This window comes from Glycomyces rhizosphaerae, assembly GCF_042647865.1.
GTDB lineage: Bacteria > Actinomycetota > Actinomycetes > Mycobacteriales > Micromonosporaceae > Glycomyces > Glycomyces rhizosphaerae.
Genome location: NZ_JBHRWO010000004.1, coordinates 1 through 224,362 on the forward strand (window position 1 = coordinate 1; position 224,362 = coordinate 224,362).

Consider the following 224,362-nt stretch of genomic DNA (forward strand, 5'->3'; position numbering starts at 1 on the left):
TTACGGCTTCCAGCGCCGATGGTACTGCACTCGAGAGGGTGTGGGAGAGCAGGACACCGCCAAACATTTAACTTGAGAAAAGGCTCGGCGCTTATGCGTCGGGCCTTTTCTGTTTCTATGCTTTAGGGCTTCACCGAATGGTGGAGCCTTTTTGCATGCCCTGGATATGGAGGAGCGCGATAGGATTCGGCTGTGCTTGACCTGCCAGTCCGTCGTATCGGCGTCTTCGGGGGGACCTTCGATCCTCCGCATCTGGGGCACCTCGTGGCCGCCAGCGAGGCGGCGTTTCGATGCATGCTGGACGAGGTGGTCTTCGTGCCCACCGGGGATCCGTGGCAGAAGCAGCATCTCAATGTCACCGAAGCCGCTGTGCGGCTTGGGATGACGCGACTCGCGGTTGCATCTGACCCGCTGTTTCGCGTGAGTACCTGCGACATCGATCGAGAGGGGCCCACGTACGCGGTGGACACGGTCGCCGACGTTCGGGCGGAGTACGACGGGGAAGTGGACCTGTACTTCATCATCGGCGCCGACTCGTTGGCGAACCTTCACACCTGGCATCGGGTCGAGGAGCTGTGCAAGGCGGTGAGGTTCATCGCGTTGAACCGTCCTGGGCACTCGCGCAGCGAGGTCGACACCTCGTTCGGCGTCGAGGTCGAGTTCATCGACATGCCCGCGGTCGACGTCTCATCGACCGAATGCCGGCAGCGCGTACGCAACGGACAGCCGATCCGGTACCTCGTCACCGATTCGGTCGGGTCGTACATTCGCGAGCATGGTCTTTACCGCGGTTGACCTTTGGGACTCTTCGCACAGCGACGGGCACGAATCAGGGAAGGCGTCGTCGTACCCAGCGTGTAAGACTAGAGCTGGACCGGTGGAGTGCCGGTGGGAATCTCATCGTCAGGAGCGTTCGTGACCGCAAGTGAAACCGCCAAGACCCTGGCTTTTTCTGCAGCCCAGGCGGCGGCTGACAAGAAGGCCTTTGCTTTCAACCTTCGGGACGTCACTTCGAAGATCGCACTCACCGATGTCTTCGTGATCGTTTCGGCCTCGAACGAGCGGCAGGTCCACGCGGTCGTCGACGCGGTCGAAGAGCGCCTCATCAAGGAACACGACGCCCGTCCGCTCCGCCGTGAGGGCAAGGGCGGCGAGCAGTGGGTGCTGTTGGACTACAACGACATCGTGGTTCACGTCTTCCACAAGGAGGCCCGCGACTACTTCGGTCTCGACGGCCTCTGGAAGGACTGCCCCGAGATCGAGTTCGTCGACCAGGCTGACGTGGAGCGGGAGCGCCGCGCCGAAGTCGCCGAGGGCGATGGCGAGGACGAGGAGTGAACCGGCTGCTAGTCGTCCGCCACGGGCAGACCGAGTGGAACATCGCAGGCCGCATTCAAGGCTCCAGTGACATCGACCTCGACGCGACCGGGCGGGACCAGGCGGCCGAGGCTGCCCCCGAGTTGGCCGCATACGAGCCGACTCGGATCATCTCTTCGGACCTGCGGCGGGCGGTGGACACGGCTCGGCCGGTCGCCGAGCTGGCCGGCGTCGAGATCGAGCTGGACAAGCGCCTGCGTGAGCGTGCGTACGGCCCCTGGGAGGGCCTGACGCACCATGAGATCGCCGACCGGTTCCCGGAGGACCACCGGCGTTGGCGCGCTCAGGAGCCCCTGCAGCACCCCGATATCGAGACGTGGGGCGAACTGCACCGCCGGACGGGCGAGGCCGTGCGCGACATCGTCGAATCCGAGGTCGAGGGGACCGCGATCGTGGTCTGCCACGGCGGTTCGGCGCGGCAGATCGTCGGCGGCATCCTCGGTTTCAACGAGGCGGCGTCCAGCAGCCTTTCCGGCATGGACAACGCGCACTGGGCCGAGCTGCGGCGGATGCGCTCGGGCAAGTGGCGCATGTACGGGTACAACCTCGGTGTTCCCGCCCCGCACACGATCGGGCAGAGCCCCCTCGCGAAAGGCCAGCAGGCCGGCCGTTAGCCCCCGCTTCTGAGCCCGGAACGCTGGACCCGCCTCGCCTGGGAGTCGTAGGCTTCGATTGAGGTGCAACCGCGCCGGGCTCGGAGGCGTCAAACCGGCATGACCACGCAGACTTCCCGCATCAGACGATTCGCCGGCCTGACCGGCCCGCTCATCGGAGCGTTCATGCTCGCCGCGCTCACCGCTTGCGGTGCGGGCGGCGGCGGTTCCGACGACGAGACGTCGACGCCATCGATCTCGGCCGAGCCGACCAGCGCACCCGAATCGACCGAGGAGAGCCCCGTGCCCGAAGAGTCCACCCCGTACCTGGACCCGTCGCTCGGCGACACGACCAAGCCCGGTTCGATGACCATCAGCGGAACGGTCGAGGAGGGCGTGGAATCCGGCTGCCTGGTGCTCGAGCACGAGGGGACGGTGTACGGGATCTTCGGGGACTTCGACGCGTCGGTCGTGTACGCGGGCGCGACGGTCACGCTGCAGGGCAACGTCGATGACGGCATGATGTCGACCTGCCAGCAGGGGACGCCGTTCGTGGTGGAGGATGCCCAAACCTTGGATTAGGTACTGTGGCGGCGTGACCGTCGTCGTTGTAACCGATTCCACCTCGGCCCTGCCCGAGCCGGTGCGCGCTGCGCACGGCCGCTTGAGCGTGCTCGGAATCCCGGTGCTGATCGACGGTGTCGAGCACCGCGAGGGCGAGGACATCGGCGGCGAGGCGATCCTGCGAGCGATCCGTGACGGGCACGAGGTCACGACCTCGGGATTGCCGCCGGAGGAGCTGCGGGCCACGTACACGCGACTGCTGGACGAGGGCGCGAGCGGGATCGTCTCGGTGCATCTGTCCGGGAGGCTCTCGGGGACGGTGGCCGCGGCCGAAGCCGCGGCTGCGGGGTTCGGCGGCAGGGTCGCGGTGGTCGACTCGCTCGGCGCCGGCATGGGCGTCGGGTATCCGGCGCTCGCGGCCGTGGAGGCGGCCGAGAAGGGCTCGGAACTGCTGGTGGTCGCCGCGGCCGCGCAGGCGACGATCGGGCGGACCTCGACCTATTTCTACTTGGACACCTTGGAGTACCTGCGGCGCGGCGGGCGGATCAGCGCGGCGCGGGCGATCGTGGGGACCGCGCTGTCGGTGAAGCCGATCCTGGGGGTCGAGGACGGGCGCATCGACGTGGTGGAGAAGGTGCGCACGCCGACGCGCGGCCTGCAGCGCTTGGCGGCTTTGGCGGTGGCCGACGCCGGTGATGCTGAGGTCGAGATGACGGTGCACCACTTGGGAGCGGAACGACGGGCCGAGGCTTTGGCGGGCTGGCTCGAGGAGCGGTTCGAGGGCCGGCTGCGGCGCATGGACGTGACCGAGGTCGGAGCGGCAGTGGGGGCCCACTGCGGTCCGGGCTTGGTGGGAGTGATCACGCGCCGCTTGGCGTGAGCGTCGAGCTCAACTGGCAGAGCAGCTGACTCTTCATCAGCGGGTTCGGGGTTCGAGTTGGCTCTCGTATGGGGGTCCGGCCCCCTGGGTCGGGTGTGTCGGTGCCGAAGGTCCCCCGGTTCAAGGATGGCGCGGGGGTACGACAGTCCGTCGGCGCGTATTCGGTTGCGCATTATGGCTTCTCGGATGGGCCTCGTCCACTCTTCTTGCGGTTATCCACAGGGTTGACTCGGTTGTCCACAGGCCGAAAAGATCGCAGTCACGGCCGTGTCCTTTGCTCGTTGAGCCCGGTATGGAACGCGAACTGCCACCCGATTCCGCAGCCATGGCCGCGAGGCTCCGGCTGCGACTCGACGAGTCCTCCGATGAACCCGGCGTCTGCAAGGAGACCGTCGACGCCGATTCCGGTGAGGCCGCACCGGAACCAGTCCTGAAGTCACCGCCTGCGCGGCGCTTCGACGAGCGCCTGGAACGCCTTCAGCACCGCTTCGGCCTCTCGCATCTCAACCGGTGGGTGCTGGTGATCGTCGCGCTTGTGGTCGCCGCCGTCGGTCTGTCGGTGACCCTCTTGTCCTGGCCCGACAGTGAACCCGCCGCCACCGCGCCCGCAACACCGGTCGAAGCGACTGAGGCCGAACCGAAGACGATCGTCGTCTCGGTCGCCGGTGCGGTGAAGGAACCGGGGATCGTGGAGCTGGAGGCCGGATCACGGGTCGCCGACGCCATCGAGGCCGCGGGCGGTCTGACCGACGGCGCCGATCCCGGATTCCTCAACCTCGCCCGCGTCGTGGCCGACGGCGACTTGGTGGCGGTGCCCGACGCCGCGGCTTCGGGAGCGGCGGCCCCGGCGCCTGGCGGCGACTCGGACGGGGCCGGTACAGGCGGCCTCGTGAACATCAACGTGGCCGGCGCTGCGGAACTGGACGCGCTCAAGGGCATCGGCCCGGTTCTCGCCGAGCGGATCATCGAGTACCGCGAGGCCAACGGCAGCTTCCAATCGCTCGACGAACTGTCCGAGGTCTCCGGCATCGGCTCGGCCCTGCTGGAGCAGCTCCGCGAACAGGTGACGCTGTGAGCTATGAATTCGCCCTGCGGCCGGCACCGTCCGAGGTGGTCCGGCGGGATTGGCGGCTGCCGCTCGTCGCCGCGGGGGTGTGGGCGGCGGCGCTGGCGGGCCTGTACGGCACTGTGGTCAGCGGTCTTCTGACCGCGGTCGGTTGCCTGGTCTTGGTGGGCTTGGGGCTCAAGCGGAGCCGTGGATTCGCCGCGGCCGTGACAACGGTCGCGTTCGGCGGGCTCCTCAGTGCGGGCGTCACAACGGTGCACGTCGCGGTCAGGGACCATGCCGGGCTCGCGGCGCTGACCGCCGCTGAAGCGCACGGGGAAGCCGAACTCGTCCTGCACACCGCGCCGAAACCGACGACCCGCCGACCGGAACTCGTCACCGCCACCGCGCGACTGCACTCCTTCGACACCGATGGCGCTGCCCTCGAAGGGCATTGGCAGGTGCTCCTGGTCGCCAGCGGCGAAGAGTGGAGCGAGGTGAACGCCGGGCAGCGCCTGACCGTTCCCGCCGTGCTCCGGGAGGCCGACGCGGGCCGACTCACGGCCGCGGTCGTCAGCGCTCGCGGACCGCCTGAACCCGTTGGGACGCTGTCGTTCCCGCACCGGATCGCCGCGCATGTGCGCGAACGGCTGGCGACCGCCGTCGAGGCGGTGCCGCAGCCGGAGGCGGGCCTGATCCCCGCGCTCGCGGTCGGCGACACCTCGATGATGGACCCGGAACTGGCCGCCGACTTCAGGACGACCGGCCTGGTCCACCTCGTGGTGGTCTCCGGATACCACCTGAGCCTCGTGGTCGGGGCCGTCCTGGGGGTGGCGGTGGCGTGCAGGGCCGGTCCACGAGGCCGGGTGGCGGCTGGGGCGGTCGCGATCGCGGCGATCGTGGTGGTGGCCGGACCGCAGCCGAGCGTCCTCAGGGCCGCGGTCATGGCGGGGATGACGTTGCTGGCGTTGGCCGCCGGGCGTCCCCGGGCGGCGATGCCCGGCTTGGCGACAGCCGTCCTCGTGGTGGTCCTGGCCGACCCCGACATGGCTGCGCAGGCGGGGTTCGCTCTGTCGGTGGCGGCGTGCGTCGGGTTGCTGTTCCTGGCGTTCCGTTGGGCGCGACCGTTGGAACACCGGGGATGGCCGCAGCCGGTCGCGCTCGCGCTCACCATCCCGCTCGCGACGCAGGTGGCGGTCACGCCGCTGCTGGTCGGCCTCGGCAGCGGGGTGAGCCTGGTGTCGGTCCCGGTGAACGTGCTGGCGGCCTTGGTGGCCGCGCCGGTGGTGGTGCTGGCGGTCGGTGCGGCTGCGGTGGCCGCCGTCTGGATCCCGGCCGGGGAGCTCGCGGCGCAGTTGGCGGCCATTCCGGCTCGCTGGTTGATCTGGTTGGCGCGCAACGGGTCCGAGATTCCTGGGGCGCTGGTGCCGGTTCCCGGCGGTGTGTGGTGGGGCCTTGGCGCCGCCGCGGCGCTGGCGGCACTGGTCGCTCTGCTGCAGATACGCCGATCGCGCGTCGTGGTGCTGGCGGTGCTCGCGGCGGCGGGACTGGGGACGGTGCCGGCGTGCTTGATGACCGGTGGCCCGCCCTCGGGATGGGTGGTCACGATGTGCGATGTGGGCCAGGGAGATGCGATTGTCCTGCCCGCTGGGGACGCGGCGGTGGTGGTCGATGTCGGGCCGGATCCGGCGGCGGTGGACGCGTGCCTGGACGAGTTGGGGGTGGAGCGGATCGCGCTGCTGGTGTTGTCGCACTTCCACATCGATCACACGGCCGGGATCGCCGGGGCGATGGAGGGCCGGGAGGTGGACGCGATCTTGGCGCCGCCGCCGGGGGAGGCCCGGTACGGGTACGAGCTCGTGGAGGAGCGGGCCGGCGCGGTGTCGGTGCTGGAGGCGGTGCCGGGGGAGGTGTACGAGTTCGGGGCGACGCGGTTGGAGGTGCTGGGGCCTCCCGTTGAGCTGCTGAGCGGAACGCGGTCGGACCCGAACAACAACTCGGTCGCCGTGCGGGCGGACGTGGGCGGGACGAGTGTGCTGCTGACAGGTGACGTTGAGCTGGAAGGTCAGCGCGCGCTGCTCGGGAGCGGGGCGGCGCTCGGGGTGGACGTGTTGAAGGTGCCGCATCACGGTTCGTCGTTCCAAGTGCGGGAGTTCCTGGAGGCGGCCGATCCTGCGGTCGCTTTGGTCGGAGTGGGGCAGGGCAACGAGTACGGCCATCCGGATCCGGGCCCTTTGGGGTTGTTGGAGGAGGACGGGGCCCTGGTGTTCCGCACTGATGAGTCGGGTCGGATCACGGTGGTGCGCAGCGCGAGCGAGTTCGAGGTGACGACGGCGAAGTGAGGCTGTGGTGGAGGCGGGTGCGTGGGTTCGTCAGTGCTTCCGTCGGGGTTCGGGTCGCCTTTCGGGTGATTGGGCTGCGGACGTTGCAGTGGGGGCCGACATGTTCGGGCAGGGCATGGGGGTTGTGCGGTAGACGATGGCCCGGTCGAAACCCGGGGCTTCGTCGGCGGCATGGGAGAATGGTGCCGTGGCTGCACTCGAACCCATCCGCCTGATCCTGGGCGACGACGAATTCCTCGCCGAGCGGGCCGCCGCCGACTTCGTGAAGGCGGTGCGCGCCGACCTCTCCGAAGGAGAGCCCGCGCCCGCCGTCAACCGCATCAGCGGTGGCGACCTCACCGCGGGCGCCTTCGCCGAGCTGACCAGTCCGACGCTGTTCGGCGGCGCGGTCGTCGGCGTCATCGAGTCCGGCCAGGACGTCGACAAGGACCTCGCCGGCGCCGTCCTCGCGTACGCGAAGCAGCCCGCCCCCGGCATCTTCCTCGCCGTGTGTCACAACGGCGGCAACAAGGGCAAGGGCCTCTCGGAGGGCTTGAAGAAGCTCGACGTCGAGGTCGTGCGCGTCTCCAAGATCAAGCGCCAGCCCGACCGGGTCGCCTTCGTGCGCGGCGAACTGCGCGACGCCGGGGCCTCCCCGCGGTCGGCTTCGGCCGAGATCGCGGACACCATCATTCAGGCCGTCGGCTCCGACCTGCGCGAGCTCGCCTCCGCGTGCGCGCAGCTCGTCGCCGACACCGACGGCAAGATCACGCAGGAGAGCGTGGCCCAGTACTACTCCGGCCGGGCCGAGGTCTCGGGTTTCGCCGTCGCCGACGCGACGATCGCCGGGGACGCCGCCGAGGCGCTCGGTGCGCTGCGGTGGGCGATGCAGGTCGGTGTCGATGCGGTGCCGATCGCCGACGCGCTGGCGATGGCCGTGCGCAACCTCTCCCGCGTGGCCGCCGAGCGCGGCGGCGCGGCGCAGCTCGCCGGGCAGCTCGGCATGGCGCCGTGGCAGATCGAGAAGGCCCGCAAGCAGTCCCGCAACTGGACCGCGGACGCCCTCGCGGAGGCGATGCGGGTGTGCGCGCGTCTCAACGGCGAGGTCAAGGGCGGCGCCGACGACCGGGGTTGGGCCCTCGAGCACGCGATCCTCGAGATCACCCGTCTGAGCGCCGCAGGGAAGGGCAGCCGTGTCTGAGTACCGTCACGGACGAGTTTCCAGGCCCCGCAGGCCTTGGTACGCGCGGGTCCTGCATCTGAAGCACCTGTATCTGTCGAACGTGTGGTGCGTGGTGCTGTTCGAGGGTTCGATCGCGCTGGCGGTGCTGATGGCGCTGACCGAGTTCGTGTCGTGGTGGGTGGTGCTCGTGCTGCCGCTGGCGGTGGCGGGCATGGTGAAGCTCAACGACTTCATCGCCGGGACCTTCGATCGTCACGGCTGAGCGGTGCGTCCGGCCCCCGAGGTCGGGTGTGTCGGTGCGCAGCCGCCCCCGGTTCGAGGATGCCGCAGGGGTGCGACAGTTCGCGGTGACGGGCTTTCGCGGTGACGGGTTTCGGCGGGCACGCCGACCGTGTTCGGGACCGGGTGGGTTGGGCCCCCGGTTTTCAATGGTGCCCGAGGGGTGTGACAGCGTTCGGGAACGCCGAAGGCCCAGGGGTTCGCACCCCTGGGCCTTCTGAAGCTTTTTCGCTCTTCGCGTGCTCGCGTTTAGGCGGCAGCGGACAGCTTGTTGTAGGCCGCGGCAAGCTTGGACTTGCGCTGGGCGGCCTGGTTCTTGTGGATGACACCCTTGGTGGCAGCCTTGTCCAGCTCGCGGCTGGCGGCGCGCAGGTGGGTCTCAGCGGCGGTGACGTCGCCAGTGGCAGACGCCTCACGGAACTTCCGGACGGACGTCTTCAGCGACGACTTCACAGCCTTGTTGCGCATCCGTCGCTTCTCGTTCGTCAGAATGCGCTTTTCCTTGGACTTAATGTTCGCCACGCGTGAAGCCTCAGTTTCGTGATTGCTTGGTTCCTTAATTGATCGCGTCGGAGGCAGTGGGCACTCCGAGCGCCTGTCAACGTTACCAGGAGCCGAGCATCGCACACGCCCTGGGAGCATGACCGCCAACCAGATTACACCAGGTCGAAGGCACCGCTCGAATCCCGGTGCCCCGCTGTTACCCGCGATACTCGACGGCGGTGCGGGCGGCCTCCGCGAGGGCGGAATCCACGGCTCGGCCGGCGCGGTCGCGAGGCTCAGACCGAGGCGCCGCGGGCCCGGAGCGCGGGCAGGACCACCTGGTCCATCATCTCCTCGATGCGTTCCCTCGTGACGTTGCCGAAGAGGATGAACTCGTTGCGCAACAAGTCGACCGGTAGCCGACGCAGCGGTTCGGTGAGGTGCTCCTCGGCGAGTTCGCCGCGCTTGATCGCACGCGCGTAGACCGTCTCGCCGAGGGTTCTGGCGATCTCGTTGACGAGGCCCGCGATGAGGACGTGACGGGCCTCGGGGTCCCTGCTGACTTCGGCGAGCATGGCGAGCAAGGCGGTCTGCCCGACTATCCGCATGCGCTCGTGGGCGAGTGTGAGCAACGCGATGGTGTCGCCGCGCAGGGTGCCGCTGTCCGGCACCGAATCCGCCCTGGGCACCCGGCTCGCCGCGCAGGCGATCATCAACTCCACCGGGCTCGACCAGCGCCGATACAGCACGGGCTTGCTCGTGCCGGCCCGTTTCGCGACGCCCTCCATGGTGAGTTTCGTGAAGCCGACTTCGCGGAACTCATCCCAGACGGCATCGAGAATCGCCTGCTCAAGCGCCTCGCCGCGACGCCTGGACGTCATTTTGCGCTCCACTTCGACCCCCTCTAGATACTGTCCGTTTCTTATGTTAGCTTGAGGCTATCAAGATACGGACCGTATCTTGCGGATGATTGGAAACCATCATGGAAGCCACCCCCAAACACACGCCGATCGGACGGGTGATCGCGCTCAGTGCCGGCCTCGCGCTCATCGTCGGCGTGCTCACCCTCGCCTTCGCCTGGCCCTCGGCCGGCATGGGCCCCAACGAGATCCCGATCGCCGTCATCGGCCCCGACGAGGCCGCCGACCAGGTCCAGTCGCAGCTGGACGAGGCCGAGCCCGACGGCTTCGACGTCACCTCCGTCGCCGACCCGGCCGAGGCCGAGACCCTCATCAAGGAACGCGAGGTCTACGCGGCCCTCGCGATCACCCCCGAATCGGTGGATCTCTACACCGCCTCGGCCGCCTCGCCCACGGTGACTCGGCTCGTGACCGGCATCGCCGACCAGGTCGCGGCGCAGATGGGCCAGGCCGCCGGGCAGCCCGGCAGCATCCAAGTCGCCGTCCACGACCTGGTGCCGCTGCCCGCCGATGACCCGAACGGCGCCGGGCTGGCCGCCTCGGCCTTCCCGATGGCGATGGGCGGCATCGTGATCGCCGCGCTCATCGCGTTCAACGTGCGCGGCTCGGGCCGCCAGGCCGCGACCGCGATCCTCGCGCCGCTGGCCGTGGGCGCGGGCGTCGCCGCGATCCTGATGTACGTGCTCGAGGCGATCGACGGCGACTACGTGGCCATCGCCGGGGCGCTGGCGCTCACGATGGCGGCGACCGCGTGGGGGATCCTCGGCCTGGCGAAACTCCTGGGCCGACCCGGGTTCGTGCTGGGCGCGGTCATCGTGATGCTCGTGGGCAACCCGCTTTCAGGCATGACGGGCGCACCGGAACTGCTGCCCGCGCCGTGGGGCGCATACGGCCAGTTCCTGTCACCGGGCGCGGGTGGAACGCTGCTGCGCTCGACGGCCTACTTCGACGGCCACGGCGCCGAGACGGCGGTGTGGGCGCTCGCCGGATGGGTCGTCGTCGGTGTGGTCCTGTTCACGATCGGCGCCGTCCGCGCCAAGGTCAAGGGCGTGAACGCGGACGAGCCGCAGGAGATCCCGGCCGCCGCCTGAACGATCGGAGCCCGACGGCCCCGGCCCGCGATCGCGCGGGTCGGGGCAGTTCGCTGCCGCAGGCAGGTGAGCGGGAGCCTTTTCTCGCTGGGTGGCCGGGGGTTCTCGGGCGGGTAAGGCAGAATTGGCAAGCCACCTCATCCGATCAAGGAAGGTCATCGTGACCAACGCGCCAGGCTCGACCGCTCCGGAGTCGATCCGGAACTTCTGCATCATCGCGCACATCGACCACGGCAAGTCCACGCTGGCCGACCGCATGCTGCAGATCACCGAGGTCGTCGACGCCCGCCAGATGCGCGCGCAGTACCTCGACCGGATGGACATCGAGCGGGAACGCGGCATCACCGTCAAGTCCCAGGCCGTCCGCATGCCGTGGACGGCGCGCTCGGGCGACGCCGAGGGCCAGGGCTTCGTGCTCAACATGATCGACACGCCCGGCCACGTCGACTTCACCTACGAGGTCTCCCGCTCGCTCGCCGCCTGCGAAGGCGCGATCCTCCTCGTGGACGCCGCCCAGGGCATCGAGGCGCAGACCCTCGCGAACCTCTACCTCGCGATGAGCAACGACCTCACGATCATCCCGGTGCTCAACAAGATCGACCTCCCCTCGGCCGACCCCGACCGCTACGCCGAAGAGCTCGCCCACCTCATCGGCTGCGAGCCCGAGGACGTCTTCCGCGTCTCCGGCAAGACCGGCGCCGGCGTGGCCGAGCTGCTGGACGAGGTCGTGAAGCAGATCCCGGCCCCCACCGGCGACGCCGACGCGCCTCCCCGCGCGATGATCTTCGACTCCGTCTACGACGTCTACCGCGGCGTGATCACCTACATCCGCGTCATCGACGGCAAGCTCAGCGCCCGCGACAAGATCCGCATGATGTCGACCCGGGCCGACCACGAGCTCCTGGAGATCGGCGTCATCAGCCCCGAACCGGTGGTCGCCAAGGCCCTCGGCGTCGGCGAGGTCGGCTACCTCATCACCGGCGTGAAGGACGTGCGCCAATCCAAAGTCGGCGACACCGTCACGCTCGACAAGCGCCCGGCCACCGAAGCGCTGGCCGGCTACACCGAGGCCAAGCCCATGGTCTACTCCGGCCTGTACCCGATCGACGGCTCCGACTACGGCAACCTCCGCGAAGCCCTCGACAAGCTCCAGCTCAACGACGCCGCGCTCCAGTACGAGCCCGAGACCTCAGCAGCGCTCGGCTTCGGCTTCCGCGTCGGCTTCCTCGGCCTGCTGCACCTGGAGATCATCCAGGAGCGCCTCGAACGCGAGTTCAACCTCGACCTGATCTCGACCGCACCGAACGTGGTCTACCAGGTCGTCAGGGAGGACGGCGAAGAGGTCGAGGTCACCAACCCCTCCGAGTTCCCCGAGGGCAAGATCCACTCGATCACCGAGCCGATCGCCAAGGCCACCATCCTGGCTCCGAAGGAGTACATCGGGACGGTCATGGAGCTGTGCCAGACCAAGCGCGGCGTCCAGACCGGCATGGACTACCTCTCGACCGACCGGGTCGAGATCCGGTACACGCTGCCGCTGGCCGAGATCGTCTTCGACTTCTTCGACCAGCTCAAGTCCCGCACCAAGGGCTACGCCTCGCTCGACTACGACATCGAGGGCGAGCAGGAGTCCGAGCTGGTGAAGGTCGACATCCTGCTCCAGGGCGAGCGCGTGGACGCCTTCGCCGCGATCGTCCACAAGGACCAGGCCTACGCGTACGGGGTGCGGCTCTCCGAGCGCCTCAAGAAGCTCATCCCGCGCCAGCAGTTCGAGGTCCCGATCCAGGCCGCGATCGGCTCCCGGATCATCGCCCGCGAGACCATCCGCGCGCTGCGGAAGGACGTGCTCGCCAAGTGCTACGGCGGCGACATCTCCCGCAAGCGCAAGCTGCTCGAGAAGCAGAAGGAAGGCAAGAAGCGGATGAAGAACATCGGCCGCGTCGAGGTCCCGCAGGAGGCGTTCATCGCCGCGCTGCGGACCGACGAGGACTAAGCAGCAAGAGCAAGGGGCGGAGCCATGATGGCTCCGCCCCTTGGCTCGTTGTGCTGCTTTACATCTCCGGCGGGTAGCCGTTCGGGTGCGTGTGCGTCTGCGACGGCGGCGGGGGCTGATGCGGGTAGCCGTGCGGCGGCGGCTGGTGCGGCGGCTTCGGCTGGTTGCCCGGCCGCGATTTCAGGTACTGCTCGACCTCGGGCTGGAACAGCAGGTAGAACCCCGCGCCGACCGCGCCGAGCTTCGCCAGGGCCAGCAGCGACCCCAGCGCGGCGAACCAGCCCAGGCCCCAACCGCCGATGAAGCCGCCGAACGAGAAGAAGCCGAGGATGCCGAGCCCGATGTACAGCGGCACACGCGGGTCCGCCGCACCGAACGTGCCGAGCTTGTCCTTCGTGACGAACCAGACGATCACGACCGCCATGGCGCCGAAGATGAGACCGAAGACGGCGCCGCCGACGATGAACCCCGTGCCGTACCACCACGGCGCGGTGGCCGACGCGATGAGCGAGAACAAGAAGACCAGGACCGTCGCCGCGGCATAGACCCACAGCAATTGTGTGAACTGGTTGACCTTCTTGGGGCGGCCGGGGTTTTCCTTGATGCCCCATTCGGAGGCGAAGTCGCCTTGTCCCTGGGGCGCCCCGCCGTACTGCGGCGGCGGTCCGGCAGGGCCGCCACCTGGGGCGGCGCCGTACGGATTCGATTCGGGCGGTTGCGGCGGATACGTCATATTCACTGCTCCGGGCAAAGAGAAGGGTGAGCTTTCACTGCTCACTGTAGCCTTTCCCGACCCGTTCCGGGTACCGGAGTTTTCACGCAATTCAGTGGCGGATATGGCAATCCGTGCCAATATCGAACACCATTGTCAAGCGGCCGAATGGTTTCGCGAATACACGGTTTCGCGCCCGCGTGGTTCTGGTGGGAGACAGCGGCGGCACCGGGACACCGGTGCCGCCGCTGCCTTGCGGGACAGGCTAGTTCAGGTAGTCGTCGGCGTTCTCGTCCGAGCCGGCGAACGGGCTCGTGTTCGTCGTCATCGTCGAGGTGTCGACCGGCCGGTCGTACGTCTGGTGGAGCGCCCGCTCCCGGTCGGCGATCGTGTAGGACCGGCGCGTGTACACCGGCGCGTCCTGCACGGTCACCTGCGGCACCACCTGGAAGTTCACGTCCATCTGGTCCGGCGTGATCACGGTCTCCACGTAACCGCGCTGCGCGTTGCGGAACTTGATGTGCGGGTTGATCTTCAGCGCCGCGTTGTCCTCCGGCACCGAGTCCACGCCGTTGCCGCCCGAGGTGATCGAGGTCGCCACCAGCTCCACGCCCACCGACTCGCCGTCGATGCCCGGGAACCCGGTCTTGATCTCGCCCGCCCAGTGCGTGTGCACGTCACCGGTGAGCACCACCGGGTTGCGCACCCCGGCCTCGACCCAGCCGTCGATGAGGCGCTGCCGCGAGGCCGCGTAGCCGTCCCACCCGTCCATGCTCGTGCGCAGGATCGTGTCGTCGGCGCTGTTGTCGCGCTGCGTGAAGAACACCTGCTGGCCCAGGATGTCCCACCGCGCCTGCGACGAGTGGAAGCCTTCGATCAACCACTCCTCCTGCGCCTCACCGGTGATGGTGCGCGACTCGTCCCACGCGTCGGCGCAGTTGCTCTGCGTCCCGTCGCCGCAGGCCTGGTCGTCGCGGTACTGTCGCGTGTCCATCATGTGGAAGTTCGCCAGTCGCCCCCACTGGACGCGCCGGTACAGCTGCATGTCGATGCCCTCGGGCACCGAGGAGCGGCGCAGCGGCATGTTCTCCCAGTACGCCTGGAACGCCGCGGCCCGCCGGACCAGGAAGTCGGCGGGGTCCGGGGTGTCCGAACCGGACTCGGGGATCTCGTCGGCCCAGTTGTTCTCGGTCTCGTGGTCGTCCCAGACCACGAGCCACGGCGCGACCGCGTGCGCGAGCTGCAGGTCCGGGTCGGACTTGTACTGGGCGTGGCGCTGGCGGTACGTCGCGAGCGAGACCGTCTCCGGCCCTTCGTGGTCGCGCACGTTCCCGTCGGGGGAGTTGTAGACCTTCGCCTTGTACTCGTACTGGTAGTCGCCCAGATGCAGGATCAGGTCGGGGTTCGACTCGGCCATGTGACGGTACGCGGTGAAGTACCCGTGCTCGAACTGCGAGCAGGACGCGAAGGCCATCCGCAGCTCTTCGGGCGTGGACCGCGGGTTCGGGGCGGTCACGGTGCGGCCCACCGGGGAGGTCCACGTGCCGGTCTTGAACCGGTAGTAGTACTCGCGGCCGGCGCGCAGGCCGTCGACCTCGATGTGGACGCTGTAGCCGATCTCGGCGGCGGTCTGGACCTCGCCGCGGGCGACGCGGTTGCGGAAGCGCTCGTCGGTGGCGACCTCCCACTTCACGTCGAACGCGGCGTTCGGCATGCCGCCCATGCCGTCTTCGGCGAGCGGGTCCACCGCCAGGCGCGTCCACAGGACCACGCCGTCGGGCTCCGGGTCGCCCGAGGCGACGCCGAGTGTGAAGGGGTCCTTGTCGATGGGGGTCGTGTTCGATTGTGCCCAACCGGAAGCCGGGACCGCAATGGCGGCACCGGCGGCGGAGGAGGCGAGCAGGATTCGGCGCGACAGGCGCATATGGACCTCGCTTCGGGGGGAGTTGCGCGGGTTTGTGACCCGTACAGCCCAACAAGCGAGCGTGGATTGCCCGGAACCGTTAAGGGTCGCTCCGGTGAACCGGTGCCGAACAAAGTATGTCCGAACAGGACTATTCGGGCACGGAGAACGTAATAATCACGGCCGTGGAATCCGCGACCTCCACGATCTGCGCCTCGCCCTCGGCGTCAGCCCCCGGCTCGGACCAGGCCTCTTCCCCTGGGGTCCATACCATCCCGTTGTACGACACCGACGCGATCCGATGGTCGAACGCCCGCGCGACCGCCCACGCCGCCCCGTTCCAGCCCTCGGCCGCGCCGCCGGCCTCGATCACGACCCGCGAATCGTCCACATCGGCGACCTCAGTGCCCCACTGGTACTCGTACGCCTCCGCGAGGGCCGCCGCCTCGGTCGCGACCTCGGCGGCGTTCCCCGAGATGCACGCCAGCCCGGTCTCCTCACCGCCGGCGAACGCGTCCGCGATCACCTCGGCGTCGGTCTCCCACTGCTCGTACAGCTCCGGGTAGGCGCTCACCTGGACGGCCTGGGCCGCCTCCGCGAGCCGCATGTCCTCCCAGCCGTCGGTGCGCTGCAACTTCTCGTAGAACTTGAACGAGGAGTACACCGGGTCCATGAGCTCCTCCTCCGAGCCCCAGCCCATGCTCGGGCGCTGCTGGAACAGCCCCAGCGAGTCGTCATGCCCGTAGTCGACGTTCACCAGCTCGGACTCCTGCATCGCCGTGGTGATCGCCACCGCGACGGCGCGCTCGTCCAGGCCGTCGCGGATCCCCACCGCCGCGATCGTGGCCGCGTTCGAGGCCTGCTCGGCACTCAGGTGCACCTCCCCGGCACCGCCCACATAGCAGCCGGTCTTGCTGGGACGCAGCGCTTCCCGAGCGTCATCGGTGCAAGCCGCGAGGCTCGCGAGAAGCAACAGCGAGGTCAAAGCCGGGAGTGCGCGCAACTGTGACTCCGATCAGGTCGGTCGGCGGCAGATCAGCCTACCCAAGAAGGGGGACGCTTCTCAATGAACGAACGGATGCCTTCCCGGCCCTCTTCGGAGAAAAAGTACTCAGCCGTCACGGCAGCCGCCCTGCGCAACTCGCCGCGCAGATCCGGTGTGGCCGTGAGCACCTTGATCCCGGTCTGCGCCGACGGGCCGCCCTCGATCAGCTCGGCGACGGTCTCCTCGACCGCGTCGTCCAGCTCATACGGCGCGAAGTCCACCAGACCCCACTCCTCGGCGTCCTCGCCCGTGAACTTGAAACCGGTGAGGAACAGCTGCCGCATCCGGGCCGGGCCGATCCTGCGGGCCACGACCGGCCCGATCACCGCAGGGACCACGCCCAAGCGCACCTCGCTGAACGCCATCTCGGCCTCATCCGAGCAGATCGCCACGTCAGCCGCCGCGATCAACCCCAGGCCGCCGCCGCGCGCGGCCCCGCGCGCCACGACCACCACGGGCTTGGGCGCCTCGGCGATGTCCGCCAGCGCCTCGGCGAGATGCGCGGCCGGGAGGTCGGCGAGGCCGCTCGCGGCCGCGGACTCCTTGAGGTCGGCGCCGGCCGAGAACACCGGCCCGGCGTGGTCGATCACGATCACCCGGGTCTCGGGGTCGGCGACCGCTTTCGCGAGGGCTGCACGGAGTTCGGCGATGAGCCGGGTCGAGAGGGCGTTGCGCCGCTCGGGGTCGTTGAGGGTAATGGTCGCCACTGCCTCTTGGGCTCGGTAGGCGATCGGTGCGTCATTGCGTTCCACGCCAGTACCGTAGTGGGCGTGTCCACCGTCTCGCCAGTAGCCGACCCGAATTCACCCGCCGCGTCAGTCGACGCGGCCGCCGCCGACCCCGCGGTCGGCGAGGCCGGGTTCGGGTTCTACGTGCACGTGCCCTTCTGCGTCTCCCGCTGCGGCTACTGCGACTTCAACACCTACACGGCCTCTGAGCTCGGGGCCGGGGTCTCGCGGGACACGTACGCCTCGATCGCGCGCGCCGAGATCCGCGACGCTGCCGCTCGGTTCAGCAAGCGCCCCAAGGTCGACACCGTGTTCTTCGGCGGCGGCACCCCCACCCTCCTGTCCGCGGCCGACCTCTCCTCGATCCTCGGCGAGATCGACGACGCGTTCGGCCTCGCCGACGGCTACGAGGCCACGACCGAGGCCAACCCCGAGTCCGTCGACGCCGACTACCTCGCCGAGCTCCACGACGGCGGCTTCACCCGCCTCTCCGTCGGCATGCAGTCCACGGCCTCCCACGTGCTCAAGATCCTCGACCGCGAGCACTCGCCGCAGAAGGCGCTCAACGCCGTCGAGTACGCCCACAAGGCCGGGTTCGCGCACGTGAGCCTCGACCTCATCTACGGCACGCCGGGCGAGACCGCCGCCGACTTCGAGGCGAGTCTCAACGCCGCCGTCGACGCCGGTGTCGACCACGTCTCGGCGTACGCGCTCATCGTCGAGGACGGGACCGCGCTGGCCCGCCGGATCCGCTCCGGTCAGGTGCCGCAGCCCTCCGACGATGTGGCGGCCGACCGCTACCTCGCCGCCGAAGCCGTGCTCTCGGCGGCCGGATTCGCGTGGTACGAGGTCTCCAACTGGGCCAGAAGTGAAGCGGCGCAATGCCGTCACAACCTCCTGTACTGGGAGGGCGGTCACTGGTGGGGCGCCGGGCCTGGCGCGCATTCGCACCTGCCGGACGTGCGCTGGTGGAACCACAAGCACCCCTCGACCTACGGCGCCGCGCTCGCGGAGGGCCTGCCCGCGGCCGGGCACGAGGTCCTCACGGATGACGACCGCTACCTCGAGCGCATCCTGCTGCGGACTCGTCTCGCGAGCGGGCTGCCGCTATCGTTGCTGCGTGCGAACGGCCAGGCTGCTGCGGAACAGGCGGCCGCCGACGGACTCGCCGTCATCGAGGACGGCCGCCTCAAGCTCACGCTGCGGGGTCGCCTCCTCGCGGACGCGGTCGTGAGAGACCTCACCTCCTGACGGCGTTCTGGCCGGTCACCGTTAGATTCGTACCTGCGAACCTCATTCGCGAACCGTGCATCCCAGCGGGCCGACTCGCGCGCCTTCCCAGAGGCCGCGGCACCATCCCAGGTGGCGCCCCCACACGGACCCCCATACCGATCCACCCGGAGCCCACCACCCATGCGCACCATCACGCCTACTCTCGGCCGTCGAGGCCTGCTCGTTGCCTCCGCCGCGGGACTCGCGGCCGTCGCCGCCTGCAGTGAGGAAGAGCCGCCCCCGGCCGAGGACGAAGGCGGCCAGGCCGCCGAGGAGCCCGCCTCCGAGTCCCCCTCGCCCGAGCCGCGCGAGATCACCATCACGCACGTGGGCGACACGATGCCCGGCTCGTATCCGGACCAGATGGCCTCCGACGACGGCGCGAGCTTCTTCGAGGGCGTCAAGTCCGCCCTCACCGGCGACGTGGTCATCGCCAACCTCGAAGGCGCCCTCGCGACCCACGATTTCGACAAGTGCGGCGGCGGCGAGTGCACTTACTTCCGCCTCCCCGGCGAATACGCGCAGGTCTTCGCCGACGCCGGCTTCCACGTCCTCAACCAGGCCAACAACCACGGCTGGGACGCCGGACCCGACGGCGCCGCCGATACCCAGGAGGCCATCCGCGAAGCAGGCATGGAGGTCTGCGGCATCAAGGACGAGGTGTGCCTGGTCGAGACCGAGAGCGGCCTCACCGTCGGTCTCGTCGGCTTCGCGCCGTACACGTTCTACACCGACAACCGCGACCTCGACGCGGTCGCCGCGCTCGTCGCCTCCGCGAAGGAGCAGGCCGACATCGTCATCGCCACCGCCCACCTCGGCGCTGAAGGCACCGACCACCGGCACGTGCCCGAAGGGGTCGAGAACTACCTCGGCGAGGACCGCGGCGACACGCGCGGCTTCGCCCACACTTGCATCGACAACGGCGCGGACCTCGTCGTCGGCCACGGCCCCCACGTGTTGCGCGGCATGGAGGTCTACAACGGCAAGCTCATCTGCTACTCGCTCGGGAACTTCGGGGGCGGCCAGAACCTGTTCTCCACCGACGGCCCGCTCGGTCGTTCCGCGGTGCTCTCCGTCACCATCCGCGAGGACGGCACCGTCGTCGCCGGGAAGATGACCGCCACCCGCATGGACGGCGACGGCTACCCCCAGCTCGACGAGGACAACGGCGCCTTCGAGGACCTCAACGAACTCGCCGAGGACTTCGGGGACGCCGCGGCCACGGTCGGAGACGATGGCGCGCTCGTCCTCCCGGCTGCCTGACGGCACACGTAGACTGGCACTCCCGGACCGGGAGTGCCAAACTTGAGTCCGGCCGACTGAACCCGTGTTCGGTCGACGGCTTCACCGAGCGGTTTCGAGACTGAGGGGACGTGGCGGCGATGGACGATCGCAAACTCGAAGTGCTGCGCGCCATCGTCGAGGACTACGTGGCGACCCAGGAACCCGTGGGCTCCAAGGCCGTCGCCCAGCGCCACGCCCTCGGCGTCTCCGCCGCCACCGTCCGCAATGACATGGCCTACCTCGAAGACGCCGGTTACATCCAGCAGCCGCACACCTCCGCCGGGCGCATCCCCACGCCGAAGGGCTACCGCCTCTTCGTCGACCGCCTCGGCAAGATCAAGCCGCTCTCGGCCGCCGAACGCCGCGCCGTGCACCGCTTCCTCTCCGAGGCCATCGACCTCGACGACGTCGTCACCCGCACCGTGCGCCTGCTCGCCCAGCTCACCCACCAGGTGGCGGTCGTCCAGTACCCGAGCCTCAACCGCTCCTCCGTGCGCCACCTCGAACTCGTCTCGCTCACCCCGACCCGGCTCATGATCGTCATGATCACCGACACCGGCCGCGTCGAGCAGCGCTACGTCGAGATGCCCGCCGAACTCAGCGAGGACGACGTCCTCGACCTGCGCCGCCTCGTCAACGAGCAGCTCCAGGGCAAGCCGCTGGCCGACGCCCCGCGCGTCATCGCGAGCCTCGCCGACCTGGTCCGCCCCGAACTCCAAACCACCGCCGCGGCACTCACCCGCGTGCTCCTGGAGACCGTCGTCGCGCGCACCGAGGAACGCGTCGCCGTCGCCGGGGCGGCGAACCTCACCCGCCCCGGGAACTTCTTCGCCGGGTCCCTGCGGCCCATCCTCGAAGCCCTCGAGGAGGAGGTCGTGCTCATGCAGCTGCTGGGCCGCGCCGACTCCAACGCGCTCCTGACGGTGCGCATCGGCGACGAGAACAACCTCGACGACTTCCGCGAGACCACCGTGGTCACCGCCGGATACGGACCGGGATCGGTGGTCGGCCACATGGGCGTCCTCGGCCCCACCCGCATGGACTACCCGGGCACGATCGCGGCCGTCCGCGCCGTCGCCCGGTACGTGTCCGAAATTTTGGAACAGAACCGCTGACAGGACAGAGCGCACGTGGCTAAGGACTACTACGGCATTCTCGGCGTCGACCGGAACGCCACCGACGACGAACTCAAGAAGGCGTACCGGAAGCTGGCGCGCAAGTACCACCCCGACGTCAGCGACGAACCCGACGCGCAAGAGCGCCTCCAGGAGATCAACGCCGCCTTCGAGGTCCTCATGGACCCGCAGAAGCGCGCGATCGTCGACGCCGGCGGCGACCCGTTCTCCCGCACCTCCGCGGGCGGCAGCGGCGCCCCCTTCATGGGCTTCGAAGACATCATGGACGCCTTCTTCGGCGGCTCCATGGGCGGCTTCGGCCGCCGCGGCCCGCGCTCGCGCACCCGCCCCGGAAACGACGCGCTGCTGCGCCTCGACCTCGACCTCGAAGAGGTCGCGTTCGGCACCGAGTCGACGCTGACCGTCGACACCGCGGTCCTGTGCGACTCCTGCGACGGTTCCTGTACCGAAGGCGACGCCGAACCCCAGACCTGCACCACCTGTGGCGGCTCCGGCGAAGTCCAAGTCGTACAACGTACGATTCTGGGCCAGGTCCGCACCGCGCGCCCCTGCTCGGCCTGCTCCGGCTACGGCACCATCATCACCGACCCGTGCCGCAAATGCGGCGGCGAAGGCCGCGTGCGCTCGCGCCGGCGCATCACCGTCAAGGTCCCCGCGGGCGTCGAGGACGGCATGCGCATCCGCCTCTCCGGCGAAGGCGAAGTCGGCCCCGGCGGCGGCCCGGCCGGCGACCTCTACGTCGAAGTCCACGAGAAGCCCCACGAGGTCTTCACCCGCGAGGGCTCCGACCTGCGCTGCCGCGTCCGCGTCCCCATGACCCAAGCCGCCCTTGGCACCAAGCTCAACATCCACACCCTTGACGACCAGGTCGAAGTCGAAGTCGCCTCCGGCACGCAGCCCGGCACGGTCAAGAAGGTCCGAGGACACGGCGTCCCTAGGCTCCGCGGCGCCGGCGCCCGAGGCGACCTCTTCGTCGAACTCGACGTCCGCACCCCCACCAAGATCGACGCCGAGCAGGAAGAACTCCTGAAGAAGCTCGCCAGCCTCCGCGACGAGGAGATCAAAGAGGTCAAGGGCGGCAGCGGTTTTTTTAGCCGCATGCGGGACGCGTTCAACGGACACGCGTAGCGGGGAAGTTGCACGAGTAGCCCAGTACGGACACGCGTAGGGGATAGGGGAGCGGGGCTCCGCTACACTCCGGGGCCGTGATCAGCGTCGACCCCGCAACCCTCTGGCTCCTCCTCATCCTGCTCGTCGCGGGCCTCGTCGCCCTCGTCGTCTACCTGCGCCGCCGCTCGGCCACGGGCCTCGCCCCGAGCCGCCCCCGCCTCGACGCGACCCCGCCGCCCGGCGGGCCGCAGATCGGCGAGCGCTGGAAGGCCGACGTGCCCTTCGAGGACGAACCGCGCCGCTCCAAGCAGCGCCCCTGCCTCGTCATCGGCTACTCCGGCAAGGGCTACTGGGTTCTGAAATGCACCACCCAGGAGCCCCGCGAAGCCGAATGGCGCGTCGCCACGCCGGCCGCCAGCTGGAACCCGCCCGCCGACCGGGACGGCTGGGTCGACCTCGTCCCCCACCACCTCCCGAAAGCCCGCTTCGCGCACTCCTTCGGCCGCATCGCGAACCCGACCCTCTACCGGAAGATCACCGGCCGCCTCCGCTGGGAACGCGCCGTCGACTTCATCGGCTGACCGCCGACTAGGCTGTTCCGGTCAGACTCCCGCAACGGAACAGGACCCAGGTGAGCGATCCGGTCTTCCTCGTCGACGCCGTCCCGGCGGTCGGCGGCTTCGTCCTCGACGGCCCTGAAGGGCACCACGCCGCCGACGTGCAGCGCCTCCAACCCGGCGAGACGCTGCTGCTCACCGACGGCTCCGGCACCGTCGCCTCCGCCCGCGTGACGCACGCCGAACGCGGCTCGCTGCGCCTCGACATCCTCCAGCAGCGCACCGTCCCGGCCCCCGACCCGAAGCTCACCGTCGTCCAGGCCCTCCCCAAAGGCGACCGCGGCGAACGCGCAGTGCAGATGCTCACCGAGATCGGTGTCGACGAAGTGATCCCGTGGGCCGCTTCGCGATCCATCGTCCAGTGGAAGGGCCCGCGCGGCGACAAGGCCCGCGCCAAATGGACCGCCACCGCCCGCGAAGCCTCCAAACAGGCCCGCCGCGCCCGCCTCGCGCACGTCGCCGAACTCCACACCACCAAGCAGCTCGTCGCCCGCCTGCGCAGCGCCACCCGCGTCCTCGTCCTCCACGAGGAGGCCGACGCGCCGCTCTCCCAGGTCGACCTGCCCGACTCCGGCGAGATCGCCCTGGTGATCGGCCCCGAAGGCTCCATCAGCCCCGACGAACTCGCCGCGCTCCAGGAATTCGGCGAACCGATCCGCCTCGGCGACACCGTCCTGCGCACCTCGACGGCCGGACCCGCCGCGCTGGCGGTGCTTCAAGCCCGCTTGGGCCGTTGGTGACTAGGATTCCCAGCATGATCGACGCCGACTGCATCTTCTGCAAGATCGTTGCCGGGGACATCCCGTCCACGAAGGTCCTCGAGACCGAACGGGTGTTCGCGTTCCGCGACCTCCACCCCAAGGCCCCGACGCACGTGCTGGTGATCCCCAAGGACCACTACGCGAACACCGCCGAGCTGGCCGACGCCGACCCGGCGCTCGCCGGCGAGGTCCTGAACGCGGCCGCCCAGGTCGCCGCCGCCGAAGGCGTCGCCCATGACGGCTGGCGCCTCCTCGCCAACACGGGCGCGAACGGCGGCCAGGAGGTCTTCCACGTGCACTTCCACGTCTTCGGCGGAAAACGGCTCGGACCGATGCTTTCGGCCTGAAATCACACCGCCTCTGTGATTACTCGTTGTCTCTTGTCGCAGGCGGCAACTACCATTGAGGCATGTAGAACAGCGGCCCGAAGGCCGCTGGCAGTCTCACTTTGGGAAGCAGGTGGCGAACAGCCCTAGCGGGCGAAGCCTATGACCGACCGCTCTGACAACGGCCAGCACACAGCGACGATCACGTCCACGATCACCGTCGGTGACCAGAGCTCGCTCATGGCTCTGCTGGGCCGCGCCGACGAAAACCTCCGCTACATCGAACGCCGCAATCCCGGCGTCGACCTTCACGTACGCGGAGACACCATCACTCTCACCGGACTCAACGGTGCGCTGCACACCGCCGAACGACTCGTGAAGGAGCTGCTCGCGTTGGTCGAAAGCGGCGAGAGCATTGACCCGGACATGATCCGGCGCACCGAGAACATGCTGAAGTCCGCTCCCGGCGAGCGGCCCGTCGATGTCCTGTCGCAGAACATCGTCTCCAAGCGCGGCAAGGCGATCCGCCCCAAGACGCTCGGCCAGAAGCACTACGTCGAGGCGATCGACAACAACACGATCGTCTTCGGCATCGGCCCCGCCGGCACCGGCAAGACCTACCTCGCCATGGCCAAGGCCGTGCAGGCGCTGCAGGCCAAGGAGATCAACCGGATCATCCTCACCCGCCCCGCCGTCGAGGCCGGCGAGAAGCTCGGCTTCCTACCCGGCACGCTCTTCGAGAAGATCGACCCGTACCTGCGCCCGCTCTACGACGCCCTTCACGACATGATCGACCCCACGTCGATCCCCAAGCTCATGGAAGCGGGCACGATCGAGGTCGCCCCCCTCGCATTCATGAGGGGCCGGACGCTTAATGATTCGTTCATCATTCTCGATGAGGCGCAGAACACCACGCCCGAGCAGATGAAGATGTTCCTCACCCGGCTCGGGTTCGGGTCGAAGATCGTCGTCACCGGCGACATCACCCAGGTCGACCTGCCGAACAACGCCACCTCGGGGCTGCGCGTCGTCCGCGACATCCTCGAAGGCGTCGAGGACGTGCACTTCGCCACCCTCCGGGCCGAAGATGTCGTCAGGCACCAGCTGGTCAGCGATATCGTGAACGCCTACGAGAAATGGGACGCCAGAATCGGCGACCTCAAGAAGGGGCAACGAGGAAACCGTGGGCATCGAGATCATCAATGAGTCCGGCCGGGAAGTCGACGAGTCGGGCATCCGTGCCGTCTCCGACTTCGCGCTGCTGGAAATGGGCGTGAACCCGCTCGCCGAACTCTCGATCCTCGTCGTCGACATCGACCACATGACCGAGCTCAACAAGCGCTGGATGGGCGGCACCGGGCCCACCGACGTGCTCTCGTTCCCGATGGACGACGCGATGCCCGGCCGCCCTGACTCCTCCGAGCCGGGCACGCCGATCCTCGGCGACCTCGTCCTCTCACCCGAGGTGGCCGAGGCCCAGGCCAAGGAGGCCGGGCACTCCACGGCCGACGAGATGCACATGCTCACCGTGCACGGAGTGCTCCACATCCTCGGTTACGACCACGCCGAACCCGAGCAGGCCAAAGAGATGTTCGGCCTGCAGAACCGGCTGCTCGACGCCTGGCGTGCCAAACGCGCCGCCGCAGCGGAGAGTTAGGCCCGGATGATCCCGTATTCACTCCTGGCCGCGGCGGTCGCCTTGACCGTCGTGGCCGGGGCTGCGGCCATGATCGACTCGGCCCTCGGCGCCGTCTCGCCCGCCCGCGCCGCCGAGCTCGCCGAGCAGCGCCAGAGCGGCGCCGAGTCCCTCGTGAAGATCACCGAGGACCTGCCGCGCCACCTCAACCTCCTCATCCTGCTGCGCCTGGCCTGCGAGGCCGCCGCGATAGCGATAGTCGCCGTGGTGGCGTTCGATTCCTGGAACGATTCGTGGCTCGCCGTCGGTTTCTCCGCCGCGATCATGACCGTCGTGTCCTTCGTCGCCATCGGCGTCGGCCCGCGCACGCTCGGGCGCCAGCACGCCTACCCGATCGCGCTCGCCGTCGCCGGGCCCGTGGCCCTGCTCGGCACCGCCCTCGGCCCGCTGGCGAAGGTGCTCATCCTGCTCGGCAACGCCGTCACGCCCGGCAAGGGCTTCCGCGAGGGACCGTTCGCGACCTCCGAGATCGAGATTCGCGAGATGGTCGACGCCGCCGAGGCGCAGGGCACCGTGGACCACGAGGAGCGCGACATGATCGCCTCCGTGTTCGCCTTGGGCGACACCGTGGCCCGCGAGGTCATGGTTCCGCGCACCGCGATGGTGTGGGTTCCGGCCGACATGCCGGCCAATGAGGCCGAGCAAGTGGCGCTCCGGTCCGGCTTCTCGCGCATCCCGGTCGTGGGGGAGGACCTCGACGACGTGCGCGGCGTGGTCTACCTGAAGGACCTTGTGCGCCTGGACGACCGTGTGAACCCTGCCGTGGCCGAGGTCATGCGCGCGGTCTCGTTCGTGCCCGATTCGAAGCCGGTCGACGACCTGCTGCGGGAGATGCAGACCGCCCGCATCCACATCGCCACGGTCGTCGACGAGTACGGCGGGACCGCCGGGCTCATCACGATCGAGGACATCCTCGAGGAGATCGTCGGCGAGATCACCGACGAGTACGACAACGAGCTGCCGCCGGTCGCCTGGCTCGACGACCGCACCGCCCGCGTCACCGCCCGCCTCTCCGTGCAGGACCTGGAGGAGCTGTTCGACGTGGATCTGCCCGAACTCGACGTCGACACCGTCGCCGGTCTGCTCGCCGCCGAACTCGGGAAGGTCCCGCTCGCGGGCGACCGGGCGCGGTTGGCCGGGCTCGAACTGACCGCCGAGGGTACCGTTGGCCGCCGCAACCGCATCGAGACGGTGCGCGTCGCGCGGCTGCCCGAAGCCGGCGAATCCAATGGCACCGGCTCGCAGGCCGCAGCGAACGATGAGAGGCACAAGATCAATGTCTGACCTGACCGTTGAGGCGCTCGACGCCGAGGACGCGAAACTGGCCACGCTGGCCCGCGGGGCCGCAGGCCGGGTGCAGCAGCTCACCGGCGCGGCCGTGCGCGACGGCATCGGCCGCACGTACGCGTCGGCGGCCGTGGACCTCCCGTCTCTGAAGCTCACCGCCCTTCAGGCGGCGGTGGCGCAGGCCTTCGCGGCCGGGGCCGACAAGCTTGAGGCCGCAGTGCTCTTCGGTGCCGCGTCCGACGAGGACGGCATCAAGGCCGCCAAAGACATCAGCGCCGACCTCACCGTTTGGTCGGTCATTCGCAAAGAGGTGACCCGTCTTGCCTAGCAACGACTTCCACGCAGGCTTCGCCTGCTTCGTGGGCCGCCCGAACGCGGGCAAGTCCACTTTGACCAACGCGATCATGGGCCAGAAGATCGCGATCACCTCGAAGCGGCCGCAGACCACCCGTCACGTGGTGCGCGCGATCCTGCACCGCCCGGACTCGCAGCTCATCCTGGTCGACACGCCCGGTCTGCACCGTCCGCGCACGCTCCTCGGCGAACGTCTGAACGACCTCGTGCGCCAGACCTGGTCTGAAGTGGACGTCATCGGTCTGTGCCTGCCCGCCAATGAGAAGCCCGGTCCCGGTGACAAGTTCATCGCCGGCGAGATCGCCAACCTCAACGCCAAAGTGGTCGCGGTCGTGACGAAGATCGACCTCGTGAGCAAGGACGCCCTCGTGCGGCACCTCACGAACGTCGCCGCGCTCGCGGACTTCGCCGACATCGTGCCCGTCTCGGCCAAGACCGGCGAGAACCTCGACGAGCTCGTCAGCGTGCTCTCGGAGAAACTGCCCAAATCCCCCCAGTTGTACCCGGACGGGATGATCACCGAGGAGCCCGAGCGGGTCATGATGGCCGAGCTCATCCGCGAGGCGGCCCTCGAGGGCGTCCGCGACGAGCTGCCGCACTCCCTCGCCGTCGTCATCGAGGACATCGAGGACGAGGACTCGGACGGCGGGCCGCGCAAGAAGGTCTGGGCCGAGATCTACGTCGAGCGCGACAGCCAGAAGGGCATCATCATCGGCAAGGGCGGCGAGCGCCTCAAGCGCGTCGGCACGAAGGCCCGCAAGGGCATCGCCCAACTGATCGACAGCCGCGTCTATCTCGACCTCCACGTGCGAGTGGCCAAGGACTGGCAGAAGGACCCGAAGATGCTCGAGCGTCTCGGCTTCTGATTCGAACGCCACGGCCCGGCCGCCCTTTGGGGAAGCCGGGCCGTTTTCATCGCCGAATTCGATCCTTTTGCAAGAAACGCCAGGTGAACACGCGGTGACTGCGCTCACGGACCCCGCTGTGGCAGTAGCTGAACGGGGTCATGTACTCTTTAACTACCGACGCGGGATAGAGCAGCTCGGTAGCTCGCCAGGCTCATAACCTGGAGGTCGGTGGTTCAAATCCGCCTCCCGCTACGATAGAAATACCAGGTGAAACCCGGTTTCCTCGAAAGAGGGAGCCGGGTTTTTCTGTGTTTGTTGCTCATTCGTTGCTCAGGTGAACCTGATTCCCGGCAACCCGGGAATGCCAGCGATGATCCTAGTGTTTCAAGCCACATTTGTAGGTTGCCTGACAATCGCCATCGCCCGGGGCTCATGGCCCACTTCGGCTCGAAGGGCATGATCGTCACCGGCCTGATGCTCCTCGCCGACGGTCTGTTCTGGCTCTCGTTCATCCGTCCTGACGGGAGCTTCGCGGTCGACGTCCTGCCCGCCTCACGCTTCGCGGCGCTCGGTATGGCGCTGGCGTTCGTCCCCTCGCTCCAGACGGCGTAGGGATGCACCGCTTCGCATCCTGATCCGGTGTATCAGCCGAACGCTTCCACGTTGGTCATGTCCGGCGGCGCAGGAGGTGCTCCGTGGAGTCACTTGCCGGGAAGCGGCTCCAAGTCTGCTCGTGCTCTCGTCTCGTTCGGCTGCGTTCCGCGGTGGCTTGCCCTACCCTCCACGGGAGAAACCGTCGAGAAGGGACGAATATGAGGAAGCTCATCATCACTACAGGAGTCACGGCCGCGGCACTGCTGGCCGCTGGCCCCGCGCAGGCAGCGCCGCTGCCGGGAGCCGATCTGCCGACCGCCGGGGCTGGGGACCTGTTCAAAGCCCACGCCGCGATCGTCGCCGAGGACGGGGTCATCGAGATCGACGGCACGAAGCACCAGCTCGGGGAGCTGACCGGTGCACTCGACATGCTCGCCGTCCCCTGCACCGCGCCGCTCGCGGCCGACAAGGCGCTCGGCCTGGACTCCTCGGACTGCGGCGAGGGCGCCGACGGGGCCCTCGCCTGGGGCCAGGTCGACCTGCACTTGTCCACCCCGCCTGCCGCCGAGAAGGCCGGCGACTTCGGGCACGTCCGCGTTCACCTCCACCAGGGCGAGGACGGGACCTTCGACATCCGCGTCGAGACCGAGACCTCACCGTCGGGCGAGGCCCAGACCCTGGTCAACCACGACCCGGTCACTCTGACCGCCGACGAGGAAACATTTGGAATGCTCAGCGGCGGCAATCACGTGGAATCCAGTGCGCCGCTGTACGACGAGGGCAGCACCGAGGAGGTCGACCCGTACGGGGACTACTCCGCCAAGTTCAAGTGGGGGATGCAGGTCTTCTCAACGTACTCCGGGAGGAGCCACTCGTGATCGGCAAGGACCAGGGGTGCGCACAGGTACGTTGAAGCGCCGTGTCTTCCCTGTTCAAGAACTAGTTTTAGGTTGACTTCCTGCTCGCCCAGGGTCTTCGCAACTACGACAGGACCGGGTTCATAACCTGGAGGTCGGTGGTTCAAATCCGCCTCCCGCTACGATGAAAGACCAGCTTAGGGCCGGTTTCCTCGGAAGAGGGAACCGGCCCTTTCTGGTTCTCGCCTGTCATTCGCCCGTGGGCTGGTGAGCGCGGAAATCGACCACGAGTCGGTGATTATCGACAAGCGTGACGGCCGGATCGGTTCCTAAGGTCGGCGTATGGCAACCCGCGAGAAGACGACCCTGGCGACCAGCCGACTTGAACACCGTTACGTGGAGGATCTCGGCCCGGGGAGCGGGCGGTCCGCGCCGCGTGCGGCGCCGCGTTCGGATGCCGCGGTGCTCGGCCTCGACGGGGAGTGGCGGTTCCGCCTCGCGGCCGGTCTGCACGACACCGCTGAGGGCTTCGAGGACCCTGCGTTCGAGGCGGGGGCCTGGGACCTGATCGCGGTCCCGTCGATGTGGCAGATGCACGACCTCGACGGCGAAGCGCCCTATGGGAAGCCGCAGTACACGAACATCCACTACCCGTTCCCGGTCGACCCGCCGCGGGTGCCCGACGCGAACCCGACGGGGGAGTACCGGCGTTCGTTCACGCTGCCGGACGAGTGGCCCGAAGGGGGTCGGACCCTGCTTCGCTTCGAAGGGGTCGACTCCTGTTTCGCGGTGTGGCTCAACGGGGTCCGTCTCGGCGACGGCAAGGGTTCGCGCCTGCCCACCGAGTTCGACGCCACCGTGCACCTGAGGCCCGGCGAGAACACCGTGGCGGTGCGGGTGCATCAGTGGTCCGCCGGGTCCTATCTGGAGGATCAGGACACGTGGTGGCTCTCGGGGATCTTCCGGCCCGTGTCGCTGCTGCACCGCCCTGAGGGCGGACTCGACGATGTGTTCGCCCATGCCGGATACGACCACGCCGCCGGTCTCGGCACGCTCATGGTCGAAGCCACTGCCGCGGGTCGCGTGAGCGTGCCCGAGTTGGGGATCGACATCGCCACGGGCGAGTCTGCGACCGTGCCGGTCGAGCCGTGGACGGCCGAGACCCCGCGCCTGTACGACGCCGTCGTCGCGACCGCGACCGAGCGTGTCAGCCTGCGTGTCGGCTTCCGCACCGTCGCGGTCGAGGACGGCGTCCTCAAGGTCAACGGGAGGCCGATCCTGCTGCGGGGCGTCAACCGCCACGAGTGGGACCCGGACACTGGTCGGACGCTTTCGGTCGAGACCATGCGGCGTGATATCGAGATCATGAAGCGGCACAACGTCAATGCCGTCCGCACCAGCCACTACGCGCCGGATCGCCGCTTCCTGGAGCTGTGCGACGAACTGGGGATGTGGGTCATCGACGAATGCGACCTCGAGACCCACGGCTTCGGCCACTACGGATGGCGCGAGAATCCCGCGAACGATCCGAAGTGGCGGGAGGCGTGCCTGGACCGCATGGCCCGCATGGTCGAACGCGACAAGAACCACCCGTCGGTGATCATGTGGTCCTTGGGCAACGAATGCAACGAGGGTGAGAACCTCGAGGCCATGGCCGCGTGGGCCAAGCAACGTGACGCGAGCCGCCTGGTCCACTACGAGGGCGACTACGACTCCCCTTACGTCGACGTCTACTCCCGCATGTACGTCCCGCACGATGAGCTCGACGGCATCGGCAGGCGCGAGGAAGAGCCGACGCGCGACCCCGCGCACGACGCGCACCGCCGGAGTCTGCCGTTCATCCTGTGCGAGTACGCCCACGCCATGGGCAACGGCCCCGGCGGGCTCGCCGACTACCAGCGCCTGTTCGAACGCCACGAGCGCTGCGCGGGCGGATTCGTGTGGGAGTGGATCGATCAGGGCGTGCGCCGCCGTACCGAGGACGGCCGCGAATGGTTCGCCTACGGCGGCGATTTCGGCGAGATCCTCCACGACGGGAACTTCATCACCGACGGCCTGGTCTTCTCCGACCGCTCCCCGTCCCCGGGCCTGGTCGAGTACAAGAAGGTCATCGAGCCGGTGAGGATCGTGATCGACTCGGGCGAGCGGACGATCGCGGTCGCCAATGGACATGACTTCGCCGACACTAGTCATCTGCGTTTCACGTGGCGGTTCGAGGACGGCGGCGAGGAGATCGCAAGCGGCGGCCTGGAAGTGCCGGTCGTGGCCGCGGGCGGCTCGGTGCGGGTCGTTTGGCCCGAGGAGCTTCGCAAGGCCGCTGCCACGGCGGCAGGCGAGGGCTGGGTGACCGTGCGCGCTCTCCTCGACGGTGAAATGGCTTGGGCCGAGGCGGGCCACGAGATCGCTTGGGGGCAGGCGCCGCTGCCGCATCCGCAGGCGCCGCCGGTGATCGGCGCGGGCGTGGCGCCGGCGGCCGTCGCCGCCGGGTATCGCCTCGGCGGAGCCGAGTTCGACGCGCTCGGTCGCTTGACCTCGTTCGGCGGCATCGAGATCGAGGGCCCGCGGCTGGACCTGTGGCGGGCTCCCGCCGACAACGACCGCGTCGCCTGGGGCGGCCTTTCGACGGCCGCCCACTGGCGGGAGCGGGACATGGCGCTCGATCGGTTGGAGCACAAGGTCCTCGACGTCGAGGCCGGCGGGGGCGGGCTCACGGTGTCCACGCGGGTCGGTGCCGGGGGAGCCCGGATCGGCATGAGCGCGCAGTACGCATGGTCCTATGATCCGGAGGCGGCGAAGCTGTGGCTGACCGTCTCGGTCGCACCCGAAGGGGAGTGGGCACACCCGTTGCCGCGCTTGGGGGTGCGTCTGGCCGTGCCGAAGGACCTCGACGCCGTGACGTGGTTCGGCGGCGGGCCGGGCGAGGCGTACACCGACACTCGCGCCGCTGCGCGCATCGGCCGCTACGAGGCCACTGTCGGCGAGATGCAGACCCCGTACGCGTTCCCGCAGGAGAACGGCTCCCGCATCGACGTGCGCTGGGCCCGCCTGGCGGGCACGAACGGCACCGCGTTGACCTGCTTCGGTGCTCCCCACTTCGCGTTCACGGTGCGGCCGTGGACGAGTGAGGACCTCGAGGCGGCGATGCACCCACACGAACTGGTCGAGCGCGACCGGCTCTACGTCAACCTCGACGCCGCACTCCACGGCATGGGCTCGGCCTCCTGCGGCCCCGGCGTGCTCCCCGAGTACCGGCTGCCGGCGGAGCCGGCCGGTTTCACGATCGGATTCGGCACCGAGCGAAGCTGATCGGCGCCTCACGCGCGGTGTGACCGGGCTCCTCGACTGAGGTGCCCGGTCGCCGTTGCGGCATGGAACGTTGAGGTCGCATACCTGCCAGCATTCGGTGCGGCCCCCTGCTGAGGTTGAGCGCGGAACCGCCCGCCGCTTCAGGACAGGACACCCGCCCATGCGCACCGCCGAAGAGGCCGACCGCGCCGCCCCCGCACCAGCGAACCGTCCCCAGAGCTCCTGGCCCGCCGTGGTGGCCGTGACGTCGGGGATCTTCGTCATCGTCACCACCGAGATCCTGCCGATCGGGCTGCTGACCGCGATCGGTTCGAGCTTCGCCGTCTCGGACGGCATGGCCGGACTCATGATGACCATGCCCGGATTCCTCGCCGCCGTCGCCGCCCCACTGGTGACCGTCGCGACGGCGCGATTCGACCGCCGGGCCATGCTGTGCGCCTGCATTCTGGTCCTGGTGGTCGCCAATTTCCTTGCGGCGGCTGCGGAAAGCTACTGGCTGCTGCTCGTCTCCCGCGTCCTCGTCGGCATCGTCATCGGCGGCTTCTGGTCGATCGGCGCCGGACTCGCCGACCGCCTCGTGCCCGCGCGTGCAACGGGCCGAGCGACGGCGGTGATCTTCTCCGCGGTCCCGCTGGGGTCCGTGCTCGGCGTCCCGGCCGGGACGCTCATCGGGGACCTCGCCGGGTGGCGCACCGCGTTCGTCGTGCTCGGCGTGCTCAGCGCCGCCGTACTCGCGGCGCTGGCCCTCACACTGCCCCGGCTGCCCGCCGAGCGCGCGACCGGGCCGGCCGTGCTCGTAGGGCTGCTGTGCGGTGCCGACACGCGCTTCGCACTGGCGGCGACGTTCCTCATCGTGCTGGCCCATTTCGGCGCCTACACCTACATCACGCCGTTCCTGGAGCAGGTCACCGAGGTCGGCCCTGCCACGATCACCGTGGCGCTCTTGATCTTCGGCGCGGCCGGGATCCTCGGCAACCTCGTTCTCGGCGCCGTCGTGCCGCGCCGCCCGCGGGCCGCGTTCGCCGCCGCCGCGACGGCCATCGCCGCGGCCACGCTGCTCCTGCCGGTGCTCGGCCACGGCCTGATCGGAGCGTTCGCGCTACTCGCTGTCTGGGGAGCGGCCTACGGCGGCGTCCCGGTGTGCTCTCAGACCTGGTTCGCGAACGCCGCGCCCGGTGCCCGGGAGGCCGCATCGGTGCTGTTCACCGCTTCATTCCAAGCGACGATCGGCCTGGGGTCACTGCTCGGCGGCACCGTCGTCGACCGGTCCTCGGTCTCGGCGGTCATGGCGGCGGCGGGTGTCACCGCCATGCTCATGGCACTGCTCGTTGGGGTCCGTAAGGCCGTTGCCGCGCTTGGGGGTGCGTCTGGCCGTGCCGAAGGTTCTTAACGCCGTGACGTGGTTCGGCGGCGGGCCGGGCGAGGCGTACGCCGATGCGCGTCAACCTCGACGCCGCACTCCACGGGATGGGCTCGGCGTCCTGCGGCCCCGGTGTGCTCCCCGAGTCGGCCCTGAGCTCGACACCGGCGAGACGGGCGCCGAGTTGTCGCGGGCACTGGATAACGAGCCCGATTCCGAACCCGGTTTTCTCGAAAGAGGGGGCCGGGTTTTTCATGCCCGTCTGTCCGGCTGTTTGGTCGCGGGCGGATCCGGGAACCATACCGGGGTGCGCATTTCGTCGGGTGTTGTCGGTGTGGCGGTGGTTCTCTGCGGAGCCGCCGCCGGATGCCGCCCGCTGGGGGATCGCTCTTATCAGGGTGGGGTGAGCGGCTTATGAGGCGAGCACTGTTCACGGTGTACCTGGTCGTCATCCTTGTGGGGATCGCGTACTTCATCGCGATCGGCCTGCTGCGGCTCTAGGAGGGGACATGAAGCGCTTCCTGCGGGACAACGGCTTGAGCCTGGGGTTCGGCGCGATGTTCCTGGCCTCCCTGGTCGGCCAGATGTTCGCCGGCCGGTCGGCGTACAACGACGAGCAGCTCGCGGAGGGCGGCGAGCAGGTTTCGCTGCTCCAATACGTGACGTCGAGCGAGTTCGCGGTCGACGTCTCGGAGAACTGGCAGTCGGAGTACCTGCAGTTCTTCCTTTTCATCTTCGCCACGGTCTGGCTCGTTCAACGGGGTTCGCCCGAGTCGAAACCGGTGGGGAAGATCGGCGTCGAGTCGGACGAGGAGCAGAAGGTCGGACCGTACGCGGACGAGGACTCGCCCGAGTGGGTGCGCGCCGGAGGGTGGCGCACGGCCGTCTATTCCAGGTCGCTCGGCCTGCTGATGGGCATGCTGTTCCTCTTGTCCTGGCTCGCCCAGTCGATCAGCGGGCTCAGCGCGTACAACATCGAGCAACGCGCCGCACTGCAGGAGCCGGTGACGTGGCTCGGCTACGTGGGCAGCGCCGAGTTCTGGAACCGGACGCTGCAGAACTGGCAGTCCGAGCTGCTGGCGGTCGGCTCGTTCGTCGTGTTCGCCGTCTACCTGCGCCAGCGCGGTTCCCCCGAGTCGAAACCGGTGGGCGACTCGCACACTCGGACGCAGGACACGGGCTGACCCGGCTCAGCGGGGCGGGGCCGTCGTCGCGCGGATGACGAGCTTGGCGTCGCAGACGGTCTCCCTGGCGGGGAGGGCCCCGTTCTCCAGGCGTTCCACGGCGTTGCGCACGGCGTGCTCGGCGATGCCCGTGGCGTCTTGGCGCACGGTGGTGAGGTTGATGTGCGACAGGTGCGAGAGGTGGCTGTCGTCGTAGCCGACGATCGAGACCTCGCCCGGGACGTCGACGTCGCCGCTGCGCAGGGCGTGCATGAGGCCGATCGCGCAGCGGTCGTTCGCAGCCAGGACCGCGGTCGGGAGCGATTCCTCGCTGAGGAGGAGCGCTCCGGCGGCGATGCCGGCGTCCTCGTCCTGGGCGCCCGGGATCACACGGATCTCGTCGGCGAGGCGGTGGCGGCGCATGGCCGCGCGGTAGGCGGTGCGGCGCTCGGCCGAGCCGGGGCCCTTGCCGCCGTCGATGTGCACGATGCGGCGGTGGCCGAGTTCCACGAGGTGGTCGACGGCCTGCCGGATGCCTTTGGCCTCGGCGGTGTGGACGCTGTCGACCTTCGGGGTGGTGGCCTTGCGGCCGACGACGACCGTGGGGACGGTGCCGCCGAGCTGCTCGGTGTCGTGCGATTCGGGGTCGGAGACGAGGAGCACGAGCGCCTCGCAGCGGTGGCCCAGTAGCGCTCCCGTGGCCTTGTGCTCGTCGCGTCCGGGTGCGACGGCCGAGAGGAGTACGTCGTAGCCGAGCTGCTCGGCGGCCGGGTAGATGGCCTTCACGAGCTCGGCGTGAAAGGGCTGTTCGAGGTTCATGAGGACCCCGAGGGTGCGGCTGCGGCCGCGGGCGAGCATCTGCGCGGCGCTGTCGGGCCGGTAGCCGAGCTCGTCGGCGGCCTTGAGGACCCGTTCGCGGGTCGCCGCGCCCGCGCCGGGACGGTCGCGGAGGACGAGGGAGACGAGCGTGCGGGAGACGCCCGCCCTGGCGGCGACGTCGGCCATGGTCGCGCGCTGGTGGGAACCCTGGTTTCGGCCTGCGTTCTGCTGCGGCTCAAGCGCTTCGTCCAACGCCCCTCCCTCTCCTGGTCTGGTGTGGCAATCGGGCGGTAACCCGAGTTTATTTCTGCCTGGCCCGGCGGCTTGACGCGCGGGCCTGGATGTGAGTATATTCCAGATCACTGTCGCGCGACAGTAACGCGCGACAGTGAAGCGCTTCATATCAATCTCACAAGGGGGTGTGCTCGTGGCCGCAGCAGCGGACGGCGAGATGTACGACGTCATCACGATGGGCCGGGTGGGCGTCGACATCTACCCGCAGCAGATCGGCGTCGGCCTCGAGGACGTCGAGTCCTTCGGGAAGTTCCTGGGCGGCAGCCCCACGAACGTCGCCGTCGCGGCGGCCAGGTACGGGCGCCGCGCAGCGGTGATCACCAAGACCGGCGCCGACCCCTTCGGCCGCTTCGTCCGCAAGGCCCTCCGCGGCTACCGCGTCGATGACCGGTTCGTCGCCACCTCCGCCGACCTGCCGACCCCCGTGACGTTCTGCGAGATCTTCCCGCCGGACGACTTCCCGCTCTACTTCTACCGGTTGCCGAAGGCCCCTGACCTCGACATCGCCCCCGACGAACTCGACTTCGACGCCATCCGCGCCGCGAAGGTCTTCTGGGTCACGGTCACCGGCCTGTGCCAGGAGCCGTCCCGCTCGGCGACTCTCGCCGCGCTCGAAGCCAGGGGCAAGAACGGGATCACCGTGCTCGACCTCGACTACCGGCCGATGTTCTGGGACTCGCCCCAGACCGCCCGCGACTGGGTGAAACTGGCGTTGCCGCACGTCACCGTCGCGGTGGGCAACCGCGAGGAGTGCGAGGTCGCCATCGGCACCCACGACAGACCCGCTGAGGCCGCCCAAGCGCTGCGCGCCGCGGGCGTCTCGCTCGCCGTCGTCAAGCAGGGCCCGAAGGGCGGGCTGGCCCTCGACGACAGCGGCCAGGTGGAAGTGCCGCCGGCACCGGTGAAGGTCGTCAACGGCCTGGGTGCGGGCGACGCCTTCGGCGGCGCGCTCGTCCACGGTCTGCTCGCCGACTGGGACACCGAGCGCATCATGCGCTTCGCCAACGCCGCCGGCGCCCATGTCGCCGGCGAACTCGCCTGTTCCGACGCCATGCCGACCGAAGCCGAAGTGGAGCGCAAGTTGACGGAGGCTGCGAATGCGAACTGAACAGCGCGCCGTTCTGGCCCGGGCCCGGTTGGAGAACCCGGCCGCCATCCGCGAGGCCGCCGACGCCCGCAAGCGCGCCGCGAGTCCCGTCGGACCGTCCGGCAAGTGCTTCGTCATCGCCGCCGACCACCCGGCGCGCGGCGCCCTCGGCACCGGCGGCGACCCGATGGCCATGGCCGACCGGGGGGACCTGCTCGACCGCCTGCAGATCGCGCTGAAGAACCCCGGCTGCAACGGGGTGCTCGGCACCGCCGACATCCTCGAAGACCTACTGCTTCTCGGGGCCCTTGACGGCAAGGTCGTGTTCGGTTCGATGAACCGCGGCGGCCTCGCCGGGGCCGCGTTCGAGATCGACGACCGGTTCACCGGGATGAGCGCCGACGCCATCGCCCGCATGGGCTTCGACGGCGGCAAGACGCTCACCCGCATCGACTACGACGACGACCGGACCGCGTCCACCCTCGAGACGACGGCGCAGGCGATCGACGCGCTCGCCGACCGCGGCTTGATCGCGATGATCGAGCCCTTCATCTCCCGCCGCGAAGGCGGGAAGGTCGTGAACGACTTGACGACGGAAGGGGTCGTCAAGTCGGTCGCGATCGCCTCCGGCCTCGGCTCCACCTCGGCCTACACCTGGCTGAAGGTCCCGACCGCCCCCGACATGGAGCGCGTCGCGGCCGCCGCGACACTGCCGATGGTCATCCTCGGCGGCGAGATCACCGACCTTGACGCGCAACGCAAGAGCTGGGGCGCATCCCTCGCATTGCCCAATGTGGTCGGCTTGACGGTCGGCCGCTCCCTGCTCTACCCCGCCGACGGCGACGTCGCCGGGGCCGTCGACGCGGTGGTGAGCCTCCTGTGAGCACCTATTACCTGCCCGCACGATCCACCGCGGACGGCCGGTACGACACGGTCGTCACGCCCGAGTCCGCCGGCTGGGGCTACTCCGGGCTCAAAGTGCTCGAGCTGAGCCCTTCGGGCACAGCGACCTTCGCGACCGGCGACGCCGAAACCCTCGTCCTGCCGCTCTCCGGCAGCTGCACCGTCACCTGCGACGGCGAGCGGTTCGAAGTCCAGGGCCGCCGGAACGTCTTCAGCCGCGTGACCGACTTCGTCTACGTCCCAAGGGATGCCGAAGTCACCGTCACCAGCGCGAGCGGCGGCCGGTTCGCCCTGCCCTCCGCCAAGTGCGGGCGGCGACTTCCCGCCCGCTACGGCCCGGCCGAGAACGTCCCGGTCGAGCTGCGCGGTTCGGGCCAGGCCTCGCGCCAGGTCAACAACTTCTGCACGCCCGAGACCTTCGAGGCGGACAAGCTCATCGCCTGCGAGGTCATCACCCCGGGCGGCAACTGGTCCTCCTTCCCGCCGCACAAGCACGACGAGGCGGGCGAGCACGAGGCCGAGCTCGAGGAGATCTACTACTTCGAGGTCGCCGACGGTCCGCACGGTCCCGGTTTCGCCTGGCAGCGCGTCTACGGCACCCCCGAGCGCCCGATCGAGGTCAGCGAAGAGGTTCGCAGCGGCGACGTGGTCGTCATCCCGCACGGCTGGCACGGCCCGAGCGCCGCAGCCCCCGGCTACGACCTCTACTACCTCAACGTGATGGCCGGTCCCGGAGCGGACCGCGCCTGGCTCATCAGCGACGACCCGGCCCACGGCTGGGTCCGGTCGACCTGGGCCCCTGAGGATCTCGATCCTCGCCTGCCGCTGTCCTCTGCTGTGGAGAAGGAGGGCGACGATGCCCGCTGAGACCGTACGACTCACGACCTCCCAAGCGCTGGTCCGCTTCCTCGCGGCGCAGTACTCGGAGCGGGACGGCACTGAACAGCGCCTGATCCCGGGCGTGTGGGGGATCTTCGGGCACGGGAACGTGGCCGGGCTCGGACAGGCGCTCCTCCAAGCCGCCCAAACCGGCGAGGCCGACCTGCCTTACTACCTGGCGCGGAACGAGCAAGCCATGGTCCACGCTTCGGCCGCGTTCGCGAAAATGCGCGACCGCCTCCAGACGTTCGCGTGCACGGCCTCGACCGGCCCGGGTTCGACCAACATGATCACCGGCGCGGCCCTCGCCACCACGAACCGGCTCCCCGTGCTGCTCTTGCCCTCCGACATGTTCGCCTCCCGGGTCCCCGACCCGGTGCTGCAGCAGCTCGAGGACACCCGCGCCGGGGACGTGACCGTGAACGACGCGTTCCGGCCCGTCTCCAAGTACTTCGACAGGGTGAGCCGCCCGGAGCAATTGATCCCGGCCGCCTTGGCGGCCATGCGGGTGCTCACCGACCCGGTCGAGACCGGCGCGGTCACCCTCTGCCTGCCGCAAGACGTCCAAGCCGAGGCCTTCGACTGGCCGGTCGAGTTCTTCCGCAAGCGCACCTGGCGCATCGGCCGACCAGTACCGGAGCCGGACGCAGTCGATCGCGTCGCCGCGCTCCTGCGAAACGCGGAGCGGCCCTTGATCGTCGCGGGCGGCGGCGTGGTCTACAGCGGCGCGATGGCCGAACTGCGGGCCTTCGCCGAAGCCACCGGCATCCCGGTTGCGGACACGCACGCGGGGAAGGGTGCGGTCCCGTGGGACCACCCGTGCGCGGTCGGCGGTCTCGGCTCCACCGGCACCGCCGCCGCGAACATGCTTGCGGCCGAAGCGGACGTGGTGCTCGGCATCGGCACCCGCTACTCCGACTTCACGACCGCCTCGCACACCGTGTTCGGCGACCCGGACGTCACCTTCGCGAACCTCAACGTCGCCCGCCTGGACGCCGCGAAGCACTCGGCCGAAATGCTCCTGGCCGACGCCAAGACCGGACTGACCGCGCTGGCCGAAGCGTTGCAAGGCTGGAGCGTCGACGGCGAATACCGGGCCGAGGCCCTGCGGCTCGCCGACCTGTGGCGCACGACGACCGACCAGTGCTTCGACCTGGGCCACGGCCCGCTGCCCGCGCAGACCGAGATCCTCGGCGCCCTCAACGAGGCGCTCGACGACTCGGACGTGGTCATCAACGCGGCCGGATCGATGCCCGGCGACCTCCAGATGCTCTGGCGCGCACGCGATCCCAAGGCCTACAACGTCGAATACGCCTACTCGTGCATGGGCTACGAGATCGCCGCCGGCGTCGGCACGAAGATGGCCGCACCCGACCGCGAGGTCGTGGTCCTGGTCGGCGACGGCTCGTACCTCATGCTCTCCTCCGAGATCGCGACCATGATCTCCGAAGGCCTGAAAGTCATCATCGTGGTCGTCCAGAACCACGGTTTCGCCTCGATCGGAGCGCTCTCCGAATCCCTCGGCTCCCAGCGCTTCGGCACGAAATACCGCTACCGGGACGACGAGTCCGGCCTCCTCGACGGCGAAGTGCTCCCGGTCGACCTGGCCGCGAACGCCGCCAGCTTCGGGGCCGAGGTCATCACCGCCGACAACCTCGCGGACTTCCGCCAGGCGATCGCCAAGGCCAAGGCCAACACCAGGACCACGGTCGTCCACGTCGAGACCGACCTGACCGGCCCGAACCCGCCCGGCTCCGCGTGGTGGGACGTGCCCGTCAGCGAAGTGTCCGAACTCGACTCCACCCGCGCGGCCCGCGCTACCTACGCCGACCACAAGCGCGAGCAGCGCCACTACCTCTAAGGGGACCACCGAATGACCATCATCGAGCACTGGATCGACGGCAAGTCGACCGCCGGGGAATCGGACCGCCTCGCGCCCGTCTGGAACCCCGCGACCGGGCAGGAGCAGGCGCAGGTCCGCCTCGCCTCGCAGGCCGATGTGGACGCCGCCGTGCGATCGGCCAAGGCCGCGTTCGCCACCTGGGGGCAGCAGTCGCTGTCCAACCGCTCCCGCGTGATGTTCCGCCTCCGCGACCTCGTGGAGCGCCACGAACTCGAACTCGCCAAGATCATCGCCGCCGAGCACGGCAAGGTCATCGACGACGCGCGCGGCGAGATCGTGCGCGGCCGCGAGGTCATCGAGTTCGCCTGCGGCATCACCTCCGCGCTCAAGGGCGGCTTCTCGAACGACATCTCGCGCGGCGTCGACTCCTACGACTTCCGCCAGCCCATCGGCGTCTGCGCCGGCATCACACCGTTCAACTTCCCGATCATGGTCCCGATGTGGATGCACCCCATCGCGATCGCCACCGGCAACACCTTCGTCCTCAAGCCGAGCGAACGCGACCCCTCGGCCAGCCTGTTCATCGCGCAGCTCTACGCCGACGCCGGGCTCCCCGACGGCGTGTTCAACGTCGTCAACGGCGACAAGACCGCCGTCGACGCCCTGCTCGACCACGAGGACGTCGCCGCGATCTCCTTCGTCGGCTCGACCCCGATCGCCAAGTACATCCACGAGCGCGCCCAGCAGAGCGGCAAGCGCGTCCAGGCCCTCGGCGGCGCGAAGAACCACGCCGTCGTCATGCCCGACGCCAACATGGACTGGGCCGCGAACCAGCTCACCGCCGCCGCCTTCGGCTCCGCCGGACAGCGATGCATGGCCATCTCCGTCGCGGTCGCCGTGGGCGACGCCGCCGACGAACTCGTCGGCCTCCTCAAAGAGAAGGCCGAAGCGGTCGTCGTCGGCGCCGGGGACGACCCCGAGGCCGAGATGGGCCCGGTCGTCACCCAGGCCTCCTGCGACCGCGTCAAGGGCTACATCGAATCCGGTGTGGCCCAAGGCGCCGAGCCCGTGGTCGACGGCCGCGGCCTCCGCATCGAAGGCCACCTCGACGGCTTCTTCGTCGGCCCCACCGTCCTCGACCGCGTCACGCCCGACATGGACGTCTACAAGGACGAGGTCTTCGGGCCCCTGCTCGCCGTCGTCCGCGCCGAGACCCTCGAAGCGGCGATCGACCTCATCAACGCCAACCCGTACGGCAACGGCACCGCCGTCTTCACCTTCGACGGCGGCGCGGTCCGCACCTTCGAACGCGAGGTCAACGTCGGCATGGTCGGCGTGAACGTGCCGATCCCGGTGCCGACCGCGCACTACTCGTTCGGCGGCTGGAAGGACTCCCTGTTCGGCTCCAGCCACATCCACGGCCACGAAGGCGTGCGCTTCTACACCCGCGCGAAGGTCGTGACCTCGCGCTGGCCCAAGCACACCGAGTCGCAGGCCGCCCAGCTCAACTTCCCGACCTCCAGCTAAGCACCGCAAAGGAGACCGTCAATGACGACGAAGACGCAAGCGCTGAACCTCCGGCTCGGCTCCGCCCCCGACTCGTGGGGCGTGTGGTTCCCGAAGGACGACCGCCAGCTCCCGTACCAGCAGTTCCTCGACGAGCTCGCCGGCGCCGGCTACGAATGGCTCGAGCTCGGGCCCTACGGCTACCTCCCGACCGACCCCGACGTGCTCGCCGAGGAGGTCGGCAAGCGCGGCTTGAAGGTCTCGGGCGGCACCGTCTTCGGCAACCTGCACACGCCCGCGAAGTTCGAGGAGACCGTCGCGACGGTCGCCAAGGTCGCGAAGCTGACCGCCTCCCAGGGCGCGAAGCACGTCGTGTTCATCCCGCCGCTGTTCCGCGACGAGAAGACCGACGCGATCAACGACGTCACCGAGTGGGACGCCGAGCAGTGGAAGACCGTTCACGCCGCGGCGAACCGCATCGGCAAGCAGATGTTCGAGGAGTACGGCGTCACGATCGCGCTGCACCCGCACGCGGACTGCCAGATCATGACGCAGCCGCAGATCGAGACGTTCCTCGACGGCACCGGCGCCGACTATGTGTCGCTGTGCCTCGACACCGGTCACGTCGCCTACGGCGGCGGGGACAATGTGGACCTCATCCGCCGCTACAGCGAGCGGATCGGCTACGTGCACATCAAGCAGATGGACCCCGAGATCCTGCGCCAGGTGCGCGAGGAGAGCCTCGGATTCGGGGAGGCCGTCAAGCGCGGCGTCTGCGTGGAACCGCCCGCCGGGGTGCCGAACCCGGCCGACATCGTGACCGAACTGTCCAAACTCGACGCCGAGCTCTTCGTGATCGTCGAGCAGGACCTGTACCCGTGCGAACCCGACGTCCCCTTCCCGATCGCGGTCCGCACGCGCAAGTACCTGGGCGGTTGCGGCCTCGGCGCCGGCCGCCAGCAGTCCTGAAGCACGCCAAGCAACTAGAATAGTGAGGACAGAACACCATGAGCATCGGCATCGGTCTGATCGGCACGGGCTGGATCGGCGAGCAGCACGTGCACCGGCTGGCGGACGTCGTCTCCGGCGCGCGGGTCGTCGCGGTCTCGGACATCGACCCCGAGTCCGCGGGCAAGGTCGCGGCCTCGGTGGGCGCCCGGGTCGTGGACTCGGCCGAGCGGCTGATCAGGGACCCGGAGGTCGAGGCGGTGGTCGTGACCTCTTGGGGTCCGGCCCACGCCGAGCAGGTGCTCGCCTGCATCGCCGCGGGCAAGCCGGTGTTCTGCGAGAAGCCGCTCATCACCGAGATCGCCGACGGCCAGCGGATTCTCAAGGCCGAGCAGGCCGCCGGGCGGCGCCTGGTGCAGGTCGGGTTCATGCGCCGCTACGACGCCGGGTACCGGCAGATGAAGCGTGTCTTGGATTCCGGTGCGATCGGCGAGCCGCTGATGGCGCATTGCGTGCACCGCAACCCGAACGTACGCGAGGCCTACACGACCGAGATGGCCGCGAAGGACACCGCCGTGCACGAGGTGGACACGCTGCGGTGGCTGCTGGGAGAGGAGTTCACCTCGGTGCAGACGATCCTGCCGCGCAAGACCTCGAAGCGTTTCGCGCATCTGCAGGACCCGCAGATCTTCCTGTTCGAGACCGCTTCTGGTGCGCGCGTTGACGTCGAGGCATTCGTGAACTGCCAGTACGGCTACGACATCCAGTGCGAGATCGTGGGCGAGGAGGGCGCGGTGCGGCTGCCGGACCCGGCCGGGCCTTCGGTCCGCAAGGCGGGCAGGGCGAGTGTCGAGGTGCTGCAGGAGTTCGGCGACCGCTTCGCCGACGCGTTCGACGTCGAGTTGCAGGAGTGGGTCGACCGTCTGCTCGCGGGCCAGGAGCCGACCGGCCCGTCCTCGTGGGACGGGTACGCGGCCACGGTCGTGGTCGACGCGGCCGTGCGCTCGCTCCACTCTGGAGAGATCGTGCCGATCGACCTGCCTGCGCGCCCTGAGTTCTACGCCTAGAAGCGAAACCGATCGATGAGGATCGCACTCGACCTGACCCCGTTCCGGCGCAAACGGGGGGGAGGGCGGGGGCGGATTCGATCCGCTTCCGCCCTCGGCTTGAGCATTGATCATGTTTACGTTAACATCGACTCCTCTCTATTCCTCACAATCTAGAGACGAGTACACAAATGACTACAACTCCCGGCAGGTCACTGCATATAGGACCAATTACCCGCGGGCGCGCCGTCATCGCGCTCGCCCTCGCCGCCGCGCTGCTCGCGTTCGGCCTCGTCGCGGCCGCGAACCCCCCGGCACTGGCCGCCGAAGACCCGGCCGAGGATGCGGCCGCCCAGCAGGCCGAACTCGCCAACCCCATCCGCGAGAACGGCGCCGACCCCTGGATCGAGTACTGGGACGGCAAGTACTACATGTCGACCACGACCTGGGACTCCACGGTCATCATGCGCAGCGCCACCACCCTCGCCGGCCTCCAGACCGCCAGCGACACCGTCGTCTGGGACGACGCGAACACCCCCAACCGCTGCTGCTCCCACTGGGCGCCGGAGTTTCACCGGATCGACGGCACCTGGTACCTCATGTACACCTCCGGCAACTCCCAGACCAACCTCGACGGCCAGCGCCTCCACGTCCTCCGCTCCACCGGCGACACCCCGATGGGCCCGTACGAGTTCATGGGCACCCCGCTGCCGAACCAGTGGAACATCGACGGCACCTACCTCGAAACCGACGGCGGCCTCTACCTGATGTGGTCCGAATGGGTCGGCGCCGACCAGTCGATCCGGATCGCGGCGATGTCGAACCCGTGGACCGTGACCGGAACGCACGCGACCATCTCCAGGCCCAGCGCCGCATGGGAGACCGCGGGCGCGAGGGTGAACGAGGCCCCCGCGGTGCTCGAGCACGACGGCCGCACGTTCGTCACGTTCTCGGCCTCCTCGTGCAACACCCCGGACTACAAGCTCGGGCTCCTGGAGCTCACCGGCGCCGACCCGCTGTCGACCGCGGCGTGGACGAAGACCCCCGAGCCCGTGTTCCAAGCCGCCAACGGCGTCTACGGCCCGGGCCACAACGGGTTCTTCACCTCGCCCGACGGCACCGAGCACTGGCTGGTCTACCACGGCAACACCTCGTCCAGCCAGGGCTGCGGGAACACCCGCCAGACCCGGGTGCAGGAGTTCACGTTCAACGAGGACGGCACCCCGGACTTCGGCTCCCCGATCGCCAACGGCGAGCCCTTCCCGGCCCCTTCGGGGGAGTGACCAGATGCCGGCGGCTGGTCCGGCCGCCCGGTATTTGCTAAGGTCGCGCTAGTCAGGGCCCCGGCCGACAGGCCGGGGCCTTTTCCATGTCCGTCCCGTAGCCCAAGGTTTTGCAAGTCGATGCAGCAGTACGCGATGTTGATATCGCCCTCCACCAACCGCGTGTACGCGCGCACGGCCGCCCGCATGGCGGCCAACGAGATCCGGGTCTTCAGCGCCCTCGCACTCGACGGTGTGATCGAGGACGTCGAGGAGACCGTCATCGGCGGCGTCCCCTACCTCGCGTTCCGCTCCGATTCGCTGAGCGCCCGCGACCTGCGGCTGCTCGCGAACCTCTCCTCCCTGTACGCGCTGTTCAAAGTGCGCGGCGACCTGCTGGAGCCGATCGCGGTCGAGCGGCTCGACCGCTACGAGGACGACCTGGTCACGATCCTCAAGTACGTCGGCAAGACGAACGAGCAGTTCACGAAGCTGCTGCTCAACGTCACGGCCGCCGTCGCGCTCACGCCCGACCGCATCCTCGGCGGCGGCGTCAAGGTCCTCGACCCGATGTGCGGGCGCGGCACCACGCTCAACCAGGCGGCGATGTACGGCTGGGACGGCTACGGCGTCGAGGTCGACAAACGCGATTTCGAGGCGTACGGAGCGTTCGTACAGCGCTGGCTGAAGGACAAGCGGCTCAAGCACACTGCGGTGACCAGCCGCGTGAAGCGCGAAGGCCGCGGCGTCGGCCAGCGCACCCGGGTCGAGTTCGCGGCCACGAAGGAGCGGTACCGCGCGGGAGACCTGCAGGTCCTGGAGATCGTGAACGCGGACACGCAGCGCAGCGGCGAGGTCTTCCGGAAGGGCGCGTTCGATCTGATCGTGACCGATGCGCCCTACGGCGTGCAGCATGCGGCGGTGAAGGACACGCGCGCCCTGACGCGGAAGCCGACCGAGGTGCTGGAAGCGGCGATCCCGGTCTGGACCGACCTGCTGCGCCCCGGCGGCGCGATCGGCCTGTCCTGGAACCTGTACACGACGAGCCGCGCCGAACTCGTTGCGATCCTTGAGGATGCGGGCCTGGAGGTCCAGGACGCGGAGCCGTTCCTGGACTTCGAGCACCGGGTCGACCAGGCCATCAACCGCGACCTGATCGTGGCCCGCAAACCCAGGTAGCGACGGCGGGACCGTGCCAGATCGTGTCCGGGCCCTTGGCGGCGGGCCGGAGGCCGGTCACGATTGGCCGATGCCGTTCTTCTGGAGGATGCGACCGGGCCGGGAGCGGACCCCGTTCACGTTGGGCCGCTTTGTATTGCAATTGTGGCGATTCGGGGTGCTCGAAGCGCGCGCCTGCGTGTTCGCCGTGGCGATCTTCCTGGGTCTGGCGGCTTCACAGGCAGTGCCGCTGCCGCTGGAGCGCGGCGACGCGCTGTTCGTTTATGGGACGGGCATGACCTTGTTCTTCCTGTTGTTCAGTTCCGACACCGGGAAGGAGCTGCTGTTCGTCACCGGCTTCCATGTGCTCGGCCTCGGGTTCGAGCTGGTGAAGGTGGCGATCGGGTCGTGGTCGTACCCGGACCTCGGGATGCTCGCCATCGGCGGAGTCCCGCTGTACAGCGGGTTCATGTACGCGGCCGTGGGGAGTTTCGTGTGCCGGTCGTGGCGGCTGCTGCGGCTGAGGATCGAGGGCTACCGCCTGTGGGCGACCACGGGCGTGAGCCTGTTGATCTACCTCAATTTCCTGTCCAGCGGCTGGCTCTTCGACATCCGGCTGGCGCTCACGGTGCTGCTGCTGTTCATCACGCTGGGGACCTGGGTCCATTTCACGGTCGGCGACGCGCAGTACCGGATGCCATTGGCGTTGTCGTTCACGCTGATCGCCGTGTTCCTGTGGATCGCGGAGAACATCGGGACGTATTTCGGCGCCTGGGTGTACCCGCATCAGGCGGACGGCTGGGAGCTGGTCCACCTCTCCAAGCTCTGGGCTTGGGCGCTGCTGGTGACGGTGTGCTTCACGCCGGTGGCGTTCTGGAAGCTCTGGGGCCGTGCGGGTCCCGGTGACATGGACGCCGCGGACCGGCTGGAGGCGTGAGCTCCGCCGGGACCTGGGGAGCCCGGCGGCGCGGAGTGCGTTCGCCTAGCGGCGTTCGCGGGCCACGACGAGGTCGAGGCCGCTGTCCTCGGCCACGTCCTCCCATTCGAGGAACTTGAAGTTGGTGCTGGACTCGTCGGTGCCTTCGGGCGTGTTGTCGCCGTCTTGGACGACGAGCAGGCCGCCGTCGAAATCGGGGAGACTCACGTTGACGACGTCGGCGCCGTCGCTGTGCTGGGTCGAGTCGACGTCGCCGTCCGCGATGCCGAACGAGCCGAGGTAGTCGTTGTCGCCCTCGATCTCATACACCGCGTACGTGTCGTCGCCCTGGCTGGAGGCCAGGAGGTAGCCGTTGCCGCCGCCGGTGTAGTAGATGGTGAGACCTTCGATGTCGGTGCGGAGCACGTCCCCGCCGAAGCCGGGGTTCTCGCCGTACTCGCACTCCTCGGTCTCGGCGTCGTAAGCGCCGGGCAGGCCGAATTCGACTGCGGTGTCGACGAGTTCGGGCTCGCCGGTGAGGTTCGCGTCGACCTTCCAGATGCCGACCAGTTCCTGGCCGAGGTAGGCCGTGCCGGTGTTCTCGTCGACGACCATGCCTTCGACCTGCGCGTACTCGCCGGGGTCGTCGCAGGTGGTCCAGGTGGAGCCGTCGGGCATCGCGAATTCGGCGGGGAGCGCGAGGGTGCGGACGGTCTCCCAGCCGACCGTGTCGCCGTTCGCGACGAGCTTCAGGAGCGCCACTTCGGTCTCGGAGTTGCGGCTGACGAGGGCGTAGGCTCCGGTCGCGTCCTGCCAGGTGGTCAGGCCGTACGCGGTGTGCTCGCCGTTGACCTCTTCCTGGGACGCGCTGAAGATCCAGCCCGCGTCGGGGTCGGTGACCTCGTGGAGCTCGCCGTCTTCGATGGCGAAGATGCCGAGGTTGTCCATGCCCCGGTCGGAGGCGACCGCGAGGTCGACGTCGTCGCCGTCGAGTTCGAAGCCGTGGATCAGGGACACGTTGTTGTAGCGGCCGGGCGCGTCGTCCTCGCCGGGGGCGGGCTTGGGGGCGATGTGCTGGACTTCGCGGCCTTCGAGGTCGTAGACGTAGAGGCCCGCTTCTTTCGCGGTGGTGATGACCAGGCTGTCCTCGGGGTCGTCTTCGTCCACCCAGATCGCGGGGTCGTCGGCGTCCGCGTCGTCGTCGGCCCAGAGTGCGGGGGTCTCGAGCTCGGCGGTCACTTCGTCATCGGACCGGTGGTGGGCCTGTCCGGCGGCCGCGCCGACGAGCACGGCGGCCGTGCCGAAGGCGGTGAGGGTGAAGAGTCGGGAAAGCAAGGAGTCTCCTCGAATCGGGTTTGAGTTGTCGATTCGATGGTCGGCCTACCCGATGAATCCCCAGTGAACTCCGATCGACCCGCCAAGCGAATTTCCAAGTCCCGCCGGGCGGTTACCGTTGTGCGATGGAGACCTCGCACGAGCCGCCCGGATACCAGTGCCCGTTCTGCAATCTCCTTGCGGGACAAAGCGACGGTGTCGCCGCCGTGGAGGATGTCGTGCGCCGCACCGAGCACGCCGCGGCGTTCGTCTCGCCGCGCTGGTGGCCGAACAACGCCGGACACGTGCTCGTCGTGCCGACCGAGCACCACGAGAACCTGTACTCGATCCCCGCCGACTCCTATGGGGCCGTCAGCGACCTGGTGCGCGAGGTCGCCGTCGCCATCCGCGAGACGTACGGCTGCGACGGCGTCTCGACCCGCCAGCACAACGAGCCCGCCGGTGATCAGGACGTCTGGCACCTGCATGTCCACGTCTTCCCGCGCTACGGCGGCGACGACCTCTACCAGTCGCGGCCGCTGCCCGGTTGGGCAGCGTTCGCGGAGCGCCAGGTCTACGCCGAGCGACTACGGGCGTACTTCGCGTCCTGACGCGGGTCCTGCTCAGAGCCGAGCGAAATGCCCAGCCCCGGCAGGCGGATATCTTTGGCGCATGCCGATCACGCACGCGCCGCCCGGATATCGATGCCCGATGTGCGTTCTCCTTGCAGGCCATAGCACCGAGATCGACGCGGTGGAGGACATCGTGCGGCGCACCGACGACGCGGCGGCGTTCGTCGCCTCGCAGTGGTGGCCGAACAATCCCGGCCACGTGATGGTCGTTCCGACCGAGCACCACGAGAACCTGTACTCGATCCCCGCCGACGCCTATGGGGCCGTCAGCGACCTGGTGCGCGAGGTCGCCGTCGCTATCCGCGAGACGTACCGCTGCGACGGCGTCTCCACCCGCCAGCACAACGAGCCCGCCGGCTACCAGGACCTGTGGCACCTGCACGTCCACGTCTTCCCCCGCTACGAGGGCGACCAGCTGTACTACACGCGTCCCGAGCCCGGCTTCGCAGGCCTCGCGGAGCGCCAGGTCTACGCCGAGCGTTTGCGGGCGTACTTCACGCCCTGATGCGGGTCCGCCACAGGAGCCAGATGAAGTAGGGCGTGCCGATGAGCGCGCATACGAGTCCGGCCGGGATCTGCGCGGGCGCGATCACGCTGCGGCCCAGGGTGTCCGCGAGGCTCACCAGGAGTACGCCCAACAGAACCGAGACAGGCAGGACCCGGGTGTTGCGACTGCCGACCAGGGCTCGTGCGAGGTGGGGTGCGACGAGGCCGACGAAGCCGATCACGCCGACGACCGCCACGGCCGCGGCGGTGAGGACCGCCGCCGCGCCGAGGAGGATCAGGCGGGTGCGTTCGAGCCGGACGCCGAGGACGCGCGGCGTGTCGTCGTCGAGGGTCAGGAGGTCGATCTCCTTGCGGTACATCACGACCACCGGCACGACGAGCACCAGCGCCGCCGCGAGCGGGATGAGCCGTTCGGCCGTGCGCCCGTAGGTGGAGCCCGAAAGCCAGGTCATCGCCTTCGGCGTGTCCCACGGGTCCGAGGCCAGGATGATCAGCGTGATCACGGCCATGCCGATGGACCAGACGCCGATGCCCACGAGGACGAGCCGCCCGGTGTCGAGCCCGCCGCGCCAAGCGAGGGCGTACACGATGCCGAAGGCCGCCAGGCCTCCTGCGGCCGCCACGCCGGTCACGGCCCAGGGTCCGGCGGTCGGGGCCCAGGTGATGAGGGTGACCGCGCCGATGCCGGCGCCGGCGGTGACGCCGAGGAGCCCCGGTTCGGCGAGCGGGTTGCGGCACACGCCCTGCGTCACGGTGCCCGCGCAGGCGAGTGCCGCTCCGGCGAGGATCGCCGCGAGCACGCGCGGGTAGCGCTGGTCGATGATCCACGTGTACGTCGAGCCGGTCTTCCCGGCGAGCCAGTTGACGAGGTCGCCGCCGAGGAGCATCGTGTCTCCGGCGAGCATGCCGCCGACCAGGGCCGCGACGGCGGCCGCCGACAGCCCGACGACGATGAGCGCGAACGCGATCCGCCCGCGGTTCGCCGCGCCGTGCAGGATCGCGGGCTTGTCCTGCGAGCCGGCGGAGCGCACGGTGCGGGCGAGCCACACCATGACGCCCGCGCCCAGCAGGGTCGTGGTGACGCCCACGGGAATGTAGATGCTCTTCTCGTCGTCCACGAACGCGCGCAAGGCGAGGTCGGCGCCGATGATGATGATCGCGCCGCACAGGGCGCTGAAGGGGATGAGCACGCGGTGGGCCATGAGCCCGGGGAGGCGCTGCGCGATCTGGCGGGCCGCGACGGGCGCGGCCAGGCCCACGAAGCCGATCGGTCCGGCCACGGCGACCGCGCACGCGGCCAACATGAGCGAGCAGACCACGGCGAGCGTGCGGGTGCGCCGCACGTGGACGCCGAGGCTCGCGGCGGTGTCGTCGCCGAGCCGCAGCAGGTCCAGGCGCGGCCCCAGGAGCAGGGCCCCGACGACGGCCAGGACAACGAGCGGCGCGGACTGCACGACCGGGTCGAACCCCGAAAGGCTGAGACTGCCTGAGCCCCAAGCGAACAGGCCGGTCGTCGACTCGTCGAACAAGAGGAGCAGGCACGACACGAGCGAGTTCGCCGCCATCGCGGTCGCCGACCCGGCCAGGATGAGCCGGGTGGTGGCCGACCCGCCGCCGCCCGCGGCGAGCGCGAGCACCAGGCCCGCGGTCGCCACGGCGCCGACGAACGCGACGCCGATGCCCGAGAGCAGCGGCAGGCTGATCCCGAACGCCGCCACCACGGTCACGGCCAGGTAGGCCCCGGCATTGACGGCCAGGGTGTCCGGGCTCGCGAGCGGGTTGCGCGCCACCGACTGCAGCAGCACGCCCGAGGCGCCGAGGGCGAGGCCCACGAGCACCGCGGCGGCCAGGCGCGGCAGCCGCGCGCCTTCGAGCACGTTCCAGACCCCCGGGTCGGCGGTCCCGGCGACCAGCTTCAGCACGTCCAAAGTGTCTACTTCGGAGGTGCCTTGGGTCAGGTGGAGCGCCGCCAGCACGGCCAGGGTCCCCAGGGTGATGGTGAATACCGCCGCGGTGGGAAGCAGCCGCGGAGGGGCCGGGGCCGCCGTCCGCGCCGGCGGGCTCAGGGTGCTCAACTGCCGTAGACCTCGGCGAGGAAGTCGAGCAGCAGCTCGGAGGAGCGGGGGCCGCCGAAGGTCCAGGCGCCCTTGGGCAGTTCGTACATGGTCCCGTCCTCGACGAACTTGAGGTCGTCGTAGATCGGGTTGCCGACGAGCTCTTCGTTGAAGATGTTGTCGTTGAACGAGTTGTTGTAGACGAGGTTCAGCTCGGTGTCGGTGTACGCGGCCAGGCCTTCGACGTCGGTCGCGCCGCCGCCCCAGACCCCGTCGGTCTCACCGGTCCAGGCGTTGGTGAGGCCCACTTCCTTGGCGAGAGCGCCGAACAGGGAGCCTTCGCCGAAGGGCCGGATGGAGATCGAGGAGCCGTCGATCCAGCCGTCCACGATGAACACCGGGACGTCGGACTTGCCGCCCGCCTCGATCGCGGCCTTGGTGTCGGCGACCTTGGTCTCGAAGTCGGCCCAGAGCGCGTCGGCCTCGGTGTTCTTGCCGGTGAGGTCGGCGATCATGTCGACGTCGCGTTTCATGCGCGCGATGTTGTCCTCTTCGTTGGAGCCCTCGGTGACCAGCACCGGCACGAACTCCTCGAGGGGCTCGATGATGGCCTCGTTGTCGTTCTCGAGGATCACCAGGTCCGGGTTGAGCCCGGCGATGGAGTCGATCGACGCCTCGGAGCGCATGCCCACATCGGTGACGGTGTCGTCGACACGTTGTAGCCCTCGATGTCGGCCACGCCGACGGGCATCACGCCGAGGCTGATGCTGATCTCGACCTCGGACCATTCGAGGATGACGACGCGCTCGGCGGGCTTGTCGAGCTCCACCGTGCGACCCAGGAAGTCGACAGTGGACACCGGGCCGGAGGCGACGTCGGCGGCTTCGTCACCACCGCCCTCTTCGGTCGTGCCGCAAGCGGATACGGCGAGAAGTGCGGCGGCGAGGGCCGCGGGCACGGCGGATCGCTTGAGGTGGGGGAGTCGCATCGGGTTCCTTCTATTCGGTGGCGGTGTTCGCGAACCTGCGGCTGTGCCGGCCGATGGGCCGGGCCGAGAGCAGGCCGGTGACGGGGTCGGCGTCGACGCGGATGTCGATGCCGTATGCGGCGGTGAGGTTCTCGGCGGTGAGGACCTCCGCAGGGGTGCCGGAGGCCTTGACGCGGCCGTCGTGGAGCAGGACGGCCCGGTCGGCGACCGCGGCGGCCTGGTCGAGGTCGTGCAGGACGATGCCGACGGCCGTGCCGTGCTCGTCGGCGAGATCGCGCACCAGGTCGAGGATCTCGACCTGGTAGCGCAGGTCGAGGTGGTTGGTGGGCTCGTCGAGCAGGAGCACCGCGGTGTCCTGCGCGAGGCACGAGGCGAGCCAGACGCGCTGGCGTTCACCGCCGGAGAGCGCCTCGACGCCCTTCTCGGCCATGTCGTGGACGCCGCAGATCTCCATGGCGCGCTGGATCTTCGCGGGCCCCTCTTCGTCGCCTTGGCGCCAGCGGCCGCGGTGCGGATGGCGGCCGTAGCCGACCACGTCGACGACGCGGATGCCGCCGGGCACGGGACGGGACTGCGACAGCAGCGAGACGCGCCGCGCGAAGTCCTTGGGGCTCAAGGCACTCGCGTCGGTGCCGTCAGGGAAGTCGACGGTGCCGGCCTCGGGTTTGTGCAGGCGCGCGAGGGCGCGCAGGAGGGTGGACTTGCCGGAGCCGTTGGGGCCCAGCAGGGCCGTGACCTCGCCGCTGCGAAGCGCGATGTCGGCGTCTTGCACGACGGTGTCGCCGAAGTACGCGAGTCGGAGGGCGCGGCCGTTCAAGCCGGTGTCGTTCAGGGCGGGGCCGTCTGGCATGTAGGCAAGGCTAACCTATCCCGCGCTGGCGCGCATCCTGCCGGGTCGACGGCGTGACGCGAGTGAGCCAGTGGTTCGCCATGCGCAATGAGTCCCATTCGCGCCCAAATGGATCCCCGCACAGTGAGGTATCGAATACCACGCGTAAGAGTGAAATTCGGCGCGGCACTCTGGACTTGACCGTGCCGCGTGGGTTCGACTGGTCCTAGGCGTCGCCCGGTCGATGCACCCCGTGTCGGCTCGGGACGCCAGAGAGGACGAACATGACACCGAATGCGAAGGTGGGGCCTTCGGGTGTCGTCATCGACGAGATCTGGACGGTCGAGCGCGTCAAATCGCTCGGCGTGATGACGAACGTCGAGACGGCCGCGCAGATCCTGGGGATCGGCAGGACGGTCGCCTACCGGCTCGCGAAGGACGGGCATTTCCCCGTCCAGGTGCTGCGGATCGGCCACAGCTACCGGGTCCCGGTGCTGCGGCTGCTCGAGCTGCTCGGCGCTCCGGACCACATGCCGGAGCGCGAACGGATGATGATCGACTAGCGCACACGTGAACGGCGGCGCCGCACCTGGCCTGAGCCGATGCACGACTCGCAAGCTTCGTCGTGTGCGCGGCGCCGCCGCCTTGAGCCTTACCGTTTCTTGCGCTTGTCCTTGTGCTGGAAGTGCACGAACAGCCGACCGAAGTTCTTCGAGTCCTTGTCCACCCGGTGGTACAGGGCCTTGATCTCCTTCTGGTCGAGGAACCTGATCACCTTCTTCTTGAGCTGGCCCGAGCCCTTGCCGGGGATGATCTCCACGAGGTCGATCTTCTTGGCGACCGCCTCGTCGATGACGTCCCGCAGGGCCTTCTCGATCTGGTCGCCCTTGTTGAAGATGTCGTGCAGGTCCAGCACCAGTTTCGCCATGATCGAACCTTAAGCGCCGGCGCGCGGGATGTCCGGCTCGATGTAGATGAGCTTGGCCTTCGGCACGGCCGCGCGGATGCGCGCCTCGGCCGCGTCGATCTGGGCCGCGACCTCTTCGCCGGTGGCCGACTGGCCGATGCCGACCTTCGCGGCCACGAGCAGCTCGTCGGGGCCGACGTGCAGGGTCTTGAGGTGGATGAGGGTGTCGCCCTCGCCGTCGTTGATCGCGGTCTTGATCGCGTCGATGTCCTCCAGCGTCGCGGACTCGCCGATGAGCATCGAGCGGATCTCGATGGCGAGCACGATCGCGATGCACACCAGCAGCACGCCGATGCTCATGGTGCCGAGGGCGTCGAAGAGGATGTCGCCGGTGATCCACGAGAGGCCCACGCCGAAGAGGGCGAGGATGAGGCCGACGAGCGCGCCGATGTCCTCCAGGAGGATCACGGGCAGCTCGGGTGAGCGCGAGCCCTTGATGAACTGGACCCACGACTGCTTGCCGCGGACGTGGTTCGACTCCTTCACCGCGGTGCGCAGCGAGAACGACTCCAGGATGATGGCCACGACCAGCACGATCACCGCGACCAGGGGCGCCTCGAGGCCGTGGGCCTCGGCGCGGTGCGCGAACTTGTGGTAGCCCTCGTACAGGGCGTACACGCCACCGATGGAGAACAGCACGATCGAGACGATGAACGCGTAGATGTAGCGTTCGCGTCCGTATCCGAACGGGTGGGCCGGGCTCGCGGCCTTGCGGGAGGCCTTGCCGCCGATGAGGAGGAGCACCTGGTTGGCCGCGTCGGCCACCGAGTGCACGCCTTCGGCCAGCATCGACGCCGACCCCGTGATCCCCGCCGCGATGAACTTGCTCACCGCGATGCCGGTGTTGGCCAATAGGGCCGCGACGATCGCTTTGGTGCCGCCTTCTGCTGACATCTGCTCGCCATTCCTTCCGTATGTGTGCGTGACACGCAGAATGGAGTCTGTCATGGTCCCGCCACACGCGACGCGACGAGGCCACGGCTTCCCGCCAGGTGCGCGGTGGTGCGGGTGTGACGGAATTCGCCATTCCGAATCGTCGAGAACGGCGCTACCCTAGGGAACAGGCGACGCCCCAGGAGTACAACGAGCTTCTGGTCAGGGTAAACGCACGTACACCGCCAAGAGAATTCGTTCTCGGCCGAACGCCCCTTCACGGGGCCCACAGCCCCTGTACGTGTCGAGCCCGTGTCACCGAGCGCGGACCGAGTGGTGGACCGGTTCCGGCGAATGAGTCTTCGGACTCTGACCCGAACCGAACCGCTCGAAAGGCCTTCAGTGACCACCCTCGACGACCGCCACACCTCCACTACAGTCGCGCCCGCCATTGCCGCGCCTGAAAAGGCCACCCTCAAGCAGTGGCTCGCCGTCGCCGCCGTCGCGCTCGGCGTCTTCGTCGTCATGACCTCCGAGGTCCTGCCCGTAGGCCTGCTCACCCCGATCGGCTCCGAGCTCGGCGTCAGCGCCGGCACCGCCGGCCTCATGGTCACCGTGCCCGGCATCGTCGCCGCGATCGCCGCGCCCCTGAGCATCGTCCTCACCCGCCGCCTCGACCGCCGCCTCGTGCTCATCGGCCTGGCCGTGCTCGTCGCCGCCGCGAACGTCGGCGCCGCCCTGGCCTCCGGCTTCGAACTGCTCCTGGCCGCCCGCGTCCTCGTGGGCCTCTCCATCGGCGCGTTCTGGGCCGTCGCCGGCGGCATCGCGCTGCGCCTGGTCCCCGCGCGGGACGTGCCGCGCGCGACCGCCGCGGTCTACGGCGGCATCGGCGCGGCCACCGTCCTCGGCGTCCCGGCCGGGACGCTCATCGGCGACCACTTCGGCTGGCGCGCCGCCCTGTGGACGCTCGCCGTGCTCGCGCTCGTCGCCATGGCCGCGATCGCGCTGCTCGTGCCGAAGCTCCCGTCGAACACCACCGTCTCCTTCTCCTCGCTCCCGAAACTGGTGCGCGAGAACAAGGGCGTGCGGATCGGTCTGGCGCTGACCTTCTTCATCGTCACCGGCCACTTCATCGCCTACACGTTCATCAGCCCGATCCTCCACGCCAACGGCATCGCCGCCGGGCAGGTCAGCGTCCTGCTCCTCGCCTTCGGCGCGGCGGCCCTGATCGCCACGGTCGCCTCCGGTTCGCTCATCGGCACCCGCCTGCGCGGCACGCTCACCGCCCTCGGCGTCGCGATGGCCTTCGGCATGGCGCTCATGGCGTTCGCGGTCGGCGACCTGTTCTCCGCCACCGCGGTGCTCCTGCTGTGGGGCGTCGGCTACGGCCTGGTCTCGCCGGTCCTCCAGACCTGGTACATGAACTCGGTCGAGCCGGGCGAGGTCGAGATCGCGACCTCCCTGAACACGGTCATGTTCAACCTGTCGATCGCGGTCGGCTCCTTCGCGGGCGGCTACGTCGTGGACGCGACCGCCCCGAGCGGCGTCCTCTGGATCGGCGCGCTCCTGCTCATCCCGGTCGTCCTCATCGCCGTCCGAGCCCGCAAGCGCGCCAAGGCGTAACGTCACCCTTGCGAGTGAGCTGGCGATACAGGCGGCAACACGCCGTCAAGGTGCCCTAACGTAGCCGTTAGGGCACGTAAAGTGCCTGTCCATGACCGGTTCGATAGACATCAGAACCCTCCCGCCCGTTCCCGAATCCAGGCAGAGCCCGGCCAATGCCGGGAACGACCCGATCCGAGCGGTCCACGCCCCGAACGTCGAGGACCTCGTCGAGCGCGCGCTCGACAACGGGGGATCGTCCAGCGTCAAGGACATCCACCTGTGGGGGCAGTACCACAATTCAAGGCTCGCACTGCATGTGCTCGCGCGCCTCGCCTACCCGGAGGATCCCGGCGCGCTCCTGGGCATCCGCGGCCGCACGCCGCGCCTGGAGCGGGCGGTGCTCAACCTCGAAGCGGTCTGCGCGCTCGCGGCCTCGATCGCGCTCAAAGCGCAGACGCACGACGAGCGCGCCAGGGCCCTCGACCTGTTCGACCTGGCCCACCGCCGGCTCGGCGGCGGCATCCCCCGCGAATACCAAGACCTGCACGTGGTGACGGCGCACCTGGACGGTCGCAACCGGCTCGTCCGGTCGCTGCTCAAGTCCTACAGCGGCGTCCACGAACACACCATCGAAGGCATCCGCTGCAACGAGGTCCACCCCCGCAACGGCGGCGACGCGGCCGCGTACATGCGGCGATTCAAGCAGTTCGCCGACTGGCCCGAGCTCGAAGCCCCCGAACCCGGTGCGGCCCTGAGCATCGACCGGCTGCGGACCGCCCCGCTGCCCACCGTCGACCGCGGCGCGATGATCTCGGTCGTCATGACCTGCTACCGACCGGACGCGGCGCTGCTGACCGCGGTCCGCTCGATCGTCGCGCAGACCTGGCAGAACTGGGAGCTGCTGCTCGTCGACGACGGCTCCGGACCCGAGTACGAACCCGTGCTCCTCAAGGCCGCCTCGCTCGACCCGCGCATCAAGCTCCTCATCCAACCCGAGAACGCCGGCACCTACCAGGCCCGCAACCGCGCCATGGCCGTCGCCAAGGGCGCGTACATCACCGGACACGACTCCGACGACTGGGCCCACCCGCGCCGCCTGGAACTGCAGGTCAAACCGATGCTCACCAACGAGCGACTGGTCATGGTCGAATCACGCTGCCTCGCCGTCGCCGACGACCTGTCACTGATGATCGACCCCCAGATCGCGCTCGTCGCCGCACGCTCGACCCCGATCATGATCCGCGCCGACGCGGTACTGGGGAAGGTCGGCTTCTACGACGAGGTGCGCAAGACCGCCGACTCCGAATACCGCTTCCGCATCAGGACGGCGTTCGGCAGCAAGGCGTACTGGCGCATGAACAAAGGCCCCCTGACCCTGGTGCGCCACAACGACAGCACACTGTCGGCCGGCGAGGTCTCGCGGCACTGGATGGCCACCAGCCGCTTCGCCTACCACTCCGGGTTCGCCCGCTGGCACCGTGCGATCGGCCGCGAGCAGGCCTCCCCCTTCCTCGCCTCGATGGCCCGGCCCCGGCCGTTCCCCATCGCCCGGGACATCACCCGCACCAAGGCGGCGAACCTCGCGATCGACTACGGCCGCATCTACGCCGCCGACTGGAGCGCCATCGACTCGCAGCGCAGGTCGATGCTCGACGACGCCTCCCGCCGGGCCGGCGAGGGCATCGCGGTCGGGCTCCTCCACTGTCCGGAATGGACCAGAGTCACCGGCGACCGGGCCCTCGTGGACCGCTTCGTCCTGCAGGCCGCCGCCGACCACGGGCTCGACTTCGTCGAACCCGATCAGGGACAGACCGCGCCGGTGTACGTCCCTTCGCCGGCCTACGCCGAACTGCTCCGCTTCGAGCACCCCGACATCGCGGCCGACCGCATTCACGTGCAGCCCGGCGACACCGCACCGGCTCGCACAGCGGCGGCACCGAAAGACACCACCGCGGAAACTGCCGCCACCGCGAAACCGCACCGGGCACTCAACCGCGCCGATCTCATGATCGCCGCCGCCGGCCTGGGCTCCGCCACGGCGGCAACCCTGTTCGCCGCCGCGGTCGAACCCGCGTCCCTGCCCTGGGTCGCCGCCGGGAGCCTCGCGGTCTGGACCGCCTCCCTCTTCGCGCTGGCCGCCCGGCGGACCTTCGCCCGCATCACGACCTGACCAGCGCCGCCCGTTGCGCTTCGACGAGAAGAACGAGGACCCAATGCACCTGCGCCAGATCATGAAGGCCATAGTGCGCCAACCCGTCTGGGCGGCGGCCGCCGTCGCGCCGCTGATCCCGGCGCTCGGCGCCTTCGCGCCCGACCCGTGGCTCCCGGCGGGCATCGCGATGACCGTCCTGTGCCTGCTCGCCGCCGCCGTCTACGTGCGGCTGCATCGCACATTGGGCCGGGTGCGGACCGCCGCGACCGCCCCGGACCCCGCGAAATCGTGCCGCGTCCTCAAGCTCACCGAGCAGAAGCGCCGCATGATCGAACGGTGGGAGGCGCGTCTGAACCACGGCTGGTCGACGACCGCCGGAGCCCGCTTGGCCGGCATCGCCGCCGACTCCGAGAAGGGCCACCGCGAGACCCAGATCCAGGCGCTCGCGGCCCTGTGCGGACATCGGGCGGACCGCGCCCGAAGAAAGCGGCGCCCCCGGACGCTGCGAGTCGACATCGTCATCGCCTCCACATTGAACCTGCGGGGCGGCACGACCTCCGCCAATGAGGCCGAGATCCTCGCCTACCTCTCGGCCGGGCTCACGGTCGCGCTCGTCCACCACCCGGTGAAGGAGCGGGCCATGGCCCGGCCCGTCGACCCGAAGATCCTCGCCCTGGTCGACGACGAGCGGGTCTTCGAGGTCCGCGCCGGCGACACCGTCCACTGTGATCTCGCCATCGTGCGGTTCCCCGTGGCCTTCGAGCACCTCATGGAGGACCGGCCGCGGATCGAGGCGGCGCGCACGGTGCTGCTGGTCAACCAGACCCCGTTCGAGGAGTACGGGCCGACCGGCGGGTACGGCACCGCGTGGAGCATCCGCGACGTCCACCGCAACGTCACCGAATGGCTCGGCGCCCACACCTGGTACGCGATCGGCCCGGCCGTGCGCGACGTCCTGCGCGCCCACCACGCCGAGGAGATGGCGGGCATCGACCTCGCCGAGGACTTCTGGTACGAGACCATCGACATCGCGGCATGGACGCCCGCGGAGCGCAGGGTCCGCGCCGAAGGCGACCCGATCCGGATCGGCCGCCACAGCCGCGACCACGTCACCAAGTTCCCGAACATGGCCAAGCGGCTCCGCGCCGCCTACCCCTCCGCCCCGGACATCGAGGTCCACATGCTCGGCGGACACGATGCGCTGCACCGCATCCTCGGCACGATCCCACCCGGCTGGACCTCCCACCCGTTCGGCACCATGTCCGCAGTGGACTTCCTCGGCGGCGTCGACGTCTACGCGTACTTCATCGACGAGAACCTCCTCGAGGCCTTCGGGCGCGCGCCGCTGGAGGCCATGGCCGCCGGCGTCCCCTGCATCCTGTCTCCCGACTTCGCCGAGCTCTTCGGCGACGGCGCGGTCTACTGCGAGCCCGACGAGGTCGAGGCCCACACGCGGCTGCTCGCCGCCGACCCCGTCTACTACGCCGAACGCGCGGCGGCCGGCCGCCGCGTCGTCCACGAGCGCTTCTCTCCGCAAGCCTTGCTGCACAGGGTGAACGGACTCGGCGTGAACATTGCGGCACCGATCCGAACCGACGACCTGCTGACCCTGGAAGGCGCCCGATGAACCTGCCCGCCGTGCTCTCCCGCCGTCGCCCCAGCCGCCGCCTCGTCCTCACCGGCGCCGCCGCTGCTTCCACCGCCGCGCTGCCGTTCGTCCTCGACCCGCCCTACGCGCTCGCCGTCGCGGGCCTGGTCCTGATCGCCTTCATCGGACTCTCCTGGCGCGCCGCCGCCCGGATCAAGCGCCTGCGCCGAGACATCGCCGCCAAGCACGCCGCGACCGACCTGCTCCGCACTCGCGCCGAGCAGTCTTTCAGCGAGTCCGGCGACGACCGCCGGGCCCGCCGCATCCTCCAGTCGCTGGCAGGCGGCTTCCCGTACTCCGCCGTGAAGGAGGCGCGGTCGTTCGCCTCGCAGACCAAGATCCCCTTCGCGGATCGGCTCGCGCTCCTGCGTTCGGTCGAGGCCTGGCAGCTCGAAACGGAGCAGGCGCAGCTCGCGGCTCCGAAACGCTCGGTGTTCGACGTCGTGTTCATCTCGCACTGCGGCCTGCCCGGCGGCAACACCTCGGCGAACACCGCCGAGATCGGGATCTGCCGGGACCTCGGGCTCAAGGTCGGCCTGCTGCACCACCCCGTCTACCAGTGGGACCCGAACGCGCCCCTCAACCCGCGCATCGAGGAGCTCATCGACGGGGAGTCGGTGCGGCTCATCGGGTTCGACGACGAGGTCGAATGCGCGCTCGCGGTCGTCCGGCCGCCGATCTCGCTCATGCACCCGCTCGAACGGCGCCCCCGGATCACCGCCGGGCGCACCGTCGTCATCGCCAACCAGACGCCGTTCAAGTTCTACGGCGCCGAAGGGCCGCGCGACGCGGCTTGGGACATCGCCACGGTCGAACGGAACGTCACCGACTGGCTCGGGGCGCACACCTGGTACGCGGGCGGGCCGCTCGTGCGCGCGACGCTGCACGAGCACCACGCCGAGGAGATCGCCGACCTCGACCTCGCCCCGGAGCCGTGGAACGAGGTCATCGAGCTCGACCGGTGGCGTCTGGACGAGCGCCGCGTTCCCGACGGCCGCATCCGCATCGGCCGGCATTCACGCGACCACAAGCTGAAATGGCCCGAGCACCGCGAGACGCTGCTGGCCTGCTATCCCGACCGGGAGCCGTTCGAGATCCACGTCCTCGGCGGCGCCGAGATCCCGGCGCGCCTCCTCGACGGCCTGCCCGAGAACTGGACGGTCCACCCGTTCAATTCGCTGACCGCCCGCGACTTCCTCGCCGGGATCGACGTCATGGCCTACTTCATCGCTTCAGACGGCATGGAGGCCTTCGGAAGAGCGCCGCTCGAAGCGATGGCGGCCGGGGTGCCGGTCATCATGGACCGGCGGTTCGCGCCCACGTTCGGCCCGGCCGCGGTCTACTGCGAACCCGACGAGGTCGCCGCGGTCGCGGAGCGCTTGACCGCCGACCCGGACGCGTATGCGGCGCAGCAGGAGGCGGCTTGGAGCCACCTCGCCGACCGGTTCTCCGGGAAGTCCCTGATGGACCGGCTGCCGCTGCCCGCCGTCGCGTCGGGGCCGGCGTGAACCACCGTCAGGCGATGGTCATCGAGCCCCAGCCGGAGTCGATGACCGGGGACGAGCTGATGCCGCCGGTGCCGCTGCCTCTGAACAGGTAGAGCAGGCCCGTGTCCGCCTCGCGTCCGACCCAGTCCGCGTGGCCGTCGCTGTCGAAGTTGCCGACGGCGGCGGCCATTTCCATGACGTCCCAGCCGCAGTCCATCAGGACCTTGGGCTTGAATCCTTCGCTGCCCGGCCCCGCGTAGAAGTACATGCACTGGTTGGAGGTGCTCACGCCGACGATGTCGGCGCGGCCGTCCTCGTTGGTGTCCCCGACCGCGGTCAGGTCCTCCACCAGGTGGAAGCTCGACCCGATCGCGAACCGTTGGCCGAATGCCGGTCCCATGCCGGTCCCGGGGTAGAGCCACAGGGTCCCGGTGCCGAGCTCGGTGGCGATGATGTCGTCGAATTCGTCGCCGTTGTAGTCGTGCCCGGCGACGATGGCGCTCATGACCTGCCATCCGCTGCCGATCGACTGGCGCGGTGAGAAGGTCGTCCCGTTGCCCCGGTAGTACCACAGGATCCCGGTGCTCGCCTCCCGGGCGATGAGGTCGGCGTGGCCGTCCTGGTTGAGGTCGCCGGCGGTCTCGATGAGGTTCATGGAGTTCCAGCCTCCGCCGGCCGAGTACTTCGTGCCGAAGCCGAAGGCGCCGTTGCCCGGCCAGATCTCCAGGTTGCCGGTCGAATTGCGGCGGGCGACGATGTCGTCGCGGCCGTCGTCGTTGTAGTCGTAGTCCCCGGCGGCGATCTGCTCGACCTGGGCGGCGTCGTCGGCGCCCTCGGTTTCGGCCTGCGCCCAGGACGAGCCCGGAACGATGAGGACGGCGGCGCCCAGGATGCCGGTGCTCCCGGCGAGGAACCGCCGAAGGGCCCGGGCGAGCGGTCCGCGTCGCGTGCTGACTTCCATGTGAATCTCCTTTGCGATTAGGGCCTGGTGGCCCTCCTCATGCCAATCGATCGTCCTCATTGAACTACGAACGGCGGCTCTCGACCCGGTACCGGAGAAGGTGAGGAAACGTCAGCCGGGGAGTCCGGTCGAACCAGCGCGCGCGACGCCGGAGGCCGGTATCGTCCGGTGTGGATCCGGTCGACGCGGGCTCGCGCATGTCCCGCCTGGCGACGGAACAGCGAAGGAGCACCATGTCACTCAAGCTGACCAACCGGTCCGCCGGATCGGGATACGCCTTCCTGCGAAGGCACCGCCTCGTCCTCATCGCGGCCATCGTGCCGCTCGCGGTGCTCCTCGCCGGCACGTTGACCGTTGCCGCACCCCCGAACGGCGCCCCCGACTCACCCGGCACGGCAACGGGGATGCCCGAGCAGGCGACCGGGGATCCGAACCCCAACTACAGGCGGGTCGCGGTGTCGAGCCCGGGCGCCACGATCGAGATCCTGGGGCAGCCGGAGCCGCTCACCACCGGGGCGATCACCGGTGAGGTCTCCCTCGCGAGGCCGGAGGGGGATCGGGCCATGGTGGCCGCGAACCTGGTGGCCTCGTCGGACGAACTGGATGACTTCGGCCAGGTCTACCTCGCGTTGCGCCCCGGGATCCCGGTGGACTACCAGTACGACACGGCGACGCAGTCGATCGTCTTCAATCCGGGTCTGGAATTCGAGGCCGATATCGTTCCCGGTATGCCGAACGGCGGCGATCCCGTCTTCCTCTACACCCTTCCGATCCGGATGGTGCCGACCGAACCCGTTGCGGACCCGCAGTTCCCGCCGTACGGCCAGACCTTCAGCCTGCCGAGCATGGTGCTGCTGTGGGAAGGGGCAGAGGGCGTGACCGGATCCGAACCCATCGGCCTGCTGACCGGCTTCGAGCTGACCGTCCTGCATCCCGCGTGACAACGGGGCGCCTACGCGTCCGCTTTCAGGATTTCCGACCGCCGTCCACCATCGGATGAGAGAGGCAAGGACGAATGAGTGCAATGTCGCGCAAGTGGCTCTTGGTAACCGCATCGGGAGTCCTCACCGCTCTCATGGCCGGCCTCCCCTCCCAGGCCCAGCAGGGCCCGCAGGCCGAACCGGCGCTCGAGTTCGGTTCGGCCCTCTGCGGCGGCGGAGGCGACCTGGAGGTGGAGTTCCTGCTGACTGACGCGATCGGTGCGCCCGCCCACCCGGACGACCCCTACGTCCTCGCCGATGTCGACATCCAGGTCGGATCCGCTTCCAGCCCTTGGCGGGACGCCGTGTTCTCGGGCACCCTCCAACCCGGAACCGAGCTGCCGGGGCCTGGAGAGGGTTCACTCGCTGGATCGACGCCCGTCCCCAGGGAGGGCGGGCGCGTCGCCGCGAAGGCCGAAGTCGAACGAGCGGACGGTGAGCGCATCGTCCTCAGCGCAGTGACCGATCTGCGGGAGTGCGAGCCGATCGTCCCGGAGGAGACTCCGGAGCTCGACGATCCCAGCCGGGTCTGGGGGCCCTACGGCGGCAAGCGCACCATCCCGACGCAGGCGACGCCTTCGGGAGGCCAGACCACTCACCCGAGCGTCGTGAGGGTGCCCGGCGGCTGGAACGGCTATGAATACTGGATGGCGCACACGCCTTATCCCGGAAGCAACTCCGCATGGGAGGACCCGAACATCGCCGCGTCCAACGACGGCGTCAACTGGGTCGTACCGTCGGGCCTGACCAACCCGATCGACGACCTGCCCGGCCTGCCGGGGCCCTACAACTCCGACACGGACCTGCAGATGGGCCCGTCGAACACGATGTACGTGTTCTGGCGCGCGGTGGACCCCGACGCGTTCCAGGAGCGGATCAAGTACTCGAGCTCCACCGACGGCGTCAACTGGACGGCACCGGCGGAGGTCATGCGGAACTCCATGACCGTGCGCCGGCCGCTGTCGCCGTCGTTCCTGTACGAGGACGGCCTCTGGAAGATGTGGGCGATCGACATCATCCGCACCCCCAACCGGATCATCTTCTACCAAGGCGGCGCCACTCCCGCGAAGGCCAACTGGTCCACGCCGCCGGTCTACGCGACTTTGGGGGCCATGCAGAACGACAAGGAGCCGTGGCACCTCTCGATCGTCAGGGACGGCACCGATTACATCGGGCTGCTGAACGACACGGCCTTCGGTTCCACCGGCCGTGACGGCGATCTGCTGTTCATAACGGGGTCCACGTCGCTGAACTTCATCAACACGCGGATGTCGGCCGTCCCGAGGCTCAAACCGGCCCAGCACGACCACTTGTACCGGGCGACCATGTACGCGGACACCGAGTACGGCGTACCCGGCTACCGCGTGTGGTACTCGGCGCGGATGGCGCTCAACCCGGACGTGTGGAACATCCAGCAGACGTTCCTCAACGGAGCCGCGGTCCACGGAAGCCCGCCGTAAGCGGCGGATCAGCTCCCGGTCCGCACAGGCGGCGACCGATGCGGCGACCTTCGAACCCGGGAGACGACACGCGCTCCGAGGGGGCCCGCGGAGCGTTACGCCGAAGCGGCGCCGACCGGTTCGCGCTCGAACGCGGGCACCGCCGGTTCGCACGCCGGGGTGTGCTTGCGGAAGCGCCCGGGCGGCTGCCCGAAGTCCCGCTTGAACGCGGCCGCGAACGCGAACTCCGAGGCGTACCCGACCTGCCGGGCCACCGACGCCAGCGGTGCGTCCGTGTCCGAGAGCAGCCGCGCGGCCAGCGTCAACCGCCAGGAAGTCAAGTAGCCCAACGGAGGCTGGCCCACCAGCTCGGTGAACCGGCGCGAGAACGCCGACCGCGAGAGCCCCGCGACCTCCCCGAGCGAGCTCACCGACCACTGCCGGGACGGTTCGGCGTGGATGGCCTGCAGCGCCGCCCCGATCGACCGGTCTGCGAGGGCCGCCGCCCAGCCGTCGAAGCCGCAGTGCCGCGCGTTGCCTTCCAGCATGGCGCGCAGCAGGTACATCAGGACCGCGTCGAGCAGCGCGGACACGAGGGTGTCGCCGCCGCCGCGTTCGGCGCGCAGTTCACCCTCGAGCATGGCGACCGCGCCCGCGAGTTCGGGCCGTGCGGCGGGGTCGGCGGGGATGCGGGTGAAGTCGGGCAGTGCGGTGAGCAGCGGGTGGGTGCGGCCGGGCGCCATCGCGTACGCGAGGCAGACCATGACGTGCGTCGCCGCCGGATCGTCCGCCGAGCGGAGGATGAGTCCGGCGGGCCCGGCGCCGTCGCATTCGGGCCCGGTCGGAGTGTCGAGCGAGTCGGAAACGATCGTGTGCGAGCTGCCGCGGGGCACCACGAGCACGTCGCCTTCCTCGACTTCGATGACCTCGCCGTCGTCGGTGGTCACGAACGCGTTGCCGCGCACCATGATCTGGACACCGAACCCGTTCGCGTGGCTCCGTCGCTGGTCGGAGAACGGCGCGGTGAGGGAGAACCGGGCGGCGAAGGGCCGGCCGGTCCGCAGCACGGCCAGTACGTCGCTGAGCACATCCATGCCGCAACCTTAGCCAGCGAACCGGCCGCCCAGCGGCTTCGAGGACGATCGCGTATGAACCGAGGACGCTCGCAGATGGGCGGCGACGGCTCCACCCCATACCTTCGAAGACGTCCCCCCGCAACATAACTCAAGGCAGTGGAGTCGAACGATGTCCAAACTAGACACTCAAGGGCGCGTGAAGGCCCAGGCACCCGTCTGGCGCACCCGGCTGCTCGCCCTCGGCGCCACGCTCGCCGCCGCCCTGCTCGCATGGGTCGTCGCGAACCTCGCCGGAGTCGACCTCACCGCGAGCCAGCCCGGCCAGGAGCCGGTGCCGATCGGGATCGTGAACGTCGCCGCCTCCGTCGTCCTCTTCGGCGGCGCCGGCTGGCTGGCCCGCGCGATCCTCGACCGCTTCGCGAAGCGCCGCGCGGTCCTGGTCTGGCGCATCGGCGCCGGCGTGGTCTTCGCACTGGAGGTCTTCCCCGTGGTCTTCGCCGAGGCCACCATCGGCACCAAGATCTTCCTGGCGATCCTGCACGTGCTCGTCGCCGCGATCCTCATCCCCGTCCTCGGGAAGCGACTCCCCGACCCCGAGGCCTGAACGCGAACGCCTCCCGCCGTTCACGGCGGGAGGCGTCGACGATCAAACAGGATTGGGAAGACCCGTATCGGGATTGCGAGCCGTGATGCAGTACTCCAGGCCCGCCGGATCCCGCATCACCTGCCACCAGTGATGACGCCGCACCGCCTCCGCCCCGAGCCCCACATGCCGCTCGGTCTCCGCGTCGAGATCCGTGCACGAGAGGTCGATATGCGCGCTCGCACTCCGGCCCTGCTCGGCCAGGTCCAAGCGCTGCAACAGGAACTGCAGCGGGAGCTCCGGCGGCGGCAGGAGCCGCCGGAACTCCCGAGCATCGGTCGGCCGCTGCGGCCAACCCGTCAGGGACTGCCAGAACACCAGCTCATGGTCGAACGCCTGCGGCGGAATGTCGACACAGAGCTGATCCGTCCGGCTGCGCTGCCCGCCCGGCCAATCCAGCGGCGGCGGGACCGCGCGCTCACCGTGATGCCCCACAAGGCAGAACACGAAACCTCCAGGGGAACGGAGCACGACCAGACCCGGCTCCCGGTAGACCTCCGCGGCCCCGAGCTCGACCGCCCGCTCGGCCTCGCCCTCCACGTCGTCGACGTGCAGGTCGAGGTGGTTGCCGCCCTTGCCCTCCCGGACCCGCTGCGCCCGAAGGAACGCATCGCCCTCGGCAGGAACCAGGGTCGCGAACTCGCCCTCCGGTCCCCGCCGCTGCGAAAGCGTCGAGTCGGTCACCTTGAGCCAGAACGCGACTCCGGACTCAAAGTCCTCAGCGGGCAGGTCCCAGAACGCGGTCGTCCATCGAATCGCCATCCCCGCAGTCTAAGGACAGCCAGAGTGTCTCGCGCCCGATTTCGGCGAACCGAAGTCCCAGTCCCTCAAGGGGAACGCCGAGGCGCATACTTCGACGATGGCTGTTGCGATCCACCACATCGTCATCGACGCCCACGACCTTCCGGGACTCGCCCGCTTCTGGGCCGCGGTCCTGCGCTGGCAGGTCGTCTCCGAACGCGAGCGCGAGGTCATCATCGGCCCGGACAGGGACGCGGCCTGGGGCATCTGCTTCATGCCGGTGACCGAGCCGAAGCAGGTCAAGAACCGACTGCACTTCGACCTCAACGCCGACAGCGCGGAAGACCGGCTGGCCGAGATCGACCGCATCCTCGCCCTCGGCGCGCAGCGGATCGACATCGGCCAGACCGGCGACGAGTCGTGGACCGTGCTCGCCGACCCCGAAGGCAACGAGTTCTGCGTGGTCCGCCCGAAGCACGACCTCATCGGCTGACCAAGCCGTAACCGGCCGCACCGACGCGGGACCCCTCCCGGCGGGCAAGGCTTACCGTCGAAGCTCGGCGCCGGCGGGAATCGAGGTCACATGAGCGACGTGCCTTCACACGAGATCGGGCAGGCTCGCAAATCGAAGTGGCCCATCGGTACGGGCGTCGTGGCGGGCGCCGTCCTGATTTCGGCCGTCCTGGTCGGGCAGCCCTGGGAGCCCCGAACCGGCACCATCGAAAGCGCCCCGGACAACCTCTCCGCAATCGACGGCACCAGCGCTCCCGAAAGCGAAGCGGAGTCGACCGGTCCCGAGTGCGTCGACGGCCCGGCGATGGTCCTCGACGAGGAGACCGACATGTGCTTCATCGTCCCCGACGGCTGGTACGTCTACGACGCCATGCTGCTGGTGAGCACCGACTCGACCGCGGCGATCAGCTCCGACGACGACGCGGGCTGGGTGGCGACAGGCCCAGTGAGTCCCTTCTTGACCTACGGGAGTCTTGAGGAGACGGCCCGATACCTTGTCGCCGAAGCCCTCGGCATCGAGTCGGACTCGGCGACCATGCAGTCGTCGACCGGCGAGACCGACAACGTCCCGAGCGCCACCGCCAGCGACGCCGCCGGAGGAACCTGGATGCGCGCGACCGTCGCCGCGATCGACGGCGATACCTACGTAATGTTCGCGACCAGCCCCGACGACCGGCCGGAGATCATCGAGCAGATCGAGACCGTATACGCCTCTTTGGAGTTCAAGTAGGTCGAGTCACGGTCCGCCGAAATGTCGGACGTCGGTCGTAGCATCAGGCCAGGAATCGAGCGCCCTTTCTGCCGGACGGGCAAGACCGGAGGGCGCCGAGACAGGGAGTGCTGCGATGACGCGATATCTGATCTCATTCGACGAGGGCACGATGATCATCCCGGAGGGGAAGCTGCCGGAGGTGGCAGAGGCTTCTCGTGCCGTGGTCCGGGAGGCCAAGAAGGCCGGCGTGTGGGTGCACGGCGGGGGAGTCATCGGCCAGAGCGCCACCATCGTCGCCACCGACGGAACGGCGACCGCCGGTCCCTACCCCGAGACCAAGGCGGTCATCGGGGGCTTCTCGATCATCGAAGTTCCCTCGCACGAAGAGGCCCTTGAGTGGGCCGCCAAAATCGCCGCCGCCTGCCGTTGCACGCAGGAGGTCCGCGAACTCATGCACGACCCGGAAGCCTGACTATTCCCGGACGAGGATGATCGTCTCCAACGGGGCCTTCCCCTTGGCCCGCTTCTCGAGCAAGGTAACCCCCGCGGCGAGCTGGCGGAAGCTCTCAGCGTCCTCGTGGAAGCCCAGATCCACTGCCTCTGCGGCCAGCATCAGCGATGGGATTCGAATGTTCGCGAAGTTCGCGGTGGCGATGGGCCGAGTCCGAGTCAGCACGGGCTCTGCTTCGCTGATCAGATGCGAAGCCACCGCGGCCTCCCAGTGGCTCGATCGCTGTGTGGAATTGCGCCCGGCGATGACTGCGTACGCCGACCGGAGGGTTCCGGAGAGCAGGTCCAGTCCCACCACCATGTTCTCGCCCTCAACGACTCCCGCGGATTGGACGAACGTCGTCGCGAAGGCCGTAGCCAGGCTCGATTCGAAACCGTTGTGCGCCGGGAGATACTCCTGCTGTTCGATCCCGGTGAGCGCCTTGGCCAAGGCGGTTCCGATACTCGCCACCCGCAAGTTGTAGCGGGTCTCGACGTTGACGACGTCGCGAAGCGCTGCGTCGAAGACGGCGCTGTTGAGGTTGAAACCGAACTGAGGCGAGTGGTCCAGGGTATCGGCGATGCCCCGCGCGAGACTCGAAAGAAGGGCGAAATCGCCGGTGCCGCTATCGGCCATGACGAGGTCTCGGGCCTGCACCTGTACGAGCCCGACTTCGAGTCCACGCGGAAGGTCGAAGCTGCGGGCGGGATCGTCCGCGATTTCGCGGACGAGCTCGAGATTGCGGTCCATGGCCTGTGGGAGATTGAAAGCCGTGCCTGACGACCCCACTTCGTCGATAATCGTGAAGTCGACTGTGGGACCGCCGGCAAGGGCCGTTTCGAGTGCGAGGTCCAGGGTCCGGGCGTCGAGGCGGACGCCGGCGAGTATGAAATCAACGAGCAGCGACGTGTCGCAGAGGTCTGCCTTGACGGCACCGTAGATGTCGTCGGCGGACACTACATACGGATCGCGCACTTTCCGAGTCCGAAGCGTCATGGCTGGGAGAGCCGCTCCATCTGCCGTCCAGATGGTGCGACTGCGCCGGTCGAGCCGACCACCGATAGACCGGTTGCCGCCCACGAACTCAAGCTCTGAACGGGTGGGCAGTCGGAAAGTCGCCGAGTTCTCCTCCACGGCAGCCGCATTGATCCATGAGGCGAAGGACTCCGCATCGCTCTTCCACATCCCGGCAGCCGCCCGGGTCGGATCGGAACCCCACTCGCTGGTGCCGCCCGGAAACGGCGTGCCGGTGTCCTTGCAGAACAGCCAGTAGAGGTCTTCCGTGATCGGATGAGGGCAGACGAGCGACCCGTCCTCAATGGTGACGAGCTTGCTCAGGTGCCCAGCGGCCAGCGCACTCGCGACGAGCCGACGGCGTTCGGGGCTCGTCGTCTCCTCGAACGCCTCCTCCAGCAGCCGGTCCAACCGACCGCGAAGCTCGCGGTCGAGCTGGCCGTGGCTCCACAGGCAGTCGATCGCCAGCGAGAGCGAGGCGCCGGTGTTCCGATCGAGGCAGGCTTCGACGATCGCGCTGGCGTCAGCGTCGGTCACATACAGGAGCGTCGTCTCCCGCCACCAGGGATTGTCGACGGAGCGGATCAGTGTCGCGGCCAGGTTGTTGCCGCGAATGTGGGTGGAGGCCAGGTACTCCCCGATGGTGTGGTGCGCGAAGGAGTAGAGGTTCTTCTCCCGCTCGACGAGCAGACCGCTCGACTCGACGATCGCGGTGAGGAGTCCCTCCGCGGTGATGTCGGTGTCGATCTGCCGGAGCGCCCGGTCGAACACCTCGATCACTTGGGATTTCGGGCAGTCGCGCGTCTCGGCGACCATCAACTCGTATGCCAACGCGGCCAGGATCCGCTGCCGAACCGCGCCCGGCGGTTTGACCTCCAGTTTCTTGGACTCCTGGCGTCGCCACAGCATGACGTCGCAGACCTGGTTGTACAGGTCGGCTCGGCCGACGGGCAGGGACCGCCGCTCGCGGTGCACCAGCACCATCATGGTGAGCAGCAACGGGTTGACCGCGAGTTCCAGCAGCGCCGGGGTCGTCGAGAGCTGACCGATGAGGTCCTCGGCCTCTTCGGTTGCGCGCTGGTCGATCTCCGGCCCGGAAGCCGCGGTGGCGAGGCGCTCGGCCGCTCGGCACCAGCCGTGGACGAATTGACGGATCTGCTCGGTCGTGAACGGCCGCACCTGAAGCACTGTCGCCTGGGGGATGACGGCGGTCCGGTAGCCGTGGGGCCGGGAGGTGATCACGAAGTCGTTCTTCGGGTTCTTGGCGATCTGCTTCTCGATCCACTCGGCCACGGCCGCACGGTCATCGCTGCGGGCCACTTCGTCGAGGCCGTCCAGGAGGATCAGGCAGTTGCCGTTGTTGAGCTGCACCTCCCACCATCGACCGGGTTCTGCGACGGCCAGGGTTCCGGTGTCCGCTCGGATCAGCGCCGCCAACGTCAGGGTCGGATCTGCGGCGAGCTTCTCGGCGTGGTCCCGCAGCGCCACCATGACGGGGACGCGGCGCCTGCGCCGTTTGCCTTGGCTCGCGCCGAGTCGCGCGGTGTGGCGAAGGAGCGTGCTCTTGCCGCTGCCGGGGGCGCCGATGACGGCGCAGACCGCGGGCTGCTCCTTGTCGAGGAAGTCGTGGATCGATTGGCGCTGACTTTGATCGATCCCCGAGGTCGGGAGGAGCCCGTCGGATCGACCGGTGGGTGAACCGGGGGCCAGACCGACGTCGACATAGACCGCGTCCAGTTCGGGTATGTGGCTGGGCGTGTGCGCCAGGTCCCGAGCGTTGATGTGGCCGTCGCGCATCAGGACGTAGCGGCGGTAGTAGCGGGCGTAGCGGGAGACTCGTCGGCCGAGGGCGAGGTCGACGACGTCCATGACCTGTTCGACGCGGCGGCGTACGACCTTCTGGGCGACCGAGGCGACGATCGTGCCCAAGAGGATCACGACTTCGTACAGGACGAGCAGAACGACCGCGACCCACGGGGCCGCGAGGTCTTGTTGGACAAGCAGACCGGCGAGGGGCAGACCCGCCAATCCGAGGAGACCGGCCAGGAATCGGCCTGTGAGGGACATGTGACTCAGATTATCGCGACCGTCGTTCGCCCGCTTGCCGCGGTTGTCCAAGGGGGAACGGCGAAGAGCCGTCATCGCGGGCCGCGACTCGGGTGGTGCGGTGGTGATCGGTCCATACACTGTGCGCGTTCCCTTGTTGATGCCCGGCAGGAAAGTGGACGATCCGATCATGAAGCTCAGAGCAGCTCTGTGCTGCCTCGCCGCCTCGGGACTGCTCCTCAGCGCGTGCAGTGACGACAGCGGCCCCATCGACGAACCGGCGGAGGAGTCCGCGACTGCCGAAGAGGCGGAACAGGAGATCGACGCCGAGGCGTTCGACCCGCCCATGCAGTTCGACACCGCGGCTGGCGTTCCGCTTCCCGAGGAGGCCGCCGCCGGCAACATCAACCTGGCGGGCAACGCCGTCCAGCCGCTCCCGGTGGTCCTCTCCGGAACGAAGGCCTTCATCGCCTCGGCGAACCAGCTCCAGATCGTCGACACCCGCAACGCCGAGGTCCTCCCCGCGATCGCGCCGCAGTCCGGCACCCCGATGGACCCGGCGCTGACCGTGTTCGCGGGTGACAACCCGATCCAGGCCCCGATCGTCGTGAACCTGGACGGCAAGGACCTCGTGGTGGTGCCGTTCCTGACCACCGGCGAGGCCGTGGGCACCGCAGTGGCGCACCAGAACCTCGAAGTGATCGCAGTGGACGCGGCCACCGGCGAGCAGGCGTTCAGCGTGGTGCACGAACTGCCCGTCGTCGAGGACGGCAGCACGTACGAGAACGCCGTGGCCAAGGGCGAGACCGGCGGCGTTGTCGTCGTCGACCTTGACATCTACCAGTCGTACACCGTCGCGGTGGACCTGAACGCACAGGCCGTGGCGTGGGAGAGCGTCTTCGCGACCGAGGCGGTCGCGGGCGACACCGTGGTCGGCATCTTCGGCGAGCGGGACTACAACAGGCACCACGGTGGGCTGGCCATCGCCGATGGCACGGTGAAGTGGAGTGACGAGGACTTCGGCTACGAGAGCCTGCGCCCGGCCGGATCGAAATACGTATACGGCTTCGGTGGTTTCGACTACATCGACGGCGGCCTATACCTGGTCGAGGCCGCGACCGGGGCGATCGTGAGCCTGGAGGCCGAGGAGCGCGACCAAGGGCTTTGCAGGTTCGACGGGCTGACGACCTTGATTTGCAACGACACCTGGGGCTGGCTCGGGGCCGTGAACACCGAGACCGGCGCATTCGTGTGGCAGATCGAGCCCTCCGCCGAGCGCTCGAGCGTCGGGATCACCGCAGTCTGGCACGGCGCCGTCTACGGCAACACCGACAACGGCCCGGTCGTCCTCGACGCCCTCACCGGCGCCGACGCCGAAACCGCCCCTGGCAACGCTCCCTGGGTCGTCAACGAATACGGCGGCATCGCCGAAGACCCGAACGGCCTCGTCTCCGCCTATCCTGCAATCGGTTAGCACCCGTATCCGGGCCCGGCCCAGAGCTTTCGGGTCGACGGGAAGAACAACGGACAGGGCCGCCACCGCGAGGTTCGCGGTGGCGGCCCTTGAAACTCTTGAAGCTTGAGCGCCCTTACTCGGCGGCTGTGAGCAGCGCCTTGAAGTCTGTCGAGCCGAGGTCGAAGATCGGGGAGTCATGACCGAGCTTCGAGTCCCGGACTTGGAATCCGCCAGTTTGAGAGCGGGCTTCGATGCACTGGCTGTCATCCGCGCCGGAGCTGCGGCTGCTCTTGCGCCAGGTCACGCGGCACTCGACACAGCTGCTGTCGTCGCCGCTGCCGCTCCGAGAGCTCTTGCGCCAGTTAGTGAACCCAGTCATCCAGGCGACCTCCGATTCGCGATCCAAACGACCACATGCCTTTGACCCCGCCATGGTACAGCTCGACCTTCTCGGGCTCCTCGATGTGTCGGCTCTGATCCATGGCCTCGACATAGACGAAAGGCGGCGGCGCAACTTTCAGTCCGCCGGGAAGGTAGATCTCAAATGCGTGCTCGACACCCGGGTGCAGTCCGTCCAGCAGTCGGATTTCGCATCCGGCCCGTTGGTCGAGCTCGAGCAGATGTTGCCATGCCTTTGCGCCCCACTCCCACCCGGTCAGTGGGCGCAGCGCGTTGGTGCTGACCAAGTACCTCATGATGGGGGCTGGCCTGCGGTTGAAGATCCTGAGGTGACGACGCTTCTTGCGCCGCCAGTTCTCGGCCAGGCGCGGAGTCTTGTCCGGCTGCAATTCCATGTGGTAAAGCTCGATCTGGAGCGGTCCCGGGATGTACCAGGGATCGAACTTCCAGAACTCTCCGGAGGTCGCTTCGGCGAGTTCGACGATGAAGATGTTGCGTTCATCGAGGTCCGAAACGATTTTCCCTAGATCCATTTGGCTGATGACATGGACCAAGAAGTCGGTCCGCTTCTCGCTGGCCCCACAAACTTCGGCGAACTTCGCTGCCATGGCCAGCTTCGGCCGGGTTTCGCCGGTCATGTAGTTCCCGATGGTGCGGACACTCACGCCGAGCTTGGCTCCGATCTGTCCGTAAGTGAGCCCCGACTCTGAATACAGCGCTTGGAGTTCCGCCGGGACATACCAGTCGGCGAGGTGTGAGAGCGGCATTCAAGCCTCCCGGAGTTCATCGGTGGAAACGCACTGTAATCAGACGGTACCCTCGCGCAACTGTTCGATGCAATGCGGCGTCTGATAAGGAAAGAATTGGGGTGCAAAACTTTCCGGTCGATTCTTTCCAGGTGTTCCTGCAGCGCAGGTAGTGCTACCTCGTCGTTCTTCCCTAAGTCCACGGTCAGTACCTACATTTGGTTCATCGGGGGATTCACCGCCAGCGCAAAAACTGTCGGGAATCCGACTAGCTGAAATGGAGGTAAGGCATTGGTCGCTCAGCAGCAGAACAATGCGGGACAGGGTAAGGGCCTGGAGCGCGGAGAGTTCCGGGACAGCCTGCGGACCTACCGAGTCCGCGTCTCGAGCAGCGAAGCGCCGGACTCGTTCCAGGTGTACACCGGTCCGCGCGAAGACATCGTGCTGATCGTGTCCGGGCTCAACGAGGGCGACCTCAAGGCGACCTGGGGGCCGGGTTGGCGTGGGGCGGAAGAGGACTGGAAGGTCTGGGTGGAGGAGTGCGCGTTCAGCCTGGTCATCGTCGGCAAGCAGGTCGGGGTCCGCGCGGGCGAGCGACCGCGTCCGGGCAGGCCCGCTTCGATGGGGCAGCACATGATCGAACGGAACCCGACCTCGGTGAGGTTCTGTGAAGGGTGAAGCGGCGACCGCAGCGGCCGAGGAACCGAGGGGGAGGTGCGGTCGGCGTTCGGACGGCGCGTTGTCGACGCTCGGCTACCTCGGCGACTTCGTAAGGGGCCCAGTGCTGTTCACGCTCTACCGGCTCGGTCCGGATCAGAGCCGGTACCCGAACGGGCCCTGCGAGTACCTCATCGACTGCGACGACGGCGTGGGTCCGCACGAAGTCTGCCGCTTCACCGTCGACGCCGATGAAGCCGCCGAAGGCAGCGCCCGTGAGGCCGACAGCGGCAAAGCCGGTGACTTCAAAGCCGAAGGCCTCCAAGTGACCTGGCGAGGATCTTGGAACGGTGACCCTTGGTGCCCTTGGCTTCTCACGCGCGCCGCGGCGCTCCTCGCCGAACCGAAGTGATCTTGAACGGGCCTTCCCCAGGGATCAGGACCGGCGGGGCGGGGAACCGCCCCGCCGGTCGCTTTCGCAGAGCCGAACCGAAACGGGCGGCGGCCTTCGATCAGTTCGGCTGAAGGGGCTGGTCAGATTTCCGGACCGATCCACTCTGCAGGAGTCGGGTCGGGATAGAACGAGACGAAGATCAGGTCGTCAACGCTCGGGCGCAGCGGATCGAAGAGCACTGCCGCGAAACCCCTTCCGGGCAAGGCGGATCGTCCGCGGCTGAAGCGGATCACCCACCGGTCGACCCCACGGTCGTCGGTGAACTTCACCGTGACCTCGACGCCGACGACCGAGCGTTGTCCCTGGTCGTTAGTGGTGGTGCGTTGTGCCGCATCGGTGATGGTGCCCATGGTGCGACGGCCTTCTCGGAGCAGGCGGTTGCGGTCGGCGATCTGTCGCCGCAGCCGTCGATAGTGGCGGATCGAGAAGGCGACGACGAGCCCGGCGATGACCAAGGCGAGCGCCGGGAACCAGCGATCGGCGTAGTAGGCGATCCACTCGGCAGCGCCCCAAGGGGTGTCCTCGTGGAACACCGGATCCAGGGTGACTCCGACCTCGAGCGGATCGAGCCAGGTCGGCGCGTCCACCACGACGGCGACCGCGACCGCGCCGGCCGCCAGGGACGCCAGAATCCGAGGCTGCAGCTCGCCGCCGCGGTAGGCGTCGAGCAGGTGGCTCGCCGCCGAGCTTCCGGCGATCAATCCGCCCAAGCCGAGGATCCAGAGGAAGCCGAGCGTGCCGGGGCCCCAGAACATCGGGTATGGCAGGCGGTCGTCGAAGGTGCTGTCGATGGCGAAGTGCCGCAGCATGTCGACGGTCGTCGCGATGCCCAGGCCGAACAGGAACGCGAACGCGACCATGCCCGCGGCGGCGGCGATCGCACCGCGGAGGAACCGCCGGTCTCCCGCGCGCCGTTGCCGTTTCGCCCGCTGCGAGGCGGCGGGGTCAGTCGTGCTCATCATCGGTCTCCTCCAGGTTCGGCCGCACGGGGACCGGTGGCGGTGCGGCTCGCGGCCGGGAATGCGGTTCAGCGCGGGTCTCTCGCTTCGGTGAGCGGGCGACACCGCAAGCGTCGCCCACTGCAAGGCCCTACCGGTCACAGCTTTCGCGGATGGGAGTTCTCAAAGACTCCGAATATGAGAGTTTTCCCAGGTTAAAGGCGTTGAATCGGGGCTACGTTGAAATCATGAACGACATTGCAACCGCGGGGAACGCGGTGCACGGCAGGCGCCGGATCTGGGTGCCGCTCGCCGTGGTCGGGCTGCTGCTCATGATGACCGCCGTCGAGGCGGTCTTCGCGAGGTCGCAACCCGCTGGGGAACAACTGGTCTCGGGAACGGTGATCGAGTTCGGGTCCGACCGGCAGGCGTCGGTCCAGGTCGGGGACGGATGGGTCCTCGACATCGGCGCCAGCGATCTCAACTCGCAACTGGTGCTCGTCCGAGGCGACATGACGGTGGAACTGTCCAGTGAGGCCTTCCCCGGGAACACGTCGCCGGCTGCGATGTGGGCCGGGATGGACCGGCTCCTGAACATTGCGCGGCACTCGGGCGTCGAGGTGTGGCTCGACAGTCCGACCGAGGGCGGCACGTCATCGGGCTCGGGCGAACTCGAAGGGAGCCTTCAGATCGGCAACCGGGCAGGCAAGGCCTTCGTCATCCCGGACGCCGACGGCGCGCAGGCCGTGGAGGCGAAGGTCCTCGCGCCACTCCACGCGGGTGACGAGGACTGGTCCGCCGCTGCGCAACTCATCGATTCGATCGCGTTCGAGGGGGAGTCATGACCGCCATCGCTTATGCCGCAGTGCCGCTGCACCCGACCGTCGTCAGGTTCCGCTCAGTGGCGTTCTGGTGCCTGATCGCCCTGTCCGCCTTGGGGTTGTGGACGCTGCAGAAGGACTTCCTGCCAGTCGCGCTGGCGTTCGAGCCGAGCGCTGTGCTCGATGTGATCGTGCTGGCGGGGAGCCTCGCGGGCGGGATGTGGCTGGCACGCCGCATCCTGCGGCCGGTGCAGGCGCCGGCCTGGTCGGGGACCTGGCTCGCGGTGATGTGGGGCGGACTCGCCGCGTGCGGCATGGCGCTGGTGCTGAACGGCCTGCTCGTCCCGGCCTGGTCGAAGGCGCTGGGCCTTGAGACGGCCGGGGCCTGGTCGGCGGCGCTCAGCGCGCCGATCAACGAGGAACTCGCGAAGGCCTCGGGGGTGGTGCTGCTCGCGGCCGTCTCGACGCGGCTCGTGCGCAGCGCGGCGGACGGCCTCGTCTACGGGGCCCTGATCGGCCTCGGATTCCAGGTGATGGAGAACTTCACATACGGGCTCAACGCGATCGGGATGGCAGGCGGAGTGAATCCACTGGGAACCACCTTCGAGGTGCTGTGGATCCGGATCCTGTTGACCGGCATTGGTTCGCATTGGGCGATGAGCGCGGTCGCGGGGGCCGGGATCGGGTATCTCGTGAGCGCGGAGGGCCGGTCTGCGGCGCGGCGGGGCGGTGTCGCGGTCGGGTGCCTGCTGCTGGCGATGGGCATGCACTGGCTGTTCGACAGCCCGCTCCTCGGCGGCATCGTCGGGACCGTGGCGAAGCCGTTGGTGAACTTCGCGATCGTGATGGTCGTGTTCCTCGTGGTGCGGCACGGCTTCCGGGCCCGCTGGGCGGCGGTCACGACTGAGGAGGTGCAGGCTGGGACCCTCGCTCCCGCTGAGGCGCAGAGCCTTTCGCGTCGGCGCTCACGGCGGCGGTATCTGCGACTGTTCCCGTTCGGCCCGGTGCGGGCTTCGCAGGAGCGCTTGCAGCGCTTGGAGTTGGACCTGCTGGAGGAACGGATGCCGCAAGGCCTCGGGGCGGGCGCGGCCCAGCCTTGGCGGGACGCCGTGATGGCGGCGAGATGGGAGTGACCTGGTGGGGCTCTTGGAACGGCGACCAGTGGTGCCCTTGGCTCCTTGAGCGGGCTCTGGCGCTGATCTCCGCCTCCGAGAGCACCTGAAATCTTGATCCTCCCGGCAGGGCCGGTCGACTCAAGTGGGGGTCGGCCGGCCCGCAAGACTATTCGCAGTCCTCCGCAAGAGGGGTGTTGTCGAACCTCTCGAAGTCGCTGTAGGCGACGATGCTCTTCGACCTCAGGCGCTTCAGCGCCTGTCGGCGAGCCGCAAGGAGCACGTCGATCTCCTTCGTCGACAACGCCCTGAGATCGACGGTCGGCGGCTTCTCAGTGGTTCGGAACCGGAAATCGCCGACGATTGCACCGACTGCAACGATCAGCAGCAGAGCGCACGGGGCGACCAGCAGCCACCGTGGCGCCGCCTCGAAGCTTCGAACGTAGATTGAGCCGATCGACACCACCGCGACGACCGCCATCATCACCGAAATGCCGCACAAGGTGCGGTCCCACTGCCGATACGGTGTCAGCGCCCAAGGGACGAAGAAGCCGGCGACCACGGCGCAACCGAGGCCCGAACCGGCGTACACGATGGGCATCAGCGCTACGCCATCGACGCCGGTGCTCAGGCAGAGCCCCATCAACACCGCCGCAATCAGGCCGATCGTGATGATGCAGTACAGCATCGCGGCCCATACCCGGCCCAGAGTCGAGCGACGGGACCACCGGTTCGCCATGTGCAGTTCGATGTAGGCGTAATCGAGAACGACACGGTTCAACTCGCCGATATCGAACGTACCGAGCCCAGGGTGGATCGTCGCCCACTCCATGGGCTGTATCGCCGCGGCTTTCGGCATCAGATATCTCCACTATCCGTAGCTGTCAGCTGGTGAATCTCTCGGTTTTCAGTTGAAGTCGCGCCATCCGACATGGCGCAGTTCGAGCACCCGGCGCCGTTCGCGCTCGTCGATGCCGTCGAGTTCGGACCAGTAGCCCAGCGGCATTTCGGCGACCCGGATCCGGTCGCCCTCGTCGAGGTCGACCAGCCCGCGGTGGATCAGGATCTCCAGCAGGCGCTTCCGTGCCCGCAGCGCGCGGGCCCGCTTGTCGGAGCTGCGTGGACCTCGGCGCGGTGGCTTCCGGCTCTTCTTGCGCCCCTCGGGCCTCGACATCAGCCCCAGCGCCAGGGACACCGTCCCGAGCACCGCTGCCGCCAGCATCAGCAGCGGCAGCCATGAACCGCCGGCCGACGCGCTCGAAACCGCGAGCACGACGAACGCGGCGACTGAGGCGAGCACGGTGACCAGGTTGAAGACGAGCACCATGAGGCTGCGGCGCCGCGTCTCCCACCACATGCTCAAGAACGTGAGGACGGCGATCACCGCGACCACGAACGCGAACGACGCCAACGAGAACCAGCTCTGGGCGGCGTCCGCACCGTCCCGGGTGCAGCCGATAGCCACCAGCACGAGCCCGACCACCGACGCCCCGAAGAGCGGTATCGACATGAGCCCGATGGCGGCCCAACCGATGACCCCGATGAGTCGCACCACGATCGAGCCGGGAAGCGGCGGAAAGTCGCGGGTGAGCACTGCCGCCTCGGCCTCGCCCCATTGCAGGGGCCGCGAGAACTCCGCGATGCGGGCCCAGCCGTCGACGGCGCTACGCGCCCACTCGACCTCCGCCCGATCGGTCTTCTGCGCCCACTCCGCCAGCGGCTTCGGAATCCCCATGCCTGCTCCTCCTCGTAATCGAACGCGGCGCTCGTCGACGGCCTCGACCTGCGGCGCGTACCGGGCGGCGGCCCGCGCGACCTCCTCGAACGCGGCTGCGCCGAGTCGGACGCTGCGCGAGCTCAGCTTGGCGCCCAAGCGGATCGGGGAGCCGTCGGGGCGGTGGCCGGGGCTGCTTCGCTCCTCGGCGGTGGGCTCGCTGCGATCGTCCTCGTACCAGTCGTCCCGCTTCTCGAGCCCGACCTGAGTGGTCCAGACCGGGATGAATCCGAGCCAGTGGAGGCGCTTGCGCCACAGGACGATCCGCTGGACCTCACTCCACGAGAGGTTCGCGGCCTTCACTCGCTTGCGGGCGTAGAGCCCGTTGACGTCGTCGTACAGTCGGATGCCGCCCGGGCCGAGCGTCGCCGCGGCGGGTTTCGCGAGCAGATTCCAGGCCTTCATTCCGGGCCATACGAGGAACGGAACGAGGAACGCGAGCAGGCCGACCCAGTTGGGAACGGTCACGTTGGTGTGCGTCCGCTGGTCCCTGTACTCGACTGGTTCGCCCCCGGCGCTCACCAGCATCCAGGGGAGGGCGGCGAGGAGCGCGAGTGTGACCAGGAAGAGGACGAGGTCGTGGGGGCGGATCCGCTCGTGGACGGCGGTCTCGCTGCGGGAGTGGGCGTTCATGTCGCAAGTCCGGGGTTCGGGGGCGTGAAGGCGGCCAATTCTCGCACATCGCACCAAAGGCGGATTCGCGACAGGGCGGCCCCTCAAGTCGACGTGGGCCGCCCAATTGCGGATTCGCTTACTGGTGGAAGGCGATCGTGGCCGAGTCGAGGTTCACCGAACCCGGGCACAGGAACGCGCCGCGGACTTTCCTGGCCTTGATCGGACCGCCGGCGTAGTCGCGCGCGGTGCCGTCCTGTTCGAGGGTCACTGTGGACGCCTCGTAGGTGCAGGTGATCCCGAACTTGGTGGCGGCGATACGGACCCGTTCGGCGGTGGCGGTGCCCTTCGCGTCGTCGAAGTCGAAAGCGGCGTCGCTGCCGAACTTGAACGAAGTGGCGCCCTTGCAGTCGAAGTCGACCCGGTCGGCGTCGATCGAGACTCGCGCGGGCGGTGCGGCGTCGACCGATATGCCGGTGGCCACGCAGCGGCTGTCGCCTTCCGTCAGAACGATATCGACCTGGTCACCGGCCTCCGCGGGCATCGTGGCCGGCGAGGCCGAGGAGGCGGTGGCGAAAACGAGGAGGGCCGCGGTGGCGGCGAGGAGCATCGAAGGTCGGCGGTGCTGCACGGGGCCGGGCCTTTCTCGCTCGCGGCGCAAGTCCATGGCCGCGTTCCGGATCGAACGTTCTGGACGCTAGCCCAGCGAGATCCCGTTTGTAGCGGTTTCATCTGTTTCCGAGCGCGGGCGGCGATACTTTCGTATCGCGCCGGGTGAGGCGCGGCCGTCTTTCGTATCGAGCCGCTCCGGATCGCTCATTCCAAGGATGTAGTTCCAAAGTACTGCGTTTGCGCAGGTCAGAAGGTGTGTATACAGTGGGGGCGTTCGCATTCGACGGAAAGGCGGCAACCGCATGTCCACCGACAATGCCCGCATCGGCGACACCGCCACCGTGGCCGACCACCCCGCGGCCGGCCCGGCCTTCTTCATCGGCCTGCCGCTCGTGGGCGCCGCGCTCGGGTGGGGCCTGACGTTCATCGTCGAATGGATCGTGGGGCTCAGGTGGTTCCCGTTCCAAGGCCTGTTCGAGCTGTTCACCGACCTGTCGACGACGCTCCAGCTCGTCGTCGCGATCGCCGTCGGGCTCGCGCTCGGCCTCCTCCTCGCGTTCTTCGCCGTCCACGAGATGCTCAAGATCACCGTCGACCGCGATCGGATCGAACTCAAACGCGGCGACTACGACCGCGAGATCGAACGCGCCGACGTCGCTTCGGTCTTCGTGGCGGACAAACGGGTCGTCGTGCTCGGCCACCGCCGCCAGGAACTCGCGAACGTCGAATTCGACCTCGACCGCGACAAGCTCGCCGCCGCGCTCCGCAAACACGGGTACGGCTGGCTGCCCGACGGCGATCCCTACGCCGCCGAGTTCAAACGCTGGGTACCGGGCGCCGACGGCCTCCCGCAGGGCGCGAACGCGGTCCTCAAAGCCAGGCAGCACGCGCTGGAGAAGTCGAACGGCGACGACTCGCACGAACTGCTCGCCGAACTCGCCGACCTCGCGGTCGTCGTGCACGACAAGGACAAGAAGCAGTACTGGCGCCTCGCCGACCCGGCCTGAGCGAGCAGCTCGCCTGTAACCCGGTCACCGAACCCCGTCATCGTGCGGATGCGGCCGGCTTCCACCGAGCGCAGGATAGGTGCGACCGCACCGACCCAAGGGAGCCCCTATGACCGCGCTGATGCTCTTCGGACTGGCGATCCTGCTCGCCGCCATCGTCCCCGGACCCGACTTCGCGATGGTCGTGCGCAACACCGTGCTCTCCGGCCGCGTCAGCGGCATGTGGACCGCGATCGGGATCGGACTCGGCATCGTCGTCTGGGTCGTCGCCACCTCGATCGGGCTGGCCGCGCTCCTCGCCGCCTCGGCGCTCGCGTTCACCGTCGTCAAACTCGCGGGCGCGGCCTACCTCGTCTACCTCGGCGTGCGCTCCATCCGCACCGCCATCAAGGAGCGGCGCAAGCCCGTGGCCGAGATCGAACTCGACCGGCCGATGAGCCACTGGTCCGCGTTCCGCTCCGGCCTGCTGTGCAACCTGCTCAACCCCAAAGCGATCGTGCTGTTCACCGCGCTCATGCCGCAGTTCCTCGTCGGCGAAGGCTCGCAGGCGGTCCTCATCGGCGAACTCGCCGCAGTGGGGATGGCCGTGTGCGGCCTGTTCTACGTGGCGCTCGCCAACCTGATCGGCCTGTTCCGCTCCGTCCTCGAACGCCCGCGCGTGCGCGCCTGGCTGAACGGCGTCACCGGGGCGGTCATGGTCGCGTTCGGCCTCCGCGTCGCCGCGAACTGACGCCTTGCCGCCGAAGCAGATGCGATGGTCGGAGCGGTTCGCGGGGGAGCCGCGCGCCGGGGCGTTCGGGCGATGAGGTGAGATAACAGCGCGGCGGCCAGCCGGCCGACCCTTCGTACTTGCGGGAGTGCGACGGGACGGCGGACCGGCCGCCGTCTCCGCCCTAATGCGATAGCGGTTTCCGGCTCGGTCTTGCAGAATGTCTCCCCATGAGCACCTGGGAACTTGAGACCGAGATCGAGTCGTACTACGAGCGGGGCGGCGAACGCGAGCGCCTGACGCGCAACGCGCGCGGACGCCTCGAGTTCGCCCGCATGCAGGACCTGTTGCGCCGCAAGCTCCCGGGCGGCGGACTCGACGTGCTCGACGTCGGCGGCGCGACCGGCGTCCACTCGAAGTGGCTCGCCGAGGACGGGCACCGCGTGACCCTCATCGACCCGGTCGCGAGCCAGGTCGAGGTCGCGGCGGCGCTGCCCGGCGTTACGGCGGTCGTGGGCGACGCGCGCGAGTTGCCTTACCCGGACGCGAGTTTCGACGCGGTGCTGCTGATGGGGCCGCTGTACCACCTGACCGAGCGCAAGGAGCGGGTGCAGGCGATCGCGGAGGCGCGGCGGTGCGCGCGGCCCGGCGGCATCGTTGCGGCCGTGACGATCAACCGGACGGCGGGCTGGAACGACTTTCTGCTGTTCCGAGCGGGTGGCAAGGACAAGGGCTTGAGCGCCGAGGCCAGCCTGCGCATCATGCGCGAAGGCACACTGCGCTACTACGACCAGGACATCTTCACCACCGCCTACCTGGCCCATCCTGGCGAGGTCGCGTCCGAATTCGCCGACGCGGGCCTGGGTGGTGCTGCCCAGTACGCGGTGCAGGGCCCTCCCGGGTACATCCCCGAGCTGGAAGCGCTCATCGACAACGAGGAGGTCCGCGAGCACCTTATGGAGGGCCTGCGCATCATCGAAGCCGAGCCTTCGCTGCTGGGCGCGAGCAACCATCTCTTGACGATCGCCGCGGTGCCCGCTTAGCGAAGTTGCGTGGGGGCGTTACGGTCACGACTGTGACCGCCTCCACGCCTCCGCAGACGCCGGTAAGCCCGGTCCGTATTCCCGGAACCACCCTGGTCGCGGTGATCGTGCTCTGGGCGATGGCCGGGTACGGCTTCGCCGGCGGGATCTACACCACGGGGACCCGGCTCGGAGTCGTCTCGGCCGAGATCGAGGTCGACTCGGTGGAGCTGCCGCCCGGCTTCGAGGCGGTGACGTACCTCGGCGCCGCGATGGCGTTCGTCCTGGTGCTGCCGCGCATCGTCTTCGCCTTCTGGACCGGCATGGGCTCCCGCTGGGCGCGCGTCGGCGCGATGGTCACGGAGACGGTGAGCGCCGCGTTCTGGCTGGCGACGCTGCTCGTGGTCGAACGTGCGGAACTCACCAGCACGGTCGCCGAATACACGGGCATCGCGTCCGGCAACCTCGCCGTCATCATCGGCGCCTGCTGCTCGGTGGGCGCGGTCGCGCTGCTGGCGACGCCCGGCTCCAAGGCCTGGAACCGCTGACCCGGGCGGCTCGGCCCGTCTGGTGAGACGGTCCACGGGTTCGAGATCGCTCGCCGCTAACGTTGCGTGACATGTGGAACCGCAGCTTTCTCATCCTCCACGGCGTGGAGAACCGCAGGCCCGAGGGCCATTGGCAGCACGAGCTGGCCATGGGCCTGCGCGAGCGCGGCGAGCAGGTCTTCTACCCGCAGCTGCCCGACACCGACCAGCCCTCGCTTGACGCTTGGACCGAGGCGATCCGTGCCGAGCTGGCGCTCATGCGAGGCGAGAAGGTGGTCGTCTGCCACAGCCTCGCCTCCGTGGCCTGGATGCGCTTCGCGGCGACCGACCCCGCCCCGGCAGACCGGGTCCTCCTGGCGAGCCCGCCCGGACCCGTCGCGTTCGAGTGGAATGTCATCGCCGAGTTCACCACGGTCGGCCTCGACCTCGCGAGCCTGCAGCTCGCGAACGGCCCGACCCGGCTCGCCTGTTCCGACGCCGACCCGTACTGCGTCGAAGGCGCCGCCGAGCACTACGGGCGGCCGCTCGGCTGCGAAGTCGACGTGATCCCCGGCGGCGGCCACATCGCCCTCGACGACGGCTACGGCCCCTGGCCCTCAGCCCTCAACTGGTGCCTCGACCCCGCAGTGCGCCTGAGCCCCAACCACTGACGAATCCACCAACAGCGCCCCGCCCATCGCCCGCGCCTGCGAATTGTCGTAGCCACCGCGCACCCTTGTATCGGGGGCGCTGAGCGCCAACACACCCGACCCCGGGGAGCGGCCCGCTCTGGAACCTCCCGCCGAAGTGTCATACCCCCGCGTCACTGTTGAAACGGGGGCCCTGCGCCGCAACACACCCGATCCCGGGGAGCGGACTCTCCTCGGCGACCATCGCCGAGGTGTCGTACCCCTGCGCCATTGTTGATCCGGGGGACCTTGCGCCGCAACACACCCGACCTCGGGGGCGGACCCTCCCGGCTGCGCCGTCGAAGTGTCGTACCTCCACGTCATCGTTGAAACGGGGGACCTTGCGCCGCAACACACCCGACCCCGGGTGCGCCGCTGCTCGGCGTGTCGCTTTGCGGGCTTCCCACTGACCGGCCAAAGTGCCAGACTGAACCCGAAGACGGCCCGCACGCGCTCGCCAACCCTTGCGGGCCTTCGGATCGGCTCACCGGGAGGCCGCATGCGTTGGGTTCGGATCGCCATCGTCGGTGTCTTCCTGGTGGCCGCCGCCTCGGCGGCGCTGGCCGGGAGTCTGGCGAGCCCCCGCGGCGACGACCCCGAGGGCCCTGAACCCGGTTCCTCCGCGCCGCCCGATCTGACCGCGACCGCCGAGATCCGCCGCCTCTTCATGGCGCCGGGCCAGGTCGCCATCGCGGTGACCAACAACGGCGACGCTCCGGTGCAAGTGCTCGGCGTCGAGCTGATCACCGAGTCGTTCGCGCCATTGGGAGTCCAGGAATCCGACGCGATCGTCCCGCCGAGCGAGAACCCGCGCGACCTCCTCACGAAATACGGCGAGGCCCGTTGCCCCGACGGCGCCCAGTCGACCGCCGAGCCGGCCTCGGTGGTCCTCCAGGTTGCGACCGAGGACGAGACGCAGCACACGGTGAACCTGGAATTGTCGTACCCCAACGGCACACTTGACCGATTGGTCCGGGAAGCATGCGCGGCGCAGGCGGTGGCGGCGTCGGCGCAGATCGAGTTGGGGGAGTTGACCGAAGCCGAGGACGGCACCCTCGAAGGGAGGTTGAGCGTGACGCCGCTGGGAGAAGCGGCGCTGGACGTGACCGAGGTGCGCGGGAGCGTCCTGTACGCGATCGCCGCAGGTGAAGCGGTGAACGAGGCCGGCGCGGTATCGGTGCCGCTCGTGTTCGACGCCAACCGCTGCGACGGCCACGTCGTGGGCGACGCGAAGCAGCCGTTCGGGTTCACCGTGTGGATCACCATCGACGGCGGCGAACCCGTCGCCACCCCGATCGAAGTGGGGGAGGACCGGCGCGAGGCCCTCTGGGCGATGCTGGAGGTCCGCTGCGCGGCGAAGGACTGACCGTTGAACCGTTCCAATCGCTGGAACTGGGGGAGGCGAACATGGCACATCGGACGTACGCTTGACGATGTGGGTGATCACTCCGATACTTCCGGTAACGAGGCGCGCCAGTTGCGTACCCGCCTCGTAGGGAGCCTGCGGTCCGGCGGCGTGATCCGAAGCGGGGCCGTCGAAGCCGCGATGCTGGCCGTGCCGCGCCACCGCTTCCTACCCGAGGCCCCGCTGCGCAGCGCCTACGCCGACGACGTGTACGTCACCAAGCGCAACAGCGACGGCGAGGCCGTCAGTTCCGCGTCGCAGCCCGCGATCGTCGCCGAGATGCTCGAGCAGCTCGACGTCCGGCTCGGCCACCGGGTCCTCGAGATCGGGGCGGGCACCGGCTACAACGCCGCACTGCTCGACGCGCTCGTCGGCCCCGAAGGCGCAGTGACCACTGTCGACATCGACGCCGACACCGTGCGGCGCGCCCGCAGGGCACTCGACGAGGTCGGCTCCGAGCGCGTCCGGGTCGTGCAAGGCGACGGCGAGCTGGGACACGTCGACGGCGCGCCGTACGACCGCATCATCGCCACCGTCGGCACCTGGGACCTGCCCCCGGCGTGGTGGGACCAACTGGCAGACGGCGGCAGGCTCGTTGCGCCCCTGAGTATCCGAAGCTGCGAGCACTCGGTCGCCTTCGACTACAGGGACGGCGTGATGCGCAGCCGCTCGATCGTGAGCTGCGGCTTCATGCCCATGCGCGGCCTCGGCAGCCAGGAAGACCAGACCGTCGAGCTCTCCGCAGGCCGGATCATGACCTTCCACGTCGAGCAGGGAGTCGAAGCAGACGGCGCGAGGGGCGTGCTCGACAGCCGCGGCGCGACCGTCTGGACCCCGGTGCAGCTCAAGGTGAACGACGACGCCACGCAGCTGTCGCTGTGGCTGGCATGCGCGTTCCCCGGATACGGGCGCATGAGCGCGCCCTTCGGCGATCACGGCCCGCAGCGGCTGCTGGTGCGCTGGGCCAACCCCGCGGTGGTCGAAGGCGAGGACTTCGCGTACCTCGTGAGCCGGCGGACCGGCGGCGGCGTCGAGATCGGCGTGCGCGGCCACGGCCCGAACGGCGCGGCGCTGGCGGTCCGGGTGGCCGACGAGGTCCGCGTCTGGGACGCCGACAGCCGCGACGGCGTCAGCCTTCAGATCACGGCCTACCGGAAGGGCACTGGCCCGGAGGGCGAACCGCGCTTCACGGTCCCCAAGCGCCACACCCGTCTCGCGATCGAACTGGCCCCTGACAAGGTCGGCCTCCGGTAGCGGCCGGGCCGAATGCCTTGCGGCGCAACATTGCTTGCGTTGTGAATCCTTCATTGAACTGGCCCGCAGCGCATCACGTCCAACGTTCCTCCTTAGTGGAATCGGGTCGGCCTTCGTGTGCCGCAGCGGCCTCACATCGCGGGCGGCGACGACTTCTGCGCGCCCGTCCGGTCACCCTCGCCCCACCGTGCCCGACGTTTCGAACTAGGGTGGTAGCGTCGTCGCCCTACCGATCGCCGCGCCCACCCCTATGCGCCCCCTCGGATCCGGGTGACCCCGTGTAGCGATGCCGCTTCGACTGGTCGCAGTGGACGCAATGCAGTAATAGTGGCTGACACCCCGGAAACCTCCCCGGCCCCACTCGCCTCCGCCCCGAGTCGGCCGGTCGAAAGCCGTTCCCAGAAAGGACGCCCCCGATGTCCGAGCCGACGTTCAAACAGCGGGCACGCTATTGGTTCGACAACACCATGTCGAAGGGCACGAAAGCGCTCATCGGTTGGCTGACCGTGATCACATTGGCGCTCACCGCAATCGGGGCATTGTTCCTCGTGTTCACACCGGAAGGTGATGGCGTCGGCGGGTCCTTGTGGACTTCATTCATCCACATCCTCGACGCCGGTACGATCACCGGCGACGTGGGCGGCGCCGCGTCGATGATCATCATGTTCATCACCACCATCGGCGGCCTCGTAATTCTGTCGTCACTCGTCGGTGTGCTGACGACCGGTCTCGACGCGAAACTCGAAGACCTCAGAAAAGGCCGTTCGCTCGTCGTTGAGAAAGATCACACCGTCATTCTCGGATGGTCCGATCAAGTCTTCATCGTCATCTCGGAATTGGTGGAGGCCAACGAAAGCGAGAAGCGCGCGTGCATCGCGATCCTCGCCGATCGCGACAAAGTGGAGATGGAGGACGAGATCCGTTCGAAGATCGCGGACCTCAAGTCCACGCATGTCGTCTGCCGCACCGGCGACCCCGCCGACCCCGACAGCATCGCCCTGGTCAACCCGAGCCAGGCCAAGAGCGTCATCATCCTGACCTCCGCCGAGGACGACCCCGACGCCCAGCTCGTGCGCAGCCTCCTCGCCGTCACCCAGGGCAGCACCGGCCTGAACTGCCACGTCGTCGGCGCGGTGGTCGAGGGCCGGAACCTGCCCGCCGCCCGCCTCGCCGGCGGCCGCGCGGCGCATGTCGTCGACGCCAACGACCTCATGGCCCGCCTGATGGTGCAGACCTGCCGCCAGTCCGGCCTCTCCGTCGTCTACACCGACCTGCTCGACTTCGGCGGCGACGAGATCTACATGGTCGAAGAGCCAGGCCTGTTCGGCCGCCCCCTCAGCCAGGCCCTGCACTCGTACCGGACCTCCTCGTTCATGGGCGTGCTCACCAAGGAGGGCCGCTGCATCATCAACCCGCCCTCCTCCGCCTCGCTCCAGCCCGGCGACAAGCTCATCCTCATCGCCGCCGACGACTCGGCGATCCAGCTCGACGGCTCCCGCCCGATCATCGACGAAAACGTCATCGTGGCCCGCGCCGACGCGGGGAACCGCGCCGAGCGCACGCTCATCCTCGGCTGGAACGCGATGTCGCGCATGATCCTCGAGCAGCTCGACCAGTACGTCGCCCCCGGTTCGATCACCGACGTCGTGAGCGACCACCCTGACGCGCCGGAGGCGATCCGGAAGATCGGCCCCACCATGCGCGTCCAGGGCCTCAACTTCAAGGAGGACGACACCACCGACCGGCTCCTCCTCGAGTCCCTCAACCCCGGCTCGTACAACCACATCATCGCCCTGTGCTCGGACGACGTGGCCCCGCAGCTGGCCGACTCGAAGACCCTCGTGACCCTGCTCCACCTGCGCGACATGGCCCAGCGCTCCAACACGCGCTTCAAGGTCGTCTCCGAGATGGCCGACGACCGCAACCGCACGCTCGCGCAGGTCACGCAGGCCGACGACTTCATCGTCAGCGACAAGCTCATCAGCCTGCTGCTGACCCAGACCGCCGAGAACCCGCACCTGTCGCAGGTCTTCTCGCAGCTGTTCAGCCCCGACGGCTCCGAGATCTACCTCAAGCCCGCCGACCACTACGTGCGCCCCGGCGTGCCGGTCAACTTCTACACCGTGGCCGAATCGGCGCGGCGCCGCGGCGAGACCGCCATCGGCTACCGGGTGGTCGCCCAGGCCAAGCAGGCGCCGAGCTTCGGCGTGCACCTCAACCCCGACAAGGCCCAGCAGATCATGCTCCAGCCCGGCGACAAGATCGTCGTCCTCGCCGAGGACTGATACGAATCGGCGCCCGTCAGGGCGGACGGTCCGTCATGAGCGACCGTCCCCTGACGGGCGTACGACTATGGTCGTAGGCCATTCCCGACTCTTGGCCGATGGCAGTGTCGGACGCCGCAGGTAGCGTCGATGGAGACCGCAGCACCCAGCGGAGGAAACAGGAACATGACCGACACCGCCACACCCACCCCTGAAGCGGCCGAAGCGCCGCCGGCCAGGGCCCCGATCACCCGATTGTGGGCTTACGCCCGCCAACACCTGCGCCTGCTCGTCATCGGCGGCGCGCTCTCGTTCGCCGGCGGCCTCGTCGGCCTCGTCCAGCCGCTCATCGCCATGGACGTCATCGACACCCTCTCGGCGAACGAGTCCCTCACAAGGCCGCTGCTCTACCTCGGCGCGGTCGTCCTCGTCGGCGGCGCGCTCGGCGCACTCGGCCCCTACCTCATGCAGATCGCCGGGCAGGACGTCGTCCTGACCGTGCGCAAGCAGCTCATCGACCGGCTCGTGCGCCTCGAGGTCGCCGAAGTCGACCGCCTCAAGCCCGGCGACCTCGTCTCCCGGCTCAGCTCCGACACGAACCTCCTGCGCACGGTGGCCAGCACCACCGTCATCGGCGGGGTCACCGACGGCTTCATGATCCTCGGCGGCATCGCCCTCATGGCCTGGCTCGACCTCGCCCTGTTCGGCACCACCATGGCCATGGTCGCCTTCGTCACCGTGACGATGCTGTTCATCATGCCGCGCATCCAGAACGCCACCGTCGCCTCGCAGAAGGCCTTGGGCGACATGGGATCGCTGCTGGAGCGCATCTTCAGCGCCTTCCGCACGGTCAAGGCCTCCAGCGCCGAAGACCATGAGATCGGCCGCTTGGACAAGGCCGCCACCGCCGCCCGCGACACGGGCGTGAAGGCCTCGTTCTGGGAGGCCCTGGCCGGAGTCGTCGCGTTCCTGCCGGTCAACATCGCCTTCCTGCTGGTCCTCGGCGTCGGCGGCGCCCGCGTCGCCTCCGGGGCCATGGAGGTCGGCACCCTGATCGGCTTCCTGCTGCTGCTCTTCTACCTGATGGGCCCGATCAACGGTCTGGTCGCCTCGCTCTCGCAGCTCCAGACCGGCCTGGCCGCGATCCACCGCATCGAGGAAGTCGAGAACCTCGACGCCGAGGAGGCCTCAGACGAGGGCAACCTCCCTGAGGCCGTGCGGATCCCGGTAGGCTCCGGTCCCGCGCAGGTCACGTTCGAGAACGTGACCTTCCGGTACGCCGAAGACCTGCCGTACGTCCACCATGGAGTCACGTTCGCGTCGAGCGGGCGCGGATTGACCGCGCTCGTCGGCCCCTCGGGGGCGGGCAAGACCACGGTGTTCTCGCTCATCGAGCGGTTCTATCCGGCCACCACCGGTTCGGTGAAGGTCGACGGCGTCGACGTCGTGGACTGGCCGCTGGCGGAACTGCGCGGCCTGATCGGCTACGTCGAGCAGGACGCGCCGGTGCTGGACGGCACGCTCCGCGAGAACCTCGTGATGGCCGCGCCCGAGGCGACTGAGGCCGACATCGACGAGGTCGTGACGGTGGCGAGGCTGACCGAGCTGGTCGGCAAGCTGCCTGACGGGCTCGACTCGCGCATCGGCTACCGGGGCACCACGCTCTCGGGCGGCGAGCGCCAGCGCGTCGCCATCGCCCGCGCGCTGCTGCGCAAGCCGCGCCTGCTGCTGCTCGACGAGGCCACCTCGCAGCTCGACGCCGCGAATGAGGCCGCGCTCAAGCAGGTGATGCTCGATGCCGCCGAGCGCACGAACGTCCTGGTTGTGGCGCACCGGCTTTCGACCGTGACCAGCGCCGACCAGATCGTGGTCTTCGACGCCGGGCTCGTGCGAGCGGTCGGCACCCACGCGGAGCTGGTCGAGAAGGACGACCTGTACCGCGATCTCGCCGCCTCGCAGTTGCTCACGGCCGCTTAGCAGTACGAGAGCGACCGAAGCGAGTGCCCCGCGGCGAAGCCGCGGGGCACTGCGCGTCTCGGCGGGCGATGCGGCTGTGGCGGAGTGCAATAGCGAGCCGGTGGTCCAACGGCGGCGTCGGCTGCGGACGCGACCTGCCATGGTGTGGCGCCGAGGGCCCGGCGGCGGTTCGCCGTCCGCGCTCGCTCAGGCGATCGGTGCCGCGTTGGCGAGTGCTTTGCGGACCTTGTCCGAGAGTTCGGTGTAGTACTCGTCGATGTAGTGGTAGGGGCCGATGCCCCAGCGGTGCCCGGGGTCGGCGATTCGCAGGGCGGCGTCCACTTCGACCGGCGGGAGGGCGCGTTCGCCGAGCGCCGTTTCGAGGATCGCGTAGGCGCGTTCGAGCCAGCGGTTGTTCTTGTCGGTGATCTTCACATCGTTCACCGGCTCGCCGGCCGTGGTGTGGGAGGCCCAGAACGCCCGGTGGATGAGGACCGGCCGCTTCGGGAGCCGGGCCACCAATGCCCTTACGGCCGTGGTGAACGGGCCGTCGGCGGCGAGCTTCACGTCGTTCTTCACGGGGGTGAAGCCCGGGCGGTTGGCCAGGCCGGCGTTGCGGAAGTACGAGGTCGAGGTGACCAGGCCCGACCCGGTGTCGCCGAGCGGCCAGCGCTCGTCGATGAGGTCGATGACGATCGGGTGGTCGATCCCGTCGAGGGGTGCGAGCGCGGTCTTCCGGTGGTCCTCGACGATCGTCCGCCGCTGGAAGGCCGAGTCGAGTTTGATGTCGTCGGCGTCGATGGGGCTCGGTGTGGACACGAGGCTCTGGACTCTGGTGCGCGAGACGAAGTGGACCGGTCTGGGCAGGGGATCGCGGCCGAGCTCTGCTGCGTCGCGGGTGACGCAGCAGCCGATCAGGGAATAGGTCGGCGGAAGTTGCTCCATTGGCGGATGCTCCGATCCAGTGGCGGCAGTGGCACGAAAGGGGCCAGTATGCCGGACGCCGCCGGGGTGCGAGCGGCGGGCGAAGGGTGTTCGGGCTGTTCGGATCCAGGCCGTCTGGTTGCATCTTCGACATTCGAAGATGTCGATGCTTGACGTTCCGGCTCAGATGCGTCAAGATAGCTTAGAAAACGGTTCCTATTGATATATGAACCGTTTGAGGGAGGTCCAGCCTCTCTAGCTTCTCGTTCGGTGATCTGATCTAGAAACCGATAACTGCTGGTCTGCAACCAGCGGTACCGGATCGTGGCGCCCCCTGCCGCGATCGGATCGGGCCGGGCGGGACCGACTGGGAAGCCGTCGCCTCGGTGACCGTACCGATGGTCTTGGTGGTGAATGCCGGGGTGGCCACCACCGCCGAGGCGACGGCTTCCCGCCTGGGGCGCAAGCGGGCCGGTGCGTCCGGTTCGCGAGCCGGCGGCGTGTCGGCCTCCGGGGTCCGCCGGATTTCTGGCATCGTTCAGTCGCCGTTCACGTTCGCGCCGAACGGGTGACGACCGCGGCGGCTTGACTGAAGGCCCCAGTCCCCGATAGGAAGAGGACATTCATGTCCCCCAAGAGTGCGCTCCTGCGCGGAGCGGCCGTGGTCACCGCAGCCGGAGCCCTCATCGGCATGGCCGCCGCCCCGGCCGTCGCCAAGCCCCATCACGACGAGCCGACCGTGATCGCCCACCGCGGCGCGAGCGGCTACCTGCCGGAGCACACGCTCGAGGCCTACGCGCTCGCCGTCGAGCTCGGCGCGGACGTCATCGAGCCCGACCTGGTGCTCACCAAGGACGGCGAACTCCTCGCCCGCCACGAGCCGGTCCTCGACGAGACCACCGACGTCGCCGCGCATCCCGAGTTCGCGGAACGCAAGACCACCAAGCTCATCGACGGCAAGCCCGTCACCGGGTTCTTCGCCGACGACTTCACGCTCGCCGAGCTCAAGACCCTCCGCGCCGAGGAGCGCCTGCCGACCCTGCGCCCCGACAGCGCCGCGCACGACGGCGAGTTCGAGCTGGTCACCTACGACGAGGTCCTCGACTACGTGGGCACCCTCGGCCGCAAGGTGATCACGTACCCGGAGATGAAGCACCCGTCCTATTACGAGGACAAGGGCATGAGCATCGAGGACGCGCTCGCCGACCTCCTCGAGGAGCGCAAGCTCGACCGCAGGTGGTCGCCGGTGTGGGTGCAGTCCTTCGAGTACGAGAGCCTGCTGACGATCGATGAGCGCATCGACAACCCGGTGGGCTTGAACATCGACGGCCAGGGCGAGATCCCGGACGCCACGCTCGACGAGTACGCCGAGACCCTGGACACCATCAGCCTCAACAAGAACCGCATCTTCCCGCGGGCGGCCGACGGCTCGATCTCAAAGCCGACGGACATCGTGGAGCGTGCGCACGAGCGGGGCCTGGACGTGCACGTCTGGACCTTCCGCGCCGAGAACTCGTTCCTTCCCGCGAACCTCCGGTCGAGCACGAACCCCGCTGAGTGGGGCGACATCGAGGCCGAGTTCGAGCTGTTCTACGACCTCGGCGTGGACGCGGTCTTCAGCGACTTCCCGGACCTGGCCGTCGCCGCGCGCGACTAGCCAGACCGGGACGCCGAGCCAGGAATCGCAACTGAGAAGAGGGGCCGCCCTGCCGCCGGGGCGGCCCCTTCCATGTCTCCGGACGGCCTCACCCCGTTTCAGTAATGAAAACGGTTATCGTTAAGATCGCGGCATGGCAGTTCCGAAACGGCGCCTCTCGCGCTCCAACACCCGCAAACGCCGCTCGCAGTGGAAGGCGAAAGCGCCTGCGCTGCAGGTGTGCCCGTGCCCGAGGAAGGAGACGATCCGCCCGCACCACCTCTGCACGCACTGCGGCCAGTACAAGGGCCGCCAGATCCTCCCGGAGGAGTTAGCGAAGGCCGGGGGCGTGTCGGACCCCGGTGCCATCATGGGGGCATGGACGAACAGGCGATACCGATCCTCAAGGTCAAAGACGCCGCGGCCGCGATGCCCTGGTACGAGCGCCTCGGTTTCGAGAAGCAGTGGGAGCACCAGTTCGAGCCGGGGTTCCCGCTCTTCGTGGAGGTGGCGCGGGGGCAGGTGCGGCTGTTCCTCTCGGAGCACGAGGGCGATGCGCACCCGGACGGCGTGATCTACCTGCGGGTCAAGGACGTGGACGCGATCGCGGCCGAGTTCGGGGTCGCGGCCGAGGACATGGAGTGGGGCACGCGGGAGATCGAACTGCGCGACCCGGACGGGAACCGCCTGAGGATCGGCAGGCCGCGAGGCTGAAGGGCCGGAGCGTATCCCGAGGTCGGGTGTGTCGGGGCGGAACCACCCCCGATGCAGCAATGGCATGAGGGTGCGACACCGTAAGGCGCACAGTGGCCCCCGAGGTCGGGCGTGTTGGCGCGCGAGGTCCTCCGATTCAACAGTGACTCGGGGGTACGACAGTTTCGCGGGCGGTCGGCATCCGCGGGGGCGGGGTCGCGCGGTTAGTTCGCGAGGTGCAGCGTGAAGTGGACCGTCTGGAACGGTTCGTCAGGAGTCTCCGTGCGCATCTCGTTCACGGCGACTCGTTCGTCGAACAGGACCGTGCCGCGCTTCGACCAGAACTCGACCACTCCCGGGGTCCGCGCGTCCGTGTGCAAGTACACCCCGGTGTAGCGGTCGCGGCTCGCGATGAACTCGAGGCACACGTCCACCAGTGCACCCGCCAGCCCCTGGCGGCGGTGCTCGGGGCGCACGTACACGCGGTACAGCGTCGCGGTGCGGCCCTCCTCGAAGCGGCTCGTCACCTCGAGCGGGTTCGGCGGCGAGGCCGGAGTCTGGCCGCGCACGCCGGCGGTGGCCGCGACCATGCCGTCCCGGACCGCGACGAACAGGGTGTTGTCCTCCGGCGCAAGGTAATACGAGTCGAGGTCGATGATGTCCGAGTGCCACTGCGGCAGATACCCGTGGCCGAAGTCCCGGTACACGGTGTCGAGCATGACCGATCGCGCTCCCGGCAGGTCACCTGGTTCCGCCTGTCGCAGAACGTAACCCTCTACACCTCTGGTTTCTCGCGCAACAGCAGTCCTCGACATGTGTGCCATTATTGCACCCAGTTTGCAATAGGCAATACTTCGCGATAAGAGACAAGGCTCACGTCCATGCCGCTCTCCCCGGCGCACCCTGATCGCCGCCACCGCCCCCTTCAGCCCCGGCGGTACGGCCCTCGGCATGCCGCATCAGCGCTTGCGGCCAAGGCTATGAGCTGCGCGGCCATCGCGACGCCCGCCCCGACGATCCACCACGAACCGTTGTCGGCCGACACCGACCACGCCACCTCGGCCAAGCCGAGCACCAACGCGAGCGCCAGGACGATCAGGCCGACCGTCCCGAGGCGCGCGGTGATCTCACGGCGACGGCGGATCAGCCACCACCACAAGGCGACTGCACCGAACGCGATGCAGGCGATGCCCACCAGGTCGAGCGGGCCCGGCCCGTGCGTGCGGCTGATCCGGAGCACCGGCTCACCGGTGTCCGGCAGCGCCACCAGCGCCGATCCGACCGCAAGGGCCAGCAGCCAGGTGATCAGGACGCGCCTCGGGGTCATCGTCCGAGACTAGCGCCGCGCCTCCACAGTGCCCAAAGCAAAGTCCGGGCCGCCGCGTTCGCGGAGGCCCGGCCCGTTTCGATCGGTGCTGCGCTACTCCCAGGCCCGAGGGGACTGGATCCCGACGATCGTTCCCGTGGGCGTCGCGATCCCCGCGATGCGCAGGCCCGGCACGTCCATCGGCTCGCCCGCGATCGAGCCGCCCAGCGCCACCGCCTTCTCGCACATCCGGTCGGCGTCGTCCACCGCGACCATCACGTTCCACTGCGGACGGAGCTCCAGCTCCCAGCCCTCCATCGCATGACAGCCGCCGAACTCGCGCTCGGTACCGGCCGCGCTCAACGCCGCGTACGGCTTCGGGTTCGACGGGTTCTCCCAAGGCGGCGTGTTCACGTTCCAGCCCAACAGGTCCGCGTAGAACCGCATCTCCTCGGCAGGGACCCCGTCGCAGCGGTACTCGACCCACGAGACGCTGTTCGGCTCGCCCCAGACACCGAACCCCGTGCCCGGCTCCTTCGACTCGACCAGGCCGAACGAGGCCCCGTTCAAGTCGTTGAGCATCGAGAACCGGAGCATGTCGCTCACGTCCTGCGGATCCTCCACGACCGTGGCGCCCAGCTCCCGCGCCTTCTCGGTCGCGGCGTCGCAGTCCTCGACCCGGAACTGCAGATTCCAGATCCGCGACGCCTCCATCCCCGGCGGGCACGGCATGATGCCCGTGACCGGGCTTCCCGGCCCAGGAGTGCCCTCCGAGAGCCCGAAGGTCGTGTAATGGCCGAAGTCCTCACCCGCGTCCATCGAGGCCCAACCGAACAGGCGCTCGTAGAAAGGGACGTCGACGGCGAGATCGGAGGTCAGGGAATCGGACCAAATAGGTGCCCCCATCGGGATCGAGGTCATGGCGCACTGCTCCTTCGCAGTTGTGGAAGCTGACCCCCTCACCGTCCCACGCGCCCCCGACGACCGCAGGACTTTCCCCGCCGGGCCCTCAGCCCTCGTTCCCCTGCTTCTTGCTCGACATGATCGTGAAGTGCGCCCCGGTCGGCGAGACCAGCACCGCCATGCGCCCGCCCGGGTCGTCCACCGGCGCCACCGCCACCCGGCCGCCGTAGTCGACCGCCTTCGCGGCCGTCAGGTCCACCGAGTCGGTCCCGAAGCACACCAGCCAGTGCGGTTGCATCTTCACCTCGGGCCCGAGCGCCATCCGCGCGCCGCCGAACTCCACGGTCGCGCTGGTCAGCAGGTGGGTCTCGTGCGTCCACAGCTCCACGTACGGGGCGTCGTCGTGCGGCGGGTCGTCCGATTCCGGCACCTTGAGCGACCAGTTCAGCAGCTCCGAGTAGAACTGCATCGCCTCGACCGGCGCGCCGTCGTACACGTACTCGAACCACACGGCCGCGCCCGGCTCGTCGAACGCCGTGAACCCGACGTGTTCGCTCATCGGCTCGAACAGGCCGAACGCCCCGCCGTCAGGGTCCTTCATCGCCGCGTACACCAGGTCGTCGCCCACCCGCACCGGGTGGCTCACCATGGTCGCGCCCAGCTTCTCCGCGTCGGCCGCCGCCTGGAAGCAGTCGGCCACATGGAACGCGACCCCCCACGCGGACAACGCGTTCGCGTCCCCGGGCGGGTTCGGAGCGAGCCCGCCGACGGCGCGCGCCACCGACACCGTCGAGCCCAGGCACAGCTCCGTGTAGTGCCCGAACTCCTCACCGGTGTCGAAGCTCGACCACTTGAACAGGCGCATATAGAAATCGAGGTCCCGGGCCAGGTCAGGAGTGTTGGCATCGGCCCATATCGGGGCTCCGAGCGGAATGGCGGTAGGCATGTGGCGGTCCTTCGCAGGTCGGGTCGGCAACGCCTCCCCACCGTCCCACGGGGGTGCGACGCAGGCAAGACCTTCGGCGATCCCGGCCGGGCCGATGGAGCGGCGCGATCGCTCGCCGGTTACCCGCCGGTCGCGTACCGAAAACACCGGCGCCCTGGTGCCTGCCCCACCCCGCCAACGGGGGATGGCCGGATGGCATCAGCCTTCGAATCCGACGAAACTCAGTGCTCACATGGGCGATCACCCACCCAGGCAAGGAGATTCGTCATGAACAGGATGAGATCCATTGCGGCCGTCAGCTGTGCGTCGCTGGCGGCGCTCGCGCTCGCGGCGGCTCCGGCTCAGGCGGCACCCGCGCCGCTACGCGCCGACCTGCAGGACCAGGCGGACGCCATCGTCGCCGCGGGCGCACCGGGGGTCAGCATCGCGGTGCGCGACGAACTCGGCGCCTGGAACGGCGTCGCCGGCGTCGGCGACATCGCCAAAGGCACCCCGCCCGATCCAGGCGGCTTCATCAGGACCGGCAGCATCACCAAGAGCTTCACCGCGACCATGGTCCTGCAGTTGGTCGAAGAGCACCAGATCGAACTCGACGGGCCCATCGACGCCTACCTGCCCGGCCTACTGCCGTACGAGGAGACCATCACCGTCGAAGACCTCCTGCGCCACCAGAGCGGCCTGCCCGACTACCAGCCGCTGGTCTGGCCGGATGTGCAGACGGTGCACGACCAGCGGTTCCACACGTACCTCCCGGAAGCACTGGTGGAGCTCGCGACCGAGGAGCCGCTGGAGTTCACGCCCGGCGACGAGTTCGCCTACTCCAACACCGGCTACATCGTGCTCGGCATGCTGATCGAGGAGGTCACCGACCACAGCTACGCCCGCGAACTCGCGCAACGGATCCTGCGGCCCGCCGGCCTCCACCGCACCTATCTCGCCGGCGTCTTCCCGTTCCTGCCGAACCCGTCGATGCGCGGCTACGAAGCGCTCACCGATCCCGAAGGCCCCCTGACCGACCTCACCACTTACAACATGTCCGTCTCCTGGTCGACCGGCGCGATCGTCGCCACCCAAGCCGACGTGAACCGCTTCTACGAGGCGCTGCTGAGCGGCGACCTCCTCGGCGCCGAACAGCTCGCGCAGATGCAGGAGACAGTCCCGGCCTTCGACGGGTTCGGCTACGGCCTCGGCTTGGCGGGCGCGGAACTGTGCGGCCGCGAAATCTGGGGGCATGTCGGTGGCGCGCAAGGCTACCTGTCCTACAGCTTCACCAGCGCAGACCTTTCACGACAGCTCACCATCACCGTCAACCGCAGCCTCACCGCGGACCCGGCCGTGTCCGAAGCGATAACCGCCGCGATCCAGACCGAGTTCTGCCGCAACTGAACACGCGGCAGGGCCCGGGGACGACCCAGGGCCCTGCCGCAATCGAACCGCTAGATCCGGCTCTGCTGCCGCAGCAGATCGCGGATCTCCTGCAGCACTTCGATCTCCGCCACCGCGTGCACCTCGTCGACCTCTTCGGCCTTGGGCGCGAACCGCTCGCGGAGCTTGTTCATCGGCAACACGACCACGAAGTACACCGCCAGCGCGGTCAAGAAGAACACCAGGACCCCGTTGAGGAACACCCCGTACGGGAACACGACCCCGTTCACCGTGAACTCGCCGCCGACCTCGGCCCCGCCGGTGAACAACGTGATCAGCGGATTGAGGAAGGCCGTGCCGAACGAAGCCACCAGCGCGGTCATCGCCGCACCCATGACCACCGCGACGGCCAACTCCACAACATTGCCGCGCATCAGAAAATCTTTGAACCCTTTGATCATGACGAAGAGTCTCGCATCCCCCCGTGTTGGAGCGTCAGTCGCGAAACGCCTTGCACTGGGCGTGAAGCAGATCTCACTTTTGTGGGAACAAATCGGGCCGGGCGCGCGGTTGCATCCGGAAGCGGCCGGCGCGAACCGGCCACGGCACGAACCAACTGTGAGAAGGGCATTCCCCATGAGCGACATCGTGATCGGTGGCGACCTCCGTGTCGACCGGCTCGGCTACGGCGCGATGCGCCTGAGCGGCGACCCGGGAATCTTCACCCCGCCGAAGGACCGGGCGAGCGCGATCGCGGTCCTGCGCCGCGCCGTCGAGCTCGGTGTGAACTTCATCGACACCGCCGACGCCTACGCGCTGGGCGACAACGAGACCCTCATCGCGGAGGCCTTGCGGCCCTATGCCGACGGCGTCGTGATCGCCACCAAGGGCGGCAACACGCGCCCCTCGCCCGAGGAATGGATCGCGGTCGGCGCGCCCGGCTACATCCGCCAGCAGGTCGAACTGAGCCTGCGCCGCCTCGGCGTCGAGACCATCGACCTCTACCAGATCCACCGCCTCGACCTGAGCCTGCCGATCGGCGACCAGATCGAAACGCTCGCCGAGCTGCAGCGCCAGGGCAAGATCCGCCACATCGGCCTCTCCGAGGTCACCGTGGACCAGCTGAAGGAGGCGCAGGCGGTCGCCCCGATCGCGAGCGTCCAGAACCTCTACAACCTGATCAACCGCCAGAGCGAAGCGGTCCTGGACTACACCGCCGAGCAGGGCATCGCGTTCATCCCCTGGTTCCCGATCGCCGCGGGCGAGCACGCTGGCCCCGACGGGCCGGTCGGCAAGATCGCCGCCGAGATCGGCGCGACCCCGGCCCAGACCGCGCTGGCCTGGCTCCTGCGCCGCTCCGACAACATCGTGCCGATCCCCGGCACCAGCTCGATCGCCCACCTCGAGGAGAACCTCGGCGCCCGCGAGCTCACGCTCACCGATGCGCAGTACGAGGCCCTGAACGGTCTCGCCTCGGCGTAGCGGACGACGCAGGGGCCCGCGCCACCTCGGCGCGGGCCCCTCGATTTCGGTCAGGGCTTCGGAGTCTTCGGAACGAAACGACTGGTTTCGATCTCGATGCCAAATGGATCAGGGAGCGGTACCAACTTCTCGAACTCGACACTGTGATGCTCGGCATAGCGGCCGTTGCCGTCCGGTTCGCTGTAAACGGTCACGGTTCCATGGCCGTCGTGGCGGTCCACGAGGATGTAGATCGGGATCAAGCCGTAGGCGTAGCTCCAGAGTTTCGCCTTACGGTCACGGCGAACCGACGAATCGGACGTGACCTGGAACGCGAGCAACAGTTCCGCGGAATCGATGGAAGAGGCTTCCTCTCCCTCGATCAGGATTGAATCCGGCAGGACCATGAGGTCCGGGATCAGCGCCTCACCCGTGTGCTCGATATGAACGGCCAATTCGCTGGCCAACGCCCAATCTCGTTCGTTTGCGAACGGAGCCAGACTGCGGATGAGTCGGGCGCAGATATGGCTGTGCCTGTTTGTCGGGGACGGCGACAAGAGGATCTCTCCTCGAATGATCTCCGCACGGAATCCGGGCGGCACTTCGAGGCTCTCCCACGCCTTCCACAGAGGGCTGCGATCAACGCGTCGTTCGTCGGCGACCGGCTCGGCAGCGACCATTGCACGACCTCCCATGGGTGTCCTCCATTCCTAGCGTCTCGACTGTTGGTTTCCGCCGGGACGGCCAGGTTCTCACCGGTATGTGACAACCCGGGGGTTCTCGCCACCGTCCCGCGGTTGTCCAACGATCGGGGGACGCGAAGGTGACGAGGACTCCTCGAACTGCCTGTAATGCGAGAGACCCCTCAAGGATTGAGCGGTGCGATCCGGAACCGCTCGAACTCGGCGGTCGGGCCGTCGGCGTTGCCGAACGCGATGGTGTTGCGGCCCTCGCTGAGATCGAGGATCACCGGGTAGGTCCAGAAGTCGTTCCAGGTCCAGGTGCCGCGCATCGGGTACCGGCCCGCGTCCTTGCCGTTCACGGTGATGTCGCAAGGGCGCGAGACGATGTCGATGTTGTACTCGTGGCCTTTGCCGCGTTCGTCGTTGGCGTAGCTGACCAGCAGCACGTGCGGTCCGTCGCGGGTCTCGACCTCGATGGCGGCGCTGGCGCCGCGGCCGTTCCAGCCGATGACGTGGCCGCGGTTGGCGAAGTCGTTGACGACGAGGCAGGAGCCGCCCGTACGGGAGACTTCGGCGGCGTCCACTTCGATCGGTTCGGGTCCCGTTGCGGGCGTGAGGAGGATCGGTCCGTCGATCATCGCGGTGCGCAGCCGGTTGACCCCGGCGTGGAGGAACACGGGCCGGGTGAGGTCGACGGGGACGTCCTGGTTCTGCGGGCCCGCGAGGCATCCGGTGGCCGCGCCCTCGATGCGGTGGTAGCCCGCGTCGGCCGCGTACAGGTCGAAGACCAGGCCTTCGCCGTGGAGGCGCGCGAACGCGGCCTCGTAGGAGACGGGCCCGCGGGAGCGCTCGGTGAGTTCGATCTTGTCGAGCGCGACTTCGCCGCGGGCGGTGCCGATCGCGCCGGACTTGGACAGCTCGACGGTGTTCGCCCCGGCCCTGAGGGTCAGCGCCTCGCGGACGATCGAGCGGTGCTGCCAGTTCATGGTGCTCGGGTAGTCCACGAACCGCTCGATGCCGTTCACCGTCAGGACCTGTTGGGCCGGTTGCGGTTCGGTGGCCTCGGCGCCGCGCCCGTACATGTGCGAGTAGAAGACCGCCAGGTCGTACTCCCCGGCTTCGGGGGCCTCGACCTGGAAGACCACGGCCGAGTCGCTCAGGTTGAGGCCGCTCACGTCGTGCTCGCCGGAGGCGGCGAAGGCGTTGCCGTCGTCGGCGTTGCCGTGCCGGGTGATCTGGCCCGAGGTGATGTCGGCGGCCTCGGCGTCCCAGTGGCCTTTCCACGGCGGCGGCCCGATGAGGGCGGCCTCGCCGGGCGTGACGGTGATCCAGTAGGCCGCCATGCGGTCGGGCCCGTAGATCGGGATCTCAAGGCGCGCAGGATCGCTCACGACCTGTGCGATCGGCACGGGTGTCCCGGCGGAGCCTTCGTAGCCGGTCCAGTCGATGCGGTGGACGGTGGCGGTGACGCGGTCGGTCCAGAACTCGGGGTCGAGGCCTTCGGCGGTGACTATGAAGTCCTCGACGGTGCCGCCCACGAGGATCTGGGCGGTGCGCCGTTCCGCGTCGAGGCTCGCCAGCCCCTGCAGAGTGTCCACAGTGTTCGGATGCGGCGGAGTGACGCGCACGGTCTGGCCGGTCATCCCGCAGTACGCCTTGAGGAACCACCACGCGCCGTTCGGCACGTTCGGCTGCGGGGCCGCGCCCGAGTAGCCGCCCGCGGCCGTCCAGTACGCCATGTCGGCGTGGACCTTCGCCTCCTCGAACATCGCCGCCCACTGCACGAGCTGGCCGGGCACGGAGAGGTCGCGGTTGTTGCCGTACTCGTCGATGTTCAGCCGCCGCGGCGCGATGCCGAGCGAGCGCTCCAGGCCCCGGTAGGCGGCGTGGTGGCCGCGGAACTCGGCGAGCGACTGCGGCGACAGCTCGTGCCAGGCCATCCACTCCGGGAGCGTCCCGGTGTCCCTGGTGCGCCTGAGGAAGTGCGGCAGGAACTCGGGGTGGTAGTAGGCCTCGTTGGGCCCGGCGATCGGCACTCCCGGGGCGAGCCCGCGCAGCAGTTGCACGGTGGTGATCCAGTCGGCGAGGAACCGGTCGAACTTCGCGGGGGAGTTCTCCTTGAGGCCGTACCAGATCCAGTCGGGTTCGTTGAACGGCACCCACACGAGCCGCCCGGCGTTCTCGGGGGTGAGCATCGGCGGCACGAACTCGTACAGCTTCTCGTGGTAGAGGTCGATCCCCACATCCTCGTACGGCCACTTCGCGAACAGGTCCTGCAGGTACACAAAGGCCAGGCCGTTCCCGTTGCGCCGCAGGACCTGCACCACGCTCGACGCGTCGCCGTTCGGGTGCTGCGCGCCGCCGTCCGGCTTCACCGCGAGCGTGGTGATGTCGAGCGCCTCCAGCAGCTCGTCACCGGGCACGCCGTCCTCCGAGACGCCGTACAGCGACCCGGCCGCGCCGTGCAGGACCGGACCGGTGGGGGCGGCGAAGTCCGCGGTGAGGCGGGCCGCCCCCTGGGGGAAGGGGGTGTGGGCCATTGCCGGGCCTTTCGGTCAGGATCGGGGCCGCGGCGGGCCCGAGGTCTCGCGGACGATGAGCTCGGGTTCAGGCCAGCTCTGCTTCGGCCGCGGGTTCGACCCGTCGACGCGGTGGCGCAGCAGCTCGAAGGCGCCGCGGCCCACGCTCTCGAAGTCCTGGTTCACCGTGGTCAACGCGGGGGTCGTGTACGCCGAGAACGGGGTGTTGTCGAAGCCGACGATGGAGAGGTCCCCGGGGACCTCGCGTCCGGCCAGGTGCGCGGCGCGCAGCGTCGCGAGGGCGAGATGGTCGTTGCCGCAGAGGATCGCGGTCACCGAGGGGTCGGCGATGAGCGGCTGCACCGCCTTGAACGCCTCGGCGAACGTCCACCCGGAGGGCACCGGGTCGGGCACCTCGCGTCCGGCTTCGCGCAACGCGCGCGACCAGCCTTCGGCGCGGTGCGCCTTGTCGCCGCCGAAGGTGCCCGTGGAGGTCGGGATCGCCAGGTGGTGCACCGTCTCGTGGCCCAGGTCCAGCAGGTAGCGGGTGGCCTCGGCCGCCGCCTTGCCGTCGTCCATGCCCACCAGCCACGGCGAGGCGGCGAGCTCCTCGGCGGTGTAAGGCCCTATCGCGACCATCGCCTGCGGCTGCGTGTCGAGCAGGACCTGCTTGGCGCGCATGCCGGGCTCGTCGTGGGCCATGATGATCGTCGGCTCGCCGGCGCGCGGGAGCCGGGCGATGATGTCGGCGTCCGAATGCGTGTCGGCCGGGTCGAGCACGGAGATCTGGACGCTCCAGTCGAGCGACCGGGCCGCCTTCTCGATCCCGCGCAGGGCCGCTTCGGGCCCGTAGAGAGAGGTGTCGGCGGCGAGCACGGTGACGGACTCGACCGCTCCGCCCGCGAGGCTCCGGGCCAGCCGGTTGGGCCGGTAGCCCAGCTCGGCGATGGCGTCCAGGACCTTGTCCCGGGTCGCCGCGGCGACCCGCGGCGAGCCGTTGACGACGCGGGAGACGGTCTGGTGGGAGACTCCGGCCAGTCTCGCCACATCCCAGATACTGGCTGCCTTCTTCGCTTGCGCCATCGTTGTAGGTCTCTTTCTTTGTTCGTCGCAGGCCGTTCGAGGGGTCGGGCCGTCCCTGTGCCCAGTGTGGCGGCTGTCCCATACGACGATACGCCGAGTGATGTTAACGATCACGTCACTTATGGGTCAAGAACAGTAGAGCACAGTTCTGTAACGGAGTGGTCATGCCCAGGTAACGGTTCCGGAGGCCCCCGCAAACGCCCCAAACGGCACAACCGCCGCTTCCGTGCCTCCGGTAGCGCCTTTCGGGGGCCATGTGAGCGTGAGTTCACACACTCGAAATCTTTCGCGACAACTTCTTAACACGTAGGCCCGGGTCGCGTAACACGTCTTGGTGAAGCTGGCTTCACTCCGGTAGGTAGGAGCATCACGCGCCGGCTGATTCGTCGGTCGGCGCGTGACACCTATGCCGAGCACCGTCGCTCCCCTCACGCCGGAACAGCACTAAAGCCCGAAGTACCTACCTATCTCGAGAGAGAGGAGGCGGCCATGCCCGAGCTCGATACCGGCAACACTGCCTGGATCCTGACCTCAGCCGCCCTTGTCCTGCTCATGACTCCGGCGCTCGCCCTGTTCTACGGTGGCCTGACTCGCGCCAAGAGCGTCATCAACATGATGATGAAGTGCCTCGTCGCCATCGGCATTGTCTCGATCGCCTGGGTCGTCGTCGGCGAGTCCATCGCCGTGGGCGAAGGCTCCACCAAGTTCTTCGGTGACTTCACCTCGCTGTTCGGCTCCCGCGCCGCCACCGAACTGACCGCCGCCGCCGGCCTCAACGGCGTCCCGAACGCGGTCTGGACCGCCTTCGGCATGATGTTCGCCATCATCACCGTTGCCCTCATCGCCGGCGCCGTCGCCGACCGCATGAAGTTCAGCGCTTGGATCATCTTCGCCACTGCCTGGGTCATCCTGGTCTACTGCCCCGTCGCCTACTGGGTGTGGAACGCCGGCGGCTGGATCAAGCAGTGGGGCGTCCTCGACTTCGCCGGTGGAACCGCGGTCCACGTCAACGCAGGTGCCGCCGCCCTCGGCCTCGCGATCGTGGTCGGCCGCCGCATCGGCTGGAAGGACGGCAACTTCGCGCCGCACAACCTGCCGCTGGTCCTGCTCGGCGCCGGCCTCCTGTGGTTCGGCTGGTTCGGCTTCAACGCCGGCTCCGCCTTCGCCGCTGACGGCTTCGCCGGTCTCGCCTTCCTGAACACCCAGGTCGCCACGGCCGCCGCCATCCTCGCCTGGCTCCTCGTCGACCGGATCCGAGGCATCAAACCCTCGATCATCGGCGGCTGCTCCGGCGTCGTCGCCGGCCTGGTCGCGATCACCCCGGCCGCGGGCCTCGTGACCCCGCTCGGCGCCATCGCCATCGGCGCCGTCGCCGGCATCATCTGCCCCTTCGCCATCGGCCTCAAGCACAAGTTCGGCTACGACGACGCGCTCGACGTGGTCGGCCTGCACATGGTCGCCGGCTTCTGGGGCTCGGTCTCCCTCGGCTTCTTCGCCTTCGAAGAAGCGGCGGGCGTCAACGGCCTCTTCTACGGCGGCGACGCCAGCCTGCTCGGCAAGCAGGCCGCCGCCACCGGTGTGGTCCTGGTCTACTCGGCCCTGGTCGCCCTGATCATCGGCCTGATCCTCAAGTACACGATCGGCATCCGCATCAGCGAGGAAGAAGAACTCGCCGGTATCGACGCCGCCCAGCACGGCGAGGCCGGCTACGACCTGCCCGTCAACGGCAACACCGGCACCGGCCTGCCCGAGGCCGCCGACGCGCCCGAGCCGGTCAAGGTCTGACCCTGACTTCACGTCAGTCTTGGCGAAGCTTGCGAGCCATAAATTGGAATAGCTAGGAACGGCCGCTCTCTCCACAGAGCGGCCGTTCCGCGTTCGTGTGTCATCCGACCTTCACCGGGCGGCAGCCGCGCCGCGATCCCCGTTAAGCTCGTAGGAGTTCACAGCGCTTCGCCGCGCCCGCTTGCCAGCCGTAAATTCGCATTGCACCATCGAGAGGTTCGCCCGTGTTCGACGCTCTGTCAGATCGACTGTCCGGGATCTTCGAGTCGATCCGCGGCAAAGGCCGCCTGACCGAAGCCGACATCGACGCCACCGCCCGCGAGATCCGCCTCGCCCTGCTCGAAGCTGACGTCGCCCTCCCGGTGGTCAAGACCTTCATCGCCCAGATCAAGGAACGCTGCAGCGGCGCCGAGGTCTCCAAGGCCCTCAACCCCGCCCAGCAGATCATCAAGATCGTCAACGAGGAACTCGTCAACATCCTCGGCGGCGAGACGCGGCGCCTCAACTACGCCAAGCAGGCCCCCACGGTCATCATGCTCGCGGGCCTCCAGGGCGCGGGCAAGACGACCCTCGCGGGCAAGCTCGCCAAGTGGCTCAAGGGCGACGACCACTCGCCGCTCCTGGTCGCCGCCGACCTCCAGCGCCCCAACGCCGTCGGCCAGCTCCAGGTCCTCGCCGAGAGGGCCGGCGTGGCCGTCTACGCCCCCGAGCCCGGCTCCGGCGTCGGCGACCCGGTCAAGGTCGCCACCGACTCCATCGAAGAGGCCCGCCGCAAGGGCCACGACGTCGTCATCGTCGACACCGCCGGCCGCCTCGGCATCGACGAGGAGATGATGGCCCAGGCCCGCGACATCCGGGCCGCCGTCAACCCCGACGAGGTCCTCTTCGTCATCGACGCCATGATCGGCCAGGACGCGGTCAACACGGCCGAGGCCTTCCGCGACGGCGTCGGCATCACCGGCGTGGTCCTCTCCAAGCTCGACGGCGACGCCCGAGGCGGCGCCGCGCTCTCCGTGCGGCACGTGACCGGCCAGCCGATCATGTTCGCCTCCACCGGTGAGAAGCTCGAGGACTTCGACGTCTTCCACCCCGACCGGATGGCCTCCCGCATCCTCGGCATGGGCGACATGCTGACCCTCATCGAGCAGGCCGAGGCCGTGTTCGAGGAGGACCAGAAAGAGGAGATGACCCAGAAGCTCCTCAAGGGCGAGGACTTCACGCTCGAGGACTTCCTCGAGCAGATGCAGGCCATCCGCAAGATGGGCCCGATCGGCAACGTGCTCAAGATGATGCCGGGCATGGGTCAGATGAAGCAGCAGATCGACTCCATCGACGACAAGCAGATCGACCGCACCTCCGCGATCATCCGCTCCATGACCCCCGCCGAACGCCGCGACTCCGCGCTCATCAACGGCTCGCGCCGCCTGCGCATCGCCAACGGCTCCGGCGTCACGGTCTCCGAGGTCAACCAGCTCCTGTCCCGGTTCAAGGACGCGCAGAAGATGATGCGCGGCATGACCGGCGCGATGGGCCTGCCCGGCGGCACCAAAGCCACCAAGTCGCCTTACAACAAGCGCAAGGGCAAGAAGGCCAAGAAGAAGCCCGTGGTCCGCCGCGGCGGCTCCGCCGCCAATGCCGCGAACGCCGCGCCGCAGCTCCCGGCGGGCATGCAGATGCCCGGCGGCATGCCCGACCTGTCGCAGTTCAACGCCGGCGACCTGCCTGACATCGACTTCGAGCAGTTCCTCAAGGACCAGAAGAAGAACAAGTAACGGGGCCGGCGCGTGTCGCCTCGACCGCTGCACCTCCGCGTCGTCTGGCTGCCCGACGACACGGTCCGCGACGTGTACGTCGACGGGGACCGGCTCACCTTCGACCCGGTTCCCGGCGCGCGCACCGTCGCCACCGCCGGGTTCGCCCTGCCCGGCCTCGTTGACGCCCACTGCCACATCGGCATCCGCCGCGGCGCCTCGCCCATCGAGAGCCTCGACGAGGCCCGCACGCTCGCCCGCACCGACCGCGACGCCGGCGTGCTCGCCATCCGCGACGCCGGATCCCCTTACCCCTACCCCGAACTCGTCGGCGAAGACGGCATCCCGCGCCTCATCCGCGCCGGGCACCACGTCGCCGCCTCACGTCGCTACCTGCGCGGCATCGGCCTCGAATGCGAGCCCGAGGAGGTCGTCGGCGCTCTGGCCCGCCAAGCGAAGCTCGGCGACGGCTGGGTCAAGCTCGTCGGCGACTGGATCGACCGCGACAAGGCCGACCTCGCGCCGTCCTTCGAACCCGAGGTCCTCACGGCCGCTATCCATGCCGCCCAAGCCGAAGGCGCGAAGGTCGCCGTGCACACCTTCTCCGAGGAGGCCGTCGCCTGCGTCGTCGAAGCGGGCGTCGACTCGGTCGAGCACGGCACCGGCCTCGCCCCCGACCTCCTCGACCGCATGGCCGCACGCGGCATCGCCTTGGTGCCCACCATGATCAACATCGAGACCTTCGACGACATCGCCGCCGGGGCGGACGTCAAGTTCCCCCGCTACGCCGACCACATGCGCCGCCTCAAGCAGGGCTTCCCCGAGGTCGTGCGCGCCGCTTGGGAAGCGGGAGTGCCGGTCTACCTCGGCACGGACGCGGGCGGCGGCATCGACCACGGCCTCGCCGCCGAGGAGATGCGCCTGCTCCACGAGAAGGCCGGCATCCCGGCCGCCGAGGTGGTCGCGATGTCGTCCTGGAAGTCGCGCGAGTGGCTGGGCCTCCCGTCCGACCTCGGCGACGTGGTCGTCTACGACCGCGACCCGCGCGCGGACATCGCCGCGGCCCGCGAGCCCGCGCTCGTCATCCTTCGTGGACACCTGCTGCGGTCGCCGAGCTGAAACGCGGTGAGCTGCGCGTTTTGCGGCTATCCCGAGACGGCCTCGTCACACTCGTTGGCGGAGATCGGCTATCGTGAACCTCCCCGCGCCGTTTCCGCCCGAGCAGAGAGTAATAGCGATGACCTATCCTCCGCCTCCTCCGGACCAATCCGGTCAGGGCGGCTTCCAGTACGACCCGTACGGCAGCCAGCCCGGTTCCCAGCCCCAGAACCCGGGTTCCCAGCCCCCGCAGCCCGGTGGCTACCCCCCGCCGCAGCAGCCCGGCTACGGCCAGCCCTCGCAGCCCCAGCAGCCCGGCTACGGCCCGGCCCCGCAGCTGCCGCCCGCGGCTCCCGGCTACCCGCCGGCGTACGGTGCGCCCGGTTACGGTCCGCCGCTGCCCAAAGGCCTCGCGATCGCGTCGATGGTGCTCGGCATCATCGCCGCCGCACTGCTGTGCATCCCCGGTGCCGGTGGTTTCGTCAGCCTCGTCTGCGGCATCCTCGCCGTGATCATGGGCGGCGTGGCCCTCAAGCGGGTGAACGCCGGCACCGCCGCCGGCAAGGGGCAGGCGATCACGGGCATCGTCTGCGGCTCCGTCGTCTGCGCCCTCGCGATCATCATCCTCATCGTCTGGTTCTCGGTGGGCGCCGCCTTGATCGGCGGGGCCGGCACGGCCACCTACTAGACAGCGCGATTCTCAGCGGCGCGGGCCCAGGCCCGCGCCGCTTTCGCGTGCGCAGCGCCGCCGCGAGGCGCCCGGCGGGTACCGCGCCGCGGGGCGCGCCTGACCCGCTCACACGGCGACCGGTTCAGATGACGACGAGGCAGAACGGGTGCCCGGCAGGGTCGGCGAAGACCCGCCAGGCGTCGCCGCCGCCTTCGAGCCTTCGCGCGCCGAGCGCGAGCACCTTCGGTTCGGCCTCGTCGAGGTCGTCGACGCGCACGTCGAAGTGCATCTGCTGCGGAACCTCATTCCCGGGCCAGGTGGGCGGCCGGTAGTCCTCGACCTTTTCGAAGGCCACTCCGGGCCGATCGGCGGCGTCGCCGATGACGATCCAGCTCTCGTCGTGGCCCTGCACCCGGACCATGCCGAGCAGTTCCTGGTAGAAGTTTGCGAGCGCCTCGGGCTCGGGGCAGTTGATGATGAGGCCGTGCCACTTGCCGATCATCCCCGCAGTCTGGCACGCGGGTGCGACAGGAAACGGCCGCCCGGATCGGGCGGCCGTGATCAGCGTCGGGTTCGGCTCAGGTGACGTCGTCGAAGGTCGCGGCGCGGTCGCGGCGCTCGGCGGCCGGTTCGGCCGCGGGCTCGATCTCGGCGGTGCCGTCGGTGCCGTTGGCCTTCTTCGTGATGCTGCCGCGGTTGACGCTGCGGCGCGTGGTCTCCACCTCGCGAGTCGCGTCGTTCAGGCCCTCCTTGAGCGGCTTGGTGCCGTCCTGGAGGTCCCGCATCGTCGACTTGAGCGGGCTCGTCAGCATCTCCTGGTCCTCTTCGGTCAGGATGTGCTTGCGGACGAAGGTCTTGGGGTTGAGGTCCTCGGGCTTGATGTCGGTGCCGATCTCGCGGCTGAGGTCCGCTGCGGCGTTCGAGGCCATGTTGCGGGCCTTCGAGATGAACCTGCGCAGGTTGGCGAGCGCCTTCGGCAGCTTGTCGGGTCCCCACAGGAAGATGGCGATGAGGATGATGACCAGGAACTCGGTTCCACCCAAGCCTCCGAACACGCTGATCCTCCTAATGCCCGACAGTGACTGCTGATACCTGAAAAACCTCCGCCTAGCGTACCTCCACGTCAGTCACTCGCCGCTTCCAGCGTGACCTGCGCACTGTGCTCCTGGCCATCGCGTTCGTACACGACGGTGACGACGGTCCCGGGCGCGAGCTTGCGGATGAGGGCGATCAGCTCGGTGTTCTCGGCGACCATATTGCCGTTGAAGCTGGTCAGGACGTCGCCGTCCTGGAGTCCGGCGTCGTCGGCGGGAGACCCGGCGACGACCTTGTCGAGGGTCACGCCGACCCCCAATTCGGATTCTCCGAGCTCGGCGCCGAGCACGGTGTGGCTGGCCGATCCGGTCGCGACGATCTCGTCGGCGATGCGCTTGGCCTGGTTGATCGGGATCGCGAAGCCGATGCCGATGTTCCCGGCCTCGCCCTCGGCGGCGGTCGAGGCGATGGCGGTGTTGATGCCGATGACCTGGCCGCCGATGTCGGTGAGCGGGCCGCCGGAGTTGCCGGGGTTGATGGCCGCGTCGGTCTGGATCGCGGCCATGACCGATTCGACCTCGCCGTTGTTGTTCTCGGTCAGCACGGGCCGGTCGATCGCCGAGACGATGCCCTCGGTGACCGTTGACGACAGACCGAGCGGCGCGCCGACCGCGAGCACGGGGTCGCCGACGGCGACCTGGTCGGAATCGGCCAGCACCATCGCGGGGTGCTCGTCGCCGTCGATCCGCAGCACTGCGACGTCGGAGTCGGGGTCGGAGCCGATGACCTCGGCGGAGGTGACGTTGCCGTCGCTGAAGAGCACCTGGAGGCTCTCGGGCGCCTCGGTGCCGCCGCCGACGACCACATGGTGGTTGGTCATGACGTAGCCGTCGTCGGAGACGATGAAGCCCGATCCGTTGCCGCCGTCGGCGGTGAGGACGGTGACGACCGACGGCATGATCTGCTCGACGACGCCGGCGACGGAGGTGACGTCGCGCTCGGTCTGCGGCTCAGCGCCGGTGATGCTCCCGCCGCCGGGGCCGGAGCGGGTGGCCCAGATGCCGATGGCCGCGCCGAGGATCCCGGCGATCAGCGCGGTCACCGCCGAGACGGCGACGACGAGGCCGAGCGCGGGCCGTGCGGCGCGCGCCGGGCGTGCCGGGAGCGGTTCGGGCGCGGGCGCGTAGGGGACCGCGTGCGTCTGGATGACGGCGTGGCTCGACGGGTCGCGCCACGGGTCGGAGGCGGCGGCGGGGTGCCACCACACCGACTGACCTGCTTGCGGAGCGCCGTGCGGTTGCATGGGTTCGGACATAGCGGGCGCCTCGGGGGGCGCGGCCTGGTATCCGGGCGCGTAAGCCGACTGCGGCGCGGCCGGGGGCCCCTGATTCGCGGCGGCCTCGTACGGCGCGGCCGCTTCGTGCCCGGCCGATCGCGGCGCCTCGCCCGCTTCGTTCCCGGGTCCATACGCCGGTTGCGGCGCGGCCGGTTCGGGGTGTTGCGGATTGCCCGGATCTGCCTGGGGCGGCTGGGTGCCGGAAGTCATGACTGAAAGTCTATGCCGGAAATGCTCCTCGTTCACCTGCCCCGTCATTCCGCGTCGTGCCGGATGGTCCTTTCACGTCCGGTCCAGGGGAAGGTGAAGGACCCGCTCCGCGTAAGCGGAGCGGGCCCTCAGGTCCGTTCGGCAGCGGGGTGACCGCCGTGGTGGGGTAGTGGTGGAGAAGGGACTACTCCAAGGCGCCCTGGAGCTCCTTTTGCAGGGTCTGGGCTTCCTCGGGCGTCATCTCCACGACCAGCCGACCGCCGCCTTCGAGTGGCATCCGCAGGATGATGCCCCGGCCCTCTTGCGCGACTTCAAGCGGGCCGTCACCGGTCCGCGGCTTCATGGCCGCCATTTTGGTCTCCCCTCGATCCAAGGCCGCAGGTTGCGACTCGACGTTGCTAGATCAAGTTTCCCTGATGAGGAGGCCGAGGGCCAACTCGCCCCTCCGGGTATGTGACAAAGTTGCGTAGAAAACAACCAAAAAGTGGCTTTTGTGACTTGCGTGATTTTTCTTAACGAGGTGTGACGCCGCACACCTACTCTTCTGGGTCCTGCTCGTGCTCGACGCCCAAAAGGAACGAAGTGCCCTCAAGCTCCCTTCCGTACGGTGCCACGAACGTCGGGAGCTCCTTCGGGCCGAGCGCCCGAATATAAGACCAGAACTGCCGAACCGCCTCCGCTTTGTCGACCGCTTCGATCGGCATCGAGAGCGTCACGAGCCAGTCGCTGCGCCGCTCCGGCGTCGGCAGGGTCCGGACCAGGTGCTCCCACGCGTCCGGGTCCAGCTCCGTCCAGCCCTCTTCGGCGAAGTCCGCGGAGCTGTAGACCCGACTGCCCGCGAGTGCGCTCTCGCCGCCCTCGACGGTCTTGGCGGGCTCCTCCAAGCGGCGGCGGTACGCGACGGCGGGGCCGTCGACCTCGCCGAGCGCGAACACGCCCTCGGGGCCGGCCAGGGCGACCTCGTCGCCGTCCGAAGCGCCCTCGGGAAGGGCCGCGGCGACCTCGACCGCTTCGACCTCATAGGCCTGTTGCTCAGTGAATTCGTCGTCGTTCAACGCCAGCAGCCAATAACGCATGGGCTTATCCCATCACGCCTCGCCGCGAGGCGCCGCCTCACCTGCATCGTCGCGCCCTGCCTCACTCCCGGTGCCTTCGGCGTCCTCGGGGGCGGACTCGGCCTCGTTCGCGAGGCGCAGCGCGTCGTCCTCGTCGGACGGCGCCTCCTCCGAGAGGGGCAGCGCATCCGTATCCGCTGTGCCGTCGAGCTTGGACTGGAGGACGGCGAGCATCTCATCGCGCCGGCCGATCTCCCACGCGAGGCGGTGCAGCGCCGCGTCCACCTGCTCGGTGCGGTAACCGCGCAGGCCGGTGTCGAACTTGACGGAGGCGACAGCGGACTCGTCCACCGGTTCCCCCTCTCCGAGGCCGAGCGGGGCACCCGCGGGGGCGAGGTCCAGGAGCGTGTCGCGGCCGGTGGCCCACACGACGATCGAGAACGCGATCCACACGCCGATGACGGCGACCACCACCGGCAGCGCGAATTCCAGGAGCATCGACAGCAAGTGACCCACGGGGGTTCCTCCAAGCAGCTCTAAGCGAAGAACGCGAAATAGATGACCAGCGCCATTGTGCAGACCGCGAGGGTCACTCCCAGACGCGGGTTGTGGGGGACGACCGCCTTGATCGGCTTGCCACTGCGGTCCAACAGCGGCAGCCTCGGCCGGTTGGCCGCTCCGACCAGCACGTATCCCACGAGGGTGGCCAATACCGGCGGAAGGACTGTGACCGAGATGGCGGACTCGCCGCCGCCACCCGTGGCCGCCAGGTAGATCAGCTGCCCGGCGAGGCTGGCGATCATGCACGCCCCGTAGATGAGGAGTTCGCGCAGCACATGGTGGGCCTTCGGCATCAGCGTCGGCCGCTGCGCCGCCCGCACCGTCGCCGTCCGCGCCGCCTCGGACTCCCGCAGCGCCGTATTCGCCCGCGCCAGCACGGCGTCGGCGTCGTCGCCCTCGACCTCCTCGGGCGCCAGGTCCGGCGTCGAGTGCCGCAGCCGCGCGCACAGCTCCGCGAGCGCCATCGTCTGGTCTTCCAGATCGGACTGTGCCGTGCGCAGCGCCTCGCGGCGGCGCTCCAGCTGCCGGGTCGCCTGCGCCGTGCTCGCCGTCGTGTCGGCGTCCAGGCGCGTCAGCTCGTGGACCAGGTCCTCATACGCGCTCAAGCTCATAGGGTCTCGACCTTCCTGGTCTGCTGGGCGTCCTGGACCGGCAGCCCGTCGAGGCGGCCGGGCCGCACGAACGGGACGGTGAGTGTCTCGGTGCCCGCGTGCCGGTCGATGACCAGGCACCGGTTGGTGCGGGCCTCCCAGGAGCGCTCGTACCCGCCGGTGATCGCGGCGAGGTCGTTCGCGGCGATGTTGAGCGCCACGACCCCGGCGCAGTGCTCGCGCCCGGCCGAGCCGCCGATGTCGTCGAGGAACCGCCGCGCGCCCCGCCACCAGCCGAGCACGTGCACGCCGTCGGCGGGGCCGTGCAGCATGAGCTCCCGCAGCGCCCCCGGCTTCCCGTCCGCGCCGTCCGCGCCGAACCACACCAGGTACGTCGGCTTGTCGCGCTTCCCGCCCAGGATCGACCCGGGCGCGAGCTGCCGGCATTCGTGCCCGCCGCCCGCCAGCTCCTCGGCCACCTTCCGGGCGGTGTCCTCGACGCCCGCGGCCGTGGCCACGACCTCGAATGCGACGCTCCCGGGTTCATGCTGGCGCCCAAGAGAAATCGCGGCCGCCGCTAGTACGTCCGCGGCGACCACCGAGGTCCCGAGGACGGCGAGGTGCCGTCCTGGGCTGCGGTCGAACTGGTAGCCCACCGAGGACATGTGCACGTCCACCGCCCGGCCCAGGAGCGCCACGGGCGCGTGGGTCGGTGCGAGGTCCGCGAAGCGCGGATCGTCCTCGAGATGCTGCTCGTCGAACCCGCGGAACACCACGGGCTCCACGTCTGAGTCCCGCCGCTCCCACAACTCCCGGCGGAGTCCGGTGAGCAGGTCCTCCGCGCTTGAGGCGTCCGGGAACCGGCAGGTCCGGTTGCGGCCCTTGATGCCTCCGGCGTCGTTGATGACGGCCTGGCCGACGCTGATGCCGTCGGCCGCGTCGTTGCCCTCGTCGAGCAGGTGCTTCGCGCCCGGCAGCGCCACGCGCAGCGGGAACTGCCCGAAGATCGAGTCCTTCTTGGAGTACAGCGCCTCGATGCCCGAGATCGTCTGGCTCGCGAGCACCAGGTGCACGCCGTACGAGCGGCCCTTGCGCGCCAGCTCCTCCAGGTGCGCGACGGCCTCGCCCGCCAGGCGGTCGTTCCCGGCGAACAGCACGTGGAACTCGTCGACGACCGCCACGATCCGCGGCAGCGGCACGTCGGGTCGCAGCTCCCGCAGCCGCGCCAGCCGGGTCGCCCCGGCCCGCTTCATGAGCCCGGCGCGCCTGGAGAGTTCGGCCCGCAGCGCCCCGAGCACGGCCACGCCGTACTCCCGGTCGGACTCCACCCCGACGGCCCGCACATGCGGGATCCACGACGGGTCCAGATGCGAGGGCGTGAACTCGGTGAACGAGACGCCCTCCTTGAAGTCGAGCAGGTACAGCTCCAGCTCCTCGGGGGAGTAGCGGGTGGCGAGCCCGTACAGCACGTCGAGGAGGAACACGGTCTTGCCGCCGCCGGTGCGCCCGCCGATGAGCCAGTGCGGCGTCGCGTCGTCGAACGCGACCTCCACGTCGCCGCCCGTCGCCCTCCCGGCCTGGTCGCGGCCGATCACCGTCGTCAGGCCGTCCCGGCTCGAAGCCGACCACAGCTCCTCGGGCACGAGGTCGGCGACCGAGAGCTCCCCGGCCTCCTTGCGCTGCTGCGCCCGCGAACCGTAGACCGCGCGGGCGAGGCTCGGGGACGGGGCCGCATCGAGCCTGACCGGCAGCGGCAGGTTCCCCAACCGCACGTCGTTCTCGTTGCACGACAGGTATGTCGCGTGCTCGATCGCGGGCAGCTGCTCCCGGTGCGGCAGGTTCCTCCACCCGCACAGCACGAGGTGGCAGCGCGCCGACGGCCCGGCGTGCGCCAGCGCCGCGAGGCGTTCGCGCGTCGACTTGCCCACCTCAGGGGGCAGGCCGGCGATGACGATGAGATGGAACGGCCGGTCGGCGATCGACTGGCCCCGCGCGGCGATGTCGCGCAACTCGGTGAGCCGCTTCTCCGCGGCGGTGAGGACCCGCCCGAGCGCGAGGTGGTCGGTCGCGACGGGACCGGCGATCCCGGCGTCCACCAATGCGGTGGCGGGGGCGAAGACCTGCCCGAGCGTCACCCCGTCGACCAGGCTCACTTCGAGGTTCGGGTGGGCGGCGGTGATCCGCAGCAGCAGCGACTGGAGCATCCCGGCCACGCGCGGATCGGCGGCGTCCCCGTCGCACACCAAGTGGCCCTTGCCGAGCAGACCCGCGAGCGCGGGGAACGCGGGCGCGTCGTCGATCTCGGCCGTGCCGATCCGGACTGCGGCACCGGACGGTTCCTCTGTCCACACAGGCGTATTCGGCCCGACGGCGGCGAGGTCCAACCCGAGCCAGCCCGTAGCGGCCTGCACCGCGATGGCGCGGAGTCGCTCGGCGATCTCGCTGCGGCGCTGTTCGACTCCTGTCGCGGCCAGACGCGCGGCGTCGTCCGTGAGCAGGCGCTCGGCCAGGTCGGCGGCTCCGGCGGCTTCGCGCAGGCGCGCGGCGACCCGCTCAAGTTCGGTCCGCCAAGTCAATGCCGCCTCCGAGGGGGTGTGAACCGACGCCCGGCTCGCGGGCTTCGAACGAGTTCACCATACCGGGAGCGCACGGCGTGCGACGAGACCCGAGCGGGAGGCGAATATGAAAGCGCCACACGGGAACCGTGCGCCGCTCGGGTTACAGCGGGCTAGTGCGTGAACAGCCCCAGCGCCAGATCCGCGAGACGGCCCGGGTCCTCGGCCCCGCACAGCTCCCGCGCCGAGTGCATCGACAGGATCGGCAGCCCCACGTCCACAGTGAGCATCCCCAGCTGCGTGCCCGAGATCGGGCCGATCGTCGTCCCGCCCGGAATGTCGTTGCGGTTCACATACGTCTGCCACGGAATCCCCGCCGCTTCGGCGGAGCGGCGGAACAGCGCCTGCTCCTCCGCGCCGCTGGCGTACCGCTGGTTCGCGCTGACCTTGATCATCGGTCCCTTGCCGGGCACCGGCCGGTGGCCCGGCTCGTGCTTCTCGGGGTAGTTCGGGTGCACCGCGTTGCCGGTGTCGGAGGACATCATCGCGCTGGCGGCGACGGTCTGGCCCCAGAATTCGGGTTCGTCGCTGTCGAGGATGCGGCGCAGCACGGTCTCCAGGAACGGGCTCTGCGCGCCCGAATACGTCATCGACCCGATTTCTTCGTAGTTGAACGAGGCGAGCACGGGCACGTTCGCCCCCGTCGCATCGGCGGCGATGAGCGCGGCGATCCCGGCGTGCGTGCTGGTGAGGTTGTCGAGGCGCCAGGCCGCGAACAGCTCCTCGTCCTTGCCGAGGTAGGCGGGTTCGTCGAGGGCGACGGCGAACAGGTCGTGGCCGAACACGTCGGCGGCGTCGACGCCGGCCTCCTCCGCGATGAACTCCAGGAACTCGCCGTCGCGCGGCTCGCCCAGGCCCCAGATCGGGGTGAGCTGCGACTGGGCGTTGAGCTTCTGGCCTTCGTTCACGCCGCGGTCGAGGTGGATCGCGAGGCGCGGGATGCGCAGCAGCGGCCGGTCGACGTGCACGAGCACCTCGGAGCCGTCGCGCATGACGAGCCGCCCGGCGACCGAGAGGTCCCGGTCGAGCCAGGTCTGGTGCGGCACGCCGCCGTAGACCTCGACGGCGATCTGCTTCCAGCCCGCCGACCCGGTGTCGGGCCGGGGCTTGACCTTGAACGTGGGGGTGTCGGTGTGCGCGCCGAAGATCCGGAACGCGTCGACGTCCGGGCTGTTCACGCGCCAGGCGATGATCGAGCCGTCCCGCACCGTGTAGTACCCGCCGGTCTCGCCGAGCGGCCACTCCTCGGTCTCGGCCAACCGCCGGAACCCGGCCGCCTCCAGCCGCCTGCCCGCCTCGGCGCACGCGTGGTGCGGGGTCGGGCTGGCCTTGATGTACGCGGCGAGGTCGTCGGTGTGCGACCGGTCGAAGCGAGGCATCGGTGCTCCTTTGGTGACGAGTACTGGCGGGTAGCGGCAGCGGCTGTCAGCATAGACGGATGCGAGCGTTGAAACTTGGCCGACGGGTGTTCGATGAGGGCGACTATGCGGTGATGGCGATCGTCAACCGCACGCCCGATTCCTTCTATGACTCGGGGGCCACCTTCGCGTTCGAAGCGGCGGTGGCCGCGGTCGACAACGCGGTGGCGCACGGCGCCGACATCGTCGACATCGGCGGCGTGAAGGCCGGCGAAGGCCCCGAGGTGAGCGTCGCCGAGGAGATCGACCGCGTCGTGCCCTTCATCACCGCGGTCCACGACAAGCACCCGCAGCTGGTGATCTCCGTCGACACCTGGCGCGGCACGGTCGCCCGCGAAGCGGTAGCCGCAGGGGCCGAGCTCATCAACGACACGTGGGCGGGCTGGGACCCCGAGGTGATCCAGGTCGCCGCCGACACCGGCGCCGGCTTCGTCGTCTCCCACACCGGCGGCCTGGAGCCGCGCACGGTGGCGAAGAAGGCCGTCTACGACGACGTGGTCGCGGAGGTCCGCGCCGAACTGGTCGAACGCGCCGAGGCCGCCGTGGCCGCGGGCGTGCGGGCCGACGGCATCCTCATCGACCCCACCCACGACTTCGGCAAGAACACCTACCACTCCCTCGACCTCACCCGCCGCCTCGACGAGCTGACGGGCACCGGCTGGGCGGTCCTGGTCGCTTTGTCCCGCAAGGACTTCGTGGGCGAGACCCTGGACCTTCCGGTCGACCGCCGCCTGAACGGCACCCTCGCCGCGACCGCCATCTCGGCCTGGAACGGCGCCCGGGTCTTCCGCGCGCACGACGTCGCCGCCACCCGCGAAGTCCTCGACATGGTCGCCGCCATCAAGGGCGACAAGCCACCGAAGGCTCCCAGCCGCAGTCTCTGAGACGCGAACGGCCGCCGCGAACCCTCGCGGCGGCCGTTCGATGCGCGTCTAGTGCCGTCCGCGCTTCATGTGCTCGATAGCCTCGTCGAGGTCGTCGGTGACCATGAGCAGGTCCACGTCGGCGGGGCTGATCTTGCCTTCGCCGACCATGGCCTTGCGCAGCCAGTCGACCAGGCCGCCCCAGTAGTCGGTGCCGATGAGCGCGATCGGGAACTTGCCCACCTTCTCCGTCTGCACCAGCGTCAGCGACTCGAACAGCTCGTCCATGGTCCCGTAGCCGCCCGGCAGGGCGCAGAACCCGCACGAGTACTTCAGGAACATGACCTTGCGGACGAAGAAGTAGTGGAAGTCGATCTGGATGTCCACGTACGGGTTGATGCCCTGCTCGAACGGCAGCTCGATGCCGAGCCCGACCGACTTGACGCCCGCGTCGGCGGCGCCGCGGTTGGCGGCCTCCATCGCGCCCGGGCCGCCGCCGGTGATGACGTTGAAGCCCGCCTCGCCGAGCTTGTGGCCCAGCTCGATGCCGAGCTTGTACTCCTCGGAGTCGACCGGCGTGCGCGCCGAACCGTAGACGCCGATGGCGTCGCCCAGCTCGGCCGCTTCGAGGGTCTCGAAGCCCCCGACGAACTCGGCCTGGATCTTCATGACCCGCCAGGAGGCCTTCTGCTTCCACTCCTCGCGGTGCGCGACGTCGAGCAGGTGCTCGTCGGCGGTGACGCGGCGCTTGATCGTCATGATTCCTCCACATAGGCTCGCAGCGCCGCCGCGCACTCGCGGATGCGCGGGATCTCGACGCGTTCGTCCTGCTTGTGGGCGAGGTTCGGGTCGCCCGGCCCGAAGTTCACGGCCGGAATGCCCAGTGTGGCGAAGCGCGCCACATCGGTCCACCCCAGTTTGGCGCGGAACTCGCCCCCGGCGGCGGCCACGAACTCGGCCGCCTCGGGCCGGTCAAGGCCCGGACGGCACGACGGCGCGGAGTCGGAGACCTCGACGTCGAAGCCCGCGAAGACCTCCCGCACGTGCGCCTCGGCGGCGGCCTCGTCGCGGTCGGGCGCGAAGCGGTAGTTCACCTGGACCCAGCATTCGTCGGGGATGACGTTCCCGGCCACGCCGCCGCCGATGAAGACCGCGTTCAGGCCCTCCCGGTACGTGCAGCCGTCGACCTCGACCTCGCGCGCCTCATAGGCGTTGAGCCGCTCCAGGACCGGGGCGATCGCGTGGATCGCGTTCTCGCCCTTCCAAGACCGCGCCGAGTGGGCCCGCTTCCCGCGAGTGGTCACCTTCGCCCGCATCGTCCCCTGGCATCCGGCCTCGACCAGGCCGTACGTCGGCTCCAGCAGGATCGCGAAGTCCGCGGCGAGCAGTTCGGGCCGCGACTTGGAGAGCTTGTTGAGCCCGTTGTGCTCGGCCTCGATCTCCTCGCAGTCGTAGAACGCGAAGCTCAGATCGAACTTGGGCTCGGTCACCGTCGCGGCGATCCAGAGCGCCAGCGCCGTCCCCGACTTCATGTCCGAGGTGCCCAGGCCCCACAGGACGTCGCCGTCGAGCCGGGTCGGGAAGTTGTCGTTCACGGGCACCGTGTCGAGGTGCCCGGCGAGCATGACGCGCCGCCCGCGGCCCAGGTTCGTGCGGGCCACGAGGGTGTTCCCGACGCGCTCGGTCTCCAAGTGCCCCATGCGCTTGAGGGCCGCCTCGACCTCGTCGCAGATCTCGGCCTCGTTCCAGGACACGGACTCGATGTCGCACAGGGCCCTGGTCAGCGCGACCGGGTCGGCGAGGACTGCCTCACTCAAAACTGTCACATTGCCAGACGATACTCGCCACGTGGATAGGCTTTTCGCATGAGTGATTTCCTTACTGACGGAGCATGGGGTGTCGGCGTGGCCACGGTCGCCGCCGACGGCACGGTCCTGGACGTGTGGTTCACGCGCCTGGGCCTGGGCGAGGCGCCCACGGGTGTGGCCGCACCGGAGCTCGACCGCGCGAACCCGACGGGCACCACCTCGAAGGGCGTGTCGGTCGTCGTCAAGTCCCTCGCGGAGGAGCCCCAGGACACTGCGGACGTCTACCTGCGCCTGCACCTGCTCTCTCACCGGTTCGTGATCCCGCACTCCATCAACCTCTCCGGCATCTTCGGCATGCTGCCGAACAACGCGTGGACCAACTACGGTCCGGTCCCGGCCCCGGAAGTGAACGCCGCCCGCCTGAAGCTGCGCGGCGAAGGGCAGAACCTCGAGGTCAAGTCCCTCGACAAGTTCCCGCCGATGGCCGACTACGTGACGCCTTCGGGCGTGCGGATCGCCGACGCCTCCCGGGTGCGCCTGGGCGCGCACCTCGCCGAGGGCACCACCGTCATGCACGAGGGCTTCGTGAACTTCAACGCCGGAACGCTCGGCAACTCGATGGTCGAGGGCCGTATCTCGGCCGGGGTCCTGGTCGGCGACGGCTCGGACATCGGCGGCGGCTCCTCGATCATGGGGACCCTCTCGGGCGGCGGCAAGGAGGTCATCTCGATCGGTGAGCGCTGCCTCCTCGGCGCGAACGCCGGCATCGGGATCTCCCTGGGCGACAACTGCGTCGTCGCCGCGGGCTGCTACGTGACCGCCGGTTCGAAGGTCACCACCCCGGACGGCACGGTCGTCAAGGCCGCGACCCTCTCGGGCAAGGACAACCTCCAGTTCTGGACGAACACCCAGACCGGCGTCCTCGAAGTGCGTCCGCGCTCGGGCACGTGGGGCGAGCTCAACGCCGCCCTGCACAGCGCCCAGTAAGTCCGCATTCGCGTGAGAGGGCCCCGGTTCGCCGGGGCCCTCTGCCGTTTTCGGCGTAGTACCCGAGTGCTACACGCCTGCCCAGGGTTCATCCTCGAGATCGAGGTGCCCGCGCCGATTCTCAAATAGCCTGGTCGCATGGACAGAGTTGGAGAGTTCGGCGGCGCCAACCCCACCACTTCGGGGTTCGTGGTCGTCACGACGGAGAACGTGCCCGGCTACGAGGTCCTCGACACCCACGGCGAGGTGTTCGGCCTCACGGTGCGGTCCCGGAACTTCTTCTCCGACGTCGGCTCGGGCTTCAAGTCGCTGCTCGGCGGCGAACTCAAAGGCCTCACCAAAGCCCTCGCGACCTCCCGCGAAGAGGCGCTCACTCGCATGGTCGACCAGGCGAAGAGCCTGGGCGCCAACGGGGTCGTGATGATGCGCTTCGACGTCTCCGACGCCCGCGACATGGGCACCGAGGTGTGCGCGTACGGCACGGCCGTCACGGTCCGCAAGAGGACCGCCTAAAAGCTTCATTCAGGAAACTGGGGAAAACGAGCGGCGGCCCTCAAAGGCACAGGAGGGCCGCCGCTCAAAAACTCGTTGCTAGACCGGGCTCAGGCCCAGCTGCTTGCCGGCCAGCGAAACCTTCCGCACCGCCAGCTGGTCCGCGATCGCGCGGATCGCCCGCGAGGCCTCGCAGTCGGGGTCCGAGATCACGAGCGGCACGCCGGCGTCGCCGCCTTCGCGCAGCTTCGGGTCCAGCGGGATCTGACCGAGCAGCGGCACATCGGTGCCCACGTCCCTGGTCAGCGCCTCGGCGACGGTCTTGCCGCCGCCGGAACCGAACGGTTCAAGGTGCGACCCGTCGGGCAGCTCCATCCACGACATGTTCTCGACCACGCCCGCGAGCTTCTGGTGCGTCTGCGTGACGATGGCCCCGGCCCGCTCGGCCACCTCGGCCGCCGCCTGCTGCGGCGTCGTGACGACGACCAGCTCGGCGGTCGGCAGCAGTTGCGCCACCGAGATCGCGATGTCGCCGGTCCCGGGCGGCAGGTCGAGCAGGAGCACGTCCAGCTCGCCCCAGTAGACGTCGGCGAGGAACTGCTGGAGCGCCCGGTGCAGCATCGGCCCGCGCCACACGACCGCCGTGTTGCCCGGCGTGAACATCCCGATCGAGATGACCTTCATGCCGTGCGCCTGCGGCGGCATGATCATGTCCTCGACCTGCGTCGGAGCGCCGGTGACACCGAGCATCCGCGGGATCGAGTGCCCGTAGATGTCCGCGTCGGCGACGCCCACGGAGAGGCCCTTCTGCGCCATCGCCGCGGCGATGTTCACCGTCAGGGACGACTTGCCGACGCCGCCCTTGCCGGAGGCGATCGCGAACACGCGCGTGCGCGACTCCGGCAGGTTGAACGGGATCACCGGCTCGGCGCCCGCGCGCCCGCCGCGCAGCTTCGTCTGCAGGTCGCCCCGCTGCTGCTCGCTCATGACCCCGAATTCGAGTTCGAGTTCGGAGACGCCGTCGACGCCGTCGACGGCGCCGGCGATGTCGCGTTGCAGCGTGTCGCGCATGGGACAGCCCGCGACGGTGAGGAGGATCTTCAGAGACAGGCGACCGCCGTCGACCACGACGGTGTCGACCATGCCCAGCTCGGTGATCGGGCGGCGGATCTCGGGGTCGTTGACGTGCGAGAGCGCTTCGTGCACGGCCTCGACGACGGCAGCGTTGTCAGACATGACTCAATCGTAACCACGCAATTCGCATCAGCAATGTGAGCGTAGCCTTACCGCTCCCCGAGCCACGCTCGCGCCGGACCCGCCGCGCTATAACTGGCCCATGCTTCCCTTTGCGATCTACGACGTGTTCTCCGACCGCGCTTACGCGGGCAATCAGCTCGCCGTCGTCTATGACGGGCAAGGCCTCACCACCGCGCAGATGCAGGCGATCGCCCTCGAATTCCACTTCTCCGAGACCGTGTTCATCCTCCCGGCGGCCGCCGAGGGCGCCGACTATCTCGCGCGGATCTTCACCCCTGCGGAGGAACTCCCGTTCGCCGGGCACCCCACGATCGGCGCGGCGATCGCCGCCGTCCAGTCCGGTCGGGTCGTCCCCGGGGACGGCACGGTCGTCCAGGAATGCGGCGCCGGGCTGATGACGGTGGCCGTCGACGGCACCACCGCGAAGCTCACCTCCACGGCGATCGGCGTCGGCCCCGAGATCGACCCGAAGACCGCGGCGGCCGCGATCGGCCTCGACGCCGGGAAGATCCTAGGCACCCCGAAGAACGCCAGCGCCGGCCTGGACCACAACTTCGTGCGCCTCGCCGACGAGGACGTGGCCACCGCGGTCGACGTGCAGGGCCACCTCGAGAAGGTCTACCTGTTCAGCTTCGACGAGGCGACGCACGCGGTGCACGCCCGCCTGTTCCACCGGGGCGTCGGCGAGGACCCGGCGACGGGTTCGGCGGCCGTGGCCCTCGGCGTCCACCTGGTCGACCAGGGCCTCATCAGCGGTGACGGTGTTCACACGTACGCGATCGCGCAGGGCGCCGAGATCGACCGCCCTTCAACGCTCCACGGCGAGGTCGTGGTCGAAGGCGGCGCGGCGGTGTCGGTCTCGGTGACCGGCGCAGCCGTCAAGGTCGCCGAAGGCACCCTCGTCACGCTCCCGGCCTAGAGCCCGTTCGCAGCAATAGCGCCGTTCCCCGGTTCGCCATGTAGACCGATGAACGACCGGGCGCCGTAGCGTTCGGCCGCGAGGTCCTCGGGCCAAGCGGCCGAACGCAACTCGGCCGACCACAGGTGGCGCGGCCAGCGGCCCTTCCGCAGGAGCGCGGCCACGAACCGGTCGGGTTCGGGCAGGCTCGCCCACACCGACGGCAGGAAGGTCGCACGTCGGCCGCCGGTGTCCTTGAGCGTCAGGCCGTCCTCGCCGGGCCGCAGGTGCTCGAGCAGGGACGTGAAGGCCCGCACCGCGATCGGCTCGGAGGGGGACAGGACCGTGACGGTGACGTGCAGTGCCGGGACTTCGGCCTCCTGCACCGGCGGGAGCCGCGGGTCCTTCGCCGCGAGCCGCGCGTTGCGGACGACGTCGACGCCCAAGGGCCGCAAGGCGGTCAAGGTTCCGATGCAGCCGCGGAGGTCGCCGCGGCGCTCGAGCGTCACGAAGGTCGCCTCCCGCTTCGCGAGCGCCGGCCGGTGATCGGCGGCCGCCGCGGTCGAGGCGAGGAGCGTGGCCGCGCCGGGCGGCTTGGGCGCGAACGAAGTCGCGACCGCGCTGCGCGCCAGCGCGGTCAGCACCGGTCCGAGGCCGGAGTCCGGGTGCGGATCCATCCACCGATGGTGCCACGCGACGGCGGCGTACCGCCCGCCTTCGGCCGCTGCACGACTGACCTGATGGTGTCGGTTTGGCGCAGTTCGGCCTGCCGGTGATCAGTTTGGTAACAGTCGCGTGAGAGACTGCGGGCATGAGTGAACCGCGCACGAGCGCCGACGCATTCGACTCGTCCTTCGACTCTGACGTGTACGCCACCGTCGATCAGGGCCTCGCCGAAGTGATCGACCTGCCGTCGAACGGCGGGGCGCAGCTGACGGAGCCCGATCGCGGGCGGCTCCAGGAACTCGACTCCCTCGCAGGGAAGATCGCGCTGGTCACCGGTGCGGGCGCGCCGGACGGGATCGGTTTCGCCATCGCCACGCGGCTGCGTCTGGCGGGCGCGGCGGTCGCGATCGTGTCCACCACCAAGCGGATTCACGAACGCGCCGAGGAGATCGGCGCGATCGGCTTCGTCGCCGACCTGTCCGACGAGGCCGAAGTGGGCGGTCTGGCCGATGCGGTCGTCGAAGCGCTCGGCGAGGTCGACATCGTCGTCAACAATGCGGGCCTCACCTCGAAATCCGATCCGGCCGTGGTGAAGCCGGTCGCCCAGCTGTCCTATGCGGACTGGCAGACCGAGCTCACCCGCAACCTCGACACGGCGTTCCTGGTCTCGCGCGCGTTCGTGCAGTCGATGGCCGAGCGCGGCTGGGGCCGCATCGTCAACGTCGCGGCCACCACCGGCGTCGTGAACGCCGTCCCCGCCGAGGCCGCTTACGCCGCCGCGAAAGCCGGCGTCACGGGTCTGACGAAGGCGCTCGCGACCGAGGTCGTCGCCGACGGCGTCACGGTGAACGCGATCGCGCCGGGCCTCATCCGCACCGGCTCGTCCACTGTGCCCGAGCTCCAGAAGGGCCTCGATGGTCCGATGGGCCGCCCCGGCAGCCCCGCGGAAGTCGCGGCCGCGGCCGTGTTCTTCTGTGCGCCTTCGGCTTCCTACATCACCGGGCAGACGCTCGTGGTCGACGGCGGCAAGTCCCTCAGGGCCTGAACCGCCGCGAGGCGGGACAAGCCAGGACTTAAGTCCGCAACTTCCGCCTTGCCGGAGTCGTTAGATTCGCATGGGCATGATTGCACCGGCCGTAGCGGCCGAGACGGAGGAAGCGCGGATGGACGAGGCTTTCGGCGAGAGCGAACTCGAGATCCGGGGGCGCACCGTCACCGGCCTCGTCTTCCTGCTCGGCGGCCTGGTGGGCTTGGCCGCCGCGTTCGACCTCACTTACGAGCGCATCGCCACGCTCATCGATCCGAGCCATGCGATCTCGTGCGACTTCAACCCGGTGCTGTCCTGCGGCACCGTGATGAACACCTGGCAGGCCTCCGTGTTCGGGTTCCCGAATCCGATGATCGGCCTCGTCGCGTTCCCGTTCGTGGTCTTCATGGGCGTGCTGCTGCTCGCGAAGGTCTCACTGCCGCGCTGGATCCCGCTGGCGTTCAACCTCGGCGCGCTCGGCGGCCTCGTGTTCGTGTCGTGGCTGATCTACCAGTCCGTGTACGAGATCGGGGTGCTCTGCCCTTGGTGCATGGCGGTCTGGACCGTGGTCCTGCCGATCTTCTGGTTCAGCACCGTGCGGAACCTGCGCACCGGCGCGATCCCGGTGGGGGAGGACTGGCGCGACTCCATCGACGACCTGCTGCGCTACCACTGGATCGGATTGACCCTGCTCTACCTCGTGGTGGTCATGCTGGTGGGCACCGGCTTCTGGGACTACTGGTCCACGCTCCTCTAAGGACAAAGCGAAGGCCCCGGGCGGATGCTCGGGGCCTTCTCCGTTCCGCTTTACCCCAGCCGCAGGCCGATCGGCTCCAGCCAACCGCCCTCCGACAGGTACTCCAAGACCTGCTCGACGCCTTCGCCGACGGTGATCTCGGTCGTGTCGATCGTCAGCTCCGCCGCCGGCGGCTCCTCGTACGGGTCAGAGACGCCCGTGAACTCCGGGATCTGGCCCGCGCGCGCCTTCGCATACAGCCCCTTGCGGTCCCGCGCCTCGCACACCTCGACCGGCGTCGAGATGTGCACGAGCACGAAGTCCGCCCCGGCCGCCTCGGCCATGCGCCGCGCCTCGGCCCGGTCGGCCTCGTACGGCGCGATCGGGGCCGCCATGCCGATGCCGCCGTGCCGCGCCACCTCGGCCGCGACGAACCCGATCCGGCGGATGTTCACCGACCGGTCCGCGCGCGAGAACCCGAGCCCGCTCGACAGGAGCCGCCGCACCACGTCGCCGTCGAACAGCGACACCGTGCGCGTCCCGTCCTCCAGCAGCGACTCGTACACCCCGCGGGAGATCGTGGACTTCCCCGAGCCCGACAGGCCCGTGAAGAACAGCACCAGGCCCCTCTGGCGACGCGGCGGGCGCGCCTTGCGCAGCTCCGAGGCCACGCTCGGCGGCGTGTGCCATTCGGGGAGACCGAAACCGCGGTCGAGCATGTCGGCGATCTCGGCGTCGCTCAACGCGGTGCGCCGGAACGGCGGCTCGATGTCCTCGATCGGCCGCCACTGCCCGTCGCGCGTGTCGTAGGCCAGCTCGCGCGGCACCATCGAGCGGACGCCGTCGCCGCCGCCGAGCCCGTCGCGGCCGGTCATGATGTGGGTCGCGCCGTACGCCGCCGCCACCTTCGCGGTCAGCAGCCCGTCTCGCAGCTTGTCGCCGCGCTTCGACAGCGGCACGGTCAGCACCGTCGCCGTCGGCAGCCGGTCCTTCGCGGCGAGCACCGAACGCACCAGCGCCGCCGTAGGCAGCTTCAGGTCCCGGTCGCCGTTCGTCTCATCGCCCGTGGGGATCATGACCAGCACGTGCGCGGCCAGATTGTGCGCGGCCCGCGCCAGCTGCGCCAACTGCGGGCGGTGCAGCGGCTTGTCCGCCACCAGCGCCAGCACCCGCGGCTTCGTGTACGTCGTGCGCGCCTGCTCCGGCGTCGCGCGCAGGCCCGTGAACACCCCGTGCGCGGCGTCGGCGATCCGCCGCACCGGCCCGCCGACGCGGACCATGTCCGGCCCCAGCGCGTCGAGGCTGTGGCATTCGACCGCCGCGACCGGCGCCCCCTCCGGATCGGTGATGCGAAGCACACGCCGCTTCGGATCGGGATTGTCGAGCAGCTGCGCGGTCCCCAACGGGACGTCCAGCGTCACCGGCACCGGCCACGCCGTGCCGTCCGGCAGCATCCCGGTCCGCGTCACCTCGCGCGACTCCTCCTCGCTCATGAACCCGCGCAGCGGGGCATAAGCGCCGTACAACAGCAGCTCAAGGTCGGCGAGCTCATGCGGCAGAGGGGTGTGGCTAGGCGCCTCAGCGAGGATCTCATCGGGCAGTACCCAGTCAGACATCGGCGGTGGGATCCCTTCGCAGTGCTTCGAACGGGGCGGCTTCGGTATCGGTCGCACCAGGGTATGCCACGGCCCCGTCACTCGCCTCACCCGCGCCAAGCGGAAATGAGCCGGATCGTCCCGCATGGCGGACCGAGAAAGTGGCGCGCCCATTACCGGTAAGTTACGCTGACAGCGCTTATTTACAGCTTCGCAGGCGTGCGCCGTGGTTGCTCATTCACGGCTTCGCAAGCGTGTGCCGTAAGTGCGCCAGCAGTAGTGCAGCAGATGACCGCGGACAAGGACGTCGGCGCGGCCAGCCCCTCAGGGTTTGCCCAGACCACCAGTGGAGACCTCCATGGACTACTTCGACTCCTCCAGCGGAACCGACGACAAGCAGCTCCGCCGCGATATCCGCCGGCTCGGCAACCTCCTCGGCCAGGCGCTCGTCCGCCAAGAGGGCCCCCAGCTGCTCGAACTCGTAGAAGAGGTCCGAGGCCTGGTCCGCCACCAGCCCGAGGCCGTCGCCTCCCGCCTCGCGAAGCTCGACGTCAACGAAGAGGTCGACCTCGCCCGCGCGTTCGCCACCTACTTCCACCTGGCGAACATCACCGAGCAGGTCCACCGCGCCCGCGACATGCGCCGCTCCCGCGCCGAGAACGGCGGCTGGCTCTCCCAGGCCCGCGCCGAGATCACCGCCGAGGACGTCCCCGCCGACCAGATCGCGGCCGCCGCCGAACGCCTCGAAGTGCGCCCCGTCTTCACCGCGCACCCCACCGAGGCCGCCCGCCGCTCCATCCTCATCAAGCTGCGCAACATCGCCGACCTCCTCGACGCCGAGACCGCCGAGCGCGCCGTCCTCGGCTCCGCCGACGTCGACGCCGTCAACTCCCGCCTCGCCGAGATCATCGACCTCCTCTGGCAGACCGACGAACTCCGCGTCGAGAAGCCCGAGCCCACCGATGAGGCCCGCAACGCGATCTACTACCTCACCGACCTCTACCGCGACGCCGCCGCGCGGGTCCTCACCGACCTCAACGCCACCCTCACCGACCTCGGCGGCTCCCCCCGCCCCGGCCACGCGCCGCTCAAGTTCGGCACCTGGATCGGCGGCGACCGCGACGGCAACCCCTTCGTCACCCCCGAAGTGACCAAGCAAGTGCTGCTCATGCAGCACGAGCACGGCATCGCCGCCGCCGAAGGCGCCGTCGCCTCGCTCATCAACGAGCTCTCCGTCTCCCAAGCGGTGCGCCCCGCCTCGCAGGAACTCCTCGACTCCGTCGCCGCCGACTTCAAGGCCCTCGACAACATCCTCGAGCGCTACAAGCGGATCTACGCCGAAGAGCCCTACCGCCTCAAGGCCCGCGCCATCGAGGCCAAACTCGCCAACACCCGCGCCCGCCACGCCGAAGGCCTCCCGCACCGGGCCGGCTTCGACTACGCCGACGGCCGCGAACTCATCGCCGACCTCCAGGTCATGCGCGATTCCCTTGCCCGCCAGCGGGGCCAGCTCCCCGCCAAGGGCGTGCTCGACCGCGTCATCCGCACCGTCGCCGCCTTCGGCCTCCAGCTCGCCACCATGGACGTCCGCGAGCACTCCGAGGCCCACCACGCCGTCCTCGCCGAGCTCTACGACGCCACCGGCGAACTCGACAAGCCCTACGCCGACCTCACCGCCGCCGAACGCGACGCGCTCCTCTCCAAGGAACTCTCCGGCCAGCGCCCCCTCGCCCCGGTGAACGTGGACCTCTCGGACACGAACCGCAAGACCTTCAACGTCTTCCACGCCATCCGCGACGCCCAGCAGCAGTTCGGCGCCGCCATCGTCGAGTCCTACATCATCTCGATGACCCACGACCCCGCCGACGTCCTCGCGCCCGCGATCCTCGCCCGCGACGCCGGCCTCGTCGACGTCGCCCGCGGCCGCGCCGACATCGGCTTCGTCCCCCTCATGGAAGAGGTCGAGGACCTCGCCGGCGCCGACGCCCTCATCGACCAACTGCTGAGCCTGCCCGCGTACCGCGCGATCGTCGCCGCCCGCGGCAACGTCCAAGAGGTCATGCTCGGCTACTCCGACTCCAACAAGGACGCCGGCATCACCGCCAGCCAGTGGAACATCCAAAGCGCCCAGAGGCAACTGCGCGATGTCGCCCACAAGCACGGCGTGCGCCTGCGCCTCTTCCACGGCCGCGGCGGCACCATCGGCCGCGGCGGCGGCCCCACCCACGAGGCGATCCTGGCCCAGCCCTCCGGCACGCTGGACGGCGCCATCAAGATCACCGAGCAGGGCGAGGTCCTCTCCGACAAGTACACGCTGCCCGCGCTGGCCCGCGAGAACCTGGAACTCACGGTGGCGGCCTCGCTGAAGGCGACGCTGCTGCACACCGAGCCGCGCCACCAGCCTGACGTGCTGGGACGCTGGTTCAGCGTCATGGACCAGACCTCGGAGGCGTCGAAGGCCGTCTACCGCGAGCTGACCGGCCAGAAGGGACTCGCCGAGTACTTCTGGGCCGTGAGCCCCACGGAACTGCTGGGCGCGTTGAACATCGGCTCGCGCCCGTCGAAGCGCCCCAACACCGACGCGGGCCTCGGCGGCCTGCGGGCCATCCCGTGGGTCTTCGGCTGGACGCAGTCGCGCCAGATCGTCCCGGGCTGGTACGGCGTGGGCTCGGGCCTCGCGGCCGCCCGTGAAGCGGGCCTGGGCGACGACATCGCCGAGATGTACGAGAAGTGGCACTTCTTCCGCAACTTCGTCTCCAATGTGGAGATGACGCTGGCAAAGACGGACCTCTCCATCGCGGGCCAGTACGTCTCGACCCTGGTCCCGGCCGAACTCCAGCCGATCTTCGACGTGATCAAGGCCGAGCACGAGCGCACCGTCGCCGAAGTCCTGGCCCTCACCGGCGGCGAGAACCTGCTGGACGCGAACCCGCAGCTGACCCGGACGCTCGAGGTCCGCGACCGCTACCTCGCGCCGCTGCACCACCTGCAGATCTCGCTGCTCAAGCGCTACCGCTCCGAAGGCGGCGCCGACGGCGACGTCGACCCGCAGCTCAAGCGCGCCCTGCTCATCACGGTGAACGGCATCGCGGCGGGCCTGCGCAACACCGGCTGATCCCAGCTTCGAGAAGGCCGCGGCGGAACCCCCGCCGCGGCCTTTTTTCGTCTCCACTGATTTGACAATACATTGTCAATATGACAAGATGTTGTCATGAACGAGATCATGACCCAGCACGTGCACCTGGCCGTCTACGACACCCTGGCCGACTGGGAGGTCGGATACGCGACCGCACACATCGGCAACGGCGACTGGCAGCGCGAACCGGGCCGCTACGAGATCCGCACCGTCGGCGCCGGCTCCGAACCCGTGCGGACCATGGGCGGCATGACGATCATGCCCGACCTGACACTCGACGAGCTCAACGCCGAGGACAGCGCCATGCTGATCCTGCCCGGCGCGGGCACCTGGCTCACCGGCGACAACGCCGACTTCGCCAAGAAGGCCCGGCGGTTCCTCGACGCGGGCGTCCCGGTCGCCGCCATCTGCGGGGCCACCGGCGGACTCGCCGCCGAAGGCCTGCTCGACGACCGCCGCCACACCAGCAACGCGCCGGAGTTCGTGCAGGCCTTCGGATCCAAAGGCGCCGACCTGTACTGCGACGTCCCGGCCGTCACCGACCGAGGCCTCATCACCGCCTCGGGCACGAAGCCCGTGGACTTCGCCCGCGAAGTGTTCGCCGCCCTCGACCTGTACACGCCCGAAGTCCTCGCCTCGTGGTACAAGCTCTACGGACTCGGCGACCCGGCCGGGTACTTCGAGCTGATGGGCGAGGCCGCGTGACCGACCGCCAAGTACTCCTGTCGGGCATGGCCGTGACGGTGTTCCGACTGAACGGCCAGTTCCTCGACGTGGCCGAGGAACTGGCCCGCCCGGCCGGCCTCACCGCCGCCCACTGGCAAGTGCTCGGAGCGGTCATCGAAGCGCCCCTGCCGGTGGCGGGCATCGCGCGCGCCATGGGCATCACCCGCCAGGCCGTGCAGCGCATCGCGGACATCCTGGCCGGCAACGGGATGGTCGAGTACCGGCGCAACCCGGCACACCGCCGGGCCAAACTGGTCGCGCCCACCCCGCAGGGCGTGGAAGCGGTCAAGCGCATCGGCCCGGCCCACGCCGTGTTCGCCGACCGGCTGTGCGAGGCACTGGGAGACGACCGCGCCGCCGACGTCGACCGCCTCCTCCGGGAACTCTCGGAGACCCTGGAGGCGCTGGCGGCGGAGGACCGCGGCTGATTTCGCGCGGCCGCCGGCGCTCGCCGCCGTGGTAGGTTTCTGCGCGTCCAGGACCAAACGAGAATTGCGGAGACCATGGCGAGAACCCTGCAGGTCAGCGTCCGAAACGCCCGCTTCCAGCAGTGGGAGACCTTGCTGCGCAACCGCACCAAGCGCCACCGCGCCGGCTCGTTCCTCGTCCAGGGGGTGCGGCCGATCTCGCTCGCGGTCGAGCACGGCTGGAACATCGAGGCCCTGCTCTACGACGCCGATCGCCGGCGGCTCTCCGACTGGGCCCGCGGCCTCCTCGAGCGGCCCCATATCGAGCAGGCCGCCGTCTCCGGCCCGCTGCTCGCCGAACTCGGCGAGAAGGAGGACGACAACCCGCCCGAACTCCTCGCCCAGGTCGCCATCCCGCAACGCAAACTCGCCGACCTCGAGACCCGCCCCGACTGGCTCGGCATCGTGATCGACCGGCCGACCAGCCCCGGCAACGTCGGCTCCCTCATCCGCTCCGCCGACGCCTTCGGCGCCGATGCCGTGATCATCACCGGCCGCAATGCCGCAGATCCCTACGACCCCAAGGCCGTCCGGGCCTCCACGGGCAGCCTCTTCGCCATCCCGGTCATCAGCGCCGCCTCGGCTCACGAAGTAGTGGAGTGGGCGCGCAAGCAGGAACACGCGCCCGCGGTCGTCGGCACCGACGAACGCGGCGAGAAGGCCCTGTCCGAACACGACCTGCGCGGCCCGACCCTCCTCGTGGTCGGCAACGAGACCACCGGCATGTCGAAGTCCTGGTTCGAACTCGCCGACGCGACGGCCCGAATCCCCATGTCGCCCAAGGCGGCCTCTTCGCTGAATGCCGCCAATGCCGGATCTGTGGCACTTTACGAAGCCGCTCGCCAGCGCTCTGTTTGAGTCGCTTCTGGTCGGAGTCGGCTTGCGGTTCAGGCGGGCAGCGACGAAGTCGGAACGCGGGAGGCAGGTCCAGCTTCGGCGCGGGCGACGCTCCCGCCCGCGGGGCCGAGCGGCACCTTTTGCCTTGGCGCGCAGGCGGGTTGGGTGGAACGTGAAGGTCTTCTCGTCTTGTGGGTGATGACAGGCGGGGCTGTGCGAGGGATGATTGATGTACGCACAGGAATACGGAAAACGTACAGGTGGCGACTAGGTGCAAGCAGACTAAGCCAAGCCTCTGACCGAACCCCAAACCGGACCGCTTCCGAGACCGATGCCTTACGGGGCATGGGTTTCAGTCCCCACGTGCTATCGGGATCCGCAGCTGACCACGACCCCCTCAGGGGGCCGTGCTGGGTGGGAGATCACCGGTCGGGATCACCTCGACCGGAGGCAGTGTCCGGAACGAGGCACACACTTGCAGGACCGCTAGCATGATCGGCTGCCGGCCGGGCAACAAGGACCCGGTCTACCCATTCCCGCCATGCGAGGCAACGCAACCTCCCGGTCTCGAATCACGATGCCCGGGATCGGAATCACTTCCCGGGCAAGCGAATCGGGAGAAAATGAGGGGAAATGAGGCGGTTCCAGTCGCGTTGGTCGCGGCTCTTCACACTGGCGGGGGAACGCGCTCACCCTTGAGGGGGAGTTCGTGAGCACCGTTGGCGGCGACCATGGATGCACATCCGCTGATCGGCGGGCACCATCCCCTGGAGGACACATGACTGCGCTCATCGACCCCTCGGCCGGCAATGACTTGTCGGCTTCCGGTTCGACGCCTCGCCGCGCACCGGTCGTCGGTGTCGCGATGTGCGGTGGCGCGATCGTCTTCGCCGCCACCGGGTTCCCGGGGGTTGTCGCGGCACTGCCGCGGTCGGCCAACTGGGCCGGGCTGGCGGGTGTGCTCCTGGTGTTCGCGGGGTTCCGGGTGTACGGGCTGCGTCATCGCGCGGAGTTGGGGCGGCTCGGGGCCTGGGGGCGCGGCCTGGTGATGGCCGGGCTCGTGGCGACGGCGGTCGGCTTCCTGGCGAACGCGGTCGGGCCGTTGGCGCCGGGCGAGGCCGAGGGGATGGTGGCGCTGGCGGGTGTGCCCGCCTGGGTGCTTTCACATCTGGTCTACATAGGTGCGACGGTGCTCGGGTCGGCGTGCTTGCGGAAGCGATCGGGTCCGCTCCCCACAGCGATCCTGATGATCGCAAGCCTGCCTTTGCTCTTCCTTGGTGTCGCTGCCGGTTTGCGCTTGGGCGAGCCGACCTCGGGGTTCGTCACCTGGGCCGCTACCGAGGGGCAGGCCGGGGTGGTCTGGTCGCTGGTCGGGGTCCGGTTCTGTCTCCGGGGCTGACTAGACCGAAGCCTGTCTGGCGGCCGCGTCTTCGGCGAGCTTTCGTTCGTGCTGCTCCACTGCCTTCGCCCACAGTGCCTGGATCTCGGCTTCGTCCAGCGTGAGGTTGAAGCGGCCTCGCAAAAGGGCGGCGAAGTCGGCCGGGTCGACGATGATCCGGACCGTCTTCCCCTCCGGCAGTTTCGGGTCGTACACGGTCAACGTCCTGGCCCGGAGCACCCACATGTCGGTCTCGCCGGGGTTCTGGACGGTCAGGGTCTTCACGAACGGCGACTCGGGGGAGGTCGCCAGCTCCGTGCACTTCGGCTCGAACTCGGCCACTTCCCGGCGTTCCAACGTGAAGTCGAAGGTCAGATTGGCGACTCTCGGGTCGATCGAGCAGCGCCATTCGCCGTCGCCGATGCTCCAGATGCCGAAGTTGAAGAGCCCCACCCGGTAGCTGCCGTTGCGGATCGGCAGCGGGTCGCGGAAGCCGGTGCCGATGCCGGCGTCCGCCAAGTACTTGTCGCCGTTGGGGAAGCGGACCACGAGCGGCATGTGGTTCCACCAGTTGCCGTCGCCCTCGGTCTCGCGGGCCACGCCGCCGAGGACGCGGCGCACGTCGAAGCCCATGGCCTCCAAGGCGTGCGCGAGGGTCCCGTTGTGCTCGTAGCAGTATCCGCCCCGGCCGCCCTCCACGAGTTTCGCGAACAGCGCGTCCGTGTCGAGCCGGATGGTCCTGCCGAGTTGGATGTCGAGGTTCTCGTACGGCATGGCGGCGACGTGGGCGCGGTGGATCCGGCGCAGCGCGTGCAGCGTCGGGCGCCTCGGGGCCCTGATCCCGACGCGCTTGAGATAGACGGCGAGCTGCGAGGAGTCGAACACCCCTCGACCATAGCGCGAGCTGCGGGTCCCGGCGGGCGTCGTGATCGTACCGATACGGGAATGATGTTGCGGGGCTGGAGGTTTGTCGCGCCTGGGACTGCGGTTGTCATGGGCGTGTGGGATAGTCTCCACAGCTTTCCACCCCGCTCCCAATACCGCCCTTGAAGGAGTCCCCACTATGGTCATGGGCCCGACCCACGCCATGTCCGGTGCCGCCCTGTGGCTCGCAGGTTCAGCCGTTGCCGACGTCGCGTTCGGTATCGACCAGTCCTCCGCCGAGCTCATCGTCGGCACGATCGTCGCCTCCGGCGCCGCCCTCTACCCCGACATCGACTGCGCCGGCAAGGTGACCGAGAACAAGGGCGGGTCCACTGTGGCCCGGTCGTTCGGCGTCGCGTCGCTGTTCGTCGCCGAGGTGGTCGAGCGCCTCTGCTATTGGTTCTATCTGCTCACGAAATCCAAGAAGGACAAGAAACGGAAGAACGGCCACCGCACCTTCACCCACACCGCCGTCCACGCCGCGCTCGTCGGCACCGGCACCGGGTTCCTGGCCTACCAGTTCGGCAAGCCCGCCGTGATCGCGATCCTGTTCGTGCTCACCGGTCTCGCGGTGCGCGGCCTGCTCGCGGAGACCGTGGAGAAGAAGGGCTGGATCGTCACCACCGGTGTGGCCCTTGTCGCCTCGTACGGCATGTACCGGTTCCTGCCCGAGGGCCGCGACTACTGGGTATTGGGACTGGCGATGGGCATCGGCTGCTTCATCCACATCCTCGGCGACATGATCACGAAGATGGGCTCGCCGCTGTTCTTCCCGATCCCGATCCAGGGCCGCCGCTGGCGGGACATCGGCCTGCCCAACTCGGTCGCGCTCCGCGCGGGCGGCAAGGAGGAGAACCGCATCCTCCTGCCCATCCTCACCGTCCTCGTCGTGATCGGCATGCTCTACAACGTGCCCGAAGTGCAGCAGCTGCTCTTCGACCAGGGCACGGGCCAGGGCGCCGCCGAATAATCCCGGCTTGTCCAGCGGACGCGCCGAGGTAGACTCGACCGGTTGCCGGAATCAAGTCCTGATGGACCTGGATTCCGGCCAATCGTCGTGCCTAGAGCACAGCAGCATCCGGAACCTCGCAGGAGTTCGAATGTCCGAAGGCCGATCCGTTCCGAAACTCGCGAGCCTGCTCAAGGCAGCCGCAACCTCGGCGCCGCTTGCAAGCCGTAAATCGGCACAGGCACCGAAGCTCGCGCGCATCGCCGAGCTCGCGTCCACCTCCGACCGCCCGGTGGACGTCGTCGCCGTGCCCGGCGCGCGCCCCCTCGCCCTCGCCCAGGCCGCCGCCCACGCCACCGGCCCCGTGCTCGCGATCACCGCGACCTCCCGTGAAGCCGAGGAACTCGCCGAGTCCCTGGCCTCATTCATCGCCGAAGAGGACATCGCGCTCTACCCGGCGTGGGAGACGCTGCCGCACGAGCGCCTCTCGCCGCGCTCCGACACCGTCGGCGCCCGCCTCGAACTCCTCCACCGCATCCACGCGGGCGACGTGCCGCGCGTCATCGTCACCCCGGTCCGCGGTGCCCTCCAGCCCCAGCTCAAAGGCCTCGGCGAACGCGAGCCGGTGCAGCTGCGCCGCGGCGACGAGACCGACCTGTTCGACCTCGCCGCCCACCTCGTCGACCTCGCGTACGACCGCGTCGACCTGGTCGAGAAGCGCGGCGAGTTCGCCGTGCGCGGCGGCATCCTCGACGTGTTTCCGCCCACCGCCCAGCACCCGCTGCGCCTGGAGTTCTTCGGCGACGAGGTCGACTCCATCCGCGAGTTCTCCGTCGCCGACCAGCGCTCCCTCGACGAGGCCCCGGAGCTGCGCGCCGTCGCCTGCCGCGAGCTGCTCCTCACCGACGAGGTGCGCGAGAAGGCCGCCGCCCTCGGCGAGGACTATCCGGGCCTCGCCGACATGTGCGCCAAACTCGCCCAGGGCATCCCGGTCGAAGGCATGGAGTCGCTGCTCCCGGCGCTCGCCGGATCCGAGGAGCTGCAGCTGTTCCAAGAGGTCCTGCCCCGGGACGCCCTCGTCGTCGCGATCGAGCCCGAACGCATCCGCACCCGCGCCCTCGACCTCGTCGCCACCTCGAACGAGTTCCTCGAAGCCTCCTGGGCCGCCGCCGCGGCGGGTGCTCAAGCGCCCGTCGACCTCGGCGCGGGCACGTTCCACGACCTCGCCGAGGCCCGCACCGCCGCGCTCGCCAAGGGCCAGCGCTGGTGGACGATCTCGCCGTTCGCCGTCGCCCCCGAGGAGGACGCGGTCGCCGCGGAACTCGCGGCGATCACCGGCGAGCCGCTCCACTATGGAGACGTATCGCCGGACGACGCGGTCACCGTCGATCTAGGCATCGCGGAAACGCCTCGCTACCACGGGAACACGCAGCAGCTCGTGGCCGACATGCAGTCCTGGACGCGCGCCGGCCGCGCCGTCGCCGTGGTCTACCCGGCCCTCGGCGGGGCCGAGCGCGCCGCCGAGCAGCTCAAGGCCGAGGGCATCGGCGCGCATCTCGAGGCCGCCCCGGAGGCGTTCCGCCCCGGCGAGGTAGTGGCCTGCATGGGCACTCTCACGCTCGGCTTCGACGATGAGGCGTCGGGGCTGGTCGTGGTCACGGCCGCCGACATCGCCGGCGGCAAGGCCCTCGCGGCCCAGAAGCCCCGGAAGGGCAAGGCCACCAAGCGGAGGGGCGCGGTCAATCCGCTCGAGCTCTCCCCGGGCGACTACGTGGTGCACGACGCGCACGGCGTCGGCAAGTACGTCGAGATGGTGCGCCGCACCATCGCGGGCGCCGACCGCGAGTACCTCGTGATCGAGTACGCGCCCTCGAAGCGGGGCCAGGCCCCGGACGTGCTGTTCATGCCGACCGATGCGCTCGACCAGATCACCCGCTACGTCGGCGGGGAGCAGCCGACGGTGCACAAGCTCGGCGGCACCGACTGGCAGAAGACCAAGAAGCGCGCCCGCAAGGCCGTGCGCGAGATCGCCGCGGAGCTCATCCAGCTGTACGCGGCCCGCCAAGCGGCCCAAGGGCACGCGTTCAGCCCGGACACGCCGTGGCAGCGCGAGCTCGAAGACGCCTTCCCGTACATCGAGACCCCCGACCAGATGTCCGCCATCGTGGACACGAAATCGGACATGGAGGCGCGCGTCCCCATGGACCGCCTCGTCATGGGCGACGTCGGCTACGGCAAGACCGAGGTCGCGGTCCGCGCCGCGTTCAAGGCGGTGCAGGACGGCAAGCAGGTGGCCGTGCTCGTCCCGACCACGCTCCTCGCGAGCCAGCACTACGGCACGTTCGTGGAGCGCATGGGCCAGTTCCCGGTGAAGATCAAGCAGCTCTCGCGGTTCCAGTCCGCGCGCGAGGCCACGGAGATCCAGCGCGGCATCGCGGCGGGGGAGATCGACATCCTCGTCGGCACCCACCGGCTCCTCCAGGCCGAGACCCGCTTCAAGGACCTCGGTCTGATCATCGTGGACGAAGAGCAGCGGTTCGGAGTGGAGCACAAGGAGAAGCTGAAGGCCCTGCGCACCGCCGTCGACGTGCTCACCATGTCCGCGACGCCGATCCCGCGCACCCTGGAGATGGCGGTGACGGGCATCCGCGAGATGTCGACCATCGCGACGCCGCCCGAGGAGCGCCACCCCGTGCTGACCTATGTGGGCGCGTGGGAGGCCCGGCAGGTCGCGGCCGCGATCCACCGTGAGCTGCTGCGCGACGGCCAGGTCTTCTACCTCCACAACCGGGTCGAGTCCATCGACCGGGCCGCGACGAAGCTGCGCGAACTCGTCCCCGAGGCCCGGATCGCCGTGGCCCACGGCAAGATGGGGGAGGGCCAGCTCGAGAAGATCATGCAGGGCTTCTGGGAAGGCGAGTACGACGTGCTCGTCTCGACCACGATCATCGAGTCGGGCATCGACATCCCGAACGCCAACACGCTCATCGTCGAACGCGCCGACCTCCTCGGCCTCTCGCAGCTGCACCAGATCCGCGGCCGCGTCGGGCGCAGCCGCGACCGGGCGTACGCCTACTTCCTGTACCCGCCGGAGCAGCCGCTGTCGGAGACCGCGCACGAGCGCCTGGCGACGATCGCCCAGCACTCCGAGCTGGGCGCGGGCATGTACGTGGCGATGAAGGACCTGGAGATCCGCGGCGCGGGCAACCTCCTCGGCGCCGAGCAGTCGGGCCACATCGCCGACGTCGGCTTCGACCTGTACCTGCGCATGGTCGGCGAGGCGGTGTCCTCCTTCAAGGGCGGCACCGAAGAACCGCCCGCACCAGTCAAAGTGGAGCTCCCGCTCGACGCGAACATCCCGTTCGACTACGTGGAGGTCGAGCGCCTGCGACTCGAGATGTACCGCAAGGTCTCAGAGGTGCACAGCGAGGCCGAGCTCGACGAGGTGCGCGAGGAGATGGAGGACCGGTACGGCCCCGCGCCCGACCAGGTGCAGACGCTCTTCCACCTGGCGCGCTTCCGTCTGCTGGCCCGCAACCACGGCCTGACCGACATCGCCTTGCAGGGCAAGAACCTCCGGTTCTCCACCGTCGACCTCCCGGACTCCAAGCAGCTGCGCCTGGGCCGCCACTACCCGGACGCCCACTACAAGGCCGCTGCGGGCCTCATCAGCGTCCCGCGCCCGACCACCTCGAAGATCGGCGGCAAGCCCCTGGAGGGCCTGGCCCTCCTGCAGTGGTGCGCCGACCTGGTCAACGACGTCATCCCCGAGGTCGCCTAGCAATCCCGAGATATTCCTGAAGGCGGCGACCTCCTGGTGTTCGCCAGCGTCATCAAGGCGCTCCTGGCCGACGACCTGGCGATCACGCTCTTCCCGGTCTTCCTCGGCGAGGGCGCCTGTTCGACGGCGACCTGCCCGACGGGCAGCGGTCGCTCGGCAGCCAGGCCGCGGGCGAGGACGGCACGCTCTCGCCGGTCTACGACCGCGTCCGCTGACCCGAAAACCGCTAGGCCGGACTTCGGTCCGGTCGAGCGGGCGCGCAAACCGAGGTATCTTCCGAGTGTGGGCGCGACGTTGAAGCTCGGGACCGTCGCCGGAGTCGCGATCGGCCTGCATTGGAGCGCGCTCGGCACGGTGGTCCTCCTGTTCGCCCTGGTCACCTCCGGTTTCGCGCACGCCATCCCCGACCAGACGACCGTCGCCTACGTCGCGGCCGGACTCCTCACCGCGGTCCTGTTCATGTGCTCCCTGTTCGTGCACGAGGTCGCCCATGCCGTGGTCGCCAAACGCCAGGGGCTCGAGGTCGAGGGCATCACGCTGTGGCTGCTCGGTGGTGTCTCCGTCATCCGCGGTGAGGCCTCGCGTCCCCGCGCCGATTTCGCCATCGCCATCGTGGGGCCCGCGGCCAGCCTCGCCACCGCCGTGGTCTTCGCCGTGCTCGCCGGGATCCTGGCGTTCATCGGGACCGGCCCACTCTGGGTCGCGGTCCCCTCCTACCTGGCCCTCATCAACGTCATCCTCGCCGTGTTCAACCTCATCCCGGCCGCGCCGCTCGACGGCGGCCGCATCCTCCGGGCCGTGCTGTGGGCCCTGCGCGGCGACCGCGTGAGCGCGGCCGTCTGGGCCGCCCGCATGGGCCGCGGCTTCGGCATGGTCCTGCTCCTCCTCGGCGGCGTGGGGTTCCTGTTCGGCTACAGCGGCGGCCTGTGGTGGCTGCTGCTCGGTGCGTTCATCCTGGCCATGGCGAGTGCCGAGGAGCGGCAGGCCCAGACCGGGGCAGCGCTGGCGGGCCTGCGGGTACGCGACATCATGACCCGGGATCCCGACACCGTCTCCGGCGATCTCCTGGTCGAGGCGTTTCTGCGCGAGTACGCCCTGGTGCGCCGCCATTCCTCGTTCCCACTGCTCGACGACCAGGGCCGGTTCGAAGGGCTCATCACGTTCAACCGCCTGATCGCCGTGCCCAGCGGGCGGCGTCCGACGACGACCCTCCGGGAGGCCGCGTGCCCGCCAGGTGAGGTGCCGGTCGTCGACCCCGACGCAGCGGTGACCGACCTGCTGCCGCGCCTGGCTTCAGGCCCCGATCGGCGCGCGCTGGTCTTCAGCGGAGAGCGTCTCCTCGGCATCGTCACCCCCAGCGACATCAGCCGCGCGGTCGCACTTCACCTGCCGCGCACTTGAGTTCCGGCGCCGTGCCCCTCAGGCCTGCTCGAAGTAGAACGATTTGATGAAGCAGTCCCGGGGCTGCCCGATCGCGAACCGGACGCAGTCCACCAGCGACTTCGCGGACAGCGCGTCGCCCGAGCCCCGCTCGGCCTCCCACTCCGGGCCCAGCGGGTCGGGGTTGTCGAAGTCCGGCGGGTACAGCGAGATCACCCGGACCCCTTGGGGCCGCAGGCGTTTGGACAGCACTTCGGTGAACCCGGCCTGGGCCGCCTTGGCGGCGTAGAACCCCTCGTGCGCCTCGGACCGGTGGTTGCCGTACTCGCCGCAGCCCGACACCATCGTCACGATGTCCGGCCGCTCGCTGCGCAGGAGCAGCGGCAGGAACGCCTTGGTGGCCAGCACCGTCCCGGTCGCCCCGGCCGCGATCGTCGCGGCCACCTGCGCGTCCTCGGCTTCGAGGAAACCGCCCGAGTCCAAGTACGGCGCACCGTTGTTGACGAGCACATCGATCTCGTCGGTCACTTCGCCCGCGGCCTCCGCGAACTCCCGCACCGACTCAGGGTCGGCCAGGTCGCACTCGAACGCGTGCGCCCGCCCGCCGACGTGCCGCACTTCCTGGGCGACCGCCTCCGCGGCCTGGAAATCCCTGGCGGACAAGAACACCTCGGCCCCGTCGCGCGCAAGCGAGATGGCCAGGCTCCGTCCGAATCCGCGACCGGCCCCGGTGACGACCGCCCGATACCCCTGGAACCGCATGGCGCACTCCTTCCGGCAGGCCAGTGAGGCCTTCAGCTTGACATCTCAAGATCGGATGTCAAATAGCAAGGGGCACAGGCCGAACGCATTGAGTCAAGTTTCCGACAGACCCGCAATGTGGGAACGAATGCGGGCGGACCGGAGGGTAAGCTCCAACCAAGATGTGAGCTTCACATGCAAATGCATGTGCATCATAACGAAAACATAACAGCGTTTCGGATCGTGATCGCGCGCTAGGGAGCGAACGGCGCCGCATGCCATCCTCGAAGGAACTCATGCAGCACCTTCAAGAGTTGCATCGCCGCCTCGCCCCAGGAAGCAGGTCCGTCCACCATGTCGAAACGAGCGATAACCGTCCGCCTCGACGAGCACGACTGGCAGGCTGTCGCCGCCGCAGCCGCCGCGGAGGGCACCAAGCCGGCCACCTGGCTCGCCCGTGAAGCGCGCCGCGCCGCGCTCGCCGCCCAACTGCGGTCATGGAACAAATCGGAAGCACTCGAGAACCAAGACTGGGCGAATGCCACCGAACGGGAGTCCATCGAGCTGTGGGCCGAGGACGGCGAGGAGTAGAGGACCGATGTCAGAGCAGCGACCGCTGAAACGCGGCGAGGTCTACATGCACACCCCCACGGGGAAGCGGGTCGTCGTGCTGTCGGACGACCGGTTCAACACCGACACCCACACCGGGCGGGTGCTCGTCGCCCCGCTCGGCCGAAGACCGGCGCCCGTGTCGGTGGCCTGCGGCGAACAGGACCCGGTGGGCGGTTTCGTCCACATCGCCGAACTCGGCCAGGCCACCGTAGGGAGCCTCGCCGACTGCGCATGCACCCTCTCGGGCCGCACCATGGACCACCTCAACCGCGCCCTCGTCGCCCTCTTCGACCTTCCCTACTAGCCACCGCGGCGATAGCGGGCCGCCGACCCCGCACTTACGAGGACCGGTCCTACGCCTCGATGCCGAACCGCTTGGCCGCCCGCGCCTTCGCCTTGGCCGCCTCGACTTCCCGGTCCTTCGGCGGCGCCGCGGTCACGAGCGAGTCCAGCAGCTCCTGGGTGGCCGCGGCGATCGCGGCGACCGCCTCCTCGAAGGCCTCCTGGTTGGCCTGCGAGGGGTGCGTCGACCCGCTGATCTTGCGGACGTACTGGAGCGCGGCCGCGGCGACTTCGTCGCTCGTGGCGGGCGGCTCGAGGTTGAACAGGGTTTTCACGCTGCGACACATGCCTCAAGGGTTGCACGGCGGTGTGACACGGCGTCGTCTCCGCAGCGAGCCCGATCCGGCCTCCGAGGCTTACCCGATCGCGTCCAAATACCGGCTGACCTGCGCGGCCGCGTCGAGCATCGCCAATCCCCGCTCCGTGAGCCGACGCTGCCAGTCGCCGAGCGCGAGCGCCAGCTCCTCGGTGCCGCCCGCGGTCCGGACCTGCCGGACGACGGCGGCGATGTGCTCCAGCGGGTAATGGCCGCGCCGGAGCAGATGCGCCAGCTCGGCGTCCCGGACATCCGCGGACCGGAAGATCCGGTACCCGGTGCCCGGCTCGCGGTCCGGGGTGAGGATCCCGGCGGACTCCCAGTTCCGGATCGTCGCCGCCGTGACGTCCAGCCGCCTCGCCAGTTCACCCACCGTGAGCGGCGCGGAGCCGGTGAACCGCACGGGCTCCGGCTCCGCCGTGAGGTGCCCGATCGCGGCGCGAACCGCGTCGAGCGCGTCCCGGTCCCGGACCAACTGCAGATGCCCGCGATCGATCAGCGCCAAAGCGCCCTCGCGGTCGCCCTCGTTGAGCGCGTTCATGATCCGTCCCGCCGCCGCATGCCCGTACGCGGTGACGAGCGCGAGGAACGCCCGAAGCGCCGCCGCGTGCGTCTCCGTGTAGACCCGGTACCCGCTGCGCGTCCGCTCGGCGACCGGCAGGAACCGCTCGCGCTCGTAGTTGCGGACCGCCTGGGCCGAAAGCCCGTGCTCGCGGGCGAGGTCGGAAGGTCGAAGCGTGGCCACAGGTCAGAGACTCTCATGCACCCGTGAAAGGGCCGATGCCCGCTCGCCCCCGCCGCTCTGATTGCATGGGGTGCAGGACCGACCGTTGGAAGGAGCATCGTGGACCCGATCGCCGACTTCCGCATCGACGTCCCGCAGGCCGCACTCGACGACCTGCGCGAACGGCTGCGGCTGGCGCGCTGGCCCGCCGCGAGCCCCGAACCGGGCTGGGACTCCGGAGTCCCGGTGCTGTACCTGCGGCGCCTCGCGGACTACTGGCTGCACGACTACGACTGGCGCGTCCACGAGGCCGGCTTGAACGCGTTCCCGCAGGGCCTCACCGAGATCGACGGCCAGCGCGTGCACTTCCTGCACGTGCGCTCCGCCGAGCCCGGGGCCGTACCGCTCGTCATCACCCATGGCTGGCCCGGATCGGTCGTCGAGTTCACCCGGATCATCGGCCCCCTCACCGACCCGCGCCGCCACGGCGGCGACCCCGCCGACGCCTTCCACGTCATCGCCCCCTCGCTCCCGGGCTTCGGCTTCTCCACGCCGCTGTCCGCCCCCGACTGGGACCACGCCCGCATCGCCCGGGCCTGGCTGACCCTGATGGACCGGCTCGGGTACGAGCGTTTCGGCGCGCACGGCGGCGACACCGGCTCGCTCGTCTCCCCGGCGCTCGGGCGCCTGGCCCCCGATCGCGTCGTCGGCGTCCACATCAACGGCGGTCTCAGCCTGCCCGCGGTCGACGGCGCCGAGATGACCGAACCGGAGCGCGCCCGCTTTGAGAGCGTGCGGGACCTGGTCCGCCACGGCACCGGGTACGCCGACATCCAGTCGACCAAACCGCAGACACTCGCTTACGCGCTCAACGACTCCCCGGTGGGCCAGCTCGCGTGGATCGTCGACAGGTTCAAGGACTGGACGGACCCGGAGGCCGGACTCCCCGAGCAGGCCGTCGACGTCGACCAGCTGCTCACCAACGTCACCCTCTACTGGCTCACCGGCACCGGGGCGAGCTCGGCCCACCAGTACCGGGCCGTCCGCGACGAGGTCGACGCCGCGGACCCGAGCGGCGTGCCGACCGGCGTGGCCGTGTTCCCGACCGACCCGGCGATCCGCCGCGTCCTCGAACGCCGGCACCGGATCGTGCACTGGTCCGAGTTCGACCGGGGCGGCCACTTCGCCGCGATGGAGGCCCCGGACCTCCTCGTGCAGGACCTGCGGGAGTTCTTCCGCGGCCTCCGCCAGGCGGGAGCGGGCAATTGCGTCTAGCCCTCGATGGGCTTGCGGCCGTACGCTTGAGGGACCCCGCATCTTGGAGCGCCCGTGAACACGCCCACCTCACCCGATCCGGAAGCGCTGTACGACAAGCCGCACTCCGTCGACCTCGCGCAGGTCATGATGGTGTTCCAGTACTTCATGCTCGTGAGCGTCAGTGTCGGCATCGGCCCCAGGCTCTTCAACTGGTTCAAGGGCGAGACCTCCGACGTGCCGGTCCTGTCGGATCTCGAGGCCGCGATCAACGTCGGGTCGAGCTTCCCCATCCCGATCGTCCTCGCGGCCATCGTGGTCTTCACCGCCCCTTACGTGATGGTCGTCCTCGGCCTCGGCCACGGCCGCAAGCTCGCTCGCGCCATAGCGGTCCTGATCGTCCCGGTGAACTCGACCATCGGCGTCATCGCCGTCATCCGGACCTACGGCGAGGTCTTCGCCCTCGTGGTCTCCCCGATCTGGATCCTGGTGGCCCTCTGCGTACTCGGCGGCCTCGCCTCCCACAACGCCCGCCAATGGTTCCGCCAAGGCGGCTGGGAACCCTGGTACGTCCGCTACGAGGTCGACCAGTTCCAGCAGCGACGCCGCCCGCGCCCCCGCCGCCGTCGTCGCCACATCGCCCACGACCCCAACGAAGCCGACGCCGACTAGAAGAGGCGGGCCGGCGATCAGGTCGCATTCGTTCCTGGGCGGCTTCGGCTGCCCGCGACGTCGGGAGCGAACTTCAAACGGGCGGCGACAAAGAGGTCGCATGAGGCCTCGGTCTGAGTGCGGCCGGCGGGCCGAGTCCGCCTACGCCCCAGCAAGACTGACTCGGGACTCGGGCCGGACTGTGACCCATCCCTCTTTGTCGTAAGTGGATCATCATTTCACGTAAAGTTATCATTGAATTACGGTACAAACAAGCGAAAACAGGCCCCACGTTCGAGAACAGTAAGGAGGTGAGCACCGGTGGCCCCCAACATCACTCCCCGAATCGCGAACGCTCCCTCCCGTGCCTCCCTGGTCTGCGGCACCGGACATGCCGAACGCGAAACCCAGGCCGAGGCCATGCGGGCCGAGCTCGATGCCATTGCCGCCCAGGCCCGCCAACGCGATGCCGCGGCCCTGCGCACGGTCATCGCCTACACCGCCGCCGGGATGCACAAAGACCTCGACGGGCACTCGGGCATCCTGGACTGGCTTCGCGAAGGCTTCGACTTCACCTACACGGCTGCGTCCCAGATCGCCCGCATCACCCGCCTGGCCCCGAAGTTCCGGGCCCTCGCCGAAGCCGCCTGCACCGGGATCGCCCGCATCGATGCGGTCGCCTTCGCGATGCTGGCCTTGGACCGCAAGGGCCTGCGCGTCCACGCCCGCGTCCCCTACCCCGAGGGGCCGAAGGCCTCACCCTTCGATGCCACGGTCTCCTGCGTCTCGCCTGAGGAACTGATCCGCGAGTACTGCGTTCACGCCTCGCACACGGAACTGCGCGAAGCGATCGACTTGATCGCCGCCGCTTTGTTCGACGAGGCGGCGATGATGGACCAGGCCTCCCAGGCGGCGCTGGCTCACCTGGAGGTCACCGAGCGCGGTGACGGCATGTGGGACCTCGACGGCGTTCTGACCGCCGACACGGGTCGGCTGTTGGACAACTACTTGAAGACTGCCGTCGGTCCGCCCCGACAGGACGAGGTCGACGCCGACGGCGTCCTGCCCTCACAGGCCAACCGGGCCGCTGAGGCCTTTCACCAGATGGTGGCCTCCACCGGGACGCGCCCGGAGGCCCCAAAGCGCCACGGACACACCGCCACCCTCTCTTTGATGGCCGATGTTCAAGTGCTCAAGGGCGAGATCGACCTGACCGTGCACCCCGACCGGACGCCCCGCTTGGAGGGCCGCCCAATCGGCATCACCCGCGCCCGCCACCTTGCTTGCGAAGCCTCTGTCGTGCCGATGGTCTTCGACTACGACAAGGGCGAAGTCGTCGAGCTGGGCCGCGAAGAGCGCCTGCCCAAGGCTGCCCTGCGACGCAAGCTGGAGGCCGAGCAACTCGGAGGTTGCGCTTGGCGCGGCTGCGGGCGCCCGGTCTCCTGGACTGAAGCACACCACATCGAGCATTGGCTTGACGGCGGGCCGACCGACGCGGACAACTTGATCCTGCTGTGCCGCTTCCATCATGGGCGCATCCACACCACGAGATGGCGAGTGGAGAAGACCGGTCCCGGCAAGGCCCTGATCGCCCGCACCGGTTGCACTGAGGCCACACCTTGCCTTCGCTGCCCCGCCTGCGACGAAGCGGGCCGCACCACGAAGCCCTTGGTCGACATGGACGACCTGTCCGCCGCCTTCGACATCGACATCGAGAGCGAGGAATGGTCCCCGACCTTCCGGACTGAACTGGACGCACTCGCCCAGTATGCGGTCGACAAGGCCATTGAGGCCGCCCTTGCCTCGATCGAGCGCACCCGAGCGACCCACCGAGCCGAAGCCGCCCCCAGAGCAGCGGCAGTGGAAGACGAACCCGCAAGCGCGACAACCGAACCAGCCCCGATACCCGAGGACATTACCGGTGAACGCTGGTCCGAACTGGAGCCCATTCCCTTCTTACGCCGCCCTCGACGGGCGACTGTCGAGGGGGAGCGCAGACAGCCCACCGCGCAGCCCGAACCCGCAAGGGAACGGGCCCCTCGCCATGTCCGGAGATGAAACACCGCCCGGCGCAGTCGGCTCACATGATTCCCCGCAGCCTGGAACGGCGCCCAGCAGGCAACTCACCTCTTCGTCGCTGCCTGCCTGAACAGGGACCCAATCGGGAGTGGAAGGTGGAAGCCGACATTGCGTCGGACAACCTGAAGGCCCAGCCGAAGCGGCTGGGCCTCTTGGGATTCGCGGCTTCGGACTACCGGTCGGCTTGCTGGAGCAACGCGGTGAAGTCGACGGTCTTCAGGTCGAAGATCGGGGAGTCATCGCCAAGCTTGCTGTCACGGACCTGGAAGCCGGGGCCTGCCGGGCGGGCCTCAACGCAGTTGCTGTTGGCCGTGCCCTCGCTCCTGCTCGACTTACGCCACCCATCCTGGCTCATCGCTGGAACTCCTTCAGAGACTTGGCTTGTCGGAGCCCTCCTTCGAAGATCTGGTAGTACTTGCCTACGGCTGTGCTGTTCTCGTAGAACCGGCGCTCGTAGGGACTCTCCAGATAGACGATGCTGGGATCCTCGGTGCTTCTGAAGGATAGTACGGAGAACGGCACACTCAGCATTCGATATGGGCCGTTGCTGAGGGGGAGGTACCTGATGACGACCCTCTCGCGCTCATCGAGCTCGATCAATCTGCGGATTTGCTCCTCTTCACAACCGTTGCGCAGGACCGCTTCACTAAGCAGGACCCTCCAGGTCCGGGTCTGCGTGTCGAGCCGGTCAAAGAACTCTGTCTGTCGGTCGAGCCGATCACTGATCAGGCCCGGGATTTCGTGGTCAGCTGTGTCACTTCGCTCGAACAGCCGTTGCATGAAGACTTCGGTCTGGCCCAGTCCCGGTGGAACCATGGTTTCGAATTGGTCGAGTCCAACCGAAAGTCGCTCGAACTCCAGGTAGACATCCCAACCCGAGTTCTCGACCGCATGACTTGGCTGAGCCCAAATCTCGTCGTCCACGAAGCGCCAGATGCGCTCCAGCTCAAACCGGGTCTGCCTCGGTGCCCCGTAGTACTCGGCGAGCCTGCCGATCACCACGAAGGTCAGCCGCACCTTGGCACCTGACTCCAGTCGCTTCAACGTCCGAGTAGATCCCACGATCGCCGCTGCTTCCGCATCGGTGACCTTGATTCCGGCCATTTCCCGTTGCGCCTCAAGCTCACGCCCGACCTGCCTGCGAAGTTCAGATGCCGTCGACATCAACTCAGTATCGCAATCGCAACGGATTGTGCAACCCACAAGCGCGCTCGATTCCATATGGCAGTTTGGCAGTCCATACTGCCATCTTCTTATGGCCCAACCCAAGTCGCACGTCCCACTGCCAACTGTCCTACCAGGCGTTTCGCCTTGAGTTGCCCGCCCAGAACTCCCTACTCTCGACCCATCGCCACCGAAATGGATGGGAGGAGAACGAGAGATGCGACAAGAACCGAGCGCACAATCGGCCACGCCTGACCCGCTGAACCGAGGGCAGTTCAGCGACGGGAAGCGCAATTACACGGTCCGCGCGTCGAGTGCCGATGTGCCGGACTCGTTCCAGGTGCACGCCGGCGACAACCAGATGGACATCGTGGTGGTCGTCTCAGGCCTGGTGTCCTGGAACCTCAGGGCCACCTGGGGAGACGGCTGGCGTTCGGCCAGCGCCGAGTGGAAGTCGTGGTTCAAGGACCAGGCCTTCATCGTCTTCTACAACGGGCGGCCCCCGGTCGCCGGAAATGCGAGGGTCGCCAATGCCTGAGTCCCGCAGCGAAAAAGACGTCTACCTCGGCGAGTTCACCCGCGGTCCGGCCTTCTTCACCGTCTTCCAGACCGGAACCGACCCGCGCGTCTACCGGGTCGACTGCCGCGACAGCGGCGGCGGACCGAACCCGTGCGCCACTTTCGAAGAGGGCATCGACGACTCGCCGTACTGGCACGGCGCCTGGAATCGCGACAAGTGGTGCCCATGGATCGTCGCCGAAACGCGCAAGGTCGTCAAGAAGCAGCGCTGAAAGGGAGCGCCCCGGCCGAACCCAGAACCGGCCCGAGCGAGCGCCCCGCCAAAGGGCCGACCGATCCTGGTGGAGATCGGTCGGCCCTGCTCATCGCGCCAGGGTGCTCCTGCAACGAAGCCCTGATGCGAGCTTCGCACCGTGCCGGACTTCGATCACTGTCCGAACGGGGCGCTGGGAATGTCGGGGTCGGACGTCTCGGGCCTGCTGCCGTTGCGTGTCGGCAGCGTGTGGCTCGGGATCAGCCGTTCGGCTTCTGCCGCAAGGTCGTCCCGGCCGTACTTGCGGTAGATGCCGGCCAGGGCGACGCCGATCGTGGCCTTCTGCGCCTCGTCGGCCCCTTCGAGGAACCAGTCGAGATCGCGGCTGACCGGCACTTCAGACTGGTTGTTCTCGGGGTTGAGTCGTTGGTCGAGCCGGTAGATCAGCTCGGCTTTCTGCGGCAGCTGGTCGATCTGATCCTCGTGCTTCGCAAGCCACCACATGGTGGCGTTCCGAGGATTCTCGAAGACCGTGTTGAAGAAGGCGATGCGACGCTGCAGCTTCGCGATCTCCACGTCCTCGTCGTGGATGTACTTGAGCGTCGCGACCTGGTCTTCGCTGACCCGGATCTTCTTGCAGTCAGCTGAGATGCGGAAGTTCTGCCCTGGAAGCTGGCGTTCGGTCTGGAATGCGTTGTGAAGCTCGCTTCGAACCTGCTCGAAGTCCAGCAGCGTGAACCTGGAGGAGATGTCCTTCGCGACGGTGTAAAGCAGCGACTCGACATTGCTCCTGGGCGGTTCAAGGTGGTCCATGCCTCCGTAGCTCGGGGTGTACGTCGCGGTGAACTCGCAGGTGAACACGAAGCCGGCGTCCCGACTCGGGAGCGTCAGCGTCACCGCCATGGGCTTCGGCCGGGGTGGCGGTGGGGACGCGTCCCCGGCTTCGGAACCGAACCCCTGAAACGGAACCGTCCCGTCGGCATCGGTGACGTGCTTGTACATGTACCAGCCGAGGCCGGCCAGGATAGCGCCAAGGAGCAGGATGATCAGGAATGTGTCCATCGGAGGGGCACCTCGATTTCGAAGACGTGGTTGAGCATTTGTCGGGAGAGTTCACGGGTGCGCTCTGACAGGTCCGAGCCGTCGAGCGCGAGGGACTTCGCGGACTGGGCGACCTGGCCGATCAAGCCGTAGTCGTTCGCGACCGCCCGGACCATGAGCTCGACCATGCGGTCGCCGTCGTGCGGCGCGATTTCAGCGGCGACCGAGAGCCAGGCCCTGACCGCCAATCGGGCGGACGCGGGGTCGGCCAGCGCGAGCAGCAAGCGCCAGAACGAAGTCGTGAGACCGAGTGGATCGCTGAGGAGCCGCCACGGCTCGCGCCGGACACCTTCGATGATCTCGGACTTGACGCAGATCTGGTCGAGGAGCTCGGGGATCCTCGAGGTGCCGTCAGAGGCGCTTCTGATGAGCGAGAAGTGGAAGTGGATCAGCAGTTCGCTCAGATGCATATGTGCGGCGGCGTTGACGGTGGCCTCGAAGGCCGTTCCACGGATACTCGGATTTTCAGAACCCAGCAGGCGGCCGAGCCGGTACAGCGCATTGCTCGGGAAGCGGACCAGGTAGTCCTTGTCGGCGCACACCGTCAGCGCCGCCACCTGCTTGCGGAAATCGGCACTGCGACTCCACTCGTAGAGTCGGTATCGGACGCTCACACCGATCTCCTCGTCGAGCGCGCCTCCGAGCAGCACCGCGGGTGCAGACGAACGGATCACCTGGGAGCGGCTGGCGAGCATCGTCTCCACGTATGCGGTGAGCATTGCGCCGTCCTTGGCGGCTGAGGCGAGCTTGACGATGCGGAGCGGGAGTCGAGTCTGGTCCGTCCACTCGAAGTACTCCCGCCCGAGCAGGAGCTGTCGCAGCCACCGCAGCAGCGGGTCGTGCCAGGACGGGTACTGGGCCCACACGTGACCGAGCACTTCGTCCCCGAGGTCCGGGTCCTTGAAGTTCGACCCGTGCAGGTTGAAGTCATCCCTGATCAGTTCGAGCTTCTGGGTGATTCCGGGTTCGTCCAGCAGCATCGTCTCGGGGTCTTTGGATTCCGTCTCTCGCAAGAAGTCGTCGGCCGCGGCCGCGATCGCCTCGGACGGCAGCCGTTCCAGGGCCGCGGCCGCGATGAGCACGGCTTTCCCTTGGGGGTCGACGAGAGGATTCTCGAACAGCTTGCGGAGCGTATCGGTGGAGTCGCCGAGCCGCTTCCGCAGTTCCCTTCGGAAGTCGTCGACCGTCAGGTCAGCGGGTGCTTCGGAGAGCACCTCCGCCATTGCGCGCGCGAGCGGCGGCCACGCGTCTTTCAGCGTGTGCTTGAAATACGGGGACTCGCGTACGTCCGGGAAATCCGTCTTCGGACGATCGAAGTAGCGATTGAAGATCCGGTCCGGGGGGATGCGCTGCAACTCGAAGACCGAGCCTGAGAACTCCCTCAGCTCCTTGAACCTGTGGCGCGACTCGTGCTCCACTGCGATCACCAGGTGGCACTTCTTCTGCCCGAGCGTGTCCAGAATCTTGTCCTTGAGGGACGGCAGCTCGTTGGCCAGAACGCGATTGTGGGAGAGATCGAGCAGCAGGACCGTACGTTCTTCGACGCTGGCCAATTCGGCGTGGAGTTCGTCTTCGGCGGTCGCAAGGAGCATCCGCGCGTCCTCGCCGCGGCGCTCGGCGAACGACGTGCACCGCTGCTTCACCGCCGTGCTCAGCCCGGTCCTCTCCGTCGAGACCAGGACCAGCATCCGGTGTTCCTCCAGCGCTTGGAAGTGCGCTTCGGACTCTGGAGGGGAGATGAGGTCGGTGGCCTCCAGCTTCGGCGACTCCCGGTTCGAAGCCTCGCCGAACTGCTTCCGCATCTCCGTGCTGTGCTCGATGCGTATCTGGTCGATGGTGATCCGGTTGAATTGCTGGTCACCTTCGACATGAAAGCTGTCGCCCGTCTTGGTGACGTGCACGTCGTTCTCGGCGTGAATGCTGTCGCCCGCCGTATTGGTGACGGTGGCGGGGCCCTCGGGCTCCGGTGCCGCGGGGGCCTCGTCCTCGGTGTCCTTCGGGACGTCCTCAGGGATATCCGATGCCTTGTCGTCACCGTTCTGCGGAGCCGGTTCGGCCTCGGCGGGCGGCTGCTGGACGGCGTCGACCACGACCGCTTGCGCGGCGACACGACTGTGGAAAGCCACGCTCGTTGCGTCCTCGGATCCGTCGCTCACGGCCGCTCGCCCCGTTCCGTCCGCTCCCAGAAGAGGCGGTGCTTGCCGTTGCCCGGCTTCGCCTCATCCGATCCGACCTTGGTGACGTGGGCGTCTCGGTTGGCGGAGATCTGGTCACCGGCTATGTAGGTGTGGTGAGCGGACCGGTCCTGCCCGCGGTGGTCCTGCGTGACGCTGCCGCCGGTGACCGCGCCGATCGCGCCTTCGCCTGAGACACCCCCGATCGCGATCCGCTCGCCGTGGACGTCACCGTCGACCCGCCCGATCTGGTTGGCCTGCCCTTGATCAGCCCGGACCTCGCCCTTCAGTGAGTAAGCGGCGCAGGCGGAACGCTCGACACGCTCTTCCAGCGGCGGGCCGTGCAGCTGTTCGTCGTTGTCGCCGGATCCGAGCAGCCCGGATCGCAGCAGCGCGCCCGAAGGCGTGGGGACATGGAGGAACGCGGTCGTGTGGAAGTCCTTGGACTCGATCGAGACCTCGACTTTCACGAACTCGCTCTTCCTGAGCCACAACGGGTTGCGAGCGACCGTGAAATCCACGACGGGCTCGGTGAGTGCCACGGCGAGGAATGTGGCCTCCTTGTCGGAGTTGCGAAGCAGGAGCCTCGTCGGCTCGGCGTCGGCGATGCGGCACGCGTCGATGACGGTCCGGTTGGGCGCGACGTCGATCCGCCTGTCGTCGATCCCCTGGACCGGTCCGTACGAGATGCCCATGCGCATGCGCACCCCGTGGCCGTTCTGCTGGTGGAGCTCGCGAAGCCCGAACTGGAGCGAGCTCGGGATGCGGTCGACGATCTGCGGCAGACGGCTCGCATCGAATCCGGCGACGATCCCGTCGCCGCTGTTCTGCATGAAGGCATGGGCCGCATAGGTGTCGCTGAGGCCTGCGTGTTGGAAAGCCTGCTCGATCACGTCACGGAACGCGCTGGCGACCTCGGTGCCCTGCGCGTCGGTGAACCGACCGAACTGTTCGACGTCGAGGGAGAGGACGGTCAGATACCGGTCCTCCGGCTTCTCGAAGGGGGTGGCGGGCATGGGCGGGGGCTCCTTCGGCTTAGGGGGATGCACCGTTTCATCGTCTGGGGCCGTGCGGCGTCGGCATATCCAGTTCCGGACGAATTCGAATGTGTCTCACGCCACTTATTTGTTGGTGGCGCGCCGTCCAAGCGCTCCCACATCGAGGACCCGCAACGGCGCGGGGACGGTCCTGATCAGGTCGCACTTCTTCCAATCGGCCAGGATGCCGGTGACCGAACTGAGTGCGACGCCGAGCGAGGCCGCGATCTGCGCCTGCGTCATGGGCACCGTCGGCTCCTCGCCGGCCGGGGCGGCGCTGATGATCTCCAGGAGGAGGAGGGCCATGCGCTGCTCGGTCTGGAGGTGCGACGCCCGCCAGATGCGCCGGCCGCTTTGGCGGATCTTCCCGAGGATGTAGCGCTGCAACGGGTCGTCGAGTCGGTGCCGCTTGATGAACGCGTCGAAGGTTTCAGCGGACAGTGCGGACGCGACGCAGTCTTCGAGCGCCCGTACCGAGGCCATGTGCTCGCCCTGGTCGCGCTGGGCGTACTCGCCGACGAGGTCGCCGGGGCCGCGTACGGCAATGAGGGCTTCGTTGCCGTCGATCCCGGTGTAGACGACTCTGACGCGGCCTTGCCTGAGGGCGTAGACGACCGGGCTACGGTCGCCTTGGTGGAGGATCATGGCGCCGCCTGCGGACTCCGTTCTGCGGCCGCAGTGCACCAGGTCGTTCCACTCGGCGGCGGTCACGAGGGCTTGGAAGCCGCGGCTCTGCAGATGTCGTGGAGTCGGGGTCACCGATCCTTCATAGCGGCATCCGATGCCGGCTGCTGTCGGGATGGCGACACCGGAAGGGTGAATCGATCGGCTTCGATCGGCTTCGATCAGGCGGGGGTGGGGGGATTGTGGAGGAATCTGCGCTGAGGCTAAGGTCACAGGGCAGTCGAGTGGAAGGGAAGTGCTGTGCGCAAACTCAGGCTTGTCGCGGTGGCGTCGGTCGGGCTCCTGGCTTTGGGGGCTTGTGGGAACGAGCAGGGGGCGGCCTTGTTCGTCGGGGACGAGCGCGTCACCGAGTCCACTGTCGACGGTTATGTTTCGAACATCGCCGACCTTCGGGAGGAGCAGGGCGAAGACCTCTCCATCCACGACTACTCCGGCGACCGCAACCAGGTCGTCGTCTACGTTCTGTACTCCGAGCTGGGCAAGGCCATCGACCCCGAGTCGGCGGGCAGTGCCGAGGCCGACGACTTGGAGGCCATCGCGCTCGAAGCCGAGGCCAACTTCCAGGAGCTCGTCTCACAGGCCGAGTCGCGCGAGCTCACCGAGGACGAGATCGCGGCCCTCAACGACGCCGCCGCCACCGACCCGAACGTCGCGAGCTACACCGAGGCCGACCTCATGCTGCTCGCCGGGTTCACCGACGACCTCACCGGATACGTCGAGGAATACGACATCGCGGTCAACCCCCGCTACGGCGAGTTCGACCTGAGCCCGCTCCCGTCCGTCTTCCCAGTAGAGGTCCCGCAGCGTTGAGCGACATCATCTGGCTCCTGACCTCGCCGCGCATCCCCGCAGGGCTGCTCACCGTCGAGGCCTGGGACGCCCTGCACGAGGCCGAATCCGTGGCCGCGTTCTTCGAGAGCCCCACGGTCGAGGCGATCCGCGACGCCGGGATCGACGTGGACCTCGTCGAGGACGCCGCCGAGTTCATCGAGGTCGGCGGCGTCTGGATCGTCGGTGAAGAGGGCGACGAGGAGTTGCGCGAAGCCCTCGCCGAATACGTGGCCGGCGGTGAGATCGAGCTCGAGATCGTCTACGGCTCTTGGGATCCGCCCGGGGCGAGGCTCCTGGACCTGGTCGAGGCCGTGGCCCGGCTGCACGCCGAGGACGGCTGCCCCTGGCACCGCGCGCAGACCCACGAGACGCTCGGCCCGTACCTGCTCGAGGAGTCCTACGAGGTCCTCGACGCCATCGGCAACGGCGACGCCGACGAGCTGCGCGAAGAGCTCGGCGACCTGCTGTTCCAGCCGCTCCTGCACGCCTCGCTCGCCGAGGACTTCGACATCGACGACGTCGCGGGCGACCTGGTCGAGAAGATCATCCGCCGCCACCCGCACGTATGGGGCGACGCGGACCCCGACGACCTCTACCAGCACTGGAACGAGGCCAAAGCCGCCGAAAAGCCGCATCGCGACCACCCGGCGGACGGCGTCTCGCGGCAACTGCCGTCGCTCTCCTTGGCGGCCAAGGTCATCGAGCGGTTCAACGACCAGGGCGAGGCCCTGGAACTGCCCGAGCTGCCCGACGGACTCAAACTCGAAGCGGACGAAGTGGGCGATTTCCTGCTCGCCGCCGTGGTCGCGGCCCGGGCGGCCGGGGTCGACCCCGAGCTTGAGCTGCGCAAATCGATCACCGAGCGCGCGGGGCTGGAACGCCTCGACCCGCAGGGGCACGTCGCGGAGGCGATTGAAAACTGAGTCGAACACGGGGCGAAGCCTGTGATCGTGCAACCTGAACTTCACAATATCGTTCTGGCGGCCTTAACAATGGCCGGGATCTTTGCTACCGTCGTTCGCATGCCATCCGGTGACGCAAGTGACGCAGGCCCGAAAGGCCCGGCCACCCAGGTCCTAGGAACGAATGACTCCCGCGGAGAGGCGCTGAGCTTCGGCCCACCGACTCCCGCCGATGGGGCCGAACTCTGGAACCTCGCCCGCCAGGCGGGGAACCTCGACGTCAACAGCAGGTACGCCTACCTGCTGTGGTGTCGCGATTTCGCCTCCACCAGCGTCGTCGCCCGCGATACTCAAGGAGTGATCGCAGGCTTCATCACCGGTTACCGCAGGCCCGAAGCGCCGGACGTGTACTTCGTCTGGCAGGTCGCGGTCGCCCCCGGCTTCCGCCGCCGGGGACTGGCGCGGACCATGCTGGACCACGCGGTCCATCGCATGCGCTCCAACGGAGTCCGTTTCGTCGAGACGACGGTGACTCCGGACAACAAAGCGTCGATGCGCCTGTTCGAGTCGTTCGCGGAAGCGAACGGCGCGGACCTGACGCGCGACGTGCTGTTCTCTGAGCGAGAGCTCGGCTCCGGCCATGAGCCGGAGGTGCTCCACCGGATCGGCCCGATTGCCGGTCCGGTGCAAATGCTCGACGGCGCGCTGCCGGACTGAGTCCAGCCCTACCCGGGCACCGACAAGTGCCGGCCCGGGTATGTGCCCGGCGTGTGCGTCAAGCAGTGCGCGCCGGGAAGCGGAGAACAGCCAACCAGGCCGACCCAGAAGAGATCATGCAGGTTTTCGAACAGGTCGAATCAGAAGTCCGTTCCTACTGCCGCAACTGGCCCACGGTGTTCACCACCGCGAAGGGCAGCCGCATCGACGACGAGCAGGGAAGGTCGTATATCGACTTCTTCGCCGGTGCGGGATCGCTCAACTACGGGCACAACCACCCCGTGCTCAAAGAGGCGCTCATCGGCTACCTCGCCGGGGACAACGTCGTCCACACCCTCGACACCTACTCGGGCGCCAAGCGCCGCTTCCTGGAGACCTTCCGCGACGTCGTACTCGCGCCCAGGAACCTCGACTACAAGGTCCAGTTCCCCGGCCCCGCGGGGAACAACGCCGTCGAAGCCGCGCTCAAGCTGGCGCGCAAGTACACCGGCCGCGAGACCGTCGTGTCCTTCACGAACGGCTTCCACGGCATGACCCTCGGGGCCCTCGCGGTCACCGGGAACTCGATGAAGCGCGGCGGCGCGGGCGTCCCGCTCAACAACGCCGCGACCATGCCCTACGACAACTACATGGACGGCAAGACGCCCGACTTCCTGTGGCTGCGCAGCCTTCTCGAAGACTCCGGCTCCGGGCTCGACCAGCCCGCCGCGGTCATCGTCGAGACCGTGCAGGGCGAGGGCGGCATCAACGTCGCCACGGATGAATGGCTGCGCGGGCTCCAGGACGTGTGCCGCGAGCACGAGATGCTGTTCATCGTCGACGACATCCAGATGGGCTGCGGGCGTACGGGTCCGTTCTTCTCGTTCGAGCGCGCCGGGATCTACCCCGACATCGTGACGCTCTCGAAGTCCCTGTCGGGCATGGGATTGCCGTTCGCGCTCACCCTCATGAAATCGCACCTGGACGTGTGGGAGCCCGGTGAGCACAACGGGACCTTCCGCGGGTTCGCGCCCGCGTTCGTCACCGCCACCGCCGCGCTCGAGACGTTCTGGAAGGACGGCTCCTTCACCGCCGGCGTCGACCGCGACGCCGCCTGGCTCGACGGCGAGCTGACCGACATCGCGGCCAGCCACGCCGAGCTCGGCATCGTCACCCGCGGCCGGGGCCTCGCCCGCGGCCTGGTCTTCGACGAGCCCGAGCACGCCGGCCGGGTCTGCCAGGAGGCCTTCGCGAACGGCCTGCTCATGGAGACCTCCGGCGCCGAAGACGAGGTCGTCAAGTTCCTGCCTCCGCTCACCACCTCGCGCGCCGATTTCCAGGAGGGCATCGACATCGTCCGCGAAGCGGTCGGCACCGTAGCGAAGGAAGCGGCCGCGAAGGAGCGCGCATGATCGTCAGAAGGCTCGAAGACCTCATCGGCACCGAAGCGGATGTCGAAGGGCACGACCGCGACCGCGCCCAGGGGACCTGGCGCTCCCGGCGACTCCTGCTGGCCCGCGACAGGGTCGGCTTCTCCCTGCACGACACGGTCCTGTTCGCCGGGACGTCCACGACCATGCAGTACGCCAACCACACCGAGGCGGTCTACGTCATCGAAGGCTCGGGGAAGCTCCACGACCACGAGACCGGAGAGACCCATCGGCTGGCCCCCGGCACCATGTACCTCCTCAACGGAGGCGAGAAGCACACGCTGGAGATCGAGCAGGACCTGCGCTGCGTGTGCGTGTTCAATCCGCCGGTCACCGGCCGGGAAGTGCACGACGCCGACGGGGTCTACCCCCTGCTCACCGAAGACGACGCCTAGACCGCACTCGACAACCAGCCGATCAGCGCGTCGCTTCCCTTGCGGCGCAGTGAGGAGCGAACCACCATGCAGTCCACCGACTACTATCCGACGCGGCGCTTCAGAGAACCACGCCTGGTCTACCGCACCGAGGACCCCGCGGTGTGGGGCGGCCCCGGCGACGGCCCGCTCTCCGAGGAGCGACTCGACGCGCACGAACTCGACGGGTTCACCGCGATCGAGCAGCTGCTGGAGCCCGCGGAACTCGCCGCGGCCCAGTCCGAACTCAACCACATCATGACCGACCCGGCCCTCGACGGCGACGAGCGCGTGATCCGCGAGCGGAGCACCGACGAGATCCGCTCGGTCTTCGACGTCCACCGCCTCTCGCCGTTCTTCGCCGCGCTCATCCGCGACGACCGGATCGCCGGGATCGCCCGCCAGATCCTGGGCTCGGACGTGTACGTCCACCAGAGCCGGGTCAACTACAAGCCCGGTTTCGGCGGCGCCCCCTTCGAGTGGCACTCGGACTTCGAGACCTGGCACGCCGAGGACGGCATGCCGCGCATGCGCGCGGTCAGCCTCTCCTTGGCACTGACCGAGAACTACCACTTCAACGGCTCGCTGATGATCATGCCGGGCTCGCACCAGACGTTCGTCTCGTGCGTCGGCGCCACCCCCGAGGACAACCACAAGGCCTCGCTGGTGAAGCAGGAGGTCGGCACTCCCGACCACGACTCGCTGCGGATGCTCGCCGACAAGCACGGCATCCACCAGTTCACCGGCCCCGCCGGCTCGGCGATCTGGTTCGACTCGAACTGCATGCACGGCTCGAACGGGAACATCACGCCGTTCCCGCGCTCGAACCTGTTCATCGTGTTCAACAGCGTCGAGAACGCCCTGGAAGACCCGTTCGCGGCCGAGAAGCCCCGACCGGAATACCTCGGCTCCCGCGACTGGGAGGTCCTGAACTAGGCGGCACCGATCCGGCCGCCGAGACGGGGGAAGGCGCGGGTCCGACTCATCGAGTCGGGCCCGCGCCTCGTTCTTCGAGGGAGTCCGTGATCGGCTTCCTCCAACGGCGGTCGCGTTGCCGCGCAGCGCTAGTCCGCCGGGATCTGCGGCGTCGCCTCCGCGTCGTACACGGGCGCCGGCACCGCTTGCAGGACGTCGACGAGCAGGTCGGCTTCCAGCTCGAGGTCGCCGCCCCACCGCACCCACATCGTGGCGGCCCAGCCGTCGGGGTCGAACCGGGTGACCCGCAACTGGTGCTCGGAGGCTTCGGATTCCGACCCGCTCGAAGGCTCCTCGCCATCGGACTCGAAGACCTCGTCGATCGACTCGAAGGTCCAGACGGTCCCGTCGCCGTCCGTGGTCGTGCTGCAGGTGAAGCCCTCCATGCAGTTCGCCTGCTCCGGGCCGCGGGTCCCGGACTCCGAGATGCCCGGCACCCAGCCGCCCGGCAGCACGTAGGCGAAGGTCGTCATGGCCGAACCGTTCGTCTCGTCGGTCAACGAGTCGTACGGCAGGCCGCCCGAAGCGTCGTACGTGCGCACGTTGACCGCGCCGTACTCCGAGAAGCCGAGCTGCGTCGCGGCCGCTTCTTCGAGCGTGGCGCCCGGCACGACGGTCTGGAGCGCGTCGAGGGCGCCGGCGATCGAGGCGCTGGCATCCTCACTCGCCGCGGCATCCCACTCGGGGTCGTAGACCCAGCCGACCGGGACGTCGATCAGCTCGCCGACCGGGCTCAACCCGCTCGTGTCGTAGTCCACTTCCGGCATGGCGGTCATGGCCTCGGCGAACGCGTCGAGGGTGATCTCGTACTCCGAGCTCTCCTCGTGGCAGCCCATGTCCCAGGAACCGCGCAGGGCGCTGCCGTTCGGGTAGACGACGGCGGCCTCGAGGGCGCATTCGTGGTTGACGGTGATGAGGGTGCGGCCGTCGTCGAGCTCGGTGGTCTCCAGCTCGTCGGTCCAGTCCGCGTCGTCGTTCCAAGGGCTGCCGCTGGCGCTGATGAGGTGCTGCGGGAACACCTGCTCGGTGGTCGGGCCGGGCTCGGCGGTCCAGCCGCCGGGCAGCATGGCCTCGAGCCTGAAGACCACGTCCTCGTCCTCGCCGCTCTCCTCGGCGTTCGAAGCGCCGGTGGTGAAGCTGCGCAGCCAGGTCTGGCCGTAGTTGCCGGGCGTCTGGTTCGACGTGAACTCGAGCGGCACGTCGTCGGTGAGGACGACGCCGACCTGGTCGAGCAGCGGCTTGAAGGCGGTTATGGCGCCTTCGTGGAGCAGGGCGCGCTCCGCCTCGCCGCCGAACTCGTCGTTCGGCGCGTAGGGGTACCCGGACATCGAGGCGTCCTCGACCGAACCCTCTTCGGCCGCAGGCGGAACGGCGTTCGTCGGGTCGTCGGTGGGGTCGCCGGGGAGCCCGACGGCCGTGAGGGCGAGGACCGCGGCGACGGCGGCGACGCCGGTCGTGGCGGCCCCGCCGATCAGGACGCGGTGGCGGCGGCGCGAGCGGTAGCCGTCGCTCACGATCCGGTCGAGGTCGAGATCAGCGGACGGAGGAGGGGCCTCGGGCATGGCGGTGCGGAACATCGCCTCTGGGTCGTCGTACTGGTTCATTCCTATTCACTTCCTTCCGCTAGACCCTGGCCAGGACGGCGGCGTCGGTGAGGAGCTCCTTCAGCTTGCGCAGGCCCTTGGCGGACTGGCTCTTCACGGTTCCGGTCGAACAGCTCATGGCGGTCGCGGTCTCATCGACGGACAGTTGCTCCCAGTACCGGAGTACGAGCGTCGCGCGTTGCCTGGCGGGCAGCCGATTCAGCGCCCCGATCAATTCGAGCCGCACGTCGACCTCCTCTTGTGGACGGTCGAGCTGCTGGACCGGCAGCTCGGCACTGGTCCGCTCGCGGCGGACCCAGGCCAGGCGGTGATGGGAGATGTAGACGTTGGTGACGATCTTGCGGACGTACGCCGGAGCGCCGCCCGGCTCGACCCGCGTCCAGGCCGCGAACAGCTTCGTCAACGCCTTCTGCACGATGTCGTCGGCCTCGAACCAGTCCCCGCACAGCAGATACGCGTATCGGCGCAGGCTGTCGCGCTGGGCGACGGCGAAGGATCGGAACTCGGCCTCTTGCTGCTCCTTGGTCTTCACTGGGCCTCTTTCAGGTGACGGGTAGGGGCCGGGCCGGCCGCGATGTGGTGGATTCGGCGTGGCCCGACACGCCTAATACGCGAGGACCGGGGACGGGGTTGCCCCGCGCCCGCCGCGATTCGGCCACGTTGCCCCGATCACAGGAACCCGTTTGGAGGGGCGCGGACGCGTCCGGTACAGTTGTCTCTCGTCGGCGCCTGCGGCTTTGCGGCGCTAAGACACCATTGGGGTATGGTGTAATTGGCAACACGGCGGTTTCTGGTTCCGTTGTTCTTGGTTCGAGTCCAGGTACCCCAGCCAATTCATATACGTAAGCGAGCAGGCCGCCCATGGCGGCCTGCTCGCTTTTCTGTGGGCTCATGCGGTGGGCGACCGGGCGGCCTGAAGGCCGCCCGGTCGCCGTTTCACCGCACCTGTTCGGTCTAGGTGAGGGTCCATTGCTGGTTGGTGCCGCCGTGGCAGGACCAGAGCTGGACCTTCGCGCCGTTGGCGGTGGAGGCCCCGGCCACGTCCAGGCACAACCCGGAGGCGGCGTTGGTGAACGTGCCGTTCGAGTTCCGGTTCCACTTCTGGTTCGCCCCGCCGTGGCAGGACCAGATGATCGCCGCGGTCCCGTTCGCCGTGGACCCGCCAGAGGCGTCCAGGCACTTGCGCGAGGTCCCGGAGTAGACCGACAGCTCACCGGCCGCGGTATGGGTCCACTGCTGGTTCGCCCCCGTCCAGCAGTCGTAGATCTGCACCTGCGTACCGTTCGTCGTCGACTGGTTCGGCACGTCCAGGCACCGACCCGACGCGGTACCCCGCAACTGGCCCGAGTCGTCGCCCCCGCCGCCGCCGCTGCCGCAGTCGGGGGTGGGGTTGGTGTTGGTCAGGAGTCCGAGCCGGTAGGGCAGCTGCGAGTAATCCCCGCCGATGTTCGGGTTCCTGCCCTGATAGAGGTACTGCATGCTGCACGGGTTGATCTGCATGGTCTGGTTGCCGTCGACCCGGACCATCTCGCCGTGGCTGATGTCGTTCGTCCAGGACCCTCCGGGGAAGGTGACGTTGGCGCTGCCGGCGAACGGGTTGGACTGGGTGTCGGCCAGCGGGGTCCACTCGCCGAACTTCGCGCCGAGCCTGTTGGAGGTCCAGGACCGGAAGTAGCGGACGCCGTTGGAGCCGATGCCCTCGACGATGAGCAGGTACTGGTTGGTGTCGCCGACCTTGTAGACGTTGGTGGCCTCGAACAGGCTCTGGTTCGGGGCCTCCATGAACAGCTCGACGTCGCCGAAGCCGTTCGGGAACTCGTCCACCGTGGTCACGGCGCGGTAGAACTTCTGCTTGTCGTTGTTGAAGTACAGGTAGCAGTTCACGGTGTCGCAGGCGACCCAGTAGTCGAGGATGTACGAGGAGCCGGCGTCGGCGATCCCGTGGTTGCTCATGAAGTTCTTGGGCGCCGAGGCGCTCTGCGGCGCACCGGGGCTGCTGAGGGTGGAGAACGAGGGCAGGCCGGTCTGGTACAGCAGGTACCACTGGTTGTCGGGTTCGAAGTAGAACACCTGCGGGGCGGCGCGGTAACCGCCGCCGATCGGGGTCTGGGACAGGTGGTACTGCGGCGCCTGTCCGGCCTGGGACCAGTCGGTGAATCCGCCGAAGTAGGTCAGGGACCAGCCGCCGTTCGTGTCGGCGGTGGTGGCGTACACGTAGTACTTGCCGTCCTCCTTGACCACGGACGGGTCCTTGACCGACACCAGGGTCCGACCCGGGGCGGTCTGTTGCGGGGCGACCAAGGCGCCCGTCGAACTCCACTGGAAGGTGGAGGGCAGCGGGGCCGCCTGTGCCGGGGCGGGCGTCGGATCGGCGGCGGCGCTCAAGGTGCCGGCGGCAAGGGCCGCCACCAGTGTCACCGCCAGTGACGCGATCCTTGATCGCCATCGGGTCGGTTGTCTCATGGTATGGCCTCTCTCAGTTGTTAGCGCTAACTGCGCCAAGGGCTTCGAAAGTTTCGGTCGCGGGGACGAAACTTCTGGTGTGCACACAGGATAGCCAGCGAGCTCGCTACATGTAAATAGATCGATGTGATGGGTTCACCCCGGGTCCCGGCGGCCCGTTCGGCGCCCTGCTTGACGAGATATCGAACTATATCTATAGTTCGACGTACGTAAGTTTCGGATCGGATCCAGAAACTTACGAAGATCCTGGAGTCGTGCGCGGACCGCCATCCCGGCATCGCTGGCCGCGCCGCCCGTCGAGTATTCGCACTCAGAGGGAGCAGCATGGACATGGGAGCGCTAACATGGCGCAGCCGCGTCGCGATGACGATCGGGGTCGCCCTCGGGCTGGTCCTGGCGGTCCTCGTCGTGACCCCCGGCGAGAGCAGGGCGCAGGTCTCACTGAACGTGAACCTGGCGTCCGACGCAGGGCCGTCGAACGGCGTCGGCCTGGGATTCCTGTACGGCGTCACGGGCGACGGCACGCAGCCGTCGAACACGCTGCTCGAACCCCTCAAGATGAACGCCTTCAGAGCCGGCGGGCATATGACGCGCGGCTGGATCGAGGACGGCTACCGATACGGCCCCGCCACGCAGACCATCGTCAATTCCCTCGTCGACCAAGCCGAGCGCTTCACCGCGGCGCCCTATGAGGCCCAGTACCAGGTCATCCTGAGCGACGTCTACGGCGCGTACGGAGGGCAGGGGGCCGGCACGAGGTACCCGTGCGACAACGGCGACTGCTCGAACTGGGCCGCCTTCGTCGCCACCATCGCCGGAACCCTCCGCGACACCGGGATGCCGATGTCCTACGACATCTGGAACGAACCCGACATCGACATCTTCTGGCCGAAAGGCGTCAACTCCGCGCAGTACTTCCAGATGTGGGACACCGCGGTCCGAGAGATCCGGCGCGTCGACCCGAACGCGGTCATCCTCGGCCCTTCGTTCGCCTACACCCCGGAGCGCCGTCCTCAGCAGTGGCAGACGTGGCTGGCGCACACCAAATCCGCCGACACGCTGCCCGACTGGATCGCCAACCACACCCTCGGCGTGATCGACGACCCCGTCAAGGTCGGGCAGGACACGCTCAATGCGCTGGCCGCCAACGGCATTCCCGAACTGCCGATGTCCGCCAACGAGTACCAGCCTGCGGACATGCAGGAGGCCAACGTCCTCGCCTGGTACCTCGCCCGCTTCGCCCAGTCGGACTACACGAACGCGCTGCGCGGCAACTGGATCTGCTGCCTGACCCCCAACCTGACCGGTCTCCTGACCCAGACCGCGAGCGGCTGGCAGCCGACCGGACTGTGGTGGACCATGCGCGCCTACGCGGACATGACCGGGACGCTGGTCAACACGTCCGGGCAGGTGGGCGGCACCGCGATCTCCGCGGCCAAGGACAGCGTTCAGCAACGCGTCGGCACGGTCATCGGTGACATCAACGGACGCACGGGATCGACTTCGGTGCGGTACGACGGCCTGTCGGCGACGCCGTGGCTCGTCGCCGACGGGAACGTCCACGTCAAGGTCGAGCGAATCCCCGAGCAGGCGCCGCTCAGTGCGCCGCAAGTCGTGTTCGAACAGGACATGAGCGCTGCCGGCGGTTCCATCACGGTGCCCCTGAACATCCAGGCGGCCCACGACGCCTACTCCATCACCCTGACCCCCGGTGGCCAGGGAAGCGGCGACGCCTCCGGCGCGCTGCGCTCGGCGGCGTCGAGCAAATGCCTCGACGTGCCGAACCAGTCGACCCAGAACGGTACGCAGACGCAGATCTGGGACTGCTGGACCGGCGCGAACCAGCAGTGGACCGCCACCGCCAACGGTGAGATCGCGGTCTACTCCGGTGCGAGCCGGAAGTGCCTGGACGCCTCGAACGGCGGCACCGCCAACGGCACCCAGGCCATCATCTGGTCCTGCCACGGCGGCGCCAACCAGCGGTGGAACCGCAACGCCGACGGCACCATCACCAACGCCGCGTCTGGACTGTGCCTCGACGTCTCCGGCGCCGCCACCGCGAACGGCACCAAGGTCGTTCTCTGGACCTGCAACGGCGGGAACAACCAACGCTGGACCCTGCAATGACCCATGACCCCGACAACGGAGGAAGCACCATGACCCACAGTTCACCCAGGCGACGGCATCGCATCTGGTCGTCGATAGCCGCGATCGCCACCGCCGGAATCGCCGCCGCGGCCGGCTCGCTCGTCTTCGCCGGCAGCGCCCAGGCGGCGAGCACCCTCGGCGCCTCGGCGGCCGAGAGCGGCCGCTACTTCGGGGCCGCCGTCTCCACGCAGTACCTCAGCGAGGCCGGGTACGCCAACACCCTTGCGACCGAGTTCAACTCGGTCGTCGCCGAGAACGCCATGAAGTGGGACGCGACCGAGCCCAACCCGGGCCAGTTCAACTTCTCCGGAGGCGACCAGCTCGTCTCCTGGGCGCAGGCCCGCGGCATGAAGGTGCGCGGCCACACCCTCGTCTGGCATGCGCAGCAACCCGGTTGGGCGCAGGGCCTGACCGGCCAGAACCTGCGCAACGCGATGCTGAACCACATCGCGGGCGTCGCGAACCACTACGAGGGCAAGGTCTTCGCCTGGGACGTGGTGAACGAGGCCTTCGAGTGGGACGGCAGCCGCCGCCAGTCGAACCTCCAGCAGCAGCTGGGCAACGGCTGGATCGAGGAGGCCTTCCGCGCCGCAGACGCCGCCGACCCGACTGCCAGGCTCTGCTACAACGACTACGGCACTGACGCCATCAACGCCAAGAGCACCGCGATCTACAACATGGTGCGCGACTTCAAGTCCCGCGGCGTCCCGATCGACTGCGTCGGCTTCCAGTCCCACGTCGCCGCCAACGAGAACCTGAGCAGCTACCAGGCCAACCTCCAGCGCTTCGCCGACCTCGGCGTGGACGTGGAGATCACCGAGCTCGACGTCGGCCAGGGCACCGGCCAGGCGGGCACCTTCGAGACCATCACCAAGGCCTGCATGGCCATCGCCCGCTGCACCGGTATCACCGTCTGGGGTGTCACCGACAAGTACTCGTGGCGCACCGACAACCCGCTGCTCTTCGACGGCAACTACCAGAAGAAGCCCGCCTACCACTCCGTGCTCGCCGCGCTGAACAACGGCACTCCCGGTGGCGGCGAAGGCGGCCACGTGACGTCCGTGGCGTCGAACCGTTGTCTCGATGTGCCGAATCAGTCGACCACGAACGGTACGCAGGTGCAGATCTACGACTGCTGGACGGGGGCGAACCAGCAGTGGACGCATACCGCGGCCGGTGAGCTGTCGGTCTACTCCGGTGGGACGCGCAAGTGCCTGGACGCTTCCGGAGGCGGCACCGCCAACGGGACGGCCGCGATCATCTGGTCCTGCCACGGCGGCGCCAATCAGCGCTGGAACCTGAACGCCAACGGTTCGGTCACCAACGCCGCCTCGGGCCTGTGCCTGGACGTCGCCGGCGCCTCCACCGCCAACGGCGCCCTCGTCCAGCTCTGGACCTGCCACGGCGGCGCCAACCAACGATGGAACCTCGCCTAGCACCATCACACGGATCGCCGCCCGGGACACGACAGCACCCCCGGGCGGCGATCCGCCGACGTCAGCCCAGCTGACGGACTGCCGATGCCCTTTTGTCATTGCGCAGAACGTTCGATGCCGGACGGATCAGGTCGGACTCACGAGTTGAGCGAGCTCCAAGTCGACGCTCAATTGGGTTCCCATTTCCGAGAAGCCGAGTGCTCGCGCGACCCGGCGAGAGGCCGACGGACGGGCCCGCCACTGCGGCACCAGTCGAGCGGCGAGCGCATGGTCCACCGCGGAGGCGGCGACCCGCCTCGCCAGACCGCGGCCGCGCGCGAACTCGGCGGTCAGCACGCACAGATGCGCCGTCTCAGAGGGCCACGACCGGTACCCCGCTGCCGCCACGACCTTCCCCAGCTCCCGCACGACGAACGCCGGGGAGGTTATCTCGCCGATCCCGCTCTCATCCGCGTCATCGGTGCCGGCCGACTCCAGAAGCGCTTGAAGATCCGGGTGGCCGGGAGCAAGCCGCTCGACAACGACGTCCGGCTGAGCTGGAACAAAAGCGTTCCGTGACACGTAAGCCAGCGTTGCCGGCCCCAGCACCGCCTGGACCGGCAACGCCGACCTCAGCGCCGCAGGCCGCGTGATCGACTCAGTCGCAATCCGGCTCAGCGCGTGTTCCACAGGCTGGACCGCATGTTCGGTCGGCACGGTCGCGATCGCCGAATCGCCCAACACCACGATCCCGACCCATGAAGGCGGGCACATCTGCGATGCAGGGGAAGCGACCACATGCACGCCGGAACCCGATGGGAACGTCACGGGCGCAGCGGCGAGCGTCTGCCAGAGTGACCGGGCATGGGCCATCAGCGAATCGTCGACCATGACCCGATCCTCCCACCCCGCCAAAGCGAGTTTCTCGTCCGAAGAACGAGGGTACGGACGCACGGTCCGGGTGGTCGGACGACGCCGAGCCGACAAATGAGACCGCACCTTGCCTCATCGAGGGAACCGGGCGTCGCCGGTGGGCGTCTCAGCGGTGTCCACCTCTCGCACACTGGAGTGACCGATGCGCCGTCTCCTCGCCGCTGGCGCGGCAACCCTGCTTTCCGCCTTCATCGTCTTCGCCAATCCCGGCTCCGCCTGCGCGTGCAGCTGCGCCGAGCAGACCGAAGCCGAGGCGTTCGAGGCCGCCGACGCCGTGTTCGCCGGCACGCTGACCAGGAGAGACGGGGGAGGGTTCCCGCTCGGCTCACCCGATGATCCGGCCACGCTCGAGTTCGAGGTCGATGATGTCTACAAGGGAGACATCGCCGAGGTGCAGGGCCTCCTGACCTCCGGCTCCGAGGCCTCCTGCGGCTGGGATCCGCCGGTCGGCGAGGACTACCTGGTGTTCGCGTACCTGGAGGGCGGCAAGCTGAACGTGGGATTCTGCGGCGGCTCGCGCGCGCTCGACGAGCGCTCCCCGGAGTTCGACGCCGAGGCCGTCGCGCCGGTGGCGGGCGAGGCCGGCCTGGCGAAGACCGAGCTGTGGCCGTTCGGCGTGGCCGGTGCCCTGCTGGTCGCCGCCACCGGCGCCGGATGGTGGTTCCTGCGGCGGCGCCATCTCAAGCGGATCCAGTGATCGGGCCTCAGACGATCTCGAGGTTGGCCATCATGCCCATGTCCTCGTGCTCGGCGTTGTGGCAGTGGAAGAGATAGCGGCCGCGGTACCCGTCGAAGCGGGTGATGATCTCGGCCGACTCGCCCGGCCGCAGGGAAATGGTGTCCTTGAGGCCGGCGTCGTGGGGGAGCGGCTCGCCGCCGCCGCGGGAGAGGACGCGGAAGCCGACGAGGTGCAGGTGCACCGGGTGGTGGACGTCGGCGATGAGGCGCCAGACCTCGACGTCGCCGAGGCGGGCCGTGACGTCGATTCGATTGGGGTCGAAGGGGAGTCCATCGATGAGCCAGCCGTGGCGCCCGTCCATGCGCCCGGCCCGGAACGCGATGTCGCGGACCGCGGCCGCCGCTGAGCGGTCCCATTCCGGCAGGTCGTCGGCGAGCGTCTCGGGGATCGCGCCGCTCGCGCCCTCGCGCACGAGGTGGAACTGCATGACGTCGGCGGTGCGGCCGGAACCGAGGCGGTTGGCGAGGCGCACCTTGGTGCCGACGGGGAGGCCGCTGAAGTCGATGAGCAGGTCGTAGCGTTCGGCGGGCGCGATCGGCAGGCGCTCGTGCCGCACCGGGGCCGCGAGGAGGCCCTGGTCGGCGCCGATCTGGACGAGCGGCAGCTTCCGGCCGTCCTCGGTGACCGCTTCGAGCTCGTAGTGTCTCGCGTTGGAGCCGTTGAGGATCCGGAGCCGATAGAGGCCGGTGTCCACTTCGTGCACCGGCCACGGAGCGCCGTTGACGAGGATGACGTCGCCGAGGACCCCTGCCACGAACGGCTCCTCGACGCCGATCTCGCCGGTCAGCGTGGGATCGAGCGACGGGTAGGCCAGCTGCCCTTCGGCGTCGAAGGCGCGGTCGGCGATCATCAGCGGGAGCTCGTGGTCGCCGCCGGGCAGGCCGAGGGCGTCCTCGACGTCGTCGCGTACAAAGTGGAGCCCGGCCAGGCCGCGCCAGATCGCCGGGGCGGTGAAGTCCATGCGGTGGTCGTGGTACCAGAGCATCGTGGCGCGCTGGTCGAGCGGGAACCCGTACTCGCGCTGCACGTTCGTGACGACGGCGAGGTCGTCGGTCATGGCGTGACCGCCGTGGCCGTGCGGGGCCGTCTCGGTCCAGCCGCCGGGGAGCACGAGGTCGGTCGGGTACCCGTCGGAGGAGGCGGGTGTGCGCCCGCCGTGGAGGTGCACGACCGTGGGCACTGGGAGTTCGTTGCGGTGCGCGACGGTCACATGGCGGCCGCGCCGGGATTCGATGGTGGGGCCGGGGAACGTGCCGCCATAGGTCCACAGTCGAGTCTGGAAGCCGGGGATGATCTCGGCGTCGACTTCGGTCTGCACCATCTCGTACCGGTCGCCCTCGGCCGTCGACGCGACGGGCGCGAGCACCGGCGGGATCGGCAGCGGTATCGAGAACGCCTGCGGCAGCGGCACTTCACTCACCAGCTGGTCGCCGGTCTGGGCGGGGCGGCGGGCCCATGCGGCCGAGAGCGCCAGGCCGCCGGCCGCGACGGCGCCGAGTCCCGCTCCGATGCCCAGCAGCCGTCGCCGGGAGACCGATTGTCCCGCAAGGGATCGAAGCTCAGCCATCGGTCCGCACCGCCTTCCGGCGGCGGGGCAGCGGCCGCATCCAAGCTGCTGCGAACGTCCCGGCGATCCCGGCGATGAGCGCCACGCCGAGCGGGAGGTGCAGCCAGAGCGCCCCGTCGAGTCCGGCGAAGTACTGGGCGATCACGCCGAACACCAATGCGAGCGAGGTCCAGAACGGCCACGCCCGGCGCACGCGGATCCAGACCGCCACGGCGGCGCCGAGCTGCGCGATGCTGATGAACGACACCAGGTCGGCGCCCACCACATGCCATGCGAGCCCGTCGAAGTCGCCGCTCAGGTACACCCCGGCGAACACGGGCTGGGCGAATCCGGCGATCAGGAACACGGTCGCCACCGAGCGCAGCACCCAGCCGCTGACGGCCGTGCGGGTGTCGGGCTCGGGCGGGGCGCCGGTCGAGGCTGCTTCGAGGGTCGATTGTCGTTCCACGCCGTCGACGATATGACCGATCGGTTAAGGCATCAAAGACCAATATCGCTATGGTGTTATGACGCTGTCGGCATGAGAGGACGTCATGGACCTGAACGCCCTGCATCAGTTCCTCGCGGTCGCCCGTGAGGAGCACCTCAGTCGGGCCGCGGCGGAGCTGCGCGTCGCCCAGCCCGCGTTGAGCCGGACCATCGCCCGCCTGGAGGCCGAGCTCGGAACGCCGCTGTTCGACCGCGCGGGTCGCTTGCGGCTCAACAACACGGGCGCGATCTTCCGGGACTACGTGGAACGCGCGCTCGGCGAACTGGAGGCGGGCCGCCGCGCGGTCGCCGAGGCCGCGAGCGGCGGCGCCGGCAGCGTGCGGCTCGCCTCGGAGACGTTCCTGCCGCTCACCGGCCCCATCACCGCGTTCAAGGCCGCGAACCCCGAGGTCGACGTACGGCTCCGCCAGATGGCCCCGCACGAGATGGAGCAAGCCTTGCGCTCCGGCGACGTCGATCTGTGCCTCGCCTCGCAGCCGGTGAATGCCCCGCACATCGCCTCCGAGGTCTTGCACGTCCAGCAAGTCTGGCTCGCCACGCCGCCAGACCACCCGCTCGCGGCCGTGCAGCAGGTGACGATCGAAGACCTCGCCCGCGAACCGTTCGTCATCACCCGGCCCGGCCAGTGGCAGCGGCGCCTCCTCGACTGGCTCTTCGCCGACCGCAACCTCGAACCGCGCATCGTCTGCGAGATCGACGAGCCCGCCGCCACGTACATGCTGGTCAGCGCTGGGCTTGGCCTGAGCATCTTCCCGCAGATCGCCCGCTTCACCTTCCCCGAAGCGGGCGTGGCCTGGGTGGGCGTCGACCACCCGCACTGCAACCGCACGCTCAGCCTCCTCTGGGTGAGCGATGACCGGCTTCCCGTGGCGGCGCGCCTCATGCGCGCCCTGATCGCCGACTGGAACTGGGACTAGCGCTCGATCGCCGAGGCGACGCCGTCGAGGATGAGGTCGAGACCGAAGTCGAAGTCCTCCTGGGCGGTGTCCGCGCCGGTGTCTTCGAATGTGGTCGAAGCGAACAGCGCGGCCACGTCCGGGAAGCGCTCGGGGGAGATGAGGGACGCCATCGCGCGCCCGTAGGCCTGTTCGGCGGCAGCCTGGTCGAGCCCGGTGTCGGAGCGGCCGGCCTCGAGTCCCTGCGTCAGTTGGGCATTGCCGCGCACGTACTCGCCCACGAGCATGACCGTGCCGACCTTCGCCCCCCAGTCGAGTCCGGTGGGCCGGAGTGCGCGCAGCCCGGCGTCGAACCATCCGATCAGGTTGGGGCCCTGCGGCGGTCCCGAGACGGGGGCGGTCGCCAGCCACGGGTGGCGGGCGAAGACCGCTCGCTGCTCGGTCGCCCACAGCCGCAGCCGGTCCCGCCACGGACCCGTGCCGTCCAATGAAGACGGCACCGGACCGGACGCGCTGTCCTGCATGAGGACCAGGAGCTCGTCTTTGGATCCGACGTGCCGGTACAGGGACATCTTCGTGACCCCGAGGGACTCGGCGACCTTCGGCAGCGTCGCCGCCGCGAGGCTTTCGCGGTCGGCCAGCGCCACGGCCGCGTCCACGACCAGGCCGACGTCGAGTTTCGCGGGCCGCCCGAGGCGCGACTCCGATGAGATCCGCCACAGCCTCGCCAGCTCATCCGGCACTGATGCCTCGTCCATGCGCTGCGGTCACCTCCGCCCCTTCGCCGCTCCATTCGGGGGCCATCATCGCATATGTTATTAGTGTCCTTGGGATAGTATCCCTAAGATAGTAAATCGTCCGATCGCGAACCCCGAAGGATCGACATGACCGCTCCAGCCGCCCTCGCCGAGCCGCGCATCCGCCGCGGGCCGGTGCGCCCCACCGAAAGAGCCCTCGCCCCCGACCTCGCCCGCGGCGCGATGCTCCTGTTCATCGCGCTCGCCAACAGTGCCGGCTACTTCCTCGCCAGCGCCCCCGGCGTCGAGACCGACCCGCGCGGGCTCGAGCGCTTCTACAACGTCTTCATGGTCGAGTTCATCCACGCGCGGGCGTTCCCGCTGTTCGCGATCATGTTCGGCTACGGCCTCGTCCAGCTCGCCCGCCGCCAGGCCCAAGCCGGGGCGACGCCCGGCCAGGTGCGGCGAGTGCTCCTGCGCCGCAACGCATGGCTCTTCGTCTTCGGCATCGCGCACGGCGCGCTGCTCTACTCGGGCGACTTCCTGGGCGCGTACGGGCTCATCGGCATCGTCTTCACGCTCCTGCTGCTGCGGCGCAGCGACAAGGTCCACCGCTTCGCGCCCTGGTACCTCGCCGTCGGCGGGATCTACACCCTCGTGCTCGCGGGCCTGGTCGCCGCCGGCTTCCAGGCGGGCGGCGCCGCGATCCCCGTGTCGCCCTTCCCCTCTGTGGACGCGGGCACGTACCTCGCCTCAGTGGGCGAACGCCTCACCGAGTGGCCGGTGCACACGGCGACACTGCTGCCGATGATCCTCATGGTCTGGGTCGGCGCGTGGGCAGGTCGCCGCCGCTTCCTCGAAGAGCCCGAACGGCACCTGCCACTCCTGCGCTGGGCCGCCTTCGGCGGCCTGGCCGTGGCGGTCGGCGCCGGGATGCCGATGGCGCTGCTGAGCGGTGGCTTCATCCACGTCGCCGACGACACGGCCGCCGCGATGAAGCTGCTGTACGAGGCATCGGGCTTCTTCGGCGGCCTGGGCTACGCGGCGGTCTTCGGCCTCCTCGCGCACATCCTCACCCGCAAGCCGGCCGGGCTCGTCGTCACCGCCGTGAGCGCGCTGGGGCAGCGGTCGCTGAGCGGGTACCTCTTCCAGTCCGTGGCCTGGCTCGTCCTGGCGACGCCGTTCTTCCTCGGCCTGGACGACCGCGTCGGCAGCCCACTGCTGGTCTCGCAGGTCTGCGCGCTCGCCGTCTGGGCGCTGACCGTGTGGGCCGCGTACCTGGCGCACCGCCGCGGCTACCGCGGCCCGGCCGAGACGCTGCTGCGGCGGCTCACCTACGGCCGCAAGCGCTGATCGCCGCGAACGCCGGGGCCCGCTGACGGCGGGCCCCGGCGTTCGTCTGACCTAGAATCGGGACCTGAATCGTTCACCAGTGCCAAGAGACAAGGACCCGCCGTGCCCGAGATGATGCGCGCCGTGACTCAGACCGTCCTCGGGGGGACCGAGGTCCTGGAGCTGACCGAGGTCGAGCGGCCCGAACCGTACTACGGGGAGATCCTGGTGCGGGTCCGCGCGGCGGGCGTCAACCCCGTCGACCCGGCGGCGCGCGAGCTCGGGCTCTACATCGGACATCCGCCGTTCACGCTCGGCTGGGACGTCTCCGGCGTCGTCGAGAAGGTCGGCATCGGCGTCACCCGCTTCAAGCCGGGCGACGAGGTCTACGGGATGCCGAACTTCCCGCACCAGGCCGGCACCCACGCCGAGTTCGTCACCGCCCCCAGCCGCCAGTTCGCGCGAAAGCCCGCCTCGCTCTCGCACGTCGAGGCCGCCGCGATCCCGCTGTGCGGCCTCACCGCCTGGCAGGCCCTTGTGGACCATGCTCGTCTCAGGGCCGGTCAGCGCGTGCTCATCCACGCCGCCGCCGGCGGCATCGGCCACCTCGCCGTCCAGATCGCCAAATCCATCGGCGCCCACGTCATCGGCACCGCCAGCGCCGGCAAGCACGACTTCGTGCGCGGCCTCGGCGCCGACGAGATGATCGACTACAAGGCCGTCGACTTCGCCGAGGTCGTCTCCAACGTCGACGTCGCGCTCAGCACCCTGCCCGGCGACCACGCCGAACGCTCGATCTCGGTCATCCGCGACGGCGGCGTCCTGGCCCAGCTCTACTACTCCAAGCGCGACGCGAAGTTCCCCGAGGCGGAGGCGCGCGGCATCGAGACCCGCTTCATGCTCGTCGAACCCGACCTGATCGGCCTCCAGGCCCTCTCCCGCCTCGTCGACGAAGGCAAGCTCAAGGTCCACGTCGCCGAGACGTTCCCCATCGAGGACTTCGCGAAGGCACACGAGGCGATGGAGCACGGCAGCGCCACGGGCAAGCTCGTGATCACCGTCGACTACTGACTTTGTAGTTTCGGGGTCTGGCTGGTTACGGGGGTCTGAGCCCGGTGCCGGCGAACATGCCGTCGATGAGGTCGGTGCGGGCCTGTATGTGGTTCAAGTGTTCTCGGACCAGAGCGAGGAGATGGTCGACGCCTTCGATGAGGGTGTTGGCGATGCGGCGCTTGAGCAGTGACCAGGCGCCTTCGACCGGGTTGAGCTCGGGCGCGTAGGAGGGGAGCTGGAACACGCGCAGCCAGGGCCGGGCCTCAATCAGCTCGCGCATCAGCTTCGATTTGTGCGCGTTGAGGTTGTCCCAGACCAGCACGATCGGCCCTCCGAGCGATCGATGTGCCGCGTCGAGCATTTCGGCGAATTCACGCTCGCGAAAGCCGGGCTTCTCGCCCTTGCGTCTGCGGTGGGGCATGGTCCGGTAGAAGAACCGGGAGGTCTCGCCGGGTCGGTGGGCGCAGAGTCCTGCGAGTGAGACCCGGCCCGAGCCTCGCTTGCGGACCTTGATGACCGGAGTCTTCCCGCGACGGCCCCAGGTGCGGGACCGGGCTGGTATCAGCGTGTGCGAGGACTCGTCCATGAAGCAGATCCACGCGCCCAGCCTGCGCGCAGTCCTTTTACCGCAGGCCAGGTTTCCTTGCGCCAGGAGGTGATCGCCTCCTCGTCGCGGTCCGAGGCCTTCGCGTCGGGAACCTGTACCGTCCAGTCCATCGCATGGAGCACCAGGGCGACGCCCTTGAGGCTGTAGGTGATGCCGAACATCGCATCGATCAGCGCGCGGACGCGCACCAGCGTCCACCGCTGGTCCGCACCGAGCCCGGCGGCCGCGGGGCCGGCCTCCAGCGCCTGTTCGAGAGCCTGCCGCTGCGCGGCATCAAGCAGCGAGTCCGGACCCGAAGGGCCTTTGGACGCCAACGCCTCCGCGTCACCGGTCTTCCAGGTCCGATGCCATTGATAGCCGGTCTTGTCCGACACCTCGAACCGCCGGGCGACCTCCAGCGGATGCGCCCCCGCAGCGAACATCGCCGCGGCCTCCATCCGGACCGCCTCGCGCTTCGCCCGCGCGGCGGCATTCAAACCGCCGCCATCCCCGTACCTCACACAGGAATCAACGAACACCGCGCCAAACGGACACGCCATCAGACCCCGAAACTACAAGATCAGTAGCGGACGCCGGAGGGCGCTGCCGCGTTCGCGCTGGCAGAATACGGCGGTGCCCATCACGATCGCCCACCTCAAGGACCAGCTCGCCGCTTACCTCGACCGGTGGCCCGGCGACGCCGAGTCGGTAGCGCCGCTGCTCGCGCTCGACGGCCCCGAGGGCTTCGACCGCAAGACCATGACCGGCCACGTCACCGCTTCGGCGATCCTCGTCAACGCCGCCGGCGAGGTGCTCCTCATCCACCACAAGAGCCTCGATCGCTGGCTCCAGCCCGGCGGGCACGTCGAACCCGCCGACGATTCGCTCCCTGACGCGGCGATGCGCGAGGCCGTGGAGGAGACCGGGATCGAGCCCGCGGCCCTCACGCTCGCCGACCCGGTCCCGATCCACGTCGACGTCCACGCCATCCCCGCCAATCCGCGCAAAGGCGAAGGCGCGCACTGGCACTTCGACGTGCGCTACCTCTTCCACTGCGGCGATGCCGAACTGAGCCCGCAAGCCGAGGAGGTCCACGCCGCCGAATGGCGCCCAGCGACCGACCTCGACAGTGCCGAACTCACCGAACGCCTGTCGATCTAAAAGGGACGGTCGCGTCTAGGGTTCGCGGTTCCAGGTCCAGGCGTAGTCGGTGTCCTCCACGTCGAGGGCCGGTTCGCAGAGTTCGAGGGGTCGGAAGGTGTCGACCATGACGGCGAGCTCGTCGAAGTAGTCGGCGCCGATGGACCGCTCGGCGGCGCCCGGCTGAGGGCCGTGCGTGAAACCCGAGGGGTGCAGCGAGATCGAGCCCTGCTCGATGCCGGAGCCGCGGCGGGCCTCGTAGTTGCCGCCGCAGTAGAACATCACTTCGTCGGAGTCGACGTTGTGGTGGTTGTAGGGCACCGGGATCGCGTCCGGGTGGTAGTCCACTTTGCGCGGAACGAAGTTGCAGATGACGAAGTTCGGGCCCTGGAAGACCTGGTGCGCGGGCGGGGGCTGGTGGATGCGGCCGGTGATCGGCTCGAAGTCGTGGATCGAGAAGACCCACGGGTAGAGGCAGCCGTCCCAGCCGACCACGTCGAACGGGTGGTGGGCGTACGTGAACTTCGTCCAGAGGGTCGCCGAGCCGCGGCCCCGGTGCTGGACGTAGACGTCCACGTTCTCGTCCTCGACGATCAGCGGCTCCTCGGGGCTGCGCAGATCGCGCTCGCAGTAAGGGGAGTGCTCCAGGAACTGGCCCCGCACCGAGAGGTAGCGCTTCGGCGGGGTGATGTGGCCGGTCGATTCCACGACGAGGGTCCGCAGTGGCTCCACGCCCTTCGGGACCACCCGGAAGATCGTGGACATCGGCATGATCACGTAGTCGCCCTGGGAGACCTCCAGTGCGCCGAACGAGGTTTCGACCGTGGCCTCGCCGGACTCCACATAGATGCACTCGTCACCGATCGCATTGCGGTACAGCGCAGAAGGTTTGGACGATACCGCGTACGAGATGCGGCAGTCCGCATTGGACAGGAGATGGTTGCGGCCGGTGATCGCGTCGCCCGCCCCGTCCAGCTTGTGGGTCTTGAAGTGCCGCGGCTTGAGCGGGTGGTTCGCGACCGGCTCGGCCTTCTCAGGCCGGTGCTCGGTGCTGGAGGAGATCGCGGTCGGCCGGTAGCGGTGGTAGAGCAGCGAAGAGTCCGAAGAGAACCCCTCCTGGCCCATGAGCTCCTCGGAGTACAGGCTCCCGTCGTCCTGGCGGAACTGCGTGTGTCGCTTGTCGGGGATCTGCCCGACGGAACGGTAGAACGGCACGTCGACTCCTTTGTCGGTTCGCGCGGCGGACGAGGGTGACGCCCGCTCCGCGGCGGTTATGCCCCGAGGATAACCGTCCCGCCGTTCGATTTCGAGAGGTCCGCGCGCACCCGCGCGCGATTCGGGCCGGGTCGCGCATCCAGTGAGCGGAGCGCTGGACCCCGGCCGCCGCCAGGCCCTAGGCTCGGCACCATGGTTGGACCGATACCCGCGATGCTGCGGGGCCTCATCGATGACGCGGCGCTCTTCCCACCAGGAAACGCGCCCATGGAAGCAGCCGTCCCCGCCCACCGCGGGTACCGCCAGTCCTGGTACGAGGCCATGATCGGCCCGCTCCTCATACCCCAGTCGCGGCTCGCCGAACTCGGCCGCGACCTCCATCCCGGACGAGGCGAACTGCGCATCGGCGTCATCGTCGACGGCGACCTCGAGCAGGTCGCCCACGACGTCGCCGCACTCCCGCCGCAGGTCACCGTCCTGCACTACGAGTCCCGCCACGCCCTCGAACACCTCGGCAAGGTCGCGCCCTCCTGGGGCAGGCCCGTCTTCGCCGAGATCCCCTTCGGCGACGAGGCCCTCGACGCCGTCCGCGACACCGACTTCACGCCCAAGTACCGCACCGGCGGGATCGCCGCGGAGTTCTTCCCCGCGCCCGAGACCCTCGCCGCCGCGATCGCGGGCTGCCGCGTCCGCGGCCTCCACTTCAAGCTCACCGCCGGCCTTCACCAGGCGATCCGCCACCGCGATCCCTCCACCGGGTTCGAGCACCACGGATTCCTGAACGTCCTGGTCGCCGCCACCGAAGCCGCCGACGGCGCCCCGGCCGACGACCTCGCCGCGACGCTCGCCTCCACCGACGCCGCGGACCTCGCCAAACGCGCCCGCCGCGTCCTGCACCGCCCGCGCCCCCTCTGGACCGGCTTCGGCTCGTGCAGCATCGACGAACCGCTCGACGACCTCATCAAACTGGAACTCCTGCACCGAGGGGACGACGCATGACCACCACCAGCTGGGTCGACGGAGCCGACAGCGGGCCCTACGGCATCGACCACCTCCCGTACGGCGTCTTTTCGACCGCCAAGGACCCCGCGATGCGCATCGGCGTCCGCATCGGCGACCAGATCCTCGACCTGCGGGGCCTCGCCAGCGGCACGTTCTTCCTGCCCTGGATCCGGCCCGCGTTCCACGAGCACGCCCTGAACGGCTTCATGGCCATGGGCCCGCCCGCGTGGCGCCTCGTCCGCCACCAGCTCACCGAACTGCTCAGCGACCGGCGCCACCAGGACCAGTCCGCGACCCTGCTCACCCCGGTCGCCAAGGCCCGCATGCACCTCCCGTTCACCGTGGCGGACTATGTGGACTTCTACGCCTCCGAAGAGCACGCCACGAACCTCGGCCGGCTCTTCCGGCCCGACTCCGAGCCCTTGCTGCCCAACTGGAAGCACCTCCCGGTCGGCTACCACGGCCGCGCCGGAACTGTGGTGCCCTCCGGGACGCCGATCGTGCGGCCGAGGGGCCAGCGCAAATCCAAGGACGCACCCGTAGAGTTCGGCCCCAGTGCGCGCCTCGACATCGAGGCCGAAGTGGGCTTCGTCGTCGGCGTCGGCACCGAACTCGGGACCCCGGTGAACCCGGACGACTTCACCGAGCACGTGTTCGGCGCGGTCCTCGTCAACGACTGGTCCGCGCGCGACATCCAGGCCTGGGAGTACGTGCCGCTCGGGCCGTTCCTCGGGAAGTCCTTCGCGACCTCGATCGGCCACTGGGTCACCCCGCTCGACGCGCTGGCCGGGGCGAAGGCCGCTGCGCCCGTGCAGGATCCGGTGCCGCTCGACTACCTGCTCGAGTCCGAGCGATACGGCTACGACCTGCAGATGTCCGTGCGCTGGAACGGGACCGAGGTCTCGCGGCCGCCGTTCGGGGGCATGTACTGGACGCCGGCGCAGATGCTCGCGCACATGACGGTGAACGGCGCCTCCCTGCGCACCGGCGACCTCTACGCCTCGGGCACGGTCTCGGGGCCCGGGCCCGCTCAGCGCGGCTCGTTCCTGGAGCTCACCTGGGGCGGGAAGGACCCGGTGGACCTGGGGGAGGGCGAGGCGCGCACGTTCCTGGAGGACGGCGACACCGTGATCATCAGCGCGACCGCGCGCGGCGCCGAAGGCGGCGAGATCGGGCTGGGCGACGTGCGCGGCACGATCCTGCCGGCGGTCAACTTGGTTCCGCTGCCTGCTTGACCAGCGGCAGCGTCCGGTAGGGGATCTGCTCGGCCAGGGCGATCACCGTCGTGGCGCGCAGGACCCCTTCGCTGGCCAGGACGCGGTCGATCACGCCCTGGAGCTCCGCGTTGGTCCTCGCCACGATCCGGCACAGCATGTCGCCCTGGCCCGTGACCGTATGCGCCTCAAGCACTTCGGGGATCTTCGCGAGCCGCTCCGCCATGTGCTCGTGGCCGACGGCCTGCCGCAGCTCCAGCGTCACGAACGCCGTCACCGGGTAGCCGAGGGCCGCGGGTTCGACCCGCGGCCCGAAGCCGCGCACGACCGCGCGCGACGTGAGCTTGTCGAGCCGCGCCTGCACCGTCCCGCGCGCCACCCCGAGCCGCCGCGAGCACTCCAGCACGCCGATCCGCGGCTCGGCCTCGAGCAGTTCGATGAGCCGCGCGTCGAGTGCGTCGATGCCTGTCTCAGTGGTCATATTGACCAGTGTATGCGCCTTCATGCTGGCAGCTATGCACAAGTTGCCCAGCCGTGAATGCACTGCTTGCCCAGTCCCAGGTTCTGGACAATGATCAAGGCCACACACCCCTAACGAGTGCCGAGGAGGCCGCCATGGTCGACACCGCCAACCGCTCCAGCAGTGCCGCAGACGCCCAGCTGGTCGGCGCCGTCGAACACGACATCCGCGAAGACGCCTTCCCGATCAAGGGCTGGGACCACGTCCGCTACTACGTGGGCAACGCCCGCCAGGCCGCCCACTACTACTCGACCGCGTTCGGCATGACCCTGTTCGCGTACCGGGGCCCCGAGCAGGGCCACCGCGAGCACGCCGAGTTCGCGCTCAAGTCCGGCGGCGTCGTCTTCGTCCTCGCCGGCGGCGTCACCGCCGAGTCCGAGGCGACCAGGCACTACGCCGCGCACGGCGACGGCGTCATCGAAGTCGCCCTCGAAGTGCCCGATGTGGACGCGAACTACAGGCACGCGATCGAGCAGGGCGCCATCGCGATCGAGGAGCCGCACGACCTCACCGACGAGCACGGCACCGTCCGCCGCGCCGTCATCGGCACCTACGGCGAGACCCGCAACGTGCTCATCGACCGGTCGAAGTACGACGGCCCGTTCCTGCCGGGCTTCGTCCGCTGCGAGCCCATGGTCGCCCCGCCCCAGAAGCGCTTCTTCCAGGCCATCGACCACGTCGTCGGCAACGTCGAGCTCGGCAGGATGCGCGAGTGGGTCGGCTACTACGAGCGCGTCATGGGCTTCACCAACATCGTCGAGTTCGTCGACGACGCGATCGCCACCGAGTACTCCGCGCTCATGAGCAAGGTCGTCGCCAACGGCAGCCGCAAGATCAAGTTCCCGATCAACGAGCCGGCCGAAGGCAAGAAGAAGTCCCAGATCGACGAGTACCTGGAGTTCTACGGCGGCCCCGGCGTCCAGCACATCGCGCTCGCCACCAGCGACATCCTCGCCGCCGTCGACGCCATGCGCGAGCGGGGCGTCGAGTTCCTGGAGGCCCCCGACGCCTACTACGAGGACCCTGAGCTGCGGATGCGCATCGGCGAGGTGCGCGTCCCGATCGAGGAGCTGCAGCGGCGGCGCGTTCTGGTCGACCGCGATGAGGACGGCTATATGCTCCAGATCTTCACCAAACCACAACAGGACCGGCCGACAATGTTCTACGAGATCATTGAGAGGCACGGCTCGCTCAGCTTCGGCAAGGGCAACTTCAAGGCCCTGTTCGAGGCCTTGGAGAAGGAGCAGGCCAAGCGCGGCAACTTGTGACGGGGAGCGGATACATGCACGCACCACACGGCCCTGACCTGCACTGCAAGACCTGGCAGGCGGAGGCGGCGTACCGGATGCTCCAGAACAACCTCGACCCCGAGGTGGCCGAGCGCCCCGATGACCTGGTGGTCTACGGCGGCACCGGCAAGGCCGCGCGCAGCCGGGAGGACCTCAAGGCGATCCTGCGGACCCTCCTCACCCTCGAGGCGGACGAGACGCTGCTCGTGCAGAGCGGCCGCGCCGTCGGCGTCATGCGCACGCACGAGTGGGCGCCGCGCGTGCTCATCGCGAACTCGAACCTGGTGCCCGACTGGGCCACCTGGCCCGAGTTCCGGCGCCTCGAATCGCTCGGCCTGACCATGTACGGCCAGATGACGGCCGGCTCGTGGATCTACATCGGCACGCAGGGCATCCTCCAGGGCACCTACGAGACCTTCGCCGCCATCGCGGAGAAGCGCTTCGGCGGCAGTCTCAAAGGGACGCTCACGCTGACGGCCGGGTGCGGCGGCATGGGCGGGGCCCAGCCGCTCGCCGTCACGATGAACGACGGCGTGTGCCTCATCGTCGAGGTCGACCCCGAGCGCCTCGAACGGCGCCTGCGGACCCGCTACCTCGACACCGTCGCGGCCGACCTCGATGACGCGATCGCACAGGCCATGGCCGCCAAGCAGAGCCGCACCGCCAAGTCGATCGGCCTGGTCGGCAACGCCGCCGAGATCCTCCCCGAGATCCTCAAGCGGGGCGTGGAAGTCGACATCGTCACCGACCAGACCTCCGCGCACGACCCGCTGTCCTATGTGCCAGCCGGGGTCTACTACAAGGACGCGGCCGAACTCGCCAAGTCCGACGCCGAGGCGTTCACCGACCGGGCCCGCGAATCCATGGCCCGCCACGTGGAGGCCATGGTCGGGTTCCTCGACGCGGGCGCCGAGGTCTTCGACTACGGCAACTCGATCCGCGGCGAGGCCCTCGAAGGCGGCTTCAAGCGCGCCTTCGCGTTCCCCGGATTCGTGCCCGCCTACATCCGGCCCCTGTTCTGCGAAGGCAAGGGCCCCTTCCGATGGGCCGCGCTCTCGGGCGACCCGGCCGACATCGCCGCCACCGACCAGGCCGTGCTCGACCTGTTCCCGGAGAACCGCAGCCTGCACCGCTGGATCTCGCTCGCCCGCGAACGCGTCGCCTTCCAGGGCCTTCCGGCCCGGATCTGCTGGCTCGGGCACGGCGAACGGGACGTGGCCGGGGTCCGCTTCAACGAGATGGTCGCCGACGGCACCTTGAAGGCCCCCATCGTGATCGGGCGCGACCACCTCGACTGCGGCTCGGTCGCCAGCCCCTACCGCGAGACCGAGGGCATGCGCGACGGCTCGGACGCCATCGCCGACTGGCCCCTGCTCAACGCCCTCGTCAACACCGCTTCGGGAGCCAGCTGGGTCTCGATCCACCACGGCGGCGGCGTCGGCATCGGCCGGTCCATCCACGCCGGACAGGTCACTGTGGCCGATGGGACGCCGCTTGCGGCCCAGAAGCTCTCGCGGGTCCTGTCCAACGACCCGGCCATGGGCGTCATCCGCCACGTGGACGCCGGCTACGAGGAGGCCGAAGCGGTCGCGGAGGATCACGGAGTGCGCATCCCGGTCAAGGAGACCTGAATCGGGGCAGCTGCGGCACCAATAGCGAACGGGGATTGACATGGACACGGGCGAGTTCCATCGGCTGTGGAGCGAACTGCTGCCCATCGGCAAGGCCGAGGGCGGCGGCTACCTGCGGTTCTCCTGGACCGAGGCCGACCTGGACTGCCGCACCTGGTTCCACGATCAGTCCAAGCGGCGCGGCCTGCGCTTCGAGGAGGACCGCAACGGCAACCTCTACGCCTGGTGGGACCCGGAGAAGGAACCCGTCCAGGACCCGGAGGCCCCGCACCCTCACGGAGCCGTCCTCACGGGCAGTCACTTCGACTCCGTCCCGCACGGCGGCGCCTACGACGGACCGCTCGGCATCGTCTCGGCCTTCCTCGCCGTCGACCAGCTCCGAACCGAAGGCGCGATGCCGAAGCGGCCCATCGGCATCGCCGCGTTCACCGAGGAGGAAGGCGGCCGCTTCGGCGTCCCGTGCCTCGGCTCGCGCCTCCTGACCGGCGTCCTGGAACCCGACCGGGCCCGCGCCCTCACCGACCCGGACGGCATCACGCTCGCCGAGGCCATGGACGCCGCCGGGGCCGACCCCGACAGCCTCGGGCCCGAACCGGAACGGCTCCAACGGCTCGCGGCGTTCGTCGAACTCCACATCGAGCAGGGCCGCGCCCTCGACGGCAGCGAATCACCTGTGGCCGTGGCCAGCGCGATCTGGCCCCACGGCCGCTGGCGGGTCACCTTCACCGGCGAGGCCGACCACGCCGGGACGACTCGCCTCCCCGACCGGCGCGACCCGATGCTCACCTTCGCGTTCGCGGTCCTCGCCGCCCGCAAGGAGGCCCGCCTCGCCGGAGGCGTCGCGACCGTCGGTCGGGTCGAGGTCGAGCCGAACGCCACCAACGCGATCGCCGCGAAGGTGACCGCGTGGCTCGACGCCCGCGCCCCCGATGAGGCGGTGCTCGGCGAGATCCTGAGCGGCTTCGAGTCCAAAGTGACCGAACGCGCCGGGCGCGACGGCACCCGAGTCGCGATCCATCCTGAGTCCGAGACGCCGATCGTCGAGTTCGACGCCTCCCTGCGGGACCGGATCGCCGCCCTGCTCGGCGGCGCGCCGGTCCTGCCCACCGCCGCGGGCCACGACGCGGGCGTCCTGTCCGCGCACGTGCCGACCGCGATGCTGTTCGTGCGCAACCCGACCGGGGTCTCGCACGCACCGGGCGAGGCGGCGAGCGACGAGGACTGCGCCGCGGGTGTCGACGCGCTCGCGGCCGTACTGCGGGACCTGGCGTGCTGACCTTCTGGGCCGAGCACGCCCACCTGCCCGGAGGCCCGGCCGACGCCGTCGCGATCGAGGTCGCGGACGGGCGCATCGCCAAGGTGACCCACGGCGCCCGACGCCACGGCGACGTCCTTGCGGGCGTGACCCTCCCGGGCTTCGCCAACGCGCATTCGCACGCGTTCCACCGGGCGCTGCGCGGGCGCACCCACACCGGCACCGGCACGTTCTGGACCTGGCGAGAGGGCATGTACGCCTTGTCGCAGCGCCTCGAACCCGACTCGTACTACCGCCTGGCGCGCGCGGTCTACGCCGAGATGGCCCTCGCGGGGATCACGAGCGTGGGGGAGTTCCACTACCTGCACCATTCGCCGGGCGGGCGCCCGTACGCGGACCCGAACGCCATGGGGGAGGCCCTGTTCCAGGCCGCGGCCGATGCCGGTATCCGGATCACGCTGCTCGACACCCTCTATCTCGCAGGCGGTTTCGGCCTGCCGCTCGAACCCGCGCAGCGGCGCTTCGGCGACGGGAGCCTGGAGGCCTGGCTCGACCGCGTCGAGAAGCTGGACCCGCCCGATCACGCCGTCATCGGCGGCGCGGTGCATTCGGTCCGCGCCGTCCCGGAAGAGGCGATGGCCGCGTTCGCCTGCTCGACCGAGGGCCGCCCCGTCCACGCGCACCTCTCGGAGCAGCGGGCCGAGAACGAGGCCTGCCGGGCCGTGCACGGTTGCAGCCCTACCGAACTCCTCGAACGCTGCGGGCTCCTCGGGCCCGATCTGACGGCCGTCCACGCCACGCACTTGGCGGGGCACGACATCGACCTGCTGCGCCGCTCGGGCACGACCACGTGCTTCTGCCCCACGACCGAACGCGACCTCGCCGACGGGCTCGGCCCGGCGCGAGCGCTCGCCGAAGCGGGCGTGCGGCTCTCGCTTGGCACCGACAGCAACGCCATTGTGGACATGTTCGAGGAGGCGCGGGCGGTGGAGATGCACGAACGGCTCGTCAGCGAGGAACGCGGCCGGTTCACCGCTGGCGAGCTCGTCGACGCGATGACCATGCATGACAGTCTCGGCTGGCCCGACGCGGGCCGGATCGAGGTCGGCGCGCGGGCCGACCTGGTCACGGTGGGTCTCCGGACGCCGCGGACCGCGGGGATCGACCCTTCCGGCGTCGTCTACGCCGCCACGGCCGCCGACATCACCGACGTGATCGTCGACGGCCGCCGGATCGTCGCGGGCGGCAGGCATCTCCGCATCGACGCGGGCGCCGCCCTGGCATCGTCCATCAAGGAGCTTTGGAAATGAGCGCACCGCAACCCGATGAGAACGCCGCGACGAGCCTCCTCATCGCGAACATCGGCGAACTGTTCACCGCCGACCCCGAGACCGGCATCATGAACGACGCCGCGATCGTCACCGAAGGCGACCGCATCGCCTGGATCGGGCTCAATGCCGAAGCGCCCCAAGCCGACGCACGTCTCGACGCTGGCGGCCGCGCCGTGATCCCCGGCTTCGTCGACAGCCACTCCCACCTCGTCTTCGCCGGTGACCGCCACGCCGAATTCGCGGCCCGCATGAGCGGCGAGCCCTATACCGGCGGCGGCATCCGCACCACCGTCGCAGCCACGCGCATGGCCTCCGACGAGCGCCTCCGCGCCACCGCCGCCCGCCTCACCGCCGAGATGCTCCGCCAAGGCACGACCACAGTGGAGATCAAATCCGGGTACGGCCTCACCGTCGCCGATGAGTCCCGGTCGCTGCGCATCGCCGGCGAGTTCACCGCCGAGACCACCTACCTCGGCGCGCATACCGTCCCGGCCGGCGCCGATCCCGACGAGTACACGGCACTCGCCTGCGGCCCCATGCTCGAAGCCTGTGCGCCTCACGCGAAATGGGCCGACGTCTTCTGCGAACGCGGCGCCTTCGACGGCGACCAGGCCCGCGCCGTGCTCACCGCGAGCGCGAAAGCCGGTCTCGGCCTGCGCGTCCACGCCAACCAGCTCACCGCCGGTCCCGGCGTCCGCCTCGCCGTCGAACTCGGCGCCGCCTCCGCCGACCACTGCACGCACCTCACCTACGCCGACGTGGACGCCCTCGCGAACGGCGACACGGTCGCGACCCTGCTCCCCGGGGCCGAGTTCTCCACGCGCTCGCCTTATCCGGACGCGCGCCGCCTCATCGACGCCGGAGCGACCGTCGCCCTCGCGACCGACTGCAACCCCGGCTCGTCGTTCACCAGCAGCATGGCCTTCTGCATCGCGCTCGCCGTCCGCGAGATGCACATGACCCCCGCCGAAGCACTCACCGCCGCCACCGCCGGCGGTGCTCAGGCCCTGCGTCGCGCCGACATCGGCCGCCTCGTCGTCGGCGCACGCGCCGACCTCGCCGTGCTCGACGCCCCCAGCCACGTCCACCTGGCCTACCGGCCCGGGACGCCCCTGATCGAGACCGTCGTACACGACGGCACCGCAACGCGTTGAGGAGTAGCGATGTCCACAGTCCACATCAAGCCGGTCCCGGTCACCCCTGAAGAGGTGATCGCGGTGGCGCGCGACCACGCCCGCGTCGTGATCGACGCCGAGGCCCGCGAGGCGATGGCCGCGAGCCGGGCGATCGTGGACGCGATCGAACGCGAAGGCCGTCCCGTCTACGGCGTCTCGACCGGTTTCGGCGCCCTCGCCAACACCTTCGTCGAGCCCGAGCGCCGCGCCGAACTCCAGCACGCGCTCATCCGCTCGCACGCCGCCGGCGTCGGCGACCCGATGCCCGAAGAAGTCGTGCGCGCCATGATGCTGCTACGCGTGCGCTCACTCGCCATGGGCCGCTCCGGAGTCCGCCCCGAGATCGCCGAAGGCCTCGCGGCACTGCTCAACGCCGACATCACCCCTTGGGTCCCGCGCCACGGCTCCCTCGGCGCCTCCGGCGACCTCGCGCCGCTCGCGCACTGCGCGATGGTCCTCCTGGGCGAAGGCTGGGTCCGCGAGGCGGACGGCAGCCGAGTGGACGCCGGACCGGTCCTGGAACGCGCCGGACTGCGGCCGATCACCCTGTCCTCCAAGGAAGGCCTCGCGCTCATCAACGGCACGGACGGCATGCTCGGCATGCTGATCCTCGCCGTAGCCGATCTGCGCCACCTCCTGACGATGGCAGATGTCTGCGCAGCCCTCTCGAACGAGGCAATGCTGGGCTCCGATCGCCCCTTCCAACCTGAACTCCACGAGATCCGCCCCCAGCCCGGTCAAGCGAAAAGCGCCGCGAACATCCACAAGCTACTGCAGGACTCCGAAGTCATGGACTCCCACAGGAACGACCTCGCGCACGCGGTGCAGGACGCCTACTCAATGAGGTGCGCTCCGCAGGTGGCGGGCGCCGCGCGCGACGTGCTGGCGTACGCCGAGACCGTGGCGGACCAAGAACTCCGCTCAGTCGTCGACAACCCAGTGGTCCTACCGGACGGCAGGGTCGAATCGACCGGAAACTTCCACGGAGCCCCGCTGGGCTACGCGGCCGACTTCCTCGGGATAGCCGCAACGGACGTCGGGTCGATCTCCGAACGACGAGTGGACCGCCTGCTCGACATCACCCGCAACCGGGGCCTCCCTGCCTTCCTCAGCCCAGACCCGGGAGTGAACTCCGGCCTGATGATCGCGCAGTACACGGCGGCGGGCATCGTGGCCGAGAACCGACGGCTCTCGGCCCCGGCCTCGGTCGACTCGGTCCCGACCTCGGGAATGCAGGAAGACCACGTGTCAATGGGCTGGGCTGCGGCCTGCAAGCTCAGAACGATCATCGACAACCTGGGCACCCTGCTCGCGGTTGAAATGCTCGCCGCAACCCAGGGCCTTCAACTTCGCCTGCCCCTCATCCCGTCTCCGGCGGCCAGGGCCGCGACCGCAGCGGTCGGCCCGATCGCCGGAAAACCAGGCCCGGACCAGTTCCTCGCTCCGGTAATAGAGCAGGTCAAACGCCTCATTGAGAGCCCAGCTCTCAGGCACGAGATCGAAGAGGCCGCGGGACCGCTCGCTTAGAATAGCGAATTCGCTATAATCGTCTCATGAAGGAATCGCTGCTGCCAGCTGTCGAGCGGCTTCGTTCCGCGCGACAGGATCTCGGGCTGTCTCAAGCCGAGGTCGCAGCTCGCATCGGTACGACGCAGTCGGCTATCGCCAGGCTTGAGTCTGGGGCCTCCGATCCACGGTTCAGTACGGTCAGCCGATATGCGGAGGCGGTCGGTGTCGACCAAATCGCGGTGAGTTTCAAGCGAACCCGTGAGCCGTCTTTGGATCGAACCGCCGCAGCCGTCCGGCACTCGCTGAACACGCGAGACCCGGACGACGCTTTCAGGCAGGTGATCATGTTCGTCGATGCCATCAGGCGATCCGATCCGGCCGTGGTGCGGAAGGCAATACGAACCGAACCGGAAGACATCGGAGACAGGAGGTGGGATGCGCTGCTTGCCGGAGTGGCCGAGTATGCGAGCGGTATTGCCGGACTTCCGGTCCCCGGATGGGCCAGTGCCCCCGGGCGTTTCCTGAGGAAGCCTTGGTACGTGATCGAGGACATCATCGGTCGCCCCGCACCCGGCCTCAAGGCGCTGGCGGCACTCTCGTCGCCGCCTGAACTCTCGGGCCGCGGAGTGTTCATCGACGGCTCTTCCTTGGAGAGTGTATGAACGACACGCTTGGGCGCGATGACATCACCGAGCTCCTCACGGAACTCGGCGAGGTGTTGGCGCAAGAGGGCGAGCGAGCGGAGCTCTTCATCGTCGGTGGCGCAGCCATGGCGTTGGCTTATAACACCAGGCGCTTCACCGGAGACCTTGACGCGATCTTCGAACCGAAGATGGTCGTCTACGAGGCCGCGCGGAAGGTCGCGGAGCAGCATGGAGTCGAGTCGGACTGGCTCAACGATGCGGTGAAGGGGTTTCTTCCCGGAGTGGACCCCAACGCCACCGTGATGCTCAAGCGGCCAGGCATCGTCGTGCGTGTCGCGTCGCCTCGGTACCTGTTTGCGATGAAGGCGGCCGCCGCGCGGGCTGATCGCGATGCGAAGGATTTGCGTGAGCTATACCAGCTCAACGGTTTTCAATCCGTTGAGGAAGCGCTTGATTGCGTCGCCGACTACTACCCGGCGAGGCAGCTCACTCCGAAGACGAAGCTATTTGTTCGTATGCTCCTGTCATAGGCGGCGACCAGCGCCAGCGGCTACTCGTCGAACCCGAGATCACGGTCCTGAAGCAGCTCGGCGCGAACGTCGGCGGTGTCCGTGAAGCCATCGACGTGCGGCTCTTCGCGGATCCATTCCTTGAAGTTACGGGTGTCGGCTTCGGCCTCGCGGTCGTCTTCCATGGGCGCCATGTTACGAGCCAGGTGTGTTCGGTGCTGTAATGGGAAGTGGGCGCTACTTCGGGAGGTGCCGATGACCGCCGTCAGTGCCGGGGCCGGGGTGCATTCTTATCTGGCCAAACAGGTGAAGACCTTGCGGAAGACGCGGAAGCCCGCTTTGCGGGGTGAAGAGGACGCCGTGCACAAGATGCGGGTCGCGACCCGGCGGCTTCGGTCCCTGCTCACCACCTACTCGCACCTCTACGCGAAAGTGCCGCTCTCCCGCAAGCGACTGCGCTGGCTCGCGGCCGAGCTCGGGGAGGTCCGGGATCTCGAAGTGCTGCGGATGCGGTTCGCCGAGCGGCTCGGCGGCGACGAACCCGAGTGGTTCCAGGCCCTCCTGGGCGAGGAGCGACGCGCGTACCGGCGGCTCGCGAGGGCCTTCGCGCGCAAGCGCTTCGCGAAACTCATGGAGGCCGCCGACCGGATGGCACGGCACCCGCACTTCTCGAAGGAGGCGGTCCGGCCCGCGGCGAAAGAGCTGATCGACGACGTCGAGGCCGCGCGCGACGATCTGGCCTCGGCCCTGTTCGCGATCGCCTCCGCCCCCGATCCGGACGCGGCACGCCATGCGGCCCGCAAGGCCGCCAAGCGCACTCGCTACACCGCCGAGGCCGCCTCGGCGCTCGGCGCGGTCGCCGAGTCGATCGCCGCCGAGGCCGAGCGGCTCCAGACCGTGTTCGGGCGTTACCAGGACGATCTCGTCGCCATCGCCTACCTGGAGGCCCACGCGCCCGATTCCCCGGTGCTCGAAGTCGAGAAGCGCGCTCGCGACGAGGATCTGGCCGCCATTGCGGCCGAGCAGTGGACGTGACGGCGGCCCGATTCGCGGGCGGTCAGGCCTCCAACAGCTCCTGAGCGGTCTCCAGGTAGCCGTTCATCGTCTCCTGCCAGGCGAAGACCTCCGCCTCGTGCTCGAGCATGCGTCCGATGTGGAGCGCACGCCATTGCGTCTGGCCCGCTTCGCGGTAGCCGGTCTCGTCGGCGCACGCCGCGAAGTCCTCGGCCAGCTCGACCTCGATCGCGAACGCGGTGTCGTAGTCGTACGGCGCGTCGGCCGGCACCTCGGGCATGAGCGCGAGCTGCCAGTCGGGCAGCGGGTCGAACTCGATGCCGGCGTTGGCCGGGTCCTGCGGGTAGTGGGCGTGCAGGTAGAAGAACGTGTCGACGTAGCCCTCGTCGTTCAGGTCCCAGCCGGTGTTGCCGCCTTCGTCGAGGCAGGTCAGGAACGCCCGCTCCTCTTCGCGGGTCAGGTCGCGCCAGGTCCGCAGCTGCTCGGCGTGGTCCCAGCCGACGTACAGCGGGTTCTCCTCGCCCCAGAGCCAGCTCACGAACTCCGGGTCCTCGGGGGCGCTCCACTGGACCGGTTCGCCGTAGATCGCCCGGTGGACCTCGCCGTCGCAGCCGCCGGGTTCGGGCTGTGTCAGGGGCTTGTCGTCGGGGCCCTCCTGCCAGGCGATGACCTCGGCGCCGTAATAGGCGACGTCCCAGGCCCTCCGGTCCTCGGAGGAGAGTTCGTAGTAGGGCCCGTCGAGCAGCTCCCAGTACGGTTCCATCAGCTCGTCGGTCGGGTCGGGCGGGGCGAGTTCGCTGCCGTCGTAGGTCTGGGCCCAGGCCATGAAGCCGTTCTCGGAAGCCTCCTCGGCGGTGGGGATCTGCTCGGTGGGCGCGTCGAACTGGAGCTGTTGCTCGTCGTCTTCGAGCGGCTCCGGCTGGTACCAGACCGTCTCGTCGTGGACGGTGAAGCCCTTCTCCTCCATGCACTGGCGCGCGAGGCGGCCGAAGATGGCGGTGATCTCGTAATTGACGTCTTCGGCCTCGGCGAGGGCGGCGATCAGGCGCGCCTCGTCCTCTTCGGTGGCCTCCAAGCCGATCTCGAGCGGCGTCGGCTCGGGTTCCTCACCGGTGCAGGCGGTGAGCGCGAGGGCGACGCAGGCCAGGGGTGCGGCAGTGCGGATGGGGTTGTATCGCATGCTCCTCAGACGAGGCGAATGACCGGTTCGGTTGCGCCGCGGACGAGGAACGGCCCGGCGGAACGAGTCCGCCGGGCCGCCACGAGCACGGAAAATGGGGGTCAGAGGCCGGAGAGCTTCTGCCCGGCGCGGATCACGGCCATGCCGAGGCGGTCGCCGGGGCGCCGTCCGAGACGCTCTATGGGACCGGACACCGAGATCGCGGCGACGACGCGGCCGGTCTTGTCACGCACCGGAGCTGAGACGCTGACCACACCGGGTTCGCGTTCGGCGACCGACTGCGCGAAGCCGCGGCGGCGTACTTCGGCGAGGGTCTTGGACGAGAAGCGGCACTTCGGCAGCAGCGGCAGGATCCCCTCCGGGGGCTCCCAAGCCAGCAGCACCTGCGCGCCCGAACCGGCGGTCATCGGGAGGCCCGCGCCGACCGGCACGGTGTCCCGCAGCCCGGAGGCGCGTTCGGCGGCGGCCACGCAGACGCGTTCGTCTGCCCGCCTGCGGTACAGCTGGGTCGATTCGCCCGTCTGGTCGCGCAGGAGGTTGAGCACCGGCTCGGCGGCGCTCAACAGGACGTCGGCCGTGGAACCGGCGAGCTCGCCGAGCTTCGGTCCGGGGCGCCAGCGGCCTTCATGGTCGCGTTGCAGCATCTCGTGGGCCTCAAGTGCCTGCGCGAGCCGGTGGGCCGTGGCCCTGGGCAAACCCGTCTCGTGCACGAGCTCAGCCAGGCTGGCGCCGTTGGTGCAAGCCGTGAGGATGAGCACCGCCTTGTCAAGGACGCCGACTCCGCTGATAGTATTCGTTCTCACGAGCTGAACATTACCTCCCATATTTCGAGAAGTCCAACGACTGGGAACAGAGATGTCACGTACACCACACGAACCCGAGGAGACGCGGCCGCGCACCCTCGCACAAAAGGTCTGGGACGCCCACGTGGTACGCACGGGCGGCCAACAACCCGACCTGCTCTACATCGACCTGCACCTTCTCCATGAGGTGACCAGCCCCCAGGCCTTCGACGGCCTCCGGGTGGCAGGGCGCAAGGTCCGCCGGACCGATCTCACGATCGCGACCGAAGACCACAACACGCCCACCGACAACCTCTTCACCATCGCGGACCCGACCAGCCGCAAGCAGATCGAGACGCTCCGCGCCAACTGCGAGGAATTCGGCGTCCGGATCCACTCGCTCGGTGACGAGAACCAAGGCGTGGTCCACGTCGTGGGACCCCAGCTGGGACTCACCCAGCCGGGCATGACCGTCGTGTGCGGCGACTCCCACACCTCCACGCACGGCGCGTTCGGCTCGATCGCGTTCGGCATCGGCACCAGCGAGGTCGAGCACGTGCTCGCCACGCAGACCCTGCCGCAGGCGAAGCCGAAGTACATGGCCGTCACCGTCAACGGGTCGCTGCCCGAAGGCGTGTCCGCCAAGGACCTGATCCTCAAGATCATCTCCATCACCGGCACCGGCGGCGGCAAGGGCCACATCGTCGAGTACCGCGGCCAGGCCATCGAGGAGCTCTCGATGGAAGGCCGCATGACGGTGTGCAACATGTCGATCGAGTGGGGCGCCAAGGCCGGCATGATCGCGCCCGACGAGAAGACCGCCGCCTACGTCAAGGGCCGCGCGCATGCGCCCCAGGGCGAGGACTGGGACGCGGCCGTCGAGTACTGGCAGAGCCTCACCACCGACGAGGGCGCCGTCTTCGACAAGGAGATCGTCATCGACGCGGCCTCGTTGAGCCCGTTCGTCACCTGGGGCACCAACCCCGGGCAGGGCGTCGAGCTGTCCGGGAGCGTCCCCGCCCCCGAGGACTTCGAGGACCCGATCGCGCGCACCACCGCCGCTGGGGCCCTGGAGTACATGGGCCTGAAAGCCGGCACGCCGATGCGCGACATCGACGTCGACGTCGTCTTCCTCGGCTCGTGCACCAACGGCCGCATCGAAGACCTGCGCACCGCCGCCGAGGTCATCAAGGGCCGCAAGGTCGCCGAGAGCGTCAACATGATGGTCGTGCCCGGCTCCGCGAAGGTCCGCGAGCAGGCGATCGCCGAAGGCCTCGACAAGGTCTTCATCGACGCCGGCGCCGACTGGCGCTTCGCGGGCTGTTCGATGTGCCTGGGCATGAACCCGGACCAGCTGACGCCCGGCCAGCGCGCCGCCTCCACCTCGAACCGCAACTTCGAGGGCCGCCAAGGCAAGGGCGGACGCACGCACCTGGTGAGCCCGGCCGTCGCGGCCGCCACGGCCGTCACCGGCCACCTCGCCAGCCCGGCGGATCTGTAGGAAGGGCAGGGAAACCATGGACAAGTTCACGACCCACACCGGTCACGTGGCGCCGCTGCGGCGCTCGAACGTCGACACCGACCAGATCATCCCGGCCGTGTACCTCAAGCGGGTCACCAAGACCGGCTTCGAGGACGGCCTGTTCGCCGAGTGGCGCGAGGACGAGAAGTTCCTGCTCAACCAGGACGAGTACAAGCAGGCCACGATCCTGGTCACCGGCACCGAGTTCGGCACCGGTTCCTCTCGCGAGCACGCGGTCTGGGCCCTGAAGGACTACGGGTTCAAGGCCGTCATCGCTCCGCGCTTCGGCGACATCTTCCGCGGCAACTCGCTCAAGAACGGTCTGTTGACTGTGGAGCTGCCCGAGGCGGCCGTCGAAGAGCTGTGGCGGCTCGCCGAAGTGAACCCGGACGCGGAGGTCACCGTCGACCTCGAGAAGTGCGAAGTCCGTGCGGGGGACCGCACCTGGGGCTTCGAGTTCGACGAGTTCCTGCGCTGGCGCATGATGGAGGGCCTCGACGACGTGGCGCTGACGCTGCGCGACGAGGACAAGATCGCGGCTTTCGAGTCGAACCGGGACGCTTGGCGGCCTAGGACTCTCCCCGCTCGGGTCTAGTGTCCACAACCCGATTCAGTTAGGCCCTACGTACGGAGCCGGTGGCGTCGCCACCGGCTCCAGGCGTGTTCGGGTCCCTCCCAACGGGGTTGCGAGCGTCGATTTCGGGCACCGGAATAAAAATTCCTTGCGACACAACGGGTCGATTTTCGCGGAAACAGTTGCGTTCGCTTTCGAAACGTCATAACGTGCGCTTAACAAGCTGGTATGGCTTCAAGGACTATCGGGAGGGTAGGACTCGTGAACAAGGCAGAGTTCGTCGATCGGATCGCAGCACGGACTGGCGACCGCACCGCCGCGAAAGAAGTGGTGGATGTCGCGATCGACGAGATACAGCGCGCGGTGGTGAAAGGGGAGAAAGTCTCCTTCGCCGGATTCGGCGTCTTCGAGAAGCGCCAGCGCGCTGCTCGCATGGCGCGCAACCCGCGCACCGGGGAAGCGGTGAAGGTCAAGAAGACCGTCGTCCCCGCGTTCCGTCCGGGCACCGGCTTCAAGGAGCTCGTGACCGGCAAGCGCAAGGCGGCCAAGTCGGCCACCGCGAAGAAGGCGGCACCGGCCAAGAAGGCCGCCGCCAAGAAGGCGACCAAGAAGACGGCCGCCAAGAAGACCACGCGGGCGGCCTCCACGGCGACCCGTTCGACGGCCACGAGCCGCGTGGGCGCCAAGAAGACCGCGGCGAAGAAGTCCACGGCCAAGAAGGCCTCGACCGCGAAGAAGGCGGTGCGCAAGACCGCGGCGAAGCCCGCGGCCAAGAAGACCGCGAAGAAGACCATGAAGCGCGGACGCGGCTGATGCCGCGGCCCCGAACCGGTTCGGGGCACGGTGAGGCCCCGTCCGTACTCGCACGGGGAAGAGGGCATTCAGGATCCACCTGAATGCCCTCGTTGCTTTACCCGGCTTTTCCGGGACGGCCGCGTCGCGCGGCACCGTCCACTAGCGTGCGGTACCGCCCGTGACTGCGGCGGAGAAGTCATTGGTGAACTTCCCCTCTGGATCGACGCGTTCGCGAAGTTTCTCGAAGTCCCCCATTCGCGGATAACGCGAGCGGACGTCATCGATTGGTATCGAAAACAATTTGCCCCAATGCGGCCGCGGTGAGAACGGTTCCAGTGCCCCCTCAATCGCGGACATCACCGGCTCGACTGCCGCGAAATCGCTCACCCAAGTGAAATGCAGGCCCACTGTGTCGCGCCCGAATGCGGGTGAGAGCCACAGGTCGTCGCCCTTCATCGTGCGGAGCTCGCAGATCTGCACGACCGAGCCGAGCTTGTCGCCGAGTCCGGCCATGGCCTCCAGGGCCGCGGGCGCGTCGGCGCGGTCGATCAGGAACTCCGACTGCAGTTCGTCGCCTGAGCTGGGCGTGAACTCGGGTTTGAAGTGCGGCAGGCGTTCGTGCCAAGGACCGGTCTGGCCCTGCTGCTCGGTGCACGCGGTGGGGTCGACGCCCGGGACGGGGTGGCGCGGCCCGTCGGCCAGCGGTGCGCCGTACCAGTTCGCCTTCGGGAACGGGTGGGTCTGGTCGGCGGTGCGCTGCTTGACCCAGTACTGGAACTGCGGTTCCGCGCCCCACGCGGTGAACAGGCTGGTGCTGTAGGCGGCGGAGGTGAGCTCGTCGAAGTGCACGACGGCCTGGTCGAAGGCGAGGCCGTCGTAGACGTACTGGCGCATCTCGAACCCCGGCAGGAGGTCGAGGGTCACGGCGTGCACGACCCCCAAGGCCCCCAGGTGGACCACGGAGCCGGGGAAGTCCTCGTCGCCGCGTGCGACGGTGCGCAGTTCGCCGTCGGGGCCGATGAACTCGATCGCGGCCACGGCGGTGGCGAGGTTCCCGTTGCCGTTCCCCGAGCCGTGCGTGCCCGTGGCGATCGACCCGGCAATGGAGATGTGCGGCAGCGAGGCCATGTTGTGCAAGGCGAACCCGGCCCGGTGGACGGCGGCACTCAAGGCGGCGTAAGTGATCCACCCGGACGCCCGGACGGTGCCGGTGAGGGCGTTGATGTTCACCTCGGGCTCGATGCCGGCGAGGGAGACCATGGTCGCGTCGGAGGCGGCGATCGTGTTGAACGAGTGCCCCGAGCCGAGTACGCGCAGGCGCGGCGCGGCGGCCACGACCGCACGGGCCTCATCGAGCGTGGCGGGCGCCTCGAAGCGGCTGGGGGAGAAGCGGATGTTCCCGGCCCAGTTCTGCAGGGCGGTTGGGGCGCTGTCCGGCACGGCGGCATTCCTCCTTGTAGGCGCGCTGAGACGCACGCAGAGCGGTGGGGCGGCCAACGGTACCGCGACCCGCTCGCAGGACGCACGTGAGCGGTCCAGGGGGCGGGAATGCGGTAAGCAGCGCAGCGGTGACGACCGCCACCGCTGACCCGGACCTGCCGTACCCCCCATGTCAGGGTTTCGACAGTGCCAATTGACGGCTCGCAGGCTTCGCCGAGGCCGGGCCCGAGACACGGCGCTCAACTGCTCTTGCCCTGCCCGCGAAGCGCCTCCGCGAGCGGGATCCCTACAGTCGCTCCACACCCACGAGCTTCTGGCCCGACAAGGACAGCACCCAGGCCTCACCGGGCCTGGTCGACACGTCCGGGGTCTCGACGCCGTCCTCGTCCGCCAGGATCGCGACCGTGTCGCTCACGACTTCCGGCTCTGCGCAGACGATCGTCGCACCGCCGCCGCCCGCGAGCTCGCGGACGCGCGCGCTGGAGCGTTCGGGATTGCGTTCGTGGGCTTCGGTGTCGAACGCCGCATCGCCGCTCAGCATGCACCGCACCGCGTGCGCGATCGGCTCCACCGTCTGCACGCCGGCCCGGCTCGTGGCGCTGTAGGCCCGATCCGGCTGGTACAGCGACGCGAGCGCCGCCAACCGCACCGCCTGGTCCTGCCCGCGCGGGCTCAGCGGCCGCGTCACTTCCGGCCCGTCCCAGTCCTGCTCGACCTCCGCCGGAGCCACGAGCAGGACCGTCGAGGTCACCGCCGGGAGCGAACCGAACGCCTTGAGCACCTGCTGGTCCCGCGGGCGCGTCAACACCTCCCGCGCCTCGGCCAAGGTGATCCAGCGCCGCTCGCCGATCTCCTCGTCAGCGGTGAACGCCGCCTCGGGCTTCTCGGTGCGCATCGACCAGTAGTCGACGTACTTCAGGACGTCGCCTGCGGGGTTGGGCAGCACATACGAGGCCCGGCACAGCCACAGCTGCGGGATGACCGGGATCCCGGTCTCCTCCTCGACCTCGCGGCACGCCGCCGTGAGCGGGTGCTCGCCGGGGTCGAGCTTGCCCTTCGGCAGCGACCAGTTCCCGACCTGCGGGCGCCACACCGCGACCACTTCCAGCAGCCCGCGCTCGCCGTTGCGCCACAACAGGCCGCCCGCGGCGGCGATCTGCCTCTGCGGCGCCCCGTTCACGACAGTGTCCTGTTCCACACTCACGCGCTCTACGGTACTGGGACTCGCCCAATCGAGGGAATCGTGCCACTCGTGCGGAGGAGGTCAGCCGTGCATGGTGAGGATGCGAACGGCGACAATTCGCCCTTCCGCGTCGCTTTCCAACGAGACCCGCTGGCCGAGGCGGAGAAACCGCAGCCCGGAGACGGCGAAGGCCGCCGCGTCGAAGGCGACGCGGCGGCCGTTGTCGAGGACGACCTCGCCGGAGGTGTCCTCGTTGAAGTTCGAGACGGTGCCCTGCATGGTCTCAGCTTGGCCCATGCGAGCCCTGAAAGCGAGGGGCCGCCCGGGGCGTTGCCTCCGGCTGCGCCTCTTTTATCGGAACTACTTCCGGATCTGGGGGTTGTTGCGCCCGCCGAGGGCCTTCTTGGCCTTGAGGCCGAGCCAGATGACGCCGCCGACGATGGCGATGAAGACGGCGAAGTTGAAGATGAAGGCGAGCACGCCGCCGATCGCTCCGAGCACGAATTGGATCACGTTCACCACGATGATCACGGCGAGGACCGCTCCGCCGAACAAAGCGGCGAGCCAGCCGAAGAGACGCCAGTTCATGTCACTCACTCCGAGTCGAGTCGAAATTCAAGCCGACCCGTCCGGTCGGCTGCGTAGATGTCATTGTGACTCTATGATGACATCATAGCGGGTTCCCCGCAACCCTCGGGTACCGCCGACCTCGGTCCGCGCCATACGGTCCGCGCGCCGCGTACGGGGGAGTTCACGCGCCGTAGCTGCGCAAATGTGCGGCTCGCAAGCGTCGCCGAGGCCGTACCCCGCGACGAGGAGTCAAACCCCACGCTTTGCTTCCCGTCGCCTGAAGGGCACGGCGCGGGCGTTAGAGTGCAATGCACCGACGATCCCGTACACAACGGCACCGTCCGGGCCGATCCGCGGTCCACGTGCGCCGGAGGTGCCCGCCCCGGCATACAGAGAGAAAGAGAGACGCAGGTGACCGAGCCGACGCCCGAGGCGCAGTACACCTTCCGCCGCCGAGGCGGCGACTCCCTCCGCCTGGACGTCCGCGTCTACGCCAACCTCGTCAAGGGCGGCATGCTCGGCCTCAGCAAGCGCTCCTGGTCCGGCATGGAGCACATCCCGCTCAAGGGCCCCGCGATCCTCGTCTGGAACCACTACTCCGACATCGACCCGCTGCTCGTCGTCCACTACGTGTACAACGCCGGCCGCCACCCCAGGTTCCTCCTCAAGGAGTCGATCCTGCGCATCCCCCTGGTCGGCCCGCTCGTGCGCAGCACCGGCCAGATCCCCGTCAAGCGCGGCAGCGCCGAGGCCGCCGACTCGCTGCGCACCCTCGAACGCGAACTCGCCCAAGGCCACGTGGTGATCATGTCCCCCGAGGGCACCGTCACCAAGGAACCGAACCGCTGGCCCATGCGCGGCAAGACCGGCATCGCCCGCCTCGCCCTCGAGTCCGGCGCGCCCGTCATCCCGATCGTGCAGTGGGGCGCCCTCGGCATCCACGACCGCAAGCGCGACCCCAAGTTCAAGGTCGGCCGCAAGCCCGTCACGGTCCGGGCCCTCCCGCCCGTGGACCTCTCGCCTTGGCTGGGCAAGGATCCCAGCCGCGAGGACCTCGCCGCCGTCACCGACCGCATCATGGAGTCCCTCCGCGGCGGCCTCGCCGAGATCCGCGGCGAGGAAGCACCCCCCTTGTACGACCCCCGGCAGCAACGACCCGAAGAAAGCGAGTCTTCCGAGTGAGAGCAGCCGTCATGGGGGCCGGTTCCTGGGGAACCGTGTTCGCCAAGATCCTCGCCGACGCCGGAACGCCGGTCACGTTGTGGGCCAGGCGGTCCGAGGTCGCCGAGGCGATCAACGCGAGCCACCGCAACCCGGACTACTTCCCGGACATCGAGCTGCCCGCGCTCGTCAACGCCACGAACGACGCGGCCGAGGCCCTGCGCGGCGCCGACCTCGTGGTCCTGTCGGTCCCCAGCCAGACCCTGCGCGGCAACCTCGCCGCCTGGACCGAGCACCTGGAACCCACCGCGACCCTGCTGAGCCTCATGAAGGGCATCGAACTCGGCTCGACCGAGCGCATGACCGAGGTCATCGCCGAGGTCACCGGCTTCCACCAGGCGCACATCGCGGTCCTCTCGGGCCCGAACCTCGCCCGCGAGATCGCCGAGGAGCAGCCCACCGCCTCCGTCGTCGCCTGCATCGACCACGGCCGGGCCGTCGACGTCCAGAAGGCCGTCACCACCTCCTACTTCCGCCCGTACACGAACACCGACGTCGTCGGCTGCGAACTCGGCGGCGCGGTCAAGAACGTCATCGCCCTCGCCTACGGCATGGCCGCCGGCATGGGCATGGGCGACAACACGAAGGCCACGATCATCACCCGCGGCCTCGCCGAGACCACCCGCCTGGGCATGCGCCTGGGCGCCGACCCCACCACCTTCGCCGGCCTCGCCGGCCTCGGCGACCTCGTCGCCACCTGCTCGTCTCCCTTGTCGCGCAACCACACCTTCGGCGAGCAGCTGGGGCTGGGCGCGACCCTCGAGGAGGCCGCCCGGGTCACCAAGCAGACCGCCGAGGGCGTCAAGAGCTGCCGTTCCATCACCGACCTCGCCCATAAAGTGGGCGTGGAGATGCCGATCTGCGACGCCGTGGTGCGGGTCTGCCACGAGGGACTCGACCCCAGAGCAGCGGTCGCCGAACTCATGGGACGCGAGACCAAACCCGAAACCGACAGTTTGAGGTCCGACAATGACTAAACCGACCGTCGCCGTGTTCTTCGGCGGGCGCAGCGTGGAACAGCCCGTCTCCTGCGCCTCCGGCTCCGGTGTGGCCAACGCGCTGCGCGAGCGGGGTTTCGACGTCACCACGATCGGCATCACCCGCAGCGGCGAGTGGGTCGAACTCTCGCCCGACGTCGCCTTCGCGATCGAATCCCCCGAAGCCCTCCCCGAGGTCACCGCCGAAGCCGGCAAGGCCGTCGCAGTCGACCTCGGCCCCGGAGCCCAGCCGATCGCCGACGTCCTCTTCCCGGTCCTCCACGGCCCCTTCGGCGAAGACGGCACCATCCAGGGCCTGTTCGAAATGGCCGGCGCCCCCTATGTCGGCTCCGGCGTCCTGTCGAGCTCGCTGTGCATGGACAAGGAGTTCAGCAAGCGACTCCTCGCGGCCGAAGGCGTCCCCCAGGGCGCGTTCGACGTCCTCAAGGCCGGCGACGAACTCGACGCCGAAGCCGTCATCGGCAAGCTCGGCCTGCCGATCTTCGTCAAGCCCGCCCGCGCCGGTTCGAGCCTCGGCATCAGCAAGGCCAAGTCCGGCGCCGAACTGATCGAAGCGGTCGCGAAGGCCCGCGAGGTCGACGACAAGGTCGTCTTCGAAGCGGCCTTCGAGAACGCCCGCGAGATCGAGATGGGCGTCGTCGAGACCCTCGACGGCGACCTCGAGATCACCTTCCCGCTCGAAGTCCTCGCCAAGGGCGAGGACGGCTGGTTCGACTTCGAGGCCAAGTACCTCGACAACCCCGAGCCGTTCAACCTCCACCCCGACTACCCCGAAGGCGTCGCCGAGCAGGCCCAGGAGCTGGCCCGGAAGGTCTTCCGGCTCCTCGACTGCCGCGACCTGGCCCGCGTCGACTGCTTCCTCGGCGAGGACGGTGTGGTCTATCTCAACGAGGTGAACACCATGCCGGGCATGACGCCGATGAGCGGCGTGCCGCAGGCCTTCGCCGCCTACGGCATCTCGTACGGCGAGCTCGTAGAGCGCCTGGTCACTCTCGCGGCGGCCCGCGTGGGCGGCGGCAGAGACGCCGAGTAACCTGGCTGGAGGTTCAATAAATCATCCGTTGGATGATGAATCACGATCATCTTGATCTATCAAGCTGACCGTGATCATTGAGTCCGCCGCAACACCGTGTGCGCGCCAGCCCCTGGGATACCCCGGGTGAACAGCTGAGCGCGCTACACTCACGCGTTTCTGCTGGTCAGGAGCGCATTATGCCTCGTATCTTCTTCGAGGCGACGCATGAATTACTGGAGAGATCATTGCAAGCTAAGGCGAAAGTCAAGCTTTCCCGATCCCTCGGCATCGCTCTGACGCCGAAGGCCGCCAAGTACATGGAGCGCCGTCCCTACCCTCCGGGGCAGCACGGCCGCGGCCGCAAGAAGGAATCGGACTACAAGAACCAGCTCGTCGAGAAGCAGCGTCTGCGCGCGCAGTACAACATCTCTGAGCGCCAGCTGCGCAACGCCTACGCCGAGGCCGTGCGCAAGCCCGGCAAGACCGGTGAGGTCCTGGTCGGCCTGCTCGAGTCCCGCCTGGACGCCTTCGTGCTCCGCGCTGGATTCGCCCGCACCATCTACCAGGCGCGCCAGTTCGTCAACCACGGTCACTTCACCGTGAACGGCCGCAAGGTCGACATCGCGTCCTACCGGCTCAAGGCCGGCGACTTCGTGCAGGTTCGCAAGAAGTCCCGCGAGACCACGCCGTTCCAGCTGGCCGCCGCCGGCGCCTGGGCGGGCGAGACGACTCCGGCTTACATCGAGTCCCACCTCGAAGGCCTGATCGCCCGCTTCCTCTCGGTGCCCGAGCGCAAGCAGATCCCCGTGATCTGCGACGAGCAGCTCATCGTCGAGTACTACTCGAAGTAAAGCCTGAGCGAGCAATGAGCGCCGCCCGGCTTTCCGGGCTTCCGGGAGACCGGGCGGCGCTCCGCTCTCGCCTTAGTGCCCTCCGTCACGGTTAACCCCCTGGTGGGCGGTATTGGGACGCGAGTAGACTCGCTCAGTGGTGCAGTGCGTCCCCTAGTGGGTCGCCATGACCTCCGGTCTCCGGAAGTGTCCGGCGAAGCGCCGCATCATTCCTACGCCGCCCGAATCCTCGGGCCGGTGTGCCAGTAGCTCCGACCTGTCATGGGTGCGGGGTTTCCAGACCGAGTTGTCACGGTAGCGGAGGACATGCCGAAAAAAGACGGTGCCATCGAGATTGAGGGCAAGGTCGTCGAGTCCCTCCCGAACGCTATGTTCCGGGTGGAACTCACCAACGGCCACAAGGTACTCGCCCACATCAGTGGCAAGATGCGCCAGAACTACATCCGTATCCTCCCCGAGGACCGGGTCGTGGTGGAGCTCTCGCCGTACGACCTGTCGCGCGGGCGGATTGTCTACCGCTACCGCTGACCTGACGACTACACGTAAGTAGGACTCGTGAAAGTCAAGCCGAGCGTCAAAGTGATCTGCAAGAACTGCCGCGTGATCCGCAGGCACGGACGAGTGATGGTTATCTGCTCTTCCGACCCGCGTCACAAGCAGCGTCAGGGCTAAGCAGCACATACGCCAGCAAGAAAGGCCCCAGAAGGGGAAACCGCCGCCAGTGCGCAAGCACAACCCTCGGCTCGGAGGCCGAGGCTCGCATCGCCCATCAGGGCAGGGGATCAGACCCCGACGAGAAGGCAGTGGTCAGACCTCCGACAACGCTAGGAGTACGCCTGAATGGCACGCCTGGTTGGAGTCGACCTCCCGCGCGACAAGCGCCTGGAGATCGCACTCACCTACATTTTCGGCATCGGCCGCACGCGCTCGCTTGAGACGATCGCGGCGACCGGCCTCGACCGCGACAAGCGCGTCAAGGACCTCACTGACGAAGAGCTGGTCTTGCTCCGCAATCACATCGAGGAGCAGTACCAGGTCGAAGGCGACCTGCGCCGCGAGGTGCAGGCCGACATTCGCCGCAAGATCGAGATCAACTGCTACCAGGGTCTCCGTCACCGCTACGGCCTTCCGGTTCACGGTCAGCGGACCAAGACCAACGCCCGTACTCGCAAGGGTCCGAAGAAGACCGTCGCGGGCAAGAAGAAGGCACGTTAGGAGACCAGCTGATGCCACCGAAGACTCGCGGCGGTTCTAAGAACCCGCGCGCCAAGAAGAAGAACGTGCCCCACGGGCACGCCCACATCAAGAGCACCTTCAACAACACCATCGTGTCGATCACCGACCCGACCGGTGCTGTCATCGCCTGGGCCTCCTCCGGCCAGGTCGGTTTCAAGGGCTCGCGCAAGTCGACCCCGTACGCCGCGCAGATGGCCGCCGAGGCCGCCGCCCGCCGTGCGATGGACAACGGCATGCGCAAGGTCGACGTCTACGTCAAGGGCCCGGGTTCGGGCCGCGAGACCGCGATCCGCTCCCTCCAGGCCGTCGGCCTCGAGGTCGGCTCGATCAACGACGTGACCCCGCAGCCGCACAACGGCTGCCGTCCGCCGAAGCGTCGCCGCGTCTAACACGCGCAGCGTCACCCAAGCGGACATCGTCACCGAAAATCCATGAGTTTAGGCGTCAAATAGCGGGCGCCCCGAACAAAGGAAACATCGAAAAGTGCTTATCACTCAGAGGCCTTCGCTCACCGAGCAGCAGATCAGCCCGACCCGCTCCAAGTTCACGATCGAACCCCTGGAGCCCGGTTTCGGCTACACGCTCGGCAACTCGCTGCGGCGCACGCTGCTGTCGTCCATCCCGGGCGCGGCGGTCACGTCGATCAAGATCGACGGCGTCCTGCACGAGTTCTCCACCATTCCCGGCGTGAAAGAAGACGTCGTCGAACTGGTGCTGAACGTCAAGCAGATCTGCGTCTCCTCCGAGAGCGACGAGCCGGCCACCATGTACCTGCGCAAGGAAGGCCCGGGCGAGGTTCTCGCCGGGGACATCCAGCCGCCCGCCGGCGTGCAGGTCCACAACCCCGAACTCAAGCTTGCGACCTTGAACTCCAAGGGCCGCATCGACATGGAGTTCGTGGTGGAGCGCGGCCGAGGCTACGTCTCGTCGCCGGCCAACAAGGGCGAGACCAACGAGATCGGCCGCATCCCGGTCGACTCGATCTACTCGCCCGTGCTCAAGGTGGCCTACTCCGTCGACGCGACCCGCGTCGAGCAGCGCACCGACTTCGACAAGCTCACCGTCGACGTCGAGTCCAAGCCGTCCACGACCCCGCGCACCGCGCTGGCGTCGGCCGGTTCCACCCTGGTGGAGCTGTTCGGCCTGTACCGCGAGCTCGACACCGAGGCCGAGGGCATCGACGTCGGCCCGAGCCCGGCCGACCAGCAGCTCGCTGCTGATCTGGCCCTGCCGATCGAGGACCTGGACATGACCGTCCGGTCCTACAACTGCCTCAAGCGCGAGGGCGTCAACACGGTTGGCGAACTGATAAACCGCACCGAGGCCGACCTGCTGGATATAAGGAATTTCGGGCAGAAGTCGATCGACGAGGTCAAGATGAAGCTCGCCGGCATGGGCCTGAGCCTGAAGGACTCGCCCGGCACGTTCGACCCCAGCGAGGCCGCAGTGGCCTACGGCGGGTCGCCTGTCGCCGACAACGACGAGTACGAGGACGACGGCGAAGATCTCCGCGAGACCGAGCAGCTCTAGAGCTGCGTGATTACGGTGGTCGGTTCCGTAAGACGGCCGGCCGCGACACCATTAGAGGAGTTAGAAATGCCTAAGCCCACCAAGGGCCCGCGTCTGGGCGGTTCGCCGGCGCACGAGAAGCTCATGCTCTCGGGCCTCGCGGCCTCCCTGTTCGAGCACGGCAGCATCACCACCACGGTGACCAAGGCTCGCCGTCTGCGCCCCTACGCCGAGCGTCTCATCACGTACGGCAAGAAGGGCACGCTGCACCACCGCCGTCTGGCGCTGGCCAAGCTGCGCAACAAGGACGCGACGCACGACCTGTTCGAGCAGGTCGCCCCGCGCTTCGCCACCCGCGAGGGCGGCTACACCCGGATCATCAAGGCCGGGAACCGCAAGGGCGACAACGCTCCGATGGCGATCATCGAGCTGGTCGACTAGAACGGCTGAGCCAATTTATGGCTCGCAAGCTTCGCCAAGAGCGAACCGCGCGCAGGGCTCATGCTCTGCGCGCGGTTTGCTTTATCCGGAAGGGTTGCTGTGGACGAGGTTGTGGATCAGGCTGCGGAGACGACGCGGCTGCGGCTCGGGGTCGCCTACGACGGGGCCGAGTTCTCGGGCTGGGCTTTGCAGCCGGGGCTGCGTACCGTGGCGGCGGAGGTCATCCGGGCGCTGGAGCTGCTCTTCGGCGAGATCGGCGACTTCACGGTGGCCGGCCGGACCGACGCCGGCGTCCACGCCACGGGCCAGGTCGTGCACGTGGACGTGCCGACGGCGAAGTGGGAGGCCTTGGGGGAGCGGCTGCTGTGGCGGATGCGCGGCATCCTCCCGCCGGACGTGCGGGCGACTTCGGTTGCGGCCGTCGACCGCTCCTTCAACGCGCGCTTCGCGGCCCAGTGGCGGCGCTACCGGTACCGGGTGGCCGACGCGACCTGGGGCGTGAACCCGCTGCGGCGCTTGGACACCCTGGCCTGGCAGCGGCCCCTCGACGTCGAGCGGATGCACGCGGCCTGCCAGAGCCTCCTCGGCGAGCACGACTTCGTGGGCTTCTGCAAATCGCGCGAGGGCGCGACGACCATCCGGGAACTGCAGCAGTACGACTGGGCGCGAGACGAAGACGGCGTCGCTGTGGCGACGGTGCGCGCGGACGCGTTCTGCCATTCGATGGTCAGGAGCCTGGTCGGCGCCGCCTTGGCAGTGGGCGACGGTCGGCGCGATGAGGCATGGCTGGCCTCGATCGTCACCGTCGGCGAACGGAAGAACGACGTCCACGTCGTCGGCCCGCACGGCCTGACGCTGCTTGAGGTCTCGTACTCCGATGACCCGAAGGACTGGCAGGACCGGGTCGACCTGACCCGCCGGGTGCGCACCCTGTAGCGGCTGGGTGTGAACGGCATGTTTCCGGCATCGCATTTGCTGCTGTCGACGTTGTGGAGACGTAAGTTACGGCGATCCAATCCAACCGCTATCGCAGGGAATCGGTCGAAACGGACGCTCGGTGCATGACTGACGCATCGTCTGAAAGCACCACCACGATCCTGGAACAGATCGGCGGGGACGCCGCCGTCGAAGCGGTCGTCGATATCTTCTACGGCAAGGTCCTCGGTGACGAGCAGCTCGCCGATTATTTCATCGAGTCCGACATGGACCAGCTCAAGAAGCACCAGGCCAGGTTCGTCGCCCAAGCGCTCGGCGGCACTCGGCCCTACAGCGGCCGGTCCATGCAGAAGGCGCATGAGGGCCGGGGCATCACCGGCGCCGACTTCGACCGCGTCGTCGAGCACCTCGCCGCGTCGCTCAGTGAGGCGGGCGTCGACGGCGACACGATCGGAGTAATCGCCGGGGCGCTCGCGCCGTTGAAGGGGGACATCGTCACCGGCTGATCCGTCCGGTTTGGCGGGACCGGGTCGACCTGACCCGCCGGGTGGGCACGCTTTAGCGTTGGAGCTCGGCCGCGACGGCGATGGCGGCATCCACCATTTCCTCCCGCGCGTCGAACTCCCGGTCGATCTCGGCCGGGTCGACGCCGCAGGCGGCCTGCCACTCTCGCAGCCGCGAGCAGCCCCCCATCCACAGCGGGAACGCCAACGGGTCGAGTCCGAGCACCGCGAGACGCTCCAGTGTGGCCTCGTCGTTCATGGCCTCGTCGCCTTCGACGATGACCTGGAGCCATTCGACCCACTTGGTCTTCACTACGACACCGATCTCGATGCCCTTCGTCCACTGGTCGAACAGGCCCGCCAGGCTCATGGCGGCGCGGACCGGGCTCGTGCTGTCGGGCTCCCACTCATAGTGCCAGATCTCGCCTACATGGCCCTCTGCCAGCACGAACGTCAAGACGACGTGGTCGGTGAAGAAGATCGGCAACTGCTGCCGCCACGGGAAAGGGACGCCGATGGCGAGCGCCGTGTAGTCGACGTACTCCGCTATCTCGGCCTCGCCCGGCCAGTCCATCAGGAAGACGCCCTCGGGGAACAACCTTGCGGCGCCCCAGCCGATGGAGTACAACCAGAGCAGTTGCTCCGGGATCTGCTCGACATCGGTCATCCGGAGCACCAGATCAGTGGGCGGAGCAGGGGTCTTGCGTTCGGGGGCAGGCAGTTCGATGCCGGCGGCCTGCGCCGCGGCTCGGTAGCGTTCGAGGGAGTCGCGCAGCTCGCGCATGTCGTCCAGCATCTCAATCCTCCGGATACGGTCTGGACCGGTGATGGTCGCATCGTATTCACTTGGGGGACAGGCCTTGCCGACAGGCTGAGGCCATGAAACGCTTCCTCCCCGCGGCGGCGGTCACCGCTGCCGCCGCACTCACCATCACCCTCCCCGCGATCCCTGCCGCCGCGAACTCTGCGCGCGACTTCGACCTTCAGGCCCACCGCGGCGGGTTGGGGCTCGTCGTCGAGAACACCTTGCCTGCCTTCGCGAATGCCCTGGAACTTGGCGTCACCACCCTTGAACTCGACGTCCAGATAACCGAGGACGACCATGCGGTCGTCACTCACGACCGCAAGGTCAGTGGCGCCAAGTGTCTCGACACCGCTCCGGCCTTCGATGGCGACACCGAGTTCCCGTATGTCGGCAAGTACGTCAAGGACCTCACCCTGGACCAGGTCCGCACCCTTGACTGCGGCACGCTCGCCCAGACTGCCTTCCCCGGTCAGGTGACGCATCCCGGCGAGACGATGCCATTGCTGAGTGAGGTCTTCGACCTCGTGCGGGACTATCACGCCCGCGGCGTGACGCTCAACATCGAGACCAAAGTGGAGGCCGGTGCGCCGCACGAGACCGCGCCGCGCGAGGCGTTCGTGGAGACCGTGGTCGCCGACATCCGAGCGGCGCGCATCGGCCGTCAGGTCACGATCCAGAGCTTCGACTGGGGCACTTTGATGCTCATGGACGAGACCGCGCCCGAGCTGCCGATCGTCGCGCTCACGAACATCTCGTTCCTCCAGACCGGCCAGGCCGGGGCCTCGCCTTGGCTGGGCGGCATCGACATCGACGACTTCGGCGGCGACCCGATCGCCGCGATCGACTCGTTCGGCGCCGACGCGTTCTCGCCCGTCCACGGCTCCCCGCAGAACGGGAAGGTCACCGACGCGAACTACGTGCCGTACGTGACCGAGGCGATGGTCGACCACGCGCACGACTACGGCATCGAGGTCGTCCCGTGGACCGTGGACGACGAGGCCACCATGCGCAAGCTCATCGACGACGGCGTGGACGGCATCATCACCGACTATCCGGATGTGCTCCGCGAGGTCATGCAGGACTACGGCTTCCGGCTCCCGAGGCAGTACTGCGACCGGCAGTGACCGAATCGTTACGAGATGACAGCCCGGTCACGGTCGGGTCCTGATTGCTCACCGCCCCATCACGGTTCGGCAACGAGGGGAACCGAATCGCGGAATCGGCAGTCTCATGGAGGTAACCCCGAGATCCCCAGCGAGAAGGGAACCCCTCCATGAGACGCCACCAAGTGGCCGGTATTCCGGCTGCCCTCCTTCTGATCACCCTGGCCGCCTGCAGCGGCGCCGGCGACGCGGAATCCGGTGCGGCGCAAGACATGACCCAAGTCGAACCCGAGATCGCCGACGAGACGTACGACGCCAACGAGCCGGTGTCCCCGGCGGACGACCCCGAGTCGACGTTCGCGGTCGATGTGGACACCGCCTCCTACGACTACGCGCGCCGCTCGCTCCAGGACGGGGCGCTGCCTCCGGCCGACCAGGTCCGACCCGAGGAGTTCGTCAACTACTTCGACCAGGGCTACGCCGAACCGGAGGGGAACGGCTTCGCGATCACCGTCGACAGCGCTGAACTTCCGGACTGGTACGAGGCCGGCGACGCGACCCACGTGATGCGCGTGGGCCTCCAGACCCGCGCCGAACCCGATACCGAACGCGCCGATGTGAACCTGACCTTCGTCATCGACGTATCCGGTTCGATGGAACAGGACGACCGCATCGGCCTCGTCCGCGACTCGCTCCACACCTTGGTCGACGGTCTGCGCCCGAACGACTCCGTCGCGATCGTGACCTATTCGGACGATTCCGAGCTGCTCCAGGAGATGACCGACGTCGGCGACGGCGAGGAGCTGCACGACGCGATCTACGGCCTCGAGACGGACGGCTCCACCAACATGCAGGCCGGCCTGGAGGACGGCTACGAACTCGCGGGGGAGGCCTTCGACGAAGGCAAGGACAACCGCGTCATCCTGCTCTCCGACGGCGAGGCGAACGTGGGCATCACCGAGCACGACGAGATGCTCGAGGAACTGGGCGAGGACATCGCCGAGGGCATCACGCTGCTCACGGTTGGAGTCGGCGACTCGTACAACCAGGAGATGCTGGAGCAGCTGGCCGACAACGGCGACGGCTGGGCGGTCTACTTCGCGACCGAGTCCGAGGCCGAGCGGGTCTTCTCGGAGCGCCTGACCTCGACGCTCGGGGTGACCGCGCGGGACGCGAAGATCCAGGTGACCTTTGACGAGGCGACCGTTGCGGAGTACCGGCTCATCGGCTTCGAGAACCGGGCGATCGAGGACGACGAGTTCGAGGACGACAGTGTGGACGGTGGGGAGGTCGGCCCGGGGCACAGTGTCACGGCGCTGTACGCGCTGTCGCTGACCGGTGAGGCCGGGGATGTCGCGTCGGTCGACGTGCGCTGGCAGGACCCGGAGACCGAGGAGACGGGGACCGCCGAGGCGTCCCTGCCGACCGACACTTTGGCGGACGGACCCGGCCCGCACCTGAGCGTCGACATGGTCGCGGCGGCCTTCGCCGAGATCCTGCGCGGCAGCGCCGAGTTCGACTGCGAGGCGATCCTGCCTGCGGCGCAGGAACTCGCCGAGACGACCGAGGACCCGGACGTCGAGGAACTGGCGGAGTTGATCGCCGCCGCATCGGATCTGGGGGCGTAGGGGTATTCGATGGGCCGGACGAGTGTCGTCCGGCCCGTCCTCTTACCGTGTTGCCGCTGGCTGGAAGCCTTTGACCAGCAGGTAGATCCCGAGGAACACCTCATTGGTGATGATCGGCAGCACGAGTACCGGCCGGATCGCGTCGTCGGTGACGAACATGTTGACGAGGACGCCGACCGCGCCGATCAGGCCCCAGATCGCGATGTACGCGGGCACCAGCCCGGATCGGTACAGGACCGCGTACAGCACCAGGGCGCCTGCGCCGAAGAAGACCGGCACTCCGGTGCCGACCAGGCTGTCCCTGAAGGCGTTCAGCGCCCAGCCTTCGGTCGAGTCCTGCTCGGCCAGCGCGAGCATCGCGATCGGCATGAGTGCGGCGAACGCGCAGACGGTCGCTTCGACCACGCGGATCACCAGGTAGGCGGTGGCGGCCGTTGTGCTGCTGTGGCGAAGCGGTGTCCACAGTGCTGCGGCGATGACGAGTACGGCCAGGGCGTTGACGATTTCGAGCGCGACCCCGGTGAGGAGGGCCGGCCGGTGGTCGAGGAACTCGTTCAAGGTGTCGGCCTGGTCGATCGCGGTCACGATGAGGATGCCGCCGGTGAGGCTGGCGGCCATGGCGATGAGGAACATCGCGCCGGCGAGTCTCGCTCCGGCTCGGTAGGGGTGGGTCATGGGGGGTTGCCCTTCTTGGCGCGGCGGGCCTTCGGCGGCCCGCCGCTCGGCGGTTCGGGGAGATGGCGCTCGAAGACGTCGCCGATGGTCACGCCGAAGACGTCGGCGATGCGGAAGGCGAGTTCGAGCGAGGGGGTGTACTTGCCGGCCTCGACGTTGACGATGGTCTGGCGGGAGGCGCCTGCGCGTTCGGCGAGTTCGGCCTGCGTCATCTCGTCGGCGAAGAAGCGGAGTTCGCGGATCCGGTTGGTGATGCGGAGCTTGTCAGCCATGGCGGACACCGCGTTCGTAGTCGATGATCTCGGCGGCGCCGGCCGCGAGCGATCCGATGACGAGTGCGGCCAGGAGCACGTGGAGGCCGATCGCGGCCGGCGCGCCGAACGCGATCGCGGCCAAGGCGATGCCGATGCCGATGCTGACGCAGGCGTAGTTGATCCGGGTGGATCGGAGGGCGATGAGGCGGTCCATCTCGTCTTCGACCATGGCGGCGTCGAGGTCGCGTTCGGGTTGGCCGGGGTTCCTACCCTGGTCTTTGACGGCGAGGGTCGCGGCCATCGCGATGTGGAAGAGGATCTGCACGATGATGAGCGCGGCGATGCTGATCCCGAGGAAGACGAGGATGGTGAGCGCCCAGGTGCCGAGGCTTTCGGTTCCCGCTCGTGCTCGGTCGATCGCATACGCCGCGTAGGCGGCCAGGAGTGCGGTGCCCGCGATCATGCTCACGAGCGTCCGCCGGCTCTTGTAGGACATCACGCCTCCCAGGTCGATTGGATTGGACTTGATGTACAAAATACTGTACATCAAGTCGAAGATGCTTGTCAACGCCGAGCGGCGGCACCGGCCGCCTGGGGGGACCCGGATCCGGGTGCGGCGACCGGCTTCAGGAAGAATCGCGAATTTGAGCGCGGCCCGGCGCGGCAGCGAGCGCTTCGGGCGTAGTCGCAGGTTCCGGGGCCTTTCCCCTGGTGATAACGTTTTTGAACACGTTCGATCTCACGTTTCGCGCTCTTGTGAAAGCATTCACAAGAGCGTGGATTCGGGCGGACGGCACCGTAGCTTCAAGGCATGGATGCAACCCAGCTCCTCGCCCAGGCGTCCGATGTAGTCGCCGCCGCCGACCCCGCGGGGCTCATGCCCGCCCGCCAGCAGATGGCGCTGTCCCTCGGATGGCACATCATCCTGGCCTGCTTCGGGGTCGCGTTCCCCGCCATCATCTTCGTGATGCACTTGCGCGGCATCAGGAAGAACGACCCCGTCGCGCTCAACCTCGCCAAGCGCTGGGGCAAGGCCTCCGCCGTGCTCTTCGCGATCGGCGCGGTCTCCGGCACCGTCCTCAGCTTCGAGATGGGCCTCCTGTGGCCCGGCCTCATGGGCAACTTCGGCGACGTGCTCGGACTCCCCTTCGCCTTCGAAGGCCTCGCCTTCTTCCTCGAGGCGATCTTCCTCGGCATCTACCTCTACGGCTGGGGCAAGATGCCCCCGAAACTCCACCTGCTCATGGTGCTGCCCATGGCGATCACCGGCGTGGTCGGCACGTACTGCGTCCTCGCGGTGAACGCCTGGATGAACGCCCCGGTCGGCTTCGACATCGTGAACGGCGAAGTCACGAACATCGAACCCTGGGCCGTGCTGTTCAACCAGCACGCGTTCCTGGCGTTCGCGCACATGTGGCTCGCCGCCTACATGGTCGCGGGCTTCTCGATCGCCGCCGTCTACGCGGTCGGGATGCTCAAAGGCCGCCGCGACCGGCACCACCGCCTCGGGTTCATGGTGCCGTTCGCGTTCGCGACGATCGCGGCCCTCGCGCAGCCGCTCGCGGGCCACTTCCTCGGCCACGACCTGGCCGAGCGCCAACCCGCGAAGCTCGCCGCGTTCGAATACGCCGACGAGACCGCCGACGGCGCGACGCCGCTGACGATCGGCGGCTTCTACATCGACGGCGAAGTCAAGTGGGCCATCGAGATCCCGTACCTCAGCTCGATCGCGTCCCTGAACTCGTTCACCGAACCGGTGCCCGGGCTCGACCAGTTCGCGGAGGAGGACGAGCCGCCGGTGAACTTCACCCATTACTCGTTCCAGGCCATGATCGGCATCGGCCTGCTGCTCCTGGCGACCGTGGCGCTGTTCTGGTTCCTGCGCTGGCGCAAACGGGACCTGCTCGAGAACCGCTGGTTCCTGCGGTTCATGGCGGTCAGCGGGCTGCTCGCCATGACCGCGATGGAGGCGGGCTGGATCGCCACCGAGGTCGGCCGCCAGCCGTGGATCGTCTACGGCGTCATGCGCACGACCGAGGCCGCCGCCGATCACTCGGGCGGCCTGTGGTGGATGTACCTGGGATCGGTGGTCCTTTACGGCGGCATGACGATCGCCGCGATCGCGATCCTGCGCTCGATGGCCCGGCGCTGGCGCGAAGGCGCCGCCGACCTGCCCAGCCCCTACGGGCCGAAGCTCCTGGCGGCCGACGGACCTGCCGAGGTCCGCGAGTGCCCCGATGAAAAGGACGGCACCGACGGCTCGGCCGCCGCGATCGCGAAGGAGACCGCGAAATGATGTCGCTCGAATTCGCCGTCGCCGCAGCGCTGTTCGCCGGGGTCGTCTGCTACGCCGTCCTCGGCGGCGCGGACTTCGGCTCCGGCTTCCACGACCTCACCGCGGGCGGCGCCCGCCGCGGAGCTCCATTGCGGACGCTCATCGACCACAGCATCGGCCCGGTCTGGGAGGCCAACCACGTCTGGCTCATCTACGTGCTGGTCATGTGGTGGACCGGCTTCCCCGAGTCCTACGCCGCCACCATGACCACGCTGTACGTGCCGTTGGTGCTCGCCCTCGTCGGCATCGTCCTGCGCGGCGCGAGCTTCGCGTTCCGCAAGCAGAGCGAGACCCTGTGGCAGGCGAAGCTGTTCGGCGTCGTCTTCGCGACGTCCTCGGTGCTCGCCCCGTTCTTCCTCGGCACGATCGTCGGGGCGCTGGCCTCGGGCCGGGTCCCCGCGGGCGGGAACGGCGACCCGTGGTCGTCGTGGACAAATGCGACAGCGCTGTTCACCGGGTTGATCTCGGTGGGGACCTGCGCGTTCCTGGCCGCGACGTTCCTGACCGCCGACGCGGCCCGCCGCGGCGAGGCGGCGCTGGCGGCGAAGCTCCGCATTCGGTCCCTTGTGGTCGGTGCGGCGACCGGGGTCGTCGTCTTCGCCGGGCTCATTCCGATCGAGCGCGACGCGCCGACGTTCTGGGACGGCCTGACCAGCCGCGCCGCGCCGGTCATGGCGTTGTCCGCGGTCGGCGGGATCGTGACGCTGGTCCTGTTGTGGCGCAGGCACTACAGCCCGGCCCGGTTGGCCGCTGTGGTCGCGGTGGCGACGGTGATGGCCGGCTGGGGGATCGGCCAGTACCCGTGGGTCCTGGTCGACCAGGTGACCATCGCCGACGGCGCGGGCGCTCGGGCGACCCTGCAGGGGCTGCTCGTGGCCGTGGGGATCGCGGCGGTGATCGTCGGACCGGCGCTCGCGTACCTGTTCTATTTGACGCAGTCGCCCGAATGGAACCGGGAAGCGCGCGGTGGCGTCGAAGCAGGCGAGGGTGGTTCGATCCGCCGCAGGGTCTCGCACTGGAGCGGCCAGGTCAGCGACTGACCACTTCGGATAAAGCTTTCAACCTGCGGTGGATGGGAGGAGGGCCGGGCGCCACGGCGCCCGGCCCTCTCATCGCGCGGTCATCGGGGGACTAGATGCTCAGGGACCAGCTGTTGAGCGTGCCGCTGGATCCGCCCGAGTAGGTGTCGGTCACCCGCAGCGTCCAAGTGCCCGAACGGGCTTCGGTGGACAGGTTGACGCTGTAGGTCGCGGCGATGTTCGCGCCGGAGCCGCCGGCGGCCTTGAGCGTTCGGCTCGTGCCGTCGGGGGCGATGAGCGCGATGGTGATGTCACCGCTGTACGGGTGGGTGATGTTGACCGTCACCGAGCTCGTGGAGGAGGCGGTGCCGGTGCAGGACAGCGCGATCGTCGAGTTCAGCGGCGAGCCTTCGGGAATGGCGGCCGCGGTCGTCTTCGAACCGTTGCAGTTGGTCGGCGTGCCGCCCGAGGAACCGCAGTAGTTCGTCAGGTGCGACTGGATCGCGGACTTCTCAGCCGAGTCGACCGAGAGCTTGTACAGGTACTTGACGTGCGTCCAGGCCTTGACGTAGTCGCACCGCAGACCGGTGGTGTTGACGGGCATCCACTCGGCCGGGTCGTAGTCGCTCTTGGAGGAGTTCGCCGAGGTGGTGGCGATCCAGAGCTGGGGCGAGTTGATGTCGTTCGCGAAGGCCTGGCGCTGGGCGGTGGTCCAGTTCCAGGCGCCGGAGGCCCAGGCCTCGGAGAGGGCGACGACGTGGTCGATCGTGGCGTTGGAGACCGTTGTCGTCCAAGTGTTGTCGAAGTCGGACTGCCAGTTGCCGGAGGTGGGCTGGCAGCCGTCGCTGGTGACGACGTTCTGGCCGTCGCGCTTGAGGACGTACTGGCGGGCGGTGCAGCCGCCGGAGCCGGTCACGGACCGCCAGTGGGGGAAGAGGTCGCGGTCGTAGGTCGAGCCGTGGGACTCGGCGGCCACGGTGAGCGCGTTGAGTTCGGACTGCGCGGTCGCGGTCGAGGGGATGCCCGGAGGCCGGACGGCTTGGGCGGGTGCGGCATCGAGGATGACGACCGAGAGGACGGCCAGCGCTGTCGCGGCGAGCGCGGCCAGGGCGCGGCGGATGGGGAGGGTCCAGGAAGACATGTTCGGCTCCTGCGTGATGCAGTTGGGGCGACCGGCGCAGCCGGTCGTGGGGGAGTGGGCCGTCCGGGGATGGGACGACGGCCTTGATTGATCAAAACATGGGATCATCGGCTATGGCAAGGGCCACAGTCGATTGTTCACATATGCGACATGATCCGGTCGGTGACCGAGGGGCGGAAGTTCGCCGAGGGGCGCAGTCGCACAACGAGAACCGCCCGCACCTTGAGGCGCGGGCGGTATTGGCGCAGTGTCCGATCTACCGGGACCCTCCGTTCACGTTCGGGGGCCGGCGATCCTCACTGCACGTCGCGCCGCGGGTTGAGCTGGTCGATGAACCACACGTCGACCAGGTCGCTCACGATGGCGCGCACCGGATCCGACGCCTCCTCGATGGGTTCTCCGTCGGTGCGGCCGATGACCACGTACATCAGGTAATGGCCGTACGTGTTGTAGCCGACCATCGTCGCGGCGCGGCCGAGCTCCTCGGCCTCGCCGTCGGTCCGGAGGGCGGCGAAGCCGCCGTCGAGGCCCGCTTCGATCGCAGCGCGCATCGCGTCCGCCTCGGCGGTGTCGGCGAGGTTGAGGACGCCCGCGGTGGCCGCGTACTCGCCGTCCGGGTTGATCACGGTCGCGCGCACGGTCTGGGTGCAGTCGGCGTCCGCCAGCAGCTCGGCGAGTTCGTCCAGGCCGGCGTCGGCGCACTTCGAGAGCTCTTCGGTCTCAAGGACCTTGTACGCCCCCGTGCCGCCAGCAGGGCTGATCGTGTCCGCCCCGAACAGCTCCTCAATCGAGATCGGCGCGGTGTCGGTGGCGCGACTGGCGATCGGGTCGACCACCTCGGGCGCGGCCGATGCGTCCGCTGCGGACGGCTGGCCGGACTCGGGTGCCGCGCTCGGCGCCGACGGCTCCGGCTCGCCCTCGCGCAGGACGATGAACGCTCCCGCCGTGCAGGCCGCGGCGACCGCGACCGCGCTGACGATCGCGAGCGCGATGAGCCACCACCGCGTGCGGCTCCGGGCGCGCTGCGCGGCGCGGCGCAGCGGCCGCGAGGCGTGGATCTGATCGAGGTGCGCCTCCATCTCCTCTTCGGGAGAACGCTGCGCAGGAGGAGACAGCGCGCGGTCCTTCGAGCTGATCCGCACTGTCGTGCGGTCTTCCGGGCTGAGCCGCACGGTGGGCTCACGCTGCGGCGAGCGCTCGTCGTTCTCAGCCCAGTCGTATCCCGGATTGTCCTGAGAACGGTGCGCCTGCGTCTCCTGGGGAACACCGAACGGTGACGGGCCATGTGCCATGGAGGCAGCTTAGACCCGGAAACCGCCGAAACCGGGAAACGTTCCCTCGGGAGATGGACGCCGTTGAACGGCGTTCGCCTCATCGGGTGACAAGGCATGACACGTGACATATCACATGTCACACAGCGACCCGGGCGCCTCACCGGCCGCCTGCCGACGCGCAGGTCTCTTCCCGGCCGATCCGGCCGAGCCGCGCGGGCCCGGCGCGCGACAATGGTCGACATGTCCAAAGGCCCAGCCGAGCAGCCAGAGCACTACTTCAGCGAGCAGCCCGCCGTCGACGACCGCGAGCGCACCATCGAGTTCGAACTCGACGGCGTCTCCTACGAGCTGACCACCTCCACCGGGGTCTTCTCCGGCGGCCGCCTCGACCCCGGCACCAGCGTGCTCCTGAACAAGGTCGTCCCGCCCGAGACCGCCGGGACCTTCCTCGACCTGGGCTGCGGGTACGGGCCGATCAGCGCGGTGCTCGCCCAGCGCGACGACGCCGAGGTCTGGGCCGTCGACGTCAACCGCCGGGCGCTCGACCTGACCCGGCGCAACACCGAGAAGACCCCCGGCACGGTGCACACCGCCGCACCCGAGGAGGTCCCCGCCGACGTGCGATTCGACGAGATCTGGTCGAACCCGCCCATCAAGGTCGGCAAGGAAGCCCTTCACGAACTGCTCGAGACCTGGCTGCCGCGCCTGAAGGACGGCGGCGTCGCATGGCTCGTCGTCTCGAAGCACCTCGGCGCCGACTCGCTCGCGCGCTGGCTCGCCGAGCAGGGCTGGGCCGTCGACAAGCACGCGAGCGCCAACGGCTACCGGGTCCTGCGGGTCGACCGCCCGCAGTAGCGGCGCTTACCATGGGGCAAACCGACATCGGTGACGCATGCCACCACGGAGGACCCCCTCATGCCCGGCGAACCCCACTCTGACGGCCCGATCGACCTGCAGCTGACCTTGGCGGAGCTGGCCTTCGGGGGCGAGCTGACCATCACGGTTCCCTCCCTCGGTCCCTGCGTCAACTGTGAGGGCTCCGGCCGCGACGAAGGCGACGTCTGCGCCTACTGCCGCGGCGCCGGGACGATGATGCTCGACCGCGATGTGACCGTGACACTCCCTGCGGGCCTTGCCGACGGCGAGACCGTGACCTTGGACTGCGAAGGCATCGACGGCGGCGTCACCGCCGTGGTCCGCGAGCGCGAGCACCAGGCCCTCACCCGCGAGGGCGTCGACCTCCGGACCGTGGTCGAGGTCGAGCCGGAGGTCCTCGAAGAAGGCGACATCGTCGACGTCGAGACGCTCGACGGCGACATCGAACTCCAGGTCGTGGCCGGCACCGACGACGGCGCCCTGATCCTCATCCGCGGCAAGGGCATGCCTGTGCCCGGCGACGCCGAACGTCGCGGCGACCTCATCGTGGAGCTGCACGCGCTCGAACCCGCTGCGCCGGAAGAGATCCGCGCAGCCAGAAGCCGCGGCACAGGGCTGGTCGTCGCCGGCGCGATCGCGATGCTGGTCGGCCTGCTGGTCACCGTGACCGCGCTGGTCGAACGGATGACCTTCGACGTCTGCGAATCCAGCGGGACCACCATCTGCGCGATCGCAGTCGACGGAGCGGTCCAGGACGGGATAGATCTGACCCCCGAACAGCAGCTGGACTGGGCGACCGACGAG

At 68.9% G+C, this 224,362-nt stretch carries 217 protein-coding genes, 3 tRNA genes and 4 pseudogenes (1 of these 224 cut by a window edge); 144 read left to right on the plus strand and 80 right to left on the minus strand.

Annotation, left to right across the window (positions count from 1 at the left end; genetic code table 11):
• Positions 1–201: 201 nt before the first annotated feature.
• From nadD to ACFO8M_RS00765, 10 genes are all read left to right on the plus strand, one after another.
• Positions 202–795 (plus strand): nicotinate-nucleotide adenylyltransferase, encoded by a 594-nt coding sequence (gene nadD / locus ACFO8M_RS00720; RefSeq protein ID WP_387971133.1) that lies wholly within the window; start codon positions 202–204, stop codon positions 793–795.
• A 120-nt stretch (positions 796–915) separates the two neighbouring features.
• Positions 916–1,338, plus strand: coding sequence for a ribosome silencing factor (rsfS, locus tag ACFO8M_RS00725; protein WP_387969137.1), 423 nt, complete (start codon positions 916–918; stop codon positions 1,336–1,338).
• A complete protein-coding gene (locus ACFO8M_RS00730) occupies positions 1,335–1,991 on the plus strand; it encodes a histidine phosphatase family protein (RefSeq protein ID WP_387969139.1) in 657 nt (218 codons plus the stop codon). The genes rsfS and ACFO8M_RS00730 overlap by 4 nt, the downstream gene beginning before the upstream one ends.
• Positions 1,992–2,090: 99 nt before the next feature.
• Positions 2,091–2,552, plus strand: a complete 462-nt coding sequence (locus ACFO8M_RS00735; protein ID WP_387969142.1) for a hypothetical protein — start codon at positions 2,091–2,093, stop codon at positions 2,550–2,552.
• 13 nt (positions 2,553–2,565) lie between these two features.
• Positions 2,566–3,414 carry a DegV family protein gene (locus ACFO8M_RS00740; protein ID WP_387969145.1) on the plus strand — a complete coding sequence of 283 codons (849 nt, stop codon included), beginning with the start codon at positions 2,566–2,568 and terminating at the stop codon, positions 3,412–3,414.
• A gap of 6 nt (positions 3,415–3,420) precedes the next feature.
• Positions 3,421–3,484: transfer RNA gene (locus ACFO8M_RS00745), tRNA-Lys, on the plus strand.
• 222 nt (positions 3,485–3,706) lie between these two features.
• Positions 3,707–4,489, plus strand: a complete 783-nt coding sequence (locus ACFO8M_RS00750; protein WP_387969148.1) for a helix-hairpin-helix domain-containing protein — start codon at positions 3,707–3,709, stop codon at positions 4,487–4,489.
• Positions 4,486–6,801, plus strand: coding sequence for a ComEC/Rec2 family competence protein (locus tag ACFO8M_RS00755; protein WP_387969151.1), 2,316 nt, complete (start codon positions 4,486–4,488; stop codon positions 6,799–6,801). Before ACFO8M_RS00750 ends, ACFO8M_RS00755 begins: the two co-directional genes overlap by 4 nt.
• Positions 6,802–6,988: 187 nt before the next feature.
• On the plus strand, positions 6,989–7,981 hold the full coding sequence (gene holA, locus ACFO8M_RS00760) for a DNA polymerase III subunit delta (protein WP_387969154.1): 993 nt from the start codon (positions 6,989–6,991) through the stop codon (positions 7,979–7,981).
• A 91-nt stretch (positions 7,982–8,072) separates the two neighbouring features.
• The gene (locus ACFO8M_RS00765) at positions 8,073–8,225 is read left to right on the plus strand and encodes a hypothetical protein (RefSeq protein ID WP_387969157.1); all 153 of its coding nucleotides are present in this window, start codon (positions 8,073–8,075) and stop codon (positions 8,223–8,225) included.
• A 266-nt stretch (positions 8,226–8,491) separates the two neighbouring features.
• Here the strand turns inward: ACFO8M_RS00765 and rpsT are convergent, their stop codons facing one another.
• Entirely contained in the window at positions 8,492–8,764 is a 273-nt protein-coding gene (rpsT, locus tag ACFO8M_RS00770) for a 30S ribosomal protein S20 (protein ID WP_387969160.1), read from the minus strand.
• 257 nt (positions 8,765–9,021) lie between these two features.
• The gene (locus ACFO8M_RS00775) at positions 9,022–9,606 is read right to left on the minus strand and encodes a TetR/AcrR family transcriptional regulator (protein WP_387969163.1); all 585 of its coding nucleotides are present in this window, start codon (positions 9,604–9,606) and stop codon (positions 9,022–9,024) included.
• A 101-nt stretch (positions 9,607–9,707) separates the two neighbouring features.
• Between ACFO8M_RS00775 and ACFO8M_RS00780 the strand changes: the two genes are divergently transcribed.
• The gene (locus tag ACFO8M_RS00780; protein WP_387969166.1) at positions 9,708–10,736 is read left to right on the plus strand and encodes a hypothetical protein; all 1,029 of its coding nucleotides are present in this window, start codon (positions 9,708–9,710) and stop codon (positions 10,734–10,736) included.
• 160 nt (positions 10,737–10,896) lie between these two features.
• Positions 10,897–12,729, plus strand: a complete 1,833-nt coding sequence (gene lepA, locus ACFO8M_RS00785; RefSeq protein WP_387969169.1) for a translation elongation factor 4 — start codon at positions 10,897–10,899, stop codon at positions 12,727–12,729.
• A gap of 58 nt (positions 12,730–12,787) precedes the next feature.
• Here lepA and ACFO8M_RS00790 read toward each other — a convergent pair whose 3' ends face one another.
• The 4 genes from ACFO8M_RS00790 to ACFO8M_RS00805 form a co-directional block, all read right to left on the minus strand.
• A complete protein-coding gene (locus ACFO8M_RS00790; RefSeq protein ID WP_387969172.1) occupies positions 12,788–13,462 on the minus strand; it encodes a hypothetical protein in 675 nt (224 codons plus the stop codon).
• A 244-nt stretch (positions 13,463–13,706) separates the two neighbouring features.
• On the minus strand, positions 13,707–15,365 hold the full coding sequence (locus tag ACFO8M_RS00795) for an alkaline phosphatase D family protein (protein WP_387969174.1): 1,659 nt from the start codon (positions 15,363–15,365) through the stop codon (positions 13,707–13,709).
• Positions 15,366–15,495: 130 nt separating this feature from the next.
• Positions 15,496–16,347 (minus strand): hypothetical protein, encoded by an 852-nt coding sequence (locus ACFO8M_RS00800; RefSeq protein ID WP_387969177.1) that lies wholly within the window; start codon positions 16,345–16,347, stop codon positions 15,496–15,498.
• 32 nt (positions 16,348–16,379) lie between these two features.
• Positions 16,380–17,141 carry an enoyl-CoA hydratase/isomerase family protein gene (locus ACFO8M_RS00805; RefSeq protein WP_387969179.1) on the minus strand — a complete coding sequence of 254 codons (762 nt, stop codon included), beginning with the start codon at positions 17,139–17,141 and terminating at the stop codon, positions 16,380–16,382.
• A gap of 12 nt (positions 17,142–17,153) precedes the next feature.
• Between ACFO8M_RS00805 and hemW the strand changes: the two genes are divergently transcribed.
• The 19 genes and pseudogenes from hemW to ACFO8M_RS00900 all read left to right on the plus strand — a co-directional run bounded on the left by hemW (position 17,154) and on the right by ACFO8M_RS00900 (position 35,109).
• Entirely contained in the window at positions 17,154–18,368 is a 1,215-nt protein-coding gene (gene hemW, locus ACFO8M_RS00810; RefSeq protein WP_387969182.1) for a radical SAM family heme chaperone HemW, read from the plus strand.
• Positions 18,369–18,530: 162 nt separating this feature from the next.
• On the plus strand, positions 18,531–19,652 hold the full coding sequence (locus tag ACFO8M_RS00815; RefSeq protein ID WP_387969185.1) for a CapA family protein: 1,122 nt from the start codon (positions 18,531–18,533) through the stop codon (positions 19,650–19,652).
• A gap of 119 nt (positions 19,653–19,771) precedes the next feature.
• The gene (hrcA, locus tag ACFO8M_RS00820) at positions 19,772–20,788 is read left to right on the plus strand and encodes a heat-inducible transcriptional repressor HrcA (RefSeq protein ID WP_387969188.1); all 1,017 of its coding nucleotides are present in this window, start codon (positions 19,772–19,774) and stop codon (positions 20,786–20,788) included.
• 15 nt (positions 20,789–20,803) lie between these two features.
• Complete coding sequence (gene dnaJ, locus ACFO8M_RS00825) at positions 20,804–21,937, plus strand: molecular chaperone DnaJ (protein ID WP_387969191.1); 1,134 nt, start codon at positions 20,804–20,806, stop codon at positions 21,935–21,937.
• A 77-nt stretch (positions 21,938–22,014) separates the two neighbouring features.
• A complete protein-coding gene (locus tag ACFO8M_RS00830; protein ID WP_387969194.1) occupies positions 22,015–22,500 on the plus strand; it encodes a hypothetical protein in 486 nt (161 codons plus the stop codon).
• Positions 22,501–22,550: 50 nt separating this feature from the next.
• Entirely contained in the window at positions 22,551–23,276 is a 726-nt protein-coding gene (locus ACFO8M_RS00835) for a 16S rRNA (uracil(1498)-N(3))-methyltransferase (RefSeq protein WP_387969197.1), read from the plus strand.
• 14 nt (positions 23,277–23,290) lie between these two features.
• Entirely contained in the window at positions 23,291–23,644 is a 354-nt protein-coding gene (locus ACFO8M_RS00840) for a histidine triad nucleotide-binding protein (protein WP_387969200.1), read from the plus strand.
• A 141-nt stretch (positions 23,645–23,785) separates the two neighbouring features.
• Positions 23,786–24,829 (plus strand): PhoH family protein, encoded by a 1,044-nt coding sequence (locus ACFO8M_RS00845; protein WP_387969203.1) that lies wholly within the window; start codon positions 23,786–23,788, stop codon positions 24,827–24,829.
• Positions 24,807–25,280, plus strand: coding sequence for an rRNA maturation RNase YbeY (ybeY, locus tag ACFO8M_RS00850; RefSeq protein WP_387969206.1), 474 nt, complete (start codon positions 24,807–24,809; stop codon positions 25,278–25,280). The genes ACFO8M_RS00845 and ybeY overlap by 23 nt, the downstream gene beginning before the upstream one ends.
• A gap of 6 nt (positions 25,281–25,286) precedes the next feature.
• Complete coding sequence (locus ACFO8M_RS00855; protein WP_387969209.1) at positions 25,287–26,603, plus strand: hemolysin family protein; 1,317 nt, start codon at positions 25,287–25,289, stop codon at positions 26,601–26,603.
• Positions 26,596–26,934 (plus strand): cytidine deaminase, encoded by a 339-nt coding sequence (locus ACFO8M_RS00860; RefSeq protein ID WP_387969211.1) that lies wholly within the window; start codon positions 26,596–26,598, stop codon positions 26,932–26,934. The genes ACFO8M_RS00855 and ACFO8M_RS00860 overlap by 8 nt, the downstream gene beginning before the upstream one ends.
• Positions 26,927–27,826 carry a GTPase Era gene (gene era / locus ACFO8M_RS00865; protein ID WP_387969214.1) on the plus strand — a complete coding sequence of 300 codons (900 nt, stop codon included), beginning with the start codon at positions 26,927–26,929 and terminating at the stop codon, positions 27,824–27,826. Before ACFO8M_RS00860 ends, era begins: the two co-directional genes overlap by 8 nt.
• 160 nt (positions 27,827–27,986) lie before the next feature.
• A tRNA-Met gene (locus ACFO8M_RS00870) sits at positions 27,987–28,060 on the plus strand.
• A gap of 171 nt (positions 28,061–28,231) precedes the next feature.
• Positions 28,232–28,417, plus strand: a pseudogene (locus ACFO8M_RS00875) (MFS transporter); the annotation flags it as partial.
• A 203-nt stretch (positions 28,418–28,620) separates the two neighbouring features.
• Positions 28,621–29,280 (plus strand): hypothetical protein, encoded by a 660-nt coding sequence (locus ACFO8M_RS00880; protein ID WP_387969220.1) that lies wholly within the window; start codon positions 28,621–28,623, stop codon positions 29,278–29,280.
• A gap of 321 nt (positions 29,281–29,601) precedes the next feature.
• On the plus strand, positions 29,602–32,565 hold the full coding sequence (locus ACFO8M_RS00885) for a glycoside hydrolase family 2 TIM barrel-domain containing protein (protein ID WP_387969222.1): 2,964 nt from the start codon (positions 29,602–29,604) through the stop codon (positions 32,563–32,565).
• 160 nt (positions 32,566–32,725) lie between these two features.
• On the plus strand, positions 32,726–33,955 hold the full coding sequence (locus ACFO8M_RS00890; protein ID WP_387969224.1) for an MFS transporter: 1,230 nt from the start codon (positions 32,726–32,728) through the stop codon (positions 33,953–33,955).
• Positions 33,909–34,007: pseudogene (locus tag ACFO8M_RS26565) on the plus strand (beta-galactosidase small subunit-related protein); the annotation flags it as partial. The gene ACFO8M_RS00890 and the pseudogene ACFO8M_RS26565, both read left to right, overlap by 47 nt.
• Before the next feature lie 427 nt (positions 34,008–34,434).
• Entirely contained in the window at positions 34,435–35,109 is a 675-nt protein-coding gene (locus tag ACFO8M_RS00900) for a DUF6766 family protein (protein ID WP_387969230.1), read from the plus strand.
• Between the two features lie 6 nt (positions 35,110–35,115).
• Here the strand turns inward: ACFO8M_RS00900 and ACFO8M_RS00905 are convergent, their stop codons facing one another.
• Positions 35,116–36,093: a LacI family DNA-binding transcriptional regulator gene (locus tag ACFO8M_RS00905; protein WP_387971135.1), complete on the minus strand. Its 978-nt coding sequence runs from the start codon at positions 36,091–36,093 to the stop codon at positions 35,116–35,118.
• A 265-nt stretch (positions 36,094–36,358) separates the two neighbouring features.
• Here ACFO8M_RS00905 and iolC point away from each other — a divergent pair, with 265 nt between their 5' ends.
• From iolC to ACFO8M_RS00955, 10 genes are all read left to right on the plus strand, one after another.
• Complete coding sequence (gene iolC, locus ACFO8M_RS00910) at positions 36,359–37,309, plus strand: 5-dehydro-2-deoxygluconokinase (protein WP_387971138.1); 951 nt, start codon at positions 36,359–36,361, stop codon at positions 37,307–37,309.
• Positions 37,299–38,171: a Cgl0159 family (beta/alpha)8-fold protein gene (locus ACFO8M_RS00915; protein WP_387969233.1), complete on the plus strand. Its 873-nt coding sequence runs from the start codon at positions 37,299–37,301 to the stop codon at positions 38,169–38,171. Before iolC ends, ACFO8M_RS00915 begins: the two co-directional genes overlap by 11 nt.
• Positions 38,168–39,058 carry a 5-deoxy-glucuronate isomerase gene (gene iolB, locus ACFO8M_RS00920; protein ID WP_387969236.1) on the plus strand — a complete coding sequence of 297 codons (891 nt, stop codon included), beginning with the start codon at positions 38,168–38,170 and terminating at the stop codon, positions 39,056–39,058. Before ACFO8M_RS00915 ends, iolB begins: the two co-directional genes overlap by 4 nt.
• Positions 39,048–40,931 (plus strand): 3D-(3,5/4)-trihydroxycyclohexane-1,2-dione acylhydrolase (decyclizing), encoded by a 1,884-nt coding sequence (iolD, locus tag ACFO8M_RS00925; protein WP_387969239.1) that lies wholly within the window; start codon positions 39,048–39,050, stop codon positions 40,929–40,931. The genes iolB and iolD overlap by 11 nt, the downstream gene beginning before the upstream one ends.
• 12 nt (positions 40,932–40,943) lie before the next feature.
• Positions 40,944–42,440, plus strand: coding sequence for a CoA-acylating methylmalonate-semialdehyde dehydrogenase (locus ACFO8M_RS00930; protein WP_387969242.1), 1,497 nt, complete (start codon positions 40,944–40,946; stop codon positions 42,438–42,440).
• Positions 42,441–42,461: 21 nt separating this feature from the next.
• The gene (locus ACFO8M_RS00935) at positions 42,462–43,388 is read left to right on the plus strand and encodes a TIM barrel protein (RefSeq protein ID WP_387969245.1); all 927 of its coding nucleotides are present in this window, start codon (positions 42,462–42,464) and stop codon (positions 43,386–43,388) included.
• Between the two features lie 38 nt (positions 43,389–43,426).
• On the plus strand, positions 43,427–44,434 hold the full coding sequence (locus ACFO8M_RS00940) for a Gfo/Idh/MocA family protein (RefSeq protein ID WP_387969248.1): 1,008 nt from the start codon (positions 43,427–43,429) through the stop codon (positions 44,432–44,434).
• A 170-nt stretch (positions 44,435–44,604) separates the two neighbouring features.
• Entirely contained in the window at positions 44,605–45,696 is a 1,092-nt protein-coding gene (locus tag ACFO8M_RS00945) for a glycoside hydrolase family 43 protein (RefSeq protein WP_387969251.1), read from the plus strand.
• A 120-nt stretch (positions 45,697–45,816) separates the two neighbouring features.
• The gene (locus ACFO8M_RS00950; RefSeq protein ID WP_387969254.1) at positions 45,817–46,854 is read left to right on the plus strand and encodes a TRM11 family SAM-dependent methyltransferase; all 1,038 of its coding nucleotides are present in this window, start codon (positions 45,817–45,819) and stop codon (positions 46,852–46,854) included.
• 70 nt (positions 46,855–46,924) lie between these two features.
• The gene (locus ACFO8M_RS00955) at positions 46,925–47,770 is read left to right on the plus strand and encodes a DUF817 family protein (RefSeq protein ID WP_387969257.1); all 846 of its coding nucleotides are present in this window, start codon (positions 46,925–46,927) and stop codon (positions 47,768–47,770) included.
• A gap of 45 nt (positions 47,771–47,815) precedes the next feature.
• On the opposite strand, the gene ACFO8M_RS00960 is transcribed toward ACFO8M_RS00955, so the two are convergent.
• Positions 47,816–49,084, minus strand: a complete 1,269-nt coding sequence (locus tag ACFO8M_RS00960) for a phytase (RefSeq protein WP_387969260.1) — start codon at positions 49,082–49,084, stop codon at positions 47,816–47,818.
• Positions 49,085–49,209: 125 nt separating this feature from the next.
• On the opposite strand from ACFO8M_RS00960, the gene ACFO8M_RS00965 reads away from it, so the two are divergent.
• Both ACFO8M_RS00965 and ACFO8M_RS00970 read left to right on the plus strand, forming a co-directional pair.
• The gene (locus tag ACFO8M_RS00965) at positions 49,210–49,674 is read left to right on the plus strand and encodes an HIT family protein (RefSeq protein ID WP_387969263.1); all 465 of its coding nucleotides are present in this window, start codon (positions 49,210–49,212) and stop codon (positions 49,672–49,674) included.
• A gap of 100 nt (positions 49,675–49,774) precedes the next feature.
• The gene (locus ACFO8M_RS00970; RefSeq protein ID WP_387969266.1) at positions 49,775–50,200 is read left to right on the plus strand and encodes an HIT family protein; all 426 of its coding nucleotides are present in this window, start codon (positions 49,775–49,777) and stop codon (positions 50,198–50,200) included.
• Here ACFO8M_RS00970 and ACFO8M_RS00975 read toward each other — a convergent pair.
• Genes ACFO8M_RS00975 through ACFO8M_RS00990 form a run of 4 tightly spaced genes read right to left on the minus strand, consistent with a single transcriptional unit; the run spans position 50,190 to position 54,094 of the window.
• Positions 50,190–52,277, minus strand: a complete 2,088-nt coding sequence (locus tag ACFO8M_RS00975) for an iron ABC transporter permease (protein WP_387969269.1) — start codon at positions 52,275–52,277, stop codon at positions 50,190–50,192. The two genes, ACFO8M_RS00970 and ACFO8M_RS00975, sit on opposite strands and share 11 nt — an antisense overlap.
• The gene (locus ACFO8M_RS00980; RefSeq protein WP_387969272.1) at positions 52,274–52,942 is read right to left on the minus strand and encodes an ABC transporter substrate-binding protein; all 669 of its coding nucleotides are present in this window, start codon (positions 52,940–52,942) and stop codon (positions 52,274–52,276) included. The genes ACFO8M_RS00975 and ACFO8M_RS00980 overlap by 4 nt, the downstream gene beginning before the upstream one ends.
• A complete protein-coding gene (locus ACFO8M_RS00985) occupies positions 52,888–53,244 on the minus strand; it encodes a hypothetical protein (protein ID WP_387969275.1) in 357 nt (118 codons plus the stop codon). The genes ACFO8M_RS00980 and ACFO8M_RS00985 overlap by 55 nt, the downstream gene beginning before the upstream one ends.
• A gap of 10 nt (positions 53,245–53,254) precedes the next feature.
• Positions 53,255–54,094 (minus strand): ABC transporter ATP-binding protein, encoded by an 840-nt coding sequence (locus ACFO8M_RS00990; RefSeq protein ID WP_387969278.1) that lies wholly within the window; start codon positions 54,092–54,094, stop codon positions 53,255–53,257.
• 263 nt (positions 54,095–54,357) lie between these two features.
• Here ACFO8M_RS00990 and ACFO8M_RS00995 point away from each other — a divergent pair, with 263 nt between their 5' ends.
• Positions 54,358–54,636: a helix-turn-helix domain-containing protein gene (locus ACFO8M_RS00995; protein ID WP_387969281.1), complete on the plus strand. Its 279-nt coding sequence runs from the start codon at positions 54,358–54,360 to the stop codon at positions 54,634–54,636.
• An 89-nt stretch (positions 54,637–54,725) separates the two neighbouring features.
• Here the strand turns inward: ACFO8M_RS00995 and ACFO8M_RS01000 are convergent, their stop codons facing one another.
• Both ACFO8M_RS01000 and ACFO8M_RS01005 read right to left on the minus strand, forming a co-directional pair.
• Positions 54,726–55,001, minus strand: coding sequence for a Smr/MutS family protein (locus ACFO8M_RS01000; RefSeq protein ID WP_387969284.1), 276 nt, complete (start codon positions 54,999–55,001; stop codon positions 54,726–54,728).
• Between the two features lie 9 nt (positions 55,002–55,010).
• Positions 55,011–55,934, minus strand: coding sequence for a cation diffusion facilitator family transporter (locus ACFO8M_RS01005; protein ID WP_387969287.1), 924 nt, complete (start codon positions 55,932–55,934; stop codon positions 55,011–55,013).
• A gap of 381 nt (positions 55,935–56,315) precedes the next feature.
• Between ACFO8M_RS01005 and ACFO8M_RS01010 the strand changes: the two genes are divergently transcribed.
• The 4 genes from ACFO8M_RS01010 to ACFO8M_RS01025 all read left to right on the plus strand — a co-directional run bounded on the left by ACFO8M_RS01010 (position 56,316) and on the right by ACFO8M_RS01025 (position 62,826).
• On the plus strand, positions 56,316–57,536 hold the full coding sequence (locus ACFO8M_RS01010) for an MFS transporter (RefSeq protein ID WP_387969290.1): 1,221 nt from the start codon (positions 56,316–56,318) through the stop codon (positions 57,534–57,536).
• 91 nt (positions 57,537–57,627) lie between these two features.
• A complete protein-coding gene (locus tag ACFO8M_RS01015; protein WP_387969293.1) occupies positions 57,628–59,688 on the plus strand; it encodes a glycosyltransferase family 2 protein in 2,061 nt (686 codons plus the stop codon).
• Positions 59,689–59,731: 43 nt separating this feature from the next.
• On the plus strand, positions 59,732–61,297 hold the full coding sequence (locus ACFO8M_RS01020; protein ID WP_387969294.1) for a glycosyltransferase family protein: 1,566 nt from the start codon (positions 59,732–59,734) through the stop codon (positions 61,295–61,297).
• A complete protein-coding gene (locus ACFO8M_RS01025) occupies positions 61,294–62,826 on the plus strand; it encodes a glycosyltransferase (protein ID WP_387969297.1) in 1,533 nt (510 codons plus the stop codon). Before ACFO8M_RS01020 ends, ACFO8M_RS01025 begins: the two co-directional genes overlap by 4 nt.
• A gap of 7 nt (positions 62,827–62,833) precedes the next feature.
• On the opposite strand, the gene ACFO8M_RS01030 is transcribed toward ACFO8M_RS01025, so the two are convergent.
• Positions 62,834–63,766: an FG-GAP repeat domain-containing protein gene (locus ACFO8M_RS01030; protein WP_387969300.1), complete on the minus strand. Its 933-nt coding sequence runs from the start codon at positions 63,764–63,766 to the stop codon at positions 62,834–62,836.
• Between the two features lie 233 nt (positions 63,767–63,999).
• Here ACFO8M_RS01030 and ACFO8M_RS01035 point away from each other — a divergent pair, with 233 nt between their 5' ends.
• Positions 64,000–64,707 carry a hypothetical protein gene (locus tag ACFO8M_RS01035; protein WP_387969302.1) on the plus strand — a complete coding sequence of 236 codons (708 nt, stop codon included), beginning with the start codon at positions 64,000–64,002 and terminating at the stop codon, positions 64,705–64,707.
• 74 nt (positions 64,708–64,781) lie between these two features.
• Positions 64,782–66,206 (plus strand): hypothetical protein, encoded by a 1,425-nt coding sequence (locus ACFO8M_RS01040; protein WP_387969304.1) that lies wholly within the window; start codon positions 64,782–64,784, stop codon positions 66,204–66,206.
• 95 nt (positions 66,207–66,301) lie between these two features.
• Here the strand turns inward: ACFO8M_RS01040 and ACFO8M_RS01045 are convergent, their stop codons facing one another.
• Positions 66,302–67,279, minus strand: a complete 978-nt coding sequence (locus ACFO8M_RS01045; RefSeq protein ID WP_387969307.1) for an AraC family transcriptional regulator — start codon at positions 67,277–67,279, stop codon at positions 66,302–66,304.
• A 151-nt stretch (positions 67,280–67,430) separates the two neighbouring features.
• On the opposite strand from ACFO8M_RS01045, the gene ACFO8M_RS01050 reads away from it, so the two are divergent.
• On the plus strand, positions 67,431–67,865 hold the full coding sequence (locus ACFO8M_RS01050; RefSeq protein WP_387969310.1) for a DUF6069 family protein: 435 nt from the start codon (positions 67,431–67,433) through the stop codon (positions 67,863–67,865).
• Between the two features lie 42 nt (positions 67,866–67,907).
• Here ACFO8M_RS01050 and ACFO8M_RS01055 read toward each other — a convergent pair whose 3' ends face one another.
• On the minus strand, positions 67,908–68,666 hold the full coding sequence (locus ACFO8M_RS01055) for a VOC family protein (protein ID WP_387969313.1): 759 nt from the start codon (positions 68,664–68,666) through the stop codon (positions 67,908–67,910).
• Positions 68,667–68,763: 97 nt separating this feature from the next.
• Between ACFO8M_RS01055 and ACFO8M_RS01060 the strand changes: the two genes are divergently transcribed.
• The 3 genes from ACFO8M_RS01060 (at position 68,764) to ACFO8M_RS01070 (ending at position 70,342) form a co-directional block, all read left to right on the plus strand.
• A complete protein-coding gene (locus tag ACFO8M_RS01060) occupies positions 68,764–69,138 on the plus strand; it encodes a VOC family protein (protein ID WP_387969315.1) in 375 nt (124 codons plus the stop codon).
• A 90-nt stretch (positions 69,139–69,228) separates the two neighbouring features.
• On the plus strand, positions 69,229–69,888 hold the full coding sequence (locus ACFO8M_RS01065; protein WP_387969317.1) for a hypothetical protein: 660 nt from the start codon (positions 69,229–69,231) through the stop codon (positions 69,886–69,888).
• Positions 69,889–70,003: 115 nt separating this feature from the next.
• Positions 70,004–70,342, plus strand: coding sequence for a YciI family protein (locus ACFO8M_RS01070; protein ID WP_387969319.1), 339 nt, complete (start codon positions 70,004–70,006; stop codon positions 70,340–70,342).
• Here ACFO8M_RS01070 and ACFO8M_RS01075 read toward each other — a convergent pair whose 3' ends face one another.
• Entirely contained in the window at positions 70,343–73,441 is a 3,099-nt protein-coding gene (locus ACFO8M_RS01075; protein ID WP_387969321.1) for an NACHT domain-containing protein, read from the minus strand.
• Between the two features lie 169 nt (positions 73,442–73,610).
• Between ACFO8M_RS01075 and ACFO8M_RS01080 the strand changes: the two genes are divergently transcribed.
• Positions 73,611–74,894 (plus strand): hypothetical protein, encoded by a 1,284-nt coding sequence (locus tag ACFO8M_RS01080; RefSeq protein ID WP_387969324.1) that lies wholly within the window; start codon positions 73,611–73,613, stop codon positions 74,892–74,894.
• 115 nt (positions 74,895–75,009) lie between these two features.
• Here ACFO8M_RS01080 and ACFO8M_RS01085 read toward each other — a convergent pair whose 3' ends face one another.
• Positions 75,010–75,180 carry a DUF397 domain-containing protein gene (locus ACFO8M_RS01085; protein ID WP_387969326.1) on the minus strand — a complete coding sequence of 57 codons (171 nt, stop codon included), beginning with the start codon at positions 75,178–75,180 and terminating at the stop codon, positions 75,010–75,012.
• A gap of 58 nt (positions 75,181–75,238) precedes the next feature.
• A complete protein-coding gene (locus tag ACFO8M_RS01090) occupies positions 75,239–76,042 on the minus strand; it encodes a Scr1 family TA system antitoxin-like transcriptional regulator (protein ID WP_387969327.1) in 804 nt (267 codons plus the stop codon).
• A 270-nt stretch (positions 76,043–76,312) separates the two neighbouring features.
• Here ACFO8M_RS01090 and ACFO8M_RS01095 point away from each other — a divergent pair, with 270 nt between their 5' ends.
• Positions 76,313–76,699: a hypothetical protein gene (locus ACFO8M_RS01095; RefSeq protein WP_387969330.1), complete on the plus strand. Its 387-nt coding sequence runs from the start codon at positions 76,313–76,315 to the stop codon at positions 76,697–76,699.
• A gap of 61 nt (positions 76,700–76,760) precedes the next feature.
• Entirely contained in the window at positions 76,761–77,090 is a 330-nt protein-coding gene (locus ACFO8M_RS01100; RefSeq protein WP_387969333.1) for a hypothetical protein, read from the plus strand.
• Positions 77,091–77,212: 122 nt separating this feature from the next.
• On the opposite strand, the gene ACFO8M_RS01105 is transcribed toward ACFO8M_RS01100, so the two are convergent.
• Complete coding sequence (locus ACFO8M_RS01105) at positions 77,213–78,091, minus strand: hypothetical protein (RefSeq protein WP_387969336.1); 879 nt, start codon at positions 78,089–78,091, stop codon at positions 77,213–77,215.
• Between the two features lie 227 nt (positions 78,092–78,318).
• Between ACFO8M_RS01105 and ACFO8M_RS01110 the strand changes: the two genes are divergently transcribed.
• A complete protein-coding gene (locus ACFO8M_RS01110) occupies positions 78,319–78,915 on the plus strand; it encodes a hypothetical protein (protein ID WP_387969339.1) in 597 nt (198 codons plus the stop codon).
• The gene (locus tag ACFO8M_RS01115; protein WP_387969342.1) at positions 78,912–80,024 is read left to right on the plus strand and encodes a PrsW family intramembrane metalloprotease; all 1,113 of its coding nucleotides are present in this window, start codon (positions 78,912–78,914) and stop codon (positions 80,022–80,024) included. The genes ACFO8M_RS01110 and ACFO8M_RS01115 overlap by 4 nt, the downstream gene beginning before the upstream one ends.
• A 148-nt stretch (positions 80,025–80,172) precedes the next feature.
• Here ACFO8M_RS01115 and ACFO8M_RS01120 read toward each other — a convergent pair whose 3' ends face one another.
• The 3 genes from ACFO8M_RS01120 to ACFO8M_RS01130 all read right to left on the minus strand — a co-directional run bounded on the left by ACFO8M_RS01120 (position 80,173) and on the right by ACFO8M_RS01130 (position 83,020).
• A complete protein-coding gene (locus tag ACFO8M_RS01120; RefSeq protein ID WP_387969344.1) occupies positions 80,173–80,862 on the minus strand; it encodes a hypothetical protein in 690 nt (229 codons plus the stop codon).
• Between the two features lie 48 nt (positions 80,863–80,910).
• Positions 80,911–82,410 carry a hypothetical protein gene (locus ACFO8M_RS01125; RefSeq protein ID WP_387969347.1) on the minus strand — a complete coding sequence of 500 codons (1,500 nt, stop codon included), beginning with the start codon at positions 82,408–82,410 and terminating at the stop codon, positions 80,911–80,913.
• Positions 82,411–82,528: 118 nt separating this feature from the next.
• Complete coding sequence (locus tag ACFO8M_RS01130; RefSeq protein ID WP_387969348.1) at positions 82,529–83,020, minus strand: hypothetical protein; 492 nt, start codon at positions 83,018–83,020, stop codon at positions 82,529–82,531.
• A gap of 283 nt (positions 83,021–83,303) precedes the next feature.
• Here ACFO8M_RS01130 and ACFO8M_RS01135 point away from each other — a divergent pair, with 283 nt between their 5' ends.
• The 9 genes from ACFO8M_RS01135 (at position 83,304) to ACFO8M_RS01175 (ending at position 93,855) form a co-directional block, all read left to right on the plus strand.
• Positions 83,304–84,008, plus strand: coding sequence for a YqeB family protein (locus ACFO8M_RS01135; protein WP_387969351.1), 705 nt, complete (start codon positions 83,304–83,306; stop codon positions 84,006–84,008).
• A gap of 109 nt (positions 84,009–84,117) precedes the next feature.
• Complete coding sequence (locus tag ACFO8M_RS01140) at positions 84,118–84,738, plus strand: LysE family translocator (protein WP_387969353.1); 621 nt, start codon at positions 84,118–84,120, stop codon at positions 84,736–84,738.
• Between the two features lie 209 nt (positions 84,739–84,947).
• Positions 84,948–85,760, plus strand: coding sequence for a class I SAM-dependent methyltransferase (locus ACFO8M_RS01145; protein ID WP_387969356.1), 813 nt, complete (start codon positions 84,948–84,950; stop codon positions 85,758–85,760).
• Positions 85,761–85,792: 32 nt separating this feature from the next.
• Entirely contained in the window at positions 85,793–86,287 is a 495-nt protein-coding gene (locus ACFO8M_RS01150) for a hypothetical protein (RefSeq protein WP_387969359.1), read from the plus strand.
• Positions 86,288–86,358: 71 nt separating this feature from the next.
• Positions 86,359–86,937 carry an RBBP9/YdeN family alpha/beta hydrolase gene (locus tag ACFO8M_RS01155; RefSeq protein ID WP_387969361.1) on the plus strand — a complete coding sequence of 193 codons (579 nt, stop codon included), beginning with the start codon at positions 86,359–86,361 and terminating at the stop codon, positions 86,935–86,937.
• A 517-nt stretch (positions 86,938–87,454) separates the two neighbouring features.
• Positions 87,455–88,321 (plus strand): hypothetical protein, encoded by an 867-nt coding sequence (locus ACFO8M_RS01160; protein WP_387969365.1) that lies wholly within the window; start codon positions 87,455–87,457, stop codon positions 88,319–88,321.
• Between the two features lie 69 nt (positions 88,322–88,390).
• Positions 88,391–89,614 (plus strand): methyltransferase, FxLD system, encoded by a 1,224-nt coding sequence (gene fxlM / locus ACFO8M_RS01165; protein WP_387969368.1) that lies wholly within the window; start codon positions 88,391–88,393, stop codon positions 89,612–89,614.
• 416 nt (positions 89,615–90,030) lie between these two features.
• The gene (locus tag ACFO8M_RS01170; protein ID WP_387969370.1) at positions 90,031–91,899 is read left to right on the plus strand and encodes a CASTOR/POLLUX-related putative ion channel; all 1,869 of its coding nucleotides are present in this window, start codon (positions 90,031–90,033) and stop codon (positions 91,897–91,899) included.
• Between the two features lie 165 nt (positions 91,900–92,064).
• Entirely contained in the window at positions 92,065–93,855 is a 1,791-nt protein-coding gene (locus ACFO8M_RS01175; RefSeq protein WP_387969373.1) for an ABC transporter ATP-binding protein, read from the plus strand.
• Positions 93,856–94,041: 186 nt separating this feature from the next.
• Here ACFO8M_RS01175 and ACFO8M_RS01180 read toward each other — a convergent pair whose 3' ends face one another.
• A complete protein-coding gene (locus ACFO8M_RS01180) occupies positions 94,042–94,779 on the minus strand; it encodes a DUF6270 domain-containing protein (protein WP_387969376.1) in 738 nt (245 codons plus the stop codon).
• Positions 94,780–95,383: 604 nt separating this feature from the next.
• Here ACFO8M_RS01180 and ACFO8M_RS01185 point away from each other — a divergent pair.
• The 3 genes and pseudogenes from ACFO8M_RS01185 to ACFO8M_RS01195 all read left to right on the plus strand — a co-directional run bounded on the left by ACFO8M_RS01185 (position 95,384) and on the right by ACFO8M_RS01195 (position 97,108).
• Positions 95,384–96,415, plus strand: a complete 1,032-nt coding sequence (locus tag ACFO8M_RS01185) for a glycerophosphodiester phosphodiesterase family protein (RefSeq protein ID WP_387969379.1) — start codon at positions 95,384–95,386, stop codon at positions 96,413–96,415.
• 133 nt (positions 96,416–96,548) lie between these two features.
• Positions 96,549–96,716 (plus strand): annotated as a pseudogene (gene rpmF / locus ACFO8M_RS01190) (50S ribosomal protein L32); the annotation flags it as partial.
• A gap of 56 nt (positions 96,717–96,772) precedes the next feature.
• Complete coding sequence (locus tag ACFO8M_RS01195) at positions 96,773–97,108, plus strand: glyoxalase superfamily protein (RefSeq protein ID WP_387969381.1); 336 nt, start codon at positions 96,773–96,775, stop codon at positions 97,106–97,108.
• Between the two features lie 203 nt (positions 97,109–97,311).
• On the opposite strand, the gene ACFO8M_RS01200 is transcribed toward ACFO8M_RS01195, so the two are convergent.
• The 4 genes from ACFO8M_RS01200 to ACFO8M_RS01215 all read right to left on the minus strand — a co-directional run bounded on the left by ACFO8M_RS01200 (position 97,312) and on the right by ACFO8M_RS01215 (position 100,242).
• Positions 97,312–97,806, minus strand: coding sequence for a GNAT family N-acetyltransferase (locus tag ACFO8M_RS01200; RefSeq protein WP_387969384.1), 495 nt, complete (start codon positions 97,804–97,806; stop codon positions 97,312–97,314).
• A 206-nt stretch (positions 97,807–98,012) separates the two neighbouring features.
• Complete coding sequence (locus ACFO8M_RS01205; protein ID WP_387969387.1) at positions 98,013–98,414, minus strand: hypothetical protein; 402 nt, start codon at positions 98,412–98,414, stop codon at positions 98,013–98,015.
• Positions 98,415–98,507: 93 nt separating this feature from the next.
• A complete protein-coding gene (locus ACFO8M_RS01210) occupies positions 98,508–99,314 on the minus strand; it encodes a VOC family protein (protein ID WP_387969390.1) in 807 nt (268 codons plus the stop codon).
• Between the two features lie 88 nt (positions 99,315–99,402).
• Positions 99,403–100,242: a VOC family protein gene (locus ACFO8M_RS01215; protein ID WP_387969392.1), complete on the minus strand. Its 840-nt coding sequence runs from the start codon at positions 100,240–100,242 to the stop codon at positions 99,403–99,405.
• Positions 100,243–100,509: 267 nt separating this feature from the next.
• Here ACFO8M_RS01215 and ACFO8M_RS01220 point away from each other — a divergent pair, with 267 nt between their 5' ends.
• Complete coding sequence (locus ACFO8M_RS01220) at positions 100,510–101,628, plus strand: serine hydrolase domain-containing protein (RefSeq protein WP_387969395.1); 1,119 nt, start codon at positions 100,510–100,512, stop codon at positions 101,626–101,628.
• 50 nt (positions 101,629–101,678) lie between these two features.
• Here the strand turns inward: ACFO8M_RS01220 and mscL are convergent, their stop codons facing one another.
• On the minus strand, positions 101,679–102,068 hold the full coding sequence (gene mscL, locus ACFO8M_RS01225; RefSeq protein WP_387969398.1) for a large conductance mechanosensitive channel protein MscL: 390 nt from the start codon (positions 102,066–102,068) through the stop codon (positions 101,679–101,681).
• Positions 102,069–102,243: 175 nt separating this feature from the next.
• On the opposite strand from mscL, the gene ACFO8M_RS01230 reads away from it, so the two are divergent.
• Entirely contained in the window at positions 102,244–103,089 is an 846-nt protein-coding gene (locus ACFO8M_RS01230) for an aldo/keto reductase (RefSeq protein WP_387969401.1), read from the plus strand.
• A gap of 50 nt (positions 103,090–103,139) precedes the next feature.
• On the opposite strand, the gene ACFO8M_RS01235 is transcribed toward ACFO8M_RS01230, so the two are convergent.
• The 3 genes from ACFO8M_RS01235 to ACFO8M_RS01245 form a co-directional block, all read right to left on the minus strand.
• Positions 103,140–103,748, minus strand: coding sequence for a Uma2 family endonuclease (locus ACFO8M_RS01235; RefSeq protein ID WP_387969403.1), 609 nt, complete (start codon positions 103,746–103,748; stop codon positions 103,140–103,142).
• A 185-nt stretch (positions 103,749–103,933) separates the two neighbouring features.
• Positions 103,934–106,291 (minus strand): cellulosome protein, encoded by a 2,358-nt coding sequence (locus ACFO8M_RS01240; RefSeq protein WP_387969406.1) that lies wholly within the window; start codon positions 106,289–106,291, stop codon positions 103,934–103,936.
• A gap of 15 nt (positions 106,292–106,306) precedes the next feature.
• Positions 106,307–107,353: a LacI family DNA-binding transcriptional regulator gene (locus ACFO8M_RS01245; RefSeq protein WP_387969409.1), complete on the minus strand. Its 1,047-nt coding sequence runs from the start codon at positions 107,351–107,353 to the stop codon at positions 106,307–106,309.
• 489 nt (positions 107,354–107,842) lie between these two features.
• Here ACFO8M_RS01245 and ACFO8M_RS01250 point away from each other — a divergent pair, with 489 nt between their 5' ends.
• The 4 genes from ACFO8M_RS01250 to ACFO8M_RS01265 all read left to right on the plus strand — a co-directional run bounded on the left by ACFO8M_RS01250 (position 107,843) and on the right by ACFO8M_RS01265 (position 112,675).
• On the plus strand, positions 107,843–109,138 hold the full coding sequence (locus ACFO8M_RS01250; protein WP_387969411.1) for an ammonium transporter: 1,296 nt from the start codon (positions 107,843–107,845) through the stop codon (positions 109,136–109,138).
• Between the two features lie 224 nt (positions 109,139–109,362).
• Positions 109,363–110,910: a signal recognition particle protein gene (gene ffh / locus ACFO8M_RS01255; RefSeq protein WP_387969414.1), complete on the plus strand. Its 1,548-nt coding sequence runs from the start codon at positions 109,363–109,365 to the stop codon at positions 110,908–110,910.
• A gap of 12 nt (positions 110,911–110,922) precedes the next feature.
• A complete protein-coding gene (locus ACFO8M_RS01260; protein ID WP_387969416.1) occupies positions 110,923–112,008 on the plus strand; it encodes an amidohydrolase family protein in 1,086 nt (361 codons plus the stop codon).
• Positions 112,009–112,126: 118 nt separating this feature from the next.
• Entirely contained in the window at positions 112,127–112,675 is a 549-nt protein-coding gene (locus tag ACFO8M_RS01265; protein ID WP_387969418.1) for a DUF4190 domain-containing protein, read from the plus strand.
• Between the two features lie 124 nt (positions 112,676–112,799).
• On the opposite strand, the gene ACFO8M_RS01270 is transcribed toward ACFO8M_RS01265, so the two are convergent.
• From ACFO8M_RS01270 to ACFO8M_RS01310, 9 genes are all read right to left on the minus strand, one after another.
• Positions 112,800–113,159, minus strand: coding sequence for a VOC family protein (locus tag ACFO8M_RS01270; protein WP_387969421.1), 360 nt, complete (start codon positions 113,157–113,159; stop codon positions 112,800–112,802).
• A 76-nt stretch (positions 113,160–113,235) separates the two neighbouring features.
• Positions 113,236–113,712 carry a preprotein translocase subunit TatB gene (locus tag ACFO8M_RS01275; RefSeq protein WP_387969423.1) on the minus strand — a complete coding sequence of 159 codons (477 nt, stop codon included), beginning with the start codon at positions 113,710–113,712 and terminating at the stop codon, positions 113,236–113,238.
• 68 nt (positions 113,713–113,780) lie between these two features.
• The gene (locus tag ACFO8M_RS01280) at positions 113,781–115,238 is read right to left on the minus strand and encodes a S1C family serine protease (protein WP_387969426.1); all 1,458 of its coding nucleotides are present in this window, start codon (positions 115,236–115,238) and stop codon (positions 113,781–113,783) included.
• A 184-nt stretch (positions 115,239–115,422) separates the two neighbouring features.
• A complete protein-coding gene (locus ACFO8M_RS01285) occupies positions 115,423–115,590 on the minus strand; it encodes a DUF3117 domain-containing protein (protein ID WP_387969429.1) in 168 nt (55 codons plus the stop codon).
• A gap of 184 nt (positions 115,591–115,774) precedes the next feature.
• Positions 115,775–116,314: a hypothetical protein gene (locus ACFO8M_RS01290; protein WP_387969432.1), complete on the minus strand. Its 540-nt coding sequence runs from the start codon at positions 116,312–116,314 to the stop codon at positions 115,775–115,777.
• 12 nt (positions 116,315–116,326) lie between these two features.
• The gene (locus tag ACFO8M_RS01295) at positions 116,327–116,809 is read right to left on the minus strand and encodes a DivIVA domain-containing protein (protein ID WP_387969435.1); all 483 of its coding nucleotides are present in this window, start codon (positions 116,807–116,809) and stop codon (positions 116,327–116,329) included.
• A gap of 20 nt (positions 116,810–116,829) precedes the next feature.
• Entirely contained in the window at positions 116,830–117,459 is a 630-nt protein-coding gene (locus tag ACFO8M_RS01300; RefSeq protein WP_387969438.1) for a hypothetical protein, read from the minus strand.
• Between the two features lie 2 nt (positions 117,460–117,461).
• The gene (locus ACFO8M_RS01305) at positions 117,462–120,020 is read right to left on the minus strand and encodes an FtsK/SpoIIIE domain-containing protein (protein ID WP_387969441.1); all 2,559 of its coding nucleotides are present in this window, start codon (positions 120,018–120,020) and stop codon (positions 117,462–117,464) included.
• Positions 120,021–120,172: 152 nt separating this feature from the next.
• Positions 120,173–121,438 (minus strand): M18 family aminopeptidase, encoded by a 1,266-nt coding sequence (locus tag ACFO8M_RS01310; protein WP_387969444.1) that lies wholly within the window; start codon positions 121,436–121,438, stop codon positions 120,173–120,175.
• A gap of 59 nt (positions 121,439–121,497) precedes the next feature.
• Here ACFO8M_RS01310 and folP point away from each other — a divergent pair, with 59 nt between their 5' ends.
• Positions 121,498–122,361: a dihydropteroate synthase gene (folP, locus tag ACFO8M_RS01315; RefSeq protein WP_387969447.1), complete on the plus strand. Its 864-nt coding sequence runs from the start codon at positions 121,498–121,500 to the stop codon at positions 122,359–122,361.
• Positions 122,362–122,409: 48 nt separating this feature from the next.
• Here the strand turns inward: folP and ACFO8M_RS01320 are convergent, their stop codons facing one another.
• Both ACFO8M_RS01320 and dapE read right to left on the minus strand, forming a co-directional pair.
• On the minus strand, positions 122,410–123,099 hold the full coding sequence (locus ACFO8M_RS01320) for an LOG family protein (RefSeq protein WP_387969450.1): 690 nt from the start codon (positions 123,097–123,099) through the stop codon (positions 122,410–122,412).
• Positions 123,096–124,166, minus strand: a complete 1,071-nt coding sequence (gene dapE, locus ACFO8M_RS01325; protein ID WP_387969453.1) for a succinyl-diaminopimelate desuccinylase — start codon at positions 124,164–124,166, stop codon at positions 123,096–123,098. Before dapE ends, ACFO8M_RS01320 begins: the two co-directional genes overlap by 4 nt.
• A gap of 39 nt (positions 124,167–124,205) precedes the next feature.
• Here dapE and ACFO8M_RS01330 point away from each other — a divergent pair, with 39 nt between their 5' ends.
• Both ACFO8M_RS01330 and ACFO8M_RS01335 read left to right on the plus strand, forming a co-directional pair.
• A complete protein-coding gene (locus ACFO8M_RS01330; RefSeq protein ID WP_387969456.1) occupies positions 124,206–125,135 on the plus strand; it encodes a DapH/DapD/GlmU-related protein in 930 nt (309 codons plus the stop codon).
• 138 nt (positions 125,136–125,273) lie between these two features.
• Positions 125,274–125,648 (plus strand): YbjQ family protein, encoded by a 375-nt coding sequence (locus ACFO8M_RS01335; protein WP_387969459.1) that lies wholly within the window; start codon positions 125,274–125,276, stop codon positions 125,646–125,648.
• A 78-nt stretch (positions 125,649–125,726) separates the two neighbouring features.
• Here ACFO8M_RS01335 and ACFO8M_RS01340 read toward each other — a convergent pair whose 3' ends face one another.
• Positions 125,727–126,863: an Mrp/NBP35 family ATP-binding protein gene (locus ACFO8M_RS01340; RefSeq protein ID WP_387969461.1), complete on the minus strand. Its 1,137-nt coding sequence runs from the start codon at positions 126,861–126,863 to the stop codon at positions 125,727–125,729.
• Positions 126,864–126,963: 100 nt separating this feature from the next.
• On the opposite strand from ACFO8M_RS01340, the gene ACFO8M_RS01345 reads away from it, so the two are divergent.
• Complete coding sequence (locus tag ACFO8M_RS01345; RefSeq protein WP_387969464.1) at positions 126,964–127,803, plus strand: PhzF family phenazine biosynthesis protein; 840 nt, start codon at positions 126,964–126,966, stop codon at positions 127,801–127,803.
• Here the strand turns inward: ACFO8M_RS01345 and amrA are convergent.
• The gene (amrA, locus tag ACFO8M_RS01350) at positions 127,800–128,459 is read right to left on the minus strand and encodes an AmmeMemoRadiSam system protein A (RefSeq protein ID WP_387969467.1); all 660 of its coding nucleotides are present in this window, start codon (positions 128,457–128,459) and stop codon (positions 127,800–127,802) included. The two genes, ACFO8M_RS01345 and amrA, sit on opposite strands and share 4 nt — an antisense overlap.
• A 134-nt stretch (positions 128,460–128,593) precedes the next feature.
• Between amrA and ACFO8M_RS01355 the strand changes: the two genes are divergently transcribed.
• Together ACFO8M_RS01355 and ACFO8M_RS01360 are read left to right on the plus strand one after the other, a co-directional pair.
• Positions 128,594–129,493: an SDR family NAD(P)-dependent oxidoreductase gene (locus ACFO8M_RS01355; protein ID WP_387969470.1), complete on the plus strand. Its 900-nt coding sequence runs from the start codon at positions 128,594–128,596 to the stop codon at positions 129,491–129,493.
• A gap of 118 nt (positions 129,494–129,611) precedes the next feature.
• Positions 129,612–130,232 carry a vitamin K epoxide reductase family protein gene (locus ACFO8M_RS01360; protein WP_387969473.1) on the plus strand — a complete coding sequence of 207 codons (621 nt, stop codon included), beginning with the start codon at positions 129,612–129,614 and terminating at the stop codon, positions 130,230–130,232.
• 50 nt (positions 130,233–130,282) lie between these two features.
• Here ACFO8M_RS01360 and cysC read toward each other — a convergent pair whose 3' ends face one another.
• Complete coding sequence (cysC, locus tag ACFO8M_RS01365) at positions 130,283–131,827, minus strand: adenylyl-sulfate kinase (RefSeq protein ID WP_387969476.1); 1,545 nt, start codon at positions 131,825–131,827, stop codon at positions 130,283–130,285.
• 337 nt (positions 131,828–132,164) lie between these two features.
• Here cysC and ppc point away from each other — a divergent pair, with 337 nt between their 5' ends.
• The 5 genes from ppc (at position 132,165) to ACFO8M_RS01390 (ending at position 138,371) form a co-directional block, all read left to right on the plus strand.
• Positions 132,165–134,921, plus strand: coding sequence for a phosphoenolpyruvate carboxylase (gene ppc / locus ACFO8M_RS01370; protein ID WP_387969479.1), 2,757 nt, complete (start codon positions 132,165–132,167; stop codon positions 134,919–134,921).
• Between the two features lie 108 nt (positions 134,922–135,029).
• Positions 135,030–135,647 (plus strand): type 1 glutamine amidotransferase family protein, encoded by a 618-nt coding sequence (locus tag ACFO8M_RS01375; protein ID WP_387971140.1) that lies wholly within the window; start codon positions 135,030–135,032, stop codon positions 135,645–135,647.
• A gap of 26 nt (positions 135,648–135,673) precedes the next feature.
• Positions 135,674–136,096 carry a MarR family winged helix-turn-helix transcriptional regulator gene (locus ACFO8M_RS01380; protein WP_387971143.1) on the plus strand — a complete coding sequence of 141 codons (423 nt, stop codon included), beginning with the start codon at positions 135,674–135,676 and terminating at the stop codon, positions 136,094–136,096.
• 75 nt (positions 136,097–136,171) lie between these two features.
• Positions 136,172–136,993: a TrmH family RNA methyltransferase gene (locus ACFO8M_RS01385; protein WP_387969482.1), complete on the plus strand. Its 822-nt coding sequence runs from the start codon at positions 136,172–136,174 to the stop codon at positions 136,991–136,993.
• Positions 136,994–137,750: 757 nt separating this feature from the next.
• Positions 137,751–138,371, plus strand: a complete 621-nt coding sequence (locus tag ACFO8M_RS01390; RefSeq protein ID WP_387969485.1) for a hypothetical protein — start codon at positions 137,751–137,753, stop codon at positions 138,369–138,371.
• On the opposite strand, the gene ACFO8M_RS01395 is transcribed toward ACFO8M_RS01390, so the two are convergent.
• A complete protein-coding gene (locus ACFO8M_RS01395; RefSeq protein WP_387969487.1) occupies positions 138,372–139,235 on the minus strand; it encodes an arylamine N-acetyltransferase family protein in 864 nt (287 codons plus the stop codon).
• A gap of 178 nt (positions 139,236–139,413) precedes the next feature.
• On the opposite strand from ACFO8M_RS01395, the gene ACFO8M_RS01400 reads away from it, so the two are divergent.
• The 3 genes from ACFO8M_RS01400 (at position 139,414) to ACFO8M_RS01410 (ending at position 145,405) form a co-directional block, all read left to right on the plus strand.
• Positions 139,414–140,244, plus strand: a complete 831-nt coding sequence (locus ACFO8M_RS01400; protein WP_387969490.1) for a metal-dependent hydrolase — start codon at positions 139,414–139,416, stop codon at positions 140,242–140,244.
• A 130-nt stretch (positions 140,245–140,374) separates the two neighbouring features.
• Positions 140,375–144,004 carry a transcription-repair coupling factor gene (gene mfd, locus ACFO8M_RS01405; RefSeq protein ID WP_387969493.1) on the plus strand — a complete coding sequence of 1,210 codons (3,630 nt, stop codon included), beginning with the start codon at positions 140,375–140,377 and terminating at the stop codon, positions 144,002–144,004.
• Positions 144,005–144,286: 282 nt separating this feature from the next.
• Entirely contained in the window at positions 144,287–145,405 is a 1,119-nt protein-coding gene (locus tag ACFO8M_RS01410) for a site-2 protease family protein (RefSeq protein WP_387969496.1), read from the plus strand.
• A gap of 18 nt (positions 145,406–145,423) precedes the next feature.
• Here ACFO8M_RS01410 and ACFO8M_RS01415 read toward each other — a convergent pair whose 3' ends face one another.
• Positions 145,424–146,146 (minus strand): SDR family oxidoreductase, encoded by a 723-nt coding sequence (locus tag ACFO8M_RS01415; RefSeq protein ID WP_387969499.1) that lies wholly within the window; start codon positions 146,144–146,146, stop codon positions 145,424–145,426.
• Between the two features lie 333 nt (positions 146,147–146,479).
• On the opposite strand from ACFO8M_RS01415, the gene ACFO8M_RS01420 reads away from it, so the two are divergent.
• Together ACFO8M_RS01420 and ACFO8M_RS01425 are read left to right on the plus strand one after the other, a co-directional pair.
• The gene (locus ACFO8M_RS01420; protein ID WP_387969502.1) at positions 146,480–146,716 is read left to right on the plus strand and encodes a hypothetical protein; all 237 of its coding nucleotides are present in this window, start codon (positions 146,480–146,482) and stop codon (positions 146,714–146,716) included.
• Between the two features lie 7 nt (positions 146,717–146,723).
• Complete coding sequence (locus ACFO8M_RS01425) at positions 146,724–147,041, plus strand: hypothetical protein (RefSeq protein WP_387969505.1); 318 nt, start codon at positions 146,724–146,726, stop codon at positions 147,039–147,041.
• A gap of 49 nt (positions 147,042–147,090) precedes the next feature.
• Here ACFO8M_RS01425 and ACFO8M_RS01430 read toward each other — a convergent pair whose 3' ends face one another.
• Positions 147,091–147,366: a DUF2277 domain-containing protein gene (locus ACFO8M_RS01430; protein ID WP_387969508.1), complete on the minus strand. Its 276-nt coding sequence runs from the start codon at positions 147,364–147,366 to the stop codon at positions 147,091–147,093.
• 69 nt (positions 147,367–147,435) lie between these two features.
• Complete coding sequence (locus tag ACFO8M_RS01435; RefSeq protein ID WP_387969511.1) at positions 147,436–148,140, minus strand: TioE family transcriptional regulator; 705 nt, start codon at positions 148,138–148,140, stop codon at positions 147,436–147,438.
• Positions 148,141–148,236: 96 nt separating this feature from the next.
• On the opposite strand from ACFO8M_RS01435, the gene ACFO8M_RS01440 reads away from it, so the two are divergent.
• The 3 genes from ACFO8M_RS01440 to ACFO8M_RS01450 all read left to right on the plus strand — a co-directional run bounded on the left by ACFO8M_RS01440 (position 148,237) and on the right by ACFO8M_RS01450 (position 152,082).
• Entirely contained in the window at positions 148,237–149,394 is a 1,158-nt protein-coding gene (locus ACFO8M_RS01440) for an epoxide hydrolase family protein (RefSeq protein WP_387971146.1), read from the plus strand.
• Positions 149,395–149,448: 54 nt separating this feature from the next.
• On the plus strand, positions 149,449–150,045 hold the full coding sequence (locus ACFO8M_RS01445) for a hypothetical protein (protein WP_387969514.1): 597 nt from the start codon (positions 149,449–149,451) through the stop codon (positions 150,043–150,045).
• A 300-nt stretch (positions 150,046–150,345) separates the two neighbouring features.
• A complete protein-coding gene (locus ACFO8M_RS01450; RefSeq protein WP_387969517.1) occupies positions 150,346–152,082 on the plus strand; it encodes an HNH endonuclease signature motif containing protein in 1,737 nt (578 codons plus the stop codon).
• A 193-nt stretch (positions 152,083–152,275) separates the two neighbouring features.
• On the opposite strand, the gene ACFO8M_RS01455 is transcribed toward ACFO8M_RS01450, so the two are convergent.
• Positions 152,276–152,458 (minus strand): DUF397 domain-containing protein, encoded by a 183-nt coding sequence (locus tag ACFO8M_RS01455; RefSeq protein ID WP_387969520.1) that lies wholly within the window; start codon positions 152,456–152,458, stop codon positions 152,276–152,278.
• Complete coding sequence (locus ACFO8M_RS01460) at positions 152,455–153,267, minus strand: Scr1 family TA system antitoxin-like transcriptional regulator (protein WP_387969523.1); 813 nt, start codon at positions 153,265–153,267, stop codon at positions 152,455–152,457. Before ACFO8M_RS01460 ends, ACFO8M_RS01455 begins: the two co-directional genes overlap by 4 nt.
• Before the next feature lie 217 nt (positions 153,268–153,484).
• Between ACFO8M_RS01460 and ACFO8M_RS01465 the strand changes: the two genes are divergently transcribed.
• Together ACFO8M_RS01465 and ACFO8M_RS01470 are read left to right on the plus strand one after the other, a co-directional pair.
• Positions 153,485–153,805 carry a hypothetical protein gene (locus ACFO8M_RS01465; protein WP_387969526.1) on the plus strand — a complete coding sequence of 107 codons (321 nt, stop codon included), beginning with the start codon at positions 153,485–153,487 and terminating at the stop codon, positions 153,803–153,805.
• Positions 153,798–154,058, plus strand: a complete 261-nt coding sequence (locus ACFO8M_RS01470) for a hypothetical protein (protein WP_387969529.1) — start codon at positions 153,798–153,800, stop codon at positions 154,056–154,058. Before ACFO8M_RS01465 ends, ACFO8M_RS01470 begins: the two co-directional genes overlap by 8 nt.
• Positions 154,059–154,213: 155 nt before the next feature.
• On the opposite strand, the gene ACFO8M_RS01475 is transcribed toward ACFO8M_RS01470, so the two are convergent.
• The 4 genes from ACFO8M_RS01475 to ACFO8M_RS01490 all read right to left on the minus strand — a co-directional run bounded on the left by ACFO8M_RS01475 (position 154,214) and on the right by ACFO8M_RS01490 (position 159,110).
• Positions 154,214–155,101, minus strand: coding sequence for a hypothetical protein (locus ACFO8M_RS01475; protein WP_387969531.1), 888 nt, complete (start codon positions 155,099–155,101; stop codon positions 154,214–154,216).
• Positions 155,086–157,266, minus strand: coding sequence for a hypothetical protein (locus tag ACFO8M_RS01480; protein ID WP_387969534.1), 2,181 nt, complete (start codon positions 157,264–157,266; stop codon positions 155,086–155,088). The genes ACFO8M_RS01475 and ACFO8M_RS01480 overlap by 16 nt, the downstream gene beginning before the upstream one ends.
• Before the next feature lie 26 nt (positions 157,267–157,292).
• Positions 157,293–158,330, minus strand: a complete 1,038-nt coding sequence (locus ACFO8M_RS01485) for a hypothetical protein (RefSeq protein ID WP_387969537.1) — start codon at positions 158,328–158,330, stop codon at positions 157,293–157,295.
• Between the two features lie 105 nt (positions 158,331–158,435).
• On the minus strand, positions 158,436–159,110 hold the full coding sequence (locus ACFO8M_RS01490) for a Crp/Fnr family transcriptional regulator (RefSeq protein WP_387969540.1): 675 nt from the start codon (positions 159,108–159,110) through the stop codon (positions 158,436–158,438).
• Between the two features lie 165 nt (positions 159,111–159,275).
• On the opposite strand from ACFO8M_RS01490, the gene ACFO8M_RS01495 reads away from it, so the two are divergent.
• From ACFO8M_RS01495 to thpD, 6 genes are all read left to right on the plus strand, one after another.
• Positions 159,276–159,845: a hypothetical protein gene (locus ACFO8M_RS01495; protein WP_387969542.1), complete on the plus strand. Its 570-nt coding sequence runs from the start codon at positions 159,276–159,278 to the stop codon at positions 159,843–159,845.
• Complete coding sequence (locus ACFO8M_RS01500) at positions 159,842–160,789, plus strand: MazG family protein (protein WP_387969545.1); 948 nt, start codon at positions 159,842–159,844, stop codon at positions 160,787–160,789. The genes ACFO8M_RS01495 and ACFO8M_RS01500 overlap by 4 nt, the downstream gene beginning before the upstream one ends.
• A gap of 27 nt (positions 160,790–160,816) precedes the next feature.
• Positions 160,817–161,485: a diaminobutyrate acetyltransferase gene (gene ectA, locus ACFO8M_RS01505; protein ID WP_387969547.1), complete on the plus strand. Its 669-nt coding sequence runs from the start codon at positions 160,817–160,819 to the stop codon at positions 161,483–161,485.
• A 116-nt stretch (positions 161,486–161,601) separates the two neighbouring features.
• Positions 161,602–162,876: a diaminobutyrate--2-oxoglutarate transaminase gene (gene ectB / locus ACFO8M_RS01510; protein WP_387969550.1), complete on the plus strand. Its 1,275-nt coding sequence runs from the start codon at positions 161,602–161,604 to the stop codon at positions 162,874–162,876.
• Positions 162,873–163,289, plus strand: coding sequence for an ectoine synthase (locus tag ACFO8M_RS01515; protein ID WP_387969553.1), 417 nt, complete (start codon positions 162,873–162,875; stop codon positions 163,287–163,289). The genes ectB and ACFO8M_RS01515 overlap by 4 nt, the downstream gene beginning before the upstream one ends.
• Positions 163,290–163,355: 66 nt before the next feature.
• Positions 163,356–164,243, plus strand: a complete 888-nt coding sequence (gene thpD / locus ACFO8M_RS01520; RefSeq protein WP_387969556.1) for an ectoine hydroxylase — start codon at positions 163,356–163,358, stop codon at positions 164,241–164,243.
• Positions 164,244–164,371: 128 nt separating this feature from the next.
• On the opposite strand, the gene ACFO8M_RS01525 is transcribed toward thpD, so the two are convergent.
• Together ACFO8M_RS01525 and ACFO8M_RS01530 are read right to left on the minus strand one after the other, a co-directional pair.
• Positions 164,372–165,886: a hypothetical protein gene (locus ACFO8M_RS01525; protein ID WP_387969559.1), complete on the minus strand. Its 1,515-nt coding sequence runs from the start codon at positions 165,884–165,886 to the stop codon at positions 164,372–164,374.
• A 19-nt stretch (positions 165,887–165,905) separates the two neighbouring features.
• Complete coding sequence (locus ACFO8M_RS01530; RefSeq protein ID WP_387969562.1) at positions 165,906–166,418, minus strand: SigE family RNA polymerase sigma factor; 513 nt, start codon at positions 166,416–166,418, stop codon at positions 165,906–165,908.
• A gap of 225 nt (positions 166,419–166,643) precedes the next feature.
• On the opposite strand from ACFO8M_RS01530, the gene ACFO8M_RS01535 reads away from it, so the two are divergent.
• Positions 166,644–166,718, plus strand: a tRNA-Gln gene (locus ACFO8M_RS01535).
• A gap of 122 nt (positions 166,719–166,840) precedes the next feature.
• Here ACFO8M_RS01535 and ACFO8M_RS01540 read toward each other — a convergent pair.
• Entirely contained in the window at positions 166,841–168,304 is a 1,464-nt protein-coding gene (locus tag ACFO8M_RS01540; RefSeq protein WP_387969565.1) for a non-reducing end alpha-L-arabinofuranosidase family hydrolase, read from the minus strand.
• 375 nt (positions 168,305–168,679) lie between these two features.
• Between ACFO8M_RS01540 and ACFO8M_RS01545 the strand changes: the two genes are divergently transcribed.
• Together ACFO8M_RS01545 and ACFO8M_RS01550 are read left to right on the plus strand one after the other, a co-directional pair.
• A complete protein-coding gene (locus tag ACFO8M_RS01545) occupies positions 168,680–170,476 on the plus strand; it encodes an RICIN domain-containing protein (protein ID WP_387969568.1) in 1,797 nt (598 codons plus the stop codon).
• A 29-nt stretch (positions 170,477–170,505) separates the two neighbouring features.
• Entirely contained in the window at positions 170,506–171,933 is a 1,428-nt protein-coding gene (locus ACFO8M_RS01550) for an endo-1,4-beta-xylanase (RefSeq protein WP_387969571.1), read from the plus strand.
• Positions 171,934–172,059: 126 nt separating this feature from the next.
• Here the strand turns inward: ACFO8M_RS01550 and ACFO8M_RS01555 are convergent, their stop codons facing one another.
• Entirely contained in the window at positions 172,060–172,803 is a 744-nt protein-coding gene (locus tag ACFO8M_RS01555; RefSeq protein ID WP_387969574.1) for a GNAT family N-acetyltransferase, read from the minus strand.
• A gap of 184 nt (positions 172,804–172,987) precedes the next feature.
• Here ACFO8M_RS01555 and ACFO8M_RS01560 point away from each other — a divergent pair, with 184 nt between their 5' ends.
• Complete coding sequence (locus ACFO8M_RS01560) at positions 172,988–173,542, plus strand: hypothetical protein (protein WP_387969577.1); 555 nt, start codon at positions 172,988–172,990, stop codon at positions 173,540–173,542.
• 7 nt (positions 173,543–173,549) lie between these two features.
• Here the strand turns inward: ACFO8M_RS01560 and ACFO8M_RS01565 are convergent, their stop codons facing one another.
• Positions 173,550–175,151, minus strand: a complete 1,602-nt coding sequence (locus tag ACFO8M_RS01565; RefSeq protein WP_387969579.1) for a multicopper oxidase family protein — start codon at positions 175,149–175,151, stop codon at positions 173,550–173,552.
• Entirely contained in the window at positions 175,144–175,599 is a 456-nt protein-coding gene (locus tag ACFO8M_RS01570) for a hypothetical protein (RefSeq protein WP_387969582.1), read from the minus strand. Before ACFO8M_RS01570 ends, ACFO8M_RS01565 begins: the two co-directional genes overlap by 8 nt.
• 85 nt (positions 175,600–175,684) lie before the next feature.
• On the opposite strand from ACFO8M_RS01570, the gene ACFO8M_RS01575 reads away from it, so the two are divergent.
• Positions 175,685–176,557 (plus strand): LysR family transcriptional regulator, encoded by an 873-nt coding sequence (locus tag ACFO8M_RS01575; RefSeq protein ID WP_387969585.1) that lies wholly within the window; start codon positions 175,685–175,687, stop codon positions 176,555–176,557.
• On the opposite strand, the gene ACFO8M_RS01580 is transcribed toward ACFO8M_RS01575, so the two are convergent.
• On the minus strand, positions 176,554–177,294 hold the full coding sequence (locus tag ACFO8M_RS01580) for a TetR/AcrR family transcriptional regulator (RefSeq protein WP_387969588.1): 741 nt from the start codon (positions 177,292–177,294) through the stop codon (positions 176,554–176,556). The genes ACFO8M_RS01575 and ACFO8M_RS01580 overlap by 4 nt on opposite strands.
• A gap of 126 nt (positions 177,295–177,420) precedes the next feature.
• Here ACFO8M_RS01580 and ACFO8M_RS01585 point away from each other — a divergent pair, with 126 nt between their 5' ends.
• On the plus strand, positions 177,421–178,626 hold the full coding sequence (locus ACFO8M_RS01585; protein ID WP_387969591.1) for a DUF418 domain-containing protein: 1,206 nt from the start codon (positions 177,421–177,423) through the stop codon (positions 178,624–178,626).
• A gap of 111 nt (positions 178,627–178,737) precedes the next feature.
• Positions 178,738–179,676: an NADP-dependent oxidoreductase gene (locus ACFO8M_RS01590; RefSeq protein WP_387971148.1), complete on the plus strand. Its 939-nt coding sequence runs from the start codon at positions 178,738–178,740 to the stop codon at positions 179,674–179,676.
• Positions 179,677–179,701: 25 nt separating this feature from the next.
• On the opposite strand, the gene ACFO8M_RS26570 is transcribed toward ACFO8M_RS01590, so the two are convergent.
• Positions 179,702–180,765 (minus strand): IS630 family transposase gene (locus tag ACFO8M_RS26570; protein ID WP_449267464.1). Its coding sequence is split into 2 segments (ribosomal slippage): positions 179,702–180,279 and positions 180,279–180,765, totalling 1,065 coding nucleotides; the frame shifts between segments, so codons are not numbered across the junction.
• 112 nt (positions 180,766–180,877) lie between these two features.
• Between ACFO8M_RS26570 and ACFO8M_RS01605 the strand changes: the two genes are divergently transcribed.
• Positions 180,878–181,405, plus strand: a complete 528-nt coding sequence (locus ACFO8M_RS01605) for an NUDIX hydrolase (RefSeq protein ID WP_387969600.1) — start codon at positions 180,878–180,880, stop codon at positions 181,403–181,405.
• Positions 181,406–181,420: 15 nt separating this feature from the next.
• Here the strand turns inward: ACFO8M_RS01605 and ACFO8M_RS01610 are convergent, their stop codons facing one another.
• Positions 181,421–182,599, minus strand: a complete 1,179-nt coding sequence (locus ACFO8M_RS01610; protein ID WP_387969603.1) for a homogentisate 1,2-dioxygenase — start codon at positions 182,597–182,599, stop codon at positions 181,421–181,423.
• A gap of 192 nt (positions 182,600–182,791) precedes the next feature.
• Between ACFO8M_RS01610 and ACFO8M_RS01615 the strand changes: the two genes are divergently transcribed.
• Positions 182,792–183,598, plus strand: a complete 807-nt coding sequence (locus tag ACFO8M_RS01615; RefSeq protein ID WP_387969606.1) for a hypothetical protein — start codon at positions 182,792–182,794, stop codon at positions 183,596–183,598.
• On the plus strand, positions 183,595–184,836 hold the full coding sequence (fahA, locus tag ACFO8M_RS01620; protein ID WP_387969609.1) for a fumarylacetoacetase: 1,242 nt from the start codon (positions 183,595–183,597) through the stop codon (positions 184,834–184,836). Before ACFO8M_RS01615 ends, fahA begins: the two co-directional genes overlap by 4 nt.
• On the opposite strand, the gene ACFO8M_RS01625 is transcribed toward fahA, so the two are convergent.
• Positions 184,811–185,296, minus strand: a complete 486-nt coding sequence (locus tag ACFO8M_RS01625; RefSeq protein WP_387969612.1) for an Lrp/AsnC family transcriptional regulator — start codon at positions 185,294–185,296, stop codon at positions 184,811–184,813. The two genes, fahA and ACFO8M_RS01625, sit on opposite strands and share 26 nt — an antisense overlap.
• A gap of 134 nt (positions 185,297–185,430) precedes the next feature.
• Here ACFO8M_RS01625 and hppD point away from each other — a divergent pair, with 134 nt between their 5' ends.
• Genes hppD through ACFO8M_RS01665 form a run of 8 tightly spaced genes read left to right on the plus strand, consistent with a single transcriptional unit; the run spans position 185,431 to position 194,699 of the window.
• Positions 185,431–186,603 (plus strand): 4-hydroxyphenylpyruvate dioxygenase, encoded by a 1,173-nt coding sequence (gene hppD, locus ACFO8M_RS01630; protein WP_387969615.1) that lies wholly within the window; start codon positions 185,431–185,433, stop codon positions 186,601–186,603.
• Positions 186,604–186,617: 14 nt separating this feature from the next.
• Positions 186,618–188,255 carry a urocanate hydratase gene (gene hutU / locus ACFO8M_RS01635; RefSeq protein WP_387969618.1) on the plus strand — a complete coding sequence of 546 codons (1,638 nt, stop codon included), beginning with the start codon at positions 186,618–186,620 and terminating at the stop codon, positions 188,253–188,255.
• A gap of 40 nt (positions 188,256–188,295) precedes the next feature.
• The gene (locus ACFO8M_RS01640) at positions 188,296–189,531 is read left to right on the plus strand and encodes an allantoate amidohydrolase (protein ID WP_387969621.1); all 1,236 of its coding nucleotides are present in this window, start codon (positions 188,296–188,298) and stop codon (positions 189,529–189,531) included.
• On the plus strand, positions 189,525–190,820 hold the full coding sequence (locus ACFO8M_RS01645; protein ID WP_387969624.1) for a formimidoylglutamate deiminase: 1,296 nt from the start codon (positions 189,525–189,527) through the stop codon (positions 190,818–190,820). The genes ACFO8M_RS01640 and ACFO8M_RS01645 overlap by 7 nt, the downstream gene beginning before the upstream one ends.
• A complete protein-coding gene (gene hutI / locus ACFO8M_RS01650) occupies positions 190,817–191,995 on the plus strand; it encodes an imidazolonepropionase (RefSeq protein ID WP_387969627.1) in 1,179 nt (392 codons plus the stop codon). Before ACFO8M_RS01645 ends, hutI begins: the two co-directional genes overlap by 4 nt.
• A gap of 9 nt (positions 191,996–192,004) precedes the next feature.
• Complete coding sequence (gene hutH, locus ACFO8M_RS01655) at positions 192,005–193,543, plus strand: histidine ammonia-lyase (RefSeq protein WP_387969629.1); 1,539 nt, start codon at positions 192,005–192,007, stop codon at positions 193,541–193,543.
• 26 nt (positions 193,544–193,569) lie between these two features.
• Positions 193,570–194,187 (plus strand): helix-turn-helix domain-containing protein, encoded by a 618-nt coding sequence (locus tag ACFO8M_RS01660; protein WP_387969632.1) that lies wholly within the window; start codon positions 193,570–193,572, stop codon positions 194,185–194,187.
• Positions 194,184–194,699 (plus strand): DUF6036 family nucleotidyltransferase, encoded by a 516-nt coding sequence (locus tag ACFO8M_RS01665; protein ID WP_387969635.1) that lies wholly within the window; start codon positions 194,184–194,186, stop codon positions 194,697–194,699. Before ACFO8M_RS01660 ends, ACFO8M_RS01665 begins: the two co-directional genes overlap by 4 nt.
• Before the next feature lie 20 nt (positions 194,700–194,719).
• On the opposite strand, the gene ACFO8M_RS01670 is transcribed toward ACFO8M_RS01665, so the two are convergent.
• Positions 194,720–194,863, minus strand: a complete 144-nt coding sequence (locus ACFO8M_RS01670) for a hypothetical protein (protein ID WP_387969638.1) — start codon at positions 194,861–194,863, stop codon at positions 194,720–194,722.
• A 70-nt stretch (positions 194,864–194,933) separates the two neighbouring features.
• On the opposite strand from ACFO8M_RS01670, the gene ACFO8M_RS01675 reads away from it, so the two are divergent.
• Positions 194,934–195,713, plus strand: a complete 780-nt coding sequence (locus ACFO8M_RS01675) for a CHAD domain-containing protein (RefSeq protein ID WP_387969640.1) — start codon at positions 194,934–194,936, stop codon at positions 195,711–195,713.
• A gap of 22 nt (positions 195,714–195,735) precedes the next feature.
• On the opposite strand, the gene ACFO8M_RS01680 is transcribed toward ACFO8M_RS01675, so the two are convergent.
• Together ACFO8M_RS01680 and ACFO8M_RS01685 are read right to left on the minus strand one after the other, a co-directional pair.
• Positions 195,736–196,872, minus strand: a complete 1,137-nt coding sequence (locus tag ACFO8M_RS01680; protein ID WP_387969642.1) for a hypothetical protein — start codon at positions 196,870–196,872, stop codon at positions 195,736–195,738.
• A 101-nt stretch (positions 196,873–196,973) separates the two neighbouring features.
• Entirely contained in the window at positions 196,974–197,660 is a 687-nt protein-coding gene (locus ACFO8M_RS01685) for an IclR family transcriptional regulator (RefSeq protein WP_344469158.1), read from the minus strand.
• Between the two features lie 67 nt (positions 197,661–197,727).
• On the opposite strand from ACFO8M_RS01685, the gene leuC reads away from it, so the two are divergent.
• From leuC to ACFO8M_RS01700, 3 genes are all read left to right on the plus strand, one after another.
• On the plus strand, positions 197,728–199,155 hold the full coding sequence (leuC, locus tag ACFO8M_RS01690) for a 3-isopropylmalate dehydratase large subunit (RefSeq protein ID WP_387969644.1): 1,428 nt from the start codon (positions 197,728–197,730) through the stop codon (positions 199,153–199,155).
• Positions 199,156–199,171: 16 nt separating this feature from the next.
• The gene (gene leuD, locus ACFO8M_RS01695) at positions 199,172–199,771 is read left to right on the plus strand and encodes a 3-isopropylmalate dehydratase small subunit (protein WP_387969647.1); all 600 of its coding nucleotides are present in this window, start codon (positions 199,172–199,174) and stop codon (positions 199,769–199,771) included.
• A 240-nt stretch (positions 199,772–200,011) separates the two neighbouring features.
• On the plus strand, positions 200,012–200,563 hold the full coding sequence (locus ACFO8M_RS01700; protein ID WP_387969649.1) for an HU family DNA-binding protein: 552 nt from the start codon (positions 200,012–200,014) through the stop codon (positions 200,561–200,563).
• Positions 200,564–200,704: 141 nt separating this feature from the next.
• Here the strand turns inward: ACFO8M_RS01700 and ACFO8M_RS01705 are convergent, their stop codons facing one another.
• The 4 genes from ACFO8M_RS01705 to ACFO8M_RS01720 form a co-directional block, all read right to left on the minus strand.
• Positions 200,705–201,985, minus strand: a complete 1,281-nt coding sequence (locus ACFO8M_RS01705) for a D-arabinono-1,4-lactone oxidase (protein ID WP_387969652.1) — start codon at positions 201,983–201,985, stop codon at positions 200,705–200,707.
• A 286-nt stretch (positions 201,986–202,271) separates the two neighbouring features.
• Complete coding sequence (locus ACFO8M_RS01710) at positions 202,272–203,189, minus strand: NUDIX domain-containing protein (RefSeq protein WP_387969655.1); 918 nt, start codon at positions 203,187–203,189, stop codon at positions 202,272–202,274.
• Positions 203,190–203,249: 60 nt separating this feature from the next.
• Positions 203,250–203,465: a cold-shock protein gene (locus ACFO8M_RS01715; RefSeq protein ID WP_387969658.1), complete on the minus strand. Its 216-nt coding sequence runs from the start codon at positions 203,463–203,465 to the stop codon at positions 203,250–203,252.
• 63 nt (positions 203,466–203,528) lie between these two features.
• On the minus strand, positions 203,529–203,756 hold the full coding sequence (locus ACFO8M_RS01720; RefSeq protein WP_387969661.1) for a hypothetical protein: 228 nt from the start codon (positions 203,754–203,756) through the stop codon (positions 203,529–203,531).
• A gap of 393 nt (positions 203,757–204,149) precedes the next feature.
• On the opposite strand from ACFO8M_RS01720, the gene ACFO8M_RS01725 reads away from it, so the two are divergent.
• From ACFO8M_RS01725 to ACFO8M_RS01780, 12 genes and pseudogenes are all read left to right on the plus strand, one after another.
• Positions 204,150–204,920: a lysophospholipid acyltransferase family protein gene (locus ACFO8M_RS01725; RefSeq protein WP_387969664.1), complete on the plus strand. Its 771-nt coding sequence runs from the start codon at positions 204,150–204,152 to the stop codon at positions 204,918–204,920.
• An 11-nt stretch (positions 204,921–204,931) separates the two neighbouring features.
• Complete coding sequence (locus ACFO8M_RS01730) at positions 204,932–205,936, plus strand: NAD(P)H-dependent glycerol-3-phosphate dehydrogenase (RefSeq protein ID WP_387971151.1); 1,005 nt, start codon at positions 204,932–204,934, stop codon at positions 205,934–205,936.
• Positions 205,929–206,990 (plus strand): D-alanine--D-alanine ligase family protein, encoded by a 1,062-nt coding sequence (locus ACFO8M_RS01735; RefSeq protein ID WP_387969666.1) that lies wholly within the window; start codon positions 205,929–205,931, stop codon positions 206,988–206,990. Before ACFO8M_RS01730 ends, ACFO8M_RS01735 begins: the two co-directional genes overlap by 8 nt.
• A gap of 227 nt (positions 206,991–207,217) precedes the next feature.
• Positions 207,218–207,823, plus strand: a complete 606-nt coding sequence (rpsD, locus tag ACFO8M_RS01740; RefSeq protein WP_255671644.1) for a 30S ribosomal protein S4 — start codon at positions 207,218–207,220, stop codon at positions 207,821–207,823.
• Positions 207,824–208,129: 306 nt separating this feature from the next.
• Positions 208,130–208,351 carry a translation initiation factor IF-1 gene (infA, locus tag ACFO8M_RS01745; protein ID WP_026929479.1) on the plus strand — a complete coding sequence of 74 codons (222 nt, stop codon included), beginning with the start codon at positions 208,130–208,132 and terminating at the stop codon, positions 208,349–208,351.
• 27 nt (positions 208,352–208,378) lie between these two features.
• Positions 208,379–208,495 (plus strand): 50S ribosomal protein L36, encoded by a 117-nt coding sequence (gene rpmJ / locus ACFO8M_RS01750; protein ID WP_081913453.1) that lies wholly within the window; start codon positions 208,379–208,381, stop codon positions 208,493–208,495.
• Between the two features lie 168 nt (positions 208,496–208,663).
• Positions 208,664–209,038 (plus strand): 30S ribosomal protein S13, encoded by a 375-nt coding sequence (rpsM, locus tag ACFO8M_RS01755; protein WP_387969670.1) that lies wholly within the window; start codon positions 208,664–208,666, stop codon positions 209,036–209,038.
• Between the two features lie 11 nt (positions 209,039–209,049).
• Positions 209,050–209,448, plus strand: coding sequence for a 30S ribosomal protein S11 (rpsK, locus tag ACFO8M_RS01760; protein WP_136529806.1), 399 nt, complete (start codon positions 209,050–209,052; stop codon positions 209,446–209,448).
• A 94-nt stretch (positions 209,449–209,542) separates the two neighbouring features.
• Positions 209,543–210,589, plus strand: a complete 1,047-nt coding sequence (locus ACFO8M_RS01765) for a DNA-directed RNA polymerase subunit alpha (RefSeq protein ID WP_387969673.1) — start codon at positions 209,543–209,545, stop codon at positions 210,587–210,589.
• A 66-nt stretch (positions 210,590–210,655) separates the two neighbouring features.
• Positions 210,656–211,003 (plus strand): annotated as a pseudogene (rplQ, locus tag ACFO8M_RS01770) (50S ribosomal protein L17); the annotation flags it as partial.
• Positions 211,004–211,120: 117 nt separating this feature from the next.
• The gene (truA, locus tag ACFO8M_RS01775) at positions 211,121–211,945 is read left to right on the plus strand and encodes a tRNA pseudouridine(38-40) synthase TruA (protein ID WP_387969676.1); all 825 of its coding nucleotides are present in this window, start codon (positions 211,121–211,123) and stop codon (positions 211,943–211,945) included.
• A 125-nt stretch (positions 211,946–212,070) separates the two neighbouring features.
• Positions 212,071–212,451: a group I truncated hemoglobin gene (locus tag ACFO8M_RS01780; protein WP_387969678.1), complete on the plus strand. Its 381-nt coding sequence runs from the start codon at positions 212,071–212,073 to the stop codon at positions 212,449–212,451.
• A 52-nt stretch (positions 212,452–212,503) separates the two neighbouring features.
• On the opposite strand, the gene ACFO8M_RS01785 is transcribed toward ACFO8M_RS01780, so the two are convergent.
• Positions 212,504–213,244 (minus strand): hypothetical protein, encoded by a 741-nt coding sequence (locus tag ACFO8M_RS01785; protein WP_387969680.1) that lies wholly within the window; start codon positions 213,242–213,244, stop codon positions 212,504–212,506.
• Positions 213,245–213,327: 83 nt separating this feature from the next.
• Between ACFO8M_RS01785 and ACFO8M_RS01790 the strand changes: the two genes are divergently transcribed.
• A complete protein-coding gene (locus tag ACFO8M_RS01790; protein WP_387969683.1) occupies positions 213,328–214,377 on the plus strand; it encodes a glycerophosphodiester phosphodiesterase family protein in 1,050 nt (349 codons plus the stop codon).
• 149 nt (positions 214,378–214,526) lie between these two features.
• Positions 214,527–215,984 (plus strand): vWA domain-containing protein, encoded by a 1,458-nt coding sequence (locus ACFO8M_RS01795; RefSeq protein ID WP_387969686.1) that lies wholly within the window; start codon positions 214,527–214,529, stop codon positions 215,982–215,984.
• 42 nt (positions 215,985–216,026) lie between these two features.
• On the opposite strand, the gene ACFO8M_RS01800 is transcribed toward ACFO8M_RS01795, so the two are convergent.
• Genes ACFO8M_RS01800 through ACFO8M_RS01810 form a run of 3 tightly spaced genes read right to left on the minus strand, consistent with a single transcriptional unit; the run spans position 216,027 to position 217,409 of the window.
• Positions 216,027–216,659 carry a DUF4386 domain-containing protein gene (locus ACFO8M_RS01800; protein ID WP_387969688.1) on the minus strand — a complete coding sequence of 211 codons (633 nt, stop codon included), beginning with the start codon at positions 216,657–216,659 and terminating at the stop codon, positions 216,027–216,029.
• Positions 216,656–216,931: a helix-turn-helix transcriptional regulator gene (locus tag ACFO8M_RS01805; protein ID WP_387969691.1), complete on the minus strand. Its 276-nt coding sequence runs from the start codon at positions 216,929–216,931 to the stop codon at positions 216,656–216,658. Before ACFO8M_RS01805 ends, ACFO8M_RS01800 begins: the two co-directional genes overlap by 4 nt.
• Positions 216,924–217,409, minus strand: coding sequence for a hypothetical protein (locus ACFO8M_RS01810; RefSeq protein ID WP_387969694.1), 486 nt, complete (start codon positions 217,407–217,409; stop codon positions 216,924–216,926). The genes ACFO8M_RS01805 and ACFO8M_RS01810 overlap by 8 nt, the downstream gene beginning before the upstream one ends.
• Positions 217,410–217,724: 315 nt before the next feature.
• On the opposite strand from ACFO8M_RS01810, the gene ACFO8M_RS01815 reads away from it, so the two are divergent.
• On the plus strand, positions 217,725–219,209 hold the full coding sequence (locus ACFO8M_RS01815; RefSeq protein WP_387969696.1) for a cytochrome ubiquinol oxidase subunit I: 1,485 nt from the start codon (positions 217,725–217,727) through the stop codon (positions 219,207–219,209).
• Positions 219,206–220,288, plus strand: coding sequence for a cytochrome d ubiquinol oxidase subunit II (locus ACFO8M_RS01820; RefSeq protein WP_387969699.1), 1,083 nt, complete (start codon positions 219,206–219,208; stop codon positions 220,286–220,288). The genes ACFO8M_RS01815 and ACFO8M_RS01820 overlap by 4 nt, the downstream gene beginning before the upstream one ends.
• Before the next feature lie 91 nt (positions 220,289–220,379).
• Here ACFO8M_RS01820 and ACFO8M_RS01825 read toward each other — a convergent pair whose 3' ends face one another.
• Together ACFO8M_RS01825 and ACFO8M_RS01830 are read right to left on the minus strand one after the other, a co-directional pair.
• A complete protein-coding gene (locus ACFO8M_RS01825) occupies positions 220,380–221,408 on the minus strand; it encodes a proprotein convertase P-domain-containing protein (protein WP_387969702.1) in 1,029 nt (342 codons plus the stop codon).
• A gap of 296 nt (positions 221,409–221,704) precedes the next feature.
• Positions 221,705–222,700 carry a hypothetical protein gene (locus tag ACFO8M_RS01830; RefSeq protein ID WP_387969704.1) on the minus strand — a complete coding sequence of 332 codons (996 nt, stop codon included), beginning with the start codon at positions 222,698–222,700 and terminating at the stop codon, positions 221,705–221,707.
• 222 nt (positions 222,701–222,922) lie between these two features.
• Between ACFO8M_RS01830 and ACFO8M_RS01835 the strand changes: the two genes are divergently transcribed.
• Together ACFO8M_RS01835 and ACFO8M_RS01840 are read left to right on the plus strand one after the other, a co-directional pair.
• Positions 222,923–223,537, plus strand: coding sequence for a class I SAM-dependent methyltransferase (locus tag ACFO8M_RS01835; protein WP_387969707.1), 615 nt, complete (start codon positions 222,923–222,925; stop codon positions 223,535–223,537).
• A 60-nt stretch (positions 223,538–223,597) separates the two neighbouring features.
• Positions 223,598–224,362, plus strand: partial view of a DnaJ C-terminal domain-containing protein gene (locus ACFO8M_RS01840; protein ID WP_387969709.1) — the 5' portion only. Its footprint extends 120 nt past the window's final position; only the first 765 of its 885 coding nucleotides appear in the window; the start codon lies at positions 223,598–223,600; its stop codon lies off the right edge, out of view.

Excerpts from the sequence above, each read along its gene's own strand:
- ACFO8M_RS00845 (WP_387969203.1), top strand. The coding sequence starts at position 23,786 with ATGACCGACCGCTCTGACAACGGCCAGCACACAGCGACGATCACGTCC.
- ACFO8M_RS01195 (WP_387969381.1), top strand. The coding sequence starts at position 96,773 with ATGGACGAACAGGCGATACCGATCCTCAAGGTCAAAGACGCCGCGGCC.
- ACFO8M_RS00915 (WP_387969233.1), top strand. The coding sequence starts at position 37,299 with ATGCGAACTGAACAGCGCGCCGTTCTGGCCCGGGCCCGGTTGGAGAAC.
- ACFO8M_RS01290 (WP_387969432.1), bottom strand. The coding sequence starts at position 116,314 with ATGCGTTATTGGCTGCTGGCGTTGAACGACGACGAATTCACTGAGCAA.
- ACFO8M_RS00940 (WP_387969248.1), top strand. The coding sequence starts at position 43,427 with ATGAGCATCGGCATCGGTCTGATCGGCACGGGCTGGATCGGCGAGCAG.
- leuC (WP_387969644.1), top strand. The coding sequence starts at position 197,728 with ATGTCACGTACACCACACGAACCCGAGGAGACGCGGCCGCGCACCCTC.
- fahA (WP_387969609.1), top strand. The coding sequence starts at position 183,595 with ATGACCACCACCAGCTGGGTCGACGGAGCCGACAGCGGGCCCTACGGC.
- ACFO8M_RS01560 (WP_387969577.1), top strand. The coding sequence starts at position 172,988 with ATGCGCCGTCTCCTCGCCGCTGGCGCGGCAACCCTGCTTTCCGCCTTC.
- ACFO8M_RS01075 (WP_387969321.1), bottom strand. The coding sequence starts at position 73,441 with ATGTCCCTCACAGGCCGATTCCTGGCCGGTCTCCTCGGATTGGCGGGT.
- ACFO8M_RS01425 (WP_387969505.1), top strand. The coding sequence starts at position 146,724 with ATGTCAGAGCAGCGACCGCTGAAACGCGGCGAGGTCTACATGCACACC.
- ACFO8M_RS01160 (WP_387969365.1), top strand. The coding sequence starts at position 87,455 with ATGCGTTGGGTTCGGATCGCCATCGTCGGTGTCTTCCTGGTGGCCGCC.
- ACFO8M_RS01625 (WP_387969612.1), bottom strand. The coding sequence starts at position 185,296 with ATGACCACTGAGACAGGCATCGACGCACTCGACGCGCGGCTCATCGAA.
- mscL (WP_387969398.1), bottom strand. The coding sequence starts at position 102,068 with ATGATCAAAGGGTTCAAAGATTTTCTGATGCGCGGCAATGTTGTGGAG.
- iolC (WP_387971138.1), top strand. The coding sequence starts at position 36,359 with ATGTACGACGTCATCACGATGGGCCGGGTGGGCGTCGACATCTACCCG.
- hutI (WP_387969627.1), top strand. The coding sequence starts at position 190,817 with ATGAGCGCACCGCAACCCGATGAGAACGCCGCGACGAGCCTCCTCATC.
- folP (WP_387969447.1), top strand. The coding sequence starts at position 121,498 with ATGCGAGCGTTGAAACTTGGCCGACGGGTGTTCGATGAGGGCGACTAT.
- ACFO8M_RS01200 (WP_387969384.1), bottom strand. The coding sequence starts at position 97,806 with ATGCTCGACACCGTGTACCGGGACTTCGGCCACGGGTATCTGCCGCAG.
- ACFO8M_RS01265 (WP_387969418.1), top strand. The coding sequence starts at position 112,127 with ATGACCTATCCTCCGCCTCCTCCGGACCAATCCGGTCAGGGCGGCTTC.
- ACFO8M_RS00970 (WP_387969266.1), top strand. The coding sequence starts at position 49,775 with ATGTGCGTTCTCCTTGCAGGCCATAGCACCGAGATCGACGCGGTGGAG.
- ACFO8M_RS01375 (WP_387971140.1), top strand. The coding sequence starts at position 135,030 with ATGACCCAGCACGTGCACCTGGCCGTCTACGACACCCTGGCCGACTGG.
- ACFO8M_RS01005 (WP_387969287.1), bottom strand. The coding sequence starts at position 55,934 with ATGTCAGCAGAAGGCGGCACCAAAGCGATCGTCGCGGCCCTATTGGCC.
- ACFO8M_RS00985 (WP_387969275.1), bottom strand. The coding sequence starts at position 53,244 with ATGCGACTCCCCCACCTCAAGCGATCCGCCGTGCCCGCGGCCCTCGCC.
- ACFO8M_RS00890 (WP_387969224.1), top strand. The coding sequence starts at position 32,726 with ATGCGCACCGCCGAAGAGGCCGACCGCGCCGCCCCCGCACCAGCGAAC.
- ACFO8M_RS01730 (WP_387971151.1), top strand. The coding sequence starts at position 204,932 with ATGGGGGCCGGTTCCTGGGGAACCGTGTTCGCCAAGATCCTCGCCGAC.
- ACFO8M_RS01270 (WP_387969421.1), bottom strand. The coding sequence starts at position 113,159 with ATGATCGGCAAGTGGCACGGCCTCATCATCAACTGCCCCGAGCCCGAG.
- ACFO8M_RS01310 (WP_387969444.1), bottom strand. The coding sequence starts at position 121,438 with ATGCCTCGCTTCGACCGGTCGCACACCGACGACCTCGCCGCGTACATC.
- ACFO8M_RS01550 (WP_387969571.1), top strand. The coding sequence starts at position 170,506 with ATGACCCACAGTTCACCCAGGCGACGGCATCGCATCTGGTCGTCGATA.
- cysC (WP_387969476.1), bottom strand. The coding sequence starts at position 131,827 with ATGTCTGACTGGGTACTGCCCGATGAGATCCTCGCTGAGGCGCCTAGC.
- ACFO8M_RS01080 (WP_387969324.1), top strand. The coding sequence starts at position 73,611 with ATGAAGCTCAGAGCAGCTCTGTGCTGCCTCGCCGCCTCGGGACTGCTC.
- ACFO8M_RS01055 (WP_387969313.1), bottom strand. The coding sequence starts at position 68,666 with ATGGCGATTCGATGGACGACCGCGTTCTGGGACCTGCCCGCTGAGGAC.
- ACFO8M_RS01145 (WP_387969356.1), top strand. The coding sequence starts at position 84,948 with ATGAGCACCTGGGAACTTGAGACCGAGATCGAGTCGTACTACGAGCGG.
- ACFO8M_RS01565 (WP_387969579.1), bottom strand. The coding sequence starts at position 175,151 with ATGGCTGAGCTTCGATCCCTTGCGGGACAATCGGTCTCCCGGCGACGG.
- ACFO8M_RS01360 (WP_387969473.1), top strand. The coding sequence starts at position 129,612 with ATGGACGAGGCTTTCGGCGAGAGCGAACTCGAGATCCGGGGGCGCACC.
- ACFO8M_RS01355 (WP_387969470.1), top strand. The coding sequence starts at position 128,594 with ATGAGTGAACCGCGCACGAGCGCCGACGCATTCGACTCGTCCTTCGAC.
- ACFO8M_RS00945 (WP_387969251.1), top strand. The coding sequence starts at position 44,605 with ATGACTACAACTCCCGGCAGGTCACTGCATATAGGACCAATTACCCGC.
- ACFO8M_RS01050 (WP_387969310.1), top strand. The coding sequence starts at position 67,431 with ATGTCCAAACTAGACACTCAAGGGCGCGTGAAGGCCCAGGCACCCGTC.
- ACFO8M_RS01180 (WP_387969376.1), bottom strand. The coding sequence starts at position 94,779 with ATGGAGCAACTTCCGCCGACCTATTCCCTGATCGGCTGCTGCGTCACC.
- ACFO8M_RS01020 (WP_387969294.1), top strand. The coding sequence starts at position 59,732 with ATGCACCTGCGCCAGATCATGAAGGCCATAGTGCGCCAACCCGTCTGG.
- ACFO8M_RS01090 (WP_387969327.1), bottom strand. The coding sequence starts at position 76,042 with ATGCCGCTCTCACACCTCGCCGACTGGTATGTCCCGGCGGAACTCCAA.
- ACFO8M_RS01280 (WP_387969426.1), bottom strand. The coding sequence starts at position 115,238 with ATGACTTCCGGCACCCAGCCGCCCCAGGCAGATCCGGGCAATCCGCAA.
- ACFO8M_RS01025 (WP_387969297.1), top strand. The coding sequence starts at position 61,294 with ATGAACCTGCCCGCCGTGCTCTCCCGCCGTCGCCCCAGCCGCCGCCTC.
- ACFO8M_RS01245 (WP_387969409.1), bottom strand. The coding sequence starts at position 107,353 with ATGGCGCAAGCGAAGAAGGCAGCCAGTATCTGGGATGTGGCGAGACTG.
- ACFO8M_RS01210 (WP_387969390.1), bottom strand. The coding sequence starts at position 99,314 with ATGACCTCGATCCCGATGGGGGCACCTATTTGGTCCGATTCCCTGACC.
- ppc (WP_387969479.1), top strand. The coding sequence starts at position 132,165 with ATGGACTACTTCGACTCCTCCAGCGGAACCGACGACAAGCAGCTCCGC.
- mfd (WP_387969493.1), top strand. The coding sequence starts at position 140,375 with ATGTCCGAAGGCCGATCCGTTCCGAAACTCGCGAGCCTGCTCAAGGCA.
- ACFO8M_RS00855 (WP_387969209.1), top strand. The coding sequence starts at position 25,287 with ATGATCCCGTATTCACTCCTGGCCGCGGCGGTCGCCTTGACCGTCGTG.
- hutH (WP_387969629.1), top strand. The coding sequence starts at position 192,005 with ATGTCCACAGTCCACATCAAGCCGGTCCCGGTCACCCCTGAAGAGGTG.
- ACFO8M_RS01430 (WP_387969508.1), bottom strand. The coding sequence starts at position 147,366 with ATGTGTCGCAGCGTGAAAACCCTGTTCAACCTCGAGCCGCCCGCCACG.
- ACFO8M_RS01820 (WP_387969699.1), top strand. The coding sequence starts at position 219,206 with ATGATGTCGCTCGAATTCGCCGTCGCCGCAGCGCTGTTCGCCGGGGTC.
- ACFO8M_RS01485 (WP_387969537.1), bottom strand. The coding sequence starts at position 158,330 with ATGCCCGCCACCCCCTTCGAGAAGCCGGAGGACCGGTATCTGACCGTC.
- ACFO8M_RS01125 (WP_387969347.1), bottom strand. The coding sequence starts at position 82,410 with ATGAACGCCCACTCCCGCAGCGAGACCGCCGTCCACGAGCGGATCCGC.
- ACFO8M_RS00860 (WP_387969211.1), top strand. The coding sequence starts at position 26,596 with ATGTCTGACCTGACCGTTGAGGCGCTCGACGCCGAGGACGCGAAACTG.
- ACFO8M_RS01515 (WP_387969553.1), top strand. The coding sequence starts at position 162,873 with ATGATCGTCAGAAGGCTCGAAGACCTCATCGGCACCGAAGCGGATGTC.
- ACFO8M_RS01060 (WP_387969315.1), top strand. The coding sequence starts at position 68,764 with ATGGCTGTTGCGATCCACCACATCGTCATCGACGCCCACGACCTTCCG.
- ACFO8M_RS01340 (WP_387969461.1), bottom strand. The coding sequence starts at position 126,863 with ATGTCTGACAACGCTGCCGTCGTCGAGGCCGTGCACGAAGCGCTCTCG.
- ACFO8M_RS01815 (WP_387969696.1), top strand. The coding sequence starts at position 217,725 with ATGGATGCAACCCAGCTCCTCGCCCAGGCGTCCGATGTAGTCGCCGCC.
- ACFO8M_RS00965 (WP_387969263.1), top strand. The coding sequence starts at position 49,210 with ATGGAGACCTCGCACGAGCCGCCCGGATACCAGTGCCCGTTCTGCAAT.
- ACFO8M_RS01390 (WP_387969485.1), top strand. The coding sequence starts at position 137,751 with ATGACTGCGCTCATCGACCCCTCGGCCGGCAATGACTTGTCGGCTTCC.
- ACFO8M_RS01030 (WP_387969300.1), bottom strand. The coding sequence starts at position 63,766 with ATGGAAGTCAGCACGCGACGCGGACCGCTCGCCCGGGCCCTTCGGCGG.
- ACFO8M_RS00935 (WP_387969245.1), top strand. The coding sequence starts at position 42,462 with ATGACGACGAAGACGCAAGCGCTGAACCTCCGGCTCGGCTCCGCCCCC.
- ACFO8M_RS01155 (WP_387969361.1), top strand. The coding sequence starts at position 86,359 with ATGTGGAACCGCAGCTTTCTCATCCTCCACGGCGTGGAGAACCGCAGG.
- thpD (WP_387969556.1), top strand. The coding sequence starts at position 163,356 with ATGCAGTCCACCGACTACTATCCGACGCGGCGCTTCAGAGAACCACGC.
- ACFO8M_RS01800 (WP_387969688.1), bottom strand. The coding sequence starts at position 216,659 with ATGACCCACCCCTACCGAGCCGGAGCGAGACTCGCCGGCGCGATGTTC.
- ACFO8M_RS01345 (WP_387969464.1), top strand. The coding sequence starts at position 126,964 with ATGCTTCCCTTTGCGATCTACGACGTGTTCTCCGACCGCGCTTACGCG.
- ACFO8M_RS01215 (WP_387969392.1), bottom strand. The coding sequence starts at position 100,242 with ATGCCTACCGCCATTCCGCTCGGAGCCCCGATATGGGCCGATGCCAAC.
- ACFO8M_RS01140 (WP_387969353.1), top strand. The coding sequence starts at position 84,118 with ATGACCGCGCTGATGCTCTTCGGACTGGCGATCCTGCTCGCCGCCATC.
- ACFO8M_RS00815 (WP_387969185.1), top strand. The coding sequence starts at position 18,531 with ATGCGCACCATCACGCCTACTCTCGGCCGTCGAGGCCTGCTCGTTGCC.
- rpsM (WP_387969670.1), top strand. The coding sequence starts at position 208,664 with ATGGCACGCCTGGTTGGAGTCGACCTCCCGCGCGACAAGCGCCTGGAG.
- ACFO8M_RS00995 (WP_387969281.1), top strand. The coding sequence starts at position 54,358 with ATGACACCGAATGCGAAGGTGGGGCCTTCGGGTGTCGTCATCGACGAG.
- ACFO8M_RS00735 (WP_387969142.1), top strand. The coding sequence starts at position 2,091 with ATGACCACGCAGACTTCCCGCATCAGACGATTCGCCGGCCTGACCGGC.
- ACFO8M_RS01335 (WP_387969459.1), top strand. The coding sequence starts at position 125,274 with ATGGACAGAGTTGGAGAGTTCGGCGGCGCCAACCCCACCACTTCGGGG.
- ACFO8M_RS01585 (WP_387969591.1), top strand. The coding sequence starts at position 177,421 with ATGACCGCTCCAGCCGCCCTCGCCGAGCCGCGCATCCGCCGCGGGCCG.
- ACFO8M_RS01665 (WP_387969635.1), top strand. The coding sequence starts at position 194,184 with ATGAACGACACGCTTGGGCGCGATGACATCACCGAGCTCCTCACGGAA.
- ACFO8M_RS01205 (WP_387969387.1), bottom strand. The coding sequence starts at position 98,414 with ATGACCCCGAGGCGCGTCCTGATCACCTGGCTGCTGGCCCTTGCGGTC.
- ACFO8M_RS01455 (WP_387969520.1), bottom strand. The coding sequence starts at position 152,458 with ATGAGCCAGGATGGGTGGCGTAAGTCGAGCAGGAGCGAGGGCACGGCC.
- hutU (WP_387969618.1), top strand. The coding sequence starts at position 186,618 with ATGCACGCACCACACGGCCCTGACCTGCACTGCAAGACCTGGCAGGCG.
- ACFO8M_RS01590 (WP_387971148.1), top strand. The coding sequence starts at position 178,738 with ATGATGCGCGCCGTGACTCAGACCGTCCTCGGGGGGACCGAGGTCCTG.
- ACFO8M_RS01470 (WP_387969529.1), top strand. The coding sequence starts at position 153,798 with ATGCCTGAGTCCCGCAGCGAAAAAGACGTCTACCTCGGCGAGTTCACC.
- ACFO8M_RS01795 (WP_387969686.1), top strand. The coding sequence starts at position 214,527 with ATGAGACGCCACCAAGTGGCCGGTATTCCGGCTGCCCTCCTTCTGATC.
- hppD (WP_387969615.1), top strand. The coding sequence starts at position 185,431 with ATGGTCGACACCGCCAACCGCTCCAGCAGTGCCGCAGACGCCCAGCTG.
- ACFO8M_RS01525 (WP_387969559.1), bottom strand. The coding sequence starts at position 165,886 with ATGAACCAGTACGACGACCCAGAGGCGATGTTCCGCACCGCCATGCCC.
- ACFO8M_RS01465 (WP_387969526.1), top strand. The coding sequence starts at position 153,485 with ATGCGACAAGAACCGAGCGCACAATCGGCCACGCCTGACCCGCTGAAC.
- ACFO8M_RS00795 (WP_387969174.1), bottom strand. The coding sequence starts at position 15,365 with ATGCGCCTGTCGCGCCGAATCCTGCTCGCCTCCTCCGCCGCCGGTGCC.
- ACFO8M_RS01240 (WP_387969406.1), bottom strand. The coding sequence starts at position 106,291 with ATGGCCCACACCCCCTTCCCCCAGGGGGCGGCCCGCCTCACCGCGGAC.
- ACFO8M_RS00780 (WP_387969166.1), top strand. The coding sequence starts at position 9,708 with ATGGAAGCCACCCCCAAACACACGCCGATCGGACGGGTGATCGCGCTC.
- ACFO8M_RS00880 (WP_387969220.1), top strand. The coding sequence starts at position 28,621 with ATGAGGAAGCTCATCATCACTACAGGAGTCACGGCCGCGGCACTGCTG.
- iolD (WP_387969239.1), top strand. The coding sequence starts at position 39,048 with ATGCCCGCTGAGACCGTACGACTCACGACCTCCCAAGCGCTGGTCCGC.
- ACFO8M_RS01835 (WP_387969707.1), top strand. The coding sequence starts at position 222,923 with ATGTCCAAAGGCCCAGCCGAGCAGCCAGAGCACTACTTCAGCGAGCAG.
- ACFO8M_RS00775 (WP_387969163.1), bottom strand. The coding sequence starts at position 9,606 with ATGACGTCCAGGCGTCGCGGCGAGGCGCTTGAGCAGGCGATTCTCGAT.
- ACFO8M_RS01045 (WP_387969307.1), bottom strand. The coding sequence starts at position 67,279 with ATGGATGTGCTCAGCGACGTACTGGCCGTGCTGCGGACCGGCCGGCCC.
- ACFO8M_RS01420 (WP_387969502.1), top strand. The coding sequence starts at position 146,480 with ATGTCGAAACGAGCGATAACCGTCCGCCTCGACGAGCACGACTGGCAG.
- ACFO8M_RS00885 (WP_387969222.1), top strand. The coding sequence starts at position 29,602 with ATGGCAACCCGCGAGAAGACGACCCTGGCGACCAGCCGACTTGAACAC.
- amrA (WP_387969467.1), bottom strand. The coding sequence starts at position 128,459 with ATGGATCCGCACCCGGACTCCGGCCTCGGACCGGTGCTGACCGCGCTG.
- ACFO8M_RS01660 (WP_387969632.1), top strand. The coding sequence starts at position 193,570 with ATGAAGGAATCGCTGCTGCCAGCTGTCGAGCGGCTTCGTTCCGCGCGA.
- ACFO8M_RS01400 (WP_387969490.1), top strand. The coding sequence starts at position 139,414 with ATGGTCATGGGCCCGACCCACGCCATGTCCGGTGCCGCCCTGTGGCTC.
- ACFO8M_RS01035 (WP_387969302.1), top strand. The coding sequence starts at position 64,000 with ATGTCACTCAAGCTGACCAACCGGTCCGCCGGATCGGGATACGCCTTC.
- ACFO8M_RS01015 (WP_387969293.1), top strand. The coding sequence starts at position 57,628 with ATGACCGGTTCGATAGACATCAGAACCCTCCCGCCCGTTCCCGAATCC.
- ACFO8M_RS01220 (WP_387969395.1), top strand. The coding sequence starts at position 100,510 with ATGAACAGGATGAGATCCATTGCGGCCGTCAGCTGTGCGTCGCTGGCG.
- ACFO8M_RS01715 (WP_387969658.1), bottom strand. The coding sequence starts at position 203,465 with ATGGGCCAAGCTGAGACCATGCAGGGCACCGTCTCGAACTTCAACGAG.
- ACFO8M_RS01780 (WP_387969678.1), top strand. The coding sequence starts at position 212,071 with ATGACTGACGCATCGTCTGAAAGCACCACCACGATCCTGGAACAGATC.
- ACFO8M_RS01830 (WP_387969704.1), bottom strand. The coding sequence starts at position 222,700 with ATGGCACATGGCCCGTCACCGTTCGGTGTTCCCCAGGAGACGCAGGCG.
- ACFO8M_RS00990 (WP_387969278.1), bottom strand. The coding sequence starts at position 54,094 with ATGCCAGACGGCCCCGCCCTGAACGACACCGGCTTGAACGGCCGCGCC.
- ACFO8M_RS01805 (WP_387969691.1), bottom strand. The coding sequence starts at position 216,931 with ATGGCTGACAAGCTCCGCATCACCAACCGGATCCGCGAACTCCGCTTC.
- hrcA (WP_387969188.1), top strand. The coding sequence starts at position 19,772 with ATGGACGATCGCAAACTCGAAGTGCTGCGCGCCATCGTCGAGGACTAC.
- ACFO8M_RS01285 (WP_387969429.1), bottom strand. The coding sequence starts at position 115,590 with ATGGCGGCCATGAAGCCGCGGACCGGTGACGGCCCGCTTGAAGTCGCG.
- ACFO8M_RS01250 (WP_387969411.1), top strand. The coding sequence starts at position 107,843 with ATGCCCGAGCTCGATACCGGCAACACTGCCTGGATCCTGACCTCAGCC.
- ACFO8M_RS01680 (WP_387969642.1), bottom strand. The coding sequence starts at position 196,872 with ATGCGATACAACCCCATCCGCACTGCCGCACCCCTGGCCTGCGTCGCC.
- ACFO8M_RS01415 (WP_387969499.1), bottom strand. The coding sequence starts at position 146,146 with ATGCGGTTCCAGGGGTATCGGGCGGTCGTCACCGGGGCCGGTCGCGGA.
- ACFO8M_RS00840 (WP_387969200.1), top strand. The coding sequence starts at position 23,291 with ATGATCGACGCCGACTGCATCTTCTGCAAGATCGTTGCCGGGGACATC.
- ACFO8M_RS01185 (WP_387969379.1), top strand. The coding sequence starts at position 95,384 with ATGTCCCCCAAGAGTGCGCTCCTGCGCGGAGCGGCCGTGGTCACCGCA.
- ACFO8M_RS01115 (WP_387969342.1), top strand. The coding sequence starts at position 78,912 with ATGACCGCCATCGCTTATGCCGCAGTGCCGCTGCACCCGACCGTCGTC.
- ACFO8M_RS01170 (WP_387969370.1), top strand. The coding sequence starts at position 90,031 with ATGTCCGAGCCGACGTTCAAACAGCGGGCACGCTATTGGTTCGACAAC.
- ACFO8M_RS01320 (WP_387969450.1), bottom strand. The coding sequence starts at position 123,099 with ATGACGATCAAGCGCCGCGTCACCGCCGACGAGCACCTGCTCGACGTC.
- ACFO8M_RS01825 (WP_387969702.1), bottom strand. The coding sequence starts at position 221,408 with ATGTCTTCCTGGACCCTCCCCATCCGCCGCGCCCTGGCCGCGCTCGCC.
- ACFO8M_RS01720 (WP_387969661.1), bottom strand. The coding sequence starts at position 203,756 with ATGAACTGGCGTCTCTTCGGCTGGCTCGCCGCTTTGTTCGGCGGAGCG.
- ACFO8M_RS01105 (WP_387969336.1), bottom strand. The coding sequence starts at position 78,091 with ATGAGCACGACTGACCCCGCCGCCTCGCAGCGGGCGAAACGGCAACGG.
- ACFO8M_RS00930 (WP_387969242.1), top strand. The coding sequence starts at position 40,944 with ATGACCATCATCGAGCACTGGATCGACGGCAAGTCGACCGCCGGGGAA.
- ACFO8M_RS01230 (WP_387969401.1), top strand. The coding sequence starts at position 102,244 with ATGAGCGACATCGTGATCGGTGGCGACCTCCGTGTCGACCGGCTCGGC.
- ACFO8M_RS00900 (WP_387969230.1), top strand. The coding sequence starts at position 34,435 with ATGAAGCGCTTCCTGCGGGACAACGGCTTGAGCCTGGGGTTCGGCGCG.
- ACFO8M_RS00955 (WP_387969257.1), top strand. The coding sequence starts at position 46,925 with ATGCCGTTCTTCTGGAGGATGCGACCGGGCCGGGAGCGGACCCCGTTC.
- ectB (WP_387969550.1), top strand. The coding sequence starts at position 161,602 with ATGCAGGTTTTCGAACAGGTCGAATCAGAAGTCCGTTCCTACTGCCGC.
- ACFO8M_RS01735 (WP_387969666.1), top strand. The coding sequence starts at position 205,929 with ATGACTAAACCGACCGTCGCCGTGTTCTTCGGCGGGCGCAGCGTGGAA.
- ACFO8M_RS01070 (WP_387969319.1), top strand. The coding sequence starts at position 70,004 with ATGACGCGATATCTGATCTCATTCGACGAGGGCACGATGATCATCCCG.
- ACFO8M_RS01785 (WP_387969680.1), bottom strand. The coding sequence starts at position 213,244 with ATGCTGGACGACATGCGCGAGCTGCGCGACTCCCTCGAACGCTACCGA.
- ACFO8M_RS01475 (WP_387969531.1), bottom strand. The coding sequence starts at position 155,101 with ATGGACACATTCCTGATCATCCTGCTCCTTGGCGCTATCCTGGCCGGC.
- ACFO8M_RS01135 (WP_387969351.1), top strand. The coding sequence starts at position 83,304 with ATGTCCACCGACAATGCCCGCATCGGCGACACCGCCACCGTGGCCGAC.
- ACFO8M_RS01065 (WP_387969317.1), top strand. The coding sequence starts at position 69,229 with ATGAGCGACGTGCCTTCACACGAGATCGGGCAGGCTCGCAAATCGAAG.
- ACFO8M_RS01580 (WP_387969588.1), bottom strand. The coding sequence starts at position 177,294 with ATGGACGAGGCATCAGTGCCGGATGAGCTGGCGAGGCTGTGGCGGATC.
- ACFO8M_RS01790 (WP_387969683.1), top strand. The coding sequence starts at position 213,328 with ATGAAACGCTTCCTCCCCGCGGCGGCGGTCACCGCTGCCGCCGCACTC.
- ACFO8M_RS01120 (WP_387969344.1), bottom strand. The coding sequence starts at position 80,862 with ATGCCGAAAGCCGCGGCGATACAGCCCATGGAGTGGGCGACGATCCAC.
- ACFO8M_RS01380 (WP_387971143.1), top strand. The coding sequence starts at position 135,674 with ATGGCCGTGACGGTGTTCCGACTGAACGGCCAGTTCCTCGACGTGGCC.
- ACFO8M_RS01175 (WP_387969373.1), top strand. The coding sequence starts at position 92,065 with ATGACCGACACCGCCACACCCACCCCTGAAGCGGCCGAAGCGCCGCCG.
- ACFO8M_RS00905 (WP_387971135.1), bottom strand. The coding sequence starts at position 36,093 with ATGGCCGACGTCGCCGCCAGGGCGGGCGTCTCCCGCACGCTCGTCTCC.
- ACFO8M_RS00790 (WP_387969172.1), bottom strand. The coding sequence starts at position 13,462 with ATGACGTATCCGCCGCAACCGCCCGAATCGAATCCGTACGGCGCCGCC.
- ACFO8M_RS01040 (WP_387969304.1), top strand. The coding sequence starts at position 64,782 with ATGAGTGCAATGTCGCGCAAGTGGCTCTTGGTAACCGCATCGGGAGTC.
- ACFO8M_RS01000 (WP_387969284.1), bottom strand. The coding sequence starts at position 55,001 with ATGGCGAAACTGGTGCTGGACCTGCACGACATCTTCAACAAGGGCGAC.
- ACFO8M_RS01575 (WP_387969585.1), top strand. The coding sequence starts at position 175,685 with ATGGACCTGAACGCCCTGCATCAGTTCCTCGCGGTCGCCCGTGAGGAG.
- ACFO8M_RS01810 (WP_387969694.1), bottom strand. The coding sequence starts at position 217,409 with ATGTCCTACAAGAGCCGGCGGACGCTCGTGAGCATGATCGCGGGCACC.
- ACFO8M_RS01235 (WP_387969403.1), bottom strand. The coding sequence starts at position 103,748 with ATGGTCGCTGCCGAGCCGGTCGCCGACGAACGACGCGTTGATCGCAGC.
- ACFO8M_RS01460 (WP_387969523.1), bottom strand. The coding sequence starts at position 153,267 with ATGTCGACGGCATCTGAACTTCGCAGGCAGGTCGGGCGTGAGCTTGAG.
- infA (WP_026929479.1), top strand. The coding sequence starts at position 208,130 with ATGCCGAAAAAAGACGGTGCCATCGAGATTGAGGGCAAGGTCGTCGAG.
- rpsK (WP_136529806.1), top strand. The coding sequence starts at position 209,050 with ATGCCACCGAAGACTCGCGGCGGTTCTAAGAACCCGCGCGCCAAGAAG.
- ACFO8M_RS01640 (WP_387969621.1), top strand. The coding sequence starts at position 188,296 with ATGGACACGGGCGAGTTCCATCGGCTGTGGAGCGAACTGCTGCCCATC.
- leuD (WP_387969647.1), top strand. The coding sequence starts at position 199,172 with ATGGACAAGTTCACGACCCACACCGGTCACGTGGCGCCGCTGCGGCGC.
- ACFO8M_RS00980 (WP_387969272.1), bottom strand. The coding sequence starts at position 52,942 with ATGCGCTCCGAGGCGTCGATCGACTCCATCGCCGGGCTCAACCCGGAC.
- ACFO8M_RS01545 (WP_387969568.1), top strand. The coding sequence starts at position 168,680 with ATGGGAGCGCTAACATGGCGCAGCCGCGTCGCGATGACGATCGGGGTC.
- ACFO8M_RS00950 (WP_387969254.1), top strand. The coding sequence starts at position 45,817 with ATGCAGCAGTACGCGATGTTGATATCGCCCTCCACCAACCGCGTGTAC.
- ACFO8M_RS01110 (WP_387969339.1), top strand. The coding sequence starts at position 78,319 with ATGAACGACATTGCAACCGCGGGGAACGCGGTGCACGGCAGGCGCCGG.
- ACFO8M_RS01385 (WP_387969482.1), top strand. The coding sequence starts at position 136,172 with ATGGCGAGAACCCTGCAGGTCAGCGTCCGAAACGCCCGCTTCCAGCAG.
- ACFO8M_RS01555 (WP_387969574.1), bottom strand. The coding sequence starts at position 172,803 with ATGGTCGACGATTCGCTGATGGCCCATGCCCGGTCACTCTGGCAGACG.
- ACFO8M_RS00750 (WP_387969148.1), top strand. The coding sequence starts at position 3,707 with ATGGAACGCGAACTGCCACCCGATTCCGCAGCCATGGCCGCGAGGCTC.
- ACFO8M_RS01330 (WP_387969456.1), top strand. The coding sequence starts at position 124,206 with ATGAGTGATTTCCTTACTGACGGAGCATGGGGTGTCGGCGTGGCCACG.
- ACFO8M_RS01615 (WP_387969606.1), top strand. The coding sequence starts at position 182,792 with ATGGTTGGACCGATACCCGCGATGCTGCGGGGCCTCATCGATGACGCG.
- ACFO8M_RS01675 (WP_387969640.1), top strand. The coding sequence starts at position 194,934 with ATGACCGCCGTCAGTGCCGGGGCCGGGGTGCATTCTTATCTGGCCAAA.
- ACFO8M_RS01670 (WP_387969638.1), bottom strand. The coding sequence starts at position 194,863 with ATGGAAGACGACCGCGAGGCCGAAGCCGACACCCGTAACTTCAAGGAA.